Annotated in this window: 196 protein-coding genes, 1 tRNA gene and 7 pseudogenes; 123 read left to right on the top strand and 81 right to left on the bottom strand. The window is 66.8% G+C overall.

Going from position 1 to position 230,686, the window contains the following annotated elements; translation table 11 throughout:
* The first annotated feature begins 160 nt into the window (after positions 1-160).
* From QZM72_RS13080 to QZM72_RS13035, 10 genes are all read left to right on the top strand, one after another.
* Positions 161-925 carry an SDR family oxidoreductase gene (locus QZM72_RS13080; RefSeq protein WP_089470378.1) on the top strand — a complete coding sequence of 255 codons (765 nt, stop codon included), beginning with the start codon at positions 161-163 and terminating at the stop codon, positions 923-925.
* Between the two features lie 43 nt (positions 926-968).
* Entirely contained in the window at positions 969-1,811 is an 843-nt protein-coding gene (locus QZM72_RS13075; protein WP_089470377.1) for an ureidoglycolate lyase, read from the top strand.
* 23 nt (positions 1,812-1,834) lie between these two features.
* Complete coding sequence (locus QZM72_RS13070) at positions 1,835-3,112, top strand: L-fuconate dehydratase (RefSeq protein ID WP_089470376.1); 1,278 nt, start codon at positions 1,835-1,837, stop codon at positions 3,110-3,112.
* Positions 3,113-3,191: 79 nt separating this feature from the next.
* Entirely contained in the window at positions 3,192-3,968 is a 777-nt protein-coding gene (locus QZM72_RS13065) for an SDR family oxidoreductase (RefSeq protein WP_301738306.1), read from the top strand.
* Positions 3,969-3,980: 12 nt separating this feature from the next.
* Positions 3,981-5,525 carry a sugar ABC transporter ATP-binding protein gene (locus QZM72_RS13060; RefSeq protein WP_301738305.1) on the top strand — a complete coding sequence of 515 codons (1,545 nt, stop codon included), beginning with the start codon at positions 3,981-3,983 and terminating at the stop codon, positions 5,523-5,525.
* Positions 5,526-5,552: 27 nt separating this feature from the next.
* The gene (locus QZM72_RS13055; protein WP_089470373.1) at positions 5,553-6,590 is read left to right on the top strand and encodes an ABC transporter permease; all 1,038 of its coding nucleotides are present in this window, start codon (positions 5,553-5,555) and stop codon (positions 6,588-6,590) included.
* A 71-nt stretch (positions 6,591-6,661) separates the two neighbouring features.
* Positions 6,662-7,603 carry an ABC transporter substrate-binding protein gene (locus tag QZM72_RS13050; protein ID WP_089470635.1) on the top strand — a complete coding sequence of 314 codons (942 nt, stop codon included), beginning with the start codon at positions 6,662-6,664 and terminating at the stop codon, positions 7,601-7,603.
* Between the two features lie 76 nt (positions 7,604-7,679).
* Positions 7,680-8,570 carry an amidohydrolase gene (locus tag QZM72_RS13045; protein WP_301738328.1) on the top strand — a complete coding sequence of 297 codons (891 nt, stop codon included), beginning with the start codon at positions 7,680-7,682 and terminating at the stop codon, positions 8,568-8,570.
* A gap of 68 nt (positions 8,571-8,638) precedes the next feature.
* Positions 8,639-9,406, top strand: coding sequence for a FadR/GntR family transcriptional regulator (locus QZM72_RS13040; protein ID WP_301738304.1), 768 nt, complete (start codon positions 8,639-8,641; stop codon positions 9,404-9,406).
* Positions 9,407-9,587: 181 nt separating this feature from the next.
* The gene (locus tag QZM72_RS13035) at positions 9,588-10,733 is read left to right on the top strand and encodes an alpha-hydroxy acid oxidase (protein ID WP_301738303.1); all 1,146 of its coding nucleotides are present in this window, start codon (positions 9,588-9,590) and stop codon (positions 10,731-10,733) included.
* Positions 10,734-10,782: 49 nt separating this feature from the next.
* Here QZM72_RS13035 and QZM72_RS13030 read toward each other — a convergent pair whose 3' ends face one another.
* The 5 genes from QZM72_RS13030 to QZM72_RS13010 all read right to left on the bottom strand — a co-directional run bounded on the left by QZM72_RS13030 (position 10,783) and on the right by QZM72_RS13010 (position 17,410).
* Complete coding sequence (locus QZM72_RS13030; protein WP_301738302.1) at positions 10,783-12,024, bottom strand: FAD-binding oxidoreductase; 1,242 nt, start codon at positions 12,022-12,024, stop codon at positions 10,783-10,785.
* Positions 12,025-12,140: 116 nt separating this feature from the next.
* Positions 12,141-13,481, bottom strand: a complete 1,341-nt coding sequence (locus QZM72_RS13025; protein WP_301738301.1) for an amidase family protein — start codon at positions 13,479-13,481, stop codon at positions 12,141-12,143.
* A 14-nt stretch (positions 13,482-13,495) separates the two neighbouring features.
* Positions 13,496-14,836, bottom strand: a complete 1,341-nt coding sequence (locus tag QZM72_RS13020; protein ID WP_301738300.1) for an MFS transporter — start codon at positions 14,834-14,836, stop codon at positions 13,496-13,498.
* A gap of 72 nt (positions 14,837-14,908) precedes the next feature.
* Positions 14,909-16,345 (bottom strand): amidohydrolase family protein, encoded by a 1,437-nt coding sequence (locus tag QZM72_RS13015; RefSeq protein ID WP_301738299.1) that lies wholly within the window; start codon positions 16,343-16,345, stop codon positions 14,909-14,911.
* A 177-nt stretch (positions 16,346-16,522) separates the two neighbouring features.
* Positions 16,523-17,410 carry a LysR family transcriptional regulator gene (locus QZM72_RS13010; protein WP_301738298.1) on the bottom strand — a complete coding sequence of 296 codons (888 nt, stop codon included), beginning with the start codon at positions 17,408-17,410 and terminating at the stop codon, positions 16,523-16,525.
* A 438-nt stretch (positions 17,411-17,848) separates the two neighbouring features.
* Between QZM72_RS13010 and QZM72_RS13005 the strand changes: the two genes are divergently transcribed.
* From QZM72_RS13005 to QZM72_RS12950, 12 genes are all read left to right on the top strand, one after another.
* On the top strand, positions 17,849-18,556 hold the full coding sequence (locus tag QZM72_RS13005) for a YfiR family protein (RefSeq protein ID WP_301738327.1): 708 nt from the start codon (positions 17,849-17,851) through the stop codon (positions 18,554-18,556).
* Positions 18,553-19,821, top strand: coding sequence for a diguanylate cyclase (locus tag QZM72_RS13000; RefSeq protein WP_301738297.1), 1,269 nt, complete (start codon positions 18,553-18,555; stop codon positions 19,819-19,821). Before QZM72_RS13005 ends, QZM72_RS13000 begins: the two co-directional genes overlap by 4 nt.
* An 82-nt stretch (positions 19,822-19,903) precedes the next feature.
* Positions 19,904-20,413, top strand: coding sequence for an OmpA family protein (locus QZM72_RS12995; RefSeq protein ID WP_301738296.1), 510 nt, complete (start codon positions 19,904-19,906; stop codon positions 20,411-20,413).
* Positions 20,414-20,691: 278 nt separating this feature from the next.
* On the top strand, positions 20,692-22,572 hold the full coding sequence (gene tssF / locus QZM72_RS12990; RefSeq protein WP_367620031.1) for a type VI secretion system baseplate subunit TssF: 1,881 nt from the start codon (positions 20,692-20,694) through the stop codon (positions 22,570-22,572).
* Between the two features lie 133 nt (positions 22,573-22,705).
* Positions 22,706-24,844 carry a type VI secretion system Vgr family protein gene (locus tag QZM72_RS12985; RefSeq protein WP_301738295.1) on the top strand — a complete coding sequence of 713 codons (2,139 nt, stop codon included), beginning with the start codon at positions 22,706-22,708 and terminating at the stop codon, positions 24,842-24,844.
* Between the two features lie 17 nt (positions 24,845-24,861).
* Positions 24,862-25,326 (top strand): DcrB-related protein, encoded by a 465-nt coding sequence (locus tag QZM72_RS12980; RefSeq protein ID WP_301738294.1) that lies wholly within the window; start codon positions 24,862-24,864, stop codon positions 25,324-25,326.
* On the top strand, positions 25,323-29,633 hold the full coding sequence (locus tag QZM72_RS12975; protein WP_301738293.1) for an RHS repeat-associated core domain-containing protein: 4,311 nt from the start codon (positions 25,323-25,325) through the stop codon (positions 29,631-29,633). The genes QZM72_RS12980 and QZM72_RS12975 overlap by 4 nt, the downstream gene beginning before the upstream one ends.
* Entirely contained in the window at positions 29,623-30,027 is a 405-nt protein-coding gene (locus tag QZM72_RS12970) for a hypothetical protein (protein ID WP_144030164.1), read from the top strand. Before QZM72_RS12975 ends, QZM72_RS12970 begins: the two co-directional genes overlap by 11 nt.
* A 126-nt stretch (positions 30,028-30,153) precedes the next feature.
* Positions 30,154-30,429 carry a hypothetical protein gene (locus QZM72_RS12965; RefSeq protein ID WP_144030163.1) on the top strand — a complete coding sequence of 92 codons (276 nt, stop codon included), beginning with the start codon at positions 30,154-30,156 and terminating at the stop codon, positions 30,427-30,429.
* A gap of 244 nt (positions 30,430-30,673) precedes the next feature.
* Positions 30,674-31,114: an SMI1/KNR4 family protein gene (locus tag QZM72_RS12960; RefSeq protein WP_089470361.1), complete on the top strand. Its 441-nt coding sequence runs from the start codon at positions 30,674-30,676 to the stop codon at positions 31,112-31,114.
* Between the two features lie 146 nt (positions 31,115-31,260).
* Positions 31,261-31,488 (top strand): hypothetical protein, encoded by a 228-nt coding sequence (locus QZM72_RS12955; RefSeq protein WP_144030162.1) that lies wholly within the window; start codon positions 31,261-31,263, stop codon positions 31,486-31,488.
* Positions 31,489-31,529: 41 nt separating this feature from the next.
* Positions 31,530-31,823, top strand: a complete 294-nt coding sequence (locus QZM72_RS12950) for a hypothetical protein (RefSeq protein ID WP_179233534.1) — start codon at positions 31,530-31,532, stop codon at positions 31,821-31,823.
* Between the two features lie 260 nt (positions 31,824-32,083).
* Here QZM72_RS12950 and QZM72_RS12945 read toward each other — a convergent pair.
* Positions 32,084-33,204, bottom strand: a protein-coding gene (locus tag QZM72_RS12945; protein WP_301738292.1) for an IS3 family transposase whose coding sequence is annotated in 2 segments (ribosomal slippage) — positions 32,084-32,946 and positions 32,946-33,204 — 1,122 coding nt in all. Because the reading frame shifts where the segments join, the coding sequence is not laid out codon by codon here.
* A gap of 81 nt (positions 33,205-33,285) precedes the next feature.
* On the opposite strand from QZM72_RS12945, the gene QZM72_RS12940 reads away from it, so the two are divergent.
* Positions 33,286-33,657 (top strand): hypothetical protein, encoded by a 372-nt coding sequence (locus tag QZM72_RS12940; RefSeq protein ID WP_089470358.1) that lies wholly within the window; start codon positions 33,286-33,288, stop codon positions 33,655-33,657.
* Positions 33,658-34,156: 499 nt separating this feature from the next.
* A complete protein-coding gene (locus tag QZM72_RS12935) occupies positions 34,157-34,378 on the top strand; it encodes a hypothetical protein (RefSeq protein WP_059721886.1) in 222 nt (73 codons plus the stop codon).
* A gap of 96 nt (positions 34,379-34,474) precedes the next feature.
* On the opposite strand, the gene QZM72_RS12930 is transcribed toward QZM72_RS12935, so the two are convergent.
* Positions 34,475-35,128, bottom strand: a complete 654-nt coding sequence (locus QZM72_RS12930; protein ID WP_089470356.1) for a hypothetical protein — start codon at positions 35,126-35,128, stop codon at positions 34,475-34,477.
* Positions 35,129-35,913: 785 nt separating this feature from the next.
* Here QZM72_RS12930 and QZM72_RS12925 point away from each other — a divergent pair.
* The 7 genes from QZM72_RS12925 to QZM72_RS12895 all read left to right on the top strand — a co-directional run bounded on the left by QZM72_RS12925 (position 35,914) and on the right by QZM72_RS12895 (position 42,445).
* Complete coding sequence (locus QZM72_RS12925; protein ID WP_089470355.1) at positions 35,914-37,032, top strand: branched-chain amino acid ABC transporter substrate-binding protein; 1,119 nt, start codon at positions 35,914-35,916, stop codon at positions 37,030-37,032.
* 182 nt (positions 37,033-37,214) lie between these two features.
* On the top strand, positions 37,215-38,141 hold the full coding sequence (gene livH, locus QZM72_RS12920) for a high-affinity branched-chain amino acid ABC transporter permease LivH (protein ID WP_089470354.1): 927 nt from the start codon (positions 37,215-37,217) through the stop codon (positions 38,139-38,141).
* A gap of 11 nt (positions 38,142-38,152) precedes the next feature.
* Positions 38,153-39,424 (top strand): high-affinity branched-chain amino acid ABC transporter permease LivM, encoded by a 1,272-nt coding sequence (locus QZM72_RS12915; RefSeq protein ID WP_301738291.1) that lies wholly within the window; start codon positions 38,153-38,155, stop codon positions 39,422-39,424.
* The gene (livG, locus tag QZM72_RS12910) at positions 39,421-40,194 is read left to right on the top strand and encodes a high-affinity branched-chain amino acid ABC transporter ATP-binding protein LivG (protein ID WP_089470352.1); all 774 of its coding nucleotides are present in this window, start codon (positions 39,421-39,423) and stop codon (positions 40,192-40,194) included. The genes QZM72_RS12915 and livG overlap by 4 nt, the downstream gene beginning before the upstream one ends.
* Positions 40,194-40,895: an ABC transporter ATP-binding protein gene (locus QZM72_RS12905; RefSeq protein WP_006484776.1), complete on the top strand. Its 702-nt coding sequence runs from the start codon at positions 40,194-40,196 to the stop codon at positions 40,893-40,895. Before livG ends, QZM72_RS12905 begins: the two co-directional genes overlap by 1 nt.
* A 330-nt stretch (positions 40,896-41,225) precedes the next feature.
* Positions 41,226-41,870, top strand: coding sequence for a DUF2878 domain-containing protein (locus tag QZM72_RS12900; protein WP_301738290.1), 645 nt, complete (start codon positions 41,226-41,228; stop codon positions 41,868-41,870).
* A gap of 224 nt (positions 41,871-42,094) precedes the next feature.
* Entirely contained in the window at positions 42,095-42,445 is a 351-nt protein-coding gene (locus QZM72_RS12895) for a VOC family protein (RefSeq protein ID WP_301738289.1), read from the top strand.
* Positions 42,446-42,475: 30 nt separating this feature from the next.
* Here QZM72_RS12895 and QZM72_RS12890 read toward each other — a convergent pair whose 3' ends face one another.
* The 3 genes from QZM72_RS12890 to QZM72_RS12880 form a co-directional block, all read right to left on the bottom strand.
* Complete coding sequence (locus QZM72_RS12890) at positions 42,476-42,883, bottom strand: DUF2000 domain-containing protein (protein WP_089470348.1); 408 nt, start codon at positions 42,881-42,883, stop codon at positions 42,476-42,478.
* A 44-nt stretch (positions 42,884-42,927) separates the two neighbouring features.
* Complete coding sequence (locus QZM72_RS12885; RefSeq protein ID WP_301738288.1) at positions 42,928-43,785, bottom strand: AraC family transcriptional regulator; 858 nt, start codon at positions 43,783-43,785, stop codon at positions 42,928-42,930.
* Positions 43,786-43,858: 73 nt separating this feature from the next.
* Positions 43,859-44,836, bottom strand: a complete 978-nt coding sequence (locus QZM72_RS12880) for an AraC family transcriptional regulator (protein ID WP_089470346.1) — start codon at positions 44,834-44,836, stop codon at positions 43,859-43,861.
* A 41-nt stretch (positions 44,837-44,877) separates the two neighbouring features.
* Between QZM72_RS12880 and QZM72_RS12875 the strand changes: the two genes are divergently transcribed.
* A complete protein-coding gene (locus QZM72_RS12875) occupies positions 44,878-45,627 on the top strand; it encodes an SDR family oxidoreductase (protein ID WP_301738287.1) in 750 nt (249 codons plus the stop codon).
* 73 nt (positions 45,628-45,700) lie between these two features.
* On the opposite strand, the gene QZM72_RS12870 is transcribed toward QZM72_RS12875, so the two are convergent.
* Positions 45,701-47,002 carry an aspartate aminotransferase family protein gene (locus QZM72_RS12870; RefSeq protein WP_301738286.1) on the bottom strand — a complete coding sequence of 434 codons (1,302 nt, stop codon included), beginning with the start codon at positions 47,000-47,002 and terminating at the stop codon, positions 45,701-45,703.
* 76 nt (positions 47,003-47,078) lie between these two features.
* Between QZM72_RS12870 and QZM72_RS12865 the strand changes: the two genes are divergently transcribed.
* Positions 47,079-47,963, top strand: a complete 885-nt coding sequence (locus QZM72_RS12865) for a LysR family transcriptional regulator (RefSeq protein ID WP_301738285.1) — start codon at positions 47,079-47,081, stop codon at positions 47,961-47,963.
* 13 nt (positions 47,964-47,976) lie between these two features.
* Here QZM72_RS12865 and QZM72_RS12860 read toward each other — a convergent pair whose 3' ends face one another.
* The 4 genes from QZM72_RS12860 to QZM72_RS12845 are packed head-to-tail and all read right to left on the bottom strand — an operon-like array spanning position 47,977 to position 52,131.
* Entirely contained in the window at positions 47,977-49,410 is a 1,434-nt protein-coding gene (locus QZM72_RS12860) for an isochorismate synthase (RefSeq protein ID WP_301738284.1), read from the bottom strand.
* Positions 49,407-49,712, bottom strand: a complete 306-nt coding sequence (locus tag QZM72_RS12855; protein ID WP_059640806.1) for an isochorismate lyase — start codon at positions 49,710-49,712, stop codon at positions 49,407-49,409. Before QZM72_RS12855 ends, QZM72_RS12860 begins: the two co-directional genes overlap by 4 nt.
* Entirely contained in the window at positions 49,709-50,482 is a 774-nt protein-coding gene (locus QZM72_RS12850; RefSeq protein ID WP_301738283.1) for a thioesterase II family protein, read from the bottom strand. Before QZM72_RS12850 ends, QZM72_RS12855 begins: the two co-directional genes overlap by 4 nt.
* Positions 50,479-52,131, bottom strand: coding sequence for a (2,3-dihydroxybenzoyl)adenylate synthase (locus QZM72_RS12845; RefSeq protein WP_301738282.1), 1,653 nt, complete (start codon positions 52,129-52,131; stop codon positions 50,479-50,481). The genes QZM72_RS12850 and QZM72_RS12845 overlap by 4 nt, the downstream gene beginning before the upstream one ends.
* A 217-nt stretch (positions 52,132-52,348) precedes the next feature.
* On the opposite strand from QZM72_RS12845, the gene QZM72_RS12840 reads away from it, so the two are divergent.
* The 10 genes from QZM72_RS12840 to QZM72_RS12795 all read left to right on the top strand — a co-directional run bounded on the left by QZM72_RS12840 (position 52,349) and on the right by QZM72_RS12795 (position 73,167).
* On the top strand, positions 52,349-53,290 hold the full coding sequence (locus QZM72_RS12840) for a helix-turn-helix transcriptional regulator (protein WP_089470339.1): 942 nt from the start codon (positions 52,349-52,351) through the stop codon (positions 53,288-53,290).
* A gap of 123 nt (positions 53,291-53,413) precedes the next feature.
* Positions 53,414-57,787 (top strand): amino acid adenylation domain-containing protein, encoded by a 4,374-nt coding sequence (locus QZM72_RS12835; protein ID WP_301738280.1) that lies wholly within the window; start codon positions 53,414-53,416, stop codon positions 57,785-57,787.
* On the top strand, positions 57,784-63,261 hold the full coding sequence (locus tag QZM72_RS12830; protein ID WP_301738279.1) for a non-ribosomal peptide synthetase: 5,478 nt from the start codon (positions 57,784-57,786) through the stop codon (positions 63,259-63,261). Before QZM72_RS12835 ends, QZM72_RS12830 begins: the two co-directional genes overlap by 4 nt.
* A complete protein-coding gene (locus QZM72_RS12825) occupies positions 63,258-64,310 on the top strand; it encodes a Gfo/Idh/MocA family oxidoreductase (protein WP_301738278.1) in 1,053 nt (350 codons plus the stop codon). Before QZM72_RS12830 ends, QZM72_RS12825 begins: the two co-directional genes overlap by 4 nt.
* Positions 64,307-66,028 (top strand): ABC transporter ATP-binding protein, encoded by a 1,722-nt coding sequence (locus QZM72_RS12820; protein ID WP_301738277.1) that lies wholly within the window; start codon positions 64,307-64,309, stop codon positions 66,026-66,028. The genes QZM72_RS12825 and QZM72_RS12820 overlap by 4 nt, the downstream gene beginning before the upstream one ends.
* Positions 66,025-67,791 (top strand): ABC transporter ATP-binding protein, encoded by a 1,767-nt coding sequence (locus tag QZM72_RS12815; protein ID WP_301738276.1) that lies wholly within the window; start codon positions 66,025-66,027, stop codon positions 67,789-67,791. Before QZM72_RS12820 ends, QZM72_RS12815 begins: the two co-directional genes overlap by 4 nt.
* Before the next feature lie 113 nt (positions 67,792-67,904).
* Complete coding sequence (locus QZM72_RS12810; protein WP_301738275.1) at positions 67,905-70,121, top strand: TonB-dependent siderophore receptor; 2,217 nt, start codon at positions 67,905-67,907, stop codon at positions 70,119-70,121.
* Complete coding sequence (locus QZM72_RS12805; RefSeq protein ID WP_301738274.1) at positions 70,121-70,384, top strand: hypothetical protein; 264 nt, start codon at positions 70,121-70,123, stop codon at positions 70,382-70,384. Before QZM72_RS12810 ends, QZM72_RS12805 begins: the two co-directional genes overlap by 1 nt.
* A 1-nt stretch (position 70,385) precedes the next feature.
* Positions 70,386-71,897, top strand: a complete 1,512-nt coding sequence (locus QZM72_RS12800) for a PepSY domain-containing protein (RefSeq protein ID WP_301738273.1) — start codon at positions 70,386-70,388, stop codon at positions 71,895-71,897.
* Between the two features lie 22 nt (positions 71,898-71,919).
* Complete coding sequence (locus QZM72_RS12795) at positions 71,920-73,167, top strand: RhtX/FptX family siderophore transporter (RefSeq protein WP_089470631.1); 1,248 nt, start codon at positions 71,920-71,922, stop codon at positions 73,165-73,167.
* A 79-nt stretch (positions 73,168-73,246) separates the two neighbouring features.
* On the opposite strand, the gene QZM72_RS12790 is transcribed toward QZM72_RS12795, so the two are convergent.
* Positions 73,247-74,488 carry an MFS transporter gene (locus QZM72_RS12790; protein ID WP_301738272.1) on the bottom strand — a complete coding sequence of 414 codons (1,242 nt, stop codon included), beginning with the start codon at positions 74,486-74,488 and terminating at the stop codon, positions 73,247-73,249.
* Positions 74,489-74,629: 141 nt separating this feature from the next.
* On the opposite strand from QZM72_RS12790, the gene QZM72_RS12785 reads away from it, so the two are divergent.
* Positions 74,630-75,502 carry a LysR family transcriptional regulator gene (locus QZM72_RS12785; protein WP_089470329.1) on the top strand — a complete coding sequence of 291 codons (873 nt, stop codon included), beginning with the start codon at positions 74,630-74,632 and terminating at the stop codon, positions 75,500-75,502.
* Between the two features lie 74 nt (positions 75,503-75,576).
* Here QZM72_RS12785 and QZM72_RS12780 read toward each other — a convergent pair.
* Positions 75,577-75,661, bottom strand: a tRNA-Leu gene (locus tag QZM72_RS12780).
* Positions 75,662-75,803: 142 nt separating this feature from the next.
* Here QZM72_RS12780 and QZM72_RS12775 point away from each other — a divergent pair.
* Positions 75,804-77,117: a leucine-rich repeat-containing protein kinase family protein gene (locus QZM72_RS12775; RefSeq protein WP_301738271.1), complete on the top strand. Its 1,314-nt coding sequence runs from the start codon at positions 75,804-75,806 to the stop codon at positions 77,115-77,117.
* Positions 77,118-77,130: 13 nt separating this feature from the next.
* On the opposite strand, the gene QZM72_RS12770 is transcribed toward QZM72_RS12775, so the two are convergent.
* From QZM72_RS12770 to QZM72_RS12735, 8 genes are all read right to left on the bottom strand, one after another.
* On the bottom strand, positions 77,131-77,760 hold the full coding sequence (locus tag QZM72_RS12770) for a LysE family translocator (protein WP_301738270.1): 630 nt from the start codon (positions 77,758-77,760) through the stop codon (positions 77,131-77,133).
* Between the two features lie 101 nt (positions 77,761-77,861).
* Positions 77,862-78,035 (bottom strand): hypothetical protein, encoded by a 174-nt coding sequence (locus QZM72_RS12765; RefSeq protein ID WP_301738269.1) that lies wholly within the window; start codon positions 78,033-78,035, stop codon positions 77,862-77,864.
* 33 nt (positions 78,036-78,068) lie between these two features.
* Positions 78,069-78,515, bottom strand: coding sequence for a copper chaperone PCu(A)C (locus tag QZM72_RS12760; RefSeq protein WP_301738268.1), 447 nt, complete (start codon positions 78,513-78,515; stop codon positions 78,069-78,071).
* Between the two features lie 89 nt (positions 78,516-78,604).
* A complete protein-coding gene (locus tag QZM72_RS12755; RefSeq protein ID WP_089470325.1) occupies positions 78,605-78,970 on the bottom strand; it encodes a copper resistance CopC family protein in 366 nt (121 codons plus the stop codon).
* 291 nt (positions 78,971-79,261) lie between these two features.
* Entirely contained in the window at positions 79,262-79,639 is a 378-nt protein-coding gene (locus QZM72_RS12750; protein ID WP_301738267.1) for a DUF2946 domain-containing protein, read from the bottom strand.
* 92 nt (positions 79,640-79,731) lie between these two features.
* Positions 79,732-80,226, bottom strand: a complete 495-nt coding sequence (locus tag QZM72_RS12745) for an SRPBCC family protein (protein WP_089470630.1) — start codon at positions 80,224-80,226, stop codon at positions 79,732-79,734.
* A 59-nt stretch (positions 80,227-80,285) separates the two neighbouring features.
* Positions 80,286-80,588, bottom strand: coding sequence for a 2Fe-2S iron-sulfur cluster-binding protein (locus tag QZM72_RS12740; protein ID WP_049031263.1), 303 nt, complete (start codon positions 80,586-80,588; stop codon positions 80,286-80,288).
* 82 nt (positions 80,589-80,670) lie between these two features.
* The gene (locus QZM72_RS12735; RefSeq protein ID WP_301738266.1) at positions 80,671-82,566 is read right to left on the bottom strand and encodes a sigma-54-dependent Fis family transcriptional regulator; all 1,896 of its coding nucleotides are present in this window, start codon (positions 82,564-82,566) and stop codon (positions 80,671-80,673) included.
* A 270-nt stretch (positions 82,567-82,836) separates the two neighbouring features.
* Between QZM72_RS12735 and QZM72_RS12730 the strand changes: the two genes are divergently transcribed.
* Together QZM72_RS12730 and QZM72_RS12725 are read left to right on the top strand one after the other, a co-directional pair.
* The gene (locus QZM72_RS12730; protein WP_034178269.1) at positions 82,837-83,028 is read left to right on the top strand and encodes a DUF2964 family protein; all 192 of its coding nucleotides are present in this window, start codon (positions 82,837-82,839) and stop codon (positions 83,026-83,028) included.
* Between the two features lie 239 nt (positions 83,029-83,267).
* Positions 83,268-83,555: a DUF1488 domain-containing protein gene (locus QZM72_RS12725; RefSeq protein WP_006480750.1), complete on the top strand. Its 288-nt coding sequence runs from the start codon at positions 83,268-83,270 to the stop codon at positions 83,553-83,555.
* 247 nt (positions 83,556-83,802) lie between these two features.
* Here the strand turns inward: QZM72_RS12725 and QZM72_RS12720 are convergent, their stop codons facing one another.
* Entirely contained in the window at positions 83,803-85,104 is a 1,302-nt protein-coding gene (locus QZM72_RS12720) for an NCS2 family permease (RefSeq protein ID WP_089470322.1), read from the bottom strand.
* Positions 85,105-85,919: 815 nt separating this feature from the next.
* Between QZM72_RS12720 and QZM72_RS12715 the strand changes: the two genes are divergently transcribed.
* A complete protein-coding gene (locus tag QZM72_RS12715) occupies positions 85,920-86,198 on the top strand; it encodes a hypothetical protein (protein ID WP_027807295.1) in 279 nt (92 codons plus the stop codon).
* A 187-nt stretch (positions 86,199-86,385) separates the two neighbouring features.
* On the opposite strand, the gene QZM72_RS12710 is transcribed toward QZM72_RS12715, so the two are convergent.
* The 6 genes and pseudogenes from QZM72_RS12710 to QZM72_RS12685 form a co-directional block, all read right to left on the bottom strand.
* The gene (locus QZM72_RS12710) at positions 86,386-86,760 is read right to left on the bottom strand and encodes a DUF2917 domain-containing protein (protein WP_301738265.1); all 375 of its coding nucleotides are present in this window, start codon (positions 86,758-86,760) and stop codon (positions 86,386-86,388) included.
* Positions 86,761-87,015: 255 nt separating this feature from the next.
* Positions 87,016-87,303, bottom strand: coding sequence for a hypothetical protein (locus QZM72_RS12705; RefSeq protein WP_089470320.1), 288 nt, complete (start codon positions 87,301-87,303; stop codon positions 87,016-87,018).
* Between the two features lie 102 nt (positions 87,304-87,405).
* Positions 87,406-87,528, bottom strand: a pseudogene (locus QZM72_RS12700) (metal-dependent hydrolase); the annotation flags it as partial.
* Positions 87,529-87,558: 30 nt separating this feature from the next.
* Positions 87,559-88,332, bottom strand: a complete 774-nt coding sequence (locus QZM72_RS12695) for a slipin family protein (RefSeq protein ID WP_301738264.1) — start codon at positions 88,330-88,332, stop codon at positions 87,559-87,561.
* Positions 88,329-89,885: a nodulation protein NfeD gene (locus QZM72_RS12690; RefSeq protein ID WP_301738263.1), complete on the bottom strand. Its 1,557-nt coding sequence runs from the start codon at positions 89,883-89,885 to the stop codon at positions 88,329-88,331. Before QZM72_RS12690 ends, QZM72_RS12695 begins: the two co-directional genes overlap by 4 nt.
* A 121-nt stretch (positions 89,886-90,006) precedes the next feature.
* Positions 90,007-91,041 (bottom strand): AraC family transcriptional regulator, encoded by a 1,035-nt coding sequence (locus tag QZM72_RS12685; protein ID WP_011354321.1) that lies wholly within the window; start codon positions 91,039-91,041, stop codon positions 90,007-90,009.
* 137 nt (positions 91,042-91,178) lie between these two features.
* On the opposite strand from QZM72_RS12685, the gene QZM72_RS12680 reads away from it, so the two are divergent.
* The 6 genes from QZM72_RS12680 (at position 91,179) to QZM72_RS12655 (ending at position 98,691) form a co-directional block, all read left to right on the top strand.
* Positions 91,179-92,312, top strand: a complete 1,134-nt coding sequence (locus QZM72_RS12680) for an acyl-CoA dehydrogenase family protein (RefSeq protein WP_089470627.1) — start codon at positions 91,179-91,181, stop codon at positions 92,310-92,312.
* Between the two features lie 185 nt (positions 92,313-92,497).
* On the top strand, positions 92,498-94,204 hold the full coding sequence (locus tag QZM72_RS12675; RefSeq protein ID WP_301738262.1) for an AMP-binding protein: 1,707 nt from the start codon (positions 92,498-92,500) through the stop codon (positions 94,202-94,204).
* Between the two features lie 112 nt (positions 94,205-94,316).
* Complete coding sequence (locus QZM72_RS12670) at positions 94,317-95,846, top strand: CoA-acylating methylmalonate-semialdehyde dehydrogenase (RefSeq protein WP_301738261.1); 1,530 nt, start codon at positions 94,317-94,319, stop codon at positions 95,844-95,846.
* 18 nt (positions 95,847-95,864) lie between these two features.
* A complete protein-coding gene (gene mmsB / locus QZM72_RS12665) occupies positions 95,865-96,764 on the top strand; it encodes a 3-hydroxyisobutyrate dehydrogenase (protein WP_301738260.1) in 900 nt (299 codons plus the stop codon).
* Positions 96,764-97,555, top strand: a complete 792-nt coding sequence (locus QZM72_RS12660; RefSeq protein WP_301738259.1) for an enoyl-CoA hydratase — start codon at positions 96,764-96,766, stop codon at positions 97,553-97,555. The genes mmsB and QZM72_RS12660 overlap by 1 nt, the downstream gene beginning before the upstream one ends.
* Positions 97,552-98,691 (top strand): enoyl-CoA hydratase/isomerase family protein, encoded by a 1,140-nt coding sequence (locus QZM72_RS12655; RefSeq protein WP_301738258.1) that lies wholly within the window; start codon positions 97,552-97,554, stop codon positions 98,689-98,691. The genes QZM72_RS12660 and QZM72_RS12655 overlap by 4 nt, the downstream gene beginning before the upstream one ends.
* A gap of 51 nt (positions 98,692-98,742) precedes the next feature.
* Here QZM72_RS12655 and QZM72_RS12650 read toward each other — a convergent pair whose 3' ends face one another.
* Positions 98,743-99,663 carry a LysR family transcriptional regulator gene (locus QZM72_RS12650; protein ID WP_301738257.1) on the bottom strand — a complete coding sequence of 307 codons (921 nt, stop codon included), beginning with the start codon at positions 99,661-99,663 and terminating at the stop codon, positions 98,743-98,745.
* Between the two features lie 185 nt (positions 99,664-99,848).
* Between QZM72_RS12650 and QZM72_RS12645 the strand changes: the two genes are divergently transcribed.
* Complete coding sequence (locus QZM72_RS12645; protein ID WP_301738256.1) at positions 99,849-101,387, top strand: MFS transporter; 1,539 nt, start codon at positions 99,849-99,851, stop codon at positions 101,385-101,387.
* Between the two features lie 36 nt (positions 101,388-101,423).
* Here QZM72_RS12645 and QZM72_RS12640 read toward each other — a convergent pair whose 3' ends face one another.
* From QZM72_RS12640 to QZM72_RS12620, 5 genes are all read right to left on the bottom strand, one after another.
* Positions 101,424-102,803: an efflux transporter outer membrane subunit gene (locus tag QZM72_RS12640; protein WP_301738255.1), complete on the bottom strand. Its 1,380-nt coding sequence runs from the start codon at positions 102,801-102,803 to the stop codon at positions 101,424-101,426.
* A gap of 6 nt (positions 102,804-102,809) precedes the next feature.
* A complete protein-coding gene (locus QZM72_RS12635; RefSeq protein ID WP_301738253.1) occupies positions 102,810-104,867 on the bottom strand; it encodes a MacB family efflux pump subunit in 2,058 nt (685 codons plus the stop codon).
* 2 nt (positions 104,868-104,869) lie between these two features.
* A complete protein-coding gene (gene macA / locus QZM72_RS12630) occupies positions 104,870-106,051 on the bottom strand; it encodes a macrolide transporter subunit MacA (RefSeq protein WP_301738252.1) in 1,182 nt (393 codons plus the stop codon).
* A 329-nt stretch (positions 106,052-106,380) separates the two neighbouring features.
* Entirely contained in the window at positions 106,381-107,196 is an 816-nt protein-coding gene (locus tag QZM72_RS12625; RefSeq protein ID WP_301738251.1) for a DsbC family protein, read from the bottom strand.
* On the bottom strand, positions 107,183-107,845 hold the full coding sequence (locus QZM72_RS12620; protein ID WP_301738250.1) for a DUF3658 domain-containing protein: 663 nt from the start codon (positions 107,843-107,845) through the stop codon (positions 107,183-107,185). The genes QZM72_RS12625 and QZM72_RS12620 overlap by 14 nt, the downstream gene beginning before the upstream one ends.
* A 60-nt stretch (positions 107,846-107,905) precedes the next feature.
* On the opposite strand from QZM72_RS12620, the gene QZM72_RS12615 reads away from it, so the two are divergent.
* Positions 107,906-108,172, top strand: a complete 267-nt coding sequence (locus QZM72_RS12615; protein ID WP_179233499.1) for a hypothetical protein — start codon at positions 107,906-107,908, stop codon at positions 108,170-108,172.
* Between the two features lie 793 nt (positions 108,173-108,965).
* Here the strand turns inward: QZM72_RS12615 and QZM72_RS12610 are convergent.
* The 3 genes from QZM72_RS12610 to QZM72_RS12600 all read right to left on the bottom strand — a co-directional run bounded on the left by QZM72_RS12610 (position 108,966) and on the right by QZM72_RS12600 (position 110,879).
* Positions 108,966-109,547 (bottom strand): HD domain-containing protein, encoded by a 582-nt coding sequence (locus QZM72_RS12610; RefSeq protein ID WP_301738249.1) that lies wholly within the window; start codon positions 109,545-109,547, stop codon positions 108,966-108,968.
* Positions 109,548-109,626: 79 nt separating this feature from the next.
* Entirely contained in the window at positions 109,627-110,193 is a 567-nt protein-coding gene (locus QZM72_RS12605) for a helix-turn-helix transcriptional regulator (RefSeq protein ID WP_301738248.1), read from the bottom strand.
* A 47-nt stretch (positions 110,194-110,240) separates the two neighbouring features.
* Complete coding sequence (locus tag QZM72_RS12600) at positions 110,241-110,879, bottom strand: hypothetical protein (protein ID WP_089470305.1); 639 nt, start codon at positions 110,877-110,879, stop codon at positions 110,241-110,243.
* A gap of 345 nt (positions 110,880-111,224) precedes the next feature.
* Here QZM72_RS12600 and QZM72_RS12595 point away from each other — a divergent pair, with 345 nt between their 5' ends.
* The 3 genes from QZM72_RS12595 to QZM72_RS12585 all read left to right on the top strand — a co-directional run bounded on the left by QZM72_RS12595 (position 111,225) and on the right by QZM72_RS12585 (position 114,166).
* Positions 111,225-112,628 carry an HdeD family acid-resistance protein gene (locus tag QZM72_RS12595; protein WP_301738247.1) on the top strand — a complete coding sequence of 468 codons (1,404 nt, stop codon included), beginning with the start codon at positions 111,225-111,227 and terminating at the stop codon, positions 112,626-112,628.
* A gap of 94 nt (positions 112,629-112,722) precedes the next feature.
* Positions 112,723-113,307: a hypothetical protein gene (locus QZM72_RS12590; RefSeq protein ID WP_301738246.1), complete on the top strand. Its 585-nt coding sequence runs from the start codon at positions 112,723-112,725 to the stop codon at positions 113,305-113,307.
* A 127-nt stretch (positions 113,308-113,434) separates the two neighbouring features.
* The gene (locus tag QZM72_RS12585; protein WP_301738245.1) at positions 113,435-114,166 is read left to right on the top strand and encodes a ribonuclease T2; all 732 of its coding nucleotides are present in this window, start codon (positions 113,435-113,437) and stop codon (positions 114,164-114,166) included.
* 138 nt (positions 114,167-114,304) lie between these two features.
* On the opposite strand, the gene QZM72_RS12580 is transcribed toward QZM72_RS12585, so the two are convergent.
* Complete coding sequence (locus QZM72_RS12580) at positions 114,305-115,834, bottom strand: FAD-dependent monooxygenase (protein WP_301738244.1); 1,530 nt, start codon at positions 115,832-115,834, stop codon at positions 114,305-114,307.
* 146 nt (positions 115,835-115,980) lie between these two features.
* Between QZM72_RS12580 and QZM72_RS12575 the strand changes: the two genes are divergently transcribed.
* On the top strand, positions 115,981-116,658 hold the full coding sequence (locus QZM72_RS12575; protein ID WP_301738243.1) for a TetR/AcrR family transcriptional regulator: 678 nt from the start codon (positions 115,981-115,983) through the stop codon (positions 116,656-116,658).
* A gap of 48 nt (positions 116,659-116,706) precedes the next feature.
* Here the strand turns inward: QZM72_RS12575 and QZM72_RS12570 are convergent, their stop codons facing one another.
* The 3 genes from QZM72_RS12570 to QZM72_RS12560 all read right to left on the bottom strand — a co-directional run bounded on the left by QZM72_RS12570 (position 116,707) and on the right by QZM72_RS12560 (position 119,345).
* Positions 116,707-117,342: an isochorismatase family cysteine hydrolase gene (locus tag QZM72_RS12570; RefSeq protein WP_301738242.1), complete on the bottom strand. Its 636-nt coding sequence runs from the start codon at positions 117,340-117,342 to the stop codon at positions 116,707-116,709.
* Positions 117,343-117,394: 52 nt separating this feature from the next.
* A complete protein-coding gene (locus QZM72_RS12565) occupies positions 117,395-118,210 on the bottom strand; it encodes a hypothetical protein (protein WP_301738241.1) in 816 nt (271 codons plus the stop codon).
* Positions 118,211-118,430: 220 nt separating this feature from the next.
* Positions 118,431-119,345, bottom strand: a complete 915-nt coding sequence (locus QZM72_RS12560) for a glutaminase (protein WP_301738240.1) — start codon at positions 119,343-119,345, stop codon at positions 118,431-118,433.
* Between the two features lie 220 nt (positions 119,346-119,565).
* On the opposite strand from QZM72_RS12560, the gene QZM72_RS12555 reads away from it, so the two are divergent.
* The 3 genes from QZM72_RS12555 (at position 119,566) to QZM72_RS12545 (ending at position 122,364) form a co-directional block, all read left to right on the top strand.
* Positions 119,566-120,276, top strand: a complete 711-nt coding sequence (locus QZM72_RS12555) for a response regulator (protein WP_089470296.1) — start codon at positions 119,566-119,568, stop codon at positions 120,274-120,276.
* A 64-nt stretch (positions 120,277-120,340) separates the two neighbouring features.
* Positions 120,341-121,471 (top strand): ATP-binding protein, encoded by a 1,131-nt coding sequence (locus QZM72_RS12550; RefSeq protein WP_301738239.1) that lies wholly within the window; start codon positions 120,341-120,343, stop codon positions 121,469-121,471.
* 266 nt (positions 121,472-121,737) lie between these two features.
* On the top strand, positions 121,738-122,364 hold the full coding sequence (locus QZM72_RS12545) for an FMN-dependent NADH-azoreductase (protein ID WP_301738238.1): 627 nt from the start codon (positions 121,738-121,740) through the stop codon (positions 122,362-122,364).
* Positions 122,365-122,424: 60 nt separating this feature from the next.
* On the opposite strand, the gene QZM72_RS12540 is transcribed toward QZM72_RS12545, so the two are convergent.
* Complete coding sequence (locus QZM72_RS12540) at positions 122,425-124,833, bottom strand: patatin-like phospholipase family protein (protein WP_301738237.1); 2,409 nt, start codon at positions 124,831-124,833, stop codon at positions 122,425-122,427.
* 271 nt (positions 124,834-125,104) lie between these two features.
* On the opposite strand from QZM72_RS12540, the gene QZM72_RS12535 reads away from it, so the two are divergent.
* Together QZM72_RS12535 and QZM72_RS12530 are read left to right on the top strand one after the other, a co-directional pair.
* On the top strand, positions 125,105-126,139 hold the full coding sequence (locus tag QZM72_RS12535; protein ID WP_301738236.1) for a rod shape-determining protein: 1,035 nt from the start codon (positions 125,105-125,107) through the stop codon (positions 126,137-126,139).
* A gap of 188 nt (positions 126,140-126,327) precedes the next feature.
* Positions 126,328-126,987 carry a YdcF family protein gene (locus tag QZM72_RS12530; protein ID WP_089470292.1) on the top strand — a complete coding sequence of 220 codons (660 nt, stop codon included), beginning with the start codon at positions 126,328-126,330 and terminating at the stop codon, positions 126,985-126,987.
* Between the two features lie 584 nt (positions 126,988-127,571).
* On the opposite strand, the gene QZM72_RS12525 is transcribed toward QZM72_RS12530, so the two are convergent.
* Positions 127,572-127,700 (bottom strand): hypothetical protein, encoded by a 129-nt coding sequence (locus tag QZM72_RS12525; RefSeq protein ID WP_301738235.1) that lies wholly within the window; start codon positions 127,698-127,700, stop codon positions 127,572-127,574.
* Between QZM72_RS12525 and QZM72_RS12520 the strand changes: the two genes are divergently transcribed.
* The 3 genes from QZM72_RS12520 to QZM72_RS12510 all read left to right on the top strand — a co-directional run bounded on the left by QZM72_RS12520 (position 127,699) and on the right by QZM72_RS12510 (position 136,022).
* Entirely contained in the window at positions 127,699-133,296 is a 5,598-nt protein-coding gene (locus QZM72_RS12520) for an autotransporter domain-containing protein (RefSeq protein WP_301738234.1), read from the top strand. The genes QZM72_RS12525 and QZM72_RS12520 overlap by 2 nt on opposite strands.
* Positions 133,297-133,451: 155 nt before the next feature.
* Positions 133,452-135,674 carry an amylo-alpha-1,6-glucosidase gene (locus tag QZM72_RS12515; protein ID WP_301738233.1) on the top strand — a complete coding sequence of 741 codons (2,223 nt, stop codon included), beginning with the start codon at positions 133,452-133,454 and terminating at the stop codon, positions 135,672-135,674.
* 96 nt (positions 135,675-135,770) lie between these two features.
* Positions 135,771-136,022, top strand: a complete 252-nt coding sequence (locus QZM72_RS12510) for a hypothetical protein (protein WP_006482135.1) — start codon at positions 135,771-135,773, stop codon at positions 136,020-136,022.
* Between the two features lie 483 nt (positions 136,023-136,505).
* On the opposite strand, the gene penR is transcribed toward QZM72_RS12510, so the two are convergent.
* Positions 136,506-137,396, bottom strand: a complete 891-nt coding sequence (penR, locus tag QZM72_RS12505; RefSeq protein WP_301738232.1) for a beta-lactamase transcriptional regulator PenR — start codon at positions 137,394-137,396, stop codon at positions 136,506-136,508.
* A gap of 136 nt (positions 137,397-137,532) precedes the next feature.
* Here penR and blaPEN-bcc point away from each other — a divergent pair, with 136 nt between their 5' ends.
* Entirely contained in the window at positions 137,533-138,471 is a 939-nt protein-coding gene (gene blaPEN-bcc, locus QZM72_RS12500) for a PEN family class A beta-lactamase, Bcc-type (RefSeq protein ID WP_301738231.1), read from the top strand.
* 482 nt (positions 138,472-138,953) lie between these two features.
* Here blaPEN-bcc and QZM72_RS12495 read toward each other — a convergent pair whose 3' ends face one another.
* The 5 genes and pseudogenes from QZM72_RS12495 to QZM72_RS12475 form a co-directional block, all read right to left on the bottom strand.
* Entirely contained in the window at positions 138,954-139,154 is a 201-nt protein-coding gene (locus QZM72_RS12495; protein WP_089470288.1) for a hypothetical protein, read from the bottom strand.
* Positions 139,155-139,734: 580 nt separating this feature from the next.
* Positions 139,735-140,087: pseudogene (locus QZM72_RS12490) on the bottom strand (antibiotic biosynthesis monooxygenase).
* 34 nt (positions 140,088-140,121) lie between these two features.
* A complete protein-coding gene (locus QZM72_RS12485; RefSeq protein WP_301738230.1) occupies positions 140,122-140,568 on the bottom strand; it encodes a MarR family winged helix-turn-helix transcriptional regulator in 447 nt (148 codons plus the stop codon).
* 232 nt (positions 140,569-140,800) lie between these two features.
* Positions 140,801-142,177 (bottom strand): ATP-binding protein, encoded by a 1,377-nt coding sequence (locus QZM72_RS12480; RefSeq protein ID WP_301738229.1) that lies wholly within the window; start codon positions 142,175-142,177, stop codon positions 140,801-140,803.
* On the bottom strand, positions 142,174-142,836 hold the full coding sequence (locus QZM72_RS12475) for a response regulator (protein ID WP_301738228.1): 663 nt from the start codon (positions 142,834-142,836) through the stop codon (positions 142,174-142,176). The genes QZM72_RS12480 and QZM72_RS12475 overlap by 4 nt, the downstream gene beginning before the upstream one ends.
* Positions 142,837-143,070: 234 nt before the next feature.
* Between QZM72_RS12475 and QZM72_RS12470 the strand changes: the two genes are divergently transcribed.
* The 7 genes from QZM72_RS12470 to QZM72_RS12440 all read left to right on the top strand — a co-directional run bounded on the left by QZM72_RS12470 (position 143,071) and on the right by QZM72_RS12440 (position 149,547).
* Complete coding sequence (locus QZM72_RS12470) at positions 143,071-143,424, top strand: YgiW/YdeI family stress tolerance OB fold protein (RefSeq protein ID WP_301738227.1); 354 nt, start codon at positions 143,071-143,073, stop codon at positions 143,422-143,424.
* Positions 143,425-143,479: 55 nt separating this feature from the next.
* Positions 143,480-144,340, top strand: coding sequence for a MurR/RpiR family transcriptional regulator (locus QZM72_RS12465; protein WP_301738226.1), 861 nt, complete (start codon positions 143,480-143,482; stop codon positions 144,338-144,340).
* A 57-nt stretch (positions 144,341-144,397) separates the two neighbouring features.
* Positions 144,398-144,823 (top strand): N-acetyltransferase, encoded by a 426-nt coding sequence (locus QZM72_RS12460; protein ID WP_301738225.1) that lies wholly within the window; start codon positions 144,398-144,400, stop codon positions 144,821-144,823.
* 181 nt (positions 144,824-145,004) lie between these two features.
* Positions 145,005-146,672: an ankyrin repeat domain-containing protein gene (locus QZM72_RS12455; RefSeq protein ID WP_301738224.1), complete on the top strand. Its 1,668-nt coding sequence runs from the start codon at positions 145,005-145,007 to the stop codon at positions 146,670-146,672.
* Positions 146,673-146,814: 142 nt separating this feature from the next.
* Entirely contained in the window at positions 146,815-147,675 is an 861-nt protein-coding gene (locus tag QZM72_RS12450; protein WP_301738223.1) for an oxaloacetate decarboxylase, read from the top strand.
* Positions 147,676-148,019: 344 nt separating this feature from the next.
* Positions 148,020-148,286 (top strand): YodC family protein, encoded by a 267-nt coding sequence (locus tag QZM72_RS12445; RefSeq protein ID WP_174388334.1) that lies wholly within the window; start codon positions 148,020-148,022, stop codon positions 148,284-148,286.
* Positions 148,287-148,386: 100 nt separating this feature from the next.
* Positions 148,387-149,547 carry a cytochrome P450 gene (locus QZM72_RS12440; protein ID WP_301738222.1) on the top strand — a complete coding sequence of 387 codons (1,161 nt, stop codon included), beginning with the start codon at positions 148,387-148,389 and terminating at the stop codon, positions 149,545-149,547.
* 15 nt (positions 149,548-149,562) lie between these two features.
* Here the strand turns inward: QZM72_RS12440 and QZM72_RS12435 are convergent, their stop codons facing one another.
* Both QZM72_RS12435 and QZM72_RS12430 read right to left on the bottom strand, forming a co-directional pair.
* Positions 149,563-149,889 (bottom strand): superinfection immunity protein, encoded by a 327-nt coding sequence (locus QZM72_RS12435; RefSeq protein ID WP_301738221.1) that lies wholly within the window; start codon positions 149,887-149,889, stop codon positions 149,563-149,565.
* A gap of 90 nt (positions 149,890-149,979) precedes the next feature.
* Complete coding sequence (locus QZM72_RS12430) at positions 149,980-150,399, bottom strand: rhodanese-like domain-containing protein (protein ID WP_301738220.1); 420 nt, start codon at positions 150,397-150,399, stop codon at positions 149,980-149,982.
* A 114-nt stretch (positions 150,400-150,513) separates the two neighbouring features.
* Here QZM72_RS12430 and ftrA point away from each other — a divergent pair, with 114 nt between their 5' ends.
* From ftrA to QZM72_RS12400, 6 genes and pseudogenes are all read left to right on the top strand, one after another.
* Positions 150,514-151,476, top strand: coding sequence for a transcriptional regulator FtrA (ftrA, locus tag QZM72_RS12425; RefSeq protein ID WP_301738219.1), 963 nt, complete (start codon positions 150,514-150,516; stop codon positions 151,474-151,476).
* 86 nt (positions 151,477-151,562) lie between these two features.
* Positions 151,563-151,712, top strand: a pseudogene (locus QZM72_RS12420) (2-nitropropane dioxygenase); the annotation flags it as partial.
* Positions 151,713-151,832: 120 nt separating this feature from the next.
* Positions 151,833-153,287 carry a M20 family metallopeptidase gene (locus tag QZM72_RS12415; protein WP_301738218.1) on the top strand — a complete coding sequence of 485 codons (1,455 nt, stop codon included), beginning with the start codon at positions 151,833-151,835 and terminating at the stop codon, positions 153,285-153,287.
* Between the two features lie 60 nt (positions 153,288-153,347).
* Entirely contained in the window at positions 153,348-154,457 is a 1,110-nt protein-coding gene (locus QZM72_RS12410; RefSeq protein WP_301738217.1) for a malate/lactate/ureidoglycolate dehydrogenase, read from the top strand.
* Positions 154,454-155,053: a TfoX/Sxy family protein gene (locus tag QZM72_RS12405; protein ID WP_301738216.1), complete on the top strand. Its 600-nt coding sequence runs from the start codon at positions 154,454-154,456 to the stop codon at positions 155,051-155,053. Before QZM72_RS12410 ends, QZM72_RS12405 begins: the two co-directional genes overlap by 4 nt.
* 321 nt (positions 155,054-155,374) lie before the next feature.
* On the top strand, positions 155,375-155,953 hold the full coding sequence (locus QZM72_RS12400; RefSeq protein ID WP_089470273.1) for an NnrU family protein: 579 nt from the start codon (positions 155,375-155,377) through the stop codon (positions 155,951-155,953).
* 278 nt (positions 155,954-156,231) lie between these two features.
* On the opposite strand, the gene QZM72_RS12395 is transcribed toward QZM72_RS12400, so the two are convergent.
* The 4 genes and pseudogenes from QZM72_RS12395 to QZM72_RS12380 all read right to left on the bottom strand — a co-directional run bounded on the left by QZM72_RS12395 (position 156,232) and on the right by QZM72_RS12380 (position 158,707).
* Positions 156,232-156,969 carry a sulfite exporter TauE/SafE family protein gene (locus tag QZM72_RS12395; RefSeq protein ID WP_089470272.1) on the bottom strand — a complete coding sequence of 246 codons (738 nt, stop codon included), beginning with the start codon at positions 156,967-156,969 and terminating at the stop codon, positions 156,232-156,234.
* Between the two features lie 121 nt (positions 156,970-157,090).
* Positions 157,091-157,401 (bottom strand): annotated as a pseudogene (locus tag QZM72_RS12390) (DUF488 family protein); the annotation flags it as partial.
* Positions 157,402-157,407: 6 nt separating this feature from the next.
* A complete protein-coding gene (locus QZM72_RS12385) occupies positions 157,408-157,635 on the bottom strand; it encodes a DUF2945 domain-containing protein (protein WP_089470271.1) in 228 nt (75 codons plus the stop codon).
* 100 nt (positions 157,636-157,735) lie between these two features.
* Complete coding sequence (locus QZM72_RS12380; RefSeq protein WP_089470270.1) at positions 157,736-158,707, bottom strand: LysR family transcriptional regulator; 972 nt, start codon at positions 158,705-158,707, stop codon at positions 157,736-157,738.
* 100 nt (positions 158,708-158,807) lie between these two features.
* On the opposite strand from QZM72_RS12380, the gene QZM72_RS12375 reads away from it, so the two are divergent.
* From QZM72_RS12375 to QZM72_RS12350, 6 genes are read left to right on the top strand one after another with little or no spacing between them, the layout of a single operon-like run.
* A complete protein-coding gene (locus tag QZM72_RS12375) occupies positions 158,808-159,884 on the top strand; it encodes an ABC transporter ATP-binding protein (protein WP_089470269.1) in 1,077 nt (358 codons plus the stop codon).
* A gap of 57 nt (positions 159,885-159,941) precedes the next feature.
* Entirely contained in the window at positions 159,942-160,652 is a 711-nt protein-coding gene (locus QZM72_RS12370) for an HAD-IA family hydrolase (RefSeq protein WP_089470268.1), read from the top strand.
* Positions 160,653-160,654: 2 nt separating this feature from the next.
* On the top strand, positions 160,655-161,989 hold the full coding sequence (locus tag QZM72_RS12365) for an FAD-binding oxidoreductase (protein WP_089470267.1): 1,335 nt from the start codon (positions 160,655-160,657) through the stop codon (positions 161,987-161,989).
* On the top strand, positions 161,989-162,900 hold the full coding sequence (locus QZM72_RS12360) for an ABC transporter permease (RefSeq protein ID WP_179233541.1): 912 nt from the start codon (positions 161,989-161,991) through the stop codon (positions 162,898-162,900). Before QZM72_RS12365 ends, QZM72_RS12360 begins: the two co-directional genes overlap by 1 nt.
* Positions 162,897-163,703: an ABC transporter permease gene (locus QZM72_RS12355; RefSeq protein WP_089470265.1), complete on the top strand. Its 807-nt coding sequence runs from the start codon at positions 162,897-162,899 to the stop codon at positions 163,701-163,703. Before QZM72_RS12360 ends, QZM72_RS12355 begins: the two co-directional genes overlap by 4 nt.
* 37 nt (positions 163,704-163,740) lie before the next feature.
* The gene (locus tag QZM72_RS12350; protein WP_301738325.1) at positions 163,741-165,168 is read left to right on the top strand and encodes an aldehyde dehydrogenase family protein; all 1,428 of its coding nucleotides are present in this window, start codon (positions 163,741-163,743) and stop codon (positions 165,166-165,168) included.
* Positions 165,169-165,215: 47 nt separating this feature from the next.
* On the opposite strand, the gene QZM72_RS12345 is transcribed toward QZM72_RS12350, so the two are convergent.
* Complete coding sequence (locus tag QZM72_RS12345; RefSeq protein ID WP_301738215.1) at positions 165,216-166,898, bottom strand: GMC family oxidoreductase; 1,683 nt, start codon at positions 166,896-166,898, stop codon at positions 165,216-165,218.
* A gap of 98 nt (positions 166,899-166,996) precedes the next feature.
* Positions 166,997-168,031: an ABC transporter substrate-binding protein gene (locus QZM72_RS12340; protein WP_089470262.1), complete on the bottom strand. Its 1,035-nt coding sequence runs from the start codon at positions 168,029-168,031 to the stop codon at positions 166,997-166,999.
* A 769-nt stretch (positions 168,032-168,800) separates the two neighbouring features.
* Between QZM72_RS12340 and QZM72_RS35645 the strand changes: the two are divergent.
* The 12 genes and pseudogenes from QZM72_RS35645 to QZM72_RS12275 all read left to right on the top strand — a co-directional run.
* Positions 168,801-170,586, top strand: a pseudogene (locus QZM72_RS35645) (integrase); the annotation flags it as partial.
* A gap of 25 nt (positions 170,587-170,611) precedes the next feature.
* A pseudogene (locus QZM72_RS12325) lies at positions 170,612-171,588 on the top strand (ATP-binding protein).
* Positions 171,557-172,202 (top strand): annotated as a pseudogene (locus tag QZM72_RS12320) (hypothetical protein); the annotation flags it as partial. The pseudogenes QZM72_RS12325 and QZM72_RS12320, both read left to right, overlap by 32 nt.
* Positions 172,203-172,958: 756 nt before the next feature.
* Positions 172,959-174,839: a type VI secretion system baseplate subunit TssF gene (gene tssF / locus QZM72_RS12315; RefSeq protein ID WP_301738212.1), complete on the top strand. Its 1,881-nt coding sequence runs from the start codon at positions 172,959-172,961 to the stop codon at positions 174,837-174,839.
* Positions 174,840-174,986: 147 nt separating this feature from the next.
* Entirely contained in the window at positions 174,987-177,986 is a 3,000-nt protein-coding gene (locus QZM72_RS12310) for a type VI secretion system Vgr family protein (protein WP_301738211.1), read from the top strand.
* Positions 177,986-178,855, top strand: a complete 870-nt coding sequence (locus QZM72_RS12305; RefSeq protein ID WP_034193886.1) for an ankyrin repeat domain-containing protein — start codon at positions 177,986-177,988, stop codon at positions 178,853-178,855. The genes QZM72_RS12310 and QZM72_RS12305 overlap by 1 nt, the downstream gene beginning before the upstream one ends.
* Before the next feature lie 43 nt (positions 178,856-178,898).
* Positions 178,899-179,342: a hypothetical protein gene (locus QZM72_RS12300; RefSeq protein ID WP_301738210.1), complete on the top strand. Its 444-nt coding sequence runs from the start codon at positions 178,899-178,901 to the stop codon at positions 179,340-179,342.
* Positions 179,343-179,407: 65 nt separating this feature from the next.
* Positions 179,408-179,866, top strand: coding sequence for a DUF1795 domain-containing protein (locus QZM72_RS12295; RefSeq protein WP_301738209.1), 459 nt, complete (start codon positions 179,408-179,410; stop codon positions 179,864-179,866).
* A gap of 21 nt (positions 179,867-179,887) precedes the next feature.
* Positions 179,888-184,135, top strand: a complete 4,248-nt coding sequence (locus QZM72_RS12290; RefSeq protein WP_301738208.1) for an RHS repeat-associated core domain-containing protein — start codon at positions 179,888-179,890, stop codon at positions 184,133-184,135.
* A 9-nt stretch (positions 184,136-184,144) separates the two neighbouring features.
* The gene (locus tag QZM72_RS12285) at positions 184,145-184,669 is read left to right on the top strand and encodes an SMI1/KNR4 family protein (RefSeq protein WP_301738207.1); all 525 of its coding nucleotides are present in this window, start codon (positions 184,145-184,147) and stop codon (positions 184,667-184,669) included.
* Positions 184,670-184,738: 69 nt separating this feature from the next.
* Positions 184,739-185,164, top strand: coding sequence for an NTF2 fold immunity protein (locus tag QZM72_RS12280; protein ID WP_301738206.1), 426 nt, complete (start codon positions 184,739-184,741; stop codon positions 185,162-185,164).
* A gap of 235 nt (positions 185,165-185,399) precedes the next feature.
* Entirely contained in the window at positions 185,400-185,960 is a 561-nt protein-coding gene (locus QZM72_RS12275) for a DUF1629 domain-containing protein (RefSeq protein ID WP_301738205.1), read from the top strand.
* Positions 185,961-186,196: 236 nt separating this feature from the next.
* On the opposite strand, the gene QZM72_RS12270 is transcribed toward QZM72_RS12275, so the two are convergent.
* A protein-coding gene (locus QZM72_RS12270) for an IS3 family transposase (protein WP_301738204.1) occupies positions 186,197-187,317 on the bottom strand; the annotation gives its coding sequence in 2 pieces (ribosomal slippage) (positions 186,197-187,059 and positions 187,059-187,317; 1,122 coding nt in all).
* A gap of 256 nt (positions 187,318-187,573) precedes the next feature.
* Here QZM72_RS12270 and QZM72_RS12265 point away from each other — a divergent pair.
* The 3 genes from QZM72_RS12265 (at position 187,574) to QZM72_RS12255 (ending at position 190,942) form a co-directional block, all read left to right on the top strand.
* On the top strand, positions 187,574-188,863 hold the full coding sequence (locus QZM72_RS12265) for an FAD-binding oxidoreductase (RefSeq protein WP_301738203.1): 1,290 nt from the start codon (positions 187,574-187,576) through the stop codon (positions 188,861-188,863).
* A gap of 17 nt (positions 188,864-188,880) precedes the next feature.
* Positions 188,881-189,438 carry a helix-turn-helix domain-containing protein gene (locus tag QZM72_RS12260; RefSeq protein WP_301738202.1) on the top strand — a complete coding sequence of 186 codons (558 nt, stop codon included), beginning with the start codon at positions 188,881-188,883 and terminating at the stop codon, positions 189,436-189,438.
* A gap of 157 nt (positions 189,439-189,595) precedes the next feature.
* Positions 189,596-190,942 (top strand): glutamine synthetase family protein, encoded by a 1,347-nt coding sequence (locus tag QZM72_RS12255; RefSeq protein WP_089470256.1) that lies wholly within the window; start codon positions 189,596-189,598, stop codon positions 190,940-190,942.
* 25 nt (positions 190,943-190,967) lie between these two features.
* Here QZM72_RS12255 and QZM72_RS12250 read toward each other — a convergent pair whose 3' ends face one another.
* The 6 genes from QZM72_RS12250 to QZM72_RS12225 all read right to left on the bottom strand — a co-directional run bounded on the left by QZM72_RS12250 (position 190,968) and on the right by QZM72_RS12225 (position 196,669).
* Positions 190,968-191,495: a GNAT family N-acetyltransferase gene (locus QZM72_RS12250; protein WP_089470255.1), complete on the bottom strand. Its 528-nt coding sequence runs from the start codon at positions 191,493-191,495 to the stop codon at positions 190,968-190,970.
* Between the two features lie 48 nt (positions 191,496-191,543).
* Positions 191,544-192,122 (bottom strand): hypothetical protein, encoded by a 579-nt coding sequence (locus tag QZM72_RS12245; RefSeq protein WP_089470621.1) that lies wholly within the window; start codon positions 192,120-192,122, stop codon positions 191,544-191,546.
* Between the two features lie 65 nt (positions 192,123-192,187).
* Positions 192,188-192,574 carry a lysozyme inhibitor LprI family protein gene (locus QZM72_RS12240; protein WP_089470254.1) on the bottom strand — a complete coding sequence of 129 codons (387 nt, stop codon included), beginning with the start codon at positions 192,572-192,574 and terminating at the stop codon, positions 192,188-192,190.
* Between the two features lie 54 nt (positions 192,575-192,628).
* Entirely contained in the window at positions 192,629-193,411 is a 783-nt protein-coding gene (locus tag QZM72_RS12235; RefSeq protein WP_089470253.1) for an N-acetylmuramoyl-L-alanine amidase, read from the bottom strand.
* A gap of 124 nt (positions 193,412-193,535) precedes the next feature.
* Positions 193,536-195,155, bottom strand: a complete 1,620-nt coding sequence (locus tag QZM72_RS12230; RefSeq protein ID WP_089470252.1) for an NAD(P)/FAD-dependent oxidoreductase — start codon at positions 195,153-195,155, stop codon at positions 193,536-193,538.
* Positions 195,155-196,669: a polyamine aminopropyltransferase gene (locus tag QZM72_RS12225; protein WP_089470251.1), complete on the bottom strand. Its 1,515-nt coding sequence runs from the start codon at positions 196,667-196,669 to the stop codon at positions 195,155-195,157. The genes QZM72_RS12230 and QZM72_RS12225 overlap by 1 nt, the downstream gene beginning before the upstream one ends.
* A gap of 121 nt (positions 196,670-196,790) precedes the next feature.
* On the opposite strand from QZM72_RS12225, the gene QZM72_RS12220 reads away from it, so the two are divergent.
* Genes QZM72_RS12220 through speD form a run of 5 tightly spaced genes read left to right on the top strand, consistent with a single transcriptional unit; the run spans position 196,791 to position 200,304 of the window.
* Positions 196,791-197,177 (top strand): DUF350 domain-containing protein, encoded by a 387-nt coding sequence (locus QZM72_RS12220; RefSeq protein ID WP_006480820.1) that lies wholly within the window; start codon positions 196,791-196,793, stop codon positions 197,175-197,177.
* Between the two features lie 27 nt (positions 197,178-197,204).
* Positions 197,205-198,245, top strand: a complete 1,041-nt coding sequence (locus QZM72_RS12215) for an SPFH domain-containing protein (RefSeq protein ID WP_089470250.1) — start codon at positions 197,205-197,207, stop codon at positions 198,243-198,245.
* Between the two features lie 9 nt (positions 198,246-198,254).
* Entirely contained in the window at positions 198,255-199,778 is a 1,524-nt protein-coding gene (locus QZM72_RS12210; protein WP_089470249.1) for a DUF4178 domain-containing protein, read from the top strand.
* Entirely contained in the window at positions 199,775-199,924 is a 150-nt protein-coding gene (locus tag QZM72_RS12205) for a hypothetical protein (protein WP_179233498.1), read from the top strand. The genes QZM72_RS12210 and QZM72_RS12205 overlap by 4 nt, the downstream gene beginning before the upstream one ends.
* Positions 199,921-200,304 carry an adenosylmethionine decarboxylase gene (speD, locus tag QZM72_RS12200; protein WP_089470248.1) on the top strand — a complete coding sequence of 128 codons (384 nt, stop codon included), beginning with the start codon at positions 199,921-199,923 and terminating at the stop codon, positions 200,302-200,304. Before QZM72_RS12205 ends, speD begins: the two co-directional genes overlap by 4 nt.
* A gap of 266 nt (positions 200,305-200,570) precedes the next feature.
* Here the strand turns inward: speD and QZM72_RS12195 are convergent, their stop codons facing one another.
* Positions 200,571-201,458 carry a DUF4261 domain-containing protein gene (locus tag QZM72_RS12195; protein ID WP_089470247.1) on the bottom strand — a complete coding sequence of 296 codons (888 nt, stop codon included), beginning with the start codon at positions 201,456-201,458 and terminating at the stop codon, positions 200,571-200,573.
* A gap of 147 nt (positions 201,459-201,605) precedes the next feature.
* Positions 201,606-202,058, bottom strand: coding sequence for a type II toxin-antitoxin system RatA family toxin (locus QZM72_RS12190; RefSeq protein ID WP_089470246.1), 453 nt, complete (start codon positions 202,056-202,058; stop codon positions 201,606-201,608).
* Positions 202,059-202,249: 191 nt separating this feature from the next.
* Between QZM72_RS12190 and QZM72_RS12185 the strand changes: the two genes are divergently transcribed.
* Positions 202,250-203,290, top strand: coding sequence for a bifunctional nicotinamide-nucleotide adenylyltransferase/Nudix hydroxylase (locus QZM72_RS12185; RefSeq protein ID WP_069617299.1), 1,041 nt, complete (start codon positions 202,250-202,252; stop codon positions 203,288-203,290).
* A 73-nt stretch (positions 203,291-203,363) separates the two neighbouring features.
* On the top strand, positions 203,364-204,797 hold the full coding sequence (locus QZM72_RS12180; protein ID WP_089470245.1) for a nicotinate phosphoribosyltransferase: 1,434 nt from the start codon (positions 203,364-203,366) through the stop codon (positions 204,795-204,797).
* Positions 204,798-204,839: 42 nt separating this feature from the next.
* Here the strand turns inward: QZM72_RS12180 and QZM72_RS12175 are convergent, their stop codons facing one another.
* Entirely contained in the window at positions 204,840-206,315 is a 1,476-nt protein-coding gene (locus tag QZM72_RS12175) for a PLP-dependent aminotransferase family protein (protein WP_089470244.1), read from the bottom strand.
* 124 nt (positions 206,316-206,439) lie between these two features.
* On the opposite strand from QZM72_RS12175, the gene QZM72_RS12170 reads away from it, so the two are divergent.
* Positions 206,440-207,327, top strand: coding sequence for a DMT family transporter (locus QZM72_RS12170; protein WP_089470620.1), 888 nt, complete (start codon positions 206,440-206,442; stop codon positions 207,325-207,327).
* 96 nt (positions 207,328-207,423) lie between these two features.
* On the opposite strand, the gene lysA is transcribed toward QZM72_RS12170, so the two are convergent.
* Entirely contained in the window at positions 207,424-208,662 is a 1,239-nt protein-coding gene (gene lysA, locus QZM72_RS12165; RefSeq protein WP_301738199.1) for a diaminopimelate decarboxylase, read from the bottom strand.
* 108 nt (positions 208,663-208,770) lie between these two features.
* Here lysA and QZM72_RS12160 point away from each other — a divergent pair, with 108 nt between their 5' ends.
* Together QZM72_RS12160 and QZM72_RS12155 are read left to right on the top strand one after the other, a co-directional pair.
* Positions 208,771-209,685 (top strand): LysR family transcriptional regulator, encoded by a 915-nt coding sequence (locus tag QZM72_RS12160; RefSeq protein ID WP_089470242.1) that lies wholly within the window; start codon positions 208,771-208,773, stop codon positions 209,683-209,685.
* Positions 209,686-209,762: 77 nt separating this feature from the next.
* Positions 209,763-210,362, top strand: coding sequence for a GNAT family N-acetyltransferase (locus tag QZM72_RS12155; RefSeq protein ID WP_301738197.1), 600 nt, complete (start codon positions 209,763-209,765; stop codon positions 210,360-210,362).
* Between the two features lie 123 nt (positions 210,363-210,485).
* Here the strand turns inward: QZM72_RS12155 and QZM72_RS12150 are convergent, their stop codons facing one another.
* Positions 210,486-211,064 carry a DUF4142 domain-containing protein gene (locus QZM72_RS12150; RefSeq protein WP_301738196.1) on the bottom strand — a complete coding sequence of 193 codons (579 nt, stop codon included), beginning with the start codon at positions 211,062-211,064 and terminating at the stop codon, positions 210,486-210,488.
* Between the two features lie 408 nt (positions 211,065-211,472).
* Entirely contained in the window at positions 211,473-212,096 is a 624-nt protein-coding gene (locus QZM72_RS12145) for an HAD hydrolase-like protein (RefSeq protein WP_301738195.1), read from the bottom strand.
* Positions 212,097-212,256: 160 nt separating this feature from the next.
* Here QZM72_RS12145 and QZM72_RS12140 point away from each other — a divergent pair, with 160 nt between their 5' ends.
* Together QZM72_RS12140 and QZM72_RS12135 are read left to right on the top strand one after the other, a co-directional pair.
* The gene (locus tag QZM72_RS12140) at positions 212,257-212,700 is read left to right on the top strand and encodes a GNAT family N-acetyltransferase (RefSeq protein WP_301738194.1); all 444 of its coding nucleotides are present in this window, start codon (positions 212,257-212,259) and stop codon (positions 212,698-212,700) included.
* Positions 212,701-212,757: 57 nt separating this feature from the next.
* Positions 212,758-212,976, top strand: a complete 219-nt coding sequence (locus QZM72_RS12135) for a DUF1653 domain-containing protein (RefSeq protein WP_006480837.1) — start codon at positions 212,758-212,760, stop codon at positions 212,974-212,976.
* 29 nt (positions 212,977-213,005) lie between these two features.
* Here the strand turns inward: QZM72_RS12135 and atpC are convergent, their stop codons facing one another.
* Both atpC and atpG read right to left on the bottom strand, forming a co-directional pair.
* Positions 213,006-213,464 carry an ATP synthase F1 subunit epsilon gene (atpC, locus tag QZM72_RS12130; RefSeq protein ID WP_301738193.1) on the bottom strand — a complete coding sequence of 153 codons (459 nt, stop codon included), beginning with the start codon at positions 213,462-213,464 and terminating at the stop codon, positions 213,006-213,008.
* Positions 213,465-213,474: 10 nt separating this feature from the next.
* Positions 213,475-214,344 (bottom strand): ATP synthase F1 subunit gamma, encoded by an 870-nt coding sequence (gene atpG / locus QZM72_RS12125; protein ID WP_301738192.1) that lies wholly within the window; start codon positions 214,342-214,344, stop codon positions 213,475-213,477.
* On the opposite strand from atpG, the gene QZM72_RS12120 reads away from it, so the two are divergent.
* Genes QZM72_RS12120 through fabI form a run of 4 tightly spaced genes read left to right on the top strand, consistent with a single transcriptional unit; the run spans position 214,339 to position 218,585 of the window.
* A complete protein-coding gene (locus tag QZM72_RS12120; protein ID WP_301738191.1) occupies positions 214,339-215,460 on the top strand; it encodes a phosphate acetyltransferase in 1,122 nt (373 codons plus the stop codon). The genes atpG and QZM72_RS12120 overlap by 6 nt on opposite strands.
* Positions 215,461-215,470: 10 nt before the next feature.
* A complete protein-coding gene (locus QZM72_RS12115) occupies positions 215,471-216,679 on the top strand; it encodes an acetate/propionate family kinase (RefSeq protein WP_301738190.1) in 1,209 nt (402 codons plus the stop codon).
* Positions 216,680-216,687: 8 nt separating this feature from the next.
* The gene (locus QZM72_RS12110; protein ID WP_301738189.1) at positions 216,688-217,809 is read left to right on the top strand and encodes an alpha/beta fold hydrolase; all 1,122 of its coding nucleotides are present in this window, start codon (positions 216,688-216,690) and stop codon (positions 217,807-217,809) included.
* Positions 217,810-217,826: 17 nt separating this feature from the next.
* Positions 217,827-218,585, top strand: a complete 759-nt coding sequence (fabI, locus tag QZM72_RS12105; protein ID WP_301738188.1) for an enoyl-ACP reductase FabI — start codon at positions 217,827-217,829, stop codon at positions 218,583-218,585.
* Between the two features lie 21 nt (positions 218,586-218,606).
* Here the strand turns inward: fabI and QZM72_RS12100 are convergent, their stop codons facing one another.
* Both QZM72_RS12100 and QZM72_RS12095 read right to left on the bottom strand, forming a co-directional pair.
* Positions 218,607-219,818, bottom strand: a complete 1,212-nt coding sequence (locus QZM72_RS12100; RefSeq protein WP_301738187.1) for a winged helix-turn-helix domain-containing protein — start codon at positions 219,816-219,818, stop codon at positions 218,607-218,609.
* 356 nt (positions 219,819-220,174) lie between these two features.
* Entirely contained in the window at positions 220,175-221,563 is a 1,389-nt protein-coding gene (locus tag QZM72_RS12095) for an MFS transporter (RefSeq protein WP_089470231.1), read from the bottom strand.
* A 386-nt stretch (positions 221,564-221,949) separates the two neighbouring features.
* Here QZM72_RS12095 and QZM72_RS12090 point away from each other — a divergent pair, with 386 nt between their 5' ends.
* Together QZM72_RS12090 and treA are read left to right on the top strand one after the other, a co-directional pair.
* Positions 221,950-222,579 (top strand): TetR/AcrR family transcriptional regulator, encoded by a 630-nt coding sequence (locus QZM72_RS12090; RefSeq protein ID WP_301738186.1) that lies wholly within the window; start codon positions 221,950-221,952, stop codon positions 222,577-222,579.
* Positions 222,580-222,718: 139 nt separating this feature from the next.
* Positions 222,719-224,437 carry an alpha,alpha-trehalase TreA gene (gene treA / locus QZM72_RS12085; protein ID WP_301738185.1) on the top strand — a complete coding sequence of 573 codons (1,719 nt, stop codon included), beginning with the start codon at positions 222,719-222,721 and terminating at the stop codon, positions 224,435-224,437.
* 96 nt (positions 224,438-224,533) lie between these two features.
* Here treA and QZM72_RS12080 read toward each other — a convergent pair whose 3' ends face one another.
* Both QZM72_RS12080 and QZM72_RS12075 read right to left on the bottom strand, forming a co-directional pair.
* Entirely contained in the window at positions 224,534-226,024 is a 1,491-nt protein-coding gene (locus QZM72_RS12080; RefSeq protein WP_301738184.1) for a carbohydrate porin, read from the bottom strand.
* Positions 226,025-226,116: 92 nt separating this feature from the next.
* Positions 226,117-226,383, bottom strand: coding sequence for a hypothetical protein (locus QZM72_RS12075; protein ID WP_301738183.1), 267 nt, complete (start codon positions 226,381-226,383; stop codon positions 226,117-226,119).
* A 1,083-nt stretch (positions 226,384-227,466) separates the two neighbouring features.
* Here QZM72_RS12075 and QZM72_RS12070 point away from each other — a divergent pair.
* Both QZM72_RS12070 and QZM72_RS12065 read left to right on the top strand, forming a co-directional pair.
* Positions 227,467-227,604, top strand: a complete 138-nt coding sequence (locus QZM72_RS12070) for a hypothetical protein (protein WP_171984537.1) — start codon at positions 227,467-227,469, stop codon at positions 227,602-227,604.
* Between the two features lie 122 nt (positions 227,605-227,726).
* Positions 227,727-229,373, top strand: a complete 1,647-nt coding sequence (locus QZM72_RS12065; RefSeq protein WP_301738182.1) for an Nramp family divalent metal transporter — start codon at positions 227,727-227,729, stop codon at positions 229,371-229,373.
* A gap of 130 nt (positions 229,374-229,503) precedes the next feature.
* On the opposite strand, the gene QZM72_RS12060 is transcribed toward QZM72_RS12065, so the two are convergent.
* Complete coding sequence (locus QZM72_RS12060) at positions 229,504-230,412, bottom strand: LuxR family transcriptional regulator (protein WP_089470618.1); 909 nt, start codon at positions 230,410-230,412, stop codon at positions 229,504-229,506.
* Between the last annotated feature and the right edge of the window lie 274 nt (positions 230,413-230,686).

Here is a 230,686-nt window from a genome sequence, read left to right as displayed (position 1 = left end):
GCGCGCTGCATTCGCGTGCGCCGCACGGATTGACCCGCCCTGGGTAAATACTGAATCCCAATTTCGTGACAAACGCCCGATCCCTTCCTATGATTGGTTGGACCTTTAGTCCTTTGTGCCAATCGGCCGACTGGCGGCCGGCTTTTCGGGAGACGTGCTCATGAGATTGCAGGGCAAACGCGCGCTGGTGACGGCGGCCGGGCAGGGCATCGGCCGTGCGACCGCGCTGCGGTTCGCGAGCGAGGGCGCCGACGTGCTGGCGACCGACATCAACGAAGCCGCGCTGGTGCGGCTCGAAGCCGACGCCGAGCGCGCGGGCGGCCGGCTGGCCACGCGGCGGCTCGACGTCACGGACGCGAACGACATCGCCGCGCTGGCCGCGAGCGAACGCGCGTTCGACGTGCTGTTCAACTGCGCGGGCTACGTGCATCACGGCTCGATCCTCGAGTGCGACGAAGACGCGTGGGCGTTCTCGCTGAACCTGAACGTCACGTCGATGTACCGGCTGATCCGCGCGCTGCTGCCCGCGATGCTCGAAGCCGGCGGCGCGTCGATCGTCAACATGGCGTCGGCCGCGTCGAGCGTGAAGGGTGTGCCGAACCGCTTCGTGTACGGCACCACCAAGGCAGCCGTGATCGGGCTGACCAAGGCGGTGGCCGCCGATTTCGTCGAGCGGGGTATCCGCTGCAACGCGATCTGCCCGGGCACGATCGAATCGCCGTCGCTGGAGCAGCGGATCGCCGACCAGGCGCGCACGCGCCACGTGTCCGCCGACGAGGTGCGCCAGGCGTTCGTCGCGCGCCAGCCGATCGGCCGCATCGGCAGCGCGGACGAAGTGGCCGCGCTCGCGCTGTACCTGGCGTCCGACGAAGCGTCGTTCACCACCGGCACGATTCACCTGATCGACGGCGGCTGGTCGAACTGACCGCGCCTTCCCATTCACTTCCCTTCTGCATTCAGACAACGCTATGAAACTGCTGAGATTTGGCGACAAACACCATGAAAAGCCGGGCCTGCTCGATGCGCACGGCCAGATTCGCGACCTGTCCGGCGTGATCGACGATATCGCCGGCGACGCGCTGACCCCCGCGTCGCTCGCGCGGCTGCGCGACATCCCGCCGTCGTCGCTGCCGCTCGTCGAAGGCACGCCGCGGCTCGGCGCGTGCGTCGGCCGCGTCGGCAAATTCATCTGCATCGGGCTCAACTATTCGGATCACGCGGCCGAATCGGGGATGGAGGTGCCGAAGGAGCCCGTCGTGTTCGGCAAGTGGACGAGCGCGATCTCGGGCCCGAACGACGACGTCGAGATCCCGCGCGGCTCGGAGAAAACCGACTGGGAAGTCGAACTCGGCGTGGTGATCGGCCAGGGCGGCCGCTATATCGACGAAGCCGATGCGCTATCGCACGTCGCCGGCTACTGCGTGGTGAACGACGTGTCGGAGCGCGAATACCAGCTCGAGCGCGGCGGCACGTGGGACAAGGGCAAGGGCAACGACACGTTCGGCCCGATCGGCCCGTGGCTGGTGACGGCCGACGAAGTGCCCGATCCGCACGCGCTGCGGCTGTGGCTGGAAGTGGACGGCCACCGCTACCAGAACGGCACGACCGCGACGATGGTGTTCCGCGTGCCGCACCTGATCAGCTACCTGAGCCGCTTCATGAGCCTGCAACCGGGCGACGTGATCTCGACCGGCACGCCGCCGGGCGTCGGCCTCGGGCAGAAGCCGCCCGTCTATCTGCGCGCCGGACAGGTGATCACGCTCGGCATCGACGGGCTCGGTGAGCAACGCCAGCGCACCGTGCAGGCCTGATTCCCTTCAACGGACGATTCGTCATGCCTATCATCCGATCGATGCGCGTCCTCGACGTGCGCTTTCCGACCTCGCGCCAGCTCGACGGCTCCGATGCGATGAACCCGGACCCCGATTATTCGGCGGCCTACGTCATCCTCGAAACCGATCGCGACGGGCTCGAAGGTCACGGGCTCACGTTCACCATCGGGCGCGGCAACGAAATCTGCTGCGCGGCGATCGACGCGATGCGCCACCTCGTCGTCGGCCTCGACCTCGACTGGATCCGCGAGGACATGGGCCGCTTCTGGCGGCACGTCACGTCGGACAGCCAGTTGCGCTGGATCGGCCCCGACAAGGGTGCGATCCACCTGGCGACGGGCGCCGTCGTCAATGCGGTGTGGGACCTGTGGGCGAAGGCCGTCGGCAAGCCGCTGTGGCGGCTCGTCGCCGACATGAGCCCGGAGGAACTGGTGCGGGCAATCGACTTCCGTTACCTGACCGATTGCCTGAGCCAGGACGAAGCGCTCGACCTGCTGCGCCGGCAGGCGCCCGGCAAGGCCGCGCGGATCGCCGCGCTGGAGCGCGACGGCTACCCGTGCTACACGACGTCGGCCGGCTGGCTCGGCTACAGCGACGACAAGCTGCGCCGGCTGTGCCGCGAGGCGGTCGAAGAAGGTTTCGAGTACGTCAAGCTGAAAGTCGGCGCGAACCTCGACGATGACATCCGCCGCGTGACGATCGCGCGCGAGGCGATCGGCCCCGACCGCAAGCTGATGATCGACGCGAACCAGGTATGGGAAGTCGGCGAGGCGATCGACTGGGTGCGCGCGCTCGCGTTCGCGCGGCCGTGGTTCATCGAGGAGCCGACGAGCCCCGACGACGTCGAAGGGCATCGCAAGATCCGCGAGGCGATCGCGCCGGTGCAGGTCGCGACCGGCGAGATGTGCCAGAACCGCGTGCTGTTCAAGCAGTTCATCGCGCGCGGCGCGATCGACGTCGTGCAGATCGACGCGTGCCGGCTCGGCGGCGTGAACGAGATTCTCGCGGTGATGCTGATGGCCGCGAAGTACGGGCTGCCGGTGTGCCCGCATGCGGGCGGCGTCGGGCTGTGCGAATACGTGCAGCACCTGTCGATGATCGACTACGTGTGCATTTCCGGCACGAAGGAGGGGCGCGTGACCGAGTACGTCGATCACCTGCACGAGCATTTCGTCGAACCGTGCGTGGTGCGCGGCGCCGCGTACATGCCGCCGACGGCGCCCGGTTTCTCGATCGAGATGAAGCCCGAATCGCTGGAGCAGTACCGGTTCCGCGGCTGACGCACGGCAACGCACGACGGCGTACCACGCGCGTCGTGCGCGCCGCGCGCGGCGGCAACATGAACGACGGAGACGCGAAGTGGATTTGAATCTGCAAGACAAGGTCGTGATCGTGACCGGCGGCGCGTCGGGCATTGGCGCCGCGATCTCGATGCGGCTGGCCGGCGAAGGCGCGATTCCGGTGGTGTTCGCGCGCCACGCGCCCGACGACGCGTTCTGGCGCGCACTCGCGCGGCAACAGCCGCGCGCCGCGTGCATCACTGTCGAACTGCAGGACGACGCGCAGTGCCGCGATGCGGTCGCGCAGACCCTCGCGCGCTTCGGACGCATCGACGGCCTCGTCAACAACGCGGGCATCAACGACGGCATCGGGCTCGACGCCGGGCGCGACGCGTTCGTCGCGTCGCTCGAGCGCAACCTGATCCACTACTACGTGATGGCGCATTACTGCGTGCCGCACCTGAAGGCGACGCGCGGCGCGATCGTCAACGTCTCGTCGAAGACGGCCGTCACCGGCCAGGGCAACACGAGCGGCTATTGCGCGTCGAAGGGCGCGCAGCTCGCGCTGACGCGCGAATGGGCGGTCGCGTTGCGTAACGACGGCGTGCGCGTGAACGCGGTGATTCCCGCCGAGGTGATGACGCCGCTCTACCAGAACTGGATCGCCGGCTTCGACGATCCGCAAGCGAAGATCGATGAAATCGCCGGCAAGGTGCCGCTTGGCCAACGCTTCACGACGGCCGACGAGATCGCCGACACGGCCGTGTTCCTGCTGTCGGATCGCGCGTCGCACACGACGGGCCAGTGGCTGTTCGTCGACGGCGGCTATACGCATCTCGATCGTGCGATCAGCTGAGGGCCGCGAGCCATGCAACCCGACCTGAACCCGAACACCGGCGCCGCGCCCGCGCTGATCGCGCTGACCGGCATCGGCAAGCGCTTTCCGGGCGTGCAGGCGCTCGACGATTGCCGCTTCGACCTGCGCAGCGGCGAAGTGCATGCGCTGATGGGCGAGAACGGCGCCGGCAAGTCGACGCTGATGAAGATTCTCGCGGGCGTCTACCAGCGCGACGGCGGCGAGATCCGGATGGACGGCCGCCCGGTGGAGATCGCCGATCCGCGTGCCGCGCAGGCGCTCGGCATCGGCATCATCCATCAGGAGCTGAACCTGATGAACCACCTGAGCGTCGCGCAGAACATCTTCATCGGCCGCGAGCCGCGCGGCCGCCTCGGCGTGTTCGTCGACGAAGACAAGTTGAACCGCGATGCGGCCGCGATCTTCCAGCGGATGCGGCTCGATCTCGATCCGCGCACGCCGGTCGGCCGGCTGACGGTCGCGAAGCAGCAGATGGTGGAGATCGCGAAGGCGCTGTCGTTCGATTCGCGCGTGCTGATCATGGACGAGCCGACCGCCGCGCTGAACAACGCGGAGATCGCCGAGCTGTTCCGCATCATCCGCGACCTGCGCGCGAACGGCGTCGGCATCGTCTACATCTCGCACAAGATGGACGAGCTGCGCCAGATCGCCGATCGCGTGACCGTGATGCGCGACGGCAAGTACGTCGCGACCGTGCCGATGGCGGATACGTCGATGGACACGATCATCTCGATGATGGTCGGCCGCCAGCTCGATACCGAAACTCGCACGCCGCCCGATACGTCCGCGAACGAGATTGCGCTCGAAGTGCGCGGCCTGTCGCGCGGCCGAGCGATCCGCGACGTCGGCTTCACGCTGCGGCGCGGCGAGATCCTCGGCTTCGCCGGGCTGATGGGCGCGGGCCGCACCGAGGTCGCGCGCGCGGTGTTCGGTGCGGACCCGGTCGATGCGGGCGAGATCCGCGTGAACGGCCGGGCCGTGACGATCCGCACGCCGGCCGATGCGGTGAAATTTGGCATCGGCTACCTGTCCGAGGATCGCAAGCACTTCGGGCTCGCGGTCGGGATGGACGTGCAGAACAACATCGCGCTGTCGAGCATGCGGCGCTTCGTGCGCCGCGGCCTGTTCCTCGATGCGCGCGGGATGCGCGACGCCGCGCAGTCGTACGTGCGGCAACTCGCGATCCGCACGCCGTCGGTCGCGCAGCCCGCGCGGCTGCTGTCCGGCGGCAACCAGCAGAAGATCGTGATCGCGAAATGGCTGCTGCGCGACTGCGACATCCTGTTCTTCGACGAGCCGACGCGCGGCATCGACGTCGGCGCGAAAAGCGAGATCTACAAGCTGCTCGATGCGCTCGCCGCCGACGGCAAGGCGATCGTGATGATCTCGTCGGAGCTGCCCGAGGTGCTGCGCATGAGCCACCGGATTCTCGTGATGTGCGAAGGCCGCGTGACCGGCGAATTGCGCGCGGCCGACGCCACGCAGGAAAAGATCATGCAGCTCGCGACGCAGCGCGAGTCGACCGTGTTGTCCTGATTGTCCCGATTCAGACGCCTAACGATCATGTCCAACGATACGCATCCCGTTCCGCCCCTTGCCACCGGCGACGCGCCGGCCGCCGCATCGAGCCTGAAGGCGCGCTTGTTCAACCCGGCCGCGCGGCAGAAGCTGCTCGCGTTCGCGAGCCTCGTGCTGCTGATCGTGTTCTTCAGCTTCGCGTCGTCGAACTTCCTCGACGTCGACAACCTCGTGTCGATCCTGCAGGCGACCGCCGTGAACGGCGTGCTGGCCGTCGCCTGCACGTACGTGATCATCACGTCCGGCATCGACCTGTCGGTCGGCACGCTGATGACGTTCTGCGCGGTGATGGCCGGCGTCGTGCTGACGAAGTGGGGGATGCCGCTACCGCTGGGCATCCTCGCCGCGCTGGTGTTCGGCGCGCTGTCCGGCTGCGTGTCGGGCTTCGTGATCGCGAAGATGAAGGTGCCGCCGTTCATCGCGACGCTCGGCATGATGATGCTGCTCAAGGGGCTGTCGCTCGTGATCTCGGGCACGCGGCCGATCTACTTCAACGACACGCCGGGCTTCACGTCGATCGCGCAGGATTCGCTGATCGGCAACCTGATTCCCGCGCTGCCGATTCCGAACGCGGTGCTGATCCTGTTCCTCGTCGCGATCGGCGCGTCGATCGTGCTGAACCGCACGATCTTCGGCCGCTACACGTTCGCGCTCGGCAGCAACGAGGAGGCGCTCAGGCTTTCCGGCGTGAACGTCGATGCGTGGAAGATCGCGGTCTACACGTTCAGCGGCGCGGTGTGCGGGATCGCCGGGCTGCTGATCGCGTCGCGGCTGAACTCGGCGCAGCCGGCGCTCGGGCAGGGCTACGAGCTCGATGCGATCGCGGCCGTCGTGATCGGCGGCACGTCGCTGTCGGGCGGCGCGGGCAGCATCGTCGGCACCATCATCGGCGCGTTCATCATGAGCGTGCTGACCAACGGCCTGCGCATCATGTCGGTCGCGCAGGAGTGGCAGACGGTCGTGACGGGCGTGATCATCATCCTCGCCGTCTACGTGGACATCCTGCGCCGGCGTCGCCGCTGACACATGCAGGCATGCGCTTCACCGCCGGTTTCGGCCGGCATTTCATTCGATACGAAAAAAGGAGACGCGAAGTGATCAGGAGCAAGGTGTTGAACGCGATCGTCGGGCTGACGTTCGCCGTCGGCGTCACGGCCGGCGTGCACGCGCAGGAAACCTACATCCCGCTGATCTCGAAGGGGTTCCAGCATCAGTTCTGGCAGGCCGTGAAAGCGGGCGCGATGCAGGCCGCGAAGGACTACAAGGTGAAGGTGACGTTCGAAGGGCCGGAAACCGAGGCGATGGTCGACAAGCAGATCGACATGCTGTCGGCCGCGATCGCGAAGAAGCCGGCCGCGCTCGGCTTCGCGGCGCTCGACAGCAAGGCCGCGCTGCCGCTGCTGAAGAAGGCGCAGGCCGAGAAGATCCCGGTGATCGCATTCGACTCGGGCGTGGACAGCGACATTCCGGTGACGACGGCCGCCACCAACAACAAGGCGGCCGCCGCGCTCGCCGCCGACAAGCTCGCCGCGCTGATCGGCGACGAAGGGCAGGTGGCGGTGGTCGCGCACGACCAGACGAGCCGCACCGGCATCGACCGCCGCGACGGCTTCCTCGAGCGGATGAAGTCCGCGCACCCGAAGGTGCAGGTCGTGACCGTGCAGTACGGCGAAGGCGACCAGTTGAAGTCGACCGAAGTGACGAAGTCGATCCTGCAGGCGTATCCGAAGCTCAAGGGGCTGTTCGGCACCAACGAAGGTTCGGCGATCGGCGTGGTCAACGGCGTGCGCGAGATGAAGCGCAAGGTCGTGATCGTCGGCTACGATTCCGGCAAGCAGCAGAAGGACGCGATCCGCAGCGGGCTGATGGCCGGCGCGATCACGCAGAACCCGATCGGCATCGGTTACAAGACGGTCGAGGCGGCCGTGAAGGCGATCAAGGGCGAGAAACTGCCGAAGGTGATCGATACCGGTTTCTACTGGTACGACAAGACCAATATCGACGATCCGAAGATCGCCGCGGTGTTGTACGACTGAACGTGGCGTGCCGGCGGCGATTGCGGCGATGCGCGCCGCAGCCGCCGCCGTCGCGGTGATCGAACACGAGGGCATCATGGGCGCAGTGCGTATCGATTCGCATCAGCACTTCTGGCGTTATCGCGCGGCCGACTATCCGTGGATCGGCCCCGGGATGGACGTGCTCGCGCGCGACTACCTGCCCGATGCGCTGGGGCCGCAGATGCATGCGCAGGCGCTCGGCGCATCGATCGCGGTGCAGGCGCGCGCCGGGCGCGACGAGACGGCGTTCCTGCTCGACCTGGCGTGCGACGACGCCCGCATCGCGGCGGTGGTCGGCTGGGAGGATCTCGGTGCGCCGGCGCTGGCCGATCGTGTCGCCGAGTGGCGCAGCCCGAAGCTGCGCGGTTTTCGTCACCAGTTGCAGGACGAAGCCGACGTCGGCGCGTTCGTCGCCGATCCCGCTTTCAATCGCGGCGTCGCTTGGCTGCAGGCGAACGGCTATGTCTACGACGTGCTCGTGTTCGAGCGCCAGTTGCCGGACGTACGCGCGTTCTGCGCGCGGCACGACGCGCACTGGCTCGTGCTCGACCACGTCGGCAAGCCGGCACTCGCCGAGTTCGAGCGCGACGACACGGCGCTCGCGCGCTGGCGCGCGTCGCTGCGTGAACTCGGCGCGCTGCCGCACGTCGCGTGCAAGCTGTCGGGGCTCGTGACCGAAGCCGACTGGCGGCGCGGCCTGCGCGCGCAGGATATCCGGCATATCGAGCAGTGCCTCGATGCGGCGCTCGACGCGTTCGGCCCGCAGCGGCTGATGTTCGGGTCGGACTGGCCGGTTTGCCTGCTCGCGGCGTCGTATGACGAGGTCGCGTCGCTCGTCGAACGCTGGGCCGAAGCGCGGCTGTCGGCGGCGGAGCGCGTCGCGTTGTGGGGCGGCACGGCCGCGCGGTGCTACGCGGTGCCGGGCGATATGAAGCGCGGCATATAAAATAGGCGCGAACGGTCGATGCGATGCATCGGACCGTCCGGAACGAAACCGATTACCAGCGTCAACGTATGTCCATCCAGCCGATTCAGAACCGCCGCCTCTACCAGCAGATCGCCGACAAGCTCAGTGCGATGATCGAGTCCGGCGATTTCCCGCCGGGCAGCTATCTGCCGCCCGAGCGCGAACTCGCCGAACGGTTCGGCGTGTCGCGCACGTCGGTGCGCGAGGCGCTGATCGCGCTCGAAGTGAACGGGCTCGTCAGCGTGCGCGTCGGCGACGGGGTGAAGGTGCGCCATCCCGAAACGGCCGCCGCGCCCGAACCTGCGCGGACACCCGGCGCGCCGGTCGCGCCGTTCTCGATCGTCGAGATCGATCCGGAGCTCGGCATCGCGCTCGACCTCGACACCGAAATCCCGCCGTTCGCGCTGCTGCAGGCACGCCGGCTGATCGAGCCGGAAGCCGCGTCGCTGGCCGCGAAGCATGGCTCGGACGCGCAGATCGAAGGCATCCACGAAGCATTCCTGCGCAACCAGGACGACAACCGCAGCGGCTCGCTCACGCACCCGGGCGACCGGCTGTTCCATATCCGCATCGCGGAAGCGAGCGACAACGCCGCGTATGCGCTGATGATCAAGCAGTTGCTCGCGCACAAGTACGACCTGATGTTCCAGCGGCTGCAGTCGCTGTACATGCCGAACGACATGCCGCACCGGTCGGAGCGCGAGCATCGCGCGATCCTCGATGCGATCCGCGCGCGCGACCCCGACGCCGCGCGCCGTGCAATGGCCGAGCATCTCGACGAAGTGATCCGCATTTTCGGCCGCGCGCTCGATTGAGCGCGCGAGTCGACTTTCCGCATGTTCGCCAGCGGCGGACGCGATGCGGCCCTCCCGGTTGCCGGCGCGGCCTCCGTATCGCGCGAGGCCACCGGCCGTCGGGACCGAACGAACGCTGCGATGCGAGCGACGCGCGCCGGGCCGCCGGCATGCCGCTTGTGCGCCGAATGGAGTGTGACGAATGCGCGTGAACGATTGCCACAATTTCCACGACTTCCGCGAGCTGGCGCGACGACGGTTGCCGGGGCCGATCTTCAATTACATCGACGGTGCGGCCGACGATGAAACCACCTATCGACGCAACACGAGCGCGTTCGAAAGTTGCGATCTGGTGCCGAACGTATTGCGCGGCGTGCGCGACGTCGATCTATCGGTGACGGTCATGGGGCAAAAGCTCGGCATGCCGGTTTACTGCTCGCCGACCGCGCTGCAACGCCTGTTTCATCACGACGGCGAGCGAGCCGTCGCCGCCGCGGCCGCGAAATTCGACACGATGTTCGGCGTGTCGTCGCTCGGCACCGTGAGCCTCGAGGAAGCTCGCGCGATCAGCTCGGGCCCGCAGGTGTACCAGTTCTACTTCCACAAGGACCGTGGCCTGAACCGCGAGATGATGAACCGCTCGCGGGAGGCCGGCGTGAACGTGATGATGCTGACGGTGGACAGCATCACCGGCGGCAATCGCGAGCGCGACAAACGCACCGGCTTCTCGATTCCGTTCCGGCTGACGCTCGCGGGCATGACCGAGTTCGCGTTGAAGCCGGCCTGGGCGGTCAACTACCTGACCCACGAGCGATTCCGTTTGCCGCAACTCGACCGGCATGTCGACATGGGCGGCGGCGCGATGTCGATCAGCCGCTACTTCACGGACATGCTGGATCCGTCGATGTCATGGGACGACGTGGCCGCGATGGTGCGGGAGTGGAACGGGGAGTTTTGCCTGAAAGGCGTGATGTCGGTCGACGACGCGCGCCGGGCGGCGGATATCGGTTGCACCGGCATCGTGTTGTCGAACCACGGCGGACGGCAACTCGACGGTTCGCGCGCCGCGTTCGACCAGCTTGCCGAGGTGGTCGACGCGGTGGGCGACCGGATCGACGTGATGATGGACGGCGGCGTGCAACGCGGCTCGCACGTGCTGAAAGCGCTGGCGCTCGGTGCGAAGGCGGTCGGCCTGGGGCGCTATTACCTGTTTCCGCTCGCCGCCGCCGGGCAGCCCGGCGTCGAGCGCGCGCTGCAACTGATGCGCACGGAAATCGAACGGGACATGCGGCTGATGGGCTGCGCGTCCGTTTCGCAGCTCGGGCGAGATCAACTTCGCTTTCGCTGACGGCGGGCGCGACGCCGGTCGTGCCTTCGGGCCGGCCGGCGTCGCGTGTTCAGAAGCGATCCGCGCGATACGGCGCCGGATCGGTGAACGGCGCTTCGCCGGTCATCATCTCGGCCAGCAGGCGGCCGGTGACGGGGCCGAGCGTCAGCCCGTGATGGTTGTGTCCGAACGCGAACCACAGCCCGCGATGCGCGGGCGCGGGGCCGATCACCGGGCGCATGTCGGGCGTGCATGGACGGAAGCCGAGCCACGGATGCGGGTCGAGCCGCTCGCCGAACCCGAACACCGGCCGCGCGACGCGTTCCGCGCGTTCGAGCTGCACGCCCGTCGGCGGAAGCCCGCGCCGCGCGATCTCGACGCCGGTCGTGAGCCGCAGCCCGCGCCGCATCGGCGCGATCACGTAGCCGTATTCGCGATCGACGATCGGTGCCGACGGCACGCCGCGCGCGGACGGCGCGTAGTGCATGTGATAGCCGCGTTTCTCGCGCAGCGGGATCTTGTAGCCGAACTTGCCGAACACCGTGTCGGACCACGGGCCGAGCGCGACCACGACGGCCGGCGCGGCCGCCGGGCCGTCGTCGGTCCGGACCTGCCAGCCGGGCGACAGCGCGTCGAGGCTCGCGGCGTCGCCGGTCAGCAGCGTGCCGCCGCCCTGCACGAACAGGTGCGCATACGCTTTGACGAGCGCAGCCGGATCGATGACGCTTTTCGGGTCGAGCCAGTGCAGCGCGCCGCAGAAGCCCGGTGCGAGGCTCGGTTCGTGCGCGCGCAGCGCGGCCGCATCGAGCGGCGTGATGCCGAACCCGTGGCGGCGCGCGGCGAGGCCGGCCTCCGCCACGCCGCGTTCGAATGCGGCCGGCGTGCGGAACGCTTCGAGCCAGCCGCTCGCGCGGATCAGTTCGCCGGCGCCGGCGCGCGCGATCAGCGCGTCGTGTTCGACGATGCAGCGCTCGATCAGCGGCAGCATGTCGCGCGAGGCCGCCGCGTGGCGCGGCGGCGCCGATTCCCACCAGAACCTTGCGAGCCACGGCGCGAACGCGGGCAGCGACGCGCCGTGCCAGTAGAGGTCGGTCGAGCGGTTCAGCGCATAGCGCATCAGCGTGAACGGGCTGCGCGGGAACGGATACGGTTCGACCGACGAGCGCTCGATCAGCCCGGCATTGCCGAAGCTCGTGCCTTCGCCGGGCGCGCCGCGATCGACGAGGGCGACCTTGCGGCCGCGATCCTGCAGGTGCAGCGCGGCGGAAACGCCGACGATGCCGGCGCCGAGAACGATGACGTCGAAATCCATCGATGGTGAGTGACGGTTGGCGGGGCGCTTGCCCGCGGTACGGTGCGCGCCCGGGTTGGAGAGTGTTCGACGCACAAGCATACTCGCGGCGGCGCACGGCACCAAGGGGTGCGTCGCTAACGGAGCATCTCGCGCCACGCGGCCGAGAATTGCCGCGCGGCGTCGAAGCACACCGCGTCAGCGCCGGGCGGACCGATCAATTGCACCCCGACCGGCAGCTCGCCCGATACGAAGCACGGCGCGCTGACCACCGGCAGCCCGGCGAACGAGATCGGCTGCGTCAGCAGGCCGAGCGTCTTCGCGGGTTCGAGCGCGACGCCGTTGACATCGACGGTCGCGTCGGTGAAGCGCGGCGCCGCGCAAGGCGTCGCGGCCGCGAGCAGCAGATCGAAGCGCGCGAACAGCGCCGCGATGCGCGCACGCCAGGCGGCACGGTGGGCAAGCGCGTGCCGATACGCGGCGTCGGACGTCGCGAGGCCGGCTGCGAGGCGCGACCGCAGGCGTTCGGAGACGAGCGCCGCCGGGGCGTCGACCAAGCCGCGATGGGCGCGCGCGAGCTCCACGTTCGAGATCACGAGCGCCGCTTCGCGCACGCGCGCGACTTCGTCGCTGCCGACAAACACCGATTCGCCCGCCCGCAGGCAGGCCGCCGCGCGCCGGACGGCGCGTTGCGCATCCGCATCGGCATGTGTTTCGAAATCGCCGGTCAGTACGGCGACGCGAAGCGGGGCGGCCGGACCGCACGGCGGGTGCGCGCGCCGTGCATCGGCTTCGTCCAGCGTGTCGTACAGCACCGCGAGATCGTCGATGTCGTTCGCGAACCCGCCGACGGTATCGAGCGATTCGGCATACGGCACGCAGCCGGCCCGCGAAAGCCGCCCGTCGCCGGGGCGAAATCCCCACACGCCGCACAGCGCCGCCGGCGCGCGGATCGAGCCGTTGGTGTCGCTGCCTAGCGCGAGCGGCACGTACCCGGCCGCGACCGCGGCGGCCGAGCCGCTCGACGAGCCGCCCGTCATGCGCGTCGGATCGACCGGCAGACGCACCGCGCCATAGTGCGGATTCACGCCGGTGGCGCCGCACGCGAGTTCGTCCATCTGCGTCGCGCCCAGGGGGACCGCGCCGGCCGCGCACAGTCGCGCAACGATCGGCGCATCGGCGACGGCGGGCGGCAATGCGGCGCGCGCCGGTGATCCGGCAACCGTCGCATAATCCGCCACGTCGATGTTCCACTTCACGACGAACGGCACGCCAGCGAGCGGGCCCGCGTCGCGTCCGTCCCGCACGAGGCGGTCGATGCGCAGCGCATCGCGCCGGGCCCGCTCGTCGAAGGTGGCTGCGCAGGCATTGATCGAGCCGTCGCGCGCGGCGATGTCGGCGAGCGCGGCTTGCACGAGTGATACCGCGCTCACCTGGCCGGCCCGCACCATGGCCGCCAATGCCAGCGCACTGCGCATCGAAGGCGCCGCGCTCACGTGCGCACCATGAGCCGGCGCGGAATCGACAGGATCAGCGCGGCGGCGGCGAACAGCGTGAAGGCGAGCAGCGCGACGCCGAGCTCGGTGCTGCCCGTCAATCCCGTTGCATAGCCCATCAGCGTCGGGCCGACGAACCCCGCGACGGCCGCGCCGATGTTGACGAGCCCGGCGCCGCCCGCGGCCGCTTCGCCCGCGAGAATGCGCGACGGCAGGCTCCAGAACATCGCGAGCGTGCTCATGATGCCGGCCACGCCGACGGTCAGGCACGCGACCGCGAGCACCGGATGCGCGTGCATCCCGAGACTCGCGAGCAGCGCGATGCCGCCGATCGCGATCGGCAGCGCCGTATGCCAGCGGCGCTCGCCGGTTCGCACCGAATGCTGCGCGTTCGCGACCATCGCGACCGACGCGACCAGATACGGGATGGCGCTGACCAGGCCGATTTCGAGGTTGCTCAGCGACCCGAGCGCCTTGATCATCGTCGGCATCCAGAACACGAGCCCGTAGTTGCCGACGTTGTAGAGGAACGACGTCGCGAACAGCAGCCACAAGGTCCGCTCGCGCAGCGCGGCGCCCAGGCGGGTGCGCTTGCCGGCCGCTTCCTGCGCCATTTCCGCGTGGATCATGCGTTTTTCCGCGTCGGTCAGCCACGTTGCATCGTCGATCCGCTCCGTCACGCGCACGAGCAGGTACAGGCCGAGCACGATGGCGGGCAGGCCTTCGATCACGAACATCCACTGCCAGCCGCGCAGCCCGAAGCCGCCGTGCGTGGCGTCCATGATCCAGCCGGACAGCGGCCCGCCGACGATCACGCCGAGCGGCATCGCGAGAAACAGGAAGGCCATGACCTTCGCGAGCCGGTGCGACGGAAACCACACGCTGAAGTACGCGATCACGGCCGGAAAGAAGCTCGCTTCGGTCACGCCGAGCAGGAAGCGCAGCGCGTAGAAGCTCGCCGTGTCGCGGGTCGCGAGCGTGGCGACCGACACGACGCCCCACGTCAGCATCGAGCCGGCGAGACAGCGCTTCACGCCGATCCGCCGCACGAGCCAGCCGGCCGGCACCTGCAGCAGCAGGTAGCCGACGAAGAACAGGCCCGCACCGACGCCGTATGCGGCGTCGGTGAGATGCAGGTCCGTCACCATCTGAAGCTTCGCAAAGCCGACGTTGACGCGGTCGAGATAGCCGAAGAAATAGCAGACCAGGATCAGCGGAATGATGCGCCGGCTCAGGCGTGCATACAGCGCATCGAGACCGAGGGCGGCGGCTTCCGCATGCGCGGGCCGACCGGCTTGCATGCCGCGCGGCGTGGCGGCGCCGTTGGGATTCGTCATGGTGACTCCGTGCAGGTGGACTCTGGGGCGGTTGCCGTGACAACGCGAGCGCGCGCCGTCGATCGGCCGGTTCTAGATGTCGCGGCGCAGCGCCCGGCCGGGACGCGTGCCGGTGTGCCGGCCGTGTTCGAGCACGGCCCGCCCGTTGACGAACACGTGCTCGATGCCTTCGGGGCGCAGCGTCGGGCTTGCGAACGTCGCGCGGTCGATCACGCGGTCGGGGTCGAACACGACGAGATCGGCGTAATGACCGATTGCGAGCCGTCCGCGCGCTGCGATGCCGAACTGCTCGGCGGTGAGGCCCGTCATCTTGCGCACGGCGGTTTCGAGCGGGAACAGGCCGCGCTTGCGCGAGAATTCGCCGAGCACGCGCGGAAACGTGCCCCACAGCCGCGGGTGCGGGCGCATGTCGTTGGGCAGGCCGTCGGAGCCGACCATCGTCAGTTCGTGACCGATGATGCGCTCGACATCCGTTTCGTCCATCACGAAGTAGATCGCGCCGGCGGGGCGCAGCGCGTCGATCGCGGCGTCGACGGAATCGCCGAACAGCGGCAGCAGTTCGTGGAAGTCGCGGCCCGCGAGCTCGGGATGCGGCTTCGACCACGCGAGGATCACGCGGGACGACTGATGGACGCGATCCGCGCGCAGCATCGTCGACGTGGCCGGATACGGATGGCAATCGAGACACAGCGGTTGGCGCGCGCGCTGCACGTCGATATGCGCGAGCGTTTCGACCGAGCGGCCGTGGTTGGCCTTGCCGGCCACCTTGTGATGCGACAGCACGACGCGCACGTCGAGCGCGCGCCCGATCGAGAACGCTTCGTCGAGCGATGCGATGATCGCATCGGTTTCGTCGCGCAGGTGCGTCGCGAACACGCCGCCCGTCTCGCGCAACGGTGCGCACACGTCGATCAGTTCGTCCGTCGTCGCGGCTGCCGCGGGCGGGTAGAAGGTGCCCGACGAGACGCCGAACGCACCGGCCGCCATCGCTTCTTGCACGTCGGCCGCCATCGCCGCGATTTCAGCCGCGTCGGCCGCGCGGTGGAGATCGGTCATGTGCCGCACGCGCAGCGTCGAGTGGCCGATCAGGGCCGCCGTATTGACGGCGGCGGGCGTTGCGTCGAGCGCGTCGAGATATGCGCGAAAGGACGGGAAGCGGAACGCCTGCCACGCGCCCAGCAGGTCGAGCGGCTGCGGCACGTCCGTCTCGGCGAGCAGCGGCGCGAGGCTGATGCCGCAGTTGCCGGCGATCACCGTCGTGACGCCTTGCGCGACCTTCGGCTCGACGCCGGGATCGGTCAGTACGAACGCGTCGTCGTGCGTGTGGCTGTCGATGAAGCCCGGCGCGACGACGAGGCCGCTCGCATCGAACGTGTGCGCGGCCGTCGCGCCGCCCAGGTCGCCGATCGCCGCGATGCGCTCGCCGGTCACGCCGAGATCGGCTTCGAAGCGTGCGGCCCCGGTGCCGTCGATCAACTCGCCGCGACGCAGGATCACGTCGAAATGCATGATGGTTCCTCCAGAATCCGTCCGGATCCGGGGCGCTACCCGTTTCCGTCGTTCATGTTCGCCCCCATCGTCCCCAGCCATTTTTCGGGTGTCCAATGCCGTTCGGCTCGCGATTCATGCGAAACCGTCATCAATGCACGCGCCGCCGTGCCGCCCCGCGGCGCGTGGCCCGCGGCGTCACGCGAACGACGCCTTCACCAGCGCATGGAGGTCGCTTGCGAAGCTGGACATCGAGATGGCGCGATGCCGAACGATGCCGACCGTGCGCTCGATCGTCGGGCTCGCGATCGGCACCGCGCGCACCGCGGGCGAGCCGTATGCACGCAGCGCGCTTTCGGGCAGGATCGCGCAGCCGACCCCGGCCGCCACCAGCGCCGCGACGCACGAGATGTGCTCGACCTCGTAGAACCAGCGGGTTCGCACTGCTTCCTGTCCCATCAGCATTTCGAGCAGCAGGCGGTTGCCGCTGTCGCGACCGCCGATGATCAGCTTCGCATGGCGCAACTCCCCGAGCGTGACGGCGTCCGCACGCGCCAGCGGATCGTCGTCGTGCGCCGCGAGCACGTAACGGTCGGTGAAGAGCGGTTCGAACAGAAGATCGTCGTCGTCGCCGGGATGCAGGCTCACGCCGAATTCCGCGATGCCCGCGCGCACCTGCGACAGCACGAAATCGTGATTGCCGTCGAGGATCTGCACGGCGACGTGCGGATATTTTTCGGCGTAGCGACGCAGCACGTCGGGCAGCGCCTGCGCGACGATCGTCGGGATCGACGCGAGCCGCACCTTGCCGTAACGTTTTTGCGCGATGTCCTGGATCGACGACAGCATCATCCCGAGCTGCGCGATCTGCTCGCGCGCCATCGGCAGGAACTGGCGGCCGACGCCCGTCAACGTCACGCTTCGCGTGGTGCGCTGGAACAACTCGACGCCGAGCGTCTGTTCGAGTTTCTGGATGCGGCGCGACAGCCCCGGCTGGGTCAGGTTCAGCTTTTCGGCCGCACGGTGGAACGTGCCGAGCTCCGCAACGGCGACGAATGCTTCGAGTTCCGAGTTTTCGACTTTCATGGCGCTCCGGTGTGTGGCTGGATCCGGGCATTCGGGCATGCCGGCATTCCGACGTATGGTCGCGGGACAAGCGGATATTCTCGTCGATATCGATTCATTGTCCACCGGGCTGCCCATACGGCAGTCGAGCGTGCGCACATGGCGGATCGAGCCGTTCGATGCAGACGAGGCGCTTGAATGCGGGGCGTTCGGATGTATGAAGTTTGCCGTGATCCGGGTTCAATCCGCAGATCAATTTGCCGGCGCTGCCGCCGGTGCGCCGTGGAGCGCCGCGGCACCGATTCAGCATGCTTTCCGACATGATCTGGGGTGTATCCCACTGCTTCGGGAACCGAATTTTTACCTAAGATGGAAGGAATCGTGCGCGTGATACGGTGCCTGCACGCGCATGGCAGGCAGGAGGCAGGGCCGGGAACGACTGCGGCAGATGTTTCCATCATGGATGCAAGTGTGTGCGCGGCGGCTGCGAGTCTTGCGGTCGCACCGACGCCAGCGTGTGCGGCGGCCATCGCCGCGCGAAAGGCGTCCGGCCGGCGGGGCCGAGTCGCCACGTTCCGCCAGGCGTTTGCCGCAATCGTTTGCGTTCTGAGCGCTGTACCGGTCGTCGCCGGCGCGCCTGCCGTTCTGGACGAGCCCCCGATCGATGCGGTGCAAATTGCGGCCACCACCACGCCGGTCAGTCCAACGGGTCCCGCCTTTTCGTCACACGACTCCGCCGTGCGTCAGGTGGTGCTCGGCATCATCAGCTTCACGCGCTGGCCGACGACGCCCGTCCGCCTGCATCTGTGCGTGACGGGCAGGCCCGACTACGCGGGCGGCCTCACCGACACGCTGCAGGCCGGCTCGACCGTGCTCGACGTGCAGCGCGTGCGCTTCGACGATCCCGCGCTCGGCATGGCGTGCGACGTCGTCTATCTCGGCATTCTCGGCGGCGACGAGCGAGCGCGGGTGAAGGCCGTGCTGTCCGGCCGCCCGGTGCTGACCATTGCCGAACACGATATGTCCTGCACCGCAGGCGCGATGTTCTGCATCACGGTCGAAGGCGAACGCGTCACCTTCGACATCAATCTCGATGCGGTCGCGCGCAGCGGCGTGCGCGTGCATCCGAACGTCCTCAATCTCGCACGACGGCCGGTGACGCCATGACACGGTCCGCGCTTCCCGTTCCCGCTTCGCGCCCGCCGCGCCCGACGCTGCAAAGCGTGCTGCGTCGCGCGCACCTGCGCCTCGCATTCGTCGCCGTGACGATGGCCGCGGTGTCGTTGATCGTCGTCGCCGTGATCGCGTTGCGTGCGTATGCCGGCAACAACCTGAACCTGCTGGCGCGCTCGCTCGGTTATACGGTCGAGGCGGCGCTCGTGTTCGGCGATCGCGTCGCGGCGAACGAGGCGATCGGGATGATCGCCGGCGACGAGGACGTCGCGCAGGTGGTCGTCACCGACAGCAGGGGGCAACTGTTCGCGTCGTGGCAGTTGCCGGCCGGAAACGGAATCGCTCGGCTCGAGCGTGCCGTCGCCGATGTGGCGCTGCCCGGGCCGGTCACCGCGCCGGTGATGCATGACGGCATCGTCGTCGGCCACGTCGTCGTGCGCGGGCGTGGGCACCAGTTCTCCGGCTTCCTGCTCGGCGGCGTGGGCGGCATTCTCGGCTGCCTCGCCGTCAGCGTGTTCGGCGCGTACGTCAGCTCGAAGCGCCTGCTGCGCAACATCGTTTCGCCGCTGCGCGCGCTGGCGGGCGTCGCGCACGCGGTGCGGCGCGAGCGTGCGTTCGCGCGGCGCGTCGAGCCGACGGCGATCGCCGAACTGAACCAGCTCGGCGACGACTTCAACGCGTTGCTCGACGAATTCGAAGACTGGCAGAACACGCTGCGCGACGAGAACGCGTCGCTCGAGCACAAGGCGACGCACGACGCGCTCACCGGGTTGCCGAACCGCATGCAGTTCGAATCGCGCCTCGCGCTTGCGCTGTGCGATGCCACGTTGACGGGGCAGCGGGTCGCCGTGCTCTATCTCGACTGCGACCGCTTCAAGGAGATCAACGATGGTCTCGGCCACGACGCCGGCGATGCGGTGCTGATCGGCATCGCGTCGCGGCTGCGCACGCGGGTGCGCGAGACCGATCTCGTCGCGCGCCTGGGCGGCGACGAATTTGCGGTGATGCTGGCGGCGGTGCCCGAGGCGGGCAGCGTGTGCCGGATCGCCGACGAGATTTTGTCCGGCATGGCGCCGTCGATCGAGCTGTCCGACGGCCGCGTGGTGGCCACCATGATGAGTGCCGGCGTTGCGCTGTATCCCGATCACGCGTCGGACGCGAGCGGCCTGCTGCGCGCGGCGGATGTCGCGATGTACCGCGCCAAGCGCGCGCGGCCGGGATCGTGGCAACTGGCGGAGAGCGTTGCAGGGCCGGTGTGATGTCGATCGACTCGCGCCGCGGACGAGGCCGCGGCGGCGGTTAAAAGAAGCGCTTGCGGAGCGGGCGCGAAGGGGATGCGAAATGAACCACTCGTTTCCTGTGAGCATGGGGCGGATGTGCGTCGGGAGTGCGCTGCTGCTGTGCATGCTGCTGGGGGGCTGCCAGACGCCGCCGCTGCATCGCGGGCTGACGCAGACGCAGGTCACGGCGCTGAAGTCGGCCGGGTTCCAGGAGACTGGGCAGGGGTTCGAGTTCGGATCGACCGGGCCGATCCTGTTCGATTTCGACCGGTACAACCTCAAGCCGGATGTCAGGCGGATCGTCGAGCGGATCGGGCGGACGTTGCGGTCGGCCGGGATCAACGGGGTGCGGGTGTATGGGTATTCGGATAACGAGGGGACGGAGAAGTACGACGTCGAACTGTCGAGGCGGCGCGCTGAAGTCGTTGCCGTCGAGTTGGTCGACGTGGGACTCGACGCAAAGCGGATCGCGATCGTCGGGAAAGGGAAGCACGATCCGGTAGGAGATAACAAGACGCCGAGCGGGCGGGCGCAGAATCGGCGGGCGGCGATCGTGGTTTCGCCGAGGTGAGGCGACGCGTGGCGTGTGGCCGCCGTGTCCACGAGCATGCTGTGCTGTCTGTTTTAACGGTTCGCCACCATTGGCGCGCAAGTGCCCGCGTGACCGTTTGCAAGCGGCGAGCCTTGATGTTCGTGCCAGGCAGGATGGCCATCGACGGAATTCGTCCCCGCCGATCCGGCCTTCCTTCAATTCACAGGTAATCAAAAGCCAGGATGCCCGAATAAGATCGTTCCGCTTTCATGAACGCTGCATCGTCGTAGGCGAATGCAGCGACGGACGGAACGAGTATGGCCATCGAACCCAAGGATCTGCTGCCGCACTTCGAACGCGAGATGACGCTGCTGCGCCATTCGATGCAGACGTTTGCTCAACGCTTCCCCAAAATAGCCGCTCGGCTCGCGATCACGGGCGAGCATTCGGACGATCCGCACGTCGAACGCCTGTTGCAGTCGTTCGCGTTGATGGCGGCGTGTCACGACATCCGTCTCGAAGATGACGTGCCTGCGTTCACCGGCAGTTTTCTCGATACGCTTGACGGCGATTTCCTGCGCCCGTTTCCATCGTGCGCGATTGCGCAATTTCATGGCGACAGCAGCGGCCAACCGGCTGCGTCGCGCGTCGTTCGTCGCGGCGAGCGGCTGATCGCACCGGTCGGCAAGGAAGTGTTCCGCATCGCGGACGACGTCGCGATCGTGCCGCTGACGGTGTCGTCGGTGCGTTACACGACCTCGGCGATCGCGCCGCGCGACGTCGCGTTGCCGCCGGAAACGACGGGTTTGCTGAGCTTCACGTTCGAGCTCACTGCGCCGAATGAGACGTTCGCCATCGTGCCGGACAGATTGCGCGTGCATTTCACCGGCGCGCGGGAAATCGTCGCGGCGCTCACCGATGCCGCGTTGCTTCTTGCCGGCCGGAGTTTCGTCGAAGCAGGCGATGCAACGCGCTGGAAGCGTCTGCCGGACGCGACGTTCACCGCCGTCGGCTTCGAGCCTGCCGATGCGCTGCTCGACGTGCGGCCCGACGATGCGCTTTGGCCGTTTCACCTGCTGATGGCGTATTGCGCGGTGCCGGAGCGTTTCGACTTCGTCGACCTGGATATGCGGGCGATCAAGCGAAGCGCCGGCGTCAGCCGTTGCGTCGTGCTCCACCTGCCTATCGCGGGCGTGCATCCGGATTCGCATCGCGCCCAGCGCCTGGCCGCCGCAACGGCCGACCATGTCCGGCTGTTTTGTACGCCGGTCATCAACCTGTTTCCCGACGACGCACAGCCGATCGAGACGCGCGCCGGTTGCGCCCATTACGCGGTGAAGGCGCTTGGGCAGGCGGGAGCGTCGCGTACGGCCATCTGGTCGGTCGACACCGTTCGCCATGTTTCCGACTCGGGCGCGCCGGTGCTGGCGCCGTTCCGGTCGCTGCAGCATGGCGCGGGCATGCCTCCCGGATTGTTCTGGATGGTGTTGCGCGACGAGGCACGGCGGGCACCGAGGGAATCCGCCGATCCTCGAACCCAGGAGACGGAGACGACTCCGGCGCCAGCCCCGGCCGATACTGCCGAGTCGCTCCGCGGCGTCGAGCTGGAACTGGTCGACCAGGACGGACGACCTGCCGATCCCGGCCATCGCAAGCTGGAGATCCGGTTGTCCTGCACGCAGGGCGATCTGTCCGGGATGCGGGAGCGCGAGCTGGCGTTGCCCAGCGGCGACCCGATGGGAACGATTTCGCTGCTGAACCGGCCGACACGGAGCCGGCCGCCCGCTTTTCGCCATGGCGAGCTGTGGGATCTGCTGTCGCTCCTCGTGCCGCAGGCGATCCGGCTGGACAAGGGTGGCCTGACCCAGCTCAGGCGGCTTTGCGCGCGCTGGGCGGAGGACGCCGTCGACGCCGGCCGGCGCTTCGATGCGCTCGTGTCGTTATCGACGGCGCGCGTGCGGTGCTGGCTGCCCGGCAAGCCGGCATCGGCGTTCGTGCACGGGCTGGAAGTGCGGCTGGTGGTGGACGAGCAGCGTTTCGCCGCGTTCAGCCTGAGCGGCTTCGCGCACCTGATGGACCGGTTTTTCGCATCATACGTGCCGGTCACCAGCTTCGTGCAGGTCGTGCTGTTTTCGGCCGCGACCGGCGCGCTGCTTCGGCGTGGGGCGCCGCGTCCCGGCACCCAGCCGCTGGTCTAGTTTCTCGATTTTCAGGGCTCGAACGAAAACGTTTGCGGACGTCTTTCAAGCGCCCGGGTTTTACCCTACATTATCGAGGCCGCGGACCGGCGAGCCGGCCGATGGAACCTGAGATCACACGCAAGGAACAAGAATGAGTTTCGCTCCGAACGGGGGTATTCCCAGTGGATTGGGCGGTAGTGCGCTCGGCTCGTTGAGCGCGCTCGGGGGCCTTGCCGGCCCGGTGGCGTCGAGCGTGGCCGGCAGCCTCGGGCCGCTCGCGGGGCTGGCCGGGCACGTCGACACCGTCCAGCGCGCGCTGCAACTCGCGCAGACCGGCTTCTCGCTGATGGAGAAGACTCCCGGCGCCATCGCCGAAGCGATCAACGGCGCCGCCAACCCCGCGCGCCTGACCCAGCTCAACCGTTACGTCACGCTCGATACGCCGCTCGGCCCGGATGTGCTGCTGGTCAGCGCGGCCGTCGTCGACGAGCACGTGAACCGGTTGCCGGAAATCCACCTCGACCTGCTGTCGCACCGTCACGACCTGCGCCCGGAGGACCTGATCGGCCAGCAGGTCAAGATCCGCTTCGATCAGCAGGCGCGCCTGTCGACGCTCGAACGCGTCGTGGCGTCGGGCACCGGCGACAACGACCGCTATTTCGACGGCTACGTCGCGTCGTTCGACCGCGCCGGCAACCCCGGGAACGTCACGCAATACCACCTGACGGCGGTGCCGTGGTTCTGGTTCCTCACGCGCTCGACCGACTGCCGGATCTTCCAGAACAAGACCGCGCAGGACATCCTCACCGAGATTTTCCAGGAACACGGTTTTTCCGATTTCACGTTCGACATCCGGACGAGCCAGAAGCCGCTCGAGTACGTCGTGATGTACCAGGAGAGCTACTACAACTTCTGCGCGCGGCTGATGGAGCAGGAGGGGCTCGTGTGGACGCATCGGTACGAGAAGGACAAGCACTTTCTCGTGATCGGCGACACGAACCTGCTGTTCCGCCCGATCGACGGGCTCGCCACCGTGCCGTTCGCGGCGACCGAGGCGAGCGAGGACAGCGGCATCGATCAGTTGCACGAAGGCCGGCGCTTCGGCGTCGGCAAGGTCACGTTCCGCGACTTCAATCACCAGAATCCGTCGTCGCCGCTGATGCTGGTGGAGGCCGGCCCGCAAAACCTCAAGCATGCGCGGCTCGATGCGACCGAGCGGTTCGAGCACCAGTCGCTGTACGACCACGGCGACGACGGCAACCGCTACGCCCGTTTCGCGATGGAGGCCGAGGAGGCGCAGGCCCATCGCTATACCGGCGGCGGCTACGCGTGGCGCATGACCACGGCGGGGGCCGTGACCGTCGCGAATCATCCCGTCCTCGAAAACAACCAGGAGTACGTGATCCTGCACGTGCGTCACGAGGCGGTGAACGACTATACGCAGCACAGCGCGAAGCTGCCGTACCGAAACAGCTTCTCGCTGCTGCCGAAGAAGATTCCGTACCGTGCGCCGCGCGCGACGCCGAAGCCGGTGATTCACGGCACGCAGTCGGCGATCGTCGTCGGGCCGAAGGGCGAGGAAATCTATACGAACGGCAGCGCGGTGAAGGTGCATTTCCCGTGGGACCGGCGCGGCAAGAAGGACGGCTCCGATTCGATGTGGGTGCGCGTGTCGCAACCGTGGGCGGGCGACGGCTGGGGCGCGGCCGCGATTCCGCGGATCAAGCAGGAAGTGCTGGTGGCGTTCAATCAGGGCGATCCGGATAACCCGGTGATCGTCGGCCGCGTGTTCAACGGCGAGCAGGGTAATCCGTATCACGGCGCGGCCGGCCAGACGATGGGGATCAAGAGTCAGACGCACAAGGGGCAGGGGTCGAACGAGATCCGCATGACCGACACGAACGGCATGCAGGAATTCTTCATGCACGCGCAGAAGGACATGAACACCGTCGTCGAGAACAACGAGACGCACAAGGTGTTCGGGCCGATGCGTACCGTCCTCGTGGCGACGGGCAGCGAAGAAAAGCAGATTCCGCAGGGCAACCTGACCGAGACGATCGCCGAGAAGCGCAGCACCACGGCGACGACCGTCGAGGTCACGACGCCGGCCAAGGACGGCGGCGGCGGCACGCAGGTCTACATGGCCGAGCGCGGCATCCTGCTGAAGGTGCAGAACAGCTCGATCTCGCTCGCGCCGGAAGGCATCCGCCTGGAGCACAACGGCTCCGTGATCCTGATGACCGACGACGGCGTGATGGTTAACGGCAAGCGCATCGATCTCAACAAATAACTCGAACGACACCAGCCATGCACTACGCAATCCATGAAGGCACATTCGAATTGCCGGACGCGGCGCTCGACCGCACCGTCAACATGCTGATTCTTCCGGTCGGCCCGGGCGGGCTGAGTCTCGTCGTGTCCCGAGGCCGCTTGCGCGAGCAGGAGTCGATCGACGCATTCGTCGAGCGCGAATGGGCGCAGGCGTCGCGCACCGCGCAGAACCTGAACGTGCAGTCGCGACGCGCGGTGACGGTCGGGCGGGCGGAATGTCCCGGCGTGCAAACCGAATCGACGCATGAACAGAACGGCCGCACCTTTCATCAGATGCAGACGGCGTTTCGGCTCGATGCCGGCGGGCAGGTCATCGTGATGACGTTGACCAATGCCGCGCCGCTCAACGACGAACAACGTGCGCTCGCCGCGCGCATGCTGGAGAGTTTCCAGCCGCGCCCGGTTGCGCCTGCGCTCGTTTCGGATGCCGGTCGCCCATGAGTCAGCCGGCCGCTCGTAAGGACGATCCCTTTACCCACACGACGCTCGCGGGCGACCTGCTCGGCATGGGCGGGTCGCTGCTGGGCGGCTTGGGAATCGGATGGGCGCTGACCACGCTAGCGGAAGGCCTCGTGTTCGGTGCATTGGGTGCGCTCGAAATCGGCACCGGCGGGCTGGCGACGCCGATCGTGCTGGCGATCGGCGTCGGCGTGGCCGCTTACATGCAGGGCTCCGGCCTCAACGACAAGATCGACGAGGCCGCGAAGGGGCTCGGCAATGCCATTTCCCCGCCCGAGGAGAAAGGTACGATCCAGAACGGCTCGCCCGATGTGTTCGTCAACGGGAAGCCGGCCGCGCGCGCGGCCGACGGCGCGGACATGGATCCGGTTCTGTGCAGCGATCATCCCGGTCCGCAATTCGTCGCGCAAGGGTCCGACGTGGTGTTCATCAATGATCTACCCGCGGCGCGGGTCGACGACAAGACCACCTGTGACGGCACGATCTCGAAGGGCTCGCCGGACGTTTTCTTCGGCGGCGGCACGAAGACCGTGCGCGACATCAGTGCGGCGCGGCCGTGGGTCGCCGGACTCGGCGCGGCGATCGGTATCGCGCTTGCGCTCTGTGGTCGAGGCAAGGGAAGCTGGGGCGATTTCGTCAAGGGCAAGCTGCCGTGTCTCGCGATGAACTTCGCGGCCGGCATATTCGGCACATGGCTCGGCAGCAAGATGCAGCCGTCGGCCGGCCATCCCGTCAACGTGATCACCGGCGGCAAGATTCTCGACGGCAGCGACGACACGGACTTCGTGTTGCCTGGCCCGCTGCCGATCGTCTGGCGGCGTTTTTACAGCAGCCACGACGATCGCGCCGATGGCCTGTTCGGTGCCGGCTGGAGCGTGCCGATCAGTGTCGAGTTGCGGTTGGCGCGGGAGAGCGGTGTCGTCACGTCGATCACGTACTGGGACGAACAGGGGCGTGATATCGAGTTTCCGGCGGTGCCGCCGGGTGAGAGTCATTTCAGCGTGCCTGAAGGCATTTACCTGATTTGTACCGCCGGCGGGCACTATGTGGTCGAAACGGTCGATGGTTTTTATCGTGATTTCGGCCCGGCCGGGGCACCGGCGTCGGATGCTGAAACACTGGGCCTTCGGCGGCTCGAGGACCGAAACGGCAACTGGATCGAGGTCGAGCGGGCGAGTGTCGGCGAACAGGAGCGGCCGGTTCGGCTGCACGATAGCGCCGGCCGCGTGCTGACGCTGCATTACGATCCGGAGCATCCGCGACGCGTCGCATCGATCGAACTGGTACGCGGTGTCGATGGCGAATTGCCCGAGATCCTGGTTCGTTACGGCTATACGAACGTCGGCGAACTCGCATCGGTCACCGATCGCAGCGGCCATACCGGGCGGCATTTCGGTTACGAACACGGCCTGATGACACGGCATACGCTGCCCGGCGGACTACAGTGCTTTTACGCGTGGAGCGGCGTCGGCCGCGACGCGCGGGTGGTGCGCCACTGGACCGACGACGGCGAAGCGTACACGTTCGACGCGGACCTTGTGCAGCGTTCGGTGACGATCACCGATCAGATCGGGCGCGTGACGCAATGGACGTGGAACGAGGATCGGCAGCCGACGAGCCATACGGATGCCGAAGGCAACGTGTGGCGGCTCGAATGGAACGCGATGCGGCAGTTGGTTAGCACGACCGATCCGGCCGGCCACGTCACTCGCTTCGAATATGACGAGCGCGGGCGGCAGACGCAGCGCATCGACGCGCTCGGTCAGGTCGAGCGGACGGAATGGAACGGGCACTACGATCTGCCCGTTGCGGAAATCGATCCGGCCAATGCGCGCTGGATCTATCGTTACGACGCGCGCGGCAACCTGACGATGACGCGCGATCCGGCAGGCTTCGCGACCGAGTATTACCGCGACGATCGTGGGCTCGTGCATACGATTCGCGATGCGCGTGGCGGGTACAAGTTCCTCGAATGGAATGGCCGGGCGCAGTTGACCGCGTATACCGATTGTTCCGGCAAGGTCACGCGGTTTGCGTATGACGCACGGGGTGCGCTCGCGCGGGTGACCGATGCGGCCGGGCAGGCAACCGTGTACGAAACGGACGCGATGGGGCGGGTCACGGGGATCGGGACGGCTGATGGCGCGCGTCAGACGTTTCGGTACGACGCGGCGGGGCGTCTCGTTGAGGTCGTTGATGCGAATCAGCGCAGCACGCGTTACGAACTCAATCCGCGTGGATTGTTGCTGGCACGCACGGACGCGGCAGATCGTGTCGTGCGGTTCGGCTATGACGATGCGTTCCGGTTGGCGAGTCTGACCAACGAGAACCGTGAGACGTATCGCTTTCAGTATGACCGTCGCGATCTCGTTTCCGTACAGATCGGGCTCGATGGTCACAAGCGTACGTACGAGTACGACGTGTGCGGTCAAGGCACGATCGTACGCGATGGACAGATCGAGACGCGATACGAGCGCGATGCGATCGGGCGGTTGACGGCGAAGCAAGCCGCGCACGAGCGTTGCGAATACCTGTATGACGAGGCGGGCCGGATCACATCGGCCGAGTTGTACACCCTCGCCGCGCGTGGGCCAGCGCTGAAGAATCGCGTCAGCTTGAAGTACGACAAGCGTGGTGAGGTCGTCGAGGAATACACGCCGACCGGCTGGCTCGCACACACCTACGACGAGCTTGGCAATCGGGTCAGCACGACGATTTCCGGCGAGCGTACGATCGATTGGCTGCATTACGGGTCGGGGCATGTGCACCAGATTCGTTTCGACGGTGCTGCGGTTGCGGACATCGAACGGGACGATCTGCATCGCGAGGTGCTACGGACGCAAGGCAAGCTGACGAGTCACTTCGGATATGACGCGGTCGGGCGCCGTGCGCGGCAAACTGCGCAGCGAGGTGCAGCGGGCGGTGAGTTGCTTGCGAAGCAGTGGCAATACGATGCAGCAGGTGACGTGATCCAGAAGCGTGACCAGCGTTACGGCACGACTAGCTATCGGTATGACCCGACAGGGCGTATCGAACAGGCGGCAGGGCCGGGACTGCCGTCGGAAGTGTTTCGCTGGGATGCGGCGGCGAACCTTGTGTCGAGCGATCACCCGGGCGGCTACGTCGAGCACAACCGGCTCAAGATGTTCGAGGACAAGCGCTTCGAGTACGACGCGTATGGGCGGCTGGTTCGCAAGTTGAGTGGGCACGGGCCGGCTAAGGAGTTGGTGCTCGAGTACGACGACTGGAACCAACTCAAGACCGTCGTGACGAAGGACCGGCTCGGGATCTCGACAACGCATTTCGAGTACGACGCGTTCGGCCGGCGGATCCGGAAGCTCAATGGCAGTTATGCGAGTACGGATTTCCTGTGGGACGGCATGCGGTTGGTGCAGGAGACGTATCACGACCGTCAGGGCGAGGAAGCGCTGACGTATTTGTACGAGTCGAATAGTTATGTGCCGCTTGCCCGGATCGATCAAGGGAAGGCGGCGGCGAATGATGCGGATGTACGGGACGCGGTTTATTACTTCCACAACGATGTTTCGGGGCTGCCGGAGGAACTGACTGACGCGGGCGGCGAGCTGGTTTGGCAGGCGCGCTATAAGGTGTGGGGCAATGCGGTGCAGGAGGAGTGGGTTGCGCGGGCGCCGCAGCGGTCGGTGCCCGCCTGGGGTGAAGTGTCGGTGGCCGCGCCGACGTCGACGCGCGTACCGCGACCACAGAATCTGCGCTTCCAGGGGCAGTATCTGGACCGCGAGACCGGGTTGCATTACAACACTTTCCGGTTCTACGATCCGGACATCGGGCGATTCATCAATCCGGATCCAATTGGGTTGCTGGGGGGCGCGAACCTCTATCAATTTGCGCCTAACTCGATCACGTGGATTGACCCTTGGGGACTAAGTCCCATTATGGTTGATCCAAGGTTGATAAATTTCAGTCAGTCGTGGGTGAGCCCAAATGACTATGCTGAAGTCATGAATCAAAAGGGCTGGATCGGTGATCCTTTAAATGTGATGATTCGCGACGGTCAAATGGTAAGTTTTGATAATCGACGCCTTGATGCGGCGCTAGAGAATAAAGTTGACAAGGTTCCGGTAAATATTGTTGATGGAGAGAATCCCTATCCGAAGTCGACAACTGGAAAGTCGTGGAATGATGCTTTCGACGAGCGATTAGGAAGAAATGGACTCGGGAGGTATGGGACTTCCGAACGGCCTGCTATTGGCAAGACGGATGGTGAAGCGCGCGTTTCTAGAAATAGGAGAAATAAAGTTGGCTGCTGATATTCTTCACGATATTTTGCTTAGGGAGCAGTTTTTTTGCGCCGATTGTATCGTCATTGGAAAGTCTGATGTGATTGGATACAGAATAAAAGATGGGCAGCCGGAAGTGGATAGGTCTATTCGTATTGCGGAGGATGATTTAACCGATGTATTTCAGAATTTTTCTGTGAATATCGCGGGTTCGGTCTACGTTGGTGGTGAGGCATCCGCTCATGGGTCGTGTGGTTTCTTTTATAAAAAAACTAATGATGTTCTTGATTGGGCATTGATGTCATTGGATTCTGAGCCTTTTGTATCTCTGGAGAAAATTCACGATGGAGTTGCGTTCGTGTCAAGTTCGGGGCGTAAGTGGCTGGTGTGTGGAAATAATATAGAGAATGTGAAAATAGCGTAGTTTTGCTACGGAGATGGTGGCGCAGGAAAGCGATATCCTCTGGTCTAGTAAAATTCGGGGAGAAGTTTGTGTTTTAAAAAAATAGGTTCCTGGTTTTAACCGAAAACATGTGATCTGATCCCAGGGTTGGAGACTTTCCAGCCGCGCCCGGTTGCGTTCGCATTGGATGTGGCTGCAAATGGGAAGAGCTCATTTGTTGTAAAAAGGCGTGTATTCACGCTGAATCTGCATCATGAGGATATGGAGATGCCAAAGTCGGTTGAAAATTACGACTTGAGATGTTGGATGCTGGTAAATCAATTGAGTTACATTAAGAAAAATAAAGATGATAGAAATGAAGGTGTTGAGTGGTTTGTTGATGAGGTAAATTATTATCGTAAGAACGATGAGTTTAGGACTTGATTTTCTTAAGAAGTGCTATGCCGCGCGAGATGGTTATCTCGGATTGTCCTGGGATAAGCCGCGGCCTCCGCTTGGAGTGGGTGTGGCATTTTTTTGAAAGAAGATTATGTTGAGAGATAACGAAAAAATAGAATTGTCGGGGAGTGCGATCATCTATAAATTGAGTTGTATTAAGAAAAATAAATATGATAGAGGTGGGGTGTTGAATGGTTTGTTAATGAGGTGAGTTATTATCGTGAGAACGATGAAATTGGGCATAGAGAAGCTCGAGAGCGACTTGGGCGTCCAGCTACCGGAAGCGATGAAGGGACACTACCTGAAGTTCAATGGTGGCATGCCAGTTCTCGACTGGTTTCCAATGGGGGGTGATCGGGAGTCGATATGGGTCCACGAATTCCTTCCTATCGGAACGCAGGATGTTAGCATGCCTAACATTCAAAGCATTTATGCGCGAGTCGCGGGTAAGGGAGGATACCCTCGAACCTTTGTTCCATTTGCCACCGATCCCGGCGGTAATCTCTTCTGTGTCGACGCTGATAGCGGTGCCGTACATTATTGGTTGACCGACACCTACGACGAAACGTTGACGGACTTGGAGAACCGCCAGAAGGCTGATCGGCGTCTGACCGATTCATTTGACCAATTCATCAGCTCGCTCGTTTCTGAAAACGATGCATTCGGCTAGCGTTCGGTCGCTACGAAGCGATGGCAATCCAGGGCTGGGCGAACAAGGGTCGCTGCTAGGAAAATTTATAAGTAAGTTGAAGCTGATCAAGCTCGCCAAGTCGCTGACCGGCTGCACCTTTCATCAGATGTATTTAGGAGATGAATATGTTCGGTATCGAGTTACATAAAAAATATCTCGAATCAGTTCTGGCTGCTGGCAAGCCCGATAACCTCGCTTGTTTTGGTGTTTGGTGTTGTATTGGACTTGCGCACAATGACGCAATATTCGAGTTCCTTGCCACGCATGCGGGGGTGCAAGCGCACAAATCAGACAACGAGTTGGCGATTACCTGGATCGGGTGTGGAACGGAAACGAAAACTCAAATCCGCTAAGCGATCTGGAGCAAGTGGACTGGGACCTTGATGCAGTCGAAATGGACGACGATGCTGCGGCCCAGGGAGCAGCCGATTTGCTGGCGGGGCTGTCTTTTTTGGCGAAATGGTCTGCTGAACACAACGTGGAGCGGTTGATTGCATGTGCCGAGATTCTGATAAACCGAATCGACTACTTGGAGAGTTTTGAGTTGATTGGAGGACATGTTGCGAATCCAGTCGATCATGAGATGGACGTGCAGAAGGATTTTGCTCGTGAACTCGTTGCAGGTGCCTTGACAGATCGTGACAAGAGGAAATATCACGAGTGGTTATTCGATCTTGGTTCTCCCTGAATCATGAATTCAAGGAGCTATCATGTAAACGATCAACCTGTTGATTTCCCATAGTCAAATCGTAGTTCGATCGAGGCCGTACCAACGCATTTCGAGTACGACGCGTTTGGCCGGCGGATCCGGAAGCTCAATGGCAGTTGTCCTCCGTCCGGAGGGTGCGGAAATCTATACTGACGGTAGCGCCGCTGTAGTGCCACCGGTGCAAGGAACAGGTGACCTGCCCCCTTCAATAGAGCCAATGGGCTTCTAGCAAAGTCCCTTTAAACCAACTCCTGGAAAGCAGCAGGAGCATCCGCGGTCGCCCGATGTTTCGCCGCAAACTCTGACGGCGCAAGGTAGTTCAGTGCGCTGTGCGGCCTTTGCTCGTTGTAGTCCTGACGCCATGCCGCGATGACAGCCCGAGCGTGCGCGAGCGTCGTGAACCAGTGCTCGTTAAGGCATTCGTCGCGGAACTTGCCGTTGAACGATTCGATGTACGTATTCTGCGTTGGCTTGCCCGCCTGAATCAACTTCAGCGTGACGCCGTTCGCATATGCCCACTGGTCAAGCGCGCGGCTCGTGAATTCGGGTCCCTGGTCGGTTCGCACCGCCTTGGGATAGCCACGGAAGCGAGCTGCACGGTCCAATGCCCGAGCGACATACAAGCCTGAGATGCCATGGTCAACGACGATGTCGACAGCCTCTTTCGTGAAGTCGTCGACGACGGTCAGGCACTTCACGCGCCGGCCGGTGGAAAGCGCATCCATCACGAAATCGATTGACCACACCTCGTTGGGCGCGCCCGGCAATGCCAGTTGCTCGCGCTCAATCATGACGCCATGGCGCTTGCGACGGCGCCGCACAGCCAGCCCTGCCTCACGGTACAGGCGATAGATGAGCTTGTGATTGGCGTGCGTGCCTTCGCGCTCCATCAGGGCGTGCAGTCGACGGTAGCCGAATCGACGACGTGCGTGCGCCAACTCCACCAGACGCGCCGCGAGCACCTCATTCTCGTGGTCCGGCTTCGCGTCGTAATGCAGCACGCTGCGAGAAAGCCCGACAAGCCGGCAGGCGCGGCGCTCGGAGATGTTGACCTGCTCCCGAATCGCCGACACTGCTTCGCGTTTGGCTCGCGGGCTCAGGGCTTTCCCTTGACGACGACCTTCAACGCTTCCATATCGAGCATTGCTTCGGCCAGCAGCTTCTTCAGCCGGGCATTCTCCACCTCCAGGTCCTTGAGCCGGCGGGCTTCCGAGACTTCCATGCCGCCGAACTTCGCGCGCCAGATGTAGAACGACGCGTCACTGAACCCGTACTTCCTGCACAGTTCCTTGACCGCGATACCGGCTTCGGCTTCCTTCAGAAACCCGATGATTTGCTGTTCCGTAAAGCGCTTCTTCATGTTCGTCTTCTTCTCCGAAAACGAACTTTACTAGACTCCGGGTGGCCCTGTTTGTTGGGGGCAGGTCACAGGGGCTGTGGAATGCCAAATGAGATTTTGAATAGTATCGATTCGGAGATATCCAAGCCGGGATTTTTCGATTTTTTTACTGGCCTGGATTCCGATGATCTACTTGACAAAAGGGACGCCGCATCATTCGACGATCTCTGGATGCAGGCGTTTAACGAGGTCGATGGACTCGACCTCGTAGCCGAAGACAAGAAATTCTTGGATTTTATTAGAGAGAAGGCATTCAAGCTCTCGTTTCGAGCCTCGGGAAATTCTGACATCGCGGGAAGAGTTTCAGACGACGTCGAACTGATCGCAAAGAGCATGTTGGCCGGGAAACCGGATGGTTGGCCAGTTAAGGTCTTGTGGAGCGGCTATAAAAAAGGGGGCTTCCCTGCCGAATGAGGGTGACGGATAGGCCCACGCTGAGCACAAGTGGAATCCACAAGCGCGCACTCAAAAGACCTTGCAATGGCTAACCAAGTATCGAGCCCGGCCCACATCGTCGAGTCCGACCTAATGGAACTGTTTCAAATCGTCACGTTCGGATCAATCATGTTCCGAATAGATGGCACAGGCGTCGACATGCTGGCGATTAGTGTCAACACGCGCAATAACCAGAAAGCTGACCAAGTTGCGTACCTATACCCAATGGCTAACGTGCGCTCAAATGCACGCCAATGATGGTTTAATGGGTGATGTTCAACTGATGGTGATCGTGTGCCCGCAGTGCACGCGAACGGAAGCGCCAGACGCGCCGATCTTCTACGAAGCATCGCTCCCATCGATTCACCAACAAAGGAGGAATCCGAACCATAAAAACGCCGCGGTAAACGAGCGCGGGCCGCAAGTGCTACCAACACTCACGACCCGCTAACCACAGCCAACTTTCAAGGAGTTGCCCATGGCTAAGCCGAATCATAAAGCACGACCACCGAAGACGGAACGTTTCGTCACGATCCAGGAGATGTGGGGTACCCCGAAGACCATGGATCCGAGGCCGGAGACGTTTTATCCGTACATGAAGATTGGTGGAATGTGGCTGATCAACGATGCGTGTTTTGTTCCGGGCCGCAAGGCGCGGATCGATATTGAGCCGGGGAGGCTGATCATCACGCAGTTGTAAGCGCAACGCCGCGGGATGCGGCCGCGCTGCGCGACGTCGCGCAGCGCGCCGGACGGGGCAGAGCAGTCGTAAGCGGCAGCCACCCAAAACCCCGCATCACCAAGCGATATCGCAGGACGACCGCGATGTCCCCGCACCACCGGTAGCCGTGCACTTCGTCCCCGATCCGTTGTCGTAGAACGTCCGCGTCTCCGGCTGCGGCACCGACGGATCGAACGGATTCGGCACCCCGTGCGGACCGCGCGGCGCATCGTACGGCCGCTGGGGAACATACGAGCCGCCACTACCAGCCGGCCGAGAGCCGTTCGCGCGCAGGTATTCGTTCCAGTTCTGCTCGCGCTGCTCATACCCGGGCACTGCGCGACCCAAACTATCGCTCCCACCCGCGCCAAGCGCGACACGGTTCGGAGCCGAGACAAAATCGGGTCCGTGTTTAAAAGAAGGCGGCGATGCCACGAGCGCATCGCTCGTCACCCGCAACGGCCGCGTATCGGGCGTATCGAACGGGTTACGTTCGTCGGGCGCAGCGAACTGCACCCGTCGACGACCCACACTCGCCGCACGTCCATCATCCCGAGCAGCCGCACGCCGCTCCGAGCGAAACACATTGGCACCGGCCGATCGATCGGTCAGCGCATCGTGTCCTGAAGCATGGGAAGCAGAAACGGAAAACGCGCAAGCGATCGCGGTGGCGGCGGAAGAAAGGCGGATAGGGCAATTCATGGGCGATTCGAAGCAGGTGATGTGCATTGAATAAAACGGCAGATCACTGGCTGGCGGCTGGGCGACGAGGGGAGCGTCGAAGCGGCCCTGAAGCGACTGCGAGGCGCGGCGAGCGCGACTTGCAGGGAGGCTGGCCGGATTGCGGAAGCGAATTCGTATTATTTCATGAAAATATCAAAAATCTTTCAACGTGTTTAGATTCGTCCGGTAAACAGAAAGATTTACCGCTTCGCCGAGCGCCCCGTCCCGGTGCGTGCTGCCGCAATCATCAGTCGATTGATTTGCAGCGACCGTGCTCTCGGTAGCCCGAAAAATACGAAACCGAGAACCGCCCATCGCCAAACACCAAGCCCAGCAAGGAACCAACCCCGATCCCCCTACCGAATAGCAACCCGATTGCACCCAAATCACCCGTCCCGCTTCCCCAAGGTTGCGCCCCCATCGCCACCCACCCATCTCAAAACCCTACGTGTTTTCCCTCAGTCGACAGGCATTTTTGACAGACAATTGAAAAACGCCCATATAATTTCAACTGCCTTGCCAACAGCTGTCGGACCATCCCTCCGAACGAGCGATTTGGCAAGCGGGGCAGGCGAAACGCTTGCGCAATGCAAGACGCATCACGATGTCTTTCCGAACCAGACGTCCCCTTCGGGGACTGCAAGAGCCGGGCCCCGCTACGCAACATTCCGCTGGAGTTCCGTCTTTTATGTGTCTCGGGCGTGTCCCATGTCCTCGCCCCGGGTGCTGTTCGATTGCGCAAGTCATGCCGCCTTTGCCCGTATGACTAAACAACATCGAGGAGCTCCCAGATGACGCTGTCCCGTCTTACGTCCATTTCCGTCGCCGCCGTGCTGTTCGCCGCCGGCGCCGCTGCCGCGCAAGCGGAAACCGTGAAGATCGCCATCGCCGGTCCGATGAGCGGCTCGGTCGCCCAATACGGCGACATGGTGAAGGCCGGCGCGCTGACCGCGATCGAACAGATCAACGCGGCAGGCGGTGCGGGCGGCAACAAGTTCGAAGTCGTGCTGATGGACGACGCGTGCGAACCGAAGCAGGCCGTCGCCGTCGCCAACAAGATCGTCAGCCAGAAGATCAAGTACGTGATCGGCCACGTGTGCTCGGGTTCGACGATTCCGGCGTCCGACATCTACGAGAACGAGGGCATCGTGATGGTCACGCCGTCGGCCACCGCGCCGCAGCTGACGGAAGGCAAGAAGCGTCACTTCATCTTCCGCACGATCGGCCGCGACGACCAGCAAGGCCCGGCCGCCGCGCACTACATCATCAACACCGTGAAGCCGAAGAAGGTCGCGGTCCTGCACGACAAGCAGTCGTACGGCCAGGGCATCGCGTCGTCGGTGAAGAAGGACCTCGAAGCCGCGAAGATCCCGGTCGTGCTGTTCGAAGGCATCAACGCCGGCGATTCGGACTACTCGGCGATCATCACGAAGCTGAAGTCGCAAGGCGTCGATTTCGTCTACTTCGGCGGCTACCACCCGGAAATGGGCCTGCTGATGCGCCAGGCGCGCGAGCAGGGCGTGAAGGCGACGTTCATGGGCCCTGAAGGCGTGGGCAACAAGGACGTGACGGCGATCGCCGGCCCGGCTTCGGAAGGCATGCTCGTCACGCTGCCGGCCGACTTCTCGGCCGATCCGGCCAACGCGGCGCTCGTGAAGGCGTTCGCGGACAAGAAGCGCGACCCGAACGGCCCGTTCCAGATGCCGGCGTACGCAGCGGTGAAGATCATCGCCGACTCGATCGCGGGCGCGAAGACGACCGACCCGACGAAGGTCGCCGCGTACATGCACAAGACGACGTTCGACACGCCGATCGGCAAGGTCGCGTATGACGCGCAGGGCGACCTGAAGGCGTTCAAGTTCGTCGTCTACACGTGGCACAAGGACGCGACGAAGACCGCCGCCAAGTAATACGGAGTACCCGCTCACGCGCCCGCCCTGTCCGAGACCCGGACGGGGCGGATGCGTATTGGTCGCGCCTCTGACCCGTGCGCGCCAAAGAGCGGCCCGAGACGACACCGTGCGTTGCGCGCGGCCGACCGCCGTGATCCGGCGACGGCATGCGACGCAGCGCCAACGGGAGCTTCCCGCACATGACTGACTTCTTTCCCCAATTCGCCCAGCAACTGGTCAACGGCCTGACGCTGGGTGCGATCTATGCGTTGATCGCCATCGGCTACTCGATGGTCTACGGCATCATCGGCATGATCAACTTCGCCCACGGCGAGATCTACATGATCGGCGCGTACGTGGGCCTCGTGACCCTCACGGCGATCGGCATCTCCGCCGGCTATCCGCTGCCGCTCGTGCTCGGCGCCGCGCTGATCGTGTCGGTGATCGTCACCGGCCTGTACGGCTTCGCGGTCGAGCGCGTCGCGTATCGCCCGCTGCGCGGCGGCCCGCGCCTCGTGCCGCTGATCTCCGCGATCGGCATGTCGATCTTCCTGCAGAACTACGTACAGATCGGCCAGGGCGCGCGCGACGTGTCCGTGCCGATCCTGATCTCCGGCGCATTCGACATCCCGCTCGGCGGCAACTTCGACGTGACGATTCCGTATGCGCGTCTGTTGATCGTCGGCGTGACGCTCGTGCTGATGATCGCGCTCACGCTGTTCATCTCGCATTCGCGGATGGGCCGCGCGTGCCGCGCGTGCGCCGAGGACATGAAGATGGCGAACCTGCTCGGCATCGACACGAACCGCGTGATCTCGTTCACGTTCGTGCTCGGCGCGATGCTGGCGGCCGTCGGCGGCGTGCTGATCGGGCTGACGATCGGCAAGCTGAATCCGTATATCGGCTTCGTCGCGGGCATCAAGGCGTTCACCGCCGCGGTGCTCGGCGGGATCGGCAGCATTCCGGGCGCGATGCTCGGCGGCGTGCTGCTGGGCCTCGCCGAAACCTTCGCCGCAGGTTACATGCCGGCCGAGTACAAGGACGTGGTCGCGTTCGGCCTGCTCGTGCTGATCCTGCTCTTCCGCCCGACCGGCCTGCTCGGCAAGTCGGACATCGAAAAGGTTTGAGGGAGACGCAGATGAGTCAAGTCATTTCCGTTCGCCACCCGGCCGCCGACGCGTCGGTCGGCCGGGCGCTGAAAAATGCCGTGGCCGCCGCGTTCCTGACGGCGATCCTCACGATTCCGGTGCTCGGGCTGCAACTGAAGCTCGACGGCTATCAGGTGGTGCTGACGCCGCACTGGCGCCCGGTATGGATCGCGGTCGCGGCCGTGTTCCTGTTCCAGTTGTTCAAGCCGTGGCTCGTGCGCGCGAAATCGGCGGTGAAGCTGCCGGCGATGCCCGCGATGGGCACGCAGCAGCAGCGCGTGATCATCTGGGTGCTGCTCGCCGTGGGCCTCGTATGGCCGTTCTTCGGCTCGCGCGGCGCGGTGGACGTCGCGACGCTCGCGCTGATCTACGTGATCCTCGGCCTCGGGCTGAACATCGTGGTCGGTTTCGCGGGGCTGCTGGATCTCGGCTATGTCGGGTTCTACGCGGTCGGCGGCTATACGTACGCGATGCTGAACCAGTATTTCGGGCTGTCGTTCTGGGAATGCCTGCCGATCGCGGCGATCGCCGCGGCGACGTTCGGCTTCCTGCTCGGCTTCCCGGTGCTGCGCTTGCGCGGCGACTATCTGGCGATCGTCACGCTCGGCTTCGGCGAAATCATCCGCCTGCTCGCGAACAACCTGACGAGCCTCACCGGTGGCCCGGACGGCATCTCGAGCATTCCGAAGCCGACGGTGTTCGGCTTCGAGATGGCGCGCTCGGCGAGCGTGGAAGGCGCGAAGACCTTCCACGAACTGATCGGGCTGGAATACAGCGGCGAGCACATGGTGATCTTCCTGTACCTGATCGCGCTGGTGCTGGTCGGCTTCACGCTGTTCGTGACGAGCCGCCTGATCCGCATGCCGATGGGCCGCGCGTGGGAAGCGCTGCGCGACGACGAAATCGCGTGCCGTTCGCTCGGCCTGAACCCGACGCGCATCAAGCTGTCGGCGTTCACGCTCGGCGCGGCGTTCGCGGGCATCGGCGGCGCGTTCTTCGCCGCGCGTCAGGGCCTCGTGAATCCCGAATCGTTCACCTTCATCGAATCGGCGCTGATCCTCGCGATCGTCGTGCTCGGCGGGATGGGCTCGCAGCTCGGCGTGATTCTCGCGGCGATCCTGCTGACCGTGCTGCCGGAAGTCGCGCGCGGGTTCGCCGAGTACCGGATGCTGATCTTCGGTCTGGTGATGGTGTTGATGATGATGTGGCGTCCGCAGGGCCTGCTGCCCGCGAGCCGTCCTCACGTGGAGCTGCCGCAATGAGCGCGAATGCAGAACTGTTGAAGGTCGCCGGGCTGCAGATGCGCTTCGGCGGGTTGCTCGCGGTGGACGGCATCGATTTCGACGTGCGTCGCGACGAGGTGTTCGCGATCATCGGGCCGAACGGCGCGGGCAAGACCACGGTGTTCAACTGCGTCGGCGGCTTCTACAAGCCGACCGGCGGCGACGTCGTGCTCGACGGTCATGCGATCGCGGGGCTGCCGAGCCATCAGATCGCGTTGAAGGGTCTGGTGCGCACGTTCCAGAACATCCGCTTGTTCAAGTCGCTGACGGTCGTCGAGAACCTGCTGGTCGCGCAGCATCGCAAGGTGAAGGCCGGGCTGCTGCACGGCCTGTTCGCGACGCCCGCGTATCGTCACGCGGAGAAGGAAGCGCTCGAACGCGCGGCGGTGTGGCTCGACCGGATGGGGCTGACGTCGGTCGCCAACCGGCCGGCCGGCACGCTGTCGTACGGGCACCAGCGGCGTCTGGAGATCGCGCGCTGCATGATCACCGAGCCGCGCCTCCTGATGCTCGACGAGCCGGCGGCCGGCCTCAACCCGCAGGAAAAGATCGAGCTGCAACACCTGATCGACAAACTGCGTCGCGAGTTCGGCGTATCGGTGCTGCTGATCGAACACGACATGAGTCTCGTGATGGGCGTGTCCGACCGCATCCTCGTGATGGAGCACGGGCGGCCGATCGTGATCGGCACGCCGGAAGCGGTCCGCAACGACCCGCGCGTGATCAACGCGTATCTGGGGGAAGAGTGATGCTGAAGCTGGAACAGGTCCATACGCACTACGGCGCGGTCGAGGCGCTCGCGGGCGTGTCGATCGAGGTGAACAAGGGCGAGATCGTCACGCTGATCGGCAGCAACGGCGCCGGCAAGACGACGCTGATGATGACGGTATGCGGCACGCCGCGCGCGTCGTCGGGCCGCGTGCTGTTCGAGGGCAACGACATCACCGCGATGTCGACGCACCAGATCATGCGGCAGGGGATGGCGATTTCGCCGGAAGGGCGGCGCGTGTTCCCGAGCCTGACGGTGCTCGAGAACCTGAAGATGGGCGGCTTCTTCGCGAGCCGTCATGAAATCGACGACGGCATCGAGCACGTGTTCAAGCTGTTTCCGCGTTTGAAGGAGCGCGCGGCGCAGCGGGCCGGCACGATGTCGGGCGGCGAGCAGCAGATGCTCGCGATCGGCCGTGCGCTGATGAGCAAGCCGCGTTTGCTGCTGCTCGACGAACCGACGCTCGGCCTCGCGCCGCTCGTGATCGCGCAGATCTTCGACATCATCCGGACGATCCGCGACGAAGGCGTCACGGTGTTCCTCGTCGAGCAGAACGCGAACAAGGCGCTCGGTGTGGCCGATCGCGGCTACGTGCTCGAAACGGGGCGCGTGGTGCTGGCCGACACGGGCGCGAACCTGCTCGCGAACGATCGCATCAAGCAGGCGTATCTCGGCGGGTGATCGACGGGAAGCCGCCGGCCTGCAATGGGCCGGCGGCGGTGTTGATCTCGTCTTGTGGCGCTTTGAACCCGGATTTGCGGGAAGCGTGTAGCCGATCCGCACCGATCGAGGCCGGACGTGATCCGTGCCACGAAACACGTCGCGATTGGCCGCCCGACGTGCTGAAGCGCGCGCGGTATTCGACGCAGCGGACATATTAGGTACCAGCCTCCAATCCCGGCCTCCATCCTTGACTACAGGCGAGCCTCGTCCACAATGACAGTGATCAATGTAACGATTGCGCGCTGTCCGTGGCATATATGCGCAGTCGGGAAAACGGAGGAGACACGTATGAACGACTCGACAACGCAGGCGGGCGTGGAATTCGGATCCGCGGGTTACAGGGCTGTGATTTGCGTATTGCTGGCCGGACTGGGACTGTTCAGTTTCGGCGACTATTTCTATCACGTGCGCCATGGTTTGGTCACCTACAACGTCGGGCCATTCGTCGATGGCCAATCCGTACTCGTCTGGCCGGTCTTCATCGCCGGTGTCGCGCTGATACTGGCCGTCACGTCGCTCTTCACGAGGCATGCGACGCCAGCGTCGTTCTCTAAGCTGGTGTTGCCGTTCGCGATGGTTCACGCGGCATACTTTTCCTCCGGGGTCTGGGGCGTTTCCCGTCCGACCGAACTGACGTGGGCGCTTGTCGCATTGTGGGTCGTGCGTATCGCCTTGACGTCCGAATACCGGGCGCAAACCATCGTCGTGTCCTTGCTGCTCGCCGTATGTGGTCCCTTTGCGGAAGGACTTGTCTCGAGGTGGGGCTTCTTCGACTATGCACCGGCGCTCAAACAGGTCTTCGGCGTTCCATACTGGTTGGCCGGCGTGTATCTGAACGGCGGCCCGCTTGCCGTCATGGCCGCGCGGTGGGTCCGGACCGGCGGCCTGCCTCGGGCGAATCCCGCGAGCTTGTCACACGGGACGACGGCGTAGCGGCATCGGTAGAACGAATCGCCTGTCACGTCACGCTGCGCGATGTTCATGCCGAGGCCGCGGTTCATGCATTCGCGCGTGATCGTCACACTCGGCCGGGTGCCGATGACCAAGCTGCGTGTGCCGTTGCCCGACGAACCGATGCCCGGCCGCGCACCGCTCGTGATCGCGCCGGCTTCGAGCGTAGTCGAATCGGCACTATCCTCGCTTCGCGGAGGCCACCGATGAAAGTCAAACGAATCGTCGCCAACATCGACACACGATCCATCGACGAAGCAAAGCGCTTCTATCAGCACATCTTCGGCCTCGACCTGCTGATGGATCACGGCTGGATCGCGACCTACGGCAATGCCGAGCGGATGGACGTGCAGATCAGTTTCGCGTCGCACGGCGGGTCGGGCACGCCGACGCCCGACCTGTCGATCGAGGTCGACGATCTCGATGAAGCGCTCGCGCGCGTTCATGCGGCCGGCGTGCCCGTCGAATACGGCCCGGCCGACGAACCGTGGGGCGTGCGGCGCTTCTACGTGCGCGACCCGTTCGGCAAGCTCGTCAACGTGCTCGCGCATCGCTGAGCCGCGACGGCAAGCCGGGCACGCCGGCGTTCACGCATGCAGCGCCAGCCCCTTCACCGCCTTGTCGACGGCCTTCTTCGGCCCGTGCAACGCGAGGCCGACCAGATCGGGATGGTCCGCATCCTCGGCGCGGAACGCCGCGCGGTTGGCCGCATCGTGCCCGGTCGAGAACATCGCGCGCACGTAGGGCACGATCGTCAGCTCGCGCGACAGCGCCTGCCGGTGCGCGGCCTGCAATCCGTTCAAGTCGGCGGCGAACACCATCATCGGCTGGCCGAGCATCCGGCCGTAGCGGCGGCCAGCCGCATCCTCGTAAGGCTCGCCGAGTGCGTCGGGCGCACCAGCCGCGACGCCCGTCGCGAGAAACGCGACCACGTTGAGTTTCTGCCATGCGGCGAGATCGTCGCGCACGATCAGCGCTACTTTGGTATCGAACATGCTTGCTCCTGGTTGGAGCGCCGATGATCCGATGCCGCGCGCGATCAGTCTGGAACGTTTGTGCAGAGTTGCCGGTACGCGGCCGGCGTGATCCGGTACGCGCGGCGGAACCAGCGGCCGAGGTGGCTCTGGTCCGCGAAGCCAACGTCGGCGGCCGCCTGCGCGGGCGTGCGGCCGGCGGCCAGCAGCTTTCGCGCGGCGCGCAGCCGCAAGCGCACGAGGTACGCGTGCGGCGACGTGCCGAACGCGCGCTGGAACATCCGTGTGAGCCGGAAGCGGTCGATGCCGGCCACGCTCGCGAGTTCGTCGAGGCCGATGTTGCCGTCCATATGTTCGTGCAGCAGGTCGCGCACGCGTGCGATCGCGGGCGGCACGACGCCGCTTTCCAGCGCGAGCGGGCGGCCCAGCTGGCTGCCGAGCCGCATCAGCAGGCGGTCGAGCGTCTGGTCGCGCGCGAGGCGGCCTTCGTTGTCGTGGATCGCGAAGAACGCGTTCCGGATCGCGTCGACGAGCCCGCGATCGTCGACGAGCGTATGGCCGAACGTGGCTTCGACGCCGCCGAGGCCCGGCAGGCCGAGCCGGCGCGCGGCGCGCTCGACCCACGCCTGCGGCAGGTACAGCATCCCGTACGTGAAGCCGCCGGCTTCGGGCGCGTGGCCGTCGTGCATCGCGCCCGGCTCGATCAGGATCGCGCGGCCCGGCACGCTCGTATGCAGCGAGCGGTGGCACTGGAAGCGCTGCACGCCCTGTTCGGTGAAGCCGACGAGCATGTCGTCGTGATCGTGCGCATCGTATGCATGGCCGTTGAAATGCGCGTGCAGGCTTTCGATGCCGGTGTCCGCATCGCGGCGCGCGACGAGCCAGTGGTCGGTCGTGCCGACGGCCTTTGCGTCCGTCGTCATCGCGGGCCTCGAACGTCGTCGTGGCGTGACGGAACGTGTACGCAGGTGGCCGAACGGGGAGGGCGCGTGCGGTTCATGCTTCGCTCACCGCCGCCTGTTCGTCACGCGCGTATTGCGCGGGCGGCCGGCCGACGTGCCGCGTGAACGCGACGCTGAAGGTGCTCGCCGAGCTGTAACCGACGCGCGCCGCGATTTCCGCGATGCGCGCTTCGTTGCGGCGGAGCAGATCCTTCGCGAGCGCCATGCGCCACGTGAGCAGGTATTCCATCGGCGCGACGCCGACCGCGCGGCTGAAGCGCTCGAAGAACGTCGAGCGCGACAGCGCGGCTTCCTTCGCGAGTTCGACGATCGTCCACGGGTGCGCGGGGCGTTCGTGCATCCGCCGCAGCGCGGCCGCGAGGCGGCTGTCGGCGAGCCCGCGCACGAGGCCGGGCGACGCGTGCGTGCCGGTCGTGAACCGCATCGCCTCGATCAGCAGCACTTCCAGCAGGCGCGCCAGCACGATTTCGCGGGCAGGCCGCTGCGCGCGCGATTCGTCGCGTACCAGTTGCACGAGCGTGGTCAGCCGCGGCTCGCCGCGTACGTGCACGAAGCGCGGCAGCAGCGACACCAGCAGCGATGCATCGGGGGAACCGAAGCTGCAGTTGCCGGCCATCAGCCGCGTGTCGACCGGGTTCGCGGGATCGCCGATCCGGTATTCGCCGGGGGCGAGCATGACGGGCGGCGCGGTGTCGACGCCCGGCGGCGGCGGTTCGAGGCTCGACATCGCCACGCCGTAGACCGCCGGAATCAGCATGAAATCGCCGGCCAGCAGCTCGATCGGCGCATGCCCGTCGATCGCGATCCGGCAGCCGCCGTCAAGGACCGCGCAATAGAACGGCTCGCCGGCGACCGTGCGGTTGATCGCCCACGGGCTCGCGCCGCGCACGTACTTCGAGTAACGCGCGCCCGGTTGCAGCAGCGTCACGACTTCGGTCAGCGGGTCGATCATTGCCGGACTCTCGCAAAAGAAAAGCGGATTGTCGATTGTAGCGAATACGGTTGCCGCCATCTATCGTACGAACACATGCTCAACACATCCGAGGAGTTCGCATGAAGACCGTACTGATTACCGGCTGTTCCTCCGGCTTCGGCCTCGAAATCGCGCGCCATTTCCTGGCGCGTGACTGGCAGGTCGTCGCGACGATGCGTAAGCCGACCGACGACGTGCTGCCGCCGTCGGAGCGCCTGCGCGTGCTGCCGCTCGACGTGACGAACGCGGACAGCATTCGCGCCGCGATCGACGCTGCCGGCCCGATCGACGTGCTCGTCAACAACGCGGGCTTCGGCGCGGCCTCGCCGGCCGAGCTCATGCCGCTCGATACGGTGCGCGCGCTGTTCGACACCAACACGATCGGCACGATCGCGGTGACGCAGGCCGTGCTGCCGCAGTTTCGCGCGCGCGGCGCCGGCGTGGTCGTGAACGTCACGTCGAGCGTCACGCTCAAGGCATTGCCGCTCGTCAGCGCATATCGCGCGAGCAAGGCGGCGGTGAATGCGTTTACCGAATCGATGGCGGTCGAACTCGAGCCGTTCGGCGTGCGCGCGCATCTCGTGCTGCCGGGTCGCGCGCCCGACACGCGTTTCTCGGACAACGCACGGGGCAACATGCACGGCTTCGAGCACGAAGCGTATGCGGACTTCGTCGGCAAGGCCGTGGCGCGAATGCTCGATGCGTCGGGGCCGATCACGCATGCGCAGGACGTCGCCGAAGCCGTGTGGCGCGCGGCGACCGATCCGTCGAGCCCGATGCGGATGCCGGCCGGCGCCGACGCGCACGCGTGGGCTGCGGAAGCGGGTTGATCGAGCGTCAATCCGCCACGCCGGCCGGTTGAGCCGGCGCGGTGGATCGCGTGAGGGCGAGAACGGCGTTACGTTACAGCGCGCGCTTGATCGCCTGCTCCAGCAGCGACAGGCCGAGGTCGATCTCGTCTTCGCCGACGGTCAGCGGCGGCGCGATCCGGAACACGCCGCCCATGCCGGGCAACTGCACGATGTTCATGCTGAGCCCGAGATTCATGCATTCGCGCGTGATCTTCGCGCCGAGCCCGTCCGCCGGCTCTTTTGTGCGGCGATCCTTGACGATCTCGACGCCAAGCAACAGGCCGCGCCCGCGCACGTCGCCGATGCAGTCGAAGCGCTCCATCAGGTCGAGCAGGCCGCGCCGCAGCCGGTCGCCCATCGTGTTCGCGCGCGCGACGAGGCCGTCGCGTTGCACGACGTCGAGCACGCGCAGGCCGACCGCGGCCGGCAGCGGGTCGGACACGTGCGTCGTGTAGAACAGGTAGCCGAGTTCGTGCGCGCGTTCCTCGATCGCCGCGGACGTGACCATCGCCGCGAGCGGCAGTCCCGCGCCGAGCGTCTTCGACAGCGTCAGGATGTCGGGCGTCACGCCATCGCGCTGGCACGCGAACATCGTGCCGGTGCGGCCGACGCCCGTCTGCGCCTCGTCGAGGATCAACAGCATCCCGCGCGCCTCGCACTTGCGCTTGAGCGCGGCCATATAGCCTTCCGGCAACTCGATGATGCCGCCCGAACTGAGGATCGGCTCCGCGATGAACGCGGCGAGGTTGCCGCTCGACTGGCGGTCGATCAGGTCGAACGCGTAGTCGAGTTCGGCGAGCGGGTCGTACGCGCCGTTGCGCTCGAAGCGCGGCCGGTACGCGAACGGCGCCGGAATCGCGAACGAGCCGACCGAAGCCGGCCCGACGCCCTTGCGGCCCGCGCTGTACGTGGCCGACGCGGCGGCGCCCGTCATCCCGTGCCACGACTGCGCGAAGCCGACGATCTCGTACTTGCCGGTGACGAGCTTCGCCATCCGGATCGCCGCCTCGTTCGATTCCGCGCCGGTGCTGAGCAGCAGCGCGCGGTCGAGCCCGGCGGGCGTGACGTCGGCGAGCCGCGTCGCGAGTTCGACGACCGGCCGCGACAGCATCCCGCTGAACAGGTGATCGAGCTTGCCCGCGTATTCTCCGATCACGGACACGATCTCCGGATGGCTGTGGCCGAGCACCGCGCTCATCTGGCCCGACGTGAAATCGAGGATCGCGCGGCCGTCGGCGTCGTAGACGAAGCTGCCTTTCGCGCGCTCGACGATCATCGGCTCGAACGTGCCGCCATAGCGGACCAGGTGCTGCCTGGCGTTGCGCCAGAAGGTTGCGTCGTCGTTCAGGGACATCGGGCTTCTCCGGCAAAGGGCAGGGATCGCTTGCAGTCTAGGCGCGCGTCTGGTTTGATGGAAACGAATAGTTCTAATGCAAGCTAGAAAAGAGGCTAATACCTTGGCGCTTTCGCTCGAAATCGATCTGCTGCGCTCGTTCGTCATGATCGCCGAGGTGCGCGCGTTGAGCCGCGCGGCCGCGCGCGTCGGCCGCACGCAATCCGCGCTCAGTCAGCAGATGAAGCGGCTGGAAGAGGCCGTCGACCAGCCGCTGTTCCAGCGCACTGGCCGTGGCGTGGTGCTCACGCATCCGGGCGAGCGGCTACTCGTGCATGCGCAGCGCATCCTGCGGCTGCACGACGAGGCGATGGCCGACCTGTGCGGCACGGGGCTGTCGGGGACGATCCGGTTCGGGTGCCCGGACGATTACGCGCAAGTGTGGCTGCCGTCGCTGCTGCGGCAGTTTTCGAGCCAGCATCCGCAGGCGATCGTCGAAGTCGTGTGCGGGCCGACGCCGCGCCTCGTCGAACAGCTGGAGAAGCGCGCGGTCGATCTGGCGTTGATTTCCGTGCCGGACGACGGCGCGACCGGCGACATCATCCGGCGCGAGCAACTGGTGTGGATCGGCTATCCGGGGCTCGAGCCCGCGCATTTCGATCCGCTGCCGCTGGCGTTGTCCGACCGCGATACGCTCGATCACCTGGCGGCGTGCGACGCGTTGAACCGCGCCGGCCGCGACTATCGCGTCGCATATGCGAGCAGCAGCCTCGCCGGGCTGATCGCGCTCGTGCGTTCGGGGCAGGCGTTCGCGGTGATGACGCAGACGGCCGTGCCGGCCGACGTCGCGATCGTCAACGGCGATCCGCACTTGCCGGCGTTGCCGGCCGTGGGCATTACGCTGCGGTTCGACCGGAAGCGGCCTTCGCACCTGACGGCCGCATTCGCCGACCATATCCGGCAAACGCTGCCGTTGCTTTGACGGGCGACGCGAATCAGTCGACCGTCGACGAGACCGACGTGTGCGTGCGGCCACGCATTTCCGCCGCCGCGTCGCGCACGCGGATCGCCGCCCGCATGCCCGACAGTTTCAGTTCGGTTTCCTGATATTCGTTGACCGGCTCGGAATCGGCGACGATGCCGCAGCCCGCGAACAGCCGGCACGCGCCGCCCGCAACCAGCGCGGAGCGCAGCGCGACGATGAAATCGCCGTTGCCGTGCGCGTCGATCCACCCGATCGGCGCCGCATACCAGCCGCGATCGAAGCCTTCATGCGCACGGATATGGTCGAGCGCCGGTGCGCGCGGATGGCCGGCCACCGCGGGCGTCGGGTGCAGCGCGGCGACGACCTGCAACAGCGTCGCATCCGCGTTCAGCGTCGCGCGGATCGGCGTGCTCAGGTGCTGAAGCTTCGGCAGCCGGTGCAGCGACGGTCGATCGGGCACGTCGAGCGCGCGCGACAGCGGCGCGAGCGCGGCGCGGATCGCGTCGACGACGAGCGCATGTTCGAGCCGCTCCTTCGCGGAAGCCATCAACGCGTCGCCCAGGGCGCGATCGTCGTCGGGCGTGGCGCCGCGCCGGATCGTGCCGGCCAGCGCATGCGTGCGCACGTCGCCGCCCGCGACACGCGCGAGCCGCTCCGGCGTGGCGCCGACGAAGCACGCGCCGTCGCGGCGGACCGCGAACAGGTGCGCATGCGCGTCGCGCCGCCGCAGCCGGCGCAGCAGCGGCGCGATCGCGACGGGCCGCGCGTACTGCTCGAGCACGTCGCGTGCGAGCACGACCTTGCCGAATGCGCCGTCGTGGATCGCGTCCACCGCACGACGGACTTCGTGCTGCCATTCGCTGGCCTGCAGCGCCTGCGTGTGCAGCAGTTGCGGCGTATCGTCTTCCGCGGCCGGCGCAAGCGCGCCGAGCGATTCAATCCGTGCAAGACACGCATGCGCGAGCGCGGCCGGATCGTCGTGAGCGGCGACGACCTGCTGGCAGACGGCCCAGTGCGCATCGCCTTCGCGCACGATCAGCAGCTTCGCGAGCGTCATGCTCGCATCGGGAAACGGCGCCCAGTGCGCGCTGCGCGGACCCCGCGAATCGAATCGGAAGCCGCCGATGAGCCGCGGCGGTTGCGGGCCGGCGGTGACCGCGTCGCGCACGAGCGTGCGCCAGCGTGCGTCGATCTGCGCGAAGCGCGTGTCGCCGGCGGCGCTCAGTTCGAGCGCGCAGTCCCAGCCGAACAGCGTGACGGACGCATCGCCGGCTTCGTGGAAGCACCACGGCGTGACGCCGTCGTCCCACGCGGCGATCAGGTCGAAGAAGTCGAGCGCGCGCAGCGGCACCGAGACCGACGCAAGCGTCGGTGTGCCGGTGGCGGCGGCGCGGCGGGCCGCCCGCGCGAACGTGTCGTGCAGCAGCGGAAGGCCGGCGTTCATGCGAGCCCCCGCTGTTGTCGCCAGTATCGGGTTTGCTGCGCGATGTACCACGCGATGAGCTGGGCGAACAGCGTCTCGACGTAGTCGGCATCGAGGCCGGCCTGTTCGGCCCAGCGGCGCCGGTCGGGCAGCATCGCGGCCACCCGCTCCGGCGCGGCGATGCTCGCTTCGTCCGGCTTGAAGCGCGACGCGGCTTTCACGTACTGCATGCGCCGGCCGAGCGCGTCGATGATGTCGGCATCCAGACGATCGATCGCTTCGCGAATGTCGGGAAGCCCCGTGCAGGCGTCCGGTGTTTTCATGTGTACTCCTTTCCGTAACGAAGGGACTGGTCGATCCGTTCGACCAGGTGGGCGATCACCGCCGGGTATTGGTGGCGCAGGTAGAAGTGGTCGCCGTCGAACGTCGCGACGCGGATCGGTCGCGTCGCGACGTCCTGCCATGCATGCGCCTCGTTGCTGTCGAGCTCGGTATCGGCGAGCGGCAGCATCACGCCGAGCGGCGCATCGATGCGCGGCGGACGCTCGCGCCGATACGTTTCGATCGCGCGGTAGTCGTGGCGGATCATCGGCAGGTAGATCGCGCGCATTTCCGGATCGGCGAGCAGCGCGGCATGTTCGCCGGACAGCCGGGCGACGTCGCCGACGAGCGCGTCGTCGGATTGCAGGTGCAGATCCGACGGGCGCTGGCGATGCGGCGGCGGCAGCGCGGAAACGGCGACGTAAAGCGGCGCGGCGCCGCGCGCCTCGAGCCGCACCGCGACCTCGTACGCGAGCGCCGCGCCGAGGCTGTGCCCGAACAGCACGAGCGGCGCGTGTGCGTAGCGTTGCAGCGCGTCGGCAGCGGGGCCGGCGAGCGCGTCGATCGACTGCAGGCACGGCTCGCCGAAGCGTTCCTCGCGGCCTGGATACTGCAGCGCGAGCAGATCGACGTCCCACGGCAGCGCACGGCTCCAGCCGCGAAAGAAGTTCGCGGTGCCGCCCGCGTGCGGGAAGCAGACGAGCTGCGCGCGCGGGCACGGCGACAGACGCAGCTCGCGAATCCAGTTCGAATCGGACGAGTGCGCGCTCATGCGATGGCCGCCTGCAACTGGCGGCGCAACAGGTCGCGCAGCGATTTCTTGCTGGTCTTGCCGATGCCGGTTTCCGGAAAGCGCGGCATGAACTCGATACGGTCCGGGATCTTGAAGGCGGCGAGCCCGCGGTCGCGCAGGTAGCGTTTCAGCATCAGTCTGGACGGGGCAGGCGCGCGTGCGACGACGAACGCGCAGGTCCGCTCACCGAGCATCGGGTCGGGCATCGCGACGACCGCCGCGTCGTGCACCTGCGGATGCGCGAGCAACAGGTTCTCCACTTCCTCGGCCGAGACCTTCTCGCCGCCGCGGTTGATCTGATCCTTGTCGCGGCCTTCGACGACGAGGTCGCCGTCCGCGGTGCGCCGCACGCGGTCGCCGCTGCGATAGAAGCCGTCGGCCGTGAATGCCGTCGCGTCGTGCTCCGCGAGCCGGTAGTAGCCGCGGATCGTGTACGGGCCGCGTACCTGCAGTTCGCCGATCTCGCCGGGCGCGACCGGTGCGCCGGCTTCGTCGACGATGCGCACTTCGTCGCCGTCCGACACGGGGCGGCCCTGCGTGTGCGCGATGCGCTCGGGCGCGTCGTCGAGCCGCGTGCAGCAGATGAGCCCTTCGGCCATGCCGAACACCTGCTGCAATCGGCAGCCGAGCACGGGCGTCACGCGTGCGGCCGCGTGGTCCATCAGCCGTGCGCCGCCGACCTGCAGCACGCGCAGGCTCGACAGGTCGGCCTGCCGTTGCGGCTGCTCGTCGAGCCACAGCAGCGCGAGCGGCGGCACGAGCGCGGTATGCGTGACGCGTTCCTGCGCGATCAGCGCGAAGCTTTGATCGGGCTCGGGCCGGGCGGTCGTCACGACCCGGCCGCCCGCAAGCAACGCGCCGATCGTGCCGGGGCAGCACAGCGTGAAGTTGTGCGCCATCGGCAGCGCGGCGAGATAGACGGTGTCGGCGTCGACACCGCTCGCGGCGCTGCACGCACGCACGTTGTACAGGTATTCGCGATGGCGGCGCGGAATCAGCTTCGGCGTGCCGGTCGTGCCGCCCGACAACTGGAAGCACGCGATGTCGTCGGCGCTTGCCGCGCATTCGAGTACGGGCGGCGCATCGTACAGCGCGTCGAACGACGTGAACGCGTGATCGTCGCCGGCCATCACGACGTGCCCGAGCGTCGGGCAGTCGGCCTGCAACGCGGCCGCGAGCGGCCGGCAGTCGAAATCGCCGAGCTGCGACGCGCCGAGGTACGCACGCGCACCGGCGAAGCGGCAGAACGCGCCGATCTCGTATTGACGATGGGCCGGCAACGCAAGCACGGGCCGCACGCCGAGCTGGAACAGCGCGAAGCACGTCTCGATGAAGCGTGCGCCGTTCGGCAACTGGACGACGGCCGCGTCGCCGCGCGTGAGGCCCAGCCGCGCGAGGCCGCCCGCGAGGCGGCGAATGCGCGCCAGCAGATCGCGATAGCGCAGCCGGAGCGTGCCGTCAACGATGGCGAGCGTGTCGGGATGGCGCTGCGCGCACGCGTCGAGCGCGTCGAAGAACGTCGTGTCCTGCCAGTAGCCGGCGTCGCGGTAGCGGCGCACGAACTCGTCGGGCCAGTCGGGCGCGTCGGCCGGCAAGGCCGCCGCCAGGGAGGAAGGGGAGGATTGCATGCGCTGACCTTGAGCTCCGGCAAGTTGTCAGAAAATGTAAATGAGAGGTATTATCATTTGGAACAGGTGCTGCGATAGCGCCGTTTCTTTTGATATCGCGGCAATTTCGTTCGATCGGGCGCCGGCCGCGCGGCGCCCGGCCGGTCCGGCCGGACAATCGGCCGGTTGCCGCCGGCGCGTGCCGGTCCGCGCGTGCCGCCTAACCAACGGACCTCCGATGAGATCGACCTCCTTCGCTTCGTCACGACGTCACCCGCCGGTGCTCGTGCCCGGCAATCACCCGGGCGTGGTGCACATCGACGCGGGCATGAAACTCATGAGCGGCACGCTGTGCTCGGATAGCCGCGACTGGTACGAGGAGCCGCTCGAAAAAGGGCTGAAGCTCGTCCTCGTGCAGAGCGGGCAATTGCGCTGCCGCGTGCCGGGCCAGCCCGAGCAATGCATCAAGGGGCCGGGCCTGTGCGTGATCGCCAACGACGGCGAATTCACGACGCACCAGATCTACGACCGCGACGTGCCGCTGCGCTACACGATCGTGCAGCTCGGCCTCGACGCGCTCGACCGCAACCTGAGCCTGCTGCCGGAGAAGCTGCTCGCGCCGACGGGCGGCGATCCGCGCATCGTCAGTTGCCCGGCGTCGAAGGCGCTGCAGGCGCTCGCCGTGCAGATCGCCACCTGCCCGTTCGAGGGCGCGGTGCGCGAGTACTACCTGAAGGCGAAGGCGTTCGAGCTGACCGCGCTGAGCGCGCAGTTGCTGGCCACGCAGCGGCAGTCCGCGCCGGCCGACGTGCGCGTCACGTCGTCGGATGTCGAGCGCGTGTACGCGGCAAGCGACATCCTGACGCGCGAGCTCCAGCATCCGCCGACGCTCGACGCGCTCGCGGCCCGCGTCGGAATGAATTCGCGCAAGCTGACGGCCGGCTTCCGCAAGGTGTTCGGCACGAGCGTGTACGCGTATCTGCAGGAATACCGGCTGCGCACCGCGCACGCGATGCTGTGCGCGGAGGATGCGAACGTGTCGACCGTCGCGTATCGCGTCGGTTACAGCCCCGCGCATTTTTCGATCGCGTTCCGCAAGCGCTACGGCATTTCGCCGAGCGATATCCGCGTGTCGTCGAACGCGATCGACGACCACGAACCGGCGGGCGCGGCGATCTAAAACAACTGACCGGCAGCCTAAAGGAATCGACCGGGCGCATGGGCGTTAATGAGATAGATTCTCATTCACAGGTGGCCGCCGGCGCGCGGAACCACCGCCGAACGACCCATACAAGGCGTGCCCATGAGCCAGACCGTTGTCGATTCCACGACCGACCATTCCGATCCTTCCCGTTGTTCTCGCCCTGACTTTCGCGCGCGGCTCGTTGCGCTGATCGCCGAGCTGCTCGACGAATCCGTCGATGAAATCGCGTCGCTCGACGACGACGAAGACCTGCTGAGCTGCGGCCTCGATTCGATCCGGCTGATGTATTTGCAGACGCGTGTGAACCGGCTCGGCCATGCGCTGACGTTCGACGCGCTCGCGCGCACGCCGACGCTTGGCGCGTGGGCCGCGTTGCTCGCGAATGCGCCGCGTCTCGCGCGGCCGGAAGCCGGCGTTGTTGCCGAAGCGGTCGACGTGCATGCGCCGTTCGAGTTGTCCGCGGTGCAGCAGGCGTACTGGCTGGGTCGCGGCGACGGTGAAGTGCTCGGCAACGTGAGTTGTCATGCGTTTCTCGAATTCCGCAGCCGCGCGATCGATCCGGTTCGTCTCGACATCGCATGCCGGCGCGTGCGCGAGCGTCATCCGATGCTGCGCGCGCGTTTCGACGGCGGCCGCCAGCAGATCCTCGCCGAGTCGGACGCGCCCGTGTTCGCGCACGCGGACTGGCGCGACCGGACGGCGGCCGATGCGGAAGCCGAATGGGTGTCGCTGCGCGCGTTCCGGTCGCACGAATGTCTCGACGTCGAGCACGCGCAGGTGTTCATGATGGGGCTCGTGCAGATGCCCGGCGGCGAGGACCGTGTGTGGCTCAGTGTCGACCTGCTCGCCGCCGACGTGGACAGCGTGCGGCTGCTGATGCGGGAGATCGGCGTCGCGTATGCGGAGCCGGCGGCGTTGCCGGCCGCGCCGTCGACGTGGTTCCCGGCCTGGCTCGCGCGTCGCGCGGCCGAGATGCGCGATGCGCGGGCCGCGGCGCGCGACGCGTGGCAGGCGCGGCTCGCGACGTTGCCGGAAGGGCCGGCGCTGCCGCTCGCTCGTGCGCCGGAAACGATCCGCGCGCCGCGTTTCAGCCGCGCCGCGCATACGCTGAGCACGGACGAACTGACGCGCCTGCAGGCGCGCGCCGCGCAGCATGGCGTCACGCTGTCGTCGGTGTTCGGCGCGGCGTTCGCGGCGGTGCTCGCGCGCTGGAGCGGCCGGCACGCGTTCCTGCTCAACGTGCCGCTGTTCGACCGGCACGGCGAGGCGCCCGATCTGGGCCGCGTGATCGCCGATTTCACGACGCTGTTGCTCGTCGAATGCGACGTGCGCGTCGATGCGAGCGCGGCCGACGCGGTGCGCGCATTCCAGCAGCGGCTGCATGGTGCGATCGCGCACGCCGCGTATCCGGCGCTCGACGTGCTGCGCGACGCGCGTCGGCAGGGCATGCCGCGCGCGGCGCCCGTCGTGTTCTCGTGCAATCTCGGCGATGAGCCGTTCGTGCCCGATGCGTTCGCGCAGGTGTTCGGCGATCTGCACGACATGATTTCGCAGACGCCGCAGGTGTGGCTCGACCATCAGCTCTATCGCGTGCCCGGCGGCGCGCTGCTCGCGTGGGACAGCGTCGATGGCCTGTTCCCGGACGGAATGATCGACGCGATGTTCGGCGCGTATGTCGCGTTCGTGCAGGCGCTGTGCGATCGCGACTGGCGGTTGCCGATCGCGGTCGAGCTGCCGTCCGCGCAGCGGCGCGTGCGCGATACGCTCAACGCGTTGCCGGCCCCTGGCCACGCGCGCACGCTGCATCACGATTTCTTCGCGTTGGCCGCGCGCGAGCCGGCCGCCGTGGCGTTGCGCTGCGGCGATCGCACGGTGACGCGCGGCGAACTGGCCGCGCAGGCGCTCGCGGTCGCGGGCGGGTTGCGGGCGGCCGGGATCGGGCACGGCGACGCGGTCGAGATCAGCCTGCCGCGCGGGCCCGCGCAGGTCGCGGCGGTGTTCGGTGTGCTGGCGGCCGGCGCGTGCTACGTGCCGCTCGACGTCGCGCAGCCGGTCGCACGCAAGGCGCTGATCGAGCGCGCGGCGGGCGTGAAGGCGGTGATCGGCGACGCCCCATGCGCGGCCGGCCCGCTGCCGCATGTCGGCATCGCCGCGCTGCTGCGGCATGCGCCGCTGCCCGCGCCGCTCGCGGTCGCGCCGCAAGCCACGGCCTACGTGATCTACACGTCCGGTTCGACGGGCGTGCCGAAGGGCGTCGAGATGACGCACGCGGCCGCGATCAACACGATCGATGCGATCGACCAACTGCTCGGCGTGCAGGCGGACGACCGGCTGCTCGCGGTGTCGGCGCTCGATTTCGATCTGTCGGTGTACGACCTGTTCGGCGTGCTCGGGGCCGGCGCGGAACTCGTGCTGCCGACGCAGGACGAAGCGCGCGATGCGGCGCGCTGGATCGACCTGATCGCGCAGCACCGCGTGACGCTGTGGAACTCGGCGCCCGCGCTGCTGGAAATGGCGCTCGCCGCGCCGGCGGCGCGCGACGCGTGCCGCAGCGTGCGTGCGGCGCTGCTGTCCGGCGACTGGATCGCGCTCGACCTGCCGGCGCGCCTGCGCGAGCGCTGCGGCGATGCCTGTGCGTTCCACGCGCTCGGCGGCGCGACCGAGGCCGGCATCTGGTCGAACGTGCAGACGGTGCGCGACGTGCCGCCGCACTGGCGTTCGATTCCTTACGGCCGGCCGTTGCCGGGGCAGGCGTATCGCATCGTCGATGCCGATGGGCGCGATGCGCCCGATTACGTGCCGGGCGAATTGCTGATCGGCGGCGACAGTCTCGCGCGCGGCTACCGGAACGATCCCGAGCTGACCGCGCAGCGTTTCGTGCAGCATGCGTCGGGCCGCTGGTATCGCACCGGCGATCGCGGCCGCTACTGGCCGGACGGGACGCTCGAATTCCTCGGGCGCGAGGATCGGCAGGTGAAGGTGCGCGGGCACCGGATCGAACTCGGCGAGATCGAGGCGGCGCTGGCCGCGCATCCGCTGATCGACGGTGCGTGCGCGAGCGTCGTCCACGGCGAGGCCGCACGCATCGTCGCGGCGTTCGTGCCGGCCGATTGCGCGGAAGCGGCCATCGCGCCGTCATCGCTCGGGGAGGCCGGCATGGCCGACACGATGCCGGCGGAAGCGGCCATCGCACGCGCCGTTGCCGGCCGGCTGCTCGATGACGACGCGGGCCTGCCGCCGTCGCTGCGTGCGGACTGGGAGGCAAACGGCGACGCATCGATCGCCATCGACGAGGCGCTCGCTCGGCTCGACTGGCAGGCGACCGATCTCGACGATCTGACGGCCGCGCTGCGCGCGCTCGCCGCCGATCCGGATAGCGCCGCGCAGCGCGTGCCGCTGGACCCGTGCGTGGCGCCGCTCGCGTTCGCGACGCGTTTGCCGGACGGCGCTCGCGTGCTGCGTGAGTTCGCCGCCGCGCTGGACGCGCAGGCGGCCGCACACGCTGGCGCGTTGCGCGTCGCGGTGCTCGATGCGCGCGCGGGCCAAGCGCTCGATGGCGGGCTCGGCGTGCTCGACGATCCACGCTTCGACGTGACGCTGTTCGACGCGTCGCCCGGCCTGCTGCACAACGCCCACGCGCGCTTCACGCGAACGATGCCCGCGTTGCAGACGATGCAGGACGGCTTGCTGCCCGCACATTATCTCGGCGCCTTCGATTGCGTGATCAGTTTCGCGGCGGCGCACCTGCGCGACGATCCGCGCGACACGTTCCGGATCGCCGCCGCGCTGCTCGCGCGGGACGGCCGCCTGCTGTTCGCCGACGTGCTGCGCGATTCGCCGCTGCGCGAGCTCGTCGCGCGCGTCGCGGGCGATGCGTCGTTGCCACGGCCGTTCGCCGCCGACGCGCTCGCGGCGGCCGCTCACGCCTGTGGCTTTGCGCTCGATGCGCGGAGCTGGCGCTCGACGGCATTCGCCTGCATCGATGCGCGCCGGACCGGCGAGCCGATCGCGCAGGCGGCGCTGGCCGACTGGTTGCGCGACCGGTTGCCCGACGCGATGCGTCCCGATGCGCTGTGGTGCGTGCCGCGCTGGCCGCTGAACGCGAACGGCAAGATCGACCGCCGGGCGGTCGGCGATGCGCTCGCGCGCGCACTCGGCGACGCACCGGCCGCGCACGACGCGTTCGTGCCGACCGATGAACGTCACGCGATATTGCTGGCCTGCTGGGAGCAGGCGCTCGGCCGCGCGGCGAACGCGCGCGACGCGACGTTCTTCGCGCTCGGCGGCGACAGCCTGCTCGCGACGCGCCTGCTTGCGCAACTGCGCGAGCGGCTCGGCGTGCGGATCGGGATGGCCGCGTTCTACCGGCAGCCGACGCTCGCCGGTCTCGCGGCGCGGCTCGACGCACTGACGCCGGCGGCGCCCGCCGATGGCGACGCATCGGTCGCGACGATCGAGGAGGGCGTGCTGTGAGCTTCGACGACGTGCTCGATCTCTGCCGCGAACGGCAGATCGAACTGTGGTGCGACGGCGGCGGCCAGTTGCGCTATCGCGCACCGGCCGGCGCGCTCGACGCGGATCTCGCCGCGCGCATCAAGGCCGAACGCGATGCGTTCGTCCGTTTCCTTCAGAACGGGGCATGGCGCAGCGATCCGGCGCACCAGTACGAACGGTTCGCGCTGACGCCGGTGCAGGCCGCGTACGTGCTCGGCCGGCACGAATCGTTCGAGTTCGGCGGCAGCGCCTGCCATCTGTACGTCGAATACGACGAACCGAGGGATCTCGACTGCGTGCGCTTCGAAGCCGCGTGGAACGCGTGCGTCGCGCGCCATCCGATGCTGCGTGCGATCGTCGAGGACAACGCATGGCAGCGCGTGCTGCCCGACGTGCCGTGGCAGCCGCTCGCCGTGCACGACCTGCGCGACGCCGACGCGAACGCATTCGACGCTCATCTGAACCGCGTGCGCGAGCGCCTCGATCATGCGGTGCATGCACTCGACCGCTGGCCGGTGCTGCAGCCGGAAGTGAGCGTCGGGCCGGATGCCGCGGTGCTGCACCTGTCCGTGGATTTCACGCTGATCGACTACGCGAGCCTGCAATTGCTGCTCGCCGAATGGCGGCGTCGTTACGACGATCCGCAATGGCGGCCCGCGCCGCTCGACGCGACGTTTCGCGACTATGTGATGCACGACGCGCAGGCCGGCGCGCGTGCCGACCATGCACGCGACAAGGCGTGGTGGCTCGCTCGCGTCGACGATCTGCCCGCGCGTCCCGATCTGCCGATCGTGCCCGCGATGCGCACCGACGGGCGGCCGCGCTTCACGCATCGGCATGCGCGGCTCGATCGCGCGCAATGGGCCGCGTTGAGCGGCCATGCGAGCCGTTTCGGGCTGAGCGCGGCGAGCGTCGCGCTGGCCGCGTTCGCCGAGGTCGTCGGCCGCTGGAGCCAGGCGCCGGCGTTCTGCCTGAACCTGACGGTGCTGAACCGTCCGCCCGTGCATCCGCGCATCGATGCGGTGCTCGGCGATTTCACCGCACTGAGCCTGCTCGCCGTCGACGCGACGCACGGCCGTGATTTCGTCGAGCGTGCCCGCACGATCGGCGCGCGGATGTTCGACGATCTCGACCATCGCGCGTTCACCGGCGTCGACGTGATGCGCGAACTCGCGCGGCGGCGCGGCAAGGATGCGGCGCTGATGCCGGTGGTGTTCACGAGCGGGATCGGCAGCGTCGGGCGCCTGCTCGGCGAGCACGCGACTCGCGCCGAACCGCCGCGCTACATGATCAGCCAGACGCCGCAGGTGTGGCTCGACTGCCAGGTGACCGACCAGTTCGGCGGGCTGGAAATCGGCTGGGACGTGCGCGACGACCTGTTTCCGGACGGCATGCCGGCCGCGATGTTCGATGCGTATGTCGCGCTGCTGGGCCGGTTGGCCGACGATGCCGTGTGGTGGTCGCGCGCGGGCGACATCGTGCTGCCATCCGCCGCGCCCGTTGCCGACGTGCATCCGGATGCCGATACGCATATCGCGGCCGGTTTCGCCGCGCAGGCGTTGCGCACGCCCGATGCGCCGGTCGTGATCGACGCGCGGGGCGCACGCACGTACCGCGAGGTCGCGCAACATGCGGCGACGCTGCGTGGCGCGCTGGAGCAGGCCGGCGTCGGCGTGGGCGATACCGTCGCGGTGCTGATGCCGAAGCGCGCGCATCAACTCGCGGCCGTGCTCGCGATCGTCCAGGCGGGCGCCGCGTATGTGCCGGTCGACAGCCGCCAGCCGGCGCTGCGGCAGCAGGCCATTCTGCGCAATGCGCGGGTGCGCGCGGTCGTCAGCGTGCAGGCGCTCGCGTTCGACCACGACGGTTGCGTGCGCATCGATATCGACGCGTTGCCGATCGATCCGCAATGGCCGCCGCGCGCTGCGCGCGAGATCGGCCCCGACGCATTGGCTTACGTGATCTACACGTCGGGTTCCACAGGCGAGCCGAAAGGCGTGATGCTGAGCCACGCGGCGGTGTGCAACACGCTCGCCGACATCAACGCGCGGCATGCGGTCGGCGCGGGCGACGTGGTGCTGGGCCTGGCCGAACTGAGCTTCGACCTGTCCGTCTACGACTTCTTCGGGGCGACCGCGCGCGGGGCGTGCATCGTGCTGCCCGATCCCGCTCGCGGCAACGATCCGTCGCACTGGGCCGAGCTGATGGTGCGTCATCGCGTGACGTTGTGGAACTCGGTGCCCGCCCAGGGGCAGATGCTGATCGACTACCTCGAAGGCGAACCGGCGCTCGACGTGCCGGGCCCGCGCCGCGTGCTGTGGTCGGGCGACTGGATCCCGGTGACGCTGCCGGCCCGCTGGTGGCGCCGCTGGCCCGACAGCGCGCTGTTCAGCCTCGGCGGCGCGACCGAAGCGTCGATCTGGTCGATCGAGCATCCGATCCGCCCCGAAGACACGCAGCTCGCGAGCATTCCTTACGGCCGCGCGCTGACCGGACAGACGATGGAAGTGCTCGACGCACTCGGCCGGCCGTGCCCGCCCGGCGTGCGCGGCGAGATCCATATCGGCGGCGTCGGGCTCGCGACGGGCTATGCGAACGATCCCGTGCGCACGGCCGAACGGTTCATCCGTCATCCGGACGGGCGCAGGCTTTACCGCACCGGCGATCTCGGGCGCGTGCGCGCCGACGGCTCGCTCGAATTCCTCGGACGGCAGGACGATCAGGTGAAGATCCGCGGCTACCGGATCGAGCTGGCCGAGATCGACGCGGCGCTGACCGCACATCCGCTCGTCGGCGCGGCGGCGACGATCGTGCTCGGCGACGGCGCGGAGCGCCGGCTCGCGAGCTTCGTGTCGCTGCAGGCCGCGGACACGCCGCCGCCGGCGCAGGACGACGCGCTGCGCGAGATCGCGACGCAGGTGCGTGCTGCATTCGATGCGGCACGCTGGCCCGCGCAGGCGGACGTGTCGCGGTCGGTCGCGCAACTCGAAACGGCGTGCGTGGCGTCGCTCGCCGCGTGGATCGTGCCCGCCGGCGGCGTGACGACCGATGGCTCGACTGATTTCGCCGCGCTGTGTGAGCGGCTGCGTGTGCCGGCGGCACGACGGCATCTGCTGCGCCACTGGCTCGCGATGCTCGTCGCGCACGGCGTGCTCGATGCGGATGCGGAAGACGGCTGGCGCGTGCGGCGAGGCGCGAGCCCGGCCGACGCGCTTGCATGCTGGGACGCATTCGCGCAGCACGCGCCGCCCGAGCTGTGGCCGGCCGTGCTCGTCGACTACTTCCGCGACAGCGCCGGATGCCTCGACGCGCAGATCGACGGCAGCGTATCGCCGGCCGGCCTGATGTTCCCGGAAGGGGCTGCGCATATCGCCGAAGCGATGTACAGCGACGGCGAACACGCCCGCGCGCTGCATCGCGGGATGGCGCAGGCCGTGCGGGCGGTCGTCGCGCGCGAGCCGCAGCGGGCATGGCGCATCCTCGAAATCGGCGCGGGCACGGCCGCCGCGACGCGGGCGATCGTCGATGCGCTGGCGCCGCTCGTCGAAGCCGGCACGCGCATCGATTACCTGTTCAGCGACGTGTCGAGCTACTTCCTCGCGGCCGCACGCGAGCGTTTCGCCGCGTATCCGTGGATGCGCTTCGTGCGCTTCGACATGAACGCGCCATGCGACGCGCAGGGCATTGCGCCGCATTCGGTCGACCTGACGATCAGCTCCGGCGCGCTGAACAATGCGCGCGATACGGTCGCGCTGATCGCCGGATTGCGCGCGCTGTCGGCGGCCGACGCGTGGTGGGTGATCCAGGAGCTGACGGCCGAGCATCCGGAAATCAGCATCAGCCAGGCGCTGATGATGGAGACGCCGGACGACGCGCGGGCCGCATCGGCGCGGTTGTTCGTACCGCACGCGCAGTGGCTCGAATGGTTGCAGGCGGAGGCGGGCGATCGTGCGCTCGGTTGCGTCGCGCCCGACACGCCGCTCGCCGCGCTCGGCTACGACATCCTGCTGGCCCACGTGAAGCGCGGTGCGGCATGCATCGCGCCGGATACGCTGCTGGCGTTCGTGGCCGAGCGCGTGCCGGGCTACATGGTGCCGTCGCAACTGCGCGTGCTGGAACGTCTGCCGGTGACCGCGAACGGCAAGATCGACCGCCGTACGCTGGCCGGCATTGCCGATATCCGCGAACCGGCGCCGGTCGTGGTCCGATCGACGCCCATGCAGGCAACCGATCCGCTGCTCGCGCGGCTGACCGGCTTGTGGGAAACCGTGCTCGATACGCGCGACGTTTCTCCGGATCAGGACTTCTTCGCCGCGGGCGGCGATTCGCTGCTGATCGCGCAGCTCGTGTCGCGGTTGCGCGGCGAGGAACCGCTCGCGCACGCGCATCCGTTCGACCGGCTGCTGCGCTGGGTGCTCGCGCAGCCGACGCCGGCCGCGTTCGCGCAATGCCTGCGCGACGCGAGCGAGCAGCCGGCGAGCGGGATGCCGACGGCCGCGCCTGCCGCCCCGCGCACGCTGTCGGCATCGACGGTCGTCCATGCGCCGGCGCCGCGCGTGCGTGTCGGCGTGCGTCCGATTCCTCTCGCGCCGGGAGACGGCGTGCCGCGCGTGATCGTGCACGAAGGGCTCGGCACCGTGCAGGCGTATCGTCCGGTGCTTCCCGCGCTCGCGCGGCTCGGCCCGGTGCTCGGCTTCGCGGTGCGCGACGCGCAGGACTACCTCGATCTGCCGGCGCGCCACCTGAACGCGACGCTGGGCCGGCGTTACGCGGATGCGCTTTGGCGCAGCGGCGTGCGCGAGGTCGACGTGCTCGGCTACTGCTCGGGCGGGCTGGTCGCGCTCGAGATGGCGAAGTCGCTGGTGCAGCTCGGCGTCGCGGTGCGCACGCTCGACATCGTGTCGAGCTACCGGATTCCGTACCTGGTCGAGGACGAACGGCTCGTGCTGTTCAACTTCGCGGCGACGCTCGGGTTGCCGCTCGATGCGCTCGGTTTCCCGGAAGCGTACGTGCTGGCCGACGCGCTCGCCGACGCCTTGAAGGCCGACCCCGCGCGGCTTGCGCCCGGCAGCCTGCAGGCGCAGCTCGAGATCTTCGGCGAACGCTGCGAGCCACTCGATGCGCTGCGCCGCCGCGTGTTGCGCGCGGCGGCCGGCCTGTCGATGCAGGACGAGCTCGCGCATCCGCTGCTCGACGAGCGCGAGCGGCTGTACCGGCTCTTCATGCAATCGGTGCAGGCGTGCCACTGGGCCGGCGACGCGCCGTATGCGGGCGCGTTGCGGCTGTTCGTGCCGGAGCGCTGCAACCCGCTGATTCCGCAGCAGCGCGCGGCACTCACCGATTACTGGACGGCGCAGGCGCTCGGCGGCATCACGGCCATCGATATCCCCGGCGGTCACTTCGACTGCCTGAACGCCGCGTTCGTCGATACCCGCCTGAAGGAGGCACGATGAAGGTCCATCCGCTGCCGGTCGTCGTGGCCGGCTCCCGTTTCGGTCAGTTCTATGCGGCGGGCCTCGCGGCGTCCGGATCGTATCGCGTCGCCGGCATCCTCGGGCAGGGCAGCGCGCGCACCGCGGCGTTGGCCGCGCGCGTCGGCGTGCCGGTATTCGACCGCGTCGACGCGTTGCCGGACGACGTGCGCGTGGCCTGCGTCGCCGTCGGCGGCGCGGCGCGCGGCGAGCAAGGCCCCGCGCTCGCGTGCCGGCTGCTCGAACGCGGGATCGACGTCGTGATCGAGCATCCGCTGCTGCCCGACGAATGGGACAGCGTGTTGCGCACCGCGGCGCGCCACGGACGCCGCTGCCTGCTCAACAGTTTCTATCCGAACCTGCCGGTCGTCGCGCGCTTCATCGCGGTCGCGCGACGGCTGCGCGAGACGAGCGCGCCGGTGCATGCGGACGTGGCGTGCTCGGTGCAGGCGAGCTACGCGGCGCTCGACGTGCTCGCGGCCGCGTTGCAGGGCGTCGGGCCGTGGTCGGCCGAACCGATCGGGCCGGCGCTGTCGTCGATGCGCGAATGCGCGATGGTGCTCGCCGAGACGCCGGTGTCGCTGCGCGTGCACAACGAGATGGCGGCGGCCGACGACGGCCGGATGAGCCTGCTGTTCGGCATCACGCTGACGACCGACGCCGGCACGTGGACGCTCGCGTCGCCGCACGGCCCGCTGTGGTGGGCGCCCGCGCTGCGCGAGCCGGCGGCGGACGAGGACGGCCTCTTTCCGATCTTCGGCGAGCCGGCCGGCGACGCCATGCCGAGCATCCAGATCTGCGACGACGCGCAGGACACGTGGGGCGAGATTCACGCACGAAGCTGGCCGCAGGCGGCCGTGCGCGCGGTCGACCGGCTCGTGTCCGGCGAAGGGCTGCACGCGTGCAACCAGCGCAGCATCGACGTGGCGCGCGTCTGGCAGCAGTTGACCGCGCAACTCGGTTTTCCGGCGCAGCCGCCGGGCGATGCATGCGCCGCGACGCTCGGCATGCTGCTGGAGCGTGCCGCATGAAGGGGCCGTTGCTTTCGATGCTGCGGCCGTTCGCGGCGCCGCTCGTTACCGCGATGATGTTGCAGGCGCTGGCCGGCATCGCGTCGCTCGTGCCGTGGCTCGCGCTCGCGCATCTCGCCGACGCATGGCGCGTGACGGCGCAGCTCGACGCGGCGGCGCGCGGCTGGCTCGTCGCGGCCGCGGCGGCCGGCGCGTGCTGGCTGGGCGGCCAGACGGTCGCGCTGCACCTGACGCATCGCGTCGACGCGGATCTCGGCGACCGCCTGCGCAGGCGCCTCGCCGATCATCTGCGGCATTTGCCGCTCGGCTGGTTCGCGCGCGCGGGCAGCGACCGCGTCGCGCGCCACGTCGATCAGGACGTGCGCGCGCTGCATCAGCTCGTCGCGCATGCGCCGGCCGATCTCACGCAGCTCGTCGTCGTGCCTTGCGCGGCGCTTGCGTGCCTGCTCTACCTGAATCCCGTGCTGCTCGCGTTCGCGCTCGCGCCGCTCGTCGCTAGTGCGGCGCTGTTCCGCTGGATGCGTTCGGCACGATTCGCGCCGGCCTTCGTGGCGCGCAACGCGGCGCTCGAACGATTGATGGGCGACTACGCGGAGCTCGCGCAGAATCCGGCGCTCGTGCGGCAATATCCGGGCGCCGGCATCGAGGCGGCCGCGCTGGCGTCGGCCGGACATTTCTCTCACGCGTTCTCGGCGTGGGTCGGCCGCATCGGCGGCCTCGGCGCCTGCACACAGGTGCTGCTCGGCACGCCGTTCCTGCTCGCGTGGGTCGTGTTCGGCGCGACGTGGCTGACGGCCGGGCAGTTGCCGGTCGGCACGCTGTGCGCGTTCGCGCTGCTGATCTGGGCGGTCGCGGCGCCGGTGCGCGCGCTCGGTCATGGCGCCGATGCATTGCGCGAGGCGCGGGCGGCCGCGGCGCGGCTCGATGCGCTGCTCGCGCAGCCGGGCCTGCAGGAACCCGCCGACGGCGCGGCGCAGGTGCCGCGCGATTCGTCGATCGAGCTGCGCGGCGTGCAGGTCGACATCGACGGCGAGCCGATCCTGCGCGACATCGACGTGACGATCGCGGCCGGCACGGCTACCGCGATCGTCGGGCCGTCGGGCGCGGGCAAGAGCACGCTGCTGATGCTGCTCGCGCGCTTCATGGATCCGGATCGCGGCACCGTGCGGCTCGGCGGCGCCGACCTGCGGCGGCTCGCAGCGCAGACGCGTCGCGAACGGGTCGCGATGGTGTTCCAGCAGGCGACCGCGCTTGACGTGTCGATCGCCGCGAACATCGCGCTGTACCGGCCCGATGCCGATCGCGACGCGATTCGCGCCGTCGCGCGCGCGGCCTGTCTCGACGAGCGTATCGATGCATTGCCGGGCGGCTACGACTGCGTGTGCGGGCGCGACGTGCGCCTGTCCGGCGGCGAACTGCAGCGGCTGTCGATCGCGCGGGCGCTGCTGTCGCGCGCGCCGTTGCTGCTGCTCGACGAGCCGGCGTCGGCGCTCGATCCGCAAACCGGGCGCGCATTGGGCAACGCGCTGCGCGCCGACACGCGCACGCGCGTGATCGTCAGCCACGATCTCGATGCAATTCGGCACGCGGACCAGATCCTCGTGATGGAACGCGGCCGCATCGTCGAACGCGGCACGCACGCGGCGCTGCTCGCCGCGCAGGGGCTGTATGCGCGGCTCTGGCGTGAACGCGGCGCCGCAGGCGGGGAGGCCGCATGACGACGCAATCGCTCAAACGTTTGCAGTGCCTGCCGCGCGACACGCGCCGCGCGCTGTGGCGCGGCGTGGGCTGGGCGGTGGCCGCCGCGTTGCTCGACGGCGCGTGCGGGCTGCTGCTCGTGCCGCTGATCCGCGCATGGTTCGCCGGCGCGCAGGCGGCCGCGCTGCACTGGACGGTCGTGCTCGGCGCGCTGACGCTGTGCCATGCGCTCGTGCTGTACGTCGCGCAGCTCCGCGGCTATCGCGCGGGCGGCGCGCTGGCCGTCGGCCTCGTCGAACGCCTCGTGCAGCACCTGCCGCGCATCGCGTCGTGGCAGACCGTGCGCGACGGTCATCCGGCCGGGCTGTTGCGCGGGCCGGTGATGCAGGCGATGGGGATTCCCGCGCATCTGCTCGGTCCGTTGATCGGCGCGGTCGTCACCCCGCTCGCGGTGGTGGCGGGGCTCGCGTGGATCGACTGGCGCGTCGCGCTGTGCCTCGCGGCGGCGGCCGTACTGCTGTTCGCGCTGCTGGAGCGCGGCGGCGCCCGCACGCTCGCGTTCGAACAGGCGCGCGCCGCCGGCGATCGCGACATGGCCGTGCAGCTTCAGACCTTCGCCGCGCATCAGGGCTTGCTGCGCTTCGCGGGCCGGGACGGCGATGCGCGCGCGGCGCTGCAGCGCGCGTTCGACGAACAGCATCGCCGCACGCGCGCGCTGATGCGGCGCGCGCTGCCGATCGAACTCGGCTTCGCGGGCGCGGTGCAGGGCGTGTTCGTCGAGATGCTGATCGGCGGCGCATGGGCAGTCGCGGCCGGCCGGCTCGACGCAGCGACGGCCGTCGCGGTGCTCGTGTTGCTCGTGCGCTTCATCGAGCCGCTCGCACAGCTCACGCAGCTCGACCAGGCATTGCGGGGCGGCTGGCGCGCGCTCGACACGGTGCTCGCGGTGCTGCATGCGCCGCGTTTCGACAGCCCGGAGCGCGGCACGCCGGTACACGACGCGAGCGTCGACGCGGTGCGTGTCGGCTATCGGTCGGCCAGCGGCGCGACATTGCTTGACGGGATCGACCTGCATTGTCCGGCGGGCGGCTTCGTCGCGATCGTCGGCCCCACGGGGGCGGGCAAGAGCACGCTGCTCGGCCTGCTCGCGCGACTCGACGATCCGTGCGCGGGGCGCGTGCTGCTCGGCCGTGCCGACGTGCGGCACCTGAGCGAAGTGACGCTCGCCGCGACGCGCAACCTCGTGTTCCAGGACAACGGGCTGTTTCGCGGCAGCCTCGCGTGGAACGTGCGGATGGGCCGGCCGGACGCGACCGAGGCCGAACTGCGTGCCGCGCTGGATGCCGTTGGCCTGCTGCGCGACGCCGAGCGGCTGCCGGACGGCCTCGACACCGACGTGGGGCCGGGCGGCCAGTTGCTGTCGGGCGGGCAGCGCCAGCGGGCGTGCCTGGCCCGTGCGTTGCTGGCGCGGGCGCCGGTGCTGATGTTCGACGAACCGACCGCGAGCCTCGACGAGCTGAGTGCGCGGCGCGTGCGCGACAGCCTCGTCGCGCTGCGCGGGCAGCGCACGCGCATCGTCGTCACGCACCAGCCGGCGCTCGCGGCGGCCGCCGACACGATCGTCGTGCTCGACGCGGGCCGCGTGCGGGCGACCGGCACGCATGCGCGACTGCTCGAAACCGATGCGTGGTACGCGACGTTCGCCCGCGCCGGGCAGCCGCTCGACGGCGCGTTGCCCGCCGGACGGGGCGAGGAAACCCGTGCGGCCGAATCCGAACAGTGACGTGAACAATGCGGGCCGCCGTGCCCGGAATCGATAGGAAAAGCCCCTCTATCGAAAAATCGCCCGCCGGTTCTAATTGATAATGAGAATGATTATCAAATGCGGGGGCGTGAATGCGGTACGAGGTGCGGGAATCTGAGAGATCGATGATGAAGGGCGCACGCGTCGCCCGTTTCAGGCGCTGGCGTCCGTCGCTGTATCTCGGCCTGCTGATCGCCGCGCATCCGGCGGCGGCGTTCGCCGATGCGGCGCCGGCGGGCGGCATGGAACGCGGCAAGGAAGAGGCGGCCGCCGCGCAGCCTGCCGCGGGCGAGTTGAAGGCGATTGCGGTGAATGCGTCGCGGGGCGTGGCCGACGATCCGTCGGTGGCGACGGTCGGCAAGATGCCGCTCGCGCTGCGCGAGATTCCGCAGTCGGTCAGCGTGACGACGCGCGAGCGGATCGACCAGCAGAACCTGTTCTCGCTCGACGAGGTGATGCAGCAGTCGGCCGGCGTGACGGTCCAGCCGTACGTGCTGCTCACCACCGCGTATTTCGTGCGCGGTTTCAAGGTCGATTCGTTCGAATTCGACGGCGTGCCGGTCGTGATCGGCGACATGGCGAGCGCGCCGCAGGACATCTCGGTGTACGAGCGCGTGGAAATCCTGCGCGGCGCGAACGGGCTGCTGCACGGCTCGGGCAATCCGGCCGCGACCGTCAACCTCGTGCGCAAGCGCCCGCAATACCGGTTCTCCGCGCATGCGACCGCGAGCGTCGGCAGCTGGGACCGCTATCGCGCGGAAGCCGACATCGGCGGCCCGCTCAACGCGGCCGGCACCGTGCGCAGCCGGCTCGTCGCCGCGTACGAGGATCGCCACTTCTTCTACGACCATGCGAAGCAGGACACACGTTCGATCTACGGCGTTACCGAAGTCGACGTGACGCGCGACACGCTGCTCACGTTCGGCGCGCAGTACCAGACCACGTCGTCGGTGCCCGACATGTCCGGCGTGCCGATGGCGCGCGACGGGTCGAGCCTCGGCCTGTCGCGCTCGACGTTCCTCGACACCGCGTGGGGCCGCTTCAACTGGGATACGACGCGTGCGTTCGCGTCGGTCGAGCAGAAGCTCGGCGCCGGCTGGAAGGCGAAGGTCAGCGGCGAATACCAGAGCGTGCGCTCGGACCTGAAGTACGCGGGTTCGTTCGGCGCGATCGATCCGGCGACGGGCGCCGGCGGCCGGCTGACCGGCGCCGCGTACCAGTTCAGCAGCTACAGCCGCAGCGTCGATGCGAACGTGCAGGGCCCCGTGCATGCGTTCGGGCTCACGCACGACCTGCTGTTCGGCATCACGTATGCGAACAGCAGCAGCGGACAGATGACGGCATCGCTGCTCGGCGACGTGGCCGGCACGCCGGTGAACGTGTACCGCTGGAACCCGGGCAGCGTGCCGGAGCCGGGCATCGGGCCGTACCAGCAGTCGCAGCAGAACGACATTTCGCAGAAGGGCGTCTACGGGCTCGGCCGCATCAAGCTCGCGGAACCGGTGACGCTCGTGCTCGGCGGCCGGATGAGCTGGTGGAACCAGGACAGTCTCGGCGCGCACTACAACACCGGCCACCAGTTCACGCCGTACGGCGGGCTGATCTGGGATTTCGCGCGCGACTGGTCGTGGTACGCGAGCTATGCGGAGGTGTTCCAGCCGCAGACCAAGTCGATGTGGGGCGGCGGCATCCTGACGCCGGTGAAGGGGCGCACCTATGAAACCGGCGTGAAGGGCGAACTGGCGGGCGGCAAGCTTAACGTGTCGCTCGCGGCGTTCCGCATCGATCTCGACAACAACCCGCAGGTCGATCTCGCGCATCCATGCGCGGGGCCGAGCTGCTACTACGTGAACGGCGGCAGCGTGCGCAGCCAGGGCTTCGAATTCGAGGCGAACGGCCGCATCACGCCGTGGTGGAGCGTATGGGCGAGCTACACGTACGACACGATGCGTTATGCGGACAATCTCGCGAACGCGGGCACGTTCGCGCCGCTGCTGAATCCGCGCCACCTGTTCCGGCTGTGGACCAATTACGACCTGCCGTGGCAGGAGCGGCGCTGGAGCATCGGCGGCGGCATGCAGGTGCAGAGCAGCTACTCGGCCCAGGCGAACGGCGTCACGATGAGCCAGGGCGGCTACGCGCTCGCGAGCGTGAGGCTCGGCTACCGCTACGACAAGCACTGGAGCGCCGCGCTCAACGTCAACAACCTGTTCGACCGCAATTACTACCTGAGCCTGAGCCAGCCGGGCTGGAACAACCGTTACGGGGAACCGCGCAACGTGATGCTCACCGTGCGCGGCCAATTCTGATGGCGTTCGGCTGGGGTGCGCGGGCGGCGATCGCGATCGGCGGCGTGCTGCCCGGTGCGGCCGCGCTCGCGATCACGCTGGCCCGTCATTACCCCGACGACGGCCTGAACCGGCTCTACGCGGCCGTGCTGCTGACGCTCGCCGCGAGCGTCGCCGCGCTGCTGTGGGTGCTCGTCGCGCCCGGCTGGCGGCAGGCCGCCTGGCGCGCGGGTGCGTGGCTCGCGGTGCTCGTGCCGTGCGCGATGTTGTGGGGAGGGCGCTGACATGGACGCTTCGTCGCATTCGCGCTGGCGGGCGCTGCATCGCGGCGCCGGCGCGCTGTTCGGCGTGGTGCTGTTCGTCGTGCTGTTCAGCGGCGCGTGGAGTCTCGCGTTCGATTCGATGCAGGGCTGGTGGCGGCCGCCGGCGCTCGCCGTCGCGCGGCCGGCGTTGCCGCTCGATGCGCTCGTCGCGCGGGCAGCATCGCTCGGCGTGCCGTTGCGCGATACACGCATCGTGCTGCCGCGGCCGGACGATCCGGCCGTCCGTTTCTGCGACGCGCGGCAGACGTGCACGCTCGCGCTCGATCCGGCGACCGGCGCGCCGCTGCCCGATGCGGAACGGGCGATGTCGATCGTCACGCTGCACAAGACGCTGTTCGCCGGTTTCCCCGGGCGCATCTTCGTCAGCCTGTGGGGCATCGTGTTGCTCGTGCTCATCGTCGCGGGCGTTGTCGTGCATCGCAAGCGCTGGCTCGACGCGGCGCGCATCCGGCGCGGCCACGGCTTGCGCGTCGCGCTGTTCGACCTGCATGCGTGGATCGGCCTGTGGGGCACGCCGTGGCTCGTGCTGTTCGCGTTCACCGGCGCGTTGTCGGGGCTCGGCGCGCTCGGCACGGTGTCGCTCGCGGGCGTCGCGTATCCGGGGCAGCCGCAGCGTGCGTTCGCCGAACTGCTGGGCGGGCCGCCGCCCGTCGAGGCCGGCGGCCGGTGGCGGCATGCGCCCGATCTCGATGCGCTGCTGCGGCGCGATATGGCGCGCCGGCCGCGTTTCCGGCCCGAAGCCGTTGCGTTGCAGCGCTGGGGCGACGTGAACGCGCGCGTCGAGATTGCCGGCACGACCGCGGGCCTGCCGAGCACGGCGGTGTTCGAACGCCACCTGTACCGCGCGGCGGACGGGCAATGGCTCGCCGATGCGACGTCGCGGGGCCGCGGCTTCTGGCTGCGCGCGTTCATCGCGGTGCAGCCGCTGCATTTTGCGCAATATGGCTGGGTTGGCGCGGCGGGCGGCGTGCTGCGCATGCTGCATTTCCTGATGGGGCTCGCGGCGTGTGCGCTGTGCGCGACGGGGCTGCATCTGTGGATCGAGCGGCGGCGTGCGCAGCGCGATCGTTCGGCGGACGTGCTGGCCGCCGTCGCGGTCGGCGTGTGCGGCGGGCTCGTGCTCGCCGGCGGCGCTCTGCTGTTCGCCGGTCGTGCGTTGCCTGCTGGCGTGCACGTCGATCATGCGCTCGCGATGCTGTTCTGGGTCGTGTGGGGCGGTGCGATCGCGCTCGCGGCCTGTGTCGCCGATCGCGCGGCATGGCTGCGCGTGCTGATGCGTGCGGCCGGCGTCGCGTACGCGCTGGCCGGCGCGACCCATTGCGCGATCGCGCTGCTGGGCGCGGGCAGACCCGTGTACTGGCGGATCGATGCGGCGCTCGTCGTCTTCGGCGCATTGCTGCTGCGTGCGGCGCGCCGTCCGCGGCGCGACGCGATGCAGCCCGCGCGCGTGCCGGCCGGCGCCGAACCTTTTTAACCTCATGCAACTGGAGACTTCGATGCGCGACCTGCTCGAACATCGCCGCCTGGTCATCACGATCACGCTGCTTTACCTGTCGCAAGGCATCCCGATCGGCATCGCGATGGATGCGATGCCGACGCTGCTGCGCCACGACGGCGCACCGCTTCACGCGCTCGCGTTCCTGCCGCTCGTCGGGCTGCCGTGGGTCGTGAAATTCCTGTGGGCGCCCGTCGTCGACAACCGCTGGTCGCCTCGCATCGGCCGGCGGCGCAGCTGGATGCTGCCGATGCAGACGATCGTCGTGCTGTGCCTGGCCAGCCTCGCGCAGATCGGGATGACGGTCGCGACGGCGGGCTGGGCGGTCGGGCTGCTGGCCGTCGCGTCGCTCGCGAGCGCGACGCAGGACATCGCGAACGACGGGATGGCCGCCGAGCATTTCAGCGGCGACACGCTCGCGAGGATCAACGCGATCCAGATCGCGGGCGTGATGATCGGCTTCTTCGGCGGTGGCGCCGGCACGTTGACGCTGATCGGCCGGTTCGGCCAGCCCACCGCGTTTCTCGCGCTGGCGGCCGTGCCGCTCGCGAGCCTCGTCTGCGTGCTGTGGGTCTTGCCGCGCGACGCGGATCGCGCGCGCGCCCGGCCCGAACATGAGGCGAGCCTCGTGCGTTTCGCGAAGCGGCCGCGTTCGTGGTCGTTGCTGTCGCTCGCGCTGCTGTCGGCGATGACCGCCGTATCGGGCTTCGGCCTGTCGAAGCTGTTCCTCAACGACGCGGGCTGGTCGCTCGACGCGATCGGCACACTCGGGATGGCGGGCGGCGTCGTGACGGTCGTGCTCGGATGCGGCGGCGGCGCGTGGCTCGTGCGGGCGCTCGGCCTGTGGCTGGCGTTTACGGCCGGCGTGAGTTGCGCCGGCGCGGCGGCGCTGCTGTGGTTCGCGCAGGCGGCCGGGTGGCTGCCGGTGTCGCCTTCGTGGGCATGGCTGTGCACGGTGCTCGGCTCGCTGGCGACCGGCATCACGTCCGTGTCGATCATGACGGCCGGCATGCGTTTCGCGGGCGGCAGCGATCAGGCCGGCACCGACGTGACGGCCGTGCAGAGCACGCGCGATCTCGGCGAGCTGATCGCGTCGTCGACGATCCTGTCGCTGACCGCGAAGGTCGGTTATACGGGCGGGTTTCTCACCGGCGCCGCGTTCGCGGTGCTGGCGGCGCTGATCGCGATGACGCTGCGGCGGCGCGAGGCGGCGTATGCGGTGAAGGGGGACGACGCGCTGGTGTCGTGACGGCTGCGTCGCCGGCGCGCGGTGGGCGTTGTGCGGGCCGAGCCATGCCGTATCACGCGCCGCTCAAGCCAAGCACGGCTCAAGCACGGCTCAACCGCCGCGCCGCCAGCAGCGCGACGGCAAGCAGCACCGCGACATACGCGGCGACGCTCGTCCACGCGCCGCGTTGCCAGAACGCGCCGCCGACCGAGCCGAGCACGCTCGACCCGACGTAGTAGGCGAGCAGATACAGCGACGCCGCGTGCCCCTTCGCGGCGCCCGCGAGCGCGCCGACCCAGCCGCTCGCGACCGAGTGCGCGACGAAGAAGCCGATCGTCACGAGCACGATGCCGACGACGATCGCGACGAGCGAGTGCGACAGCGTCAGCGCGAGGCCCGCCGCGCAGACGACGATGCCGCCGACGAGGACCGGCGCGCGCCCGAGACGATCGGCGAGCGCGCCGGCGCTCGATGACGACACCATCCCGAACAGGTACGCGCCGAAAATCAGCCCGCAGGCGGTCGGGCTCAGGTTGAACGGCGCGGCCATCAGCCGGAACCCCGCGTAGTTGTAGATCGTCACGAACGCGCCCATCACGAGGAAGCCGATCGCGAACACGAACGGCAGGCGCGCGTGGCGCAGTTGCGCGTACCACAGCCGCAGGTGGTGACGCAGCGTCAGGTCGGTGCGCTTCACGAAGCGCCGCGACGCCGGCAGCAGCATCACGAACGCGAGCGCCGCGAGCAGATCGACGACGCCGATCGACAGCATCGCCGTTCGCCACGAGAAGTACTCCTCGAGCGCGCTCATCCCGATCCGTCCGATCATGCCGCCGAACGCGGTTCCGCCGACGTAGAGCCCCATCGAGAAGCCGAGCCCGTCGGCGGCGATTTCTTCCGCGAGATAGGCCATCGCCACCGCCGGCACGCCGCCCAGCGCGAAGCCTTCGAGCGCACGACAGACGAGCAGCAGGTGCCAGTCCGGCGACAGCGCGGCGAGCAGGTTGAACAGCGCGGCCAGCGTCATCGACACGAACATCAGCCCGCGCCGCCCGACCCGTTCGGACAGCGCGCCGGCGCAGAGGATCGACACCGCGAGCATCCCGGTCGACAGCGAGAGCGACAGCGAACTCGACGCCGCGCCGACGTTGAATTCGCGTGCGAACGCGGGAAGCAGCGGCTGCACGCAGTACAGCAGCGAGAAAGTGGCAAAGCCGGCGAGGAACAGCGCGAACGCGATGCGCTTGTACGCGGCCGAGCGCGGGGACACGCCGGCCGGCAGCGCGTCGGGGGCGGTGTGCTGCGTGCCGGGGACGGGTCGGGAAATCGAAGCGGAGGACATGAAGGCACTCGATGCGCAACGGAATACGGGAATTCTTGCGCACGGTCATGTATATGTCCAATATATGAAATGAACCGCAGCAATATGTTTCAACACTGGCTGACAGCCCCAGCCCCGACTCACCGCGAGGTCACGTCAAGCATGGAACTCCGGCATCTCCGCTACTTTCTGGCCGTCGCGGCCGCGTCGAATTTCACGAAGGCCGCCGAAACGCTCGGCATCGGCCAGCCGCCGTTGAGCCAGCAGATCAAGGCGCTCGAGAACGAACTCGGCGTGGAACTGTTCAAGCGGACCGCGCGCGGCGCCGAGCTGACGCTGGCGGGCGAGGTTTTCGCGGAAGAGGCGCGGCGCGTGCTCGACGATGCCGAGCGCGCGGCACGGGCGGCGAGACGCGCCGCGCGCGGGGAAACCGGCCATTTGCGGGTGGGCTTCACCGGGACGGCCGCGTTCAATCCGAAGGTGTCGGATCTGATTCGCCGCTTTCGCGAAGCGTTTCCGGATGCGGAGCTGACGTTTCAGGAAGCGACGTCGGGCGTGCTGCTGGAGGCGCTGGAGGCCGGGCGCCTCGACGTCGTGATCGTGCGGCCCGAGCGCCGCGTGGCCGCGACGCTGCGGGTATCCGACTGGGACGAGGAGCCGATGTTCGTCGCGCTGCCCGTCGCGCACCGGCTGGCGCCGCGCCGGCGCATCGATCTGGCGGAACTCGCGGACGAGTCGTTCGTGCAGGTGCCGCGCGCGGCCGGCGCCGCGCTGTTCGACGACATCGTCGCCGCGTGCAAGGCCGCCGGGTTCGAGCCGCGCATGGGGCAACCGGCGCCGCAGATCGCGTCCGCGGTGACGCTGGTGGCCGCTGGCCTCGGCGTGTCGGTCGTGCCGAAGGCGATTACGCAGGTGCAGGTTCCCGGGGTGGTGTACCGGCCGTTCGCGGGCAACCGGTTTCGCGCGCGGCTGGCCATTGCGTCGCGCTGCGACGAGCCGTCCGCGGTGGTGCGGAATTTTCTGCTGCTCGCGTAGCGGACAACAAAAAACCCGCGAAGCCATGTGCTGTCGCGGGTTTCGGATCATGCTGGAATGCGGGGAAACGCATCTGGTGCCGACGGCGAGACTCGAACTCGCACAGCTTTCGCCACTACCCCCTCAAGATAGCGTGTCTACCAATTTCACCACGTCGGCACTGCAAGGGGCGCAATTCTAACGTCACATTTCGCGTTTGTGAAGGGGGGATGACAAGCTCCTGTATGGACACTTCGTCGATCCCGGTAGAATCCGTCCGATCGACCCGTCGATCACCGCAACCGCCACCCGTTTTCTCCCCGTGACCCACACCCTCGAACAACTGCAGGCCGGCCAACTGTCGGGCGCGCGGCAACTCAAGCTCGCGTGCGGATTGACCGAATTTCCGCGCGAGATCTTCGATCTGGCCGACACGCTCGAAGTGCTCGACCTGACCGGCAATGCGCTGTCCGCGCTGCCCGACGACCTGCCGCGGCTGCATCGCCTGCGCATCCTGTTCGCGTCGGGCAACCGCTTCACCGCGTTCCCCGACGTGCTCGGCGCGTGCGATGGGCTCGACATGATCGGCTTCAAGGCGAACCGGATCCGCACCGTGCCGCGCGGCGCGCTGCCGCGTGCGCTGCGCTGGCTGATCCTGACCGACAACGCAATCGACGAACTGCCGGCCGACATCGGCGACTGTGGGCGGCTGCAGAAGCTGATGCTGGCCGGCAACCGGCTGCGGGCGCTGCCCGCGGAAATGGCCGCCTGCCGCGCATTGGAACTGGTGCGCCTGTCGGCGAACCGGCTGGATGCGTTGCCCGACTGGTTGCTGCGCCTGCCGCGTCTTGCGTGGCTCGCCGTGGCCGGCAATCCGTTCGGCGCGGTGCCGGAGGCCGCGGCGTCGGCCAGGCCGGACGTCGCGGAGATCGACTGGGCCGCGCTGTCATGCGAACGGAAGCTGGGCGAGGGCGCGTCGGGCGTCATTTATCGCGCGCAATGGCGCGCGGACGGCCATCCGCCGCGAACGGTCGCGGTCAAGCTGTTCAAGGGCGCGGTGACGAGCGACGGCCTGCCCGATTGCGAAATGGCCGCGTGCCTGCATGCCGGCCATCATCCGAACCTGATCCCGGTGATCGGCAAGCTGCGCGGGCATCCGGACGGCACGCACGGCCTCGTGATGGAGCTGGTCGATTCCGCGCTGACGAATCTCGCCGGGCCGCCGAGCTTTGCGTCCTGCACGCGCGACGTTTATGCCGCCGATGCGTCGTTCGATCCGGCGCAAGCGCTGCGGATCGCGCACGGCATCGCGTCGGTCGCCGGCCATCTGCATGCGCGCGGCATCATGCATGGCGACCTGTATGCGCACAACATCCTGCACGACGGCGCAGGCGGCGCGCTGCTCGGAGATTTCGGGGCGGCGTCGCTGTACGACATGAACGAACGCACGCGCGGCGCGAGGTTCGAGCGGCTCGAAGTGCGCGCGTTCGGCTATCTGCTCGGCGAGTTGCTCGAGCGCTGCGAACCGCATGCCGGCGCGCTCGATGCGCTGGCGGCGGCATGCGTGAACGAGGACGTCGATGCACGGCCGTCGTTCGACGAGGTCACGGCCGCGCTGGCCGCTTGCATGGGCTGACGGGTGGCGCGGCTCACGCCTGCCGCGCGGTCAACAGCTTGATGCCGAGCCCGACGAACAGCAGCCCGCTCGCACGCTTGAGCGCGCGCACCGCGCGGCTCATGCCGACGCCGCGATGCAGGCGGCGCACGCCAGCCGAATAGACGCTGTGAACGACGACGACCGTGCATGCGATCGTCGCGTACATCACGACGAACTGCAGCGCGAGCGGGCGGTCGTGCACGACGAACTGCGGCATGAATGCGGACAGGAAGATCATCGTCTTCGGATTGCTGCCCGACACGAACAGCGCTTCGCGGAACAGCTTCCGGCGATCGGGCACGACGATCTCCGCTGCGCCGCTCGATGCGGCGGCCTGGCGGTCGCCGCGCAACTGCCGGACACCGAGAACCATCAGGTACGCGGCGCCGATCACCTTCATCGCGACGAACAGCGGCGGCATCGCCGCCAGCACCGCGCCGACGCCGAGTGCGACCAGCAACACGACCATGCCTTGCGCGACGAGGTTGCCGGCGATCGTCGCGGCGGTGCCGTGCGCGCCATAGCGCACCGTGTTGCGGATCACGAGCAGCACGTTGGGCCCCGGCGACAGCGTCGTCGCGAGATAGGCGGCGGCAAACAGCATCCAGGTCTGAATGGACATGCGGCGCTCCGGGAGGCGGTTCCAGCGGTCGAGGTCAAGCGATGATGGCACGCCAATAATGGCGAGGGCCACCGGCGCCGGAACCGTGCGGTCGCGGCGCGTCAGCGCGCGTCGCGCATGCAGTACGCGGGAATCGACGGCGGCGTATCGATGGCGGCAGGCCGCGTCATCCACGCGATCCACGCGGCCCATAACCCGCAGGCGAGCAATACCGCGACATTCAGCGGCGTCCGGTAGCGGACGATCAGGTCGGCCAGCGGCAGGCGGTCTTTCATGTGCGTTCTCCTTCGATCGTGAGGCCGGCGGCTTTACTGGCCGGCGTAGGTCGGCGCCTTCGCGTCGCAGGTCACGGACACCGTCGAGCCGTCCGCGAAGTGCAGCCGGAGCGGCACCTTCGCGCCGGGCGCGACGGCCTGGCGCGGCTCTTCCAGCATCACGTGATAGCTCTTCGGCTTGAACGTCAGCGTGCCGTGCGCGGGCACGACGACCGAGTCGACATGAACCATCTTCGCGGTGCTGCCGCTCGTCTGCGTTTCATGCATCATCGCCATCCCGTAGGCGGGCGTGTCGATGCCGGTGAGCGTCGCGCTCGCGTCGCCGTCGTTCTTCAGCGTGAAGTAGCCGGAGGACGGCACCGTCGCCGGCATCGTACGGATCCAGCACGCGTCGGCCTGGACGGCGGGTGCGGCAAACGTGGCGGCGGCATGCAGCGCCAGCGCCATGAGCAGGGCGGTCGGGATCGAGCGTTTGATCATGTGTTCTCCTTGTCGGGTGCGATGCCGTGGGCATCGATGCGAATGCGCCCGGCATGGCGTGCCGGTGCGCGTCGCGCGGGTGACGTGCGTTACTTCAGCGTGAATGCGTAGCGGCCGTGCGTGCGATGGCCGTCGCTGGCCACCGCGATCCACGCGACCGTGTAGGCGCCGGGCTTCAGGCTCGCCAGTGCGACGTGCATGCGCTTCCGGTTGCCGGCGTCGACGGCCGATTTCCCGTCGACGACCGATTGCCCTTGGCTGTCGGTCACGGCGATCGAACTGAACGCGGGCTCGAGCGCCTCGCCGAAATCGATCGTGACCGCGTGCGGCGCGCTCGACAGCGTGGCGTTGGGGGCCGGGTCCTGCATTTTCGGGAGCGCATGCGCATACGCGGCGTGGAGGGCGACGAAGCCGAGTGCGGCGAGTGCGCCGCGGACGAAAGTAGCGGTTTTCATGGCTGGATGAGCGAGTGACGAATCGGATGGAAAAAGACGGATTCGACGGACGGCTGCGCGAGCGGCATCGATGTCGGCGGCGCTCGGCGCGGACGTGCGAGGGCGGGCATTCGCATGCGGGCGAATGCAGGCGCGGCGATCCGAACCGGTGGCGGCCAACCGTGCGCCCGGCACGACGCCGCGCGCAGCAGGGTGAGACATGATCGTCCTTCGAAACGTGACACATCGCGCACGCGAGCGGCGTGCGCGGGCGACGCGATGCACGACGGCATCACGCGCAATGACGACGGATCAGGACGTGAACGGCGGGGCGCGCGGTTGCGCGGCCGTGAGCGGCAGCGCGCGGCGCAGGCTTTCGAAGCGGGTTGCCGCGCGATGCTCGATCGCGTGCACACGGGCCGCGAACGTCAGTTCGGGAGCGGGCAGCGCGGGTGTATGGGCAAGCAGGCTGCAGTAGCCGCATGCCTGCAGATGGGCCTGCAGGCTTTTCGTCGACGCATCGGCGGAGCGGTCGCCGGCGGCCGGCGCGGCCGAACAGTAGCCGGCCAGCAGCGCGTCGACGCGTCCTTGCGTGGTCAGCGCTTGCGAGATCGTCGGCGCGAACGCCGTCATCAGGATGGCGAGCATCCCGATCAGACTGCCGATCTTCCGGAGGCGACGACTCAGCATGCGATGCGCGGCGGCGGGTGGACGACGATGCGGGCGATTATGCCACGCACGCCGGTTCGCCGGTCGGCGCGGACGTGCGGCGTAGCGGCGCGCTATGCGTGCAACGCCAGGTACTTCGCGATCAGCGTCATCTGCGCGGCCCAGCCCTGGTCGTTCATGTCGCGTGCCGTCGCGCGACGCGCCTCGATCAACTGGTCGAAACCCGTTTCGGCGACCGTGAGCAGCGTGCCGCCGGCTTGCGCCGCGAGTGTGAAGGTGACGAGTGTCATCGGCTCGGACGCGTAATCGACATCCGGATCGATCGCGAACGGATGCCAGCGAAACGAGAACAGTTGCTTGGGCTCGATACGGTCGACGACGATTTCGAACACGGTGCCCGCATAGGGCTCCTGCGCCTTGGCGACGTCGTCGTCGACGCGGGTCGGCGTGATGCGGCCGAACAGCGGCTGGCCGGCCTCGAACGGGCCGTCGAACGACACGCCGAACCACTGGCCGAATTCGCCGGAATGGCTGACGGCCGCCCACACGCGGTCGGGCGATGCGGCGAGCAGCGCCTGTTTTTCGATGCGATCGGTTTGCTGGATCATCACGTTCTCCATGCAGGATCGAGCGTTGCAGAGCGATGCACGCGGCCCGCGCGCGATGGCTAGTCGAGCATGGCCGCGTCGGGCACGTCGAGCACGAGATCCGACGTCGCGACGGCCACGCACGGCAGCGTATAGCCGTCGGCTTTTTCCTCGCGGGAGAGCCCCGGCCATTCGATCGTGTAGCGTACGCTGCCGCTGACGATCCGGCAAAGACAGCTTCGGCACGTGCCGTTGCGGCACGAGCGCGGCAGCGACACGCGCGCGAACGCGGCGGCCTCGAGCAGGGTGAGCGAATCAGGCGCGTCGAAGGTCGCGCCGAGCGGCTCGATGCGCACGAGGGGCGGGTGATCTGGATCGGTCATGACTGAAGCGGGCGGCGATTCGGCGGCAACGCGCCAAGCATACCCGAACCCGCCGGCGGCCCACGGCCGCCAGCCGTGGAGGTCAGTGCCGCCGCAGATACCGGTACACGGTATTGCGGGCGAGGCCGAGCTCGCGCGCGGCCGCCGACACGTTGCCGCCATGCCGCGCGAGCACCGCGTCGATCATCGCGGCCTGGTGGCTTTGCAGCGTCGTGCCTTCGCGTTTGCCGACCGGCGTGGCTGCGTCCGGCGCAGCCGGCGCATCGTCGCAGTCGAGCCAGAAATCGTCGGGCAAATGCGCGAGCGTGATCTCGGCTTCGTCTTCGGCGAGCATGCCGGCCGTGCGCAGCACGTTGGTCATTTGCCGCAGGTTGCCGGGCCAGCGGTGGCGCGCGAACGCGTCGAGCACGTCGGCCGCGAGGCGGCGCGGCATCGGCTCGCTGCGTGCGAGCCGCGCGAGAATCCGCTCGACGAGCGCCGGCAGGTCGGTGCGCGCGGCGAGTGCCGGCAGCGTGACCGCGAGCCCGTTGATCCGGTAGAACAGATCCTCGCGGAACGTGCCCTCCGCGATCATCGCGCGCAGGTCGCGGTGGGTCGCGCACACCACGCGCACGTCGACCGGCACCGCACGTGCGCCGCCGAGCGGCATCACCGCGCGCTCCTGCAGCACGCGCATCAGCCGCACCTGCTGCGCGAGCGGCATGTCGCCGATTTCGTCGAGAAACAGCGTGCCGCCGTCGGCCTGCGCGATCTTGCCGGGGCTGCCGCGCTTGCGCGCGCCCGTGAACGCGCCGTCTTCATAACCGAACAGTTCGGCCTCGATCAGCGAATCGGGCAGCGCCGCGCAGTTGACCGCGACGAACGGGCCGTCCGCGCGCGGCGACGCCTGGTGCAGCGCGCGGGCGAGCCATTCCTTGCCGGTGCCGGTCTGGCCGAGGATCAGCAGCGGCAGGTCGCGCCCGCGAATCTTCGCGACGCGTTCGAGCACGGCGGCCATGCGTGCGTCGCCGGTGTCGAGCGTCGCGAACGTGATCGCATCCGGGTCCGGCGTGCGCGCGCGTGCGGCCGGTGCCGGCGGCGTGACGGCGACGGTCGCTTTCTGCACGTCGGGGAATTCGCAGCGGGCGAGCACGCGCACGCCGGTCGACAGCGTGAGGCGGAACGTCGCGCCCGGCGCGCGCGCGGCCTGCTGCGCGAGCTCGCCGAAGCGCATGCCGAACAACGCGTCGCTCGCCTGATGCTGCAGGGCGTCGAACGATGCGCCGAGCTGGAACTGGGCGCTGCGGTTCGCGGCGATCAGCCCGCCGTCGGGGCCGAATGCGACGAGCCCGGCGAACAGCGAATCGACGCAATCCTCGTGGGCGTGAAAGCGCAGCCGCAGCGCTTCGCCGCACTGGTTCGCGAACAGGTGGTTCTCGATCAGCTGCGCGGACATCCGTACGAGCGCGAGCGTATGCGGGCTGGAGCCGCGCGGGTCGCCGCTCACGTCGAGCGTGCCGAGCGTGCGGCCGAATGGATCGACGATGGGCGCGCACGCGCAGGTGAGGATGTGGTTCGCGCGCAGGAAGTGTTCGGAACCGTGCACGACCACGGCCTGGCCCGATGCGAGCGCGGTGCCGATCGCATTGGTGCCGCGTGCGCCTTCGGCCCACGACACGCCGTTGCACAGCGCGACGCGGTTGGCTTTCTCGATGAAGTCCGCGTCGCCGATGCTGTGCAGGATCACGCCGTCGGCGTCGGTCAGCAGCACGAGGCTTTGGGTCTCGGCGATCTGCGCGTGGAGATCCTCCATCACCGGGCGGGCGTGCGAGAACAGCGTGTGGTTGGTGTCGAGCAGTTCGCGCAGCGCGACGCGCGACAGCGGCGCGAAATCGGGGCGCTCGTGCGCGCGCAGCCCGACCGCGGTCGAACGCGCATGCGCCTGCGCGAGCAGGTCGGTACGCCCCGCGGTGGCGGGCAGCACGAAGGGTTGCGGCATGATGTGTCTCCTGTTCCCCGGAGCCGCCGGGGCCGACCGGATCGGAAGCGGCGGCGGAGTGTGTCTCCGCTCGCGGCGCACCATTGGGCGCGACAGCCGTTCGTCCGGGTACGCATCATCATACAAGCGCCACGTGCGATGCGCGACTGCCAGCAAAATCCCCTTGCTTTCAGGCGCCCGCCTGCAATGATGGAAATGGAGCACGCACGCGCCGTGTTCCGCGGTGCAACATGCATGCGACGCGACATGCATCCGTTCGGGAGACGCATCATGGTTCGGGCGGAACTGAGAGTCGTGCTGGCGGCCATCGCCACCTTCATCATGCTGGGCGGCATTGCCGTCGCGATCCACGGCCTGCTGTTCGATCTGACCGATGCGGTGAGATACGGGGCGGCCGCGATTGCGGTGGGCGTCACGACCGCCGCGATCGCGCTCAACATCTGGCCGACCGATCCGCACTGACGCCGCTGCCGAAACGGTGCCGGATGCCGCGCAGATCAGACGAAATGCGCGTCGGAACGACGCATACCGAAATTTTTGTGTCCCGCGCGAAACCGTCTAAAGTGGAATTCAACCGGCATGCATCGATCGCGCCACACTCCGCGGTCGGGGCCTCCGCCGGCGAGCCCGCATCCATTTCGTCCGGCCGGTAGCGGACGACGGACGCGGTCACTCGTTTTCTACCGGTCGAGGCGGCTCCCATGCAGATCCATTTCACGAACGAGAAGCCGGAGTATTCGGGGCGTGACCTGATGCTGGCGTTCACGGCGCTGGTCAATGGCGAGCGGGTCCAATGTCAGATCACCGCCGAGGCGCTGGAAGACCACTTCGGCGCGGCATCGCCACGCTTCGAGGACATGGTCGGCGCATTCGACCAGCATCGCGAGCGCATCGAGGCGGCCGCACGGCGCCTGCTATCGGAAACGCGCGCGCAATGCGTGACGCTGCGCAGCGGCTACGTGCGTTTCTACGAGGCGAACTGGCGCTGACGACACGACGCTCGTCTGGCGGTGCGCGCGCCGAGCGCGGCGCACGCGAACCCGTCGCCTTTCACGCAATGCCGTTCGGTGGGCCGGGCGGCATTTTCGTATGCGGGCCGTGCGGGGGCGCCGGAGCGTCGGCGGGGTCGTGCGCGTCGGTTCGTGAAGCTCGCGCAAGCATCCTGCGCAAACGAAAACGCCACCCGAAGGTGGCGTTTGCATCGTGTGTCGCGTCGCGTCGGTGCGCGCGCCGCGCCTACTCGCTGCCGAGATAGAAGAAGCGGAACAGGAACACGGCCGCGATGATCCATACGATCGGCTTGACCGTGCGCGCCTGGCCCGTCAGCAGCTTGAGACCGCCGTACGCGATGAAGCCGAACGCGACGCCGTTCGCGATCGAGTACGTGAACGGCATCAGCAGCGCGGTCAGCGCGGCCGGCACGGCTTCCGTCGCATCGTCCCACGGCACCTCGACCATTTCGCGCAGCATCAGGCACGACACGTACAGCAGCGCGGGCGCCGTTGCGTAGCCCGGCACGACGCCGGCGAGCGGCGCGATGAACAGGCACGCGAGGAACAGCACCGCGACGGTGATGGCCGTCACGCCGGTGCGGCCGCCGGCCTGCACGCCCGAGGCGCTTTCGATATACGCGGTGGTCGACGACGTGCCGAGCACCGAGCCCGCGACGATCGCCGTGCTGTCGGCGAGCAGCGCCTTGTTCAGGCGGTTCATCTTGCCTTCGACGAGCAGGCCCGCGCGATTCGCGACGCCCATCAGCGTGCCCGTCGCGTCGAACAGTTCGACCAGGAAGAACACGAGGATCACGTTGATGATGCCGGTCGACAGCGCGGCGCCGATGTCGAGCTTGAACAGCGTCGCGTCGATCGACGGCGGCGCCGAGAACACGCCGTGGAACTGGTTGCCGGCGAAGAAGAACGACAGGATCGTCACGCCGATGATGCCGATCAGGATCGCGCCGCGCACGCGCAGGTGGTCGAGCGTGACGATCGTGAAGAAGCCGACGATCGCGAGGATCGTCTCGTGCTTGTGCAGGTCGCCGAGCGTGACGAGCGTGGCCGGGTTGCCGACGATCACGCCCGACGTCTTCAGCGAGATGATGCCGAGGAACAGGCCGATGCCGGCGGTAATGGAAATCCGCAGCGATTTCGGAATGCCGTTGACGATCGCCTCGCGCACGCGGAACAGCGTGACCAGCAGGAACAGGCAGCCGGAGATGAACACCGCGCCGAGCGCGGCCTGCCACGTGAAGCCCATCCCCTTGACGACCGTGTACGCGAAATACGCGTTCAGGCCCATGCCGGGCGCGCAGGCGATCGGGTAGTTCGCGTAGAGCCCCATGATGATCGACGCCAGCGCCGCGACGAGGCAGGTCGCGACGAACACGGATTCCTTCGGCATGCCGGCGTCGCCGAGAATCGCGGGGTTGACGAAGATGATGTAGGCCATCGTCAGGAACGTGGTGACGCCCGCGAGTATTTCGGTGCGGAAATCGGTGCCGGCTTCAGCGAAGCCGAAATACCGCTTGATGGATTCCATGAAGGCGTTTCTCCGGTCGAGTTGTCGTGTTGATTGTTGTGCCGAATTGTTGTAAGGCAGCGCGGCCGGCTAACTGTAACCAGCCACTATTGTCCGGCTATCGGCGGATTGTAATAGCGGGGATAGCTCGGACGATATAGTTGGAGGGCACGATCGATTGTGCGCGCGGGAACAGTCTGGCGCCTGCTCGCGTGGCGAAGGCGCGCATTTTACCGGTTCGCGTGGTGCGGGCCGGCAGAAATGGGGAAACGCGGGAAACGCGCGTAGGGGCGCGGGACAGGCCGGCGAGACCGGTCGATGCGTACGCAACGCGGCCGATGCGTGCGCAACGGCCAGCGGGCTGCGTCGCGTGCAGCCGGTGCGCGATGACATGCGACTGAAACGGTGCGCCCGCATGCTGCACGAACGCGGTGCACGCGGCGCGTGCGAGCGAATGCACGTGTGCCGCAGGTTCGGCTACACGACACGGCGACTGCATGCAGCCGCCATTCGTCAGTCCAGGCGGCCGCAAGTATCGGGCTATCCTGCGCCGAAGCCGTCCCGTCCGCAACTGTCATTTCGCGATGCGAAGGCGACTGTGGTTTCTGTGTAAAAGATTGCAAGACCCCATCGCGTAAACCGGCAAGTCTTTCTAGGATAGATAAACCGCGCATGCACACGCCGGCCGGTCATTGCCGACGCGGGGAGTCGCAGTCCGTGCAGGCCAGGCGGTGAATGGCGGTCAAGGCCGTTGCGCGTTCGGGCAGGCACGGCCGGTCAGGCACGGCCGATTGCGATTGCCCGATGCGGGTTCGTCCGTAATCACGGAGGTCAGCATGTTGAACTGGATCAGCCGTTGGGCGATGCGACACGCCCCCACGCCGGAAAAAACCGCTGCGTCGATGCTCGTGACGGCGCGCATGGAACTGTTCGCAGCCGAACAGCGCGTCATCGATGCGAAATTACAGGCGGATTACTGGCGCACACGTGTGTCGTTCCTCGAGGAGGTGCAGAAGCAGGGCATCGATCCGTGGGTGACCTCGCAGGCCGCGCAACGTCCCGACCTCGATGCCACGCCCCGAAGCACGGGCCCGCGTCTCGCCGCCAGCACCTGATGCCGCTGCTGCATCCCGTTGCTGCGCACGGCGCGCGATCACTCGCGGCACGCGTCGGCGTGCCGCGTCCTCCGATGCGCACCTGCGGCGCGTTGCGCCGCGGGTGCGTCCGTTTCCTGTCGCGGCAGTGGCGCGTGTCGCGTGCTTGACGCATGAAACGCATGCCAAACAACGGCACGCACGCCGCTCATCCACTCCTTCTTCCTATCCCGACGAGCCAACGTTGCACTTGCGCGAGCATGCGCCTGATGCGTTCGCCGCGCCGCACGTACGCGGTCGTGATCGTCGCTTCGGCGGACTGGTCGGCATCGGTGCCGAGCCAGATGCGCTCGCCGCGCGCGATGCGCAGCACGTCGCCGGGCCGCACCCAGTAATCGTCGACGCTGGGCGGGCGCGTGATCCACAGCGCCGCGCCGTGCGCGCGGATCTCTGCGTCCTGCGGCGCGCGCCACGTCATTGTCGTGCGCGGCGCGACCGCGAAGCGGATCACGACGGTCGGTAACGCGATCGTGCCGGCGACGCGCCGATCGGGACGGTCAAACAGCGGGCTTGCCTGGTCCATCGTCTTCTCCATTCAGTGAGCCGGACGGATGACGTGCACCAGAACAAAAAGGCCTCATCCGTTTCCGGCGAGGCCTTGTGTGACATGCGGTACTGCTCGATTGCTAACGCACAAGCGCCTCCCGTGATCCATTCTTTCGAATGTTCACCGGGCAATGAATCGCGATGGCGACGAGCTTGAACGTAGGCATGCGAACGAGTGTGTCGCGGCCGCGCAGCCGTGTCAATGGAAATGTCGAGACGCGTGGCGTGGCGGTTACGCGTCGCGTTGCGCGAGGCCGTTCACGAGCAGTTCGGACAGCAGGCCCGTCATCCCTTCCGGGTGCGTGGCCGCGCGGGCCTTCAACTGTTCGACGAGCTCGGCGTTGAGCTTGCACGCGAACGGCACGAGGCCCTGTTCCTGGTCGAGCTTGCGCTGTGCGCGGCGATCCAGCTTGGCCGCTTCGTCGGCGCCCTTGCCGAAACGCGCGGAGCTCGACTGTTTCATCGCTTGCGTCAGCTTGAGCGCCTTGTTCTTTTCGAGATCGGTTTTCTTCATCGCCATCGCGGCACCTCCGGGAAATTGAAGCCGCGATTGTACGCATTTCGGCGGGCGCCGCCCGCCGAACCGGCCGGCCACCCCGTCATGCGCCTTCTGTCGTGCCCGGTTGCCGCCGTACGCGGCCGCCTGTGCGGCCGGCGCGCGCGCGAGGTAGGCGAGCGCCTGCTCGGTCGAGCCTTCGTGGTGCGGCGTATAGCCCGGCATGAAGTAGCGCGGCGCCGCGCCCATCGGCATCGGCCGCAGCCGCCGCAGCGCGTCTCAATGCTCGCGCGGCGGCCCCAGCCGATCCAGCAACGCGCCCAGCAGATCGACCGGCAACGGAAACACGATCGTCGAATTCTTGTCCGCGGCGATCGTCGTCAGCGTCTGCAAATAGCGCAACTGCATCGCCTGCGGTTGCTGCGCGAGCCGCTGCGCGGCCTGCAGCAGCTTCTCCGACGCCTGCAATTCGCCCTCCGCATGAATCACCTTCGCGCGCCGCTCGCGTTCGGCTTCGGCCTGCCGCGCGATCGCGCGGCTCATCGTTTCGTTCAGGTCGACGTGCTTGATCTCGACCGTCGACACCTTGATCCCCCACGCATCGGTCTGCGCGTCGAGCGTCTTCTGGATGTCCGCGTTCAATTGCTCGCGCTCGGCGAGCAGCGCGTCGAGTTCGTGCTTGCCGAGCACCGCGCGCAGCGTCGTCTGCGCGAGCTGGCTCGTCGCCTCGAAGAAGCGCGCGACCTGGATCACGGCCTTTTCGGGATCGACGACGCGGAAATACACGACCGCATTGACCTTCACCGACACGTTGTCGCGCGTGATCACGTCCTGCGCCGGCACGTCGAACACGACGGTGCGCAGGTCGATCCGCACGACCTGCTGGACGATCGGAATGATCAGTACGAGCCCCGGCCCCTTCACCTTCCAGAACCGGCCGAGCATGAACACGACGCCGCGCTCGTACTCGCGAAAGATGCGGATCGACGACGCGACGAGCACCACGACGAAGACGACCAGGACACTGCTGAAGCCGAACGTGTAACCGATCATGAAGGTTCTCCGTGGGGATGGGCGGGGGCGGGCGCGTCGTAGAGCGGCGCGACCGTCAGCGTCAGCCCGTGGCGGCCGGTCACGCGCACGCGGCAGCCGGCGGCCAGCGGCATGCTGCTCGCCACGCGCCAGCGCTCGCCGTGCACGCGCGCCCAGCCGGCGGCCGACGGCGGTGCGCCGGCCGCGCCGTGCGGCTGCGGCTGGTCCGGCTGCAGGCCGTCGTCGAGCACTTCGCCGATGCTGCCGAGCATCGCCTCGGCGCCGGTCACGACCGGGCGGCGGCGCGCGCGCAGCGCGACGCTCGACACGCCTGCGACGAGCAGCCCGCCGCCGAGCGCGAGGCTCGCGATCACGGGCCACGGAATGCCGTAGCCGGGCACGTCGGTGTCGATCAGCATCAGCGCGCCGATCGTGAACGCGACGATGCCGCCGAAGCCGAGCACGCCGAAGGTCGGCAGGAACGCCTCGGCGACGAGGCAGCCGAGCCCGAGCAGCACAAGCCCGAGGCCCGCATAGCTGATCGGCAGCAACTGCATCGCGAACAGCCCGACCAGCAGGCAGATCGTGCCGGCGACGCCCGGCAGCACGAAGCCGGGGTTCGCGAATTCGAAGAACAGGCCGTAGATGCCGATCGTCAGCAGGATCAGCGCGACGTTCGGATCGGCGATGATCGCGAGGAACCGGCTGCGCCAGTCGGGCGCGAGCACGACGAGCGGCGCATGCGCGGTCGCGAGATGCAGCGTGCCGGCGGTCGTGGTCACCGCGCGGCCGTCGAGCTCGCGCGCGAGATCGGCCGGGTCCTGCGCGATCAGGTCGACCACCTGCTGCGCGCGCGCCTCGCTCGCCGACAGGCTTACGGCTTCCCGCACCGCGCGCTCGGCCCATTCGGCATTGCGCCCGCGCAACTGCGCGAGGCCGCGGATGTACGCGGACGCGTCCTGCATCGCCTTGCGGATCTCGGTCGATTGCGTGTCGGTCGGCAGCGCGGCCGCCGTGGCGGACGCGTCAGATGTGCCCGCCGCACCGGTCGGTCGCGGCGCACCGGGATTGGCGCCCGGCGGCGCGGCGCCGCCGATGCCGAACTGCACGGGCGACGCCGCGCCGAGGTTGGTGCCGGGCGCCATCGCCGCGAAGTGGCTCGCATAGACGATGTAGGTGCCCGCGCTCGCCGCCCGCGCGCCGCCCGGCGCGACGAACGCGGCGACCGGCACCGGCGAGCCGAGGATGGCCTTGACGATTTGCCGCATCGACGTATCGAGGCCGCCGGGCGTGTCGAGCTGGAGGATCGCGAGCGGCGCGTGCTCGCGGGCCGCGCGGTCGAGCGAACGCACGATGAAATCGGCGCTGGCCGGGCCGATCGCGCCGTTGACGGGAATCACGACGACCGGATGCGCGGCGGGCACGTCGGCCGATGGCGGCGCGGCGAGCGCGGCGCATACGACGAGCAGCGCCGCGAACAGCGCGGCGCGCGCGACCCGCGCGGACAGCGGGTGACGGGGCCGGCCGCCGGGCGCGGCAGGCACAGGCGGCGGCTCATGACGGTGAAAACGCATCGGGACGTCCGGGCGGCGCACGGCCGCGTACCGTCCGGCTTGCGAAAAGGGCGTGGGCCCGATGCTTGAAGATTAGGCGGTTTCGGCGGAAAGCGCGAAGTGGTGGCCGCGCCGGCCGGCGTCAGCTTGCGCCGCCGCCGCGCGCGAGCACTTCGTCGCGATAGTCGGCCGGGCTGCGCCCGCTCCATTTGCGGAACGCGCGGTAGAACGCGCTCGGCTCGGCGAACCCGGTCGCGGCCGCGACGTCGGCGATCGTGCGGGCGGGGTCGGCGAGCGCCTCGAACGCGAGATCGCGCCGCAGCGTGTCCTTGATCGACTGGTACGCGTGGCCTTCCTGGTGCAGCTTGCGGCGCAGCGTGGCCTCGGCCACGTGCAGCCGCGCGGCCATCCCGCCCGCGCCCGGCCACGCGGCGGGCGGCATCCCGCGCAGCACCGCGCGCACGCGCTGCGCGAGCGCGTTCGGGTTGCGGTACTTGACGATGAAGCTGGCCGGCGCGTTGCGCAGGAACGTCTTCAGCGTCTTCGCGTTCTGCACGACCGGCAGCGTCGCGAATTCGGGATCGAAATCGACATACGAATCGGGCTCGTTGAAACGCATGTCGTCGCAGAACATCGACGGGTATTCGTGGTCGGCGGGCGGCGTGTCGCAGCGGAAGCTCGCGTGCAGCAGCGGAATGCGCCGGCCGATCAGCCAGCAGGTGAGCCCGTACACGATGATGAAATAGGTCGCGTACGTGAACATCGCCGGCGTCGCGCCGTTGTTGCGGTGCACGAAACGCAGCCGCACGCGCTGTGGATTCGCGTCGAGTTCCGCATGGAGGTCGTCGAGCACGCAGTGCATGAAGTTCACCGCGCGCGCCATCGCATGCAGCCCGTCGCGCGCGGACAGCGCCGCCTGGCTCATCGCGATGAAGCTGCCGCTGCGCATCGGGTGGCGATCCTGCCCGAAAAACTCGTCGTCGAGCGTGCGTGCGATCGCGTTCCACAGCGCGCCGTATTGCTGCGCGGACACGCGTGCGCGCGGCTGGCCGAGCAGCGCCGGCGCGATGCCGGCCTGCGCGAGCAGCGGCTCGGCCGCGACGCCGCGCCGCGTAGCGAGCGCGACGCTGTATGCGACGAGGCTGATCGCAACGGTTCCCTTGTCTTCCTGCTTCATCGGTGTCGCCGGTGTGGCAAAAACGCTCAGTGTAAATGAGCGACGCGAGCATCGAACAGTCGCGCGCGCTTGCCTACACTTGTTGCATCGAAACGCAAGGACGGTCGCGCCCGGCGGCCGCGGGAGACAGCAGCACCATGGACGAGCTTTACACCGAAGACCAGCGGATGATCCGCGACGCCGCGCGCGCCTTTGCCACCGAGATGCTGGCGCCGAACGCCGCGCAGTGGGACCACGATGCGCGCCTGCCCGACGCGATCGTCGCGCAGCTCGGCGAGCTCGGCCTGCTCGGGATGATCGTGCCGCAGGAACTGGGCGGCTCGTATACGGACTACGTCGCCTATGCGTTGGCGATGGAGGAAGTGGCGGCCGGCGACGCCGCGTGCGCGACGATGATGAGCGTGCACAACTCGGTCGGCTGCGGGCCGATCCTCGGCTTCGGCACGCCCGCGCAGAAGGATCGCTGGCTGGCCGACATGGCGGCCGGCCGCGTGATCGGCGCATTCTGCCTGACCGAGCCGCATGCGGGTTCCGAGGCGAACAACCTGCGCACGCGGGCCGAACTGCGCGACGGCCAATGGGTGCTGAACGGCGCGAAGCAGTTCGTGACCAACGGCCAGCGCGCCGGTGTGGCGATCGTTTTTGCCATGACAGACCCGGAAGCCGGCAAGCGCGGCATTTCCGCGTTCCTGGTGCCGACCGACACGCCGGGCTTCATCGTCGGCAAGCCCGAGAAGAAGATGGGCATTCGCGCGTCGGATACGTGCCCGATCACGTTCGAGAACTGCGCGATTCCGGAAGCGAACCTGCTCGGCAATCGCGGCGAAGGGCTGAAGATCGCGTTGTCGAACCTCGAAGGCGGGCGCATCGGCATCGCCGCGCAGGCGCTCGGCATCGCCCGTGCCGCGTTCGACAAGGCGCGCCGCTATGCGGGCGAGCGCGTGCAGTTCGGCAAGCCGATCGCCGAACATCAGGCGATCCAGCAGAAGCTTGCCGACATGGCCGTGCAGATCAACGCCGCGCGCCTGCTCGTGCATCACGCGGCGAAGCTGCGCACGGCCGGGTTGCCGTGCCTGTCGGAAGCGTCGCAGGCGAAGCTGTTCGCGTCCGAGATGGCCGAGCGCGTGTGTTCGGATGCGATCCAGATCCACGGCGGCTACGGCTACCTGGCCGATTACGAAGTCGAGCGTCATTATCGCGACGCGCGCATCACGCAGATTTACGAAGGCACCAGCGAAGTGCAGCGGATGGTGATCGCCCGGCAGCTTTGAGCCGCGGCGCGCGCCGTCCGACACCACGCAATCGAACAAGCAGGCACACGAAGCAGGCAGGAAGGCAGCGCGGCGAACGCGGCACGCAACGACGTGACCGTGCGCCGTGCGACACGGAACGGCGCAGGTGCCGCGGCACCTGCGCCGGTTGACCGCTGGGCATGGAGACTGGACGGAGACGACACATGACGGTACAGGCATTCCTGGACGCACGCGACTTTCTGCTGCGCCATCGCACCGATTACGACACCGCATACCGCGATTTCTTATGGCCGGTGCTCGATGCGTTCAACTGGGCGCTCGACTACTTCGACCCGATGGCGCGCGGCAACGACCAGCCCGCGCTGTGGATCGTCGACGCGGCGACCGGCACCGGCGATCCGTACTCGTTCGCGCAGATGTCCGAGCGTTCGTCGCGGATCGCGAACTGGCTGCGTTCGATCGGCGTCGTGCGCGGCGACCGCATTCTGCTGATGCTGCCGAACCGGGTCGAGCTGTGGGATGCGATGCTGGCCGCGATGAAGCTCGGCGCGATCGTGCTGCCCGCCACCACGCAACTGTCGCCCGACGACGTGCGCGACCGCGTGCAGATCGGCGGCGCGACCTACGCGATCGTCGACGAAAACGAAACCGCGAAGTTCGAGCAGGCCGGCCTCGGCCTCAAGCAGAAGATCGTCGCCGGCGCGCCGCGCGAAGGCTGGCTCGCGATGAACGACGGCTACGCGGCAAGCGCCGCGTTCGAGCCGGATGCCGTCACGCACGCGAACGATCCGATGCTGCTGTACTTCACGTCGGGCACGACGTCGAAGCCGAAGCTCGTGGAGCACACGCACCGCACCTATCCGGTCGGCCATCTGTCGACGATGTACTGGGTCGGCCTTCAGCCGGGCGACATCCACTGGAACATCAGCTCGCCGGGCTGGGCGAAGCACGCGTGGAGCTGCTTCTTCGCGCCGTGGAATGCGCAGGCCTGCGTGTTCGCATTCAACTATGCGCGTTTCGAGCCGAAGGTCGTGCTCGATGCGCTCGTCAAATACCGGGTGACGACGCTGTGCGCGCCGCCGACCGTGTGGCGCATGCTCGTGCAGCAGCCGCTCGCGTCGTTCGACGTGAAACTGCGCGAGATCGTCGGCGCGGGCGAGCCGCTGAATCCGGAGATCATCGAGCGCGTGAAGAAGGCGTGGAACATTTCGATTCGCGACGGCTACGGCCAGACCGAGACGACCTGCCTGATCGGTAACTCGCCGGGCCAGCCGGTCGTCGCCGGTTCGATGGGCCGGCCGCTGCCCGGCTACCGGATCGCGCTGCTCGACCCGGACGGCGCGCCGGTGACCGAAGGCGAGGTCGCGCTGCCGATCGGCGACGACGTCACGCGCCCGGTCGGGCTGATGAAAGGCTATGCGAACAATCCCGACGCGACGGCCCACGCGATGCGCGACGGCCACTACCGCACGTCGGACATCGCGATGCGCCGCGACGACGGCTACTACGTCTATATCGGCCGCGCGGACGACGTGTTCAAGTCGTCCGACTATCGGCTGAGCCCGTTCGAACTGGAAAGCGTGCTGATCGAGCATCCGGCGATCGCCGAGGCGGCCGTCGTGCCGAGCCCGGACCCGGTGCGGCTGTCGGTGCCGAAGACGTTCATCACGCTGCGCCAGGGCTATGAAGCAAGCCCTGCGCTCGCACTGGAGATTTTCCGTTTCTCGCGCGAGAAGCTGGCGCCGTACAAGCGTATTCGCCGCCTGCAATTCGCGGAGCTGCCGAAGACGATCTCGGGGAAGATCCGCCGCGTCGAGCTGCGCCGCCGCGAGATCGAGCGCGGCGACGATGCCAGCGCGCGCATGCCCGGCGAGTACTGGGAAGAAGATTTCGCCGCCGAACTGAAATGACCGGCCGCGGGCCGCGCGCCGCATTTTTCGGCGCGCCGTCCGCAGCCGCACTGAATCGAACCGGCCGCGCGTTGCCTGATGCCACGCGGCTCACTGCAAGGAGAAAACGCTGATGAACGCGAATCCGACGCCCCGCACGGGGCAAGACGTGCCGACGGTCAAGCTGCTGATCGACGGCGCTTTCGTCGAGTCCGCCACGAGCGAGTGGCGCGACGTCGTCAACCCGGCGACGCAGCAGGTGCTCGCGCGCGTGCCGTTCGCGACCGTCGCGGAAGTCGACGCGGCGGTGCGGGCCGCGCACGCCGCGTATGCGACGTGGAAGAACACGCCGATTTCCGCGCGCATGCGCATCATGCTGAAGTTCCAGGATCTGGTGCGCGCGAACCAGCCGCGCATCGCGAAGACGCTGACGGCCGAGCAGGGCAAGACGATTCCCGATGCCGAAGGCGACATCTTCCGCGGCCTCGAAGTGGTCGAGCACGCGTGCTCGGTCGGTACGCTGCAGCTCGGCGAATTCGCGGAGAACGTCGCGGGCGGCGTCGACACCTACACGCTGCGTCAGCCGATCGGCGTGTGCGCGGGCATCACGCCGTTCAACTTCCCTGCGATGATTCCGCTGTGGATGTTCCCGATGGCGATCGTGTGCGGCAACACGTTCGTGCTGAAGCCGTCCGAGCAGGACCCGATGTCGACGATGGAACTCGTCGAACTGGCGATCGAGGCCGGCGTACCGAAAGGTGTACTGAACGTCGTGCACGGCGGCAAGGAAGTGGTCGATGCGATCTGCACGCATCCGCTCGTGAAGGCGATTTCATTCGTCGGCTCGACGGCCGTCGGCACGCACGTGTACAACCTCGGCAGCCAGCACGGCAAGCGCGTGCAGTCGATGATGGGCGCGAAGAACCACGCGATCGTGCTGCCCGACGCGAACCGCGAGCAGGCGATCAATGCGCTCGTCGGCGCGGGCTTCGGCGCGGCCGGCCAGCGCTGCATGGCGACTTCCGTCGCGGTGCTCGTCGGCAGCGCGCGCGAATGGCTGCCCGATCTCGTCGCGAAGGCGAAGACGCTGAAGGTCAACGCGGGCTCCGAAGCGGGCACCGACGTCGGGCCGGTGGTGTCGCGCGGCGCGAAGGCGCGGATTCTGTCGCTGATCGACATGGGCATCAAGGAAGGCGCGAAGCTCGAACTCGACGGCCGCGACGTGAAGGTCGCGGGCTTCGAGGAAGGCAACTTCATCGGCCCGACGATCTTCTCCGGCGTGACGACCGACATGTCGATCTACACGCATGAAATCTTCGGCCCCGTGCTGGTCGTGATGGAGGTCGACACGCTCGACGAAGCGATCGCGCTCGTCAACGCGAACCCGATGGGCAACGGCGTGGGCATCTTCACGCAGAGCGGCGCGGCCGCACGCAAGTTCCAGAGCGAGATCGACGTTGGGCAGGTCGGCATCAACATCCCGATCCCTGTGCCCGTGCCGTTTTTCAGCTTCACCGGTTCGCGCGGCTCCAAGCTCGGCGATCTCGGCCCGTACGGCAAGCAGGTCGTGCAGTTCTACACGCAGACCAAGACGGTCACCGCGCGCTGGTTCGACGACGACACGACGGCCGGCCCGGTGAACACGACGATCCGGCTGCATTGAGCGGCGGAGGAAACCAACATGAAGATCGGATTTATCGGCCTCGGCCACATGGGCGCGCCGATGGCGCTGAACCTGCTGAAAGCCGGCCATGACGTGCACGCGTTCGACCTGAGCGCCGACGCGTTGCGCGCGCTGCAGGACGCCGGCGCGCAGGTGGCAGCTTCCCCGCGCGACGCGGCATCGGGCGCGACGTTCGTGATCACGATGCTGCCGGCCGCGCCGCACGTGCGCTCGGTGCTCGCCGGCGAGAACGGCGTGCTGGCCGGCCTCGGCGCGGGCGCGACCGTGATCGATTCGAGCACGATCGACCCGGCGAGCGCGCAGGCGTTCGGCGCGCTGGTGCGCGAGCACGGCGGCGCGTTCGTCGATGCGCCGGTGTCGGGCGGCACCGGCGGCGCGGCGGCAGGCACCTTGACCTTCATGGTCGGCGGCAGCGACGCGGATTTCGAACGCGTGAAGCCGGTGCTCGCCGGGATGGGCAAGAACATCGTCCATTGCGGCGCGACCGGGATGGGGCAGGTCGCGAAGGTCTGCAACAATCTCGTGCTCGGCATCTCGATGGCGGCGGTGTCGGAAGCGATGTCGCTCGGCGTCGCGCTCGGCATCGACCCGAAGGTGCTGGCCGGCATCGTCAACACGTCGACGGGCCGCTGCTGGAGTTCCGACACCTACAACCCGTATCCGGGCGTGATCGAGACCGCGCCGTCGTCGCGCGGCTACACGGGCGGCTTCGGCACCGACCTGATGCTGAAGGATCTCGGCCTCGCGAACGATGCGGCGAAGCAGGCGCACCAGCCCGTCTATCTCGGCGCGCTCGCGCAGCAGCTGTACCAGACGATGAGCAGCCGCGGCGACGGCCAGCTCGATTTCTCGGCGGTGATCCGCTTGTACCAACCGGCCACCAAGAAGGACGCGTAATGATCGAACTCGACTACGTCGACGACGGCGCGATCGCGTGCGCGACGCTCAAGCGTCCGCCCGCGAACGCCTTTACCGCCGACGGGCTGCAGCAATTGCAGCAAACCGTCGCCGAACTGAATGCGAACCCGCGCGTGCGCGCGCTGGTGATCACCGGCGACGGCCCGAAATTCTTCAGCGCGGGCGCCGACCTCAACACGTTCGCCAACGGCGACCGCGCGGTCGCGCGTGCGATGGCGTCGCGTTTCGGCGCGGCGTTCGAGGCGCTGCACGACGCGCGCGTCGTGACGATCGCGGCGATCAACGGCTATGCGATGGGCGGCGGTCTCGAATGCGCGCTCGCGTGCGACCTGCGGATCGCCGAGACGCATGCGCAGATGGCGCTGCCCGAACCGTCGGTTGGCCTGCTGCCGTGCGGGCTCGGTACGCAGACGCTGCCCTGGCTCGTCGGCGAAGGCTGGGCGAAGAAGATCATCCTGACCGGCGCGCGCGTCGATGCGGCCACCGCGCTGCGGATCGGCCTCGTCGAGGACGTGGTGGAAAGCGGCGCCGCGCGCGATGCGGCGCTCGCGCTGGCGCGCAACGTCGCGCGGCAAAGCCCGCACGCGGTCGCCTACAGCAAGGAGCTGATCGGCCTCGCGCGCCGCGGCGTACCGCGCGGCGCGGCGCTTGCCGTCGAGCGCGAACGCTTCGTCGACCTGTTCGACACGGCCGATCCGCGCGAAGGCGTGGCGGCGTTCCTGGGCAAGCGCGTGCCGCAATGGCATACCGATGGAGAGCCGCAACGATGAGTACGCCGGTGACGAATCACGACGCATTCGCGGAGCATGCGCCCGAGGTGCTGTTTCGCGTGGTGAACCGCGTGGCGCTGATCACGCTGAACCGGCCGGCCGCGCTCAACGCGCTGTCGTACGCGATGATCGGCGAACTCGCGGCGCTGTTCGAGCGCTGCCGCCACGACGACCAGATCGTCGCGGTCGTGCTGCGCGGCGCGGGCGAGAAGGGCTTCTGCGCGGGCGGCGACGTGCGTGCGTTGTACAAGATGGTCGCGCAGCGCGAAACGTGGCTGCCGTTCTTCGTCGACGAATACCGGCTCGACTACGCGATCCACGCGTTCCCGAAGCCGGTAGTCGCGCTGATGGACGGCGTGACGATGGGCGGCGGCATGGGCCTCGCGCAGGGCGCAGCGCTGCGTGTCGCGACCGAGCGCAGCAGGATCGCGATGCCGGAAACGCGCATCGGCCTCGTGCCTGACGTGGGCGCGACGCATTTCCTGTCGCGCATGCCGGTCGAACTCGAACTGTACGTGGGGCTGACCGGCGCGATGCTGTCGGGCGCCGACGCGCTGAGCGCGAAGCTCGCGGATCTGTGCGTGCCGTCCGCGTGGCTCGACACGTTCGAGACGCGCATCGAAAGCGTCAAGTGGGACGGCGACGCGCTGCCGTTGCTGCGCAAGGTGTTCGAGCCGCCGTGCAACGTGGTGCCGCATGCGGCGCTCGACAGCCAGATGCCGTGGATCGTCCGCCACTTCGACAAGCGCTCGACCGTCGAGCGGATCGTCGCGACGCTCACGCAGGATCTGGCGCGCGACGAACTGGCGCGCGAGCAACGCCAATGGCTGCAGGCGACGCTCGATGCGCTCGCGAGCCATTCGCCGACGATGCTCGCCGTGACGCGCGAGGCGCTGCTGCGCGGCCGGCAGATGACGCTCGCGGAATCGTTCCGGATGGAGCTCGGCATCGTCGCGCGGGCGATCGAGGAAGGCGATTTCTGCGAAGGCGTGCGCGCGCATCTCGTCGACAAGGATCGCAAGCCGCGCTGGGCGCCCGCATCGCTCGTCGAGTTGCGCGCCGAACGCGTGCGGCATTTCCTGACGTCGCCGTGGAAGCTGTTCGCGCATCCGCTCGCCGATCTCGGCGCGGCGTGACCCTGGCGTGATGGCCCGACGCGCCGCGCGGCGCGTCGGTTTCCACTCGTCTCAGCGCGCTTCGTCCGGGCGTTCGATCATCGGCGGCACCGCCTGCACGAGCGCGTCGATCACGCAGCGGGTCTTGCGCGGCAGGTAGCGCGTCTTCGGCCAGATCGCGTGAATGTCGCCTTCGCAGACGAAGCAGCGATCGAGCACGACCACCATCTCCCCGCGCTTCACGTAATGGTCGAGCAGCCAGCTCGGCACCCAGGCGATCCCGAACCCGGCCGCGCCGGCCGCGGCGATCGCCTGCACGTCGTCGAAACTCAGTTGATGCGGCATGTCGATCCGCACCGTCGAGCCGTCCGGCGCGCGCAAATCCCACGGCTGCACCACGCCCGAACGCGAATACGCGATCGTCCGGTGATGCTTCAGATCGTCGAGCGTTTTCGGCATCCCGTAGCGCGCGAGATACGATGGCGCCGCGCCGAGGCTGCCGTATTGCGTGCCGAGCCGCCGCACCGCGAGGCTCGTGCTGTCCGCGAGCGTGCCGATCCGCACCGCGAGATCGATCCCTTCCTCGACGAGATCGACGAAGCGGTCGGTGATCGATACGTCGATCCGCAGGTGCGGGTAAGTGCGCGCCAGGTCGAGCACGATGGGTGTCACGCAGTGATGCCCGAACGCGAGCGGCACGCTCAGCCGCAGCTTGCCGCGCGCCTCGTGGCGGCCGCAGTCGAGATCGGCTTCCGCCGCTTCCAGCTCCGCCAGCGCGCGCACGCAGCGGTCGTAGTACGCCTGGCCGTCGTCGGTCAGGCTCTGGCTGCGCGTCGTGCGCTGCAGCAGCCGTGCGCCGAGCCGCTTCTCGAGCCGCGCGATCGCCTTGCCGACCGCCGAGCGCGTCATGTCGAGCCGCTCCGCGGCCAGCGCGAAGCTGCCCGATTCCACGACCTGGACGAAGGTCGTGACGCCGTCGAGTCTGTCGGTCATCGTGAGTTGCGTGTTGGGTCGATTGGGTCCTGAGATTCCCCAGTGCACGGAAATGCGTGCGTCAATGGGGAGGGAGATTCTCACTATAGTACCGATTCCCGCTCAGCGTGCGTGGCCGGCCGCACGCGGCGAATCCTACTCACCTGGAGGCGCGCGGCCTGTCGCCGGGCCGCCGCGCAATACGCATGACGCTATCCGACTCCCGCAGGAATGCGGTCGCGCTCGCGGCCGTTTGTCTCACGTCGCTGATGTTCGGCCTCGAGATCTCGAGCGTGCCGGTGATCCTGCCGACGCTCGAACACGTGCTGCATGGCGATTTCAACGGCATGCAGTGGATCATGAACGCGTACACGATCGCGTGTACGACGGTGTTGATGGCGGCCGGCACGCTCGCGGACCGGTTCGGCCGCAAGCGCGTGTACGTGGTCGGCACCGTGCTGTTCGGCGCGACGTCGCTGCTGTGCGGGCTCGCACCGAACGTGCCGGTGCTCGTCGCGGGCCGGCTGTTGCAGGGCGCGAGCGGCGGCGCGATGCTGATCTGCCAGATCGCGGTGCTGTCGCATCAGTTCCGCGAAGGGCGCGAGCGCGGCCGCGCGTTCGGGATCTGGGGGATCGTGTTCGGCATCGGGCTCGGGTTCGGGCCGATCGTCGGCGGCGTGATCGTCGCGCTGGCGAGCTGGCCGTGGGTGTTCCTCGTCCATGCGCCGCTCGCGGCCGTCGCGCTCGTGCTGATCGGCGGCGCGGTGCAGGAATCGCGCGATCCGCATGCGGGCGCGCTCGACGTCGCGGGCATCGTCACGCTGTCGCTCGCGGTGCTCGGCCTCGCGTTCTACATTACCCAAAGCGCCGAACTCGGGCTCACGAGCGGGGCCGGCCTCGGCGTGCTCGGCGCGACCGTGCTCGCGGTAATCGGCTTCGTCATCGCGGAGCGCGCCAGCGCGCGGCCGATGTTCGACTTCTCGGTGTTCCGGATCCGCGCGTTCACCGGCGCGATCTTCGGCTCGATGGGGATGAACTTCAGCTTCTGGCCATTCATGATCTACCTGCCGATCTGGTTCCAGGTCGCGCTCGGCTACGACAGCGTGACGGCCGGCCTCGCGTTGCTCGCGTACACGCTGCCGACGCTGATCGCGCCGCCGTTCGGCGAACGGCTCGCGCTGCGCTACGGGCCGGGCGTCGTGATTCCGGGCGGCCTGTTCACGATCGCGGCCGGTTTCGTGCTGATGCGGCTCGGCAGCGCGGCCGATCATGCGAGCTGGCTGACGATGCTGCCGGGCTGTGTGATCGCCGGCATCGGGCTCGGCCTGACGAACACGCCCGTCACCAACACGACGACGGGCGCGGTGCCGAGCGCGCGGGCCGGGATGGCGTCGGGCATCGACATGAGCGCGCGGATGATCTCGCTCGCGCTGAACATCGCGACGATGGGCTTCGTGCTGGTGGCGGGGATCGTCGCGAGCCTGAAGGGCGGGCCGGCCGGCGCGATCGGCGACGCGGCGCTGCGCCGGCTCGCGCAGGAAATCGCGTCGGGCCGCACCGACGGGCTGCTGGCGATCGCGCCGGCGCTCGCGCAGGCCGACCCGGGCGGCGCGGCGCTGCACGCGGCGCTTGTGCAGGGCTTCGGCTGGGTGATGGTGTACGGTGCGGCCGGCGTGGCCGTGCTCGCGGCCGCGAGCGCGGTGGCGTTCGCGCCGGCGCGGCGCGGGGCCGCCGTGTGTGAATGACTCGGCCGGCGCGCGGCGCGTGGTGTGCAACGGTGGTCAGGAAGTCCCGCCGCCGAGCGCGCGGTACAGCTTCATCTGGTTGTTGAGCCGGTTCAGGCGCGTCAGTTCGTCGGCGCTTTGCGCACTCCTCAGCACCTGCTGCTGGTCGAGCCACGGTTGCACGGCGGTCGCGCCGGCCGCGAAGCGCGCGGCGGCGAGCCGTTCGGCGCGCTGCGCCTGCGCGAGCGACAGCGCGCGCTGTTCGGCTTCGCGTTCGAGCTGCACGCGCGCCGACAGCGCATTCTCGACTTCCGCGAGCGCCGTGTAGAGCCGCTGGCGGAATCCGGCCACCGCTTCCTCGTATTGCGACTTCGACACCCTGATCTGCAACTGCATCGTGTTCCACTGAATGAACGGCAGCGCGAGGCCGAGCCCGAGCGTGCCGACCGGGTTCGTCAGCACGCGCTCGAGGCTCGTGCTCGTCGTGCCGGCGCTGCCGGTCAGCGTGAAGGTCGGGTAGAAGCTCGCGCGGGTCGCGTCGACCTGCGCGAGCGACTCGCGCAGCCGGAATTCCGCCGCACGCAGGTCCGGGCGCCGGCCGAGCAGGCTGGCCGGCAGACCGGCCGCCACGTCGGGCGGTGCGGCGTCGGGCAGCGCCGCCGGTTCGGCCGCGAGTTGCTGCGGCGGCCGGTCGAACAGGATCGCGAGCGCGTGGCGGTTTTCGGTGCGCTGCTGGATCAGCTGCGTCTGCGCCGCGCGCTGCGCGGCGAGGCTCTGTTCGGCCTGCGCGAGGTCGAGCCCCGACACGGCGCCGGCCGTATGCCGCGACCGCACCAGCGCGAGCGTGCGCGCCGCATATGCGATGTTCGCGTCGCCGAGCGCGATCTGCCGGTTCAGATAGCCGAGCTGCCAGTACAGCGCTGCGGTCGTGCCGATCAGCGACAGCCGCGCGGCTTCGAGATCGGCGGCCGTCGCGTCGGCTTCCCAGCGCGCGGCATCGCGCAGCGCGGCGAGCCGGCCCCACAGGTCGATTTCGTAGCTGAGCGAACCGTTGATACCGCTCGAGCGGCTCGTCCGGTGCGTATCAAGCGTGCGCGACACGGCGCCGTTCGCGCCGAGCGTCACGTTGGGCGTCAGGTTCGTATCGACGAGCCCGGCCTGCAACTGCGCGCGATACACGCGGATCGCCGCGATCGCGAGGTCGCTGTTGGCGCGCAGCGCGTCGTCGATCAACGCGTCGAGTTGCGGATCGCCGAAGCTGCGCCACCAGTCGCGCGTGGCGGCCGGCGCGTCGGCCGCGACCGGCGCGGCCCAGTTCGCGGGCATCGCGACGGCCGGCAGCGGATCGTGGCGCGCACCCGCACAGCCGGCGAGCAGCGCGGCCGCGCACGCGAATGCGCCGAGCCGACGTGGCGGGAAGGAATGCGTGATGGCCATGTTTCGTCAGTCGCGCGCGAGCGCATCGATCGGATCGAGCCGCGACGCGTTGCGCGCCGGCATGAACCCGAAAATCACACCGGTGAGCGTCGAGCATACGAACGCGGTCATGATCGCGCCGGCCGAGAACACCATCTTCCATTGCGCGACGAACATCGAGAACAATGCGCCAAGCCCGAACGACAGCGCGATGCCGATCGTGCCGCCGAGCAGGCACACGAGCACGGCCTCGACGAGGAACTGCTGCAGGATGTCGGACTGGCGCGCGCCGATCGCCATCCGGATGCCGATCTCGCGCGTGCGCTCGGTGACCGACACCAGCATGATGTTCATCACGCCGATCCCGCCGACGACGAGCGAGATCACCGCGATCAGCGACAGCAGCAGCGTCAGCGACTGGCCGGTTTTCTCGACGGTCTTGACCACGCTGTCCATGTTGTACGTGAAGAAGTCCTTGCGGCCGTGGCGCTGGATCATCAGCGTCTCGAGGCTTTTCTCGGCGGCGGCGCTCGGCTGCCCGTCGCGCACGCGCACGGTGATGCTGTCGAGATAGCGCTGGCCGAACAGGCGTCCGCTCGCGGTCGTGTACGGCAGCCATACGTTCAGGCTCTTCACGCTGCCGAATGCGCTTTTCTTGTCGGCGGTCACGCCGATCACGACGCACGGCACGTTGTCGACCAGGATCGCTTCGCCGACCGGATTGCGCGTTGCGCCGAACAGCTTGCGGCGCGTGTTCTGGTCGATCACCGCGACCTGCGCCTGGCGGCGCACCGCATCGTCGTCGAACGGGACGCCGAGCGCGAAACGCATTCCGCGCGCGTGGAAGTAGCTGTCGCCGACGCCGCTCACGAGCGCATGGACGTCGATGTTGCGGTAGCGCAGCAGCAGCGTGCGCGACGTTTCGGGCGTCGCGCTGTCGACGTACGGCTGCTCGGCGAGCGCGGCGACGTCGGCGGGCACGAGCGTCTGGATCGTGTCCGCGCGGCTGTCGCCCCAGTCGGTGCCCGGATAGAGGCTGATCGTATTGGTGCCGATGCTGCCGATCTCTTCGAGCATGTAGCGTTTCGCGCCTTCGCCGATCGCGACGATCGATACGACCGACGTGATGCCGATGATGATGCCGAGCATCGTCAGCAGCGTGCGCAGCCGGTGCGACACGAGCGCGATCCACGCCATCCGGCACGCTTCGGCGAAGCGACCGGTGCCGGCTGCGAAGCGTCGGGCGCGCGGGGCCGTGCCGGCGTCGGCGTCGGGGTTGGCGTCGGTGCTGGCGGGCAGCGCTGCATTGTCGGAAGCCCGTGCAGCGGGCGTGTCGGCGGCCGTTTCGGCGGTTGTGGCCGCGCCGACGCCGGCTTCATCGAGCGCCACCGCGTAATGACGATTCGGCCGGTCGGCGACGATCTCGCCGTCGCTGATCTCGACGATGCGCCGCGCATGGCGCGCCACGGCCTTGTCGTGCGTGACGATCACGATCGTATGGCCGAGCGCGTTCAGCTCGTGCAGGATGCGGATCACGTCCTGGCCGCTTTTCGTGTCGAGCGCGCCGGTCGGTTCGTCCGCGAGGATCACCTGGCCGCCGTTCATCAGTGCGCGCGCGATGCTCACGCGCTGCTGCTGGCCGCCGGACAGTTGCCCGGGCCGGTGATGCGCGCGATCCGCGAGACCGAGGCGCGCGAGCAGCGCGCGGGCGCGGGCGTACCGCTCGGCATGCGGAGTGCCCGCATAGATCGCCGGCATTTCGAGGTTCGCGACCGCGTCGACGTGCGGCAGCAGGTGATAGCGCTGGAACACGAAGCCGAAGTGTTCGCGGCGCAACTGCGCGAGCTCGTCGCTGTCGAGCATGTGCGTGTCGCGCCCGCCGACCGTGTACGTGCCTTCGCTCGGATGGTCGAGGCAGCCGAGGATGTTCATCAGCGTCGACTTGCCGGAGCCCGACGCGCCGACGATCGCGACGATCTCGCCCGCATCGATCGACAGGTTGACGTCGTTCAGGACGACGACGTCCTTGTCGCCGGCCGGAAAGCGCCGCGTGACGGCGGCGAGTTTGAGCAGGGGCTGGCGCATCGTCACACCACGTCCGCCAGCGCTACGCGTTCGTCCGCCGATGCTTCGCCGATTACCACGCGCTCGCCGTCCTTCAGGCCGGCCAGCACTTCGACGCGCACGTTGTTGTTGATGCCGATGCGGATATGGCGCGTTTCCGTGCTGCCGTCGGCGCGCAGCACGCGTACCGCGACGGTGCCGTCCTTGCGCTTCTCGCCGAGCGCGGCGGCCGGAATGATCAGCGCGTTGCGCGCGTCGCCGAGCACGATGTTGACCTGCGCGGTCATCGCGATGCGTAGCCGGTGCCCGGGATTCGGCACGTCGAACAGCGCGTTGTAGAACACCGCGGCGTTCGGCTTCGCGCTGCCGCCGCCGAGCGGGCTTTGCGCGTCGGCGTAGTTCTGGGGCGCCGGTTCGATCGCGCGCAGCTTGCCGTAGTGCCGCTTGTCCGGTTCGCCGAGGCTCGTGAAATACGCGGTCTGGCCGGCGCTCACGCGAACCACGTCGGCTTCCGACACCTGTGCCTTCACGGTCATCGTGTCGAGATTCGCGAGCTTCAGGATCACCGGCGCCTGCTGCTGCGCGATCACGGTCTGGCCTTCCTGCGTGACGATCGCGACGACCTGTCCGTCGATCGGCGCGACGATGCGCGTGTAGCCGAGGTTGGCCTGCGCAGTCTCGATCTGGATGCGCGCCGAACGGATCTGCGCGGCGAGCGACGCGAGGGTCGCCCGCTGCACGTCGAGCGTCGCCTTCGCGGCCTCGAACGATTCGCGCGACGTCGCGTCGTCGGGCAGCATCGCCTGCTGGCGGCTAAACGCGAGTTCGGCTTGCGTCAGCTGCGCAGCCGCCGATTGCTGCTGCGCGCGCAGGCTTTCTTCGCTGGCGCGCGCCTGGCGCAGCGCGTTTTCCGAGATCACGGGATCGATCTCGGCGAGCCACTGGCCCTTCGTGACCTTGTCGCCGAGCTTGACCTTCAGCGTTTTCAACTGCCCCGACACCTGCGCGCCGACGTCGACCTGCCGGAACGCCTGCAGCGCGCCGGTCGCGAGCACCGCGTTCTCGAGATCGCCGCGCGTGACGGGCGCGGATAGGTATTGCGGATGCTTGCTCGGCGTGGCTAGCGTTATTGCTACGACAGCGGTAGCAATGGTGGCACCGCTGATGGCCAGCACAGTGAGCCGGCGGCGTGTCTTCTTATTCATGCGAATACGGGGTTGGTGAGTCGGGCGGCGGTAGTGTGGATGGCCAATCGACGTGGTCCTGTAATCGTGGCATGCAGTGCAGATCGATACAGGAGCCGGATGGATGCCGCGCGGCGGTGCAGGTTCGAGTCAGGCGGCCATGATAATCGAGGTGATTTCGTGAATTCGTGTAGGAATTGTGCTGAATTGTGGCGGCAGTTCTGCGGCGTGGCTGCCCCGTTTTGTCGGCATTTCTATCCATGAAATGGCAGGTCAGTACAAGGGTGCGGACAGGATCGTCACCTGGATTCGATCCGCGCTACCGTAATCGCGGAATGCCCCTTCAAACTTCAGGGGCGGGATGGGGTTCCAAGTTCCACGTGGTGATTGCGATCAATCTTGTCAGCCAAATCTTTCCCGGAAATAAATCCCGCGACTCTTTCTCCGGAAGGCAGGAACGTGGTGGGTGTTCCCCTGATGTTGAGCTTCTTTCCCAGTGAAAGGAGTTCTTTTGTGATGGTGGGCTGGCAACGCTTGCGGGGGACAGTGGTTTTCCCTCTTTCGCCCCATTGCTTCCATGCTTGGAGTCGGTTGTCGGCGCACAGAATGATTTCGGATTTGATGGCGGAGTCCGCAGAAAGCACTGGATACAGAAAAATATATACGGTTGCGTTGGGAACCTTGCCTAGCTCGGGACTCATTTTCTTGCAAAACGAGCAGTTCGGATCGAAGAAAGTAGCGATCACGCGCTCTCCGGCTCCATTTTTTTGTTTGATGGCGTATTGGAATGGAAGGTCATTGATGTTTATGCTGTTAATCTTATTGAGTTGTGTCTCTGTTATGTTTTCCTGGCTGTTGGTATCGAACAGATTACCGATAATAATGTGCGATGCCGATGAATTGCTGTAGAAAATTTGTGAATTTGCCGTGACTTCATATAGTCCGTCGATTTTTGACGGCATAACGTGCTCTATCTTCAATTCGGGAAGTTTGGTTTGCAATTTTCGTTGCAAGTTCGCTTCTACATCGGCGGCAACCGCCTCGGTGTGCGCTGTTGTGAGCGCGACTGTAAAGAGTGATGTCAGGAGGGATTTTAGATTATTCGGCATGACGTGCTGAAGCTGAAATTTGCTTGGCTGAGGAATGGGAATGTCAGGAACTCGCAATTCGTATCTGCGTTTGCGTGATGCTGACTTCAGCTTGTTTCTCGATGATGCCATTCAAGAAGAATTTCTCGAGTCGATGATAGAGAAAAATGTCTCCCGGAAAATCACGTCTTTCCGAGTGGATTTTTTCCATTATGCGCAATGCCACTATCGGCGTGGACTCCCACTTCCTAGTCATGGAATTGATGATGTATTCGTCGAAATCTGTTGATCGGAACGATTGAATTTTTCCAATTTGATTGATCATTCTGAAGTCGGAATTTTCCTCAACCAGGGCCCCCCATTCTGCGATATATGGGTTGAAATCGTTCGATTTTCTTTCGGCTGCATTGTCGAGAAGCTCGGCGAGATTGAAGAAATTCTCCACAACTGGATGGGCGCACTTTTCCGGGATCGAAATCAACAGAAAATCGCGTGGAGTATCATGGCTTATCCAGTGTATGAAATTCGCATATTCGATTGATGATAATGGATTTACCCATGCACATATTTTGATCGACTCGTTGGTGGGGATGGTAGGGATGTCGATGGTCAGGTCGTTTGGGATATATCCAAAATTATCGGAAAACCACGCCGACAGTGTCGAAATGTTGCGTTCTTTGAGAGGGCCGAGGTGCCAGTTTCCGCCAATAAGAACGTGTGACCCCATCAATCGTCCGTCCGAAATTGCAGATGCAATGACATTGGACGTGATGTCCGAGAATGATGCGTGGACCAAATTTTGGTGATCTTTGTTTCGGAGCATTGGTATACCTTGATCCTGGGTAGAAACTTCAACTTCGTCGCGAGCGAACGACGGATTTTTGTGCGGTTGAGCGACATCGACATGACTACTCGCGACGAAGCACATCACTGTCGTTATACGGCGCAACCGCTGATCATCGGCCACCATCCATTCGAGCGATTGCAGTTATTCAAGCAATCTGCGCATCGTGTCATGCCAGCCGTGCTGCCGGGTCTGCTGCCGTATCGCTGAATGCACATTGTGTAGAAAACAGAGCAACTTGTGAATGCTCGTTGATTGGACGTGTTCGGACCTTCGAGGATTTTGCTCGCAAGCCCGTCGGCTGCAGCACTGCCAGGATGAATCAAGGCAACGACGATGCCAAAGGCGACTGCAGCCGATCTGGTGGTCTTTCGAGTGAAGAAGCTTTGCTTGGAATGCATCGAAACCTCCTTTGTGGCGGGTTGAGGAAAGGCGATGATTGCTTGATGCAATGGGTATGTTTTTGAGATTTATTTGCCGATGTCAATTTAGTATTCCTGTGTTTCGTAGATTAATTTTTAGAGGGGCGATTTTTCAAGGATTTATTTTTTTGAGATAATCAAATTGTTGCTGATTGTCATTTTTATTAAATTTGTCAATTCGGACTGGTTGGCGTTTTCGAATTCCAATGAGAGTTGATTCGGTATCCTCGCGAGCGGCAGGGCCAAGAGGTTTCGCTTATCCGGGCAGGAAATTGGAGCGCCGTTGGGGAGTGGCGTGGATGTTGTGTCCGATCCGGCAAAAGCAGCGGGCGGACTGCCCGGATGGAGGCGAAGGCATCGAACAGATGGCGTTCGCGTGGGGTGCACGGTAGGGAAGGCGGGCAGATATGGTGCCCGTCCGTGCTGGTGCCGAATGCGACGCGCGGCGGCTTGCCAGTCGTGTCGGTCGAACATGGCTTCCGGGTGGAGAGGTTCGCGCGCCGCTAGTGACTACGGATGTACCGAACAGTTGGCGACGGGTACGACAACAGGATGCCTCGTGCTACCGCCGTGCCGCGACCTTACGCGCGGTCTCCGCCCGCGCCGATCCTGCGCTGCGTATCGGCGTCGACGATCTCGCGGATCGCACGGAACAACGGTGCGGCGTCGGTGTAGCGCCGGCCGTAGCCGAGATTGAACGCATAGTCGAAATCGGGCGGATTGCTGCCCTGGTTGTGCTGCAGGATCGTTTCGAGCTTGTCGAGCGCCTTCGCCGCGCGGGCCTCCGGCGACGCGGCCGCCTCGTATTCGTCCCACAGCGCGACGATCTCGTCGCGCAGCGTGCGGTCGAGCGACGCGGTCAGCGTCAGCAGATCGTCGCGTTCATGTGCGCTCTTGTCGGGGTGCGCGGCTTGCTCGATCGCGGGGATGTCGCCGTGCAGCGCCTCGCCGAGGTCGTGGACGACGCACAGCTTCAGCAGCTTCAGCGTGTCGACGCCGGGCAACGCATCGGCGAACACGAGCGCCATCAGGCACAGCCGCCAGCTGTGCTCGGCCGTGCTTTCCGCGCGTCCGGCGGATGTGTAGCCGCTGCGCAGCACGTTCTTCAGGCGTTCGGCTTCGCGCAGGAAATCGAGCCGTGCGTGGATCGTGTCGGGATTCATGGTCGGTGTCCTTGCGATGAGCCATCAAGCGTACGCGGGCCGGCCGCGCTGCGTCCACGCATGAAATATGCGCGGTGCGTCAGTCGGCGTCGAGCGTTTCCACGAGCCGCGCGGCCGAGCCGTCGGATAGCGTCATCCGCGTCCACCGGCATCGGCTGCCGCGAATCGGCACGACGCGCGACGCATTCGCGCCGGTGTCGAATTCCACGCTCGGCGGCCCCGCGCGATCATGCCAGCCGAGCGGGTCGAGCGCGGCTTCCATGCGCACGATTTCCGGCGTCGCGTAGCGCCACAGCGACGTGCCGAGCAGCGTCGAAAGCGGCTGCGAGAACTCGGTCGCGCGGGCCGGCGAACCGGCGAGCAGACGGTGCGTGAGGTCGCAGACGAGATGCATGCGGCCCGCGCTGCCGGCGATCAGCCGCGCGAGCGCGCGGTCGCCCGCCGAATCGAGGCGCGCGGCGAGCAGCCGTTCGGCCGTCGCGCGCTCGTCGGGCGACATCTGCTGAAGGCCGGCCTCCCAGCGCGAAATCGTCGATTGCGCGACGCCGAACAGTTCGGCCGCGTGGCTTTGCTTCACGCGGTGCAGCGCGCGCCAGCGCTTCAGTTGCGGGCCGAGCGAGGACGAATGAAGCGGTGAGGCGGTCATGGCGATGCTCCTGTTGCGGCCGTGCCGGGCGCGCCGTTACAGCGCCGTTACATGATCCGGATGCCGCCGCTTGCCTGGATCGCGATTGCCGCGAACGGCACGAGCACGATGCCGCCCAGCACGAGTACGCCGTCGGCGGCCACCGTGATCGGCGTCGCGAGAATCCGCAGACCCATGCCGACGACGGACGGCGATTCCTTGATGTACACCGAGTACGGGCGGTTGAAGGGTTGCGCGGCCGCCTTGTCCTTCTCGACGAAGCCTTCCGTCGAGTAGCGCTTGCCTTCGATGTCGCCTTCGAGCACGAGGCCGGCCGGCTCGCTGGCGAAGCCGTCGGCGGAGGCGGCCCGGCGATCGTCGTCCGATGCGTCGTTCGGCAGCACGATCCGGTAATGCCCGGTGACGCTGCCGCCGCTCGCATGAAAGTCCGCGAATGTCGTGCGTACCGATTTCCGGTAGCCGGACAGCAGGACGGGCCGCAGTCGCGCCGGCAGCTCGAAGATGTAGTGGTAGCGCGTGCCGAGGACGACCAGTTTCTTGCCGTCTTCGGTCATCATGAAGGCGGATACGTGTTCGCTGTACCCGTCGTTCTTGTACAGTTTCGGCGTGAAGCAGCCCGACAGCGCAACGCTGCTCGCGGCGACGCCGGCGGCCAGCAGGCGCCGGCGCGTGATGGATAGGCTCATTTCTTGTTGTCCCGTCTGTGCGGTTCGGTTTGGTTGGGTGGCTTTCGCCCTCGGAAGCCGGATTCTCGCGTATTCGCCGCACGTTGTCGAACCGGGAATCTGTCATGGCGGCGGGCAGCCGTGCGCATCCGCACGCCATCGACACCGTTTTCGCGACGCTTTCAACCGGTCCCGCCATATCTTATTATTCGGCCAGAGCGGTGCGTGCCGGCCGCATCGATCATGTCGACGACATGACGGGCCGGCAACGATGGCCGCCTTCCGGCCGGCGCGTCGCCCGATGCGCGGTCGGCACGACAGGGAACGCGAGGCCGCGCGTGTCCCGAAAGAAGAGATGAGGGCGCAATGGTACGACTGGTGTTGCTGCTGCTGGGCATCGAATATCTGCGAACCCGCTGGCGCGGGCTGACCGTGCTCGGCTGGCTGTGGGTCGTCGCGGGTGTCGGCATTTTCGTCGACGCACTCGACGGTGCGCTGCATTTTCCGATCGAGCTGTTCGCGTGGCTGTTCCTGATCGAAGGGCTCGCGACGCTCGCGGTGGCCGGCAGCGGTGTCGGCGGGCAACGCATCCTGCGCTACGTGAAGGGCCTCGCGGTCGTGGTGGCCGCGGGGCTCGTGTTTGCCGGCCATCATCACGGCCACTTCCTGCTGTCGATGATCTTCGGCACGCTGTTTCTCGTCGACGGGCTGCTCCAGTGCACGTCCGCATGGATGGTCCGCTATCGCCGCTGGCACGTCGCGTTCGCGTGGGGCGTCGTCGAGATCCTGCTAGCGATCTTCTTCTTCCAGCCGTACCCGACGCACTACGCGGGCACCGTGCCGTACTGCCTCGGCCTGCTGCTGATGTTCGGCGGCATGCACCTGCTGAGCCTCGCCGCACGCGTGCGGCGGCTGACGCGCAACCCGGCGTTCGTGACCTCGCCCGCGCCGGCGCTCGCGCCGGATCTCGACGATGCGCAGGGCCTGCCGCAGTTCGCGCAATCCGAATGGGACGGCCCGCCTGCCGACGGCGAGCGGGCGCTCACCGTGCACGTATGGACGCCGACCGGCACGTCGAAGGCCGAAGCGCAGCGCTATCCGGTGATCGACCGCTACATCGCGGCGGTGGACGTCAACGGCGTGATCTCGACCGGCCATGCGGCGCTGGAATCGCCGGAGGGCATCTACATCAGCCTGTATCCGGGCGTCGAAATCGATCGTTCTCCGGACGAATTCACGCGCATCCTGCGCGCGACGCGCGAGAACGACGTGCCCGGCCTGTTCCAGCCCGACTATGCGACCGAGTCGAAAGCGTGGTGCCCGTCGACCGTGCGCGTGCGCATTCGCAACTACGATCCGGCCAAGCTCGATGCGTTCTGGTCGTCGTACCGGCGGAACACGACGTACAACCTCACGTACCGCAACTGCTCGAGCACCGTGTCGAATGCGCTCGAGGCCGCGCTCGACGGCGCGGTGTGGCGGCTGAAGGGCGCGCGGGCCGGGTGGGGCGCGTTCGTGCGGCTGCTGCTCACGCCCGAGCTGTGGGTGGCCGCACAGATCCGCAAGCGCGCGGTGACGATGGCGTGGACGCCCGGGCTCACGCTCGACTATGCGCGCGCCCTCAGCATGCTCGCCGATCCGCGTCCGTTCGCGTGGTGGAAGGTCGCGCGCTCGGCGGTGAGCGCGATCATGGCGTCGCGCCGCGCGTGGCGCGAGCAGGACAGCGCGGCGCTGTCGCCAGGCGGCTCGGAGGCGGCGTCGATGAAGTGAAACGCGTGGCGCCGGACGAGGGCCCGGCATCACGAGGGGCGCTACCGGGCGGCCCGGCGAGAGTGCCCGCTATAACCACTCACGGACGACGACGATGAACGAGACGAGAGCGTTCCGCATCCTGACTCCCGCCGCGCTGACGCTGGTGCTGGCGCTGGCCACTGCCGGCCTCGCGCAGGCGGACACGGACGAAGTGCCGCGCATGAGCAACGACGTGTACCGGATGTCGGTGTCGTTCTGCTCGCACGTCGCGGCCGCCGAGAAGATCGCGTGCCAGGGCGACATGATCGCCGCGGGCAGCCGGATCGTCGCGGCGATCGGCGGCCTGCCGCCGGCTTCCGCCGCCGCGATCGACGAAGGCGCGCGCAACAAGCTGCCGCCGGCCGAGCGCAACGGGATCGAGCCCGTCGAGCCGGCCGCGATCGACAAGGACGACACGCTGGCCGGCCTCGCCGGCATGGTGCGCCTGTGCGACGTGTACGAGCCGGAACCGGCGGCGCGGGCGCGGCATCACGCTGCGCTGCAGCAGAAGGCGCCCGATGCCGCGGCGCGTGTCGAGGCATTGCTGGCCGATCCGTCGACGGCCGCGCGTCGGCGCGTCAGCGTCGGCGTGTGGCAGATCCTCTCGCTCGAGGGCCCCGAGGCGTCGGCGCGCGCGTGCACGCAACTCGGCACCTGAGCGAGCCGCGCATTCTTTCGTGCACCTTCACATTCGTGCCACGTTGCGGCGGCAACAATCGCGGGCAGACATTCGACAATCTTGCGGCGCATCCCGCGACCGCAAGCCTTTTCCGAGGAAACACGCCATGCTCAAGACGCTCGCCCGCGCCGCTGCCGCACTCGCCGTCGCTTCCGTTTCACTGCACGCCGCCGCGCAGACCAGCTACGACTACCTGCTGCTCGCCGCCTCGTGGGAGCCCGGCTTCTGCGCGTCGCACGACACACCGGAATGCACGAACCTCGCCGGCTCGTATGCGGCGACGAGCCTGTCGCTGCACGGGCTGTGGCCGAACCGCTACGACGGCAACCAGCCGTTCTACTGCGGCGTGCCGCAGAACGACATCGACCTCGACAACGCGCACCAGTGGTGCAGCATGGACGCGTATCCGATCAGCAGCGCGACGCGCAACACGCTGTCGACGTACATGCCGGGCGTCGCATCGTGCCTCGACAAGCACGAATGGTTCAAGCACGGCACCTGTTCGAATTCGGCGACGCCTGATGCTTACTGGAACCAGGCGTCGGGCATGATCAGCCGGCTCGGCAACACGTCGTTCAACACGTTCGTGCAGGCGAACGCGGGCAAGACGGTCACGCGTAACCAGTTGCTGTCGGCGTTCGAAGGCGCGTTCGGCAGCAACACGCGCAGCGCGGTGTCGTTGAAATGCACGAAGACGAATGGGGTGAGCTACTTCACCGAGGCATGGATCGCGGTGAAGACGAACGCGACCGCGCAGTTTCCGAGCGCCGCGTCGCTCGTGACCGACGGCAATACGCAGGGCACGTGCCCGACGTCGGGGGTGTTTATCGCGAAGTGAGGGGCGTGGGTGACGTGCGCGCTATCGCGCACGTCGCGGGATGTGGGCGCGCGAGGATGTCGGGCGCGCCGTCGATGGCGCGCGTGCACGTTTGTCGGTCGGCGAGACAGACTCGCTTCCTGCATTGAGCGGCTGCGCTCACTGCGCCGCGCAGGGCGCGCCGAACCATCGCGTGACCGCCTGCGTGGCGGCGTCGATGTCCACGCCCGCATCGTCGCCACAGGCCCACGCGACGAAACCGTCCGGGCGCACGAGCACCGCACGTAATCCGAGCCGGTCTTTCGCGTCGCTCGCGATATAGGCGATGCGGTCGCGCCAGCGGCCTGCCACGGCCCGAAGCGGCTGGTCCGCATCGAAGTCCAGCAGCACGCCCTTGCCGTGCCTGGCGTGTTCGCCGAGCCGCGTGCCGTCGATCAGTTCGAAGTCCGGAACGCAGCGACCCACGAGCGGATGGCCGCGGCCGAGATCGTACGCGAGCGACACGCCCCACAGGCGTTCGGCGAAGTACGTCGCGCCGTCGCGCGTGTCGACGAGATCGCGCACGATCGCCGCGAGCGCGTGCGAGCCCGGGGACGGCCGCATCAGCGCGACCTGCGCACGCGACCAGTCGAGCACGCGCGCGCCCACCGGATGCCGTTCGTCCGTGTAGCTGTCGAGCAGCCCGGCCGGTGCGTCGCCGCGAATCGTCGCGGCCAGCTTCCAGCCGAGATTCATCGCATCGCCGAGCCCGAGATTGAGCCCCTGCCCGCCGAGCGGCGAGTGGATGTGCGCGGCATCGCCCGCGAGCAGCACGCGGCCGTTGCGGTACGTCGATGCCTGGTACGCGCGATCGGTCCACGTGGCGGCGAGCCGCAGCGCGGTCAACGTGACGCCGGTGCCGGACACGCGGCGCAGCACGGCCTGCGCATGTTCAAGCGTGATCGGCCCGCTCCGGTGGAACGCGCCACCGTCGAACTCGACCAGCGCGACGGTCCCGGGCGGCGTGTACGTATACATCCCGGCCGGCGTGGGGTGACGGCCCGGCAGCAGCACGCCCGGATCGGCGAACTCGGCTTCGATCGAGTAGCCGGTGAACTCGGCGTCGGTGCCGGCGAACGCGAAGCCGCCGGCCTTGCGGACCGCGCTGCGGCCGCCGTCGCAACCGACGAGCCAGCGTGCGCGGAAGGTCTCGCCGCCCGCGTGCAGCGTGACGCCATCGTCCGACTGCTCGAAGCCCTCGACGGCAAGGCCGCGCCGAATCTCGACGCCCGTTGCGTGCGCACGGGCCGTCAGCACGGATTCGACCCGCGCCATGTCGGTCGCCATGTGCGTGCCGGCCGGGCCGGGCAGGTGGTACGGCCACTGCGACGCATCGATGTCGTCGTGGAAGAACGGGATGCCGGCGAAATGGCCGGCGGGACGTCGCGCTTGCTGCATCCAGTGCGCGGTGTCCGTTGCGCGGGACGGCAGCGCGATGCCGTCGAGCAGGCCGCGACGGTAAAACGCATCGATGGTCGGCGCGGACAGGCCGCGCATGCCGAACGGGAGGTGCTTCAGCGGGGATGCCGGGTCGTCCGCCTGCTCGACCACCAGCACGGACGCACCGGCAAGGCGCAGCTCGCACGCGAGAAACAGGCCGACAGGGCCGGCTCCGGCAATCACGACATCATGGGACACGGGCAGATTCATCGGTGGCTCGGTTTCAGGCCAGGGCGGCCCGGTGTGGTCGAAAGGGCGGTACACGACGGCATCGCGCCCGCGTGGGGAAACGTGTGGAACGTTGTTCCAACGGCAAGATATTGGAACGCTGTTCCAGATGTGTCAAGCTAGCGTGCATGAAGACCACCAACCGGACCGAGCGGCGCGCGCACGCGCTGTCGAAAGAGCGGATCGTCGAGGCCGCGATAGGGATCCTCGACCATGCGGGCGAGGGCGCGCTGACCTTTCGCGCGCTTGCCGCGCACCTGGCGACCGGAAGCGGCGCGATCTATTGGCACGTCGCAGACAAGCACGACCTGCTCGCGGCGGCCGCGGATCAAGTGATCGCGGCCGCGCTGACGGACGTGCCGCCGGAGCGTGACGGCGATGCGGCGGAAGCGGTCCGGTGTGTCGCGCTGCGCCTGTTCGACGCGTTCAGCGCGCACCCGTGGGTGGGTGCGCAGTTGTTCCGTGAACCGTGGCAGCAGGCGGTGCTGCGGATCCTGGAGCGCGTCGGCGGGCAGCTTCAGGCGCTGGGCGTGCCCGAGCCCGCGCAATTCGATGCGGCGTCGGCATTGATGCACTACATCTTCGGGCTGGCCGGCCAGTACGCGGCCGGTGCGCGGCTGCATTCGCGCGACACGAGGCAGCCGGAGATCGTCGCGGCAGTTGCCGAACGGTGGGCACAGCTCGAACCGGCGCAGTATCCGTTCGTGCGGAAGGTGGCGGCACAACTGGCCGCGCACGACGAGCGTGCGCAGTTCCTGGCCGGCATCGATCTCATTCTTGCGGGGATTGGGGCGGCGGCCCGGTAAGCCCGTTGTCGGATGGATGGTTTCGAACGGCGTGCGACGAGTGCGTTGTCACGCCAGCAACCGCAGTGCATCCGCGAGCGACAGCACCGTCGTGCGCGATTCGAACGCGGTAGCGAACAGATGTTCGTGGACGATCGGGTCCGGGTCGTAGCAGCAATCCTTGACCGTATAGAGGCGGAAATCGGCGTCGCTCGCGTGCGCGATCGACGACAACATCACGCCGGTCGACGCGATGCCGACCATGATCAGCGTATCGACGCCTCGTGCGGTGAGACGCGCCTGCAGATCGGTGCCGAAGAACACGCTTGCGCGGTGGGCGAAAATCAGCGGTTCGTCGGGTCGTTTGGCAAGTTCCGGGGAAGGGCCGTCGTTGATGAACAGGCCGAGTTGCTTGATGCCCTGGCCGTTCTTGTTCAGCGGGCTGACTTCCGGATAGCCGGGGCTGAACCTCAGATTCGCGAACCAGACGCCGACGCCGGCAGCGCGTGCCGCGTCGCAGAGACGGCGCGTATTGGCGAGCAATTCAGGCGCGACCGACGGGAAGAGGCCGAGGATGTCGGTCTGGTAATGCATGACGAGCAGCGCGGTTTGGGATGGCGCGATCGAGGGAATCGGCGCGGATGCGCTGCTGCCGGCGTGTACGCGGGAAGAAGTCGCGACTTCTGATGCGTTGTCGTGATCCATGCGTGGCCTTTTCCAGTTACCGCCTTATCCATGCTTGCCGAAGAGCCTGAGATTACCGCCCTGTATCCCTCGATACCGTAATCTCTTTCCCGCGGGGTATTTCGTGGTCGCCCACACGTTGATCCACGGCCGAGATGCAGGTGAATCGTGCGAACGTGTCGAATTCAAACGCTCCTGTGTCACATTCAATACCGAAAACTTTCCACAAGTGGGGTAGTTCTCCCGAAATCGACATTTCAACCGTGCCGCCCACAACGAGCGCCTTGACATGGGTTCCCGCAGGGAGATCGAGTTCTCCGTCTCGAAGCCCGGACGCAAGCGTGCAGTCAACGGTGTCCTGAAATTCGTCGTAGTTGAAGGCGGAGCGTTCCTTGTGGTGCTTGAACGGACCCGGTGCACATTCGATCCCGGCGAGCGATGCCGGCTTCGCAAGCGTCCCATAAGCGACGTAACTCGTATTGTCGTCGGAACGATTGACGGCGAAGTCTCCGCTTACGGTCAGCCCCAGAAGCGGCGTGTTCGACGGGACGGTACCGCTTTTGACCGAATGTGGAGAATACACTTCGAGGACAACCGTTGAGCCCGGTGGGAACGTCATCCCGTCAAAGGTAGTTGCCCGCGTGAGGCGGTGGGTGTACCAGGCGCTTATTGCATGAGCATAGTTGTCGGTAATCGAACGATTGTTGAAAAGCACGACAACCTGCACGAACACCATGCAGCAGAGAAGGGCGACGCAGCGTCTCCAGGCTTTATGCGCACGAACGCGACCATTCAATCCGAAGGCCGCGACGATCAGCATGAGCGGTACGGTCACGGCAAGCGCAAAAAAAGACAGGATCGCCAACGCCGATATTCCGTACAACGCCATTGTCGAGTCTCCGGTTGATCGGCGTGGAAGTGCCATGAGTTATGCACACAGCCGGTGTCGGGCAAACATGCCGCGAATAGTGCTTATGCGTCGGGGCTGCTCTTGAAAACACGATAATCCGCGCCGTTCGCCGAGTGTGATTTGCATATCCCCGTATCTTTGCAACGTTGGCGACAATGCTACTTGTGCGGCCGACTCGGTTATATCTGACTTCGCCTCTTCAAAAAATCGACCTTCCCGTATAAGTCGTCAACCACTCCAGCGCCAGCGTCCCCGCCAACGAATTCCCGTTCGCATCCAACCCCGGCGCCCACACGCACACGGCCATCTCCCCCGGCAGCACCGCCACGATCCCGCCGCCGACGCCACTTTTCGCCGGCAGCCCGACCCGATACACGAAATCGCCGGCCGCATCGTACGTCCCGCAGGTCAGCATCAACGCCGACAGCCGCTTCGCGGAACTCGAATCGACGATCCGCTCGCCGGTTGCCGGCGCGACACCGCCGTTCGCGAGGAACAGCGCCGCGCTGGCCAGCTCCACGCAGTTCATCTCGATCGCGCACTGCCGGCAATATGCGTCGATCACCGTATCGGGCGGCATCTGCATGTTGCCGAAGCTCGCCATGAAATGCGCCATCGCACGGTTGCGTTCCGCGTGCTGCAACTCCGACGTCGCGACGCGCGAGTCGTAGTCGATGTCGTTCGCGCCGATCAGCCGCCGCACGAATTCGACGAGCGCCGTCTCGGCCTTCACGAAGCGGCGGCACAGCACGTCGGTGACGACCAGCGCGCCGGCGTTGATGAACGGATTGCGCGGCTTGCCGCGCTCGCTTTCGAGCTGGACCAGCGAATTGAACGCGGTGCCGGACGGCTCGCGGCCGACCCGTTCCCACAGCGCGTCGCCCAGCAACTGGAACGCGAGCGTGCACGCGAACAGCTTCGAGATGCTCTGGATCGAGAAGCGCTCGTGCGCATCGCCGACCGTGTACACGTTTCCGTCGAGCGTCACGACGGCCATCCCGAACTTGTCGGCGGGTACTTTCGCGAGTTCGGGAATGTAGTCGGCGACCCGTCCCTGGCCGATCCAGGGGGCGAGTTCGGTGTGGATGCGTTCAAGAATCGATTGGTAATTCATCACGTCAGGCAGGGTAGAAGCAGGGCCGGGATGCCGGCGAGCCCGTATGGAACCGTCCCGGCGCCGATTCGTCAAGCGCGGCCCGAATCGCGCCCTTATTTTCAAGACCGGCAAACAGGCGAGCGGCGGGCGCAGTATCATGCGGTACGTTTCGGCCGAGGGCCGGCGTCCGGCACCCGCCGGCGCCGCCGTGGCTTCCCCGATGATCCGACCGCTGCCCATGTCTTTTCGCATCCTGCTCGTCGAAGACGACACCCGCTTGTCCACGCTGATCGCCGGCTACCTGCGCAAGAACGACTATGAAGTCGACACCGTGCTGCATGGTGACGCCGCGGTGCCGGCGATCCTGTCCATGCGCCCCGATCTCGTCATCCTCGACGTGAACCTGCCGGGCAAGGACGGCTTCGAAATCTGCCGCGAGGTGCGCAAGCAGTACGACGGCGTGATCATCATGGTGACGGCGCGCGACGAGCCGTTCGACGAGCTGCTCGGCCTCGAATTCGGCGCGGACGACTACGTGCACAAGCCGGTCGAGCCGCGCATCCTGCTCGCGCGGATCAAGGCGCAACTGCGCCGCGCGCCCGTGCGCGCGGCCGAGAGCACCGCGCCGCAGCCGGAGCGCTACGCGTTCGGCAAGTTCTCGATCGACCGCACCGACCGCACCGTCGTGCTGCCCGACGGCAGCACGCCCGATCTGACGTCCGCCGAATTCGACCTGCTGTGGGCGCTCGTGTGTCACGCGGGCGAAGTCGTGAGCCGCGACGATCTGATGCTGCAGTTGCGCGGCGTCGAATTCGACGGCCTCGACCGCACGATCGACGGGCGCATCTCGAAGCTGCGCCGCAAGCTGCGCGACGACGCAAGCAACCCGCAGCGGATCAAGACGATCCGCAGCAAGGGTTATCAATTCAGCAAGCACGCGTGGGAATGACGCCGCGCTCGCGCGACGCCGTCACGTTCCGCGCGGGCATTCGGCCCGCCGGCCGGGAGCCGCGATGATTCGACGAACCCGTTCGCACCCCGATGCACCGCCGCTGCCGACGCTGCGCTACGTCAAATGGCGCTGGCTGCATTTCCGTCGCGCGTGGACCGACACGCGCGCCGACCGCATCCCGAGCTGGTCGCGCCTGTACCTGCGCACCTATCTGCATCTGCTCGGCCTCGTGTTGCTCACCGCGCTGGTGCCCGCGCTCGCGCTGTGCGTCGTGTTGTCGCCGCAGGTCGTGTGGCATGCGTTCGACGCGCTGCCGGGCGACATCTGGATCGTGCTCGCGTTCGTGTTCACCGCGCCCGCGCTCGCCGCGTACCGGTGGATGCGGCCGGTCTGGTCGGATCTCGTGATGGTGCGCGAGCGTGCGATCGACTTCACCGGCGGGCGCTTCAACACGCGCGCGCGCGAATCGCACAGCGTGATCATCGGCCCGCTCGCGCGCACGCTGAATGCGCTTGCGATGCGCATGGAGCGGCTGATCGCCGCGCAGCGCGATCTGACGAACGGGATCTCGCACGAACTGCGCACGCCGCTCGCGCGCGTGCGCTTCGCGCTCGAAATGCTCCGCGAACCGGGTTCGGCGGCCGAATACCAGGGCGCGCTCGACAGCATCGCGCAGGACGTGACCGAGCTCGAGGAGCTGATCGACATGAGCCTCACGTATGCGCGGCTCGAATACAGCTCGCTGCAGTCGAAGCTCGAGTTGACGGCGCCCGTCGCGTGGTTCGAGCACCAGGTGAGCGACGCGCAACTGCTGTATCCGGACCGGGCGATCGAGGCGCGCGTCGCGATCGCATCGGATCTGCGCGTGAAGATGGACCGGCGGCTGATGTCGTATGCGATGCGCAACCTGTTGCGCAATGCGAGCAAGTACGCGAACGCGCGGATCGTCGTCGGGATCGCGCTCGTGCACGGCAATATCGGGATCTTCGTCGAGGACGACGGCCCGGGCGTGCCGGAGAGCGAGCGCGAACGGATCTTCGACGCGTTCGTGCGCCTCGACCGTCGCACCGGCGGCTACGGGCTGGGCCTGTCGATCACGCGGCAGGTGCTCCACGCGCACAATGGCCGGATCGCGGTCGTCGATCCGGTCGAACTCGGCGGCGCGCGATTCGAGATCAGCTGGCCGGTCTGATCGCGCTGCGGCGCACGCCGGTTTTCGCGTGCGTTGCGTCATTTCTCTCCCTTTCCCCCTTTCTTCGTCCTGTCGATGCGGGCCCGGCCTGTGATCGTCTGAAGATTCGTTGCACGACCTCGGCGTTGTGCATTACGATTGCAATTGCAACTATTCGGGCAGGTTGGCCGGCGCCATCGCAAGCAGCCGGCCTGCGACGCAGCAGCGAAGCCGGGCGGCCGCGCATGCCGTCCTTCGTTCATGTATGTCTTGTCGGGTCACGCATCATGCGATTACTGAATATCGTGTCTTCCCCGCGCGGCGCCAGGTCGGCGTCGATCGCGGTCGCCAATGCGTTTGTCGACGCGTACCGCAACGCGGGTACGCCGATCGACGTCGATACGCTGAATGTCTGGGAGGAAAACCTGCCGGAGTTCGATGGCCATGCGATCGGCGCAAAGTACAAAGGCGTCGCGAACGAACCGATGAATGCCGCCGAGCAGTCGGTCTGGCGACGCATCCAGTCGCTCGCGAAGCGGTTTCAGGCGGCGGACCGGATCGTCGTCGGCGTGCCGATGTGGAATTTCGGCTATCCGTACAAGCTCAAGCAACTGATCGATCTCGTCAGCCAGCGGAACATGCTCTTCACGTTCGACGGCGCGTCCTACGGCCCGTTGCTCGAGATCCCCCGGGCACTGGTGATCCACGTGCGCGGGCAGGGCGAGGAAACCGGCGCGGGGCGAGCCGGCCGGGCCGGGTTCGGGCATCAGGCCGATTACATCGAATTCTGGTTGAAGCTCATCGGCGTGAACGAGGTCAGAAACCTGACCGTTGAACACACGTGGAACGCGAGGGCGCATGAAAGCATCGAGCGGGCGCAAGCGCGCGCGATCGCAATGGCTGCCGATTTCTGAACGGAACGCCCACGGCGACCATGGCCGCACGGATGCCGCCGAAGCGGCATCCGCGCATGCTCAGTAGGTGCGGCCGAGCTGCAGATAGAAGTTGCGTCGGCCGCTGGGCGCGAGCGCCACGCCGATATAGACGGGCCCGAACGCGGTCGACAGGCTCGTGAAGAACGTGTAGCTCTGCTTGAGCGCGCCGCCGCCGATCTTCTGGCCGCTCGACCACACGTTGCCGACTTCCGCGCTGGCGCCCACCGACAGCGCCTTGATCGGCGACGCGTTGAACGTCATCAACTGGTTCATGTACGTGATCTGTCCGTACGCGAGCTCGTTGCCGTTCAGCTGATCGGCCGCATAGGCGGACAGATGCTGGAAGCCGCCGAGCGTGAAGTTGAACGCGTTGATCAGGTTGGTGCCGCCGATGCTCTTGCCGCCTTCGATCGTCGCGCTGACGCTGTGCCGGCCGAACTGTTGCGCGATCATCGCCTTGCCGTAGATCTCGGTATAAGGCGCGTTGCTGATCCCGTCGGCGAATTCCTGCGCCGAGCCGCCGTTGCGCGACACCAGCGAGCGTTCGACCCGCAGTTCGCCGAAATATCCCTTGCGCGGGAACATCGGATCGTCGAGCTGATCGATGACGAGCCGCGCCCGCGCGATCAGTGCCTGGGACGTGAAGCTCGGCCACAGCAGCGCCTGGCCGCTGCCGTCGTCGAACGGCAGGTTGTAGGTCGGCGAACCGTGCCCGGTCACGTAACCGAGGCCGACCCGGAAATCGCCGAGCCGCGCGATCGGCAGGCCGAGGTCGATCCCGGCGCGCGCCGTCTGCATCAGGTATTGCGTGATCTTCACGTCGCCGGAGTCGTCGTACAGGTTCGCGTAGCGGCGCTGGTATTCCGCGTATGGCGAGAGGTACACGCCGTAGGCCATCGACAGCGGCTGGCGCAATTCGACGCGCGCCGACTGCAGGTCGCTGCCGATCGTCGTGTCCGCGCGGAATTCCAGCCCCGACTCCGTGAGCCACGGCCGCCGGTAGCCGACGTGCAGGCGGAAGCCGCCCTCGTCGGTCGAACTGCTCGACATGCCGAGCCCGAACAGCAGGAAGTTGGGCCCCCAGTACTTCTCGCGCGCATCGATCTCGAGCACGTTGTCGTCGCCGCGGCTCACGATCTGCTGCGTGACGCTCTCGAAGTTGCCGCCCGTCGTGAGCCCGAGCAGATCCTGGCTGACGGTCTTCGGATCGTAGATGTCGCCGGGTTTCACGTGCAGCGCGTTGCTGACGACGCGCTTCGGCACGCCGCCGCTGGTCTTGATGTCGATGCGCGTGATCCGGATCGGCGGCGGCAGCGGCTGCGCGTGCGCGGACCGGTAGGCCGCGTACTGTTCCGGCGTGAGCGCGAACCGCCGCAGCTTCGGCAGCGCCGCGGTCGCGGCGATCTCGCCGGCGGCGATCGCCTGCTTCGCGTTCTGGAAATCGGTGAACGCGAGCGCGCCGAGGTCCGGCGTGAGCAGCACGTCCCGCGCGTCGAGCTGCTTGCGTTGCGCGGTCACGTTCTGGCGGATCAGGATGCCGACCATCTGCTGCATCACGTCGGCCGGCGATGCGAGCGCGTCGAGCGGGCGCAGTGGCGAGCCGATGTCGACGGCGATCACGACGTTCGCGCCCATCTGCCGCGCGGTGTCGACGGGCAGGTTGCTGACGAGGCCGCCGTCCACGAGTGCGCGCCCGTTGATCTCGGCCGGCGCGAACAGGCCCGGCATCGCCATGCTCGCGCGAATCGCGAGCGGCAGCGAACCGTGGTCGAGCACGACCATCTGGCCTGTCTGCAGGTCGGTCGCGACCGCGCGGTACGGGATCGGCAACTGGTCGAACGGCTGGTTGGTCGGCACGGCGGCCGTCCAGTTCGCGAGCAGCGCCTGCAGCCGGTTGCCCTGGACGAGGCCGACCGGCGCCTTGACGCCTTTCTTGCCGAAGCCGAGCGTCAGCCCGTTGATGTACAGGCGTTCGTCTTCGCGGCTGGTTTGCGGCAGGTCCGCGCGGTCCGTCACGTCGAACGCGATATCCGCCAGGTTGACCTCCGACAGCCGCTTCTGCATCTCGTCTGCCGCCATCCCGCTCGCGTACAGGCCGCCGACCACGGCGCCCATGCTGGTGCCCGCGATGCAGTCGATCGGAATCCGGTTGTCCTCCAGCACTTTCAGGACACCGAGGTGTGCGTAGCCGCGCGCGCCGCCGCCGGACAGCACGAGGCCGATCGACGGGCGGCCGGCCGGGCCGCCGTCGGCCGTGCAGGTGTGCGCCGCCGCAGCGGGTGCGGTGGGCGCGCGAGCCGCCGGCGCGTTGGCGGCTGCGGCGACGGTCTGGGCGGCGGGTTCGGCGGCCGGCAGCGGTTGCGCGGCGACCGTGCAGCACCAGAAGGCAACGAGCGTCGTGCAGAGCGGGCGCACCGGCGCCCAGCGGAAGGAAACGGTCGCTGTCATGGTGAACATACCTGGCGTAAGCGTGCGTCTGAGGCCTGCCGGGAGCAGGCAAGACCGAGAGATTACCGTGTTTTACAGGCCCGACGCGAGCGGCCGTTGCAGGGCCGGACGTGCCCGAAACGCCACATGCGGCGTTTCCGTCGCGAAAAAATCGTCGGAATTGCCTAAAGTATCGGAACGATTTGCCGCTAAGCTCGTGATGGGGCGGTATGGACGCGCGGCAAAATGTGCGGCGCGGCTGTCCCGGCCCGTTCCCTCACAAAGGTTTGATATGTCGACACCGCTGTTCGGAAAGTTGTTTGCGCAACCCGTTGCGATCGACCCGGGAACGGCGAGTACGCGGATCTATACGCACGAACGCGGCGTGGTGCTGAACCAGCCGTCGGTCGTGTGCTTCCGCAAGGGCGGCGCGAGCGACGCGCGGCCGACGCTCGAGGCCGTCGGCGAGCTCGCCAAGGCGCTGCTGGGCCGCGAGCCGGGGCATCTCGAAGCCGTGCGGCCGATGCGGCACGGCGTGATCGCGGACGCTCACGCGGCCGAGCAGATGATCCGCAGCTTCATCGACATGTCGCGCACCCGCTCGCGCTTCAGCCGCCGGGTCGAGGTCACGTTGTGCGTGCCGTCCGACGCGACGGCCGTCGAGCGCCGCGCGATCCGCGAGGCCGCGTTCGCGGCCGGCGTATCGGAGGTCGAACTGATCGAGGAATCGCTGGCGGCCGCGCTCGGCGCGGGTTTGCCGGTGACCGAGCCGGTCGGCTCGATGGTCGTCGACATCGGCGGCGGCACGACCGAAGTCGCGGTCATCGCGCTCGGCGGCATCGTGTACCGGGAGGCGATTCGCGTCGGCGGCAGCCAGTTCGACGCGGCGATCGTCAACCACGTCCGCAACCTGTACGGCGTGCTGCTCGGCGAACAGACGGCCGAGCACGTGAAGAAGACGATCGGCTCGGCCACCAGCGCGGTGCCGCGCACGTCGACGCGCGCCGTCGGCCGCAGCATCGGCGACGGCCTGCCGCGCTCGGTCGAACTGTCCAACCACGACGTCGCGGACGCGCTGGCCGCGCCGCTCAAGCAGGTGATCGGCGCGGTGAAGTCGGTGCTGGAAAACGCGCCGGCCGAACTCGTGACCGACATCGCGAATCGCGGCGTGGTGCTCACCGGCGGCGGCGCATTGCTCGCCGACCTCGAACGGCTGCTGTACGACGAGACCGGGCTGGTCGCGCGGATCGCCGACGAGCCGGCCACCTGCGCGGTGCGCGGCGCCGGCGAGGCGATGGGCCGGCTCGCGATGTGCCCGGCCGATTGAGCCGGGCGGCGCTGCCGGCCGCAGCCCGGCGCACGCCTTCACATTCTTTCGATCTCTCGGTGGGCCGGCCCGCCTGGCCGGCATCGGTCCGTCGCATGGACAGGCGCGGGCGCGCCGTGCTAGCGTGACGCGCCCGTTCGGGGCCGGGCCGGCCGACGCGCCCGACGACACCTGAGAGACCGAATACCTTGAAACATCGAACCAAACGGGGCTTCGCGGCCCGGGCCGGCCGCGTGCTGGCCGTCGTCGCGTGCGCCTGGGCCGCGGCGGCGGCCGCGATCGTCGTCCATGGCATGCGGATGCCGAGCGCCCCGGCGGACGTCGCCGTGATCTTCGGCAACGCGCTCGACGAAACCGGCGCGCCGAAGCCCGTGCTCGCGGCCCGGCTCGATGTCGGCGTGCGTTGTTACCGCGCGGGGCAGTGCCCGGCGTTTCTGGTCAGCGGCGCGATCGACGGCCCCGGGCTGAACGAGGCGACGGCCATGCGCGACTACCTCGTGGCGCGCGGTGTGCCGGCGGACCGGATCGCCGTCGACGACCAGGGCGACAACACGCTCGCGACCGCGCAGCACACGCTGGCCTACCTGCGCGCGCATCGCCTGTCGCGCGTGCTGATCGTCAGCCAGTATTACCATCTCGCGCGGGCGCGCCTCGCGTTCGAGCGCGTCGGCATTGCGCCGTCGAACATCTCCGCCGCGTATCCGCGCCGCTTCCAGTGGCGCGATGTCTATTCGAGCTGGCGCGAGGTGCCGGCCTACGCGGTGTATGCGGTGCGGTTGTGGGTGAATCCCGAGGCGCGGCCGGTTTCGTTTCGGCCGATGCTTTATCTGATGCGCCTGTTTTCGTGACGGGGCAGCCCGCAAGCGTGCGCTTCCGGTGCGGGCGGTTTCGTTGTTTTCTCCGGTTTCCTGTCGTCTCGCGCCGGCCGCGCGAATTTCATCGGCACCGAATAAATAATAACGATTCGCGTTTCAGATTTCTTGCGAGTCGAAAAATCAAAACAATTTCGCCGACAGTTCCATAATCCGGATCCGATCGATTAATTAAGTGGATGTGGATTATCTGAATGGATCATTCATCGCGGTAAAAATATTGCGCCGCAAAATCCGCGTGCATTGAATCAGGGTGATATATCGGTGTTTCCACCGATGCGGTACGGCCGTTGTCTTTGCGAAAAATCAAGGAAATCCGGCGGAGAGCGTGTCGCATGTCATTGCTGCGTATCTGTCAGAAAGTAAAAAAAGTACATAATCGTCGGCCATTGATCCGATGGGAAAATATCGACTGGAAAACGGTTCGAGTTTGATATAGCCTAGTCTGACGAAAGCGGGTAGTAATCAAATCAACCAGAAAGTCGCTGTATAAACCAGGGGCCGTCAGCATGTCATTCGACTAGTTTCGCAGCTGCATTCCGGGGCCGATCAAAAAATCATCACGAATAAACCGACAGCGCATCGCGATTGCCGGGGAGGACGCTTTTATCCGCGATTTTCTGCTGCGTGCCGTTCGCTGCGGCCGCAATACCAATACCAAAGCCGAGATCAATAAAGAGGGAAAGCATGAACCCTGTCCGTCAGAGAAAAGCGATTGAGCCGTTTCCGCGACTGTTGTTGCCCACCGGCGTGTTTCTGGCGCTGTCGGGCGCGGGCATTGTCCCCGCCTATGCGGTCTGCAGCACGGCGGGCACCACGGTGACCTGTTCCGGCGTCGCGAATCCGCTGGCGCCCAGTTATTCGAACAGCGCCAACAACGTGAACGCGACGGTCAATCCCGGTGCAAGCGTCGGCGTGCTGCTGGGCGTCGGCGGCACGGCGATGTCGTTGACCGGCAGTAACGTCACGCTGACCAACAACGGCACGATCGACCCGTCGGTGCTCGGCTCGGGGCTCGGCGTGCTGTCGAGCGGTGCGGTGGTCGGCAACGCGGCGGCGAGCACCACGACCGTGACCAACAACGGCACGATGAAGGGCTCGACCGGCGTCGCAATCAGCGGCGTGACGGGCATGGCGCTGGCGGTTCAAAACGGCATGGGCGGCACGTCGACCATTTCGAACACGGGTACGATCGGCTCCTCCGCACTGGTCGGTGCGACGCTGACCGGCGCCGATGCGCCGGTGGTCGCCGCCTACGGCGGCGGCACGGTCAACATGACGAACAGCGGGACGATCACCGGTCGCGTGTCGCTGGGTTCGAGCGGCACACCGGGGCAGGGCAATACGTTCACCAACTCGGGCACGATCAACGGCAGCGTGTCGATGGGGGCGAACAGCACGAATACGTTCAATGCCGTGACGGGCTCGGCGGTCAACACGGCCGGCGGCACCGGCGTCGCGTTCAACATCACGGTCGGCCCGGTCACGCTCGGCGTGGCGGCAACCGGCGTCGTCGACGGCGGCGCGGGCGGCAACAATACGCTCAACCTGCAGCAGGGCGTCGCGGCGAACGGCACGATCGCGGTCAACAACTACATCAACTTCAATCACCTCGACGTCACGAGCGGCAACTGGACGATCAACGGCGCGTCCACCGCGCAGGATGCGACGCTGATGGGCGGCGTGGCGATCATCAACGACAACGCGTCGCTCGGCACCGGTACCGTCACGGGCAACGGCGGTGCGTTGCAGGCCGGCACGGCAGGGCTCGACGTGTCCAACAACGTGTCGCTTGGCGCGGGCGGCCTGACGGTGCAGGGCGCGACCGGGCTGACGTTGTCCGGCGCGGTGTCGGGTGGCGGTGCGCTGACGAAGAACGACGGCGGCACGCTGACGCTGTCCGGCGCGAACAGCTACACGGGCGACACGAACCTGAATGCCGGCGGCCTGGTGGTCGGCAACAATTCGGCGCTCGGCACCGGCGCGCTGAACGTCAACGCGTCGGCGTCGCTCGACGCGAACACGAACGTGACGCTCGCCAACACGGTCAATCTCGCGACCGGCTCGACGCTGACGCTCGGCGGCAGCAACGATCTCGGCCTGACCGGCACGATCAGCGGAAGCGGCGGCCTCACGAAGGACGGCGCGGCAACCACGACGCTGAGCAGCGTGAACACGTATACGGGCGACACGACCATCAACGGCGGCACGCTCGCACTGAGCGGAGCCGGCAGCCTGTCCGCGACCGGCACGGTCAATCTGACCGGTGCGGGCGCAACGTTCGACCTGAGCGCTGCGTCGGGCGCGCGGACGATCGGCGCGCTGGCCGGCGCGGCCGGCACGAACGTGGACCTCGGCGCCAATTCGCTGACGCTCGACGGCAGTGGCAATGCGACCTATGCCGGCACGATCGGCGGGTCCGGCAGCGTGACGCTGTCGGGCAGCGGCACGCAATCGCTGACCGGCACGAACACGTACACGGGCGGCACGAACCTGAACGGCGGCAACCTCGTCGTCGGCAGCAATACGTCGCTCGGCCTCGGCGCGGTGAATGTCAACGGTTCGTCGACGCTCGATGCGACTGCCAACGTGTCGCTCGCGAACGGCGTCAACATCGCGACGGGCACGACGCTGACGCTCGGCGGCAGCACCGATCTCGGCATGGGCGGCGTGGTCGCGGGTGGCGGCGGTCTCGTGAAGAACGGCGCCGCGGCGCTGACGCTGTCCGGCGCGAACACCTATGCGGGCGGCACGGCGCTGAACGCGGGCAGCCTCGTGCTCGGCGACAACGGGGCGCTGGGCACCGGCGCGCTGAGTGTCGGCGGCGCGGCGACGCTCGATACGACCACGAGCCTGTCGGTCGGCAATGCGATCACCCTCGGCACGGGCGCCGCACTCACCCTGGGCGGCAGCAACAGCCTCACGCTCGGAGGCGCGATTTCCGGCGTGGGCAGCCTCGTGAAGGACGGCGCCGCGACCACGACGCTGACCGGCGCGAACACGTACACCGGCGGCACGACGATCAATGCCGGCACGCTCGCGCTCGGCGCGGGCGGCAGCCTGTCGTCCACGGGTACGGTGAACCTGGTCAACCCGGGCGCCGCGTTCGACATCAGCGCGGGCAGCGCGCAGTCGATCGGCGCGCTGTCGGGCGGCGTGGGCACGAGCGTGAGCCTCGGCGCCAACGCGCTGACGCTGGGCGGGACGGCCAGCGGCACGTTCAGCGGCACGATCGGCGGCACCGGGAGCCTGACGCTGGCGGGCACCGGCACGCAGACGCTGAACGGCGCAAATGTCTACACCGGCGGCACGAACCTCAATAGCGGCAGCCTCGTGCTCGGCAACGGCGGGGCGCTCGGTTCCGGCGCGCTGACCGTCGGCGGCGCGGCGACGCTCGATACGAATACCGCGTTGTCGGTCGGCAATGCGGTCGATCTCGGCACGGGCGCCGCGCTGACGCTGGGAGGCAGCAACAGCCTCACGCTCGGCGGGGCGATTTCCGGCGCGGGCAGCCTCGTGAAGGACGGTGCGGCGACCACCACGCTGACCGGCGCGAACACCTATACGGGCGGCACGACGATCAACGCGGGGACTTTGGCGATCGGCGCGGGCGGCAGCCTGGCCTCGACCGGCACGATGAACCTCGCCGGTGCGGGCGCGGCGCTGGACCTGAGCGGCGCGACAGGCGGTCAAACGCTCGGCGCGCTGTCGGGCGGCGTGGGAACGAACGTTAACCTGGGCGGCAACGCACTGACGCTGGGCGGCACGGCCAGCGGCACGTTCGGCGGGGTGATCGGCGGCACGGGCAGTCTGACGCTGGCGGGCACCGGCACGCAGACGCTGACCGGCGCAAATGTCTACACCGGCGGCACGAACCTCAATAGCGGGAGCCTCGTGCTCGGCAACGGTGGAGCGCTCGGTTCCGGCGCGCTGACCGTCGGGGGCGCGGCGACGCTCGATACGAATGCCGCGTTGTCGGTCGGCAACGCGGTCAATCTCGGCACGGGCGCCGCGCTGACGCTGGGGGGCAGCAACAGCCTCGCGCTCGGCGGGGCGATTTCCGGCGCGGGCAGCCTCGTGAAAGACGGTGCGGCGACCACGACGCTGACCGGCGCGAACACCTATACGGGCGGCACGACGATCAACGCGGGGACTTTGGCGATCGGCGCGGGCGGCAGCCTCGCATCGACCGGCGCGGTGAATCTCGCGGGCACGGGTGCGACGTTCGACGTGAGCGGTGCGACCGGCGCGCAAACGATCGGCGGGCTGTCGGGTGCGGCCGGCACGAACGTGACTCTCGGTGCGAACGCGCTGGCGCTGAACGGCAGCGGCAGCAGCACGTTCGGCGGCACGATCGGCGGCTCGGGCGGCGTGACGGTGACGAGCGGCACGCAGGTGCTGACCGGTAGCAACACGTACACGGGCGGCACCACGATCGCGGCGGGCGGCACGCTGCAACTCGGCAACGGCGGCACGTCGGGCAGCGTGGCCGGCGACGTCGTCGACAACGGTGCGCTGGTGGTCAATCAATCGGGCAACGTGACGATCGCGAGCGTGCTGTCCGGCACCGGCTCGCTTACCCAGGCCGGCAGCGGGCAACTGACGCTGACCGGCACGAGCACGCTGAGCGGTCCGACCACGGTCGGCGCGGGTACGCTCGCCGTCAACGGTTCGCTCGGCCAGTCGACCGTCACCGTGCAGAGCGGCGCGACGGTGACCGGCACCGGCACGATCGGCGGCCTCGTGGTGCAGGGCGGCGCGACGGCGGCCGCCACGCAACCGGGCGCGGCGCTGAACGTGGGCGGCAACGTCACGTTCCAGCCGGGTTCGACGTTCCAGGTCGCCGCCACGCCGCAGCAAAGCGGCAGCCTCGCGGCCAGCGGCACGGCGACGCTGAACGGCGGCACCGTGCAGGTGCTCGCGAACCAGAGCACCTATCAGCCGGGCACGACATACACGATCCTGAGCGCGTCGTCGGGCGTGCAGGGCGCGTTCACCCAGGTGAGCGCGAACTACGCGTTCCTGACGCCGACCCTCCGCTACGATCCGGGTCACGTGTATCTGCAACTGGCGCAGAACGGCACGTCGCTGCCCGACGTCGCGACGACCCCGAACCAGCGCTCGGTCGCGACCGCGGTGGCTGCACTCGGCAGCGGCAATCCGCTGTACGACACGGTGCTGACGACCGACGCGCCGACCGCACGCCGCGCGTACGGGCTGCTCGGCAGCGAATTGCAGGCGAGCCTGAAAAGCATGCTGCTGCTCGACAGCCGCTATGTGCGCGACGCGGTGACCGATCGCGTCCGTCAGGGCCTCGCGCCCGGATCGGGCCCGCTCGCGGCCCTGTCGTCGGGCGGCGCCGCGCTGTGCGGCGACAACACGGCCGGCGCGGTCGATCCGACGTTGCCGCCGGAGCGCCGGATCGGTTCGCGCGCCGGGTGCTACGGCGGGACGCCCTACCAGCCGGTCGTCTGGGGGCAGGCGTTCGGCGGCCGCAGCCGGCTCGCGGGCGACGGCAACGCGTCGTCGATCAACCGCAGCATGACGGGCTTCATCGCCGGCGCCGACATGGCGCTCAACGACAAGTGGCGCGCGGGTCTGGCCGCGGGCGTCACGCACAGCTCGCTCGACAACGACCAGAGTTCGTCGTCGGCGGTGAACAGCTACTACGTGTCGCTGTACGGCGGCGCACAGTATGGCGCGCTCGGCGTGCGCGGCGGCGCGTCGTACACGTGGTATCGGATCAACAGCGACCGTTATCCGGGCTTCGCGGGCTTCTCCGATCACGATTCGGCCGGCTACGACGCGAATTCGGCGCAGGTGTTCGGCGAAGTCGGCTACGCGCTGCCGGTCGGGCCAGTCGCGATCGAACCGTTCGCGGGCCTCGCGTACGTGAACCTGCATACCGACGGCTATACGGAAACCGGCGGCGCGGCCGCGCTGCGCGCCGGCGGCGAGACGACCCACGTCGGCTTCTCGACGCTCGGCTTGCGTGCGGCGTCGCAGCTCGGCTCGATCGCGAGCGGCACGTTCACCGCGCGCGGGACGGTCGGCTGGCGGCATGCGTTCGGCAACGTGCGGCCGTCGTCGGCGTTCACGTTCGCGAACGGCGGCACGTCGTTCCAGGTGTCGGGCGTGCCGATTGCTCGCGACAGCGCGGTGCTCGAAGCCGGCATCGACGCGAACCTCACGAAGCGCCTGACGCTCGGCCTCACGTACAGCGGCCAATACGGCAGCGGCGTGCGCGACAACGCGATCCTCGGCAACATCCTGTGGAAATTCTGACCGGCAACTGACGTGGCCGTACGCGGCGCGAGGCGACGAAGCAACGTCGTCTCGCGCCGCGGCCGTTTCGTCGCTGCGCACGTTCGCCGTTCTGGCCTATCCTGTGCGAAACACGCGACGCGCGCCGCGCGTTGCGCCTCGACACAGGAGCATCGATGCCGAATCACGCCGAAGCCACGACGACGCAGGCGCCGCAAGTCGCGCCGATTGCCGCGACCCCCGCGTCGGGTCCCGCCTTCATCGCGCCCGAAGCCGATCCGCAGGTCCTCGCGCGCAACAACCAGTACGTACTGAAATCCGGCGACGCGTTCGTGGTCAGCGACGCGCTCGGCGACATCGGCGGGCATGACGACGGCCTGTTCGTCGACGACATGCGCGTGCTGTCGACCTGGCGCCTGACGTTCGGCGGCCGTGCGCCGTCGCTGCTGTCGGGCGCGACGAGCGCCGACAACGCGTCGTTCACCGCGCACCTGACGAACCGCCCGCTGCCGCCGCTCGGCGGCAAGGAGACGCCCGAGGGCGTGATCCATATCGAGCGCATGCGCGTGCTCGCGGGCGACGTGCTGTACGAAGCGCTGACGCTGACGAACTACGGCGCGAGCGAAGCCGAGGTGCCGCTGTCGCTGTCGTTCGCGGCCGATTTCAAGGACATGTTCGAAGTGCGCGGCACGCGGCGGCCGAAGCGCGGCACGGTGGGCGCGCCGCGCGTCGACGCGGGCGCGGTGCGGCTGCGCTACGACGGCCTCGACAGCGTGGAGCGCAACGTGACCGTGCATTTTTCGCCGGCCCCCGACGCGCTGTCGGTCGATCGCGCCGACTACACGCTGACGATTGCCGCGCAGGCGTGCGTGTCGATCTACCTGACCGTCGATGCGACGCTCGGGCCCGCGGAGGCCGAAGGGCCCGGATGCGGCCGCGTCGCGCTGCGCACCGCGCTCGTCGGCGTGCATCGCGAGATGCGCGCACGGCGCGAATCGATGGCGCGCGTGAACACCGGCAATCCGCTGTTCGACGCCTGGCTCGATCGTTCGCTCGCGGATCTCGGGCTGCTCACGACGCAGCTCGACACGGGGCCGTATCCGTATGCGGGCATTCCGTGGTTCTCGACGCCGTTCGGGCGCGACGCGATCATCACGTCACTGCAGATGCTGTGGCTGCAGCCGTCGCTCGCGCGCGGCGTGCTGCGTTTTCTCGCCGAGCATCAGGCGCGCGAGACCTCCGCGTTCCGCGACGCGGAGCCCGGCAAGATCATGCACGAGTTCCGCCGCAGCGAGATGGCCGCGACGGGCGAGGTGCCGTTCGCGCTGTACTACGGCGGCGTCGATACGACTCCGCTGTTCATCGTGCTCGCGGGCGCCTATGCCGAACGCACCGGCGACGATGCGCTGATCGACGAGCTGTGGCCCGCGCTCGAGCGCGCCGCGCAATGGGTGATCGACAAGTGCGACCGCAACCCGTACGGGCTGCTCGATTACCAGCGCACGTCGGAGCGCGGCCTCGCGAACCAGGGCTGGAAGGACAGCCACGATTCGGTGTTCCACGCGGATGGTCGTTTCCCCGACGGGCCGATCGCGCTCGTCGAAGTGCAGGCCTATGCGTGCGCGGCGCTCGACGCGATGTCGGCGTGCTCGCGCCGGCGCGGCCATGCGGCCGACGCGACGCGCTACGCGTTGCGCGCGAAGACGCTGCGCGAGCAGGTCGATGCGCTGTTCTGGATGCCGGAAGGCGATTTCTACGGGATCGCGCTCGACGGTCATGGCGAGCTGTGCCGTGTGTTCGCATCGAACGCGGGCCACCTGCTGGCGTTCGGGCTGCCCGACGCCGAGCGCGGCGCGGCGGTCGCCGGCGTGCTCGGCTCGGCGCTGTTCCAGACGGGCTGGGGCATCCGCACGCTGGCGGCCGGCCAGCCGCGCTTCAACCCGATGGCCTATCACAACGGTTCGGTATGGCCGCACGACAATGCGCTGATCGCGCGCGGCCTGGCGCGCTACGGCGACAAGACGGCCGCGGTGAATCTGCTGCGTGCGCTGTTCGAGGCGGCGGTGAGCTTCGAGATGCGCTTGCCGGAGCTGTTCTGCGGGTTCCCGCGCCGGCGCGGCGAACCGCCGACCGCGTATCCGGTGGCCTGCCTGCCGCAGGCGTGGGCGGCCGGCGCGCCGTTCATGATGCTGCAGGCATGCCTCGGCGTGAGCATCGACGCGTCGCGCCACGAGGTGCGCGTCGAGCGCCCGGCCTTGCCGGAAGGCGTCGACTGGCTGCGGATCGATGCGCTGCGCGTCGGCGACGAAACCGTGTCGCTGACGTTCCGCCGGGTCGACGGCCAGGTCATCGCGGCGGCGGAGCAGCCGGGCCGCGTGCAGGTGGTCGCGGTGCTGTAGCGCGGGGCCGCGCGAACGTTGCGCGATGTCGCGCCACGTTCGCGCGCGGCGGCATAGAATCGTGACATGACCCTTGAACGATGGCGGAGGTAGACGATGACGACCGATAACCGGCCCGACGACGGCGAGCACAAGCTCGAGAATCTCGAAGCGGCGGTCGACCACCTGCACAAGTCGATCGAATCGCAGAGCATCGCGGTCGGCGCGGCGAAGGGCATCCTGTTCAGCCTGATCGAAACGCTCGGCGCGCTGATCGGCGATCCCGATCTGCCCGAGCATGCGCGTTCGGGCTACGAAGCGCTGCGCGACAAGGCGAGCGAATTGCGCGGCGGCCTCGACCGTCACTGATGCACGGGCGGCGCACGCGCTGCCCGATTCGGCGGACGCGGCACAAAACCCCGTGCGCTCAATCAGTTAGGTGCCCGATACGCAGGATATCCACAAGCTTGCCAACACAATCTGTGGAGAACCGCCCGGCCTTGGGCCGGGCGCGTCGCACGTGCCCGGCATGCGGTTCGGCAACCGTTCCGGTGCCACACCATTGACCGGTCAAGGTCCGTGAATCGAATCCCCTTGTGTATCAAGATGTTACGCGTCCGATCTGACGGATATCCACAGGCTTGCCAACAAAATCTGTGGACAACTTGCAATCGATTGCGTCGCCATGGTTGACGATCCGATCGGCGGGCAATGCGTGCGCGAGGCCCGTGCGCCGGGGCTGCCCGCCGCGTGCACCGGCACGCTAATGCGTGCGGGATCAAGGGCTTAGGCTCCGGGTACCCAGGATATCCACATCCTTGCCAACACTTTCTGTGGACAAGCGAGGCCGCGTTACCCGGCCGCCGCCGCGCCGGCCGCTTCCACGAGGATCCAGTCGCGAAAGAGCGTCATCGCGGGCGTCAGCGGTTTCGATTTCAGCGACGTGAGCCAGTAGCCGCCCGCGCGCACGTCGATGTCGAGCGGCCGCGCGAGCTGGCCCAGCTGCAGTTCGCGCGCGAACATGCACGCGGGTGCGAGCGCGACGCCCGCCCCCTGCATCGCGGCCTCGACCATCAGCCGGGACGAATCGAACACGGGCCCGTTGACGGCCCACGGTTCGAGCTGCGCGGCGTCGAACCAGCCGAGCCACTCGTCGGTGCGGTACGAGCGCAGCAGCGTTTCGTTCGCGAGATCGACCGGCCGCGCGATGCGCCGTGCAATGTCCGGCGTGCACAGCGCGGTGAGCGGCGCATCGAGCAGCCGCTCGTTGCGTGTTGCGGGCCAGTTGCCTTCACCGAAGCGGATCGCGAAATCGAGGCCCTCGGCGGCGAGATCGACGACGTTGTTGTTGGTCCGCAGCCGCAGCTCGACGAACGGGTGCGTGTCGCCGAACTGCTTCAGCCGAGGCATTAGCCAGCCTAGGGCAAAGGTGCCGACGACGCCGAGCGTCAACACCTCGTGGAAACGGCCGCCGTCGAACTGCTTGAGCACCGTCTCGATGCGGCTGAACGCGTCGCTCAGCACCGGCAGCAACGCGCGGCCCTCGTCGGTCAGCCCGAGGCCGCGCGGCAGTCGCGTAAACAGCGCGCAGCCGAGCCGCTCCTCGAGCGAGCGCACCTGTTGGCTGACGGCGGCCTGGGTCACGCTCAGCTCGAGGCCGGCGCGCGTGAAGTTCAGGTGGCGCGCCGACGATTCGAACGCGCGCAACGCATTGAGCGGAAGATGAGGGCGGAGCTTAGTCATAAGAATTTCTTTTGTCAGCGCTCAATTATCGTTGCTTGTCGGGCAACCGTAAAGTCTCGATAGTGCTGTCTCGGCGGCCGGCCGTTTTCAACGCGTCGACAACGTTGCGCCGCCATTCCACCACGAGACAACCGACATGACCTATTCATCGAAACGTCGAACCCTGTTGCTGGCCGCCGCGACGGCGCCGCTCGTTTTCACCGTCACCGCGTGCGCGTCGCGACAGGCCGCCGCGCCGGACGACGCCACGGCGGCAGCGGCGGCTGCCGCGGATGCCATCGCGTCCGCCGCGGCGGCGGCGACGCTTGCCGACCTCGAACGCGACGCGGGTGGCCGTCTCGGCGTGTGTGCGATCGACACGGCGAGCGGCCGGGTCATCGAGCATCGTGCGGGCGAGCGCTTCCCGTTCTGCAGCACGTTCAAGGCGATGCTGAGCGCGGCGGTACTCGCGCGGAGCGTCGAGCGGCCGGGTTTGCTGCAACAGCGCGTGACGTATACGAAGGCCGACCTCGTCAACTATTCGCCGGTGTCGGAGAGGCATGCCGGCGCGGGCATGACGGTCGCCGCGCTGTGCGAGGCCACGATCCAGTACAGCGACAACTCGGCCGCGAACCTGCTGATGAAGCTGATCGGCGGCCCGCCGGCGGTGACTGCCTACGCGCGCTCGATCAGCGACGACACGTTCCGGCTCGATCGATGGGAGACCGAACTGAACACCGCGCTGCCGGGCGACCTGCGCGACACGACGACGCCTGCCGCGATGGCGGCCAGCCTGCGCGTGCTGACCCTCGGCGACGCATTGCCCGCCGCGCAGCGTGCGCAGCTCGTCGCGTGGCTGCGCGGCAACAAGGTCGGCGACAAGCGGATTCGTGCGGGCGTGCCGGCCGGGTGGACGGTCGGCGACAAGACCGGCACCGGGGACTACGGGACCACGAACGACGTGGGCGTCATCTGGCCGACGTCGCGCGCGCCGATCGTGCTGGCCGTGTACTACACGCAGGCTCGCGCCGATGCGCGGGCGAAGGACGACGTGATCGCGTCGGTCGCGCGCGTCGTCGCGCAGACGTTCGGTTGAGCCGCGCGGCACGGCACGCGTGGCGAGATCCGCGGGCGCGCCGTGCCGCAGTCGTGACCCGCGCGATCAAACGTTGTGCGATCAACGACTTAGGTCGCGCATGCTCAGGATATCCACATGCTTGCCAACAAAAATTGTGGACAAGCACGCGCGCCGCGGCGCCCGGCATGGCTCGCGCCGTCGTGCCGCGATTGAAGCAGCGCGAACAAAGTCTTTTGGATCAAGCGCTTGGCTGCGGTATGCGCAGGCTATCCACACGCTTGCCAACAAAAATTGTGGACAAGCCCGGCAGGCAGTGTGGCAGGCGGCGCGTCGCGCGCCGAGGCGACACGCAACCGGCGCTTGCGCGGGCGTGTGCCGTTTTCGAGGCGGCGCGAACAAAGTCTTTCGGATCAAGCGCTTGATCGCGGTATGCGCAGGCTATCCACATGCTTGCCAACACAATCTGTGGACAAGCTTGCGTGCGGCTGCGGCCGCAACAGTCAGGGCCGCCGATCGTCGACGGCGGGCCAGCGCGCGAACGCGAACACCCACAGCATGACGAAGTTCAGCACGGGGACGAACATCGTCAGGATCCACCAGCCCGAATGCCCGGTGCGCCGAACGATGCGGACGTACGGATAGACGACGATGGCGACGAGCACGAGCGAGACGAGCAATTGCCACGCGGTGAAGTGTTCCATGGTCTTTCCTCGGATTGAAATGTCGTGATGCGGTGCCGGCGCGATGGCCGGCCCGGGGCGCGGACGCGCGTAGCCCGCGATGCGCGTCCGCGTGCGGCTTGCGTGATCTTGAGGCGTGACGGGCGCGGGCGTCAAGGCAGCGGCGGCGCGCTGCGATCGCACCGAATCGTCCGTGTTCGCGCAGGTCGATACCGCGCGGTGCCGAAACTGTGACACGTGGCATGAACCCTAGGCTGATCAATGCGTTAGCGCAGGCTTGCGCAGGATATCCACACGCTTGCCAACACAATCTGTGGGTAAGTGGCGCGGCGCGAAGTCAGGCCGGCGTGCAGCGGTTAGGGCGTGCATCGGCCTCACGTCGGCGTGGCGTCGTGGCATCGTGATGCGAAGTGCGGCGAAGCGGTGTGCGCGATGGCCATGACGCGCGCCGCGTCTGCATCACGCGTGCCAAAGTCCATCGGATCAAGGGTTTAGCGTCGCGGTGCGCAGGATATCCACAAGCTTGCCAACATTTTCTGTGGAGAAGTCCGCGTTCGCGATTCGGCAGGATGCCACGCGCTGCCACGATTCGCACGCGGGCTTACGCGGTGCAGATACCGGCCACGCCGACCTTCTGGAACAGGTGCGGACTGACGAGGCCGACAGCTTCGCGACGAATTCCGGATGCGTGAAGGCCGCGCGAAACGCGGCCGTCGATTCCCGGATCGCGTAGTTCAGGTAGGTCGGGCTGTCGCCGAGCGCGCGATGAAGCTGCGTCGAGATGAATCCCGGCTGCCGCTTCATGAATGCCGCATCGTCCTTCCAGACGGCGAGAAAGTCGGCTTCGTCGGCGGCCGCCAGCGTAAACACGTCGACAAGCACGACCGGCTGCGCGTCGATCGCGATCTGTTGCTGGATCGGGCAGGCCGGATCCATCGGCTTGAACTGACGCATGGGCACTCCTGGCGGAGTAGAGATGAGGGGGCGGTCACGCGCGGCCGTCGTAGCCGTGCACGCCCGACATCGCCGACAGCACGCGAAGCGCGGCGTCGAGGTCGGCGGAACTGAAGCCGCCGGCGATGTCGCGGACATGCCGCTGCCACTGCTCGACCACGGCCTGATAGGCCGCTTTGCCACGCGGCGTCAGCGCGTACAACGGCGAGCGCTTGTGCGCCGGATTGGGCAGCGACAGCACCAGCCCTTCGTCGGTCAGCACGTTGATCTGTTTCAGGACAGCCTGCCGCGTGATGCCCATCGCATCGGCGATCTGCGGAATGTTCGGCGCGTCCGGCGCCATCGCGATCGCGCCCAGCACCTGCCAGCGCGCACTGGTCAAGCCGTGCGGCCCGGCGAAGGCGTTGCCCCATTCGATCAGCAGGCCGTTCAACCGGAATACGGACAGCGCGACGGCGGTCAACTTGTCGGATTTGGTCATGTCCGGCTCGAGTCGTAAATTGACAACTACTTTACGTAATGGACAACTGGTTGTCAGTATGAGGGTGCGAGCGGATCGACGACAACTGACGCGAGCGCGTGCATGCCGCGGTCCGGCGCATTTGCCGCGCACGCACGACAAACTCTTTCCGATCAAGGGCTTGGTGCGGTTAATGGAAGCTTGTCCACAAGCTTGCCAACATAATCTGTGGACAAGCCGCCCGCCACGCGCATCAGGTGGGCCGTGGAAAGCGCACCGTGACGGTCAGCCCGCGCCCGCCGCGCGTGGTGCCGAGCGCGACGGTCGCGCGATGCTGTTCAGCGATCCGCTTGACGATCGACAACCCGAGCCCGCTGCCCGACGACGTGACCGCCTGCGCGCCTTCGCCGCGATAGAAGCGTTCCCACACGTCCGTGCGTTCGGCCTCCGGAATGCCGGGGCCGTCGTCGGCGACTTCGAGCATGGGCGTCTCGCCGTCGATGCGCGCCGACACGTCGACGCGCGCGCCGTCGCCCGCGTAGCGGATCGCGTTGTCGACGAGGTTGTTCAGCAGCACGCGCAATGTGTCGGCGTTGCCCGATGCGATCACGGGAGTGTCGACGAGCGCGCCGAGATCGATCCGGTGCGCATCGGCGACGCGCGCGCGGTCCGACACCACCGAGCGGCACAGCGCGGCGAGATCGACCGGCGCCGATGCAGCGGCGGCCGCCTGCGCATCGGGTTCGAGGCGCGCGAGCGTCAGCAACTGTTCGGCGAGGTGGCCGAGGCGTGTCGTGCCCGCCTGGATTTGCGCGAGGATGTGCTCGCGTTCCTCGGCGGTCGCCGCGCGTCGCAGCAATTGCGACTGGATCGACAGCCCCATGATCGGCGTGCGCAGCTCGTGCGCGGCATCGGCGATGAAGTGCCGCTGCAGCGTGAACGAGCGGTCGAGGCGTGCGAGCAGGTCGTTGATCGCCTCGGCGAGCGGGCGGACCTCGTTCGGCATCGACGCGACGTCGACCGGCTCGAGGTTGTTCGCATTCCTGCGTTTCAGGCCGGACGCGATCGCCCGCAACGGCCGCAGCCCCGCGCCGATGCCGAACCACAGGGCGAGCGCGAGCAGCGGCAGCATCGAGAACACGGGCCACAGCAGGTGGACGGCGATGCCCGCGATCGCTTCCCAGCGCGCATGCCGCGCCTGCGCGAGCCGGATCGTCGTGCCGCCGCGCTCGGTCACATAGGTGCGCCACGGCTGGCCGCCGACGTCGACGCTCGCGATGCCCTGCTGCGCGGGCGGCGGCAGTTTCGAATCGTGGTCGGTCGAATACACCAGCGTGCCGTTGCGCCACACCTGCAGCAGCACCGCATCGGGGTCGCTCGCTTCGAAGCCGTGCTTGCCCTCGGCGTCGTTGCTGAACGACAGCTCGCCGTTCGGGCCGACGACAATCTGTTTCGACATGCTGCGCATCTGGTCGTCGAGCAGGTCGTCGAGTTCGCGCAGCGCGCCCCAGTAGGTGCCGGCGCTCGCGACCAGGCCGATCACGCAGGCGGCCGGCAGCAGCCACGTCAGCAGGCGCCGCCGCAGCGACGCGTTGCGCCAGCGCGCGGCCGCGCGTTGCATGCGCGTCACGTGCCTTCCCCGATCCGGTAGCCGACGCCGCGCACCGTGCGGATCATGTCGTGGCCGAGCTTTTTACGCAGGTTGTGGATATGCACCTGCACCGCGTTGCTCTCGATTTCCTCGCCCCAGCTGTACAGCCGTTCCTCGAACTGTTCGCGCGAAATCACCGCGCCCGGTTCGCGCATCAGCTCGTGAAGCAGCACGAATTCCTTCGGCGACAGCGGCACTTCGTCGTCGTCGAGCCAGACGAGATGCTTGACGGGATCGAGCCGCAGCGGGCCGATCGCGAGCGTCGTCTGCGCGCGGCCCGCATGGCGGCGGGTGACCGCGCGGATGCGGGCGAGCAGTTCGTCGAGCTCGAACGGCTTGACGAGATAATCGTCCGCGCCGCTGTCGAGGCCCGCGATGCGGTCGGGCACGCCGTCGCGCGCGGTGATGATGATCGCGGGGAGGTTTTCGTCGCGGCGGCGCAGCGCGGCGAGTACCGACAAACCGTCGCGGTTCGGCAGCCCGAGATCGAGCAGCAGCAGCCCGTAGCCGGTCGTACGCAGCGCGAGCGACGCGGCGTCGCCGTCCTTCACCCAGTCGACCGCGAAGCCTTCCTGTTTGAGGCCCTGTTCGAGCCCGCTGCCGATCAGCGGATCGTCCTCGACGAGCAGTACGCGCATGGCTTTCGTGTCTCTCCGACGGGGGCGCTCGCGGCGCCCGGGGTACTCATGATAAGCGCACGCGTCTTAGGCGAAGCTTAAAGGCTGCGGTACGCGGCCCGCTTTCGTACTCGTCCGATGAGGCACCGTGTCACGTCGGCATGCCGTTCAGGTTTGCTTAAGCTTACGGTCCGTAATCTGGCGCCGTCGCGTTCAACGGAGCGCGGCGCCACACCGAAGAAGAGGACCGAGATCATGAAATACCTGGCCAGAATCCTGGCGGTTGCGCTCGTTGCGCTGCCTGCCGCCGTCCACGCGCAATACACGGGGCCGTCCGCGCTGACCACGACGACCGTGAAGGAACTGCTCGCCAACGGCCGGGACGACCAGCACGTGCAGTTGCAGGGGCGTATCGTCAAGCACGTCGGCGGCGAGGATTACGAGTTCGCCGACGCCACCGGCACGATCCGCGTCGAGATCGACCCCAAGCTGTGGGCGGCAGGCCAGCCCGTCAGCGACCGGAACGAAGTGAAGCTGACCGGCGAATTCGAGCGCAAATGGTCGGGCCGCGTGAAGGTCGACGCCGATCACGTCGAAGTGCTGCGCTGACCGGTGGGCGCGGGGCCGGTGATACCATGGACGACCGGTTCCCGTTCCCACCAAGATGGCCGCCAATTTCGACGAACTCGCGTCCCGGATCCGGGCGCAATTTTCCGAGCTGAGCCCGCAATTCCAGGCGGGCGCGGCCTTCCTGCTCGATCATCCCGACGAAGTCGCCACGTCGTCGATGCGCAAGGTCGCGCAGCGCGCGCAGGTGCAGCCCGCGTCGCTCGTGCGGCTTGCGCAGCAATTCGGCTTTCCCGGCTGGAACGAGCTGCGCGACCTGTGCGTCGCGCGCGTGCGCACGCGTCCCGAGCCGCTCACGCAGCGCGCGCGCTCGCTGGTGCGGCCCGACGCGAAGGCGTCGCTCGCGCACGATCTGCTCGCCGCGCAGCAGCACAACCTGTCGGCGACCGCCGCGCAGAACGAGCACGCACTCGCGGATGCCGCCAAGCTGATCCGCAAGGCATCGCACGTGCACGTGGCGGGGTTTCGCTCGTGCTATCCGGTCGCGTTCGGTTTCGTCTACGGCTACCGGCTGTTCCGTCCGACCGTGTCGCTGCTCAACGGCGTCGCCGGTTCGCTCGAAATGGAGTTGCGGACGATCGCGAAGCAGAGCGTGACCGTGATCGTCAGCTTCGCGCCGTATTCGGCCGAGGCGACGCGTGTCGCGCAGGCGGCGAAAGCGCAGGGCAGCAAGATCGTCGCGATCACCGACAGCGCCGTGTCGCCGATCGCGCTGCACGCGGACGCGCAACTGATCTTCACGCACGACAGCCCGTCGTTCTTTCCGTCACTGGTGGCCGCGCATGCGATGGCCGAGGCGCTGGTCGCGCAGTTGCTGGCGCTGGAAGGCGGCGATGCGGTCGCGGCGCTCGAGCGGACCGAGGCGGAACTGCACGCGAAGGGCGCGTACGTCGTTTGACGGGCGCGAACCATGCAGCTTGTTGGGCCCACATTCATTGACGACCCGATGCAACCGATGACGTTGACCTACGCCGTGGCCGACACGGCCGACGCGGACGTGCGCAAGCAGATCGTCGCGCCGCTCGTCCGCTTCAACGAAAGCCAGGCCGGGCCGGTCGATTTCCGGCCGCTGGCCGTGATCGCGACCGACGCGACCGGCTCGGTGGTCGGCGGCCTGTGGGGCGGCACGGCGTTCGGCTGGCTGCATGTCGACCTGCTGGTGGTGCCCGAGGCTGCGCGCGGCCAGGGCGCCGGCACGCGCATCATGGATCTGGCCGAACGAGAGGCCGTCGCGCGCGGCTGCCACAGCGCGTGGCTCGACACGTTCGACTTCCAGGCGCGGCCGTTCTACGAGAAGCGCGGCTATGTGCGTTTCGGCGAGCTGCCGGATTATCCGCGCGGGCACACGCGCATCTTCCTGACGAAGAAGCTCGCGGGCTGAACGGCGCCGCGCGGCGCGGTTGACGATGCCGTCGGCCGTCGCCTACGATACCGGGCAGCGATGCAGGTCGCTTCCGGGTCCGCGGAAAGGGTTCAACCCACCTGTCGCAGCCAATCGAGTCTCCCCATCCTTCGTGCTGGCGGTATTGCGGACCTTCGGCCCTCCATGCACGAGGATCCGCATGAAAAAGCTGCCTCCGAACGCCCATCCCGATCATCTGAAAAAGCAGGCCAAGGCATTGTTGCGCCTGTACCGGCAGGGCGACGCCGATGCCGTCGCGCGCTTCGTCCAGTCGCTGCCCGCCGCCGCGCATCGCACGCGTGACGAAACGCTCGCGCTCGGGCTTCGCCTGCACGACGCGCAGTCCTGCATCGCGCGCGAGTACGGTTTTGCTTCGTGGGCCGATCTCGGCGTGTTCGTCGACACGCATGCGCTCGCGCGGCAACCGCGGTCGCGGCTGTTTCGGCGCTGGCTCGATCTCGCCTACGGCGCCGACGTGACCGGCGGCTTCGACGCGGCCCGGCCGCGTGTCGCCGCGCAATTGCTGCTCGATCATCCCGATCTCGTGTCGGCGGACCCGACCGTCGCATGCGCGGCGGGCGATCTCGACGCGGTAAAGGCCGCGCTGGCCGCCGATCCCGGCTGGATCGCGCGCGCCGGCGGTGCGCTGAAGTTGCCGCCGCTCGTCGCCGTCACGCATTCGCGGCTCGCGCAGCTTCCCGAGTTCGCGGCCAGGTTGCGTGCGTGCGCACGTCATCTGCTCGATGCGGGCGCCGATCCGAACCAGCGGATCGGCAACCGGTATCCGCCGGCCTCGCTTGCCGAGCCCGACGAGTCCGAACCGTTGTCAGCGCTGTATGGCGCCGCCGGCGTCAATCGCGATCCGGTGCTCACCGCGATGCTGCTGGACGCCGGCGCCGATCCGAACGACGGCGAATCGCTGTATCACTCGGTGGAGAACCCGGCATGCACCCGTCTGCTGCTCGAGCACGGCGCACGGGTGGGCGGGACGAATGCGTTGCGGCGCGCCCTCGACGTGCCGGACGCGGCCGCGCTCGAGCTGCTGCTCGCGCACGGCGGCGACCCGAACGAACCGGCCGGGGAAGGGCCGACGAAGACGTGGGGCGCGCCGTTGCTGCGTGCGATCGCCGTGCGTTGCCCGGCACGCCATATCGCTGCGCTGCTGGCGGCCGGCGCCGATCCCGGCGCGCGGACCGCGGCCGGCGTCAGCGCGTACCGGCTGGCGATGCAGGCCGGGTTGTCCGACGTCGCGGCGCTGTTGCGCGCGGCCGGCGCGGAGGAGGCGCTCGATGCGCAAGACGCGTTCATGGCGGCCTGCGCGCGCGCCGATGCCGACGACGCGCGGCGCATCCAGGCGAAACACCCTGAACTCCCCGGTGCGCTGTCCGGCGACCGGCTGCGGCTGCTGCCGGACGCCGCCGCGTGGGGTTCGCGCGACGCGGTGAAGGTGATGGTCGAACTGGGCTGGCCGGTCGCCGCGCGTGGCGGCGACTGGAACGCGAGCGCGCTGAATCACGCGGTGTTCCGCGGCGATGCCGAGCTGCTGGCGTTCCTGCTCGCGCACGGCGCGAGCTGGCGCGACCTGCACCGGTTCGGCAGCGACGCGCTCGGTACGCTGTCCTGGGCGTCCGTCAACGAGCCGGACGGCGTCGGCGATCCCGACTGGGAAGCGTGCGCGCGCGTGCTGCTCGCGTACGGCGTGCCGCCAGCGGTGCGCGATCCGTCGAATCCGGAAGGCGTGCTGATCGACGGTCGCGCGATGCGGTTCTCCGAGGCCGTCACCGACGTGTTGCTCGGCATCGACGACGGGCGGCCCGTATCGGCGTGAACCGACGCGGGCCGTTGAACGCGGCGACCCGCATCCGGCCGGCCCGGGTGTTTCCGGTTGCGCGACGACATTTCGGCAAACGCTGAAACGTCGCGTGCACGGCCGGCGTAAGCTCACCGTCAAACCCTTCCCGGAGTTCGCGATGCCCCATTCCGACCAGCAAGCTCGCCACGCCGAAGCTTTCCGTGCGCTGCACACGCGCCCCGGCGCATTCATCATCCCGAACCCGTGGGATGCCGGCACCGCGCGACTGCTCGCGATGGCCGGCTTCGAAGCGCTCGCCACGACGAGCGCCGGCTACGCATTTTCGAAAGGGCGGCCCGACAACGCGATCGATCGCGACGCGATGCTGGATCACATCGCCGATCTCGTCGCCGCGGGGGGCTTGCCCGTCAGCGCCGATCTCGAGAACGGCTTCGGCGACGCGCCCGCCACCGTGGCCGAAACGATCCGGCTGGCGGCCGAGGCGGGCGCGGTCGGCGGCTCGATCGAGGATGCGACCGGCCGCGCCGATACGCCGATCTATGCGCGCGACGCGGCGGTCGAGCGGATCGCGGCGGCCGTCGACGCGGCGCGCGCGCTGCCGTTTCCGTTCACGCTGACCGCGCGCTGCGAGAACTACCTGCACGGCCGCCGCGACCTCGACGACACGATCGCGCGGCTCGTCGCCTATCGCGACGCCGGCGCCGACGTGCTGTATGCGCCCGGCATCACCGATGCCGACGAGATCGCGGCGGTGACCCGGGCGGTCGGCGTGCCCGTCAATGTCGTCATGGGGCTGCAGGGCGGGTTGCTGAGCCTCGACGAGCTGGCCGCGCTCGGCGTGAAGCGTGTCAGCGTCGGCGGCGCGCTGGCGCGGGCCGCGTTAGGCGCATTCCTGCGCGCGGCGACGGAGATGAGACGCGACGGCACGTTCACGTTTACCCGGGCCGCCGTGCCGGGCCGCGATATCAACCGCTGGTTCGCGGCGCCGGATAATTCGCCGATTTTGTTCGATGAATGAGCCCCAATAAAATCCGGAATCGTTTCCATTTAAGCATTGATTGACAATAATCAATCGGTTTTGCCTCCGTATTAATCGTCGATACTGACGCGAAAATCGTCGTTTATTCTCCGCATTCCGCCCGATCGACTGCCGTCGGCGTGCAAACCGCGCCGAATCCGAGACTCGGCGGGCCGTCATGCGCGACGATGCCGCGCATTGTTGCAGGTTCCCGTTCAGAACGTTTCAGTGCGCGGGAGTTGCCGGATGATTTTTTGATTGATAATCTGCGGCACGTTCCAATGACCGGCGAGTGCGTTGCCGGGAATATCAATATATTCAATATATAAAAAGCTGAGAGAGCGATGACGATCCGAGAAAATCACCGCGTCAGATTTCGCGTGGGCGATGTCGTGACGCTGAAAACGGGCGGGCCGCGCATGACCGTCACGTATGCCGGGCCGGTCGTGTTCGACGACGGCGATTGGCTGATCTGCCAGTGGTTCGACGAAAACGGCGAGTTCCGGCAGGAAATGTTTCATCACGACACGGTGGTGCCCGAGCCGCGTGCGATTTCGGCCGGGCGGGTCCGGCTGCGCATGCAGTCGCACCGCTACCGGTCGGCGGCCTGACGCCGGCCGGCCGCCGCGATGCCGCGACGTGCGGCGTCCTGCGACGACGTTTCACGCTACCCCGAAACATGCGGCGGCGCGCTGCGCCGATACTGAACGCATGAACCCGACCGATCCGATTGCCGCGGTTACGCACCGCGATCCTTATCCGTATTACGCCGCGCTCGTCGACGGGCCGCCGCTTGCGTTCGACGCCACGCTCGGCCTGTGGATCGCGAGCCGCGCGGCGGCCGTGACGGCCGTGCTCGGCCATCCGGCCTGCCGCGTGCGCCCGCTCGATGCGCCGGTGCCGCCCGCGTTGCGCGGCACGACGGCCGGTGCGCTATTCGGCGAGCTGGTGCGCATGAACGATGGCCCGTCGCGACACGACGTGCCGAAGCAGGCGTTGCGCGCGGCGTTCGCGCCGATCGACACGGATGCGCTGCGCGCTCGCGCCGACGCGCTTGCCGCGCGGCGGTTGCCCGCGGCCGGCGATGCCGATGCGCTGAACGCGTGGTGCATGACGGTGCCGGTGTGCGCGGTCGCCGATCTGCTCGGCTTCGACGAAACGCAGCTCGACGACATCGCGGCGCGGGTCGTCGCGTTCGTCGCCGCGCTGTCGCCGCTGTCGGATGCCGCGGCGCTGGCGCGCGCGAGCGACGCGGCGCGGCACCTGCTCGACCGGATGACGGAACGCGTCGCGCAGTCGCACGCGCACGACGGCACGCTGGTCGCCGCGGTGCAGCAGGCGGCCCGCGCGTCCGGCTGGCACGCGAGCGGTACACTGGTCGCGAATCTTGTCGGGTTGCTGTCGCAGACGTGCGAGGCGACGGCCGCGTGGCTCGGCAATGCGCTCGTGGCATGGGACGGCGAAGCCGGCGCGGCGCCGGACGCGGCCGCGCTCGACGCATTCGTCGCCGAGGTCGGGCGTTTCGATACACCGGTGCAGAACACGCGCCGTTTCGTCGCGGCGCGCACGACGATCGAAGGCGTGAGCGTCGAAGCCGGAGACGCGATCCTCGTCGTGCTTGCTGCCGCGAATCGCGATCCGGCCGTGCATCGCGATCCGCACCGGCTGATGCCGGGCCGCCCGGCCGGGCCGAATTTCGGCTTCGGCACGGGGCCGCATGGGTGTCCCGGCGAGCGGATCGCGCGGGCGGTGGCGGCGGGGGCGTTCGCGGCGTGGTTGCGCGCGGACGGCTGGCCGCCGCGCGATGCACTGAAGTGGGATTACCGCGCGTCGACCAACGTCAGGATCCCGAAGTTCGACGCGATGCGATGAAGGGGAAAGAGGGACTTAACGGCAGCCTTGTTTTTCCGCCCATCGTTCCTGGGCGGCAACGCGGCGCTGCACGCGTTCGACGAGGCCTGCCGAGAAAGTGCGCATGCTGACGCCGCGGCGCTTCGCGAGGATCGTCTGCGCGACGTCGGTGCGCGGGTTCGGCTGGCACGCCCAGTACAGCGTCATCAGCCACCCGATGACCGTCCACGCGAACAGCGCGTTGAACATCGCGATCGTCAGCTTGTCGTGCCGGCCGCGCCGGTCGGCGATGACGGCCGGCAGGAAATAGAGCGCGATCGCCGCGACTGAACCGGCCACTTGAATCAGGACTGCATCATGCATGGTGCTGCTCCGTCCGAACTGCAATGCGGTTGATTGTCGCGCTTTTTCCGTTCGCGTGCAGGCAATTGATTGTTGCGCTTTTGGTGACGATCAGGCGGCTTCGGCGTCCGCCGGCTGCACGTCGTTGCTCAGCGCGAAACCTTCGTCGCGCCAGCCCGTCACGCCGCCGATCATCAGCTTGACCGGTCGGCCGAGACGCGCGAGCTGGATCGCCGCGCGCGCGGCGCCGTTGCAGTGCGGCCCCGCGCAGTAGACGACGAACAGCGTATCGGCCGCGTAACCGGCGAGCTTGCTTTCGATGATCTTGCGGCGCGGCAGGTTGCGCGCGCCGGGTACGTGGCCGGCGGCGAACTGGTCAGGGCCGCGCACGTCGAGCAGCACGAAATCGGGCGTGCCGGACGCGAGTGCGTCGTGCACGTCCCAGCAATCGGTCTCGAAGCGCAGCGAGGCCTCGAAATGCGCGAGGGCGGCGCGGCTGTCGGCGGCGGGGACGTCGGTGACATAGGACATGGTCGGGCTCTCCTGGTCGAGCGGGCACGGAATGCGCCGCGATGAAGGGCAGTATCGCGGGTCGGCCGGATTCGCGGCAGTGGCGCGATCGACAAGTTCCGGTAACATCGCGCCATGCACAATCATCTCGTCGTCGCGCTCGCCTACGAGCGTCTCTGCACGTTCGAATTCGGCTGCGTGGTCGAACTGTTCGCGCTCGAGCGGCCCGAACTCGGCGTCGACTGGTATCGCTTCGCGGTATGCGCGAGCGAGCCGGGGCCCGTGCGCGCGGCGGGCGGCATCACCGTTGCCGCGCCCTACCGGCTCGCGACGCTCGATCGCGCGGACACCATCGTGATTCCCGGCTGGCGCGATCCGGACGAGCTGCCGCCCGAGCCGTTGCTGAAGAAGCTGCGGGCCGCCCATCGGCGCGGCGCGCGGCTCTGCTCGATCTGTTCGGGCGTGTTCGTGCTGGCGGCGGCCGGCGTGCTCGACGGTCTCACGGTGACGACGCACTGGCGATATGCGGAACGCCTGCAGGCGCGTTATCCGGCGCTGCGCGTGAATCCCGATGCGCTGTACGTCGACGAAGGCCGGATCGTCACGTCGGCCGGCTCGGCGGCGGGGCTCGACATGCTGCTGCATCTCGTGCGCCGCGATCATGGCGGGGCGATCGCGAACCGCGTGGCGCAGCGCCTCGTGCTGCCGCCGCATCGCGACGGCGGCCAGGCGCAGTTCGTGCCGCGTCCGGTTGCACCGGGCGGCACCGACCGGCTCGCGAAGCTGATCGACTGGATGCGCGCGCATGCGGCCGAGCCGCACACGCTCGCGTCGCTCGCCGCGCAGGCGGCGATGAGCACGCGCACGCTGCAGCGTCAGTTCACGGATGCGACCGGGATGTCGCCGCTCGCATGGCTGATCCGCGAACGCGTGAACGTCGCGAAGGACATGCTCGAAGCACAGCCCGCGTTGCCGCTTGCGCAGGTCGCGGCACGTGCCGGGTTCGGTTCCGAGGAATCGCTGCGCCGGCATTTCCGGCGCGTCGCGGCGACGAGCCCGGCCGCGTACCGGCGCGGGATGGATCGCGGCGGCACGTAGCAGGCGCTCTCGGTGCGGCCGCTCGTGCGCGACGATGAAAAACACCACCCATGTGGCGAGGGCCGCTCACACTGAAAGGGATTCCGATGACGATGCTGCCTTCCCGTTTGCCGTTGATCCAGGCCCCGATGGTCGGCTCGCCGAGCCCGCTCGCGATTGCCGTGTGCGAAGCCGGCGGCCTCGGTTCGCTCGCGTGCGCGGCGCTCGGTCCGAAGCAGTTGCGCGACGCGCTCGCCTGCGCGGCCGGGCTGCGCGACGCGTTTTCGAAGGCTGGCTGAACGGCCAGGAGGGGCGCCGGCGGGGGAGCATCGGCGTATGATCTGGATTTTCGTCAGCCCGATCCAGGCACCCCCACCATGACTTCCGTCGACACTACCCCCGTCCTCGACCATGACAAGCTCGTTACCTTCATCGAGCGCAAGTGGAACGATGAAATCCTCCATGCACTGACCGACTACATCGCCATCCCCGCGAAAAGCCCCGCATTCGACCCCGACTGGGCGAAGCGCGGTTATCTCGAACGCGTCGTCACCGATGCCGCGCAGTGGGCCGAACGGCAGCCCGTGAAGGGCCTGAAGCTCGAAATCGTGCGGCTGCCGGGCCGCACGCCGGTGATCTTCTTCGAGTCGCCGGCCACGCGTTCGGGCAGCACCGACACGATCCTGCTGTACGGCCACCTCGACAAGCAGCCCGAATTCGACGGCTGGCGCGCGGATCTCGGCCCGTGGACGCCGAAATTCGAGAACGGCAAGCTGTACGGCCGCGGCGGCGCGGACGACGGCTATGCGATCTACGCGAGCCTCGCGGCGCTCGGCGCGCTCGACGAGCAGGGCATCGAGCGGCCGCGCTGCGTCGGCCTGATCGAGACCTGCGAAGAGTCGGGCAGCTACGACCTGCTGCCGTACGTCGACGCACTGCGCGACCGGCTCGGTCAGGTATCGCTCGTCGTGTGCCTCGATTCGGGCGCCGGCAACTACGACCAGATGTGGCTCACCACGTCGCTGCGTGGCCTCGTGTCCGGCGATCTGCAGGTCGAGGTGCTCGAAGAAGGCATCCACTCGGGCGTGTACGGCGGCATCGCGCCGTCGAGCTTCCGCGTGATGCGCCAGTTGTTCGAACGCCTCGAAGACGCGAAGAGCGGCAACCTGCTGCCGGGCGTGTTCCATTGCGAGATTCCGTCGAGTCGCGTGCGCGAAGCCGAAGCGGCCGCCGCGATTCTCGGCGACACGGTGTGGAAGGGGCTGCCCTGGGCGTGCGGCCAGGACGGCAAGCCCGTGCTGCCGACCACGACCGATCCGCGCGAGGCGCTGCTGAATTCCACGTGGCGGCCGTCGCTGTCGGTGACGGGCGCGGCCGGCCTGCCGGCGCTCGCCGATGCGGGCAACGTGCTGCGTCCGCGCACCGCGTTCAAGCTGTCGCTGCGGCTGCCGCCGCTCGTCGACGCCGCGCAGGCCGTGCAGCAGTTGAAGGAGTTGCTCGAGCTCGATCCGCCGTACAACGCGAAGGTCACGTTCAAGCCGGACGCCGGCGCCGCGACGGGCTGGAGCGCGCCGGATCTCGCGCCGTGGCTTGCGTCGTCGCTCGACGCCGCGTCGCGCCGCCACTTCGGCGCCGACTGCGCGTACATGGGCCTGGGCGGCACGATCCCGCTGATGAACGTGCTGCAGGAAGGCTTCCCCGCCGCGCAATTCATGGTGTGCGGCGTGCTCGGGCCGAAGTCGAACGCGCACGGCCCGAACGAGTTCCTGCACGTGCCGTACGCGAAGAAGCTCACGGCGGCGGTGGCCGACGTGATCGCGACCGCGCGCTGAGCGTCGCAGCGTTCGACGTACCGATTGCCCGCCTCGAACCGACTGGATGGAGTGTTGCCGATGACCGCACTGCCGACGCCGGATACCGAACCGCTGCGCATGCGCGCCGAACCGCTGCATGCGTTCGTCTCGGCACTCTGGGAACGGGCCGGCAGCAATTCGCGCGAGGCGGCGCTCGTCGCCGACCACCTGGTGGGCGCGAATCTCGCGGGCCACGATTCGCACGGGATCGGGATGATCCCGAATTACGTCGCATCGTGGCGGGAAGGGCAGTTGCAGTTGAACGCGCACGCGTCGATCGTCCGCGACGGCGGCGCGGTGCTGACGATCGACGGCGGGCGCGGCTTCGGCCAGGTGATCGCGTTCGAGGCGATGGTCGAAGGGATCGAGCGCGCACGGCGCATGGGCATCTGCGCGATCGGGCTGCGCGACGTCCATCACCTCGGCCGTATCGGGCACTGGGCCGAACAGTGCGCGCGTTCGGGGCTCGTGTCGTTCCATTTCGTCAACGTGCCGGGCGACCTGCTGGTCGCGCCGCTGCACGGCACCGATCCGCGTTTCGGCACGAACCCGTTCTGCGCCGCGTATCCGCGTGCGGGCAAGCCGCCGCTGCTGCTCGATTTCGCGACGAGCGCGATCGCGTACGGCAAGACGCGGGTCGCGTACAACCAGCGCAAGCGCGTGCCGGCCGGGGCGCTGATCGACCATCGCGGCGAGCCGACCGACGATCCGGCCGTGATGCACGAGCAGCCGTTCGGCGCGCTGCTGCCATTCGGGCTGCACAAGGGATATGCGCTCGCCGCGATGTGCGAGATCTTCGGCGGCGCGCTCGTGGGCGGGCATACGACGTACGGCGATACGCTGCAGAAGACGAGCGCGATCGTCAACGGGATGCTGTCGGTGCTGATCGATCCGAAAGCGTTCGACGCGGCCGATGCGGAGCGCGAAGCCGATGCGTTCGTCGCGTGGGCGAAGGCGTCGCCGCAAGCTGGCGATATGCCGGTGCGGATGCCTGGCGAACCTGAAGAAGCGAGCCGCGCCGCGCGCGGCACCACCGGCATTCCGGTCGACCGCGCGACGTGGCGGCAGATTCGCGAGAGCGCGGCGGCCGTCGGTGTCGACGCGGCCGAACTCGATGCATGGACGCGGCGCTGCGAGGTGTCCGCATGAGCTGGCAGGCGGAGAAGGCGCACGGCGAGGAAATCGCGTATCAGCTTGCGCCGCTCGGCACGGTCGCCGTTGTGCGCTTTTTCAGCGGCGCGGCCTTGCGGCTCGACGGCGTGATGTTCGGCTTCATGTCGCGCGGGTCGCTGTTCCTGCGTGTGGACGACGTGAACCGGCCGGCGTTCGTCGCGGCGGGCATGGGGCCGTTCTCGTACGCGCGGCCCACGCGCACCGTCTCGCTCGAGGGCTATTACGAAACGCCGGCCGACGTGCTCGAGGATGCGGGCGTGCTGTTCGACTGGTGCCGCAGCGCGTATCGCGCGGCGCTGCTGGCCGGGGCGCCGAAGCGCAAGGCGGGGGCGGCGTCGAAGAAGGCATCCGGGGCGGGGCCGACGGCCGCATCGAAAGCGGCATCGAAGGCCGCGCCGAAACGTTCAGCGAAACCGGCAGCGAAGCCTGCGACGAAACCTGCGTCCGCGCAGAAAACGAAGCTGGCGGCGAACGCAGCATCGAAACCCGCGTCGGCGCAGAAAGCGAAACCGGCATCGAAATCGTCGCCCGCGCCGGCACCGAAACCCGTGACGAAGCGCAAGCAGGCGTAGTCCCGATCACTGTCCCGATCACGAGAAGCGACAGCCTCGCGATTTTCGCTTTCCTGGCTGTCAGGCGTGCCCGTCGCGACCGACCAGCACGCTGCGCGACCAATTTGCCCGCACGATCCGGCGCACGAATGCATCTACCTTGACGCGCCGCACGTCCTGCATGCTTCACAACGGCGGCCCCGGCGTTTATGATCGGCGCGGGTTGCGTCCGTGCCTTGCGCGACCCGCGTCGGCCTCGTCGCCGGCCGGCCCCCGCGAACGGCGCACCTTACGCCGCGCGGAACGCTTCCCCCCAATCATCATTCCAGACGGAGACAGCCGATGCTCGTCCTGATTCTCGGTTTAGCGATCTTTCTCGGTGTGCACTCGATCCGGATCGTCGCCGACGGCTGGCGGTCCGCGACGATCGAGCGGATCGGCGAGAGGGGCTGGAAGGGCGGTTACGCGATCGCGTCGATCGTCGGCTTCGTGCTGATCATCTGGGGGTACGGGATCGCCCGCGCGGGCGCGACGCTGCTGTGGGTGTCGCCGGTCGGCGTGCGCCACCTGACGGGCATGCTGACCGCGGTCGCGTTCGTGCTGATCGCCGCCTCGTACGTGCCGCGCAACCGGATCAAGACGCTCGTCGGGCATCCGATGCTGGCCGGCGTGATGGTCTGGGCGGTGGCGCACCTGCTCGTGAACGGCACCGTGCATGCGGTCCTGCTGTTCGGCGCGTTCTTCGTGTGGTCGATCGTCGATTTTGTCGTGTCGCGTGCGCGGGATCGCCGCGACGGTGTCCGCTATCCGGCCGGCGCGCTGGCCGGCGACGTCGCGGCCGTTGCGGTCGGACTCGTCGCGTGGGCCGTGTTCGCGCGGTTCCTGCACGGTCCGCTGATCGGCGTGCGGCCGTTCGGCTGAACGCAATGCGTGCGCCATAGACCTTCCGCCAGTCAACGACCCTTCGCGCTGGCGGCCGGCCTGAACGACGGCTGCCTCCTCCGCGAGCAATACGCCACGACGATCGCGGGCGTCGTCAGGACCGCGAACCAGAACGGGAAGCGCGAATCCGGGTTGAACGCCGGCGACCTCACGGCGACAAGCGTCGGTAGCGCGACCCGGTTCGGCATCGGATTGCCAAAGACGTCTTGCGGTTGACACGTCGATTGCCGCGATGCGGCCGCCACGGCGTGCGTGCGTCAGATGGGCTTGACGAACAACCCGACGGTCAGCAGCGCGCCGATGCAGACGATCGCGATGCGCAGCACGCGTTCGTTCACGCGATGCAGCGCCCACGCGCCGAGCAGGCCGCCGACGATCGCGCCGGCGCCGAGCGCGATCGCCGCGCGCCAGTGCAGTTGGGGCGACGTCACGAACAGCACGACGGCCGATGCGTTCATCACGCCCGCCAGCGCATTCTTCGTCGACATCGCATGACGCGGCGGCAGGCCGGCCATCGTCAGCGCGGCCATCATCAGGAATCCGATGCCGCCGCCGAAGTAGCCGCCGTAGATCGCGATCAGGAACTGCGAGAGCCCGGCCGCGACGGGGCCGAGATGTTGCGCGCCGGCGCCCGGTTTGCGAAAGAAACTGCCCCACGCGAACACGACGGTCGCGAACAGCACGAGCCACGGCACCAGGTGCGAGAAGATCGACGACGGCGTTTTCAGCAGCAGCAGGCCGCCGAGCGCGCCGCCGGCCACGCTGATCGCGAACAGCGCGCGAAATGGCAGCCTGCCCACGCCGCTCACCATTTTCCGGCTCGCCCAGCCCGTCGCGACCTGGCCGGGGAACAGTGCGACCGTCGACGTGATGTTGGCCGCGAGCGGCGACATGCCCGACACGATCAGCGCGGGCAGCGTGATGAACGAACCGCCGCCCGCGAGGGCGTTCTGCAGGCCGGCCCAGAGGCCGGCGAGGATGATGAGGGCAAGCATCGGTGCGCAACGAAAGAGGTGGCGGGGGCCGCTTGCCGGGACGAGCGCAGGCGTGGTGGTCGCACGATGGTAATGCAGGATCGCGGCCGCCGGAAGCCGGTGCGCAGGCGTGTGCGTGACGTCACGCGTCCGACGGGGCGCCGCGCACCGGCGCGGTATCGTCATGGTCATCGTCGACATTCGGGTAGACGATCGTGCCGTCGTCCCGGATCACGGCGGCGGCCGTGAGCCGCGCGGGTTCCACGCGGTTGCGCCCCATGATGTGCAGTACCGTTTCGCCGCGCGCGATCAGGTAGTCGGACACGATGCGTCGATGACAGCGCCACCACACGGCTTCCGAACACACGATCGCGCAGCGCTGCTCGTGCCCCTGGGCGATCAGTCGGTCGAGGCCGCGCGAAATTCGGGCGACAGCGCGTAATCCGCGTAGCGGGAGCGTCATGCGCGGTCCTTGCCGGTGATGCGTTCGAGCACGCGGCCGCGATGCACGGCGACGTGGTCGGTCCGGTCGCTCTTGATCTCGTACTGCGGATCGTCGGGCGACGCGCGATGGCGATGGCCGTTGTAGTCGAAGTCGGCGGTGTGGATCGCGACGATCGTGCCGGTCACGTAGCCGGCCTCGGAATTCCAGCGGACGTGGTCGCTCAGCCTGAAGGGCGTGGTCATGGCGGGGTGCCTCCTTGGGTTGATGCGCGACGGGGTAGCCCTCGCGGCGTGCGCGAAAGCCGCGACGAAGCGAACGTAGAGGTAGCGAGCGTCGCGCCAGTCAATACCAGGATTCGAGCCCCCTTTCTACCGTTCGAGCGAGTCCAAGTGCCGGATGCACCTTATCGACGGCAGCAAGGTCCGCACGCATTTCCGCGATAAGCCAGTCGCGAACTTCGGCGACGATCGGCCGCAACGGTCTGCTGGATGCCCACGCGAGGCAGCACATCCGATCCGTCGTAACCAACTCGTCTTCGCCGGGCACGAGCGCGCGTTGCGCAAGCCAGTGCATGACCACATTGACCCAGCCGAGCGCGAGTCCCTGGCCGAGCAATGCGGCCTGGAGCACGATAGCGTAATCGTTGAAACTCAAAACGGTGGCTGCATGACGCGTTGCGTTCTTGAACGCCGAGAAGCGCGTATGCCAGCCGCGTTCTTCGTCATCCATCACGATCACCGTGTCTCCGTGCACATGCCAATCGTCGGCGTGGGTTTTCTCCTGGTAGGCCGGATTGCAAACGGGCAGCAATATCTCTGGCATGACGGGGACGCTGTTCTCGCGCATTTCCCCTTCTTGTACGAAGCGCATGCCAAGATCGACGTCGCCGAGCGGCCCGCCGATGCGGCCGGAGATCAACTGGAACCGCAGATCGACCGACGGAAAAGCCTGATTGAGCCGGCTCATCCTGGGCATCAGCCAGTGTGTCGTGAAGGCGGTCGAGACCGACAGCGTAACGGGCTCTACGCCGGTTGAACGCGCTTCGATTTCGCGAATCGCGCCTTCGATTCCGTTCAGCCCCTCCGAAATCTTCCGATAGAGAATCCGGCCGTTCTCGGTCAACTCGATGCCGCCGTGCACGCGCTCGAACAGGCGCACGCCGATGTGTTCTTCCATGCGCGACAGCATCCGGCTGACGGCAGGCTGGCTCACATACAGCTCCTGCGCCGCGCGCGTGAAATTCCCGCAGCGTGCGGCGGCCTCGAAGACGAATAGCGCGTTCGCGCTGGGCAGTTTCCTGCGTAGGCTAGGCATGACCTGATGTTATGCCCAATCCAACAATTTGTGAATTGCCGCCAAAAAAGCCGACGCCTATATTTTTGACATCACACAGCGATACGAGCAGGAGACAACGATGGATGCACGAGCGAAGGCAGGCGTATCGATTCGATCCGCGGCAAAGCGCTATGGTCCGGTGGTGGCGCTCGACGACGTGTCGCTCGATGTGGCAGAAGGCGAATTCGTGTCGCTGCTGGGCCCGTCCGGGTCCGGCAAGACGACGTTGCTCGGGATTCTCGGCGGATTCGTGCAGCCCAGCTCGGGCAGCGTCTGGGTCGGCGAGCGTGACATTACATTTGCGCCGCCGCACAAACGCAACATCGGGATGGTGTTCCAGAGTTACGCGCTCTTTCCTCATATGAGTGTTGGCGAGAACGTGGCATTCCCGCTGCGGGCCCGGCGTGAACCGAAGTCCGGCTGGACCGCAAAGGTGGCCGACGCGCTCGCGATGGTCGAACTGCGCGGCTACGAGCACCGCAGGATCGGCGAGCTCTCGGGCGGTCAGCGACAGCGCGTCGCGCTCGCGCGGGCGATGGTGTTCGAGCCGCAGCTCATTCTCATGGACGAGCCGCTTTCCGCGCTCGACAAGCAGTTGCGCGAAACGATGCAAATCGAATTGCGTAGGCTGCACCGCCGGCTTGGCGCGACCATCATCTATGTCACGCACGATCAGCGCGAGGCGCTGACGATGAGCGACCGGGTTGCCGTTTTGAAAGACGGCCGGCTCGTGCAAATCGATGCGCCGGAGCAGCTCTACGATCGGCCCTGCAACGCATTCGTCGCGAGTTTTATCGGCGAGGCAACGCTGTTGCCGGTGGTGCGCGTGGGCGCCGACGCCGTCTCGCTCGGCGATGCGGTGCTCCGCACGGCCTACCCGTTACCGAATGCCGCGAGCTTGCTGCTCGCCGTGCAGACGGAGAAGCTCGTGATCGATGCCGGTAACGCTCCGTCCGATGCCAATCGGCTCACTGCCCGCGTGACCGAGGTGCTGTACCAGGGCGAGAGCTTGCGCGTGTTCGCGCAGCTCGCCGATGGCACGACAGTCAGCCTGCGTCAGCCGGGCAATCACGAGGCCCGGCAGCGCGTGCCTGTACCGGGCGCCTCGATTTCTGTCGCACTGTCGCCCCGCGACACGATCGTCGTACCAGCGTAAACAAACTCGAGTTCGACTTTTTCACACCCAACCGTAACGCAATCGAGGGATGAATCCATGAAGCTTACCGATTTCAAGGTGCTGACATTCGATGTGGTCGGCACACTTATTGACTTCGAGCGCGGCGTGCTTACGTCGGTGCGCCGCCTCGGCGGCCCCGCCGCGAAAGATCTTACCGACGACCAGATCTTCGAGCCGTACATGCGCGGTCGTGCTGCCTTCCCGGGGCGCTCGAGCTGCGCGATGGCGAACGTTTATCTGTCGCTCGCCAAGGAACTGGGGTTGCCCGACGACGAGCAATCGGCCGCCGCGTTCCAGCGGGACGTGCTCGACTGGCCGGCGTTCCCCGATTCGGTCGAGGCGCTCCGGCGACTGCGCAAGCACTTTCGGCTGGTAGCGATGACGAATGCCGATCGCGTCGCACTGTCGGCCTATGCGCATACGCTTGGAGATCCGTTCGACGATACGGTCTGCTGCGACGAAACCGGCACCGCCAAGCCCGATCCGCAATTCTTCGCGTACAACCGCGGACGCCAGGCGGCCTTCGGCTTCAAGTTCCGCGAAATCCTGCACACGGCTCAAAGCCAGTATCACGATATCGGCATCGCGACGGAACTGGGGTATGCCACCTGCTGGATCGAGCGTCGCCGCGGTCAGGAGGGCTTCGGTGCGACGCCGGCACCCGGAAAGGTGACTGCACCGACGTTCTGCTACTCGACGCTCGCCGCGCTTGCGGATGCGGTCGAGGCCGAACTCGCCGCGGCCTGACCATGCTGGCGCCGCTCGTGTCAACGTCGCCGCAGCCCGAGTCGCTTTGGCGCCACCTCGCCGCACGCGCCGGTTCGCTCGATTCGCCCGTCGGCGGTGGGGCACTCGCGTGCGATGTCCAGGCCGAGGTCGCCATCATCGGCGCGGGTTATTCCGGGCTGGCGGCCGCGTGCGCATTGAGCAAACGCGGTGTGTCGTGCATCGTGCTCGATGCCAACCCGGTCGGCTGGGGGGCGAGCGGCCGGAACGGCGGTGTCGTATCGTCGAAGTTCAGGGTGTCGTTTCCGGATATCGCCGCGCGCCATGGCCTGGACGTCGCGAAGCGGATGCATCGGCTGGCCCACGATGGCGTACGCGCGGTGGAATCTTTTATCGACGAGTTTGCCATCGCACGCGCCGAATTCGAACGCACCGGTAGCCTACGCTGTGCCCATACCGAGCGGGCACTCGCCTCATGCGCCGCGGAGGCGGACTGGGTGCGCACTGCGCTCGGCGATCGAACGATGAAAGTGCTCACGCGCGGCGAGACCGAGGACGAGACGGGGTCGAAGAATTTCGTCGGCGGGGTGCTGAGCGAAGATGCCGGCACGATCCTGCCGCTCGAATACGTGCTCGGCATGGCGCGTGGCTTGATCGCGCGCGGCATTCCAATTCACGAATCGACGCCCGTCGTCGCGATCGAGCGTACGTGGGGTGTTCCGGGCGTCGTGCTGCGCACGCCGGCAGCCACGGTGCGCGCCAAGCAACTGATCGTTGCGACGAACGCCTATTCAGGCATTACGCGCGCTACGGCACCGTATCAGCGCGAACTCGTTCCGTTTCGCAGCGCGATGATCGCGACTCAGCGCTTGCCGGCAGACCTCGACGCGACACTGATGAAAAGGCGGCGCAGCTATACCGAAACGCGCCGGATGATGAAATGGTTTCGCCGCGCCGACGGCCGCATGCTGTTCGGCGGCCGCGACGCCTTTGGCAAGGAAGGGCAGGATACCGGCTTCGAAGCGCTGCGCCGCGCGATGATTGCGCTATTTCCCAATCTCGTCGACGTGCCTGTCGAGTTTCGCTGGTCAGGCTACGTCGGCATGACGTTCAATGCGCTACCGCACGTCGGCCGCGGCGACGACACCACTGTGTTCTGCCTCGGCTACAACGGCGCGGGCATTGCAATGGCAAGTCTCGTCGGCCAACATGCGGCCGCGCTCGCCGTCGGCGAAACGCCGGATCTTGCGCTGCTCGCGCAAGACGGACTGCGGCCGGTCCCGTTCCATTCATTGCGCGAGCCGGGCGTCCGGCTCGTCGCGGCGTGGTATCAGTTTCTCGATACGGTGGGGGTATGATGACGACTGCCAGAGGGATCGTCCCGGAGTATGAAGTGACGCGGCCGTCCGATACAACAGATTTGGCGCGGCGCTATCAACGTCGCGAGGACCGTGCGATGCTGTGCTTGATGATGCCCGCACTGGCAGTTGTCGTGATTTTGCTCGTCGTGCCGCTCGCATGGCTGTCGTGGCAGTCGATTCACCAGGACGGCGGCTTGACGTTCGCGAACTACCGGCGCATTTTCAGCGGCACGTACCTCGATACATTCCTGCTCACCTTCAAACTAAGCGCAATCGTCACAGGTGTGACGTTGCTGCTCGGCTATCCCGTCGCGTATCTTGCGGCGTCGGTGCGCCCCAAGCTGGCTGCACTGATCCTCGGGATGGTCATCCTGCCGTTCTGGACGAGCGTGCTGGTGCGTACCTATGCGTGGCTCGTGCTGCTGCAGCGCACCGGCCTCGTCAGCAAGGCGTTGGTTGCATCGGGCCTAATCGATCATCCGGTTCAGCTGGCCTATAACCAGTTCGGCACGATCATCGCGATGGTTCATATCCTGTTGCCGTTCATGGTGCTGCCGCTCTATTCGGCGATGCAGAAAATTCCGACGAACTTGTCGCACGCCGCCGCAAGCCTCGGTGCTTCGCCCATCCATGCATTCCTGCGCGTATTCCTGCCGTTGTCCATGGGCGGGGTGCTTGCGGGTGCGACGCTCGTCTTCGTGCTCTGCCTCGGTTTTTACATCACGCCCGAACTGATGGGGGGCGGCAAGTCAATCATGGTGTCGATGGTCGTGAGCCGAAACGTCGAAATTTATAACAGTTGGGGCGCGGCAAGCTCGGTGAGCGTCGTGCTGTTGCTTTGCGTGTTCGCGATCTTTTATGCGACGAGCCGCCTCATTCCGCTCGACAAGACCCTGGGGGCAAAGTGAAGCCGAATCCATTCACGCGCGGACTCCTGATTACGTTGGTCGTGCTGATCCTCGCATTCCTGATGATTCCGGTGATCATCGTCGTACCCCTGTCGTTCTCCGATACGCGCTTCATGACCTTTCCGCCACCCGCGCTATCGTTGCGCTGGTACGAGGCATTCTTCGGCAACCCGGATTGGCTGGCGGCTGCTCGAACGACACTCGCCGCATCGTTCCTTGCAACGGCAATCGCGACGCCCGTGGGCATTGCCGCGGCGTACGGGATCGAACACGGCACACATGTGTGGATCCGTCGGCTGCGGACGGTTTTGATGCTGCCGTTGATGGTGCCGATCATCATCGTCGCGATAGGCGTGTTTTTCGTCTATTCGCAACTCGACTACGTGAATACGCTGGGCGGTCTGATCCTTGCCGATACGATGCTCGGACTGCCGTACGTCGTGATCGCGGTGGGTGCGGACCTGCGCTCGTTCGATCATGCGCAGGAAATGGCGGCGCGTAGTCTCGGGATGAATCGACTGCGCAGCTTCCTGACCGTCACGCTGCCGCAGATCCGCTCGAGCGTGATCTCGGGCGCGGTGTTCGTGTTCATCCAGGCGCTCGACGAGACGGTCGTTGCGTTGTTTGTATCGGGCGGCCCAAATCAGACGCTGACGCGGCGGATGTTCGTGACGTTGCGAGACGAGATCGACCCGACGATCGCCGCTATCAGCACCATGTTGACGGCGCTGACGCTGATGCTCGTATTGATCGTCGTCGTTAGCCGGCGTGGCGGTGGTTCGGCGCAGGCGGCACGGGTATGACGCCATCCGACATCCTTCATATCGAACGGGAACCTGCATGAGAAATGCGTTGAACTTCTACATCGACGGTGCGTGGGTCGCGCCCGCCGGCAACGAGCGGCTTGCAGTTACCGATCCTTGCACCGAAGTGCCGTTCGCCGACGTCGCGCTTGGCGATGCCCGCGATGTCGATCGGGCGGTGGCTGCCGCGAAGCGCGCGTTCGCGACATTTTCGCTGACGGAACCAGCGGAACGCGTCGCGCTCGTGCGTCGGATACTGGACGTGTATCTGACTCGCTACGACGACATCGCCGACACAATCTCGCGCGAAATCGGTGCGCCGCGCCAGTTCGCGCGCGAATGGCAGGCGGGACTCGGCCGTCGGCATCTCGAGGAATTGCTGCGTACGTGCGAAACCTTCGCGTGGCAGCGCCGCAAGGGGACGACGCTCGTGCGCTATGAACCCGTCGGCGTCGTCGCGCTGATCACGCCGTGGAATTGGCCGATGAATCAGATCGTCTGCAAGGTCGCGCCGGCGCTCGTTGCCGGCTGCACGACAGTGCTCAAGCCCAGCGAGATTTCTCCGCTGAACGCAACGATCTTCGCCGAGGTGCTCGATGAGGCAGGCGTGCCGGCCGGCGTGTTCAACCTTGTGCAGGGGGATGGCCCGACGGTCGGCTCGGCGCTTTGCGCGCATCCGGACGTCGACATGGTGTCGTTTACGGGCTCGACGCGAGCAGGCGTTCAGATTGCCACGGTCGCGGCGGCGAGTGTGAAGCGCGTCCATCAGGAACTGGGCGGAAAATCCGCGAATCTGCTGCTGGACGATGCCGATTTCGAGATCGCCGTGACGAAGGGGGTGAATAGCTGCTTCAGCAACAGCGGCCAATCGTGCAATGCGCCGACGCGGATGCTCGTGCCCGCGTCGCGGCATGAGGAAGCAATCGCGATTGCCCGTCGCGCGGCAGCTGCGCATCGTGTCGGGCCTGCCGATGCAGCGGGCGTTACGATGGGGCCTGTCGTCAGCGCCGTGCAGTTCGAGCGTATTCAACGGTCGATCGCGGCCGGTATGGCCGAGGGGGCGACGCTGGTCGCGGGCGGCCTTGGCCGGCCCGACGGGCTCGAGCGTGGGTACTACGTGCGACCGACCGTATTCGCCGGCGTGCGTCCTGACATGACGATTGCACGCGAGGAGATTTTCGGCCCCGTGCTGGCAATCCTGCCGTACCGGAACGACGAGGACGCGATCGCCATTGCGAACGACAGTCCCTATGGCCTTGCCGCCTACGTCCAGTCAACCGATATCGAACGGGCACGTCGGGTGGCGTTCAGGCTGCGCGCAGGCGGTGTCTATCTGAACTATCCTGAGTGGGATCCGGGCGCTCCGTTCGGCGGCTACAAGCAGTCCGGCAATGGACGCGAGTACGCCGAGTGGGGAATCGAATCGTTTCTCGAGGTGAAGGGCATCGTCGGGTACGGACATTGAGCCTATCGCCGGCTTCGGCGTGGTCTGCCGCCGCAACTGTCCGAACGTTATGCGGTCCGTCCGCGCAAGCCATCTGCGACCCGCTCGGCGATCATGATCGTCGGCACATTCGTGTTCGCGCACGGGATCGACGGCATCAATGATGCGTCGCAAACGTACAGCCCCTCGACACCGTGTACCGAACCGTCCGATGCCGTGACGGCGAGCGGATCGTCGGCCGCTCCCATCCGGCACGTACCCGACGGATGCCATGTTCCGCCGACCGATCGCACGACGAATTCCGTCATTGCGGCGTCGTCCATCAGCAGTGTGTCGAGTGAAATGCGCGCCGTGACGACACGTTCGATGAGCGTTGCCCGCAGCGGTCCGGCGAAGTCGAGTAGTGCGCTCAGTGTCCCGCGCTGTATTGCGTTCCATGCGCCCGGGCGCGCTACGGATGCAACCCGCGTCGAGTAGCTCGAAGGAAAGTGTGGCCCGAGGGCTGCGGAAAAATTCGCGTCCGCCAGGGTGGCAGCCCCGAAGCGTACGGCACCCTTCAGCCGTTCGAGGTCGCGGGAATCCGAAAGCATCGAGAAGTCGACCGTCGGCTCGTCCTTCGCATGCCGCGACGCAAGCGTCACGCGGCCCCGCGAATACGACTTGTTCACCCAGAAGAACATCGTGCCGAGCCGATAGCCGACCGAGTGCCAGCCTGAGCGGGACAGAATCGCGCCGTGCATATCGCCCGCAGGCGTGCCGGGTAGTCCAGACGAGTACCGAACGATCGCTTGTTCGTGATGCTCGTCGGGAAACGGCGTGCGCATCGCGCGCGGCAAGAATGCCGACACGGCAATGGACGGATGCTCCATCAGATTGCGGCCCACGCCGTCGCGTGCCGCGACTATATCAATGCCTAACGCGGCGAGATTCTCCGCGGGACCGATGCCGCTGCGCATCAGGAGCGCCGGACTGTGCAGTGCACCGGAGCAGACGATGACTCGTTGTGCGCTCAACGTAATGTGTGTGCCGTCGGCGCCGCGCAGCTCGGCACCCGTCGCGCGGCGTCCTTCGAACCGCACGCGCTCAACGAACGAATCCGTGAGGACGGTCAGGTTGGAACGAGCGCGGGCGGCTGCATCGAGGTAGCAGACCGAGGTCGGGATGCGTTCGCCGGCGTCGCTGACAGCGATCGCGCCGACGAACGTGCCGTCCTCCCAAGCGCCATTCTGATCGGCGCGCAGCGGAAAACCGCGCCGCTCCAACGCGCCGATCGCACCCCGTACGAACGGCGAGAGCCGATCGTCGCGCGCGCGCCGAATCCGTATTGGCCCGTTCATGCCGTGTAGCGGGCCGGCGAGATCGCAGTCGGTCTCGAGTTTGACGAAGTAGGGCAGGCAGCTCGCCCAGTTCCAGCCCGATGCACCGAGCGATTCCCACTCGTCATAATCGCCGGGTGCCCCGCGATTGGCCATCAAAGCGTTGATCGCCGATCCACCGCCGAGCAACCGTCCCTGCTCGTAGCGGCGCGGCGCGGCGGGCCGGCTCATGCTCGCGTGCAGATGCCGCCAGATGTTGCGAGGGTCCAGGTATGCGCGTCCGGGATAGCGGCTTCGGATAGCGGTGGGCATCGACGCGTGTGTGAGGTCCCGGCCGGCCTCGATCAGACATACGGTTCGGTTTGCGTCCTCGGTGAGTCGAGCCGCAAGGACGCAGCCGGCCGAGCCGCCGCCGAGTATCAGATAGTCGTACATCGTGACGCTCGAAAAGGGGCAAAGCGGCCGCGCCCGGCGCGGCGGTCATCGCACGGCGCGCGGCAGGGCACGCCCACCGTCGCCACGTGTCGACTGGTTTATTGCTGCATGAACTTCAGCCAGCGCGCCTTTGCCTGGACGCCCTGATCGGACGCCCACCAATCCTCTGACATCAACGCCTGCTTGCTCGCATTCTCGGGCGAGCTCGGCAACTCGCTTGCGCGTTTGGCCGAAATCTTGCCGGTCTTGTAGGCAGCCGGATTGCCGGGGCCGTAGTCGATATAGGTCGGAAGGTTGGCCTGCAGGTTCGGCGATACCGCAGCGTCGACGAAACGCACCGCATTCGCGAGGTTCGGCGCGTTCTTGAGGATGCACAGCTGCGTATTCTGCAAAATGCCGTCGTTGTAGGTGAACCCGATGTCGGGATTGTCTTTTGCGATCGAGCTCGCACGTCCATTCCAGATCATCTCCATATCCACTTCGCCGTCATGGAGCAGTTGTGCGGACTGGCCACCCGAGGTCCACCACACTGCGATACTGGGCTTGATCTGGGCGAGCTTCTTGAATGCACGATCGACATCGAGCGGATAGAGCTTGTCGCGTGGCACGCCGTCGGCGAGCAGCGCGGCTTCGAGCACCGTCTGCGGGTCGTTGCGCAGCGCGCGCGTTCCGGGAAAATCCTTCACGTTCCAAAAGTCTGCCCAGCTTTGGGGCGGCTTCTTCAGGGCTTTCTTGTTGTAGCCGATGACCGTCGAATAGAACTCGTATGCGACCGAATAGGGCGTTCGATATTTTTCCGGGACCGACGCGGCATTCGGCATCTTCGAAAAATCGAGTTTCTCGAGCAGTCCTTCACGGCCGCCGCGCAGGCAATTCGAAGTGGGCGTGTCGACGACATCCCAGATCGGCTTGCCCGTCGCGCCCTGTGCTTTGATTTGCGGCCACGCATCCGGAATGCTGTCCTGCTTGATCGTGATACCCAGCTCTTTTGCGGCCGGATCCAATATCGCTTTTGTCTGCGCTTCCTGATAGGCGCCGCCTTGCGATACGAACGTGATTTGCCCGGCGGCAAGCGCGGAAACGCTGGTCGCACAACCGAGCGTAAGTGTTATGGCAACCGGACGCAGCTTCATCAGTTTTTTCACGGATCTTCCTCGACGCAGTTGAGCGAAAACATCGTTCGTAGTCTTGCCTGACCTGTCGGTGCGGATGTGCGCCGCAAATCGGCACTTCATGTGTCGAATATAGTGAGCAAAATTGATGGCTACAACATCGAAATTGTTTGAGCCGGCATGCCAAAATGTAATGGCTGACGCGGGCTCATTCAGGCGTAAACCCGAACACGTCGAGTACCTATGGCAATAGCCGCGACGGCCATTGGTGGTGCTCGGTACGCACATTGATCCACCGATGGCCGGTCGACGTTGTCGATCAGTCCGTCGCCGTAGGGCAAATTAATTCTGTCATTCCAGAATCTCCACTGTTCAAGGCATGTGGCACCGGAGTTGACGACTTTATTGACGATGTCACCAAAATAATGTCGTCAATTCGCATATGTCCGCAGACCAATCGTTTTGTGAGCGGCCGGGTTACGCGCAGCTCAGCGGGAGGTGCTACCTCGCCGACTTTTGGGTCCGCTATGTCAACCGCGAAGAGTTAGTCATCCTTTTAGATTCGCTCGCGGAAATGCCGCAGCCAGCTGCGCGCCCTAATGACGAACTCAAGGGCATACCGATTCGTTTGGTGACATCAGCCGATCTCGCGGCCGCGTGCGTCTGGCTCGACAACTGGCGGCACATATTGCCCTGTCTGGTCGCGGCGCGCGGGTTGGTCTCGACTTCGCTCCTACGCGCAGTCGAAATTTTCGTGACGATACCGCATACCTTGCTCGAGATTGAGCGCGAGCGCGCACTCACAGCGCATCCAGACGGTCGCCTCTATGGCTTTCGCGCGCTGATCTTGCACGCGCGCGTTGCTGATTACGTCCGCTTGAGCCCGGTGAAACTGAACGGCGAACGCGGAAGCCGCGGCGCCGTCGGCGCGTTATCGCAACTGCTCGAGCGTTTCCCGGCGCTGGCAGCGTGGCTGCAGTTGCAAATCAAGCAGCACCGTGTCGCGTTGATCGAGATCCGTACCGGCGGCGAATTACGCACCCACTTGAGCGGCCTTCAAGGACTGCATGTGAGTTTTCTGTGGCACTGTCGCCAGTGCGGCTTCACGGCTGCCGATTATCCGTTCAATACGACGAGCCACGCGATCCGATCGCTCTCGGCTCGCGTCAAAAGCGAACTGCTGAGCGGATTCGGAACCGCTGCGCGTGCCGCTGGCGCGACGCACCTGAAAGGCCTGCCGCGCCGCTATGATTTCGCTGCGCCCGCCGCGACACGTCCCTAGCAGGTCGTTGAATTCGACGGGCACCGGCTCGATATCCGTCTCAAGGTCGTGATGCTCGATCCGCTCGGCTTTACGCACGAGTTCGAAATCGGACGCGTCTGGTTGTTGGTGATCATTGACGTATGCACACGCGCCGTGCTCGGGCATCACCTCGTTCTGGCTCGGGAATACAGTCGCTACGACGTCATCAAAGCGATTGAAGCGGCGCTCGAGCCGCATCGAGCCGGACCTTCACGATTTGCGAACTTGGCTACGGTCCCATGGATGGTACCCGTCTCAACGCATGCCGGAGCTGGCGTATGTGACGTAGGAGCACATCAAGCTCGATAACGCGAAGGCGAATCTCGCTACCGAAACGCTGGCCGCTTTATGTGAGTTCGTTGGCTGTCAGGTCTCGGCCGGACCGAAGCACAGTCCGGATGAGCGCCCTTACATCGAGCGGCTCTTTGGCACGATCGCCACTCGGTTGTCCTCGCGCTTGCCGGGCTACACCGGCAGCCATCCTCGCGATTTGCGTCGCGCTTTGTCGGACTCAAAGGGCAATCTGCGCCTGTTCGTGTCCTTCGACGAGCTCGAAGAGTTGGTCGAATACGCGATCGCGAGCTACAACGGCACGCTGCACACAGGACTCAACAACGTCACGCCGCTCGAGGCGATGGAATCGTTCGTCCGTGGCCGACATACGCTCGTGAACTGGTTGCCGGAGCCCCGCCGTCGCACGCTGTGCCTGATGCAGTCGGCGAAGCGTTGTCGTGTCCACGCCTATCTGAATCAGGGTACCCGACCGCATATCAACCTCTACGGTGTGCGTTATTCGAGTTCCGTTCTGGCTTGCAGCACCGGGCTCATCGGTAAGCAGCTGCTCGTCTACCTGAACGTGGATGATTTGCGCAGTGTCCGCGCGTTCCTGCTCGACGGCACCGAATTAGGCGTCCTCGACGCGCAAGGTGCATGGCGCGTCGTGCCGCACAACCTGACCTTGCGACAGGAGATTCGCAAGGCCCAAGGCCGCAAGCGTCTGCGGGCATCACTTGATGCCAGCGGGATCGAGAGGTACATCCGCGCCAAGCTCGATCAGGCCGGGAAAACCCGCCGGGCCGCATCCGATTTGGCGCAAGCGGCTCGCATTCTGGCAGCCGCGCCGATCGTTCGGACGCCGCCGGGACCGGTGTCGACATCGATGTCCACGACGACCGCCGTGGCTTACCCGGCTACCAGTGTAGTGCAGCCCGAAGTCCTAGAGGTGCGGGCGCATCCGCGCAAGCTGAAGATCGGCATCGGTCAGGTAGGTTGATCCCCGTTTCCGAGAGGAGGACACCATGTCAGTCGACGTTCCACGTCCCATCGATCCGGCGTTGCATCCCTTGGCGACCGGCAATTACCGGATCGCTACGCCGGCCATCGAGACTTTCTACGATCTCGTCACGAAATGTTTGCGTTATCGCATCGTGGGCGCGCTTATCTATGGACCGCCGCGCATTGGCAAGACCCGTGCAATCGAGTATCTGCGATTGCTGCTGGCCCGAGATCTGCCGAAAATCACCAGCTACCATGCGCAGTGCGAACACAAGCCGCGGCACGCCGAAGGCCCATTCTTCGTGAACCTGCTCGAGGCGGTCGGAGACCATAACCCGAACGCAGGCGTCCGTTCGGCCAAGCGCATGCGCTTGACGTTGCGCACTCGCGAAGCGGCCGCCCGCGCCGGCAGCGGTACTGTGCTGCTGTTTTGCGACGAGGCGCAGCGGTACAATGAAAACGAATACGAATGGTTGCGGGACGTTCACGATGCGCTCGATCGCCAGCAGATCAAGCTGTTCACGTTTCTCGTCGGCCAACAGGAATTGCTCTCCCAGAAAACTGCCTTGCAGATAGCCGGCAAGACGCAGATCGTCGCGCGCCTGATGATGGAAGAGCTGTCGTTTTACGAGATTCGCAACGTCGACGATGTCGCGACCTGTCTGAACGGTTACGGCCAGACTGCGTATCCGGAGACGAGCGACTGGAGTTTTACGCGATTCTATCTGCCGCAGGCTTTCGACGCCGGGTATCGCTTGCTCGACGACGCGGGCGAGCTCTGGCGGGCGTTTGAGGCGGCCCACCACAAGGCCAGTCTGCCGGGTCGTCTCGAGATTCCGATGGAGTCGTTCGCACGTGCGGTCGAAATTGTGCTGAAGGACAGCGAACTCAAGGACGCGCTGGGTTACTGTCCTGAGCCGGCCTTGTGGACGCACGCCGTGTATCAATGTGGTTACTTCAGTCCCGCCATGCAACCGGCCACGTCCTCGCCACAGCGTAGCGGGCGGTCGCTCCAACCGCCACGCCTGCCGATTCTGACGCTCAACGAGCAAAAAGCTGAGTCCATCGATGGGCTACGTGTTCAACAAGCGCTGGCTGGATCCCTGCGAATCGCTCGTGTCGATTTTGTGGAAGTTCGAGAAGGTCAACGCATTGCCCGGCAATGTTGTCGCGCGGGTGATGGGCCCCGATGTCGATCCGTACGAGGGCGTAGTACCCCAACTCGGTATCGTCAGTATTGCGCGGCTACACAGCATCCTCGGTATTCCCTATGCGTCGCTCAAGATGGGGCTGCTGCACCCAAGTCAGCGGCGCCAGTACAGCCCCCTGTTTCGTCACTGCCGCAGCTGTGTTGCTCGCGGCTACCATAGCGTCGTGCACCAGATGCTGAAATTCAACACCTGTCCGGCGCATTATCGGCAGATGGAAACCGCGTGCCGTCGCTGCGGCTATGAGGCCCCCTACGTCGTGAATGTTCGGCTGCTCGAGTCGCTGTATCGATGCGCGTTCTGTGGAGGCAGTTACGGAGGCGGTGGTTGGTCGCCAGACAGGGCTCGCCCGATGAAGCCCGAGTACCGCAAGACGTTGACGCGCCGCTATTACGAACGTCACTTGGTCGTTATCGCTTCGGCATGGTTGCGATCGCTGCATCTGCGCCCAACGGAAGTTGACACTGGTCTTCGCGTGGCCGCGGCCAGTGACAACTTTAATTCGCGACGTGCAACCTCATGAATTCCCGAGAATTTCGCACCATTTGGTCCACGGCGACCTGCGGAGTGACATCTTTACTTCGAAAACGGTGACAAGTTTATTTTGGTCTACGGGTATAGGCGAGCGAGCTTCGTTCTGCAAGCGCACACCATTTCTGCTGCGGGCCGGTGCATATTCTGCGTACCGAGTTGTTGGCCGAAAGTGTCGGCCGTCGGAGGCGCGAGGGACAGGGACGTACGCGCTGCGACGATCGTTTGGCCACGCTGGAGAGTTGTGTCGACGTGGAAACCGTTCTCGAGATCGGTGCCCGCGGACGGGCGATATTGAGCGCATCGCTGGCAATCGGTGAACAATCGTTAAACGTTGTCGACGAACGAACGTGCTCTGCTACGATGCCGAGAAGTTTCGAGAGCGTGCTCATCGCTTTTGCTCGCTTGGCGATGGGCAACCGAACCTCCCGAAGCCCAGAGGGCTGTCACGAGGGCCATAGTGGCGGCCCTCGCTTCACGGCATTCCTCATGGCTTGCGTATTTCAAACACTAGGATTGATTCGCTCCCGATAAATTCGAGATAAGCGTGCGCGACGCCCGGTTAGAATCGCTGCGTCTACCCATGAGCACGGTACCGATTGACAGATCGGCGTGACTGTCTTAAACGCGTATGGCCATCGAACCCGAGGATCTTCTACCGCATTTTGAGCGTGAGTTGGGTCTGCTGCGCCGCTCGACGCGCGCATTCGCCGAGCTTTACCCCAAAATCGCAGCTCGCCTTGCAATGTCAGGTGAGCACTCGGATGACCCACATGTCGAACGGCTGCTGCAATCGTTCGCGTTGATGAGCGCTCGGCACGACATCCGACTCGAAGATGAGGTGCCGGAGTTTACGCACGCGTTGATTGACACGATCCATGGAGCGTTCCTGCGGCCGTTTCCATCTTGTGCGATGGCCCAATTCCGCGTGGATCGAGACAGCAAGCAGACCGAGCCGCGGATTGTTCCACGCGGCACGCAACTGGTGGCGCCGAATAGCCGCCTGGTGTTCCGCACCGCCGCCGACGTCACGTTGGTGCCGTTGACCGTCTCCGGTGTACGTTACGCGACGTCGACCGTCGCGCCGATGCAAACCACACTGCCGGCCGACACCACGGGGATTTTGTCTTTCACCCTTGAGCTCACGGCACCGTCAGCCCACTTCTCCATCGCTCCAGATACGGTGCGGTTGCATTTGGCGGGGGAAAGGGAGGTGGTGGCTGCGCTCGCCGACGGCGTGCTGATGCACGCCACGCGGGTCTTCGTTGAACTGGACGGCAATGGGCGCTGGCGTCGGGTGGACATGCCGCTGGCGGCCGCAGGTTTCGACGATGCCGATGCCCTGCTTCCGCCGTCTCGCGACAACACGACTGCTCCGTTTCATTTGTTGATGGAGTACGGCGCGTTTCCCGCTCGATTTGACAACCTCGATCTGGATTTGGCGCGGCTGAAACGGTTGGCGGGCGGTGCGCGCAGGATCACGTTGCATTTGGCCCTTGCCGGCGTCCACCCTGACTCACGTTGCGCCCAACGACTGATTGCCGCGTCGGCCGACAATCTCCGGCTGTTTTGCACACCAGTAGTCAACTTGTTCTCGAGCAATGCGGAGCCAATCGAAACGAAGGCTGGGCAAGCGTACTATGCGCTGAAACCGTTTTCGCTGAAGACCGCTGCCACGACCGAGATCTGGTCAGTTGATCAGGTCCGTATAACGACCGCCCAAGGCGCCGCGCTTCTGCCGCCCTTCGAATCCTTGCAGCACGCGCTTGGCGCAGCGCCAGGCCCGTATTGGGTTGTTTTGCGCGACGAAGCCCGGCGCGCGCCGAAGCCGCCTTTCGAGCCCGGCAAGGCGGGACAGGAAGCGCTGCGTGGACAGGCAACTGGAGCGCGCGCAGACGGATTGCATGGCTTGGAACTCGCGCTTGTGAACGCTCGCGGCGAGCCCGTCGATCCGGCCGCGCAGCGCCAGCTCGACATCGTGCTGTCTTGCACAAATGGCAACCTGGCGGACATGCGCGAGCGCCAGTTGGCCGTGCGCGATGGGGACTCTGGTGACGAGATCGAGTTGTTGGCTCAGCCCAGTGCAAGTCCCGCGCCGATTCTTCGCCGCGGTGACCTGTGGGAACTGCTGTCGTGGCTGGTTCCGCAGGCAGCACGACTGAACGCCGAAGGGCTCAATGAGTTCAAGCGCTTTTGCACTCGCTTCGGCATGTCCGCGCCCGACGCCGGCCGGCGATTCGACGCGCTCGTCTCCCTCTCGACTGAACGGGTGCGGCGCTGGATGCCGGGCAAGCCGGCTTCCGCGTTCGTCCAAGGATTGGAGGTCCGGCTCGTGATCGACGAGCAGCGTTTCGTCCAATTCAGTCTCGCCGGACTGGGGCGCGTGATGGATCGACTATTTTCCCCGTACGTTCCAGTCACCAGCTTTGTGCAAATCGTGTTGATCTCGGCAGAGACCGGTGCGGTACTGCGACGCGGCGAACCCTGCGCCGGTTCCCAACCGCTTATTTGACTGATGAAGGAAGAGGGTGCCAGCAGGGAAATTGCAAAGGAATTTCAGGTATCTTTCGCCGGCAAACGTTTTGTCCTACAGTAGCGGGGCCTCAAGCTGGTGAGCCAATTGGGGACAGAACCTGAGACGAAAATAAAGGGAATTCAAATGAGTTTCGCCCCGAATGGCGGTATTCCGGCCGGTTCCGGCGGAAATCTGTTGGGCTCGCTGAGCGCGCTTGGCGGCCTTGCCGGACCGGTCGCATCCACGGTGGCAGGACAGATTGGCCCGCTCGCCGGCGTCGCAAGTCATATCGACACCGTGCAACGCGCGGTTCAGCTTGCGCAGACCGGCTTCTCGCTGATGAACAAAACGCCGGCCGCGATTGCGGACGCGCTTAACAATGCGGCCGGTGGCGTTGCTCGGCTGACTCAGCTAAATCGATACGTGACCATCGACTCGCCGCTCGGTCCGGACGTGCTGCTGGTCAGCACCGCGGTCATCGATGAACATGTCAATCGGTTGCCAGAGATTCACCTCGATTTGCTGTCACACCAGCATGACCTGGTGCCTGATCAGCTGATCGGGCAACCGGTCAAGATTCAATTCGACCAGAGCGCGCGGCAGTCCACGCTCGAGCGCATCGTCTCATCAGGCGCCGCCGATGGCATCCGATACTTCGACGGCTACGTCACGTCGTTCGACCGGGCGGGCAACCCCGGCAAAGTGACGCAATATCAAATGACGGTGGCGCCGTGGTTCTGGTTTCTGACGCGCTCGACCGACTGCCGGATTTTCCAGAACAAGACTGCTCAGGACATTCTCACCGAGATTTTCCAGGATCACGGGTTCACCGATTTCGAGTTCGACATCCGGACCGCACAGAAGCCGCTCGAATACATCGTGATGTACCAGGAGTCCTATTACAACTTCTGTGCGCGTCTGATGGAGCAGGAAGGCCTGATCTGGACGCACCGCTACGAAAAGGAAAAGCACTTCCTTGTCATCGGCGATACGAATTTCGTTTTCCGCCCGATCGACGGGCTGGCTAACTTGCCGTATAACGCCAGCGCGGCGAGTGAAGACAACGGTATCGACCAGTTGCATGAAGGCCGGCGTTTTGGTGTCGGCAAGATCGCCTTTCGCGACTTCAATCACCAAAACCCGTCGTCGCCGCTGATGCTGGCGCAGGCCGAGCCGGAGAATCTCCGGCATGCGGGGCTCGAAACGACAGAGCGTTTCGAACATCAGTCGTTGTTCGACCACGGCGATGACGGTGACCGTTACGCACGCATTGCGATGCAAGCAGAAGAAGCGAGCGCGCATCGCTATACGGGCAGCGGCTATGCGTGGCGGATGAGCGCTGCAGGCAGTGTGACGGTGACCAACCATCCAGTCATGGCCAATAATCAGGAATACGCCATCCTGCACGTTCGTCATGAGGCCGTGAACGATTACACGGAACACAACGCGAAACTGCCGTACCGCAATACATTCTCTCTACTCCCAAAGAAGTTTCCGTATCGTTCGCCCAGAAATACGCCGAAGCCCGTTATTCACGGTACGCAGTCGGCAATCGTTGTCGGCCCAAAGGGCGAAGAAATTCACACGAACGGCAGTGCCGTGAAGGTGCACTTTCTGTGGGATCGGCGCGGCAAGTTGGACGGCTCGGATTCGATGTGGATCCGCGTGTCCCAACCTTGGGCGGGCGACGGGTGGGGGGCGGCCGCCATCCCACGGATCAATCAGGAGGTCTTGGTCGCGTTTAATCAGGGGGACCCCGACAATCCGGTCATTGTGGGCCGCGTCTACAACGGCGAGCAGGGCAATCCTTATCACGGGGCTGCCGGGCAGACGATGGGGATCAAGAGCCAGACGCACAAGGGCGCCGGCTCGAACGAACTGCGGTTCTCGGACGTGAACGGCGCGCAAGAAGTCTTTCTGCACGCGCAGAAAGACATGAACACGGTCATCAAGGATTCGGAAACGCATACGGTCGAAGCCGGCGCGCGCACGGTGTCGCTGCTCAAGGGCAGCGAGACGAAGCAGATCGCGCAGGGTGGACTGAAGGAAACCATCGCGCTGACGCGCGACACCACGGCGAACGTGATCAATACGAAGGCCATCGCGAGCAAGGCCGGGCCCGGCATGCAAAGCCATCAGGCGAGCGACGGCATCGAGCATCGTGTCGGCGATGGCGTCGTGACGATGACGCCGGACAGCATCAAGCTGACCTTCGGTCCGTCAACGATCGTCATCAACGCGAACGGCATCTATCTCGACGGGCCGGTCATCCATTTGAATCGCGGCAGTGCGCAATCCGCGGAACAGGCGCTCGCGCTCGAGTGGGCGGCAGAGCAGGCGACGATCGCGAAGGGGCTGGCGAGCCCCGATCCGGCGACGCGCGCGGCGGCGGCCAAGCTGGCGAGCTCGCTGAAGGCGCAGCAACTGGCGAAACTCGCGGATCACGTGTATCACCCGAACGATCCGCCGCCGACCGGGTGGAAGATGGCGACCAACGATCCGGAAGCGTTGAAGGCTTTCGGGCTCAAGCCGAGCGACTTCGAGAAAAGGGGTAGCAACTTCGGGTCGCAGATGTATATCCCGGATCCGAATGTCTTCGGCGACAGCATGAAGCCGACGATCGCGTTCAAGGGAACCCAGCAGCTCTTCGGCGAAGACATGAGCAACAACATGGCGCAAGGGCTCGGCGCCGATGCGCCGTATTACCGCAATGCGGTCACGATCGGCAAGAACATCGAGACCACGGGCGCGTCGGCCGGCGTCGATTTCACCGGGCATTCGCTCGGCGGTGGCCTGGCGTCTGCTGCAGCCGAGGCCAGCGGCGGTTCGGCGGTGACCTTCAATGCTGCCGGCCTCAATCCGGAGACCGTCGCACAATACGGCGGGACCGCCCAGCCGGCCAACATCACTGCCTACCGCGTCGACGGCGATATCCTGACCGGCCTGCAGGAAGGCCGACTCGGGCCGATCAGCGACGGTACGGCGGCGCTGATGCCCAAGGCTGTTGGTAGCCCCGTCACGCTCGATGGTGAGAGCGTGACCACGGTTGGCCGTCACCTGATGGGTGACGTGACGAACGGGATCAACCAGCAGGTCGCGAAGGATCAACTCGACCTGGTCTCCCAACTGAATTCATCTCACTGATGCGATACAAAAAAGCGATAACCGCCGGCGCGATTGCCGCACTCGTTGGAGTGTCCTCGCCGCTCTGGTGGCCCACTCAAGCCCAAGGGACGAACATGACTGGCTTCAAGCGTTACGCACCGGAAGATTTCTTTTCGGGGCAGCAACTCACGTTGGCTCAGGCCATTCATGACGGCGATCTCACTCGCGTTCAGCAGCTTGCGCCTAAGACCGATCTGAATGCGCCCGGCGCGAAGAATACGACGCTGCTGTCGTATGCCGTGCAGGAAATCGTCCCGGTCAAGAACGATGCGTCCAATCCGCGCTACCAGATCATTTCGGTGCTCGTGAAGAACGGCGCAGATCCCAAGGCGCCGGTCGGTGCCAGCGGCGGATCGGTAGTCGACGTCGCATTGCGGGCCGATACGCCCAACCTTCTGCGCGTGTTGTTGAACAGTGGGCTCGATCCCAACTGGCAATACAACGGCGACACGCCGATGATTTTTGCAGTTGCAGAGAACCGGCTGCTGCCCCAGCTGAAGCTGCTCGTTGAGCACAAGGCGAACGTGAATGCTCGTGATTCGCTCGGAAAGACGGCACTCTTCGAGGCGACGATGATTCAGCAGTGGGACGTCGTCGACTACCTCCTCTCGCACGGCGCGGATCCGAAGATTGCCAGCCAGCTCGGCGTGTCGTACGGGTGGGTGCTGCAAAACGAGTTAAAGAACCATACGGCTGCGGATTCCGCGGCGCGTACGCGCATCGAAGATATCCGCCGAAAGATCGTCACGGCCGGCGCGCCGTGGCCGCCGCTCGATCCGAAGGCGCAACGTGCAGCGATGCGCGCGCGCGGCGAGAAGGTCGTGACGCCGGCCGGCCAGACGGATTGAACGCACGCGTGACGGTGGAAGCGTCGTGCAATGGACTCGGGAAATGATGAACGTTTTTGATTCGACGCCGCGTATCAGGCGGGAGACGGTTCTCGGCGTATCCGGGGCGCTGTACCTCCTCTCACTGACGATGCCGGCGATGCGTTTCGAAAAGGAAGCGTCGCTCAGCGGGCTGTCGGTTCTCGCCCAGGGCTGGTTGGGACTGTTCATGCTCAATCCAGCATGGCTGGCCAATCCGCTCTACGTGGCCGCGGCCGTCCAGCTCGCCCGGAACCGATATACCCGCGCGAGCCAGTTTTCGGCCGCAGCGCTCGCGTGTGCGCTCTGTTCACTGTTCACGACGAAGTGGTACTTCAACGAAGCAGATGCGACGCCGATATCCGGCTACGGCGTTGCGTTTTACGCGTGGCTCGTCGCACATGTCGTATTGCTCGCGGGCAGCTTGCGCTTGCGCCGGGAAAGCACCGTCGCGCTGCAAGGAAAATGAGTGTCGGCGCGAGTGGACGCTGATTTCCAGTCATTCCAACAACTACACATCACGAGAGAACCAGCATGACGGATTCCGAAAACCGTATCCGGATTCACGAAGGCAGCATCGTTCTGCCGAACGGTTTCGAGGATCGCACGACCAACCTCTTCGTGCCGGCCGATACGGCCGCGCAGCCGAACCTCAGTGTTGCACGCGACTGGCTCAAGGACGGAGAGACCCTTGCGCCGTATATCGATCGTCAGATCGCGCTGCTCAAATCGCGGTTGCAGGGACACCGGGTGCTTTCGCGTCAGACTGAACGGCTCGGGCCTGAAACTGACGGAATGCCGGGGGAGCGCATCGACGCTGCCTATCGGAACGGCCCGAAGACCGTTTTTCAACGGCAAGGCGCATTCATCGTTGCCCCAGGACGCGTGCTGATCTTTACCGCGTCGAGCCCGAAGAGCTTCGGCGAAACGCTCGACGCATTGTGGCGCAACTGGCTCGACGGCTACCGTCCGGCAGAACAAGAGTCGGAATAACAACAGCAAAGGACAATCATCGTGTACGAAGCCGCACGAGTCACTGATCCGATCGATCACACCAGCGCGCTCGCGGGCTTTCTGGTCGGAGCCGTGCTGGGCATCGCCCTGATCGCCGCAGTGGCGTTCGCCACGTTCACATGCGGATTCGGCGTGGCGTTGCTGGCCGGCATGATGGCCGGTATCGGAGCGCAGGCTCTCCTATCAATAGGGGAGTCGATCGGGAAGATGTTCAGCTCGCAATCCGGCAACATCATTACCGGCTCGCCGGACGTCTACGTCAATTCCTTGTCGGCGGCCTATGCGACGCTGAGCGGCGTGGCTTGCAGCAAGCACAATCCCATTCCGCTTGTCGCGCAAGGATCGACGAACATCTTCATCAACGGGCGGCCCGCGGCGCGGAAGGACGACAAGATTACCTGCGGCGCGACGATCGGCGACGGTTCTCACGACACGTTCTTCCACGGCGGCACGCAGACATACCTACCGGTTGATGACGAAGTGCCGCCTTGGCTACGGACCGCGACGGAATGGGCATTCGTGCTGGCAGGTCTGGTCGGCGGGTTGGGTGGGTTGTTGAAGCAGGCTGGCGGGCTGTCGCGCGCGGTGCTGCCGTGCGCTGCGAAGTTCATCGGCGGGTACGTGCTCGGTGAGGCGTTCGGGCGGTACGTTGCCGGGCCAGCGATCAACAAGGCGCTCGGCGGGATGTTCGGCAACCCGGTCGACGTCACGACCGGAAGAAAGGTCCTGTTGGCCGAATCGGAAACGGACTTCATGATTCCGAGCCCGATGCCGGTCGCGATCAAGCGGTTCTATTCGAGCAGTATCGACTATGCGGGGACGCTTGGGCGCGGCTGGGTGGCGCCGTGGGAACTTCGTCTCCATGCTCGCGACGGGCGACTCTGGTACACCGACGCGCAAGGGCGCGAGAGCGGATTTCCGTTGCTGCGTGCCGGACAAGCCGCCTTCAGCGAAGCGGAGCAACGGTATCTGACCTGTACGCCCGACGGCCGCTACATCCTGCATGACATTGGCGAGACGTATTACGACTTCGGCCGATACGAGCCGGACTCCGGCCGCATCGCATGGGTGCGCCGCATCGAGGATCAGGCGGGGCAATGGTGCCAGTTCGAGCGCGACAGCCGCGGCCGCGTCACCGAGATTCTGACGTGCGGCGGAATGCAGGCCGTGCTCGACTACGAAGGGGAGCATGGCCGCCTTGGTTCGGTCACACTAGTCCATGGTGACGAACGACGCCTCGCTGTCGCTTACGGGTACGATGAAAACGGTCAATTGGTGTCCGTGACGGATGCGAACGGGGCGGTCGTACGGCGATTTACGTACGTCAATGGCCTGATGGCGAGCCACGTGAACGCACTGGGTTTCACGTCCAGTTATGTGTGGTCGACGATCGAAGGACAGCCGCGGGTCGTCGCAACGCGCACCAGCGAGGGCGAGGACTGGTCGTTCGAATACGACGTTGATGGCCGGCAGACTCGCGTCCGGCACGCCGATGGTCGCACTGCGCACTGGCGCTTCGACGCACAGTTTCAGATTGTCGAGTACACCGACTTCGACGGCGGACTCTACCGGATCAAGTACAACGACGCCGGTATGCCGGTGATGCTGATGCTGCCGGGTGAGCGCACGGCCGAGTTCGAGTACGACGACGCAGGCCGGATCGTCGCCGAGACTGATCCGCTTGGCCGCACGACACGCACTCGCTATGACGGCAACAGTAGGCGGCCTGTGGAGATTGTCGGGCCTGACGGTGGTGCTTGGCGTGCAGAATACGATCCGCAGGGTCGGCTGCTGGTGAGTCAGGATCCGCTTGGCCGCGAAAACCGTTACGAGTATCCGAAAGGGCTGACCTCGCTCCCGCTCGTGCATATTGATGCACTGGGGGGACGTAAGACTCTGGAGTGGAATAGGCTCGGCGAGCTCGTCGCGCGCACTGACTGTTCCGGCAAAGCGACGCGAACCACTTTTGATCCGTTCGGTCTGCCGGTTATGCGTGAGAACGCGCTTGGTCAGCGCATCACGTACGATGTGCGTCCGACCGGCGAGCCGCTCCGCATCACATATCCCGACGGAAGTTCGGAGACCTTCGAATACGATGCAGCCGGGCTTATGGTTCGGCACGTTGGTCTCGGCGGAAGGGTCCGACAGTCGCTGCGCAATGCGCGTGGCCAGGTCGTCGAGATAAGCGATCCAGCAGGGCGCCGGACCCGTTATCGGTACGATGCCGACGGGCAGCTTCGAGAGCTACTGCAGGACCGCGCGTGCTATGCGTTCACGTACAGTGCCGGTGGTCGGCTCTTGACCGAGACGCGACCGGACGGCGTGGAACGGCGGTTCGGGTATGGGGACGCTGGCGAATTGCTCACGCTTGATATCGTAGGGGCGCCGGTCAATGGCGCTAATGCGAATCGCCCGATTCGCACTATTCGCTTTGAGCGCGACCGGATGGGCAATCTGAAGGTTCAGCATACGCCGACCGAGGTAACCCGCTTTGAGCGCGACAAGGGCGACCGGACGGTGAAAGTTGAGCGTACGCCAACTCCAGCCGGTATTGCGCTTGGCATCACTCCCGACGTCGTGAGCTTCGAATACGACAAAGCGGGTCGCCTTATGGCCGAGCACGGCGTGAACGGCACAGTCGAATATGTGCTCGATGCGCTCGACAACGTGACAACGCTAGCACTGCCGCACGACCAGAGCTTGCAGATCCTACGGTATGGTTCAGGCCACGTTCACCAGATCCGTTGTGGCGATCAGGTGGTGAGTGACTTTGAGCGTGACGATTTGCATCGTGAAGTGATGCGCACACAGGGGAGGTTGACTCAGCGTTCCGCATACGATCCGCTTGGTCGGAAAGTCTGGCAGTCGGCAGGATTCCAACCCGAAGCGCTGGGTCGTGGGCGCGGACACTTGTGGCGGAATTACGGGTACGACGCCGCTGGTGAGCTCATCGAGATGAGCGACGGCCTCCGTGGCAGTACGCAGTACAACTACGATCCTGCCGGGCAGCTGACCCGGCGGGTGAACACGATGGATCGGCAAGTTGAAGAATTCGCGTGGGACGGCGCCGGCAACCTGCTTGACGATGCGCAGCGCAGCAGCCGGGGGTACGTCGAAGGCAATCGCCTGCTCATGTGGCAAGATTTCCGTTTCGAGTACGATCCGTTTGGCAATCTGACGACGAAGCTGCGCGGAGCGAACCAGACGCAGCGGTTCACCTACGACGGGCAGAACCGACTGATCGCAGTCCGAACGTACGACGCGCGTGGCACGGTCGAATCTCGGTTCGAATACGACCCGATCGGGAGGCGTATTGCGAAGACGGATACCAGTTACGACCTGCGTGGCGTAAAACTGCGCAGCGAGACGAAGCGGTTCGTATGGGAGGGGCTACGGCTCGCGCAAGAGGTGCGCGAGACTGGCGTGAGCAGTTACATATACAGTCCAGATGCGTCGTACTCTCCAGCGGCACGCGTTGATGCGATTATCGCGAACGCACTGGCGGCGGTAGCGATCGACACGGCGAAGCTGGCGTCGCGGATATACCACTTCCATACGGATCTGGTGGGCGCCCCATTGGAAGTTACAGACGAAGCTGGAGAGCTAGCGTGGGCGGGGCAATATACGGCGTGGGGCAAGGTCAAGCCGAACAGTCGAGAACTGACTTCGGCACGCACGGATCAGCCGCTCCGCTATGCCGGACAATATGCCGATGAAAGCACGGGCCTTCACTATAATACTTTCAGGTTCTACGATCCTGATGTAGGCCGGTTCATTAACCACGATCCGATCGGGCTGCTGGGTGGCGACAATTTGTATGCGTATGCCCCCAATCCTACAGGATGGATCGATCCGTGGGGCTGGTTTGGGGAGAAGCCGTTGAACTCTCCGGATGTGACGAAATGGCTTGAAAAAGGTGGTACCGTTCACGTCGAGGTGGAGTCGGGGACGTGGGTATATACCAACGCAAAAGGTACGGTTGTCCGTTATCCAAATGGTTATCCTGATTTCAAGCCGTATGAGGTCAGATCTGTAGACGTTGAGGGGCTGAAAGGAAATCACAGTAGGGCGCCAACAGGAGACTTTGGATTGGCGGATGCAAAGGCAGGAAGCGCCGCCGACTACACGAAAAATACTTGGCACCACCACGAGAACATGGTAACGATGCAGGAAATTCCGAAGGATATTCACAGTGAATTCACCCATAGGGGTGGCGTCTCTAATTTGAAGAATCAATCGTCGTGTTAAGGAGGTAAGGTGCCAGTTCTGTATGGAGCAAAACCTGCACAGCCGCTCCTCGGTAAATTGGAGGCGGAACTCGGATTCGTTCTTCCGACGGATTACAAGGATTTTTTGAAGAAGTGGAACGGCATATTCATTGGTGGCGCCGACTATCTCGATTTTGATTTTCCTGGTGTCGATAATGGAATGATTTCGTTTGCTTCGCTTTTTGGAATCGGAACGAGTAACGAGAATTTTGATTTAATCGAGCAAAACGAACGTATCAGAGGTGAGGTCGATTTTCTAAACGATTTCTTTGTGATTGGAGATGATCCAGGCGGTAATTACTACGCGCTGGCGAGACTCGATAACGTTGAAAAGGTCCTGTATTGGGATAGAACGCATCTGCATGCGGATGACACAGCGAAGCCGGATATTGCAGAGGTGTCAGAATGTGGCAACCTCTACAATGTAGCCGATGGATTCTCGGCATTTCTGAATATGATCGTCGCGGGAACAAAACAAATGCAGTTCGTCGCGGTCGACGACTGGCCTGGCTAAAATATAGATGTCATCGTCGCTGAGGTCTCGCACTAGGGCGGTATTTTCAATGATTAAGGGTTGAAGGCGATGAATGACGATTTTGAGCAGGCGCGAACGGCATTGCGATCATTCATGTTGGAAATGAATCAATGGGAAAATGATTTTTATAAGAAAAAACATAGCGCTCTGAAAATTGGTGGCGATGTTTCTGAAATTGATGGCCGCGCACGGAAAGATCTTTCGGCTATTTTAGAGAAATGGGCTTTCCAAGAAAATACAAATCAAGGTCGCTTGATTGACTTGGGTTGTTCGGATCCACCGACATACGATCCTGAAACGGATGTCGAAGATAACGTGGAATCCACCGACGGGGAGGTGGTTTTCACCATCCGTCAGACATTAGGAATGTTGACGATATCCCGATTTACGATGAAGAAAAAGGCAGGTAAATGGATGGTGAAGAAAAAAGAGTTCATTAATTTTAAGGATAAATGGCAGCGTTCGGTTCTCTAACAACGTTGCTCGCCCCGTTTTTGTGATTAGGTGTTGTCAAGGCCGACGGAATGGGACACCCTTTGGTTCCGTGCAGAAAGGTAAATAGTATCGGTCTGGATGCCGTGGGTTCTGAGAGTAACACGCTGACATTTTTTCTTGAGCCGTGTGAGGCCGGGATGCACGAGGGGTTGCACCGCGCCATAATCGCTGATGGATTCTCGGTATTTATGGAATTTGGATGTGAGGGCGGTGCGTGAGTAACGTTTACGGTTTGAGGCAGGACGAAGAATTTCAGCCGCTCGTTCAAGTCGATGATGGCGTTGAAATTGCATATGACAAGAGCATAGCTGTACGAGCAACCGCCCTATGCGGTCGTGGGCTTGGTGAAGACTATGACCCCGTTAAGCTTACGTGGGGTACTTCGCGCAGAAAAAAGACGAGCGACGTTCATACGATGCTATCTCCGTTTCTCGTGTTTAGTGACAGGGCGCTTGATGTATTGGCGCCGGTACTTCGTGACAGCGGGGAGATATTGCAGGTCGAGGCCCCGATAAAAGACATGTTCGGATTTCATGTAACCCGAGTGATCGAGAATGCTGTCGATATGGATGCATCCAAATTCAAAGTCTACCCTCAGGCGACGGTTTTTAATAAAATATTTATTCTGAAGAGTCGCATTGAAGGGGCTGATATATTTCGCCTAAAAGAAAGTCCTGCTACAGTATTGGTATCCGAGCGTTTTAGAGGGCTTGTAGAGCAAAATAAATTAAAAGGATTCTATTTCGGAGAGGTCATTTCGCAATCTGAGAAGTAGGATTTCGCAACTCCCGGTGACTGGTCAGAGAATGGCCCGGGTGGCCTCGATTTCACGAGAGTAACGTGTGAGAATCATACATTGGGGGTGGTCGACTTCTAAGCCTCTATGCGCGGGTACGCCAACGAAAGGGATTTAGCGGAGCAGCAACGTTGTCACTCGATCAGTTGAAGCGAATGCGAGAGGCTCTGACCTGCCCCCTTCAATAGAGCCAATGGGCTTCTAGCAAAGTCCCTTTAAACCAACTCCTGGAAAGCGGCAGGAGCATCCGCGGTCGCCCGATGTTTCGCCGCAAACTCTGACGGCGCAAGGTAGTTCAGTGCGCTGTGCGGCCTTTGCTCGTTGTAGTCCTGACGCCATGCCGCGATGACAGCCCGAGCGTGCGCGAGCGTCGTGAACCAGTGCTCGTTAAGGCATTCGTCGCGGAACTTGCCGTTGAACGATTCGATGTACGTATTCTGCGTTGGCTTGCCCGCCTGAATCAACTTCAGCGTGACGCCGTTCGCATATGCCCACTGGTCAAGCGCGCGGCTCGTGAATTCGGGTCCCTGGTCGGTTCGCACCGCCTTGGGATAGCCACGGAAGCGAGCTGCACGGTCCAATGCCCGAGCGACATACAAGCCAGAGATGCCATGGTCGACGACGATGTCGACAGCCTCTTTCGTGAAGTCGTCGACGACGGTCAGGCACTTCACGCGCCGGCCGTTGGAAAGCGCATCCATCACGAAATCGATTGACCACACCTCGTTGGGCGCGCCCGGCAATGCCAGTTGCTCGCGCTCAATCATGACGCCATGGCGCTTGCGACGGCGCCGCACAGCCAGCCCTGCCTTACGGTACAGGCGATAGATGCGCTTGTGATTGGCGTGCGTGCCTTCGCGCTCCATCAGGGCGTGCAGTCGACGGTAGCCGAATCGACGACGTGCGTGCACCAACTCCACCAGACGCGCCGCGAGCACCTCATTCTCGTGGTCCGGCTTCGCGTCGTAATGCAGCACGCTGCGAGAAAGCCCGACAAGCCGGCAGGCGCGGCGCTCGGAGATGTTGACCTGCTCCCGAATCGCCGACACTGCTTCGCGTTTGGCTCGCGGGCTCAGGGCTTTCCCTTGACGACGACCTTCAACGCTTCCATATCGAGCATTGCTTCGGCCAGCAGCTTCTTCAGCCGGGCATTCTCCACCTCCAGGTCCTTGAGCCGGCGGGCTTCCGAGACTTCCATGCCGCCGAACTTCGCGCGCCAGATGTAGAACGACGCGTCACTGAACCCGTACTTCCTGCACAGTTCCTTGACCGCGATACCGGCTTCGGCTTCCTTCAGAAACCCGATGATTTGCTGTTCCGTAAAGCGCTTCTTCATGTTCGTCTTCTTCTCCGAAAACGAACTTTACTAGACTCCGGGTGGCCCTGTTTGTTGGGGGCAGGTCAACGTCATGCCGGAATTTTCCACTTCCAAATGGGACAGTCTTGTGGACTCAGGTTAGGGTCGGTTTCAACTTGAACGAAAAAGATTCCAAGTTGGATGCATCTCGACAGTCGATCCCCCGCTTGCTCGTGTGAAATTGTCATGCTAGTTTTTCATGAAATTTCTCTGTGGAATTTTCACGGGAGTCCGCATGTTCGTGCAGTCCGACCGTCACGTCGCAAGCTACTACGCCGGCACCTACCCGGCGCCGATCCCGCATCGGCCGGCGCTGGACGAACGCGTCGACGCCGACGTGCTGGTCGTCGGTGCGGGCTTCAGCGGGCTGCATACGGCGCTGCGGCTCGCGCTTGCCGGCAAGCGCGTCGTCATGCTCGAAGCGAGCCGCGTCGCGTGGGCCGCATCGGGCCGCAACGGCGGACAGGCGCTGCTCGGCTGGTCGTGCGACATGCAGCCGCTCGAGGATGCGCTCGGCCGCGACGGCGCGCGCCTGCTGTGGGACAGCATGCGCTGGGCGGCGGCCGAGGTGCGCGAACTGCCGGCGCGGCACGGTTTCGACATCGATTACCGGCCCGGCAGCCTGTGGGCCGCGGTGCGGCCGCGGCGCGTGGCGATGCTCGCGCAGGCCCGCGACGAGGCCGCCGAGCGGTGGGGCTACGACCGGCTGCGCGTGATCGGCCGCGACGAGATGCCCGAACGGATCGGCGGCACGCGCTATCTCGCCGCGCTCCACGATCCGGAGGCCGGCCACCTGAATCCGCTGAAGCTCGCGCTTGGCCTCGCGCAGACGATCGAGTGCGCGGGCGGCCGCATCTTCGAGCAGAGCCGCGTGCTCGACTGCCACGAGATGGCCGGCGGCCACGTCGCCCGCACGGCGCGCGGCGAAGTGCGGGCGGACGTGCTGGTGCTCGCCTGCAATGCGTACGTCGACCGGCTCGATCGCGACCTCGCGCGCCGGCTGCTGCCGGTCGGCACGTACCAGATCGCAACGGCGCCGCTCGCGCCCGACGTCGCGCATGCGCTGCTGCCGCGCAACAGCTGCGTGATCGACAACCAGTTCGTGCCCGACTATTTCCGCCTGAGCCCCGACAACCGGCTGCTGTTCGGCGGCGGCTGCACGTATCTCGGCGGCATCCCGGCCGATATCGCGGCGGCGACGCGCCCGCATCTCGAACGCGTGTTTCCGCAACTGGCCGGCGTGTCGCTCGACTACGCGTGGGGCGGTCACATCGACATCAGCATGCGCCGCACGCCGGACATCGGCCGCCTCGGGCAGCGCTTCTGGCTGCAGGGTTTTTCGGGGCACGGCGTGCTGCCGACGCTCGCCGGTGCGCGCGCGGTGGCCGACGCCGTGCTCGGCGACCCACACCTGCTCGCGCAGTACCAGCGCATTCGCAACCCGCGCTTTCCCGGCGGCGACCGGCTGGCCGCGCCGCTGGAGGCGATCGGCAAGGCCTGGTACCGCTTGCGCGATACCGTTTGATTGCACCGGAATCCATCATGAACGAACAGGAAGAGATAGAAAGTCTGGCGATCCTGATCCGCGACCTGCGCAAGCATCGCAAGGTCACGCTGAGCGATCTCGCCGAGCGGATCGGCCGCTCGGTCGGCTTTCTGTCGCAGGTCGAGCGCGGGCTGTCGCGTCCGACGGTCGCGGATCTCACCGCGATCGGCGAAGCGCTCGGCGCGCCGACCACGTATTTCTACAGCCTGAGCAAGCCGCGCAGCGTGCCGTGGGTCACGCGGCCCGACGAACGCCGTACCGTGCATTACGCGGCCGGCATTACCGACATTCTCGTGTCGCCGAACATGCGTTCGCGCTTCTCGATCCTCGAAAGCCATCTTGGGCCAGGCGCGAGCAGCGGCGATCGCCCGGTCGACGACAGCGACGAGCAGGGCGGCTTCGTGCTCGAAGGAGAACTGACGATCTGGATCGACGGCGACGACACGCCTGTCACGCTCGGCCCGAACGATGCATTTCAGCTTCCCGCGCACAAGCGCTTCCGGTATGCGAACCTGACCGACGCGCCGACGCGCGTGATCTGGGTATTCACGTGAGTTGAGCGCTCGACGGGGCGGGCGGCGTCGCCAGCCGTCGCGCCGTGCGCCCTTTTTGCAGTACTGATCGACATGCGGCGTGCGTTGCGCCGTGCGCCACATGAATCCGGTTCGCCGCGTTGCGGCACCGCTCTACAAGACATGGAAAGGATGAGACATGGCTGACGTCGTTCCCGCGCTGGTCAGTGAAGTCCGCGCATTCCGGCAGGCGCACCCCGAGATCCGTTATGTCGACCTGATCTGCCTCGACCTGCCCGGGCATTTCTACGGCAAGCGCTATCCGATCGATGCGCTCGAAAAAGTCGCGTCCGGCTCGCTGCTGAAGCTGCCGCAGAACTGCGTGCTGCTCGGCACGCAGGGCGGCCTCTACAAGATCGGCGATTACTGTTTCAACGACGGCGATCCCGACGCGCCGCGCCGCCTGATTCCCGGCACGCTGAAGCCCGTGCGCTGGGAGCGGCAGCCGCTCGCGCAGATGCTGATCAGCTCCGACGGCACCGATTCGCCGATCGAATTCGAGCCGCGGGAGGTGCTCGCGCGCGTGCTGCGTCGGTTCGCGGCACGCGGCATCCGGCCGGTCGTCGCATTCGAGCTCGAGTTCTACCTGTTCGCCGCGCAGCTCGAAGACGGGATGCCGCAGTATCCGCGCGACCGCCTGAGCGACGACCGCGACGACCAGCCCAACATGCATATCGAGCGCCTGTCGCGCTTCTCCGACGTGCTGCACGAGATGGTCGACGCCGCGTGCGAACAGGGCGTCGATGCGACGGTGATCACCGCCGAGCTCGGGCCAGGCCAGTTCGAGATCAACTTCGGGCATACCGATGACGCGCTGCGCGCGGCCGACTGGTCGGCGCTGTTCTGCCGCAGCACACGCGGCGTCGCGTTGCGGCATGGCTATCGTGCGAGCTTCATGGGCAAGCCGTATCTGCATGCACCGGGCAGCGGGATGCACGTGCACGTGAGCCTGTATGACGACGCGGGGCGCAACGTGCTTGCCGCGGACGGGCAGCGGCCGCTGCGGCACGCGGTGGCCGGCTGTCTCGCGTTGCTGCCGCATTGCATGCCGGTGTTCGCGCCGAATCACAATGCGTTTCGCCGTTACGGGTCGATGGTGAATGCCGCGAGCCGCGCGAGTTGGGGCTTCGAGGATCGCGACGCGTGCATCCGGATTCCGGAATCGGATGCACGCAACCTGCGGATCGAGCACCGGCTCGCGAGCGCGGATGCAAACCCGTACCTGGTGCTGGCGGCGATCCTGAGCGGGATGGAGCACGGACTCGACGCGCGGCTCGAGCCGATTGCGCCGCTCAACGACGATCGCGGCAGCGGCATCGATTTTCCGAAGGAGATGCTGTCGGCGGTCGCGGCGATGCAGGATCATCCGGCCGTGCGCGAAGGACTCGGCAGCGAATTCGTGATGGTGTATTGCGAGAACAAGCGGCAGGAGGAAGTGGATTTTCGCAACGAGATCGGCGCGCGGGAGTATCGATGGTTTCTGTGACGGCCGTGTGCGTCGAAGCAGCCGGCTAGGGAAGTGCGCGCCAGTAGCGCACTTCCTCGATCGACATACCGTCGATCTCGAACGTCTTGATGTCGCGTTCGGCGACGAAACCTTCGCGTTCGTAGAACGCCCGTGCCCGACAGTTTCTGACCAGCACCCACAGCGACACCCACGCATGACCCGTGTCGTGCAGCGCTCGGCATGCATGGTCGACCAGCAACGCGCCGATACCTTGCCCGCAATGCGACGGATGCAGATAAATCGCTTCGATTTCGCCCCAGGCGCGATCCTTGTCGGTGTCGCGCGTCGGACCATATGCGATCCAGCCGGCCGGTGCGTGGTTCGTGAACGCGAGCGCGACGCGCGGCCGTCCTGCGTCGAGTGCCTGGCGCCACGCGGCCGTGCGCTTTTCGACCGACAGGCCGGCGAGGAACGGCGCCGGCATGATGTCCGTGTAAGTGGCTTGCCACGACGCGACGTGGATGTCAGCGATGGCCGATGCATCGGCGACGGTGGCCGTGCGGATGTCGATCGTCGCCGTGTTCGGTGTCATGCGTGCTCCGTGATCGGTTGCCGTCTGCCGCGTGGCTGCCCGCCGGATTCATGCCGCTGGATCGAGACTGCCGTCGATGGCGAAACGGTAGTGGATGTCCACGCGCGATGCGTCGCCCGGGGCATCGGTTTTCTTCAACACGAACTCGAACGCGGGTTCGAACCAGCCGTCGCGCGCGATTTCTCCGCCGAGGATCTCGACGCCGTACCAGCCGTTGTCGATTTCAATGACGGGCCGGCCCGGTTCGCGATAGCGCGCAAGCAACGCATTCACCGTGTCGTCGGTGAAACGTTCGAGAATGCGCCACGTGTAGAGCATCACCGCACGATGCTCGACGCGCAATACGTAACCGCCGCGCCGATGCTGCAGGCGACTGCCCGCTTTCAGCAATTCGGGCGGGTCGTCGTCCAGCGTGAAGATGATCGTATATGGATGATTCTCGATGCCGGCCAGCGGAATGACGATGCCTTCCAGCACCGCGTGGTCGCCGCTGTCGCCGGTCGTGAACGCCGACGCGACGTCGTCCGGCAGCCCGTGTTCGTCCTTGTAGCGCTTCAGCAGCAGAAGATCGCCGACGAGAAAGTAGTCGATCAGATCGTTGAGGACTTCGGAGAATTCATGCCGCATCGTCGTTCCTTTCGAGCGGTGTGCCGTGCCGCGACATGCTTCGCGGCGCGGCACGCGTAGCGACCTTACTCCCCGAGCTTCGACGTCACGCACCCGGTGCTCGAGCATTCGCGCTCACGCTCGCGCAGGAACGACAGCCGCGACTGCGTCATGTCGTTCGCGCACTGGATATCGACGAGATAGCTGCTGCCGCGCGTCTCGCTGCACTGCGCGTCGCGTTGTTTCAGCCACGCGAGCTGGCCGGCCTTCAGCGTTGCCTGCTGGTCGCCGCTCAGTTGCTTGCGCAGCCGGCCGTATTCGTCGTTGAGATCGCGGTCGGATTGCGAGAACTGCGTGCTCGTGCAATACACCTGGTCGAACGCGCTGCGCGGCTTCCCGCAGCCGGCCGCGTGCGCGGCGAACGGAACGGCAAGCGCGAGCAATGCACAGGATGCGAGCAGATTCTTCTTCATGGTGAGTCTCCTGACTGGGTGAAAACCGGTGGATCCGACGGGCGATACCGTCGTTTATCTGGGTGTCGTACACGCGTCGATGCCGCCCGCGATCGCGGCGGACAGGCGCTGGATCGTCTCGCGCCGCGCGAGCCGCGCTTCTTCGTCCGGATTGACGATCACGCCGGCCTCGACGAGCACGGCCGGAATCGGCGCGGTGCGCAGCACGACGAGATCGTCGAAGCGATGGATGCCGAGTGGCGGGTCGATCAGCGGACGGTTCTCGCCCTTGATCGGCTGCGCGTGATACAGCGACGGCCGTTCGCCGGCCGCCACCAGCCGTTCGGCGATCGCCTTCGCGCAACGCAGGCTTTCCGCATAGTGCGGATTGCGTTCCGACACGAACACCGAGAAGCCACGGAATTCGCGCTGCCGGCCCGCGTCGATGAACTGCTGCTGCATCGAGTCGTGATGGATCGACACGAACAGGTTCGCATCGGGCGCCTGTGTCGAGCGCTGTTCGAGCTTGATCTCGCGGCCGTCGGCCGACGTGCGCAGCACGCGGTCGCCGTGCGCGGCGAGTTGGGCCGCGACCGCGCCGGACAGGTCGAGGTTGTACAGATATTCGACGCGGCCGCTCGCGCCGGTGGAGCCCGGGTGCGCTGGCGTATGGCCGGTGTCGACGACGATGTAGCGCCCGCTCGCGGGTTCCGTAACGGAAGCGCCGGCAGCACCGCGAATATCGGCGGTGTCGGCCGCGTGCAGCGCCAGCGGTGCGCCTAGCAGCGGGGCGCACGCGAGCACGCGCGCGGCGGCGCGCACGAGCGGGTGAAGGCGTCGGAAGGTTCGGTTCGTCATTGTTGTTGTCGAGAAGGGCGTGCGGCGCGTCGAACGGCGCGCCACCGTCGGCCTGCTCAATGCAGTCGGAATGTCGCGCGATTATAGCCGGTGGCGGCGACGCCGCAATGACGAACGGCGGTCGTCAGGCCAGCACGCGCCGGGCCGCCAGCATGCCCCAGTACGACGCTTCCTCGAACAGCGACAGCCCGGAGAGGTCGGCATGCGCGAACACGACGGGGCCGTCGGCATCGCGCAGCGCGAGCAGCCCCGGCCGGCTCAGGAAGCCGACGTCGGGCGTGGCCATCGCATGGCCGCGCACGGTGATCTCGAGCGCACTCGCGTGCTTCCACAGCTCGCGGCCGTACACGGCCTGCAGGTCGGTTGCCGCCTGCTCGCGCAACGCGTCGGGCTTCGCCTGCGCGAGCCAGCGGCGCGTGTCGTCCGGCGTTTGCGTGCTCAATGCCTGATAGGCGGAGAACACGGAGCGCGTCGGCGGCGACATCCGGATCAACTGGTGCGTCGACACGACATAGCCGAGACCCGCGCCGTCGTAGACGACGTTGTCCCACGCGAGCGGCACGCCGGCTTCCTCGGCCGGCATGCCGTCGAGCAGGAAGTTGGACACGAGCCACGGTGCGCGCGGCGGCAGGTCGCGCGCGGGTTCGAAGCCGTACGCGGCAAGCTGCGGAAACACGCGCGCCGCGACGAACAGCGGCATCGCGCATACGACCCGGCGGGCCTTGAGCGTGAACGTCGACAGCGCGCCGTCGTGGCCGACGCGGGCGCACAGCACGTCGACGCCGCCCGCGCGTTCGGTCGCGCGCACCGCGAAGCCGTCCCGCGACCATGCGTTCGAGCCGGTGCGCGCGGCGATCGAATCGCTCAGCTTCGTCACCATCGTGTGCAGCCCGTCGGGCCAGGTCAGCACCGCGCCGTCGCCCGCATCGCCCGCATGGCCGCCGCGCGAAGAGAAATAGTGCAGGCCGGCCCACGCGGACACGTGCTCGTATCCGGCGCCGTAATCGTCGCGGCAGCAGTAGTTCAGATACCAGTGCAGCGCCTTCGCGGTGTAGCCCTCGTCGCGCAGCCACTGGCGAAACGAGCGCCGGTCGAGTGCGCGCCAGCGCGGGTCGCGCGACGATTCCGCGATCGGGATGCAGAACACCTTGCGGCCGTCGGCGCCGCGCGCGGTGCGCAGCCCGTCCGTGTACGCGAAGAAGCGCGCCTGCTGCGCGAGTGCGTCGGCGTCGAGGCCGGCAGTCGGCACGATGCCGTCCTGCCACTGCCCGCCGATGAACAGCCGTTCGTCGGGGGCATGGACGAGGGCCCGCTCGTCGTACACGGGCCGCGCGGAGAACGGCGCGGATTCGATCACGCCGAGATCGGCGAGCATGTCGCGCAGATGCGCGGATTCGAGCGACGGCAGCGGCAGATAGTGCGCGCCCTTCGGATAGCCGATCCCGCCGAAGCGGCCGCCGGCCGCGTTGCCGCCGAATTCGGGGCCGGCGAGCACCGTGAAGCGCTTGTATCCCGCGCGCGCGAGCTGCCATGCGCACGACAGCCCGGCCGCGCCGGCGCCGAGGATCGCGACATCCGTCTCGATCGTGGCGGACGGCGGCGGCAGCGTGGCATGGTCGCGCAACGCGTGGCCTTCGCGCATGCCGGGATAGCCGACCTGCGGCGTCGTCTCGATCCAGCCGCTGCGCCCGCAGGCAGCGAGCGACGCGGCAGCCGACGCGACGAGGAACGTGCGACGGTCCATCAGCGCAGCACGTGCTTCCAGTCGTCGTCGAAGCGGCGCACGAGCGGCTGGTCGTTGAGTTCGTTCGGCGACATCGGCAGCGCCGGCATGTCGGCCGGAAAGTGGAACATCTCGGCGGCCGTTTGTGCATCGAGCCAGCGCGTCGGCACCGAGTAGTGCGTCGGCACCGTGAAATCGCGGCGCTTGCCGGCGATCACGAAGCCCCAGTCGCCGAACGACGGCACGTAGCAGTGGTACGGCCACGTGTTGAGCCCGGCTTCGCGCAGCGTCGCGATGATGGTCCAGTACGCGTGCGGCGCGAAATACGGCGACGTCGACTGGATCACCGTGTAGCCGTTCTCCGACAGGTGCCGCGCCAGCAGCCGGAATACGGGCACCGAATACAGGCGGCCGAGCCCGAAGTTGGTCGGATCGGGGAAGTCGACGACGATCGCGTCGTACACGTCGGCATTCGATTCGAGCCAGCGCACCGCGTCGTCGTTGATCACCTGCACGCGCGGGTCCTTCAGCGCGCCCTGGTTCAGCTTGACGAGTGGTGCCGACGTCGAGAACAGCTTCGTCATCGCCGGATCGAGATCGACGAGCGTGATCCGTTCGAGATGGCGATGCTTGAGCAGTTCGCGCACCGCGAGGCCGTCGCCGCCGCCCAGCACGAGCACGCGCTTCGCCCACGGCAGCGCTTCGATGGCCGGATGGATCAGCGCTTCGTGATAGCGGTGCTCGTCGCGCGACGAGAATTGCAGGTTGCCGTTCAGGTACAGCCGCATGTCGTCGTGCCACTGCGTGAGCACGATGCGCTGGTACGGCGTCGTTTCCGAATAAATCGTCTCGTCGCCGTACACGCCGTGTTCGGCCCAATGCGTGATGCGCTCCGACAGCACGAACCCGGCGATCAGCAGCCCGATCACGAGCGACGCGCGCATCAGCTTGCCGCGCACGTTGCGGATTTCGTCGCGGAACAGGTGCGTCGTCCACAATGCGACGAAGGCGTTCAGGAGACCGAACAGGAAACTCGTACGCAGCAGGCCGAGACGCGGCGCGAGCACGAGCGGGAAGATCAGCGACACGGCGAGCGAGCCGAGATAGTCGAAGGTCAGCACCTCGCTGACGGTATGGCGGAACGCCTGGCGCCGCTGCTGGAACGCGCGCATGACGAGCGGGATTTCCATTCCGATCAGCAGGCCGAGCGCGAGCACCAGTGCGTAAAGCGCCGCGCGAAACGGCGCGGCGAGCCAGGCGAACACGACGAACAGCAGCGCGGCCGATACGCCGCCGAGCAGGCCGACGAGCAGTTCGATGTCGACGAAGCGGTCGAGCACGTCGTCGTCCTCGACGAACTTCGCGAGCCACGAGCCGATCCCCATCGCGAACAGGTAGCAGCCGATCACCGACGAGAACTGCAGGATCGAATCGCCGAGCAGGTAGCTCGACAGCGCGCTGCTGATCAGTTCGTAGCCGAGCCCGCACGACGCGAGCACGAGAATCGACAGGACGAGCGCACGCTTATGCAGCATCGCGCATCCGTTGTGCAGTGTTCGGCAATCTGGATATACTGGCGCGGATTTTCGTCTGGCGGCCCCGCGCGGGCCGACCGGCGACGGGGCGGCGAACCGAGCACAAAATCCGAGGAAAAGAATGAATAGTGCCTATCTTTATGCGGTTCATTTACTGTCGGCGTTCGTGCTGCTGCTGGTGTTCGCGGCAGTGTACCTGAAGGTCACCCCGTTCGACGAACTCGCGCTGATCCGCGACGGCAACGCGGCCGCGACGCTGTCGTTCGGCGGCGCGCTGATCGGTTTCTGCCTGACGCTCGCGTCCAGCATCGCGCACAATTCCACGCTCGGCGAAGTCGTGATCTGGGCCGTCGGCGCGATGATCGTGCAACTGATCACCTACGCGGTGCTGACGCGCGTGATGCCCGGCATGAATCATGCGATCGAGGATCGCAACGTCGCGATGGGCGGCCTGATGGGCACCGCGTCGCTCGTCGTCGGCATCATCAATGCCGCCTGCCTGACCTGACGCGCCACGCGTTTCGAGGAGACCGACATGAGTCTGGGTTCATTCATCCGCAAGCAGTTCATCGACGTCCTGCAATGGACGGAAGACACCGACGGCGTGCTGGCCTGGCGCTATCCGATGGAAGACCAGGAAATCCAGTACGGCGGCAAGCTGACCGTGCGCGAAACGCAGGTCGCGATCTTCGTCAACGAAGGCAAGGTCGCCGACGTGTTCCAGCCGGGCCTCTATACGCTGGAAACGCGCACGCTGCCGGTGCTCACGAACCTGAAGAACTGGGACAAATTCTTTCAGTCGCCTTTCAAGTCGGACGTCTACTTTTTCAGCACGCGGCTGCAGCTGGGCCGGCGCTGGGGTACCGCGCAACCGGTGACGATCCGCGATCGCGAATTCGGCTTCGTGCAACTGCGCGCGTTCGGCATCTACTCGTACCGGATCGTCGATGCGGCCGCGTTCCATCGCGAGGTCAGCGGCACGCGCGCGGCGTATACGGTCGACGATCTCGAGCAGCAACTGCGCAACCTGGTCGTCACCGCGATGAGCACGACGTTCGGCTCGGCCGACGTGCCGTTCGTCGACATGGCCGCGAACCAGTCGCTGCTGTCGCAGCGCGTCGCCGACGCGCTGGTGCCGGTGTTCACGCGCTACGGGCTTGCGCTCGACGCGTTCGCGGTCGAGAGCGTGTCGCTGCCGGCCGAGCTGCAAAAGGCGCTCGACTTGCGGATCGGAGCGGGGATGGCCGGCGATCTCGCGCGCGCCACCCAATACCAGACCGCGCAGGCGATTCCGCTCGCCGCGCAAAACCCGGGCGGCATCGCCGGGGTCGGCGCGGGGCTCGCCGCCGGGGCGGCGATCGGGCAGGCGATGGCCGGCCAGATTGCCGGCGCCGCGCAACCGGCGCAGGCTGCGCCGCCGGCGCCCGTTGCGGCACCGGTGGCTGCGGCAGCGACCGAGGGCACCGATTACGTGCAGCGGCTCGAGCAGTTGAAGGCGCTGCTCGACAAGGGCCTCGTGACCGAAGACGACTATTCGCGCGCGAAGGCCGAGATCCTCGCGAAGCTCACGCGGTAAGCGTCACGCATGTTCCGTACCTCGTGCCCCCAATGCGGCGCGCCGGTCGAGTTTCGCTCGGCGGCGGCGGTGATGGCCGTTTGCGGGTTCTGCCGCAGCACGTTGCTCAAGCGCGGCGCCGACGTCGAGCGCATCGGCGAATTGGCCACGGTGCTCGACGATGCCTCGCCGATCCAGATCGGCACGGCCGGGCGCTACGGCAACCGCGCGTTCACGGTGCTCGGCCGCATCCAGATGACGTACGACGCCGGTGCGTGGAGCGAATGGTACGTCGTGTTCGACGACGGCGCGTTCGGCTGGCTGTCGGATGCGTCGGGCCAGTACGCGATCACGGTGCGCGAACCCGACGATGCGGCAGGCGGCACATGGCCCGCATTCGGCACGCTCGACCCGGGTATGCGGATCGACCACGGCGGCCGCGCGTATCTGGTATCCGACGTGCGTACCGCGCGCTGCACGGGCGGCGACGGCGAGTTGCCGTTCCGTGTCGATGCCGGCTGGGAGGCGCGCGTCGTCGACCTGCGCACCGGCAATGCCTTCGCGACCTACGACTATTCCGACGCCGAGTCGAACGGCGGCATCCCGGCCGTCTATTCGGGCGAGGCGCTGGAATTCGATGCGCTCGCGTTCACGGGATTGCGCGATACCGAAAACGATACGCGCGAGAAACGCGGCGCCGAGATGGTGCCGTTTGCGTGCCCGAGCTGCGGTGCGCCGCTTGCCTATGCGCCGAACGTGGCCGACTACGTCGTGTGCGGCAGTTGCCATGCGGGCGTGCAGTGCACGGCCGAGCAGCAAACCGTGTTCGCGGCGCAGCGCAAGCTCGAATCGGTGAAGGGCGCGCTCGAACTCGGCGCGATCGGCACGTTCGACGGCGTGAAGTACACGGTGATCGGCATGATGCGCTGTCGCGTGCCGGACGATGCCGAGACCTGGGACGAATACCTGCTGCTGAACCCGAAGCGCGGCTTCCTGTGGCTCGTGCAAAGCGAAGGGCGCTGGGAGCGCGTGCAGGTGCTCGACCACTGGCCGACGATCGGCAGCGAATCCAGCGTGACCGATGGCGGCAAGACCTACCGTTTGCGCGAGGAATACGAATCGGAGGTCGTCTACGTGGTCGGGGCATTCAACTGGCGCGTGCAAGCGGGCGACCGCACGTCGATCGTCGATTACGGCTGGCAGAAGGACAAGCTCACGCGCGAGCGCAGTGCCGCGGAGATCGTCTGGTCGCGTGCGCGGCCGCTGTCGGGCAGCGCGCTCGCCGAGCGTTTCGGCACGCCGGCGCTGGCAACGGCCACCGCGGCTGCCGCGGGCGCCAGCGGCGCCACCGGATCGATGGGCCTGTTCGGCAGGAAGGGGCCGCACAGTTTCGCGCCGCTGCCGTTCATGTTCAGCGCGTTGCTCGTGATCTTCAATCTGGGCTCGCTGTTCTCGTTCACCGGACGCTCCGTCTACGTGCTGGTCGGCCTGCTGGTGCTGTGGCTGCCGGAATGGCTGTGGGCGCGCTTTGCGTCGGACGGGGGCAACGCGTGATCCGCTACATCCTCTATGGCATCTACGGGCTGATCGTCGTCACGCTGTTCAGTTGCGCGTCGCTCGGCGGCGGCGGTTCGGGCGGCGGCGGGTGGGGCAGTTCGTCGGCGCGCAGCGGCTACTCGTCGTACGGGTCGCACAAATGACCGCGCGCGACGGGATCGCGCCGCCGTGCGCGACACTCGGCTCGCACGTGCTGGCGGACCTGGCCGGCATCGACGCGGCGCTGCTGCGCGACGCCGCGCGGCTCGAAGCGATCCTCACCGACGCGGCGCAACGGGCCGGCGCGCGCGTGATCGGCGCGCACTTCCATCACTTCGGCGGCGAGCATGGCGTGACGGGCGTCGTGCTGCTGGCGGAGTCGCACATCACGATCCATACGTGGCCCGAGCATCGCTTCGCGGCCGTCGACGCGTTCATGTGCGGCGCGGCGCGCGCGGCCGATGCGGTCGATGCGATCGCCACGGCGCTCGGCACGCACGCGCAGGTTCGGCAGCAGGTGGCGCGCGGCGGCATGCCGGCTTGAATACGCATTTCGCACCTGGGTCGTCAACGCGGCAGCGATGTTGCGCCGCGAAGCGGGCGCGGAAACGTTCGTGACGCGCTAGCGTTCGAACCGGGACGTCGACAACGACAGGCCGATCACGGCCAACGTGAGCGCAACGCGAATGCCGAACATGGGCATCTCCTCATCGGGGAGCGAGCGACTGTCACGCAGCCGTCATTTGCCGTGGCGGCGCGCGGATCGTTTAGAGAGCGTTCGACCCCGCACGCCGTGCGTCAATGTGCGTCTCAGCGATTGATTTCGTTCGCCGAGATCAGCTCGGCCACCAGCACTTGTGCGGGCCCTTGCAGGTAGTACTCGCTCTCGAGCGGCTCGCGCAGCTTCATGAACGTTTCCGTGCCGACCTGCATCGTTTCGCCCGCATGCATCCGCGCGCCGCTGTCCAGCAGGTAGTGCATCACGTTGTTGAAGATGCCGGAATAGCGTTCGCCTTCGTGATGGCCCGCCGCGAGCGCGGCGAAATCGGGCAGGCCGAACACGTCGGCGCCGTAGGTGCGCATCCACACGCCTTCGACGCCTTCGACCTCGTATTTCACGAAGCCGCAGAAGAACAGGTTCAGCGGGATGTCGCGCAGCACGTCGAGGCTTTCTTCGCCGAGTTCCTTCGCGTTGAAGACGCCGGCCGGCAACGACGTGTGCGCGTGCTCGTTCAGCACCGCGACGCCGTTCTGTTCGGCCAGCGCGCCGGCGACGGCCGCCAGCGCGACATACTGGTCGAGCGGATTCGCTTCATGTCCGGCGTAGTAGAGGATCACGTGGCTGCGGCTCGCGCGTACCTGCTGCTTCAGGTCCTGCCCGTAGTGGGCGGGCGCGACGCAGGTTTCCAGCGCGTCGGACGGATAGGGCGCATCGAAGCCGACCAGCCGGACGACGTGGTTGCCCCAGCCGGCGAGCCCGAATATCTGCTCCAGCGTCGGCTCGGTTTCGACGCGTGCCTGCTTCATGCTCGGGTGGTACGCGCGCAACGCAGCCGTCAGTGCGGCGATGTCGACCTGCAGCGGACCGTCGAAGACGACCGCCACGCTCAGCGGATTCTCGACGTCGGGTGCCGCGACCAGCGCGACGGGGTTTTCGGGCGTTTCCTTGCGGCCAAAGAATCGGGATATCAGGCTCATCGGATTATGTTTGTGTCGATGCCGTTACAGGGAGCGTGCCCTGTTCTCTCGGTCAGGGCATGCCGTCGGGATGACGGTGGCCCGTAGTTTCCCCGGCTTCGGCGAATCTGGCAAATATCCGATGGCGCGAGCGCCGGCGCATGCCGATCAGCGCGGCAGCGCTTCCGCCTCGGCCCAGCGCTTGAACGAATCGAGACGCCGGCGCGTCTGCACGAGATAGAACGCGCCGATCAGCGGTTCGAGCAGCCAGCGCAGCCAGGACGGCTGCGCACGGAAGTGGTACGTGAACTTCACCTCGGTCGACCCGGGCGTGCGCTCGGTGAAGTTCCAGCTGCCGCTGAAGCGTTCGAGCACTTTCGGCCCTTCGACCATTTCGACGGCGGCGACCTGCGGCGGACGGTACGAGATGTAGCGCGACACCATCGTCGCGCCCGACTGGCTGCGGCAGAACGCGTCCACGCCGACATCGGCGGTCGTTCCGTCGAGCAGATAGGCATCGATGAGAAAACTGTCCCACACGAGTCGCCGGCCGTAATCCTGCGACCACGTGAACAGGCGTCTGCGATCGACGCCGACGGTCCGGCTGACTGAGATCCTCATGAGGGCGGGTGCCAGGGTTCGGATTGGGATGCAGTCGAGTGTACCGCGCCAATAACCTGTGTTTCGTCAGACTTCGTCAAGTCGAGCGTGCGCTCGAATGGGATCGATTGACGCACCTCGGGAATTCCCCTAGGATTTGTCTCAACCCTTCGGGACAGACCCGGAGCGTTTCAATCTCTTGAGGGAGCCTCATGAGCACGCAACAGAACCGGCGCTTCGACGCGCTCGTTTTCATTGGTCGTTTCCAGCCTCCGCATCGTGGTCACCTGAACGTGCTGAAGTCGGCGCTGAGCCGGGCCGAGCGCGTGTGCGTGCTGATCGGATCGACCGACAAGCCCCGCACCATCAAGGATCCGTTCTCGTTCGACGAGCGCCGCCAGATGCTGGCCTCGCTGCTCGACGCGTCCGAGCGCGACCGCGTGACGATCGCCCCGCTGCAGGATTCGACCTACAACGACGGCGACTGGGTGCGCTGGGTGCAGGATGCGGTGGCCGGCGCGCTCGGCGACGTCGCGCAGCGCAAGGTCGGGCTGATCGGCCACGAGAAGGACGCCACGTCGTATTACCTGCGGATGTTCCCGCAATGGGAGCTCGTCGACGTCGACGCGACGGAAGACATTTCCGCTACCGAGATCCGCGACCAGTATTTCGCCGAACGGACCAACAGCTTCGTGCAGTGGGCCGTGCCGGAACCCGTGTTCGGCTGGCTCGAGCGGTTCCGCACGCAGCCGGAATTCGCGCAACTGAAGTCGGAAGCCGAATTCATCGCCGCGTATCGCAAGGCCTGGGCGGCCGCGCCGTATCCCGTCACGTTCGTGACGGTCGACGCGGTGGTCGTGCACTCGGGGCATATCCTGCTCGTGCGCCGCCGCAGCGAACCGGGCCGCGGCCTGTGGGCGCTGCCGGGTGGTTTCGTGAACCAGGACGAACGGCTCGATGCGGCGTGCATTCGCGAGCTGCGCGAGGAAACTGGCCTCAAGCTGCCGGAGCCCGTGCTGCGCGGCTCGATCAAGGATCGCCAGGTGTTCGATCACCCGACGCGTTCGCTGCGCGGCCGCACGATCACGCACGCGTGCCTGTTCAACTTCCCGACCGGCGAGTTGCCGCGCGTGAAGGGCAGCGACGACGCCGACAAGGCGCGCTGGGTTCCGCTCAACGAATTCGCGCAGATGCGCAACGTGATGTTCGAGGATCACTTCGACATCGCGTATCACTTCCTGGGGAAGCTGTGACGCGCTGATTCCCCGCATTCGGTCCGCCGCGACAGACGCGGCGGCACTTCAACGGCCTAGAGGAGCTCTAGCCATGCAAAACGATCCCGGCGGCTTTGCCGCGGTTCTCGCCAATCCGGTTCTCAACACGGATTCGTACAAGGCTTCCCACTTCCTGCAATATCCGCCGGACGCATCGGCGATGTTCTCGTACGTCGAATCGCGCGGCGGCCGCTACGACCGCACGCTGTTCTTCGGGCTGCAGATGCTGCTGAAGGAGTACCTGTGCAAGCCGGTCACGCACGCGATGATCGACGACGCGCGCGACTTCTTCACCGTGCACGGCGAGCCGTTCAACGAAGCCGGATGGCGTCATATCGTCGAGCACTACGACGGCTATCTGCCGGTGAAGATCCGCGCGGTGCCGGAAGGTTCGATCGTGCCGGTGCACAACGTGCTCATGACGATCGAATGCGACGATCCTCAGGTGTTCTGGCTCGCGTCGTATCTCGAGACGATGCTGTTGCGCATCTGGTATCCGGTGACGGTGGCGACCCGCAGCTGGCACTTGCGGCAAACGATTCGTCGCTTCCTCGACAGGACCGACGACGATCTCGCGCAACTGCCGTTCAAGCTGCACGACTTCGGTGCGCGCGGTGTGTCGAGCGCGGAATCGGCCGCGATCGGCGGCGCCGCGCACCTGGTGAGTTTCATGGGTTCGGACACGGTGCTCGGCGTGCTGGCCGCGAACCGCTTCTATCGCGAGCCGATGGCCGCCTACTCGGTGCCGGCGGCCGAGCACAGCACGATCACGTCGTGGGGGCGCGAAGGCGAGGCCGATGCGTATCGCAACATGATCAGCCGCTTCGGTTTGCCTGGCGCGATCGTATCGGTCGTGTCGGACTCCTACGATCTGTTCGCCGCGCTCGATCTGTGGGGCGGCGAACTTCGGCAGGCGGTGATCGATTCGGGCGCGACGCTCGTCGTGCGTCCCGATTCCGGCGACCCGGTGACGATCGTGCTGCAAACGGTGCGGGCGCTCGACGCATCGTTCGGGTCGACCGTGAACGGCAAGGGGCGGCGCGTGCTGAACCATGTGCGCGTGATCCAGGGCGACGGCGTCGACGAGCAGTCGATCGAAGCGATCCTCGCCGCGCTCGACGATGCGGGCTACGCGGCCGGCAACGTGGTGTTCGGCATGGGCGGTGCGTTGTTGCAGCGCGTGAACCGCGATACGCAGCGCTTCGCGATGAAGTGTTCGGCGATCCGGCGCGGCGGCGTGTGGCACGACGTCCGCAAGGATCCGGTGACCGATCAGGGCAAGCGCTCGAAGCAGGGGCGGCTCACGTTGCTGCGCAATTGGCGCACCGGCGAGTATCGGACGGTGACGCTGCCCGTTGCGTGGGACGATCGTGCGCTCGAAGGCGAATGGGACGAGGCGCTCGAGACGGTGTTCGACACCGGGCGTCTGCTCGTCGATACGTCGTTCGCGGAGGTCAGGGCGAGGGCGCACGCGGGGGAGGTGTGACGCAGGCGGTGGGGCAACCCGCCGCGGCACGGCCGGCGCGCGTCACCTGCCGGCCGGTATACGGCCGCCGGCATCCGCCGGCGCGCCGTCGCGCTCCGCTCCCCGCGCCGCATCCATCGCTCGCGCGAGCGCATCGAACACGGCGGGCCCCTTGCAGCGCGACACGTTGAAGCGCAGGTACGACGTCGCGCTGCGCGACGCGCTGAACACGTCGCCGGGGGCGAGCACCACGTCGTGGTCGAGCGCATGACGCGCGACGCGCGCCGCGTCGAGCCCGTCCGGCAATTGCGCCCATACGAACAACCCGCCGCGCGGCTCCGTCCAGATCCCGAGCCCGGCCCGCGCGAGGCGCCGGATCGTCTCGCCCATCGCATCCGCAAGACGCGCGCGCAGGCCGTCGAGATGGCGCCGGTACGTGCCGTCGATCAGCAGCCGATGCACGACGTTCGCGCCGATCTGCGCATTGCCGAACGACGTCGCGAGCTTCAGGTCGACGAGCGCGTCGATCCATTCCGGCCGCGCGGCGACATAGCCGCACCGGATCGCGGCCGACAGCGTCTTCGAGAAGCTGCCGATCGACACGACGCGCGACAGCCCGTCGAATGCCGCGAGGCGCGGCGCGGGCGTGCTTTCGAAATCCGCGAAGATGTCGTCCTCGACGATCAGCAGGCCGTGCTCGGCCGCGAGCGTCAGCAGCCGGTGCGCGACGGGCGGCGCGAGCGTCGCGCCTGTCGGGTTGTGCAGCGCGGCGTTGGTGATGTACAGGCGCGGTCGATGCTCGGCAAGGACTTGCTCGAAGCGCACGAGACCGGGGCCGTTCGGCGTGAACGGCACGCTGACGATCCGGGCGCGGTGCGCGCGCAGCAGCGCCTGGAAGTTGAAGTAGCACGGATCGTCGAGCACGACTGTATCGCCGGGCTCCAGCAGCAGGCGGCACACGAGGTCGAGCGCATGCGTGCCGCCGTCGGTCAGCATGATCTGCGCGGGCTCCGCGTGGACGCCGTGCTGCGCGAGCCGCCACGCGAGCTGCTGGCGCAGCGCCGGCAGGCCGAGCGGCGTCGCGTAGTCGGTCAGCGCGTCGGGTTCGTCGCGCGACACGGCGCGCAGCGCGCGGCGCAGGCTTTCGTCGGGCAGCCACGACGACGGCAACCATCCGCAGCCGGGCTTCACCGACGTCGGCGCCGCTTCGAGCGACTGGCGCGACAACCACAGCGGATCGAGCTCGCGATCGAGGCGCGGGCCCAGCTCGGCGAGCGCGAGCGGCGGCGCGTGGCCCGACACGTAGAAGCCCGAACCGCGCCGGGCGACGAGCACGCCTTCGCTCGCGAGCCGCTCGTACGCATCGACGACGGTCGATTTCGATACGCCGAGCGCGTCGGCCATCATCCGGATCGACGGCACACGCGCACCGGGCATCAGCGCGCGGCTCGCGATCCGCGCGTGGAGGGTGTCCATGACGGTTTCCACGCGCGTGCGCGACGGGGCGGGCGGAGCGGGCATCGGGGCGGAAGGGCTCATGACGAACGATGAACTGTACGGTCGTTTGTCCAGTACAGTTTGTCTGAATTGTATTGGGCTGTAGCTTACGCCGCTTTCGCCGGCGGCGGATCATCGGTCATCCACTTTCCATTCAGGGTTGACCGTGCAAAAGACGACCGACGGATGGCTCAGCGGCATGCTGGGCGTCATCATCTTCAGTGGCTCGCTGCCCGCGACACGTGTCGCGGTGCAAGGGCTCGATCCGCTGTTTCTCACGTTTGCCCGCGCGACGATCGCCGGCGCGCTCGGCCTGCTGCTGCTCGTCGTGCTGAAGCAGAAGCGGCCGTCGCGCGCCGAGGCCGTGTCGCTGGGCGTCGTCGCGCTTGGCGTCGTGGTCGGTTTCCCGCTGTTGACGGCGCTTGCGCTGAAGCACGTGACGTCGGCGCATGCGATCGTGTTCGTCGGGCTGCTGCCGCTCGCGACCGCGCTGTTCGGCGTATGGCGCGGCGGCGAACGGCCGCGGCTGCCGTTCTGGATCTTCTCGATCGTCGGCAGCGGCGCGGTGGCCGCGTTCGCGCTGCGCAACGGCGGGCAGGCGTCGGTGGTCGGCGATGCGCTGATGCTGGCCGCGATCGTCGCGTGCGGGCTCGGTTATGCGGAAGGCGCGCGGTTGTCGCGCCAGCTCGGCGGCTGGCAGGTGATCTCGTGGGCGCTCGTGCTGTCGCTGCCGCTGATGCTGCCGCTCGCGTGGCTGACCTGGCCCGCGTCGTTCGACGGCGTCGATGCCGCCGCGCTGTGGGGGCTCGCGTACGTGTCGTTGTTCAGCATGCTGATCGGCTTCGTGTTCTGGTATCGCGGGCTGGCGCTCGGCGGAATCGCGGGCGTCGGCCAGTTGCAACTGCTGCAGCCGTTCTTCGGCCTCCTGTTCGCGGCCGGGCTGCTGCACGAGACGGTGCCGCCGTCGATGGTCGTCGTGACGGTCGTCGTGGTCGGCTGCGTGGCGGGCGCGAAGTACTTCTCGAAGATGGCGCCCGCGCGGCGCGCGGGGTAAGGCAGGCGCCGCGGCGTGCCGCGCATCGGGCCGACGTTACCCGCTGCGCGGCTGGCGGCAAGCCTGGCCGTCGGCGTTCGTCACGCCGGGCGCGCGTTACTCGAACGTTTCGAGCGCGAGCAACTCGCCGATCGTCTGCCGGCGGCGGATCAGCCGCGGTGTGCCGCGATCGACCAGCACTTCCGGCGCGAGCGGCCGGCTGTTGTAGTTCGAGGACATCGACGCGCCGTACGCGCCCGCGTCGTGCAGGAACAGCAGATCGCCGATCTGCGGCTGCGCGAGCTTGCGGTGCGTGACCACGCCGCCTGCGTCCTGCGTGAACACGTCGCCCGATTCGCACAGCGGCCCGGCGATCGCGAGGTCGACGAGCGGCCGGCCGGCGGGCAGCGCGCCATCGTGCGCGTGCACCGACACCGCGTGATAGCTGCCGTACATCGACGGGCGCATCAAGTCGTTGAAGCCCGCGTCGATCAGCACGAAATCGTGCTTCGGCCGACGGTTGACGGCCTGCACCTCGGTGACGAGCGTACCGGCCTCGGCGACCAGAAAGCGCCCCGGTTCGATCTCGATGCGCACCGGGTGGCCGAGATGCCGTTCGATCCGCTTGCGCGCGGCGTCCCACTGGCTGAAGTAGTGGCCGACGTCGACGCGCGGCTCGCCGTCGCGATACGGAATCGACAGGCCGCCGCCGGCCGAGATCGCGTCGATGTCGTGGCCGAGCGACGTGACGAGATCGACCATCGCGTCGCACACCTGCGACAGGTGGCCGTAGTCGACGCCCGAACCGATATGCATGTGGATGCCGACCAGCTTCAGCCCGTACTGGCGCACGATCTCGATCGCGCGCGGCACGTCGTCGATCCAGATGCCGTGCTTGCTCTGCGGGCCGCCGGTGTTGGTCTTGTTGCTGTGGCCGTGGCCGAACCCGGGATTGACGCGCAGCCACACGCGATGGCCGGGCGCGTGCTCGCCGATGCGCGCGAGCATGTCGAGCGAGCCGGCGTTCACGGTCACGCCGTGCTCGAGCACCGCCGCGAGCGTCGGGCGGTCGATCAGGTCGGCCGTGAACACGACGCCTTCCGGCTCGCCTGCGGGACTGAACCCGGCCGCGAGGCTGCGCTCGATCTCGCCGAGCGACACGGCGTCGACGCACGCGCCTTCGTCGCGCATCAGCTTCAGGATATGGACGTTCGAATTCGCCTTCTGCGCGTAGCGGATCACGTCGAACTGGCGCAGTTGGGCGATGCGGTCGCGGATGACGTCGGCGTCGTACACCCACAGCGGGGTGCCGTATTGCTGCGCGAGCGTCGCGAGCTGGCGGGAATCGAGGGACATGGCGGATGAATCGGATCGAATGAACGGATAGCCGGATGATGCGCCCGATTGGCTATACAGTAAAATGCCTGTTTATCATCATTCGATTCATTGTTGATATATACGATCATGCTGACGCACCGTCATATCGAGGTTTTCCGCGCGCTGATGGTTACCGGCAGCACGACCCGCGCGGCCGAGATGCTGTACACGTCGCAGCCGACGATCAGCCGCGAGCTGACGCGGATGGAGCAGGTCGTCGGCTTTGCGCTGTTCGAACGCGCGCACGGCCGGCTCCGGCCGACGATGGCCGCGCTCACGTTGTTCGACGACGTGCGGCTCGCGTATGTGGGGCTCGAGCGCGTCGCGGCGACGGCAGCCCGCCTGCGCGAGTTTCGCGACGGGCAACTGTCGGTGATCGCGCTGCCGGCGTTCTCGCATGCGATCCTGCCCGGCGCGTGCCGGCGCTTTCACGACGCGCATGCGGGCGTCAGCGTGTCGGTCGCGACGCAGGAATCGCCGGTGTTGGAGGAGTGGCTCACTGCCCAACGCTACGACCTCGGGCTGACCGAGCACGACGTCGCGCCGGCCGGCACCGTGCTCACGCCGCTGCTCGAAGTCGATGAAGTGTGCGTGCTGCCCGACGGCCATCCGCTGCTCGCGCAGGATGCGGTCGACCTGCTGGATCTCGCCGACCGCCCGTTCGTGAGCCTGTCGCTGAACGATCCGTACCGCATCCTGATCGACGAGGCGTTCGCGCAGCTCGGCGTCGCGCCGCGCTCGGTGGTCGACACGCCGTCGGCCGTGTCGGTATGCGCGTTCGTGCGGCAAGGGCTCGGGGCCGCGATCGTCAACCCGCTCACGGCGCTCGATTTCGTCGGCCGCGACCTGCACGTGCGGCCGCTGACGCGGTCGTTTCCGTACCGGGTCAGCATGATCGTGCCCGAGCACCGGCCGAAGAACCTGCTCGTCGATGCGTTCGCCGATGCGCTGCGCGCCGAAGCGAAGGCGATTCGCCGCCGGCTGGCCGCCCACCTCGGCTAGCGGCACCGCCGTATGATGGATGTTTCGCTGTCATCATCGCTATCGTTGCCATCGCCGCCGTTTTCCGGAATCCCGTCATGACCGACGCATCGTCTTCCGTCGAACAACCGACCCTCACCGGCGCACGTATCGTCCTGCGCCCGCTCGATGCGTCCGACCGGCAGGCGCTGCTGGACGCCGCGGCCGACGGCGAGTTGTGGAACCTGGCGGTCACGGTCGTGCCGGGCGCGCAGACGATCGACGCCTACCTCGACGCGGCGTTGCAAGGGCGGGCGGCCGGCACCGTGATGCCGTTCGTGATCGTCGATCGCGCATCGGGCCGCGTAATCGGCAGCACGCGCTTCTGGAAGATCGACCGCAAGAATCGCAAGCTCGAGATCGGCCATACGTGGCTGAGCGAATCGGCGCAGCGTACGCGTGCGAATACCGAAGCGAAGCGGTTGCTGCTGGGCTATGCGTTCGACACGCTGCACTGCGTGCGCGTGCAGTTCACGACGGACGAGCTGAACGAGAAATCGCGCGCGGCGATCCTGCGGCTCGGTGCGAAACAGGAGGGCATCGTGCGTCACGAACGGATCATGCCGGATGGCCGCAAGCGCAACTCGGTGCGCTTCAGCATCATCGGCGACGAATGGCCGGAAGTGCGGGCGCGACTCGACGCGAAGCTGGCGACGTAAAGGGTGACGTGCGAGGCGGGGTGCTCGGTGCTTGAGAAGTGCGTCGCTCCGCAGGCAGGGGAGGCGGCGCGACGGCGGGGAAACGGTGCGCCGCGCACGATGCGCGGCGCTGCATCGCATGAATTACTGCGCCGATGCGAGGTGATGACGCTGCGCGAGCTTCTGCGCGTCCGCGTAGTGCGCCTGCAGGATCGGCAGCGCCTGGCGGGCGACTTCCTTCAGCTTGGTGTCGCGGCCCGATGCGATTTCGGCCTGGAACGCCGAGATCGCCTTCTGCTGGCCGGCGAGCGCGACCTGTTCCATATACGCCTTGTCGAACTCGGCGCCGCGCAGGCTCTTGATGCTGTTCAGCACGGTCGTGTCGGGGTCGTTGGCCGGCACGTCGACGCCGCGCGGGCTGGCCGCGCGCATCGCCTGGATGATCTTCGCATCGTCGGTCGACACGCGTTGCGCGAACGCCTTGACCTGGCTGTCCGACGTGCGCGAATCGGCGATGCGCGCGGCGTCGTGCTGGGTCGACACGGTCTTCGTGCCGTCGGTGATGAAGGTCTGGTCGGCTTCGTGGATGCGCGTCGCGGTCGCGGCCGGCGCAGCCGATGCGCCGGGTGCCGGTTGTGCGGTTTGCGCGGTCGCCGTCACGGCGACGAGAAGCAGGCCGGCGGCAGACAAGGCAAGGCGCGAAATGTGGGGAAAGCGGTTCATGGGACCTCCTTTCGATCGGGGCTCTGGTTGAAAAACGGATCGTGCGATCCGTCGCTGTGCGAGAGACCGGGCGCGCCCGGGCCGGGTTCGACTGTCGCTCTGCCGCGGCGGCGTTCGAAGTGTTTTCCGGCCCGACTGATTCTAGGAGAGCGGTCGGCAGGCAGGTGCAACCGTGCTGTGGCTTGTGTAACGGTTGGTAAGACGAATCGATCGGCCCGCGTGCAGCCCGGTAGCGCGTACCTGATGCGCATGCGGCGGCGGCAATTTTTGCGCGAGTGCGGCGCATGCAATGCATGAGATGCGCGTACGTGTCATCGGCATTTCATCGGCGCGATGTCGTCGCGGCTATTGCCGTGGCGGCGTGGCGGAGGCGAGTGGGCTGCGCGTGTGCGTGGCGTGCATGAAGCGTTATACGCGATCGAGCAGCGCATCGAGGCGCGGCAGCAACGGCGTCGCGCAATGTGCCTGCAACGCGTCGGGCGCCGTGTAGCCCCACGCGACGCCCTGGAACGCGATATGTGCGCGGCGTGCCGCGTCGGCATCGCGGATTTCGTCGCCGACGTACAGCACTTCGTCGGCGCGTACGCCGGCCTCGCGTACGAGCGCGCGCAGACGGCGCGCCTTGCCGAACAGTGGAATGCCGCACGCGAAATGGTCGACGCGCGAGCCGGCGCGCGGGCCGAGCCGGTCGCGCACGATCTCCTCGGTATTCGACGTGGCGATCGCGATGCGGATGCCGCGCGCGGCGAGCGCGTCGAACGTTTCGTCGACGCCGGGAAAGAGCCGCACGTTCGCGACGCGCGGCCGCATCAGGCGGCGCATGTCGATCGTCACGCGCGGCACTTTCCACATCGGCACGTCGAGCGCGCGAATGATGTCGCGCGCCGACATCCCGCGCAGCGCGGGACGCAGTTCGGGCGTGGCGTCGCGAAAGCCGTGCAGGCGCGACGCTTCCGACAGCGCGGCGAGAAAACTGTCGAGCGAATCGGCGAGCGTGCCGTCGAAGTCGAAGGCGACGAGGCGGTAGGTCATGAAGCGGCGTGGCAGGTTGATCGGGCGGACGACATTGTCACCGAATCGAGGCCGGCGATGTGGCTACGTGGCCGCCGCGGATCGTGGCGCCCCTTGTCCCCCGCCCCACGGCGCGGTATCGTCGATGCTCCGCCTTCCGCCCCCGAACCGGAGAACAGACGTGCCCGCCGCCACTCCCGCCACGCTGAGATTTTCCACCGACAAGCGCGAACTCGACGTCGACGCGATCTTCGACTTCCTGCATCGCGACGCGTATTGGTCGCAGGGCATCCCGCGCGACGTGGTCGAGCGGGCGATCGAGGGCTCGCTGTGCTTCGGCGCGTATGTCGGCGACCGACTCGTCGGGTTTGCGCGGCTCGTCACCGATCACGCGACGTTCGCCTACCTGTGCGACGTGTTCGTGCTGCCGGCCGAGCGCGGCAACGGCTACGGCCGCGCACTGATCGACCATATATTCGCGGAGGAGATGGTGCAGCGGCTGCGGCGCATCATGCTCGCCACGACCGACGCGCACGAACTCTATCGGCCGGTCGGTTTCGGTTCGCCCGCGAACCCCGAGCGGCTGATGGAGATCCGCCGCCCCGACATCTACGCGAAACGCTGACGCGCGGCGCAGCGCATACAATACGCGCTTTCCGTTTTTGCCGAAGAGCTGCCCACCATGACCGAACAGGAAGCCGAACAACTCGCGACGCACCGCCACTACAAGGGCGGCCTGTACCGCTACATCGGCGTTGCCCGCCACTCCGAAACCGAAGAATCGGTGGTCGTCTACGAGCATCTGTGGCCGCATGCGCGCGGCCTGTGGGTGCGACCGGAAGCGATGTTCAACGGCAATCTCGAAGACGGCACGCCGCGTTTTCGCAAGCTGCGCGACTGAGCGCGCGCCACCGGCGCGGGAGCCGGTGTCTAGCCGGCGCCGCCCGGCTTGTCGTGCGACGCCTGTTGCCGCAGCGCCATCGCGAAGAAGCGCCGGATTTCATCCATCAACTCCACCCGGGCCGACGCGAAATCGAACGCCCGCCGGTTTTCGTGCGCGTAGCGCCGGCGCCAGTCGTCGGCCGCATGCCGTGCTTCCCGCGCGCGCAGATCGTCGAGCTCCGGCGTGCGCAACGCGTGATCGGCGATCAGTGTCACGCCGTCGCGGCTCACTTCCAGCACGCCGCCCGCGACGAGCAGGCGGCGATGTTCGCCGGTCGGCGCATCGACGAGCATCACGACGCCCGGCCGGATCCGCGTGAGCAGCGGCGCGTGGTGCGGGTAGATCCCCAGTTCTCCGCTTTCCCCCGGAACGACGACGAAATGCGCGTCGCCGGCATACAGCACCGCTTCCACGCTGACGATGTCGAGCTTCATCGACGTCTTCATGCGTACTCCTTCAGACTGCCGCCGCGCCGGCGACGATTTCGCACAGCTCGGTGGTGATCTGCGCCTGTCGCGTTTTCTGGTACAGGTGCCGCAGTTCGCGCAACACGCGGTCGGCGTTGTCCGTCGCGGTCTGCATGCTGAACATCCGCGCGCATTGCTCGCATGCGTGGTTCTCGACGACGGCCTGATAGAGCATCGCCTCGACGTAGCGCAGCAGCAACGTGTCGACGACCGGTCTGGGCGCGGGCTCGTACAGATAGTCGGACGCGGGCGCGCCGTCGGTCGGCGCGGCGGTGTCGAGCCCCACGATCGGCAGCATTGCATCGATGCGCGGCTCGTACGCGAGCGGGCTCGTCAGCCGGTTGTACGCGATGTGCACTTCGTCGAGCTCGCCGTTGACGAACGCGGTCAGCGGCACGAGCAGCGCACCGAGCAACTGCTCGAAGTGCGGCTCGGCGGCCAGGCCGCTCGCGCGTGCGGCAATGGTCGCGCCGTGGCGCAGCAGCGGCGCGAGGCCGCGCGCGCCGATCACGCTCAGTTCGCACGCGACGCCGGCCCGGTCCCAGCGTTCGAGCGCATCCACGCACTCGACGAGCAGCCGCGCGTTGAGCGGCCCGCACAGCCCGCGATCGGTGCTGACGACGATCAAGCCGACGCGGCGCACGGTGTCGCGTCGCGCCATCAGCGCCGATACGTGGTCGGGACGGTCGCGCAGCACGCGTTCCGCCATCGCGCCGATGCGCGCCGCGTACGGGCGGAATTCGCGCGCGCGTCGCTGCGCGCTCGCCATCTTGGTGCGCGCCATCATTTCCATCGCCTTGGTGATCTTGCGCGTGGACGAGGTACTGGCGATCTTCGCGCGGATTTCGCGTATGTGCATGTCAGGGGGGCTCGCGGCCGTCCGGATGTCATCGTGCGGATTCATGCTATCGGGACTTCACCTGAAACGATTGACGGAAATCAAACGACTTCGCCCGGTCCCGCACCAGAATCCGTTCACATGATCCTCGCGAAGGGGCAGTCGATGACCGAGTTGCGCACGCATCAGAAATACGACGCGCTGATTGCGCGCTGCCGCGCATTGCGCCCGGTGACGGTCGCGGTCGCGCATCCGTGCGACGAGGTATCGCTGCACGCGGCGGCCGAGGCGGCCCGGGCCGGCATCATCGTGCCCGTGCTGGTCGGCCCGGTGGCGCGGATCACGAGGCTCGCCGCGACGCTCGGTGTCGACCTGTCCGGCTATCGGCTCGTGGACGCGCCGCACAGTCATGCGTCGGCGGCGCGTGCCGTCGAGCTGGTGCGCGCGGGCGACGCACAGGCGCTGATGAAGGGCAGCCTGCACACCGACGAGTTGCTGGCGGAAGTCGTGCGCGCCGATACGGGGCTGCGCACCGGGCGGCGCCTGAGCCACGTGTTCATCATGGACGTGCCGACTTACCCGAAGCCGCTGTTCATCACCGACGCGGCCGTCAATATCCGTCCGACGCTCGAGCAGAAGGCCGACATCGCGCAGAACGCGATCGATCTCGCGCATGCGCTCGGCATCGCCCGGCCGAAGGTGGCGATCCTGTCGGCGGTCGAGACGGTCAGCTCGAAGCTGCCGTCGACGCTCGACGCGGCCGCGCTGTGCAAGATGGCCGAGCGCGGCCAGATCACCGGCGCGCTGCTCGACGGGCCGCTCGCGTTCGACAACGCGATCAGCCCGGAGGCCGCGCGGCTCAAGCATCTCGGCTCCGCGGTCGCGGGCGATGCGGACATCCTGCTCGTGCCGGACCTCGAGGCCGGCAACATGCTCGCGAAGGAGCTGACGTTCCTCGCGAATGCCGATGCGGCCGGCATCGTGCTCGGCGCGCGCGTGCCGGTGATCCTGACGAGTCGCGCCGACAGCGAGCGCACGCGCCTCGCGAGCTGCGCGGTCGCGGCGCTCGTCGCGGCGGCGGCGCGCGAGACGGCGACGCCCGTGGATGCGCCGGCGGTTGCGGCCGACGCACACTGACGAGGCCGCGATGCGACATCCCGTCCTGGTGCTCAACGCCGGCTCGTCGAGCCTCAAGTTCTCGGTCTACGACACGCGCGACGATCGTTCGCTCGATGCGGGCCTGCACGGGCAGGTCGAGAACCTGCATGACACGCCGCATCTGTTCGTGGCCGACGCGCACGGCGCGACGCTCGTCGACAGCCCCGTCGCGCGACCGGGGCATCAAGGCGCGATCGAGGCGCTGCACGCGTGGTTCGCCGCGCACGTCGGGCGGGAGGCCGCGTTCGACGGCGTCGGGCACCGGGTCGTGCATGGCGGCCCGTATTTCACCGCGCCGGTGCGGATCGACGCGCGCGTGCTCGATGCGATCGCGTCGCTTTCGCCGCTCGCGCCGCTGCACCAGCCGCATCACGTCGACGCGATTCGCGCGGTTGCCGCGGTTGCGCCGAACCTGCCGCAGGTCGCGTGTTTCGACACCGCGTTCCATGCGACAGTGCCGGCGCTCGAACGGGAGTTCGCGTTGCCGCGCGCGCTGACCGAACAGGGCATCGTCCGCTACGGGTTTCACGGGCTGTCGTACGAGTACATCGCGACGGCGCTCGCGGCCCTCGATCCGTCGTGGGGGCGGCAACGCACGGTCGTCGCGCACCTCGGCAACGGCGCGAGCCTGTGTGCGCTCGAGAACGGCCGCAGCGTCGCGACGACGATGGGCTTCACGGCCGTCGACGGGCTGCCGATGGGCACGCGCACGGGCGCGCTGGACCCGGGCGTGATCCTGTATCTGCAGCGTCACGCAGGCCGGTCGCTCGACGAGGTCGAGCATCTGATCTATGCCGAATCGGGCTTGCTCGGCGTGTCCGGCGTGTCGAGCGACATGCGCACGCTGCTCGCGAGCGACGCACCGTCGGCCGCGCATGCGGTCGAGCTGTTCGCCTATCGCGCGGCCCGCGAGCTTGCCGCGTTGGCCGGCGTGCTGGGCGGTCTCGATACGCTCGTGTTCACGGCGGGCATCGGCGAGCACGCGCCGCAAGTGCGCGAACGGGTCTGCCGCCGCGCCGCGTGGCTCGGCATCGTGCTCGACGACGCGGCGAACGCCGCCGGCCTGCCGGTGATTTCGAGCGACGCGTCGCGGGTGACGGTGCGCGTGATCCCGACCGACGAGAACCTGATGATCGCGCGGCACACGCGCCGCGTGCTGGACGACGCGATCCCTTCCACGCCGTATCCGACCCGCTGAGACCTCCGATGACAGCACGCGACACGCCTTCCCCTGCCGTCAGCGCCCCCGCGCTGCCGATTTTCTGGCCGATGGCCGCCGCCACGGCGTTGTTTGCGGCCGGCTCCGAGATCACGGCGCGCAATCTCCGCTTCCTCGCGGAAGAGGAGAAACTCCATTTCGAAGCACATCCGGCGCTGGCATCGGCGAACCGGCCGTTGCTGGCGCTGCGGACGATGACGTTTCGCGATTATTCGGCCGCGCCGGCGCACGGGCTGCCGACGATCGTCGATGCGCCGTACGCGGGGCACAGCGCGATGATCGCCGACTACCAGCCGGGGCAGAGCCTGATGCAGACGCTGCGCGAGCACGGCGTGACGCGTCCGTACCTGACCGACTGGCGCTCGGCCACCGAGGACATGAAGGACCTCGAGATCGACCAGTATCTGGCCGAGCTGAACGTGTGCGTCGACGAACTCGGCGGCCGCGTGAATCTCGTCGGCCTGTGTCAGGGCGGCTGGATGTCGGCGATGTATGCGGCGCGTTTCCCGCACAAGGTCGCGAGCCTCGTGCTGGCCGGCTCGCCGATCGACACCGACGCGGGCGACGGCCCGATCAAGCGGATGGTGCACACGTATCCGACGTCGTTCTACGAAGAACTCGTCACGATGGGCGGCGGGCTGATGCGCGGGCGCTTCATGCTGCGCGGCTGGAAGAACATGCATCCCGACCAGCACTATCTCGCCGAGCACGTCGACCTGTACGAGCATCTCGACGATCCCGACTACCTGCGCAAGCGCGAGGTGTTCGCGAACTGGTACGAAAGCCCGATCGACCTGCCGGGGCGCTGGTACCTGCAGGCGATCGTGCAGATCTTCAAGGAGAACCGGCTCGCGAAGGGCACGTTCGTCGCGCTCGGGCGCACGCTCGACCTGAAGGACGTCGCGTGCCCGGTCTATCTGCTCGCCGGCGAGGCCGACGACATCACGACGCCGGAGCAGGTGTTCGGCGCGCGCGATCTTCTCGGGACGCCCGCGTCGCGGATCGAGAGCCGGCTCGTGCCGGGCGGCCATATCGGCCTGTTCATGGGGTCGCGCACGCTGACGACGGTGTGGCCCGACATCGCGCGGTGGATCGCGGCGCAGCGCTAGATCGACACGGGGGCGACATGACGTTGCGACACAAGCGTGGGCTCGTCGTCGGCATCGCGAACGCACAGAGCATCGCGTGGGGATGCGCGCGCGCGTTTTGCCGGGCGGGCGCCACGCTCGCGGTGACCTGGCAGTCGGACAAGACCTTGCCGCACGTCGAGCCGCTGTTCGCGCAACTCGACGCGCCGATCCGGATGCCGCTCGACGTCGGGCAGCCCGACCAGATGGCGGCGGTGTTCCACGCGATCGCGGCGCAGTGGGGCGAGATCGACTTCGTGCTGCATTCGGTTGCGTATGCACCGAAGGCCGATCTGCAGGGCCGCGTGGTCGACAGTTCGCCGGAGGGCTTCTCGCTGGCGATGGATACCTCGTGCCATTCGTTCATCCGGATGGCGAGGCTCGCCGAGCCGCTGATGACGCGCGGCGGCAGCCTGATGGCGATGAGCTATCTCGGCGCGGAGCAGGTCGTCGCGAACTACGGGGTGATGGGGCCGGTGAAGGCCGCGCTCGAGGCGAGCGTGCGGTATCTGGCGGCCGAACTCGGCGGCGCGGGCATTCGCGTCAACGCGATTTCGCCGGGCGTGCTGCCCACGCGCGCGGCGTCGGGCCTGCCGGACTTCGGCCGGCTGCTCGACGACACCGCACGCCGGGCGCCGCTGCATCACGCGCTCGACATCGACGACGTTGGCGCGTTCTGCGCGTTTCTCGCCAGCGACGGCGCACGGGCGATCACGGGCGGCACGCACTATGTCGACGCCGGCATGCACATGCTCTGACGCGCCCGCGGCACGCGGTGTTCAGGGCCGCGCGAATGCCTGCACGAGGGCCGGTGGCGCGTGGCCGACCGTGACCTCCGGCGTGCCGTGCCACGCCGCGAGTTTCTTCACGGCCTTCGCGACGTCGGCCGCGAGCCCGGTGCCGAACCGCACGCCGGGCTCGACGTGCACGGCCTTCAGTTCGAACGTGCCGAGCGTGCGATGCGCTTTCGCATCGACGCGGCCGACCAGCCGGCCACGATGCAGCACGGGCAGGCAGAAATAGCCGTAGCGTCGCTTGTGCTCGGGCGTATAGCACTCGATCGTGTAGTCGAAACCGAACAGCGTCGACGCGCGCCGCCGGTCCCACACGACCGGGTCGAACGGCGACAGCAGCGTCGTGACCGTCGAGCGCAGCGTGTCGGCCGCGGCGGCAGGCAGCAACGTGTCGAGCGAGCGGTGCACGTAGGCCGGCTCCTTCCAGTCGTCGATCTGCACCGGTATCAGGTCGCCGGCCTCGGCGAGCCGCTCCAGCTCCGCGCGGTACGAACGGCGCGGCAGCCGATAGTAGTCGGCCACCCAGTCCGCGCGCACGACGCCGAGCGCGCGGCACGTATAGTCGAGCAGCGCCGGCAGCACCGCATCGCGCGGCGGCACGTCGCGCGCATCGTCCCAGTCGGGCAGCACGCGCTCGCGCACGTCGTACACGCGCTGGAAATTGCGGCGCTCCGACACCATCAGGTCGCCCGTCGTGAACAGCACTTCCAGGTGGCGCTTCTCGGGCTTGCGATCCCACCAGCCGTTGCCCTTCACGCCATCCTCGCGCGCGAAATCGGCCGACCGCACCGGGCCTTCCTCGCGAATCCGCGCGAGCAACCGTTCGATCTCCGTACGATTCTGCTCGTGCCATTCGGCCGCATATTTCCAGCCCATCCCCGACGGATCGAGCATCTTGTAGCGCATCAGCCCGAACTGCTCGATCGGCAGGAAACACGCTTCGTGCGACCAGTATTCGAACAGGCGCGCCTCGGCGAGATGTTCGTCGAGCCAGTGCGGCGGGAAATCGCCGAGACGGCTGAACAGCACGAGATACGGGCTGCGCGCGACGACGTGGATGGTGTCGATCTGCAACTGCGCCATCCGGCGGATCGTGTCGAGCACGTCGGACTTGGTCGCCTTGCGGCGCGGCGGTGTGAGCAGGCCCTGTGCGGCGAGATGGAGGGCGCGGGCGGCGGCAGGCGAGAGCGTGAGCATCGGCGGGACGGTCGAGGATGGCGATCGGGAACCACTTTAGCGCGAAAGCGGCGCGCGCGTGCGACGTGCGATTGCAACGCGTCTGACAATGGTTGACAGATGCGTTTTGCAAGTTTCCCTATAGTGCAGTTCATGGCGCGACGACAAATGCGCGCAACGATTCCGCTTCCGACGCACATATGTCCATGGCACGCAGGAAGCGAATCCGGGATTCCCGACCCCCATCGGGAGACCCGGAGCCCTGAGCGGACATCCATGCGGCTGTGCACCGGCCCCGTGTGGATGTCCGCTGATTTTTTTGTTTTTCCGGTTTTCGTCCGTTGCCGCGCGACAGGCCACGCCGCCGCGCCGGCCGCTTATGCCCGCTTGCCGCGCGCGACTTCGTCGCCGGCGCCGGGCGGCAGCCGGCGCGTGATCGGAATCGACGCGAACGAGCACAGCCCGACCACGAGGAACGCCGGCCAGAAATCCGACCACATCATCGTCTGGTGGCCCTGGAGCCAGTGCGACACGTGCAGCACGAGGCCGGCCACCGTCACGCCGAGGCCGAGCGACATCTGCTGGACGACGCTGCCGAGGCTCGTCGCGCGGCCTGCGTCGCGCGGCGAGATGTCCGCGTAGATCATCGAATTCAGGCTCGTGAACTGCAGCGCGGGGAAGATGCCGCCGACGAGCACGATCAGCCAGATCGCCCAGGTCGCCATGCCGGGATGGAACACGCCGTACGCGGCGATCGCGAGGCCCGCGAATGCCGCGTTGTAGATCAGCACCGTGCGAAAGCCGAAGCGGCGCAGCGTATGCGTGGCGGTCGAGCGGCTCACCGCGCCGCCGAGCGCGGACGCGCACGTGATGAGCCCCGAGTGGAATGCGCTCATGCCGAGCCCTTCCTGCAGCGCGAGCGGCAGCAGGAACGGCACCGCGCCGAGCCCGATGCGGAACAGCGAGCCGCCGACGACGCTCGCGTGGTAGGTCGGGATCTTCAGGAAACTGAGGTCGAGCACCGGCCGCTCCTTGCGGCGCGCGTACGGCACGTACAGCGCGAGCATCGCGGCGCCCGCCGCGCACATGATGACGGCGTTCGAGCGCGACGTGAGCGAACCGTCGATCAGCGTGAGACCCATCAGCAGCAGCGCGGCGCCGCTGGCCGACAGCAGGAAGCCGAACCAGTCGAGCGGGCCCGGATCGGGCTCGTGCGTGTTCGCGATGTGCTTGCTCGCGAGGTAGATCCCGTAGAGGCCGATCGGCACGTTGATGAAGAAGATCATCCGCCAGTGCAGATAGGTCGTGATGAAGCCGCCGACAAGCGGCCCGACCGTGGGCCCGAACAGCGCGGGGATCGCGAGGTAGTTCATCGCGCGCACGAGATCGGCGCGCGGCACCGCGCGGAAGATGATGATGCGGCCGACCGGCACCATCATCGCGCCGCCTACGCCCTGGATGAAGCGTGCGAACGTGAGCACGCCGAGGGAGTTGGACGCCGCGCACATCAGCGAGCCGACGACGAAGATGCCGATCGCGGTGCGGAACACGGCGCGCGCGCTGAAGCGGTCGGCGAGCCAGCCGCAGATCGGGATGAACACGCCCAGACCGACCACGTAGGCCGTGATCGCGATGTTCAGCGTGACGGGGTTGTGCCCGAAGTCCCTCGCCATCGCGGGCAGCGCGGTGACGATGATGTTCGCGTCGACGCTTTCCATGAACAACGCACAGGCAACGATGAGCGGTGCTAGAAAGACGGGCGACATGGGCAGGGCGCGCGGTAAAGGCGCCATTATGCCCACAATGTGACCGCTGCGTCACGTACGACAACAGTTGTTCCGCATGTTGCAACAGTCGTCTTTTCCGGCGAATGGCGCGGAAAGGACGACCGCGCACGTGCGAGCGATGCGCTGCCTGGGCGATGAACAACGCAGCATCGTCGTAGCGATGCGCACGCGTTTTCGACGCGAGGCAGGAGGGCGACGCGGCGATCTCCGAACCGCGTGTCGCGCGGCAGGTCGACCGCGCGTTCGAGCTGGAATGCGCGCAGAAGGATCGACGTTGGCCCGGTCATGTCGATTTCTTTTGACGGCGTGGCCGTGCGTTTCTAGAATATGAGCGCTTGCTCACATTCCAAGGCTGCCTTCCCGCCATGTCCGAATCGTCGTCGCGCATTCCGCTTTCGCCGCGCAAGGCGCCGCGCCAGCGCCGCTCGGTGGCCACGGTCGATGCGATCGTCGAGGCCGCCGCCCGCGTTCTGGAGCGCGACGGTTTCGACGGTTACACGACGAACGCGGTCGCCGCGCTGGCCGGCGTGAGCATCGGCTCGCTCTATCAATACTTCCCGAACCGCGATGCGCTGACGGTCGCGCTCGTCGAGCGCGAGAGCGCGCATCTGCTCGACGACGTCGACCGGGCGGCCGCGCTGTCGTCTTGCGACGACGTGCTGCGCACGCTGGTGCGCGGCGCCGTCGCGCACCAGATGCGCCGGCCGGCGCTCGCGCGGCTGATCGATTTCGAGGAGGCGCGGTTGCCGCTCGGCGTTCGCGCCGCACGCGTCGCGGACCGCATCCACGCGACCTTGCTGCATGCGCTCGGGCTGCGCGATGCGCCGCGCGTCGCCGCGCCCGACGTCGTCGCGCACGATCTGCTCGCGATCGTGAAAGGCATCGTCGATGCGGCGGGCGCGCGCGGCGAGACCGATGCGGATGCGCTCGAAGCGCGTGCGTGGCGGGCGGTACGCGGTTATCTCCGGGAGTCGCGCGAATCGAAACTTGCTTGACATGCATGTTTCGTGCGACAGTCAGGCCCATTCGCACCACAACACATGACGCGTATCGATCGAAGGCCATCGAGACGAACGCGCGCGCGAACGAGACCTCGTGCCGATCCACTCACCATTCGAAAGGAGGGGACACGCCATGACGTCACGTCGTGCCGCACCGCTTGCATCTCGCTTCCCGTCGCGTCAGTCACCGCCCGCGCCGCGTCCGCGCTGGGCCGCCGCACTGGCCATCGCCTATCTCGCCGTCGCCGGCTGCGCCGCGCAGGCCGACAATGCGCACCAGGGCGCCGCGCAAGCGGCCAGCCAGTCCGCGTTGCCGGCCACATCCGCAGCCGTGCCCGCTCCCGCATCCGGCACGCTGCTGCCGCCGCCGAGCCAGCTCTACGGCGACCTGTTCGTCGCGGTGCAGACCGCGCAGCTCTATCCCGACCAGAAGACCTTCGTCGACGCCACGCCCGATACCGATCCCGCGACGATCGTGCAGTTGTATCAGCAACAGAAATCGCAGCCGGGCTTCTCGCTGAAGGCGTTCGTCGACCAGCATTTCACGCCGCCCCCGGAAGGCGGCGTGACACCGCCGCCGAACCAGACGCTGCGCCAGCACATCGACTGGCTGTGGCCGCAGCTCACGCGCACGAGCACCACGGCGCTCCCGTACAGTTCGCTGATTCCGCTGCCGAAGCCGTACGTCGTGCCGGGAGGCCGCTTCCGCGAAGGCTACTACTGGGACACCTATTTCACGATGCTCGGGCTGCAGGTGTCGGGGCGCGAGGATCTCGTCGACGACATGCTCGACAACTTCGCATACCTGATCGATACGGTCGGGCACATCCCGAACGGCAATCGCACGTACTACGTGAGCCGTTCGCAGCCGCCGTTCTTCGCGTACATGGTCACGCTCGCCGCGCAGGTCGAAGGCGACAAGGTCTACCAGAAATACCTGCCGGCGCTGCGCAAGGAGTACGCGTACTGGATGCAGGGCGAAACCACGACGCCGCGCGGGCAGGCGGCGCGCAACGTGGTCGCGATGCCCGACGGCGCCGTGCTGAACCGCTACTGGGATGCGCGCGACACGCCGCGCGACGAGTCGTATCTCGAGGACGTGACGACCGCGAAATCGGTGCCGTCCCGTCCGGCAAACGAGGTGTACCGCGATCTGCGCGCGGGCGCCGAAAGCGGCTGGGACTACAGCTCGCGCTGGTTCGGCGACGGCAAGACGCTCGCGACGATCCGCACGACCTCGATCGTGCCGGTCGACCTGAACAGCCTGATGTTCCATCTCGAGACGACGATCGTGAAGGGCTGCGCGGTCACGCGCGACATCGCCTGCGTGGCCGATTTCTCGGCGCGGGCTGGACGGCGTGCGGCCGCGATCAATCACTACCTGTGGAACCGTCGCGGCTATTACGGCGACTATGACTGGCAGTTGCGCAAGCCGCGCGACGGCGTGACGGCGGCCGCGCTGTATCCGCTGTTCGCGGGCGTCGCGTGGCCGGAGCGTGCGAAGGCGACCGCGCGCGAAGTGCGCAAGACGCTGCTGCAGCCGGGCGGCCTCGCGACGACGACCGAGAACACGGGCCAGCAGTGGGATGCGCCGAACGGCTGGGCGCCGCTGCAGTGGATCGCGATCGACGGGCTGCGCCGATACGGCGAACCGGCGCTCGCGAAGGACATCGGCACGCGTTTCCTGTCCGACGTGAAGCAGGTGTACGCGGCCGAAGGCAAGCTCGTCGAGAAGTACGTGGTCGAGGGCGCCGGCACGGGCGGCGGCGGGGGCGGCGAATATCCGCTGCAGGACGGCTTCGGCTGGACCAACGGCGTGACGCTGAAGCTGCTGGGGCTGTACGGCGAGTAATGCACGGCGCGTGCCGCGTGCCCGCATTGCAACCCGACGCACGGGCCGGCCGGTCGCGCAAGCGCCTGGCCGGCCCGTGTTTTTATGCGGCGGGTATCAGAACGTGATCGTCGTGCGCACGCCGACCACCGTCTCGTCGCCGATGCGCGCGCCGGCCGCGTTCGGGTTCGGGATGCCGCCGCCCGGACGGAAGAAGTGCTGCAGGTCGGCCTGCACTTGCCACCACGGCGCGACCTGATACTGGTACGTCGCCTCGATGACCGTCTCCGCGCGGCGCACCGGATAGCCGGGCGTCGTGTACGCGCCGGTGTCGCCGTCGAGGCCGCGCGCATGTGAGCCGATCTTCGCATAGCCGATTGCGATGCCGGCGACGTCGTTGTCGCGTCCGACGAACGGCGCCTTCAGCGTCACGCCGGCGTTGGCCGCGAAATCGACGATGTTGCGGTCGCCCGGCGAGCCCATCACGCGCGCGAACACGCCGACCGAGCGCGGGCTGTCGGCCGACGGCCGCCACACCATCTGGTCCGCGACCGCGTAGAAGCCGTAATTGCCGCGATGCGTGGCAGGCGTGCCGTTGCTCGCCGGATCGGCGAGCGACAACCCGTCGGTGCCGTAGCGCGAATCGTTCGCGTGCTGCGACTGATACCAGACGCCGAGTTTGTAGGTGCCGGGCAGGCCGGCCGGCTGCGGGGCCTTCGGATCGGCGGGCGGCGCGTTCAGCGCGTACTGCACTTCGCCGATCACGAATGCGCCGCTGCGCAGGTTGAAGTTGGTGCCGTGCGCGTTCAGCACCTGCGCGTCGCCGTCGCTGCGGCCGGCCGGGTTGCCGTCGAACACGCCGACCATCGCGCTCCACGCGTCGGCCGGCTTCACGCGCAGCCGCACGCCGAGCGACGACAGCGGATACGCGGGGCCGCCGGACGGCAGGTCGGTGGACGGCAGCACGGGCCAGCCGAACGTCGCGTTCATGAACGTCGCCGCGTTCTGGCTCACCATGAATTCCTGGTCGACGCTCTGCTGACCGACTTTCACGTCGACCTTGCCGTCGAACAGCGACTGCTGATACCAGAGCTCCCACAGGCGCGTGGTCGAATTGGCTTCGATGCCGGTCGCGGTCTGCAACGTCTGCAAGTAGCGCTGGGTGAGGTTGGTGCCGTGTATCTGCAGCCCCGACACGTTGAACGTGCCGCCCGGCAGGCCGATCGCCTTGCCGGTGTCGACGTTGAAGCCGAATTGCGTGAGCCCCTGGTATGCGCCGCCGCGACCCGTGCCGCCGGACGTGTCGTACAGGTACTCGCTGGTTTCCTGCAGGCTCAGCGTGACGCCGTGCTCGTCGAGCACGTCGCGCAGGCCGCCGATGTTGCCGAGCAGGTTCGATCGCTCCCACAAGCCGGTGGGCGCGGGCGCGGCAGCATCGGCGGCCTGTGGTTGCGCGGGAGCGGCCGCATCGCGCGCGCCGGCCGCCGGTTCGGTCGTGGTGGGAGACGCTGCCTGCGCGAATGCGGGGCTGGCGGCGAGCGACAGCAGCAGCGTGGCGAGCGCATCGACGCGCAGCTTGCGCGGGACGGATTGCGGATGATTCTTCATGTGGTTCCGTTGGCGGTTTGATTAGTTAAGCTGAGGAAACGGGAACGTGATGCGGGGCGCATGGCGAGGCGGCCCGCACGAAGGACGAGGGATTACGGCAGCCAGCCGCCGACGCGCCACACCTGCGCGAAGCCGATGCGTGGCGCGACCGAGCACAGCAGCGCGGCGAGCGCGACCGCCGCCGCCGTCACGGCGATCAGCACGCAATCGAGCCGGCGGGGGGCCGCCGGCACGTGGGCGAGCGCGAAGCCGCGCCGGTGGCCGAATGCCCAGGCGAACGGCGAGCGGCCGAAAAACGAGCGGTTGCACACGACCTGCACGACGCGCTTGAGCCTGACCGCGAACGATGGAAAGAACATGACGCTGCCTCCGTTTCCGTCCGGCGAACGCAGGACGATGTGATCGAGCGCGGCTGCGTGACGCGGCCTGCGATCGGAGGGTGGAACATAACGGAGCGTGCGACTGACGAACCGGCGATGGCCGGCCCGGGCGGAAGCGCGCTAACCCGACGAATGCGAGCTAGCGGCGAAAGACATGCGTCTGGCTGCTATCTCGCGATGGCTTGGCCGGCCTGGACCGGCATCGAACTGCAACCAGAGCATGTGTCCATGGAGGGACTCCCTTGATGAATTGGGGCGGATTGTAGTCGCGACTTTTGCTGCGGCGCAAGCGAAAAACGCACGAAGGATGCGCTATGTCGCGTGCGCGTCGCCGTGGGGCGGGGCTGCCACGCGGCCGCCTGGCGATCGTGAAATGGATGCGCGGCAGGGTACCAGGCCTGTTGCTCGCGCGCATCGGCGCGCGGCTGCGTGATGGCGGCGCTGAAAGGTTTCGGAACGGTATTTCAAGGGCAAATCTTTCAGTCGCGTCAGGCAGGACATTTATTTCGAAAAATGGGGTTTCAAGGGGTTGACTTCACTTTCGGGCGGTCCATAGAATCCGCCATCTTCACTCTTGGGGCCGCCGCCTTGGACGCCTGCAGTAGTCGATCTTCGAACGAAATTTCCGCCTGAGCGACCGACGTCCGCGCCTCATCGAAGCCGCCGTTTGTCTCCCGGGCAAACGGTGCGCGCAGCAGTATTCCGCAGCAACTCCCTACGTGCACCTTGATTCGCGCCGGTTAGCGTGATGCGTTCTCGCATGCGTTGCCCGGTTTCGCCGCCGCCAGGCAGGCGGCCGCGTTCGCGCATCCGTTCTCCGGGCGCGCGAATGCCGGCCCGCCCGCCGGACGGCGGTCAACCGTGTTCCCCGGAACACCGCACAGGAGCCGCCATGAACGACAGTGACAGTTGTCCCTTATGCCCATTGCATACGCAGACCCTTTTGAACCCGGGTCGCGGGGACACTCCGGCCAACTAGCCTGACACGTCGTTCAGGCCCCGGACTGGCCCCGCGCCCACGACGCGGCCGGCACACCTGCCGTCGCCGCACGGAGCCAGACCATGAACTTCGGCCTTCTGCTGTCGAACCTTCCGCACGTCGCGGAATCGCGCCACCACTACGACGCGATGCTGACGCTCGACGCCCGTCCGCGGGTGTTCTCCCGCCTGCTGAACCAGCTGAAAGCGTTGATCCACTGAAAAGAAGCGCCGAGCGCGCCTCGGCATGCGCACGCGCGCCCGCCTCCGAGCGGCCGTCCCGTGCGCATTCCAAGGTCACACGCTCATCGAATCGCATAACCCTTAGCCGTACGGAATACATCATGTCCACGCCCTCCAACGTCTCTCCACCGATCGCGGTCGAGCGCAGCGCCGTGCTCGACGAAGCCCATCTGGGCGACATTCGCGGTGCGCTCGGCACCATCTCGCACCACGACACCGGTGCGCGCGGCACGTGGTGGGCACGCCTGCGCACGCTGCTCGCGATCATCGGCCCGGGCCTGATCGTGATGGTCGGCGACAACGACGCCGGCGCGTTCGGCACCTATACGCAGGCCGGGCAGAACTACGGCACGACGCTGCTGTGGACGCTGCTGCTGCTCGTGCCCGTGTTGTACGTGAACCAGGAAATGGTGCTGCGCCTCGGCGCGGTCACGGGGGTGGGCCATGCGCGCCTGATCTTCGAACGCTTCGGCAAGTTCTGGGGCGCGTTCAGCGTGATCGACCTGTTCCTGCTCAATGCGCTGACCATCGTCACCGAGTTCATCGGCATCACGTTCGTGCTGGATTTCTTCGGATTGCCGAAGGTGGCCGGCGTGTGCGTGGCCGCGGCGTTGACGATGGCGGCCGTCAGTACCGGCGACTTCCGGCGCTTCGAGCGGTTCGCGATCGGGCTGTGCGTGCTGAGCCTGCTGCTCGTGCCGGTGCTCGTGTCGATCCACCCGCCCGTCGCGCAGATGACGCGCGATTTTTTCGTGCCGAACTGGCCCGCGCACGCGAAGCTGTCGGACGTGATGCTGCTCGTGATCGGCATCGTCGGCACGACGGTCGCGCCGTGGCAGTTGTTTTTCCAGCAGAGCTACGTGATCGACAAGCGCATCACGCCGCGCTTCATGAAATATGAAAAAGCCGACTTGTGGATCGGCATCGCGTTCGTGCTGGTCGGCGCGGTCGCGATGATCGGCTTCAGCTCGGCGTTGTTCGCCGGCCATCCGGAAGCCGGCAACTTCACCGATGCGGGCGGCGTCATCGCCGGCCTCGAGAGGTATGCGGGCCGCACGAGCGCGACGCTGTTCGCGGTCGCGCTGCTCGACGCGTGCATCATCGGCGCGGCGGCCGTGTCGCTGTCGACCGCGTATGCGATCGGCGACGTGTTCAAGATCCGCCACTCGCTGCACCGCGGCGTGACCGACGCGAAGGGCTTTTATCTCGTCTATTTCGGCATCGTCGCGGCCGCGGCCACGCTCGTGCTGATCCCCGGCAGCCCGCTCGGCCTGCTGACCGAAGCCGTGCAGACGCTGGCCGGCGTACTGCTGCCGAGCGCGACGGTGTTCCTGCTCGTGCTGTGCAACGACCGCCAGGTGCTGGGGCCCTGGGTCAACTCGGCGAAGCTCAACGTGTTCACGGGCGCGGTGATCTGGGTGCTGGTGCTGCTGTCGATCATCCTGACCGCATCGGTGATGTATCCGGACATCAGCGGCGAAGCGATCGTCGACGTGCTGGTGGGCGGCACCGTGCTCGCGATCGCCGGCTATCTCGCGACGGTGCTGATTCGCCGCAACAAGCGCGTTGTCGAGCCGGCCGTCGATCGCTCGCTGCGCGATACGTGGCGCATGCCGCCGCTCGACACGCTCGAGCCGCAGAACATGACGCTCGCGACGCGCATCTGGATGGCCGTGCTGCGCGGCTATCTGGTGATCGCGGTCGGTCTCGTGATCGTGAAGGTCGTGCAGATGACGCTGCTGAAGTAACGGCGATCGTTCGCCAGGATGCGGCGCCTGACCCGGCGCCTCTCTGCCATCCGCACATGCCGGCCCGCGAGGCCGGCATGTGCGTTTACGCGGGCGATGATGCGCAACGGCGTTGCGCCGCCGCGGCGTGTCAGATCAGCTCGAGCTTCGACGTCAGGTACGTGAGCTGGATCCGGTTCGCGACGCCGAAGCGCTTGCGCAGCTTGCGCAGGTGATAGTCGACGTTGTGCGCGCTGGTGTCGAGGCGCCGGCCGATCTCCTTGTCGGACGCGCCTTCGGCGATGCCGAGCAGCAGTTCCTGCTCGAACGGCGTGAGCCCGTTGACCGCACGCTCGCGCGACGTCGAGATCAGTTGCGGCGACGCGAACTTGTGGACCGACAGCCCGATCGACAGCGCCTGCTCGATCGTCGCCGGCGTGATCCATTCGCGCGTGCGGCGCGGCGCGGTGAAGCTCATGAAAGCGTGCAGCCGCGTGCCGGGCACGGCCATCGAATACATGATGCCGCTGCACATTCCGTCGTCCTGCATCGTCTGCAGGAAGCCGTCGAGCGCGGCCGGGCTTACGGACGGCGCGTCGTCGCGCTCGCGGTGCGCGCGGCGCAATTGCTGCAGGTCCCACACGATCGGCATGTTGCACACGCGCGCGCCGAGCGTGCGTGGATCGACGTCGTGATGGCTGTGCCGCACGTAGTCGCCGCGATAGGTGGCCGGCGTGAACGCTTCGTGCAGGTAGAGGCTTTCGACGCGTTCGCGCGCGAATTCGAGGGCGAAGTACGCGAACGTCGAGAAGCCGGTCAGATGCAGCAGGCTCGTGACGATCCGGTTGCGTTCGGCCGTGCTCTGCGCGTGCGCGAGCGTATCGGCGACGCCGAGCTTCGGCGCGTGCGGCTGCGCGTCGTCGCCGCGCTTCAGGTCGTCGCACCAGACGACCTGCACGGTGCGCTCGCGCAACGCGTCGGTGTCGGCGTTCGACACGCGCGACGAACGCGGCAAGCTGGTTGGGGCGACCGCTTCTTCATGCAATGCAATATCGGACATGAGCCATCCCTCGGAATCGACGCGCATCGCCTGGCGGCGGCCGTATCGTGTACGGCATTCGCGGCGGTGCGACCGAGCATCGTTGTGATTGCGCCGATCGTCATCCCTGACGAAACGCGGGGGCATTGTACAAAAATGCCGGCGTGTGGGTAATATGCCGTAATACTAATCGCGGCGAAAGTTTCATGTTCGCGTGCATATAACGATGGCCAGAAAATCCTAAAGAAAAAGACCAGATCGTGACGGGGCGCAGTTTCACATATTGGGAAAGGGT

The sequence above is a fragment of the Burkholderia sp. AU45388 genome, assembly GCF_030481585.1.
Classification (GTDB): domain Bacteria; phylum Pseudomonadota; class Gammaproteobacteria; order Burkholderiales; family Burkholderiaceae; genus Burkholderia; species Burkholderia sola.
The sequence above is the reverse complement of the archived record's forward strand: the minus strand, read 5'-3'. Positions and strand labels throughout refer to the sequence as shown.

Bases quoted from the DNA above. Each gene is read 5' to 3' on its own strand.
- QZM72_RS12580 (WP_301738244.1), bottom strand. From the start codon at position 115,834: ATGAATCTGCCCGTGTCCCATGATGTCGTGATTGCCGGAGCCGGCCCT.
- QZM72_RS12360 (WP_179233541.1), top strand. From the start codon at position 161,989: ATGACGACTGCCAGAGGGATCGTCCCGGAGTATGAAGTGACGCGGCCG.
- QZM72_RS12660 (WP_301738259.1), top strand. From the start codon at position 96,764: ATGATCGAACTCGACTACGTCGACGACGGCGCGATCGCGTGCGCGACG.
- QZM72_RS12535 (WP_301738236.1), top strand. From the start codon at position 125,105: ATGTCGACACCGCTGTTCGGAAAGTTGTTTGCGCAACCCGTTGCGATC.
- QZM72_RS12980 (WP_301738294.1), top strand. From the start codon at position 24,862: ATGCACTACGCAATCCATGAAGGCACATTCGAATTGCCGGACGCGGCG.
- QZM72_RS12185 (WP_069617299.1), top strand. From the start codon at position 202,250: ATGAGCACGCAACAGAACCGGCGCTTCGACGCGCTCGTTTTCATTGGT.
- QZM72_RS12635 (WP_301738253.1), bottom strand. From the start codon at position 104,867: ATGCGCCAGCCCCTGCTCAAACTCGCCGCCGTCACGCGGCGCTTTCCG.
- QZM72_RS12550 (WP_301738239.1), top strand. From the start codon at position 120,341: ATGATTCGACGAACCCGTTCGCACCCCGATGCACCGCCGCTGCCGACG.
- QZM72_RS12645 (WP_301738256.1), top strand. From the start codon at position 99,849: ATGACGCTATCCGACTCCCGCAGGAATGCGGTCGCGCTCGCGGCCGTT.
- QZM72_RS12755 (WP_089470325.1), bottom strand. From the start codon at position 78,970: ATGAAAACCGCTACTTTCGTCCGCGGCGCACTCGCCGCACTCGGCTTC.
- QZM72_RS12230 (WP_089470252.1), bottom strand. From the start codon at position 195,155: ATGGACCGTCGCACGTTCCTCGTCGCGTCGGCTGCCGCGTCGCTCGCT.
- QZM72_RS12240 (WP_089470254.1), bottom strand. From the start codon at position 192,574: ATGAAGAAGAATCTGCTCGCATCCTGTGCATTGCTCGCGCTTGCCGTT.
- QZM72_RS12770 (WP_301738270.1), bottom strand. From the start codon at position 77,760: ATGTCCATTCAGACCTGGATGCTGTTTGCCGCCGCCTATCTCGCGACG.
- livG (WP_089470352.1), top strand. From the start codon at position 39,421: ATGAGCGCGAATGCAGAACTGTTGAAGGTCGCCGGGCTGCAGATGCGC.
- QZM72_RS12525 (WP_301738235.1), bottom strand. From the start codon at position 127,700: ATGCTTTCCCTCTTTATTGATCTCGGCTTTGGTATTGGTATTGCGGCC.
- QZM72_RS12225 (WP_089470251.1), bottom strand. From the start codon at position 196,669: ATGCTGCATAAGCGTGCGCTCGTCCTGTCGATTCTCGTGCTCGCGTCG.
- QZM72_RS12845 (WP_301738282.1), bottom strand. From the start codon at position 52,131: ATGCAATCCTCCCCTTCCTCCCTGGCGGCGGCCTTGCCGGCCGACGCG.
- tssF (WP_301738212.1), top strand. From the start codon at position 172,959: ATGGCCATCGAACCCGAGGATCTTCTACCGCATTTTGAGCGTGAGTTG.
- QZM72_RS12100 (WP_301738187.1), bottom strand. From the start codon at position 219,818: ATGCTCACGCTCTCGCCTGCCGCCGCCCGCGCCCTCCATCTCGCCGCA.
- QZM72_RS12750 (WP_301738267.1), bottom strand. From the start codon at position 79,639: ATGCTGAGTCGTCGCCTCCGGAAGATCGGCAGTCTGATCGGGATGCTC.
- QZM72_RS12975 (WP_301738293.1), top strand. From the start codon at position 25,323: ATGAGTCAGCCGGCCGCTCGTAAGGACGATCCCTTTACCCACACGACG.
- QZM72_RS13040 (WP_301738304.1), top strand. From the start codon at position 8,639: ATGTCCATCCAGCCGATTCAGAACCGCCGCCTCTACCAGCAGATCGCC.
- QZM72_RS12430 (WP_301738220.1), bottom strand. From the start codon at position 150,399: ATGTCCTATGTCACCGACGTCCCCGCCGCCGACAGCCGCGCCGCCCTC.
- QZM72_RS12145 (WP_301738195.1), bottom strand. From the start codon at position 212,096: ATGACCTACCGCCTCGTCGCCTTCGACTTCGACGGCACGCTCGCCGAT.
- QZM72_RS12075 (WP_301738183.1), bottom strand. From the start codon at position 226,383: ATGTTCTTTCCATCGTTCGCGGTCAGGCTCAAGCGCGTCGTGCAGGTC.
- QZM72_RS12295 (WP_301738209.1), top strand. From the start codon at position 179,408: ATGACGGATTCCGAAAACCGTATCCGGATTCACGAAGGCAGCATCGTT.
- QZM72_RS12515 (WP_301738233.1), top strand. From the start codon at position 133,452: ATGCCGAATCACGCCGAAGCCACGACGACGCAGGCGCCGCAAGTCGCG.
- QZM72_RS12735 (WP_301738266.1), bottom strand. From the start codon at position 82,566: ATGCCGCAACCCTTCGTGCTGCCCGCCACCGCGGGGCGTACCGACCTG.
- QZM72_RS12345 (WP_301738215.1), bottom strand. From the start codon at position 166,898: ATGTACGACTATCTGATACTCGGCGGCGGCTCGGCCGGCTGCGTCCTT.
- QZM72_RS12210 (WP_089470249.1), top strand. From the start codon at position 198,255: ATGTTCCGTACCTCGTGCCCCCAATGCGGCGCGCCGGTCGAGTTTCGC.
- QZM72_RS12135 (WP_006480837.1), top strand. From the start codon at position 212,758: ATGACCGAACAGGAAGCCGAACAACTCGCGACGCACCGCCACTACAAG.
- QZM72_RS12995 (WP_301738296.1), top strand. From the start codon at position 19,904: ATGAACCACTCGTTTCCTGTGAGCATGGGGCGGATGTGCGTCGGGAGT.
- QZM72_RS12380 (WP_089470270.1), bottom strand. From the start codon at position 158,707: ATGCCTAGCCTACGCAGGAAACTGCCCAGCGCGAACGCGCTATTCGTC.
- QZM72_RS12265 (WP_301738203.1), top strand. From the start codon at position 187,574: ATGTTCGTGCAGTCCGACCGTCACGTCGCAAGCTACTACGCCGGCACC.
- QZM72_RS12600 (WP_089470305.1), bottom strand. From the start codon at position 110,879: ATGAGCCTATCCATCACGCGCCGGCGCCTGCTGGCCGCCGGCGTCGCC.
- QZM72_RS12415 (WP_301738218.1), top strand. From the start codon at position 151,833: ATGACTTCCGTCGACACTACCCCCGTCCTCGACCATGACAAGCTCGTT.
- QZM72_RS12985 (WP_301738295.1), top strand. From the start codon at position 22,706: ATGAGTTTCGCTCCGAACGGGGGTATTCCCAGTGGATTGGGCGGTAGT.
- QZM72_RS12305 (WP_034193886.1), top strand. From the start codon at position 177,986: ATGCGATACAAAAAAGCGATAACCGCCGGCGCGATTGCCGCACTCGTT.
- QZM72_RS12555 (WP_089470296.1), top strand. From the start codon at position 119,566: ATGTCTTTTCGCATCCTGCTCGTCGAAGACGACACCCGCTTGTCCACG.
- QZM72_RS13035 (WP_301738303.1), top strand. From the start codon at position 9,588: ATGCGCGTGAACGATTGCCACAATTTCCACGACTTCCGCGAGCTGGCG.
- QZM72_RS12365 (WP_089470267.1), top strand. From the start codon at position 160,655: ATGCTGGCGCCGCTCGTGTCAACGTCGCCGCAGCCCGAGTCGCTTTGG.
- QZM72_RS12095 (WP_089470231.1), bottom strand. From the start codon at position 221,563: ATGTCGCCCGTCTTTCTAGCACCGCTCATCGTTGCCTGTGCGTTGTTC.
- QZM72_RS12800 (WP_301738273.1), top strand. From the start codon at position 70,386: ATGGACGCTTCGTCGCATTCGCGCTGGCGGGCGCTGCATCGCGGCGCC.
- QZM72_RS13060 (WP_301738305.1), top strand. From the start codon at position 3,981: ATGCAACCCGACCTGAACCCGAACACCGGCGCCGCGCCCGCGCTGATC.
- lysA (WP_301738199.1), bottom strand. From the start codon at position 208,662: ATGTCCCTCGATTCCCGCCAGCTCGCGACGCTCGCGCAGCAATACGGC.
- QZM72_RS12350 (WP_301738325.1), top strand. From the start codon at position 163,741: ATGAGAAATGCGTTGAACTTCTACATCGACGGTGCGTGGGTCGCGCCC.
- QZM72_RS12475 (WP_301738228.1), bottom strand. From the start codon at position 142,836: ATGCGCGTACTGCTCGTCGAGGACGATCCGCTGATCGGCAGCGGGCTC.
- QZM72_RS12495 (WP_089470288.1), bottom strand. From the start codon at position 139,154: ATGGAACACTTCACCGCGTGGCAATTGCTCGTCTCGCTCGTGCTCGTC.
- QZM72_RS12255 (WP_089470256.1), top strand. From the start codon at position 189,596: ATGGCTGACGTCGTTCCCGCGCTGGTCAGTGAAGTCCGCGCATTCCGG.
- QZM72_RS12890 (WP_089470348.1), bottom strand. From the start codon at position 42,883: ATGTTCGATACCAAAGTAGCGCTGATCGTGCGCGACGATCTCGCCGCA.
- QZM72_RS12850 (WP_301738283.1), bottom strand. From the start codon at position 50,482: ATGAGCGCGCACTCGTCCGATTCGAACTGGATTCGCGAGCTGCGTCTG.
- QZM72_RS12950 (WP_179233534.1), top strand. From the start codon at position 31,530: ATGGACGACGATGCTGCGGCCCAGGGAGCAGCCGATTTGCTGGCGGGG.
- QZM72_RS13000 (WP_301738297.1), top strand. From the start codon at position 18,553: ATGACACGGTCCGCGCTTCCCGTTCCCGCTTCGCGCCCGCCGCGCCCG.
- QZM72_RS12395 (WP_089470272.1), bottom strand. From the start codon at position 156,969: ATGCTTGCCCTCATCATCCTCGCCGGCCTCTGGGCCGGCCTGCAGAAC.
- QZM72_RS12730 (WP_034178269.1), top strand. From the start codon at position 82,837: ATGGTTCGGGCGGAACTGAGAGTCGTGCTGGCGGCCATCGCCACCTTC.
- QZM72_RS12235 (WP_089470253.1), bottom strand. From the start codon at position 193,411: ATGACGAACCGAACCTTCCGACGCCTTCACCCGCTCGTGCGCGCCGCC.
- QZM72_RS12405 (WP_301738216.1), top strand. From the start codon at position 154,454: ATGAGCTGGCAGGCGGAGAAGGCGCACGGCGAGGAAATCGCGTATCAG.
- QZM72_RS12705 (WP_089470320.1), bottom strand. From the start codon at position 87,303: ATGGCGATGAAGAAAACCGATCTCGAAAAGAACAAGGCGCTCAAGCTG.
- QZM72_RS12880 (WP_089470346.1), bottom strand. From the start codon at position 44,836: ATGGCGGCAACCGTATTCGCTACAATCGACAATCCGCTTTTCTTTTGC.
- QZM72_RS12675 (WP_301738262.1), top strand. From the start codon at position 92,498: ATGACGGTACAGGCATTCCTGGACGCACGCGACTTTCTGCTGCGCCAT.
- QZM72_RS12955 (WP_144030162.1), top strand. From the start codon at position 31,261: ATGTTCGGTATCGAGTTACATAAAAAATATCTCGAATCAGTTCTGGCT.
- ftrA (WP_301738219.1), top strand. From the start codon at position 150,514: ATGCACAATCATCTCGTCGTCGCGCTCGCCTACGAGCGTCTCTGCACG.
- QZM72_RS12190 (WP_089470246.1), bottom strand. From the start codon at position 202,058: ATGAGGATCTCAGTCAGCCGGACCGTCGGCGTCGATCGCAGACGCCTG.
- QZM72_RS12620 (WP_301738250.1), bottom strand. From the start codon at position 107,845: ATGGGGTCACACGTTCTTATTGGCGGAAACTGGCACCTCGGCCCTCTC.
- QZM72_RS12885 (WP_301738288.1), bottom strand. From the start codon at position 43,785: ATGACGACGGACGCAAAGGCCGTCGGCACGACCGACCACTGGCTCGTC.
- QZM72_RS12115 (WP_301738190.1), top strand. From the start codon at position 215,471: ATGCGACATCCCGTCCTGGTGCTCAACGCCGGCTCGTCGAGCCTCAAG.
- QZM72_RS12935 (WP_059721886.1), top strand. From the start codon at position 34,157: ATGGCTAAGCCGAATCATAAAGCACGACCACCGAAGACGGAACGTTTC.
- QZM72_RS12195 (WP_089470247.1), bottom strand. From the start codon at position 201,458: ATGAGCCTGATATCCCGATTCTTTGGCCGCAAGGAAACGCCCGAAAAC.
- QZM72_RS13010 (WP_301738298.1), bottom strand. From the start codon at position 17,410: ATGAAAGTCGAAAACTCGGAACTCGAAGCATTCGTCGCCGTTGCGGAG.
- QZM72_RS12590 (WP_301738246.1), top strand. From the start codon at position 112,723: ATGAACGAGACGAGAGCGTTCCGCATCCTGACTCCCGCCGCGCTGACG.
- QZM72_RS12160 (WP_089470242.1), top strand. From the start codon at position 208,771: ATGCTGACGCACCGTCATATCGAGGTTTTCCGCGCGCTGATGGTTACC.
- QZM72_RS12540 (WP_301738237.1), bottom strand. From the start codon at position 124,833: ATGACAGCGACCGTTTCCTTCCGCTGGGCGCCGGTGCGCCCGCTCTGC.
- QZM72_RS12400 (WP_089470273.1), top strand. From the start codon at position 155,375: ATGCTCGTCCTGATTCTCGGTTTAGCGATCTTTCTCGGTGTGCACTCG.
- treA (WP_301738185.1), top strand. From the start codon at position 222,719: ATGACGTCACGTCGTGCCGCACCGCTTGCATCTCGCTTCCCGTCGCGT.
- QZM72_RS12815 (WP_301738276.1), top strand. From the start codon at position 66,025: ATGACGACGCAATCGCTCAAACGTTTGCAGTGCCTGCCGCGCGACACG.
- QZM72_RS12820 (WP_301738277.1), top strand. From the start codon at position 64,307: ATGAAGGGGCCGTTGCTTTCGATGCTGCGGCCGTTCGCGGCGCCGCTC.
- fabI (WP_301738188.1), top strand. From the start codon at position 217,827: ATGACGTTGCGACACAAGCGTGGGCTCGTCGTCGGCATCGCGAACGCA.
- QZM72_RS12940 (WP_089470358.1), top strand. From the start codon at position 33,286: ATGCCAAATGAGATTTTGAATAGTATCGATTCGGAGATATCCAAGCCG.
- QZM72_RS12790 (WP_301738272.1), bottom strand. From the start codon at position 74,488: ATGTCCTCCGCTTCGATTTCCCGACCCGTCCCCGGCACGCAGCACACC.
- QZM72_RS13020 (WP_301738300.1), bottom strand. From the start codon at position 14,836: ATGACGAATCCCAACGGCGCCGCCACGCCGCGCGGCATGCAAGCCGGT.
- QZM72_RS12450 (WP_301738223.1), top strand. From the start codon at position 146,815: ATGCCCCATTCCGACCAGCAAGCTCGCCACGCCGAAGCTTTCCGTGCG.
- QZM72_RS12640 (WP_301738255.1), bottom strand. From the start codon at position 102,803: ATGGCCATCACGCATTCCTTCCCGCCACGTCGGCTCGGCGCATTCGCG.
- QZM72_RS12220 (WP_006480820.1), top strand. From the start codon at position 196,791: ATGAATAGTGCCTATCTTTATGCGGTTCATTTACTGTCGGCGTTCGTG.
- QZM72_RS12905 (WP_006484776.1), top strand. From the start codon at position 40,194: ATGCTGAAGCTGGAACAGGTCCATACGCACTACGGCGCGGTCGAGGCG.
- QZM72_RS12565 (WP_301738241.1), bottom strand. From the start codon at position 118,210: ATGGCGTTGTACGGAATATCGGCGTTGGCGATCCTGTCTTTTTTTGCG.
- QZM72_RS12090 (WP_301738186.1), top strand. From the start codon at position 221,950: ATGTCCGAATCGTCGTCGCGCATTCCGCTTTCGCCGCGCAAGGCGCCG.
- QZM72_RS12110 (WP_301738189.1), top strand. From the start codon at position 216,688: ATGACAGCACGCGACACGCCTTCCCCTGCCGTCAGCGCCCCCGCGCTG.
- QZM72_RS12440 (WP_301738222.1), top strand. From the start codon at position 148,387: ATGAACCCGACCGATCCGATTGCCGCGGTTACGCACCGCGATCCTTAT.
- QZM72_RS12930 (WP_089470356.1), bottom strand. From the start codon at position 35,128: ATGCACATCACCTGCTTCGAATCGCCCATGAATTGCCCTATCCGCCTT.
- macA (WP_301738252.1), bottom strand. From the start codon at position 106,051: ATGAATAAGAAGACACGCCGCCGGCTCACTGTGCTGGCCATCAGCGGT.
- QZM72_RS12585 (WP_301738245.1), top strand. From the start codon at position 113,435: ATGCTCAAGACGCTCGCCCGCGCCGCTGCCGCACTCGCCGTCGCTTCC.
- QZM72_RS12435 (WP_301738221.1), bottom strand. From the start codon at position 149,889: ATGCATGATGCAGTCCTGATTCAAGTGGCCGGTTCAGTCGCGGCGATC.
- QZM72_RS12855 (WP_059640806.1), bottom strand. From the start codon at position 49,712: ATGAAAACACCGGACGCCTGCACGGGGCTTCCCGACATTCGCGAAGCG.
- QZM72_RS12575 (WP_301738243.1), top strand. From the start codon at position 115,981: ATGAAGACCACCAACCGGACCGAGCGGCGCGCGCACGCGCTGTCGAAA.
- QZM72_RS12715 (WP_027807295.1), top strand. From the start codon at position 85,920: ATGTTGAACTGGATCAGCCGTTGGGCGATGCGACACGCCCCCACGCCG.
- QZM72_RS12925 (WP_089470355.1), top strand. From the start codon at position 35,914: ATGACGCTGTCCCGTCTTACGTCCATTTCCGTCGCCGCCGTGCTGTTC.
- QZM72_RS12375 (WP_089470269.1), top strand. From the start codon at position 158,808: ATGGATGCACGAGCGAAGGCAGGCGTATCGATTCGATCCGCGGCAAAG.
- atpG (WP_301738192.1), bottom strand. From the start codon at position 214,344: ATGCACATACGCGAAATCCGCGCGAAGATCGCCAGTACCTCGTCCACG.
- QZM72_RS12670 (WP_301738261.1), top strand. From the start codon at position 94,317: ATGAACGCGAATCCGACGCCCCGCACGGGGCAAGACGTGCCGACGGTC.
- QZM72_RS12080 (WP_301738184.1), bottom strand. From the start codon at position 226,024: ATGAAGAATCATCCGCAATCCGTCCCGCGCAAGCTGCGCGTCGATGCG.
- QZM72_RS13030 (WP_301738302.1), bottom strand. From the start codon at position 12,024: ATGGATTTCGACGTCATCGTTCTCGGCGCCGGCATCGTCGGCGTTTCC.
- livH (WP_089470354.1), top strand. From the start codon at position 37,215: ATGACTGACTTCTTTCCCCAATTCGCCCAGCAACTGGTCAACGGCCTG.
- QZM72_RS12695 (WP_301738264.1), bottom strand. From the start codon at position 88,332: ATGATCGGTTACACGTTCGGCTTCAGCAGTGTCCTGGTCGTCTTCGTC.
- QZM72_RS12805 (WP_301738274.1), top strand. From the start codon at position 70,121: ATGGCGTTCGGCTGGGGTGCGCGGGCGGCGATCGCGATCGGCGGCGTG.
- QZM72_RS12560 (WP_301738240.1), bottom strand. From the start codon at position 119,345: ATGAATTACCAATCGATTCTTGAACGCATCCACACCGAACTCGCCCCC.
- QZM72_RS12760 (WP_301738268.1), bottom strand. From the start codon at position 78,515: ATGATCAAACGCTCGATCCCGACCGCCCTGCTCATGGCGCTGGCGCTG.
- QZM72_RS12710 (WP_301738265.1), bottom strand. From the start codon at position 86,760: ATGGACCAGGCAAGCCCGCTGTTTGACCGTCCCGATCGGCGCGTCGCC.
- QZM72_RS12740 (WP_049031263.1), bottom strand. From the start codon at position 80,588: ATGACCGATCCAGATCACCCGCCCCTCGTGCGCATCGAGCCGCTCGGC.
- QZM72_RS12180 (WP_089470245.1), top strand. From the start codon at position 203,364: ATGCAAAACGATCCCGGCGGCTTTGCCGCGGTTCTCGCCAATCCGGTT.
- QZM72_RS13005 (WP_301738327.1), top strand. From the start codon at position 17,849: ATGGATGCAAGTGTGTGCGCGGCGGCTGCGAGTCTTGCGGTCGCACCG.
- QZM72_RS12260 (WP_301738202.1), top strand. From the start codon at position 188,881: ATGAACGAACAGGAAGAGATAGAAAGTCTGGCGATCCTGATCCGCGAC.
- QZM72_RS12570 (WP_301738242.1), bottom strand. From the start codon at position 117,342: ATGGATCACGACAACGCATCAGAAGTCGCGACTTCTTCCCGCGTACAC.
- QZM72_RS13015 (WP_301738299.1), bottom strand. From the start codon at position 16,345: ATGCATTTCGACGTGATCCTGCGTCGCGGCGAGTTGATCGACGGCACC.
- QZM72_RS12455 (WP_301738224.1), top strand. From the start codon at position 145,005: ATGAAAAAGCTGCCTCCGAACGCCCATCCCGATCATCTGAAAAAGCAG.
- QZM72_RS13075 (WP_089470377.1), top strand. From the start codon at position 969: ATGAAACTGCTGAGATTTGGCGACAAACACCATGAAAAGCCGGGCCTG.
- QZM72_RS12510 (WP_006482135.1), top strand. From the start codon at position 135,771: ATGACGACCGATAACCGGCCCGACGACGGCGAGCACAAGCTCGAGAAT.
- QZM72_RS12460 (WP_301738225.1), top strand. From the start codon at position 144,398: ATGACGTTGACCTACGCCGTGGCCGACACGGCCGACGCGGACGTGCGC.
- QZM72_RS12470 (WP_301738227.1), top strand. From the start codon at position 143,071: ATGAAATACCTGGCCAGAATCCTGGCGGTTGCGCTCGTTGCGCTGCCT.
- QZM72_RS12825 (WP_301738278.1), top strand. From the start codon at position 63,258: ATGAAGGTCCATCCGCTGCCGGTCGTCGTGGCCGGCTCCCGTTTCGGT.
- QZM72_RS12765 (WP_301738269.1), bottom strand. From the start codon at position 78,035: ATGAAAGACCGCCTGCCGCTGGCCGACCTGATCGTCCGCTACCGGACG.
- QZM72_RS12725 (WP_006480750.1), top strand. From the start codon at position 83,268: ATGCAGATCCATTTCACGAACGAGAAGCCGGAGTATTCGGGGCGTGAC.
- QZM72_RS12840 (WP_089470339.1), top strand. From the start codon at position 52,349: ATGAGATCGACCTCCTTCGCTTCGTCACGACGTCACCCGCCGGTGCTC.
- QZM72_RS12810 (WP_301738275.1), top strand. From the start codon at position 67,905: ATGCGGTACGAGGTGCGGGAATCTGAGAGATCGATGATGAAGGGCGCA.
- QZM72_RS12865 (WP_301738285.1), top strand. From the start codon at position 47,079: ATGCAAGCTAGAAAAGAGGCTAATACCTTGGCGCTTTCGCTCGAAATC.
- QZM72_RS12610 (WP_301738249.1), bottom strand. From the start codon at position 109,547: ATGAATCCCGACACGATCCACGCACGGCTCGATTTCCTGCGCGAAGCC.
- QZM72_RS12680 (WP_089470627.1), top strand. From the start codon at position 91,179: ATGGACGAGCTTTACACCGAAGACCAGCGGATGATCCGCGACGCCGCG.
- QZM72_RS12150 (WP_301738196.1), bottom strand. From the start codon at position 211,064: ATGAACCGCTTTCCCCACATTTCGCGCCTTGCCTTGTCTGCCGCCGGC.
- QZM72_RS12280 (WP_301738206.1), top strand. From the start codon at position 184,739: ATGAATGACGATTTTGAGCAGGCGCGAACGGCATTGCGATCATTCATG.
- QZM72_RS12685 (WP_011354321.1), bottom strand. From the start codon at position 91,041: ATGAAGCAGGAAGACAAGGGAACCGTTGCGATCAGCCTCGTCGCATAC.
- QZM72_RS12595 (WP_301738247.1), top strand. From the start codon at position 111,225: ATGGTACGACTGGTGTTGCTGCTGCTGGGCATCGAATATCTGCGAACC.
- QZM72_RS12720 (WP_089470322.1), bottom strand. From the start codon at position 85,104: ATGGAATCCATCAAGCGGTATTTCGGCTTCGCTGAAGCCGGCACCGAT.
- QZM72_RS13055 (WP_089470373.1), top strand. From the start codon at position 5,553: ATGTCCAACGATACGCATCCCGTTCCGCCCCTTGCCACCGGCGACGCG.
- QZM72_RS13045 (WP_301738328.1), top strand. From the start codon at position 7,680: ATGGGCGCAGTGCGTATCGATTCGCATCAGCACTTCTGGCGTTATCGC.
- QZM72_RS12155 (WP_301738197.1), top strand. From the start codon at position 209,763: ATGACCGACGCATCGTCTTCCGTCGAACAACCGACCCTCACCGGCGCA.
- QZM72_RS12795 (WP_089470631.1), top strand. From the start codon at position 71,920: ATGCGCGACCTGCTCGAACATCGCCGCCTGGTCATCACGATCACGCTG.
- QZM72_RS12745 (WP_089470630.1), bottom strand. From the start codon at position 80,226: ATGATCCAGCAAACCGATCGCATCGAAAAACAGGCGCTGCTCGCCGCA.
- blaPEN-bcc (WP_301738231.1), top strand. From the start codon at position 137,533: ATGACCTATTCATCGAAACGTCGAACCCTGTTGCTGGCCGCCGCGACG.
- QZM72_RS12900 (WP_301738290.1), top strand. From the start codon at position 41,226: ATGAACGACTCGACAACGCAGGCGGGCGTGGAATTCGGATCCGCGGGT.
- QZM72_RS12370 (WP_089470268.1), top strand. From the start codon at position 159,942: ATGAAGCTTACCGATTTCAAGGTGCTGACATTCGATGTGGTCGGCACA.
- QZM72_RS12875 (WP_301738287.1), top strand. From the start codon at position 44,878: ATGAAGACCGTACTGATTACCGGCTGTTCCTCCGGCTTCGGCCTCGAA.
- QZM72_RS12605 (WP_301738248.1), bottom strand. From the start codon at position 110,193: ATGACCGCCTCACCGCTTCATTCGTCCTCGCTCGGCCCGCAACTGAAG.
- QZM72_RS12465 (WP_301738226.1), top strand. From the start codon at position 143,480: ATGGCCGCCAATTTCGACGAACTCGCGTCCCGGATCCGGGCGCAATTT.
- QZM72_RS12065 (WP_301738182.1), top strand. From the start codon at position 227,727: ATGTCCACGCCCTCCAACGTCTCTCCACCGATCGCGGTCGAGCGCAGC.
- QZM72_RS12250 (WP_089470255.1), bottom strand. From the start codon at position 191,495: ATGACACCGAACACGGCGACGATCGACATCCGCACGGCCACCGTCGCC.
- QZM72_RS12915 (WP_301738291.1), top strand. From the start codon at position 38,153: ATGAGTCAAGTCATTTCCGTTCGCCACCCGGCCGCCGACGCGTCGGTC.
- QZM72_RS12650 (WP_301738257.1), bottom strand. From the start codon at position 99,663: ATGACCGACAGACTCGACGGCGTCACGACCTTCGTCCAGGTCGTGGAA.
- QZM72_RS12070 (WP_171984537.1), top strand. From the start codon at position 227,467: ATGAACTTCGGCCTTCTGCTGTCGAACCTTCCGCACGTCGCGGAATCG.
- QZM72_RS12485 (WP_301738230.1), bottom strand. From the start codon at position 140,568: ATGACCAAATCCGACAAGTTGACCGCCGTCGCGCTGTCCGTATTCCGG.
- QZM72_RS12835 (WP_301738280.1), top strand. From the start codon at position 53,414: ATGAGCCAGACCGTTGTCGATTCCACGACCGACCATTCCGATCCTTCC.
- penR (WP_301738232.1), bottom strand. From the start codon at position 137,396: ATGACTAAGCTCCGCCCTCATCTTCCGCTCAATGCGTTGCGCGCGTTC.
- QZM72_RS12520 (WP_301738234.1), top strand. From the start codon at position 127,699: ATGAACCCTGTCCGTCAGAGAAAAGCGATTGAGCCGTTTCCGCGACTG.
- QZM72_RS12410 (WP_301738217.1), top strand. From the start codon at position 153,348: ATGACCGCACTGCCGACGCCGGATACCGAACCGCTGCGCATGCGCGCC.
- QZM72_RS13070 (WP_089470376.1), top strand. From the start codon at position 1,835: ATGCCTATCATCCGATCGATGCGCGTCCTCGACGTGCGCTTTCCGACC.
- QZM72_RS12385 (WP_089470271.1), bottom strand. From the start codon at position 157,635: ATGACCACGCCCTTCAGGCTGAGCGACCACGTCCGCTGGAATTCCGAG.
- QZM72_RS12245 (WP_089470621.1), bottom strand. From the start codon at position 192,122: ATGCGGCATGAATTCTCCGAAGTCCTCAACGATCTGATCGACTACTTT.
- QZM72_RS12690 (WP_301738263.1), bottom strand. From the start codon at position 89,885: ATGCGTTTTCACCGTCATGAGCCGCCGCCTGTGCCTGCCGCGCCCGGC.
- QZM72_RS12870 (WP_301738286.1), bottom strand. From the start codon at position 47,002: ATGTCCCTGAACGACGACGCAACCTTCTGGCGCAACGCCAGGCAGCAC.
- QZM72_RS13025 (WP_301738301.1), bottom strand. From the start codon at position 13,481: ATGCGCAGTGCGCTGGCATTGGCGGCCATGGTGCGGGCCGGCCAGGTG.
- QZM72_RS12300 (WP_301738210.1), top strand. From the start codon at position 178,899: ATGATGAACGTTTTTGATTCGACGCCGCGTATCAGGCGGGAGACGGTT.
- QZM72_RS12310 (WP_301738211.1), top strand. From the start codon at position 174,987: ATGAGTTTCGCCCCGAATGGCGGTATTCCGGCCGGTTCCGGCGGAAAT.
- QZM72_RS12175 (WP_089470244.1), bottom strand. From the start codon at position 206,315: ATGAGCCCTTCCGCCCCGATGCCCGCTCCGCCCGCCCCGTCGCGCACG.
- QZM72_RS12960 (WP_089470361.1), top strand. From the start codon at position 30,674: ATGAAATTGGGCATAGAGAAGCTCGAGAGCGACTTGGGCGTCCAGCTA.
- tssF (WP_367620031.1), top strand. From the start codon at position 20,692: ATGGCCATCGAACCCAAGGATCTGCTGCCGCACTTCGAACGCGAGATG.
- speD (WP_089470248.1), top strand. From the start codon at position 199,921: ATGACCGCGCGCGACGGGATCGCGCCGCCGTGCGCGACACTCGGCTCG.
- QZM72_RS12545 (WP_301738238.1), top strand. From the start codon at position 121,738: ATGCGATTACTGAATATCGTGTCTTCCCCGCGCGGCGCCAGGTCGGCG.
- QZM72_RS12215 (WP_089470250.1), top strand. From the start codon at position 197,205: ATGAGTCTGGGTTCATTCATCCGCAAGCAGTTCATCGACGTCCTGCAA.
- mmsB (WP_301738260.1), top strand. From the start codon at position 95,865: ATGAAGATCGGATTTATCGGCCTCGGCCACATGGGCGCGCCGATGGCG.
- QZM72_RS12785 (WP_089470329.1), top strand. From the start codon at position 74,630: ATGGAACTCCGGCATCTCCGCTACTTTCTGGCCGTCGCGGCCGCGTCG.
- QZM72_RS12895 (WP_301738289.1), top strand. From the start codon at position 42,095: ATGAAAGTCAAACGAATCGTCGCCAACATCGACACACGATCCATCGAC.
- QZM72_RS12340 (WP_089470262.1), bottom strand. From the start codon at position 168,031: ATGAAGCTGCGTCCGGTTGCCATAACACTTACGCTCGGTTGTGCGACC.
- QZM72_RS12060 (WP_089470618.1), bottom strand. From the start codon at position 230,412: ATGTCCGATATTGCATTGCATGAAGAAGCGGTCGCCCCAACCAGCTTG.
- QZM72_RS12860 (WP_301738284.1), bottom strand. From the start codon at position 49,410: ATGAACGCCGGCCTTCCGCTGCTGCACGACACGTTCGCGCGGGCGGCC.
- QZM72_RS12655 (WP_301738258.1), top strand. From the start codon at position 97,552: ATGAGTACGCCGGTGACGAATCACGACGCATTCGCGGAGCATGCGCCC.
- QZM72_RS12445 (WP_174388334.1), top strand. From the start codon at position 148,020: ATGACGATCCGAGAAAATCACCGCGTCAGATTTCGCGTGGGCGATGTC.
- atpC (WP_301738193.1), bottom strand. From the start codon at position 213,464: ATGAAGACGTCGATGAAGCTCGACATCGTCAGCGTGGAAGCGGTGCTG.
- QZM72_RS13080 (WP_089470378.1), top strand. From the start codon at position 161: ATGAGATTGCAGGGCAAACGCGCGCTGGTGACGGCGGCCGGGCAGGGC.